At 40.0% G+C, this 198,536-nt stretch carries 172 protein-coding genes, 6 tRNA genes, 2 pseudogenes, 3 riboswitches and 1 other annotated feature; of the genes and pseudogenes, 114 read left to right on the top strand and 66 right to left on the bottom strand.

Annotated elements, in window-relative coordinates:
• Positions 1-167 precede the first annotated feature (167 nt).
• Positions 168-632 carry an IS200/IS605 family transposase gene (gene tnpA / locus H5R64_RS07005; protein ID WP_182580307.1) on the top strand — a complete coding sequence of 155 codons (465 nt, stop codon included), beginning with the start codon at positions 168-170 and terminating at the stop codon, positions 630-632.
• Between the two features lie 124 nt (positions 633-756).
• Here the strand turns inward: tnpA and H5R64_RS07000 are convergent, their stop codons facing one another.
• Positions 757-1,845, bottom strand: a complete 1,089-nt coding sequence (locus H5R64_RS07000; RefSeq protein ID WP_182583108.1) for an acyltransferase family protein — start codon at positions 1,843-1,845, stop codon at positions 757-759.
• Positions 1,846-2,108: 263 nt separating this feature from the next.
• Between H5R64_RS07000 and H5R64_RS06995 the strand changes: the two genes are divergently transcribed.
• From H5R64_RS06995 to H5R64_RS06990, 3 genes and pseudogenes are all read left to right on the top strand, one after another.
• Positions 2,109-4,520 carry a phosphoketolase family protein gene (locus tag H5R64_RS06995; RefSeq protein ID WP_182580713.1) on the top strand — a complete coding sequence of 804 codons (2,412 nt, stop codon included), beginning with the start codon at positions 2,109-2,111 and terminating at the stop codon, positions 4,518-4,520.
• Between the two features lie 216 nt (positions 4,521-4,736).
• Positions 4,737-4,886 (top strand): annotated as a pseudogene (locus H5R64_RS08720) (APC family permease); the annotation flags it as partial.
• A gap of 254 nt (positions 4,887-5,140) precedes the next feature.
• Positions 5,141-6,043: an ROK family protein gene (locus tag H5R64_RS06990; RefSeq protein ID WP_182580714.1), complete on the top strand. Its 903-nt coding sequence runs from the start codon at positions 5,141-5,143 to the stop codon at positions 6,041-6,043.
• A 62-nt stretch (positions 6,044-6,105) separates the two neighbouring features.
• Here H5R64_RS06990 and H5R64_RS06985 read toward each other — a convergent pair whose 3' ends face one another.
• On the bottom strand, positions 6,106-6,570 hold the full coding sequence (locus H5R64_RS06985; protein WP_182580715.1) for an Rrf2 family transcriptional regulator: 465 nt from the start codon (positions 6,568-6,570) through the stop codon (positions 6,106-6,108).
• A gap of 166 nt (positions 6,571-6,736) precedes the next feature.
• Between H5R64_RS06985 and H5R64_RS06980 the strand changes: the two genes are divergently transcribed.
• From H5R64_RS06980 to H5R64_RS06960, 5 genes and pseudogenes are all read left to right on the top strand, one after another.
• Positions 6,737-7,645: a glycine betaine ABC transporter substrate-binding protein gene (locus H5R64_RS06980; protein ID WP_182583106.1), complete on the top strand. Its 909-nt coding sequence runs from the start codon at positions 6,737-6,739 to the stop codon at positions 7,643-7,645.
• Positions 7,646-7,676: 31 nt separating this feature from the next.
• The gene (locus H5R64_RS06975) at positions 7,677-8,327 is read left to right on the top strand and encodes an ABC transporter permease (protein ID WP_182580717.1); all 651 of its coding nucleotides are present in this window, start codon (positions 7,677-7,679) and stop codon (positions 8,325-8,327) included.
• Positions 8,302-9,072, top strand: a complete 771-nt coding sequence (locus H5R64_RS06970) for an ABC transporter ATP-binding protein (RefSeq protein ID WP_182580718.1) — start codon at positions 8,302-8,304, stop codon at positions 9,070-9,072. The genes H5R64_RS06975 and H5R64_RS06970 overlap by 26 nt, the downstream gene beginning before the upstream one ends.
• Positions 9,065-9,721, top strand: coding sequence for an ABC transporter permease (locus H5R64_RS06965; RefSeq protein WP_182580719.1), 657 nt, complete (start codon positions 9,065-9,067; stop codon positions 9,719-9,721). The genes H5R64_RS06970 and H5R64_RS06965 overlap by 8 nt, the downstream gene beginning before the upstream one ends.
• Positions 9,718-10,673, top strand: a pseudogene (locus H5R64_RS06960) (zinc-binding dehydrogenase). The gene H5R64_RS06965 and the pseudogene H5R64_RS06960 overlap by 4 nt, the downstream one beginning before the upstream one ends.
• A 139-nt stretch (positions 10,674-10,812) precedes the next feature.
• On the opposite strand, the gene H5R64_RS06955 reads toward H5R64_RS06960, so the two are convergent.
• On the bottom strand, positions 10,813-12,738 hold the full coding sequence (locus H5R64_RS06955) for an elongation factor G (protein ID WP_182580720.1): 1,926 nt from the start codon (positions 12,736-12,738) through the stop codon (positions 10,813-10,815).
• Positions 12,735-13,214 carry a universal stress protein gene (locus H5R64_RS06950; RefSeq protein ID WP_182580721.1) on the bottom strand — a complete coding sequence of 160 codons (480 nt, stop codon included), beginning with the start codon at positions 13,212-13,214 and terminating at the stop codon, positions 12,735-12,737. Before H5R64_RS06950 ends, H5R64_RS06955 begins: the two co-directional genes overlap by 4 nt.
• A gap of 206 nt (positions 13,215-13,420) precedes the next feature.
• On the opposite strand from H5R64_RS06950, the gene H5R64_RS06945 reads away from it, so the two are divergent.
• Both H5R64_RS06945 and H5R64_RS06940 read left to right on the top strand, forming a co-directional pair.
• Entirely contained in the window at positions 13,421-14,434 is a 1,014-nt protein-coding gene (locus tag H5R64_RS06945; RefSeq protein ID WP_182583105.1) for a lipoate--protein ligase, read from the top strand.
• Positions 14,435-14,528: 94 nt separating this feature from the next.
• Complete coding sequence (locus tag H5R64_RS06940) at positions 14,529-14,987, top strand: hypothetical protein (RefSeq protein ID WP_182580723.1); 459 nt, start codon at positions 14,529-14,531, stop codon at positions 14,985-14,987.
• 622 nt (positions 14,988-15,609) lie between these two features.
• Here H5R64_RS06940 and H5R64_RS06935 read toward each other — a convergent pair.
• The 3 genes from H5R64_RS06935 to H5R64_RS06925 form a co-directional block, all read right to left on the bottom strand.
• Positions 15,610-16,776, bottom strand: coding sequence for an MFS transporter (locus H5R64_RS06935; protein ID WP_182580724.1), 1,167 nt, complete (start codon positions 16,774-16,776; stop codon positions 15,610-15,612).
• 125 nt (positions 16,777-16,901) lie between these two features.
• On the bottom strand, positions 16,902-17,759 hold the full coding sequence (locus tag H5R64_RS06930) for an SAM-dependent methyltransferase (protein ID WP_182580725.1): 858 nt from the start codon (positions 17,757-17,759) through the stop codon (positions 16,902-16,904).
• A gap of 9 nt (positions 17,760-17,768) precedes the next feature.
• Complete coding sequence (locus tag H5R64_RS06925) at positions 17,769-18,182, bottom strand: helix-turn-helix domain-containing protein (RefSeq protein WP_182580726.1); 414 nt, start codon at positions 18,180-18,182, stop codon at positions 17,769-17,771.
• Positions 18,183-18,298: 116 nt separating this feature from the next.
• Between H5R64_RS06925 and H5R64_RS06920 the strand changes: the two genes are divergently transcribed.
• Both H5R64_RS06920 and H5R64_RS06915 read left to right on the top strand, forming a co-directional pair.
• Complete coding sequence (locus tag H5R64_RS06920) at positions 18,299-19,279, top strand: alpha/beta hydrolase (protein WP_182580727.1); 981 nt, start codon at positions 18,299-18,301, stop codon at positions 19,277-19,279.
• Between the two features lie 15 nt (positions 19,280-19,294).
• Positions 19,295-19,654, top strand: coding sequence for a DUF1304 domain-containing protein (locus tag H5R64_RS06915; protein WP_220476763.1), 360 nt, complete (start codon positions 19,295-19,297; stop codon positions 19,652-19,654).
• A gap of 61 nt (positions 19,655-19,715) precedes the next feature.
• Here H5R64_RS06915 and H5R64_RS06910 read toward each other — a convergent pair whose 3' ends face one another.
• The 8 genes from H5R64_RS06910 to H5R64_RS06875 form a co-directional block, all read right to left on the bottom strand.
• Positions 19,716-20,255, bottom strand: coding sequence for a PadR family transcriptional regulator (locus tag H5R64_RS06910; RefSeq protein ID WP_182580728.1), 540 nt, complete (start codon positions 20,253-20,255; stop codon positions 19,716-19,718).
• Positions 20,256-20,297: 42 nt separating this feature from the next.
• Complete coding sequence (locus H5R64_RS06905; RefSeq protein WP_182580854.1) at positions 20,298-20,837, bottom strand: phenolic acid decarboxylase; 540 nt, start codon at positions 20,835-20,837, stop codon at positions 20,298-20,300.
• Positions 20,838-20,952: 115 nt separating this feature from the next.
• The gene (locus tag H5R64_RS06900; RefSeq protein WP_182580729.1) at positions 20,953-22,923 is read right to left on the bottom strand and encodes a cation:proton antiporter; all 1,971 of its coding nucleotides are present in this window, start codon (positions 22,921-22,923) and stop codon (positions 20,953-20,955) included.
• Positions 22,924-22,953: 30 nt separating this feature from the next.
• Positions 22,954-23,292, bottom strand: coding sequence for a DUF4870 domain-containing protein (locus H5R64_RS06895; protein ID WP_182580730.1), 339 nt, complete (start codon positions 23,290-23,292; stop codon positions 22,954-22,956).
• Positions 23,293-23,335: 43 nt separating this feature from the next.
• Positions 23,336-23,989, bottom strand: coding sequence for an energy-coupling factor transporter transmembrane component T family protein (locus H5R64_RS06890; protein WP_182580731.1), 654 nt, complete (start codon positions 23,987-23,989; stop codon positions 23,336-23,338).
• The gene (locus H5R64_RS06885; RefSeq protein ID WP_182580732.1) at positions 23,973-25,370 is read right to left on the bottom strand and encodes an ABC transporter ATP-binding protein; all 1,398 of its coding nucleotides are present in this window, start codon (positions 25,368-25,370) and stop codon (positions 23,973-23,975) included. The genes H5R64_RS06890 and H5R64_RS06885 overlap by 17 nt, the downstream gene beginning before the upstream one ends.
• Before the next feature lie 3 nt (positions 25,371-25,373).
• Positions 25,374-25,931, bottom strand: coding sequence for an ECF transporter S component (locus H5R64_RS06880; RefSeq protein ID WP_182580733.1), 558 nt, complete (start codon positions 25,929-25,931; stop codon positions 25,374-25,376).
• Between the two features lie 92 nt (positions 25,932-26,023).
• A riboswitch (TPP riboswitch) is annotated at positions 26,024-26,114 on the bottom strand.
• Between the two features lie 42 nt (positions 26,115-26,156).
• Complete coding sequence (locus H5R64_RS06875) at positions 26,157-27,113, bottom strand: nucleoside hydrolase (protein WP_182580734.1); 957 nt, start codon at positions 27,111-27,113, stop codon at positions 26,157-26,159.
• 124 nt (positions 27,114-27,237) lie between these two features.
• Between H5R64_RS06875 and H5R64_RS06870 the strand changes: the two genes are divergently transcribed.
• The 3 genes from H5R64_RS06870 to H5R64_RS06860 all read left to right on the top strand — a co-directional run bounded on the left by H5R64_RS06870 (position 27,238) and on the right by H5R64_RS06860 (position 30,625).
• Positions 27,238-28,245 carry an NAD(P)/FAD-dependent oxidoreductase gene (locus H5R64_RS06870; RefSeq protein WP_182580735.1) on the top strand — a complete coding sequence of 336 codons (1,008 nt, stop codon included), beginning with the start codon at positions 27,238-27,240 and terminating at the stop codon, positions 28,243-28,245.
• Positions 28,246-28,714: 469 nt separating this feature from the next.
• Entirely contained in the window at positions 28,715-29,365 is a 651-nt protein-coding gene (locus H5R64_RS06865) for a L,D-transpeptidase (protein ID WP_182580736.1), read from the top strand.
• Between the two features lie 24 nt (positions 29,366-29,389).
• A complete protein-coding gene (locus tag H5R64_RS06860) occupies positions 29,390-30,625 on the top strand; it encodes a D-alanyl-D-alanine carboxypeptidase family protein (protein WP_182580737.1) in 1,236 nt (411 codons plus the stop codon).
• A 162-nt stretch (positions 30,626-30,787) separates the two neighbouring features.
• Here H5R64_RS06860 and H5R64_RS06855 read toward each other — a convergent pair whose 3' ends face one another.
• Together H5R64_RS06855 and H5R64_RS06850 are read right to left on the bottom strand one after the other, a co-directional pair.
• The gene (locus tag H5R64_RS06855; RefSeq protein ID WP_182580738.1) at positions 30,788-32,920 is read right to left on the bottom strand and encodes an LTA synthase family protein; all 2,133 of its coding nucleotides are present in this window, start codon (positions 32,918-32,920) and stop codon (positions 30,788-30,790) included.
• Positions 32,921-33,043: 123 nt separating this feature from the next.
• The gene (locus H5R64_RS06850; protein WP_182580739.1) at positions 33,044-33,316 is read right to left on the bottom strand and encodes a hypothetical protein; all 273 of its coding nucleotides are present in this window, start codon (positions 33,314-33,316) and stop codon (positions 33,044-33,046) included.
• A 154-nt stretch (positions 33,317-33,470) separates the two neighbouring features.
• On the opposite strand from H5R64_RS06850, the gene H5R64_RS06845 reads away from it, so the two are divergent.
• From H5R64_RS06845 to H5R64_RS06835, 3 genes are all read left to right on the top strand, one after another.
• Positions 33,471-34,124, top strand: coding sequence for a histidine phosphatase family protein (locus tag H5R64_RS06845; protein WP_182580740.1), 654 nt, complete (start codon positions 33,471-33,473; stop codon positions 34,122-34,124).
• A 354-nt stretch (positions 34,125-34,478) separates the two neighbouring features.
• Positions 34,479-35,900, top strand: a complete 1,422-nt coding sequence (locus H5R64_RS06840) for a basic amino acid/polyamine antiporter (RefSeq protein ID WP_182580741.1) — start codon at positions 34,479-34,481, stop codon at positions 35,898-35,900.
• A 13-nt stretch (positions 35,901-35,913) separates the two neighbouring features.
• Entirely contained in the window at positions 35,914-37,035 is a 1,122-nt protein-coding gene (locus H5R64_RS06835; RefSeq protein WP_182583103.1) for an aminotransferase, read from the top strand.
• A 100-nt stretch (positions 37,036-37,135) separates the two neighbouring features.
• On the opposite strand, the gene nhaC is transcribed toward H5R64_RS06835, so the two are convergent.
• Positions 37,136-38,503, bottom strand: coding sequence for a Na+/H+ antiporter NhaC (gene nhaC, locus H5R64_RS06830; protein WP_182580743.1), 1,368 nt, complete (start codon positions 38,501-38,503; stop codon positions 37,136-37,138).
• Between the two features lie 403 nt (positions 38,504-38,906).
• Positions 38,907-40,232 carry a nucleobase:cation symporter-2 family protein gene (locus H5R64_RS06825; RefSeq protein ID WP_308184594.1) on the bottom strand — a complete coding sequence of 442 codons (1,326 nt, stop codon included), beginning with the start codon at positions 40,230-40,232 and terminating at the stop codon, positions 38,907-38,909.
• 64 nt (positions 40,233-40,296) lie between these two features.
• Positions 40,297-40,395: riboswitch (purine riboswitch) on the bottom strand.
• An 83-nt stretch (positions 40,396-40,478) separates the two neighbouring features.
• On the opposite strand from H5R64_RS06825, the gene H5R64_RS06820 reads away from it, so the two are divergent.
• A complete protein-coding gene (locus H5R64_RS06820; RefSeq protein WP_182580744.1) occupies positions 40,479-41,909 on the top strand; it encodes a C69 family dipeptidase in 1,431 nt (476 codons plus the stop codon).
• 339 nt (positions 41,910-42,248) lie between these two features.
• Here H5R64_RS06820 and H5R64_RS06815 read toward each other — a convergent pair whose 3' ends face one another.
• The gene (locus H5R64_RS06815) at positions 42,249-43,166 is read right to left on the bottom strand and encodes a magnesium transporter CorA family protein (protein ID WP_182580745.1); all 918 of its coding nucleotides are present in this window, start codon (positions 43,164-43,166) and stop codon (positions 42,249-42,251) included.
• 142 nt (positions 43,167-43,308) lie between these two features.
• Here H5R64_RS06815 and H5R64_RS06810 point away from each other — a divergent pair, with 142 nt between their 5' ends.
• The 4 genes from H5R64_RS06810 to trxA are packed head-to-tail and all read left to right on the top strand — an operon-like array spanning position 43,309 to position 46,288.
• Positions 43,309-44,286 (top strand): linear amide C-N hydrolase, encoded by a 978-nt coding sequence (locus H5R64_RS06810; protein WP_182583101.1) that lies wholly within the window; start codon positions 43,309-43,311, stop codon positions 44,284-44,286.
• Positions 44,287-45,189: an RluA family pseudouridine synthase gene (locus H5R64_RS06805; protein ID WP_182580747.1), complete on the top strand. Its 903-nt coding sequence runs from the start codon at positions 44,287-44,289 to the stop codon at positions 45,187-45,189.
• Positions 45,190-45,209: 20 nt separating this feature from the next.
• Positions 45,210-45,968 (top strand): TerC family protein, encoded by a 759-nt coding sequence (locus tag H5R64_RS06800; RefSeq protein ID WP_182580748.1) that lies wholly within the window; start codon positions 45,210-45,212, stop codon positions 45,966-45,968.
• The gene (trxA, locus tag H5R64_RS06795) at positions 45,968-46,288 is read left to right on the top strand and encodes a thioredoxin (protein WP_182580749.1); all 321 of its coding nucleotides are present in this window, start codon (positions 45,968-45,970) and stop codon (positions 46,286-46,288) included. The genes H5R64_RS06800 and trxA overlap by 1 nt, the downstream gene beginning before the upstream one ends.
• 261 nt (positions 46,289-46,549) lie before the next feature.
• On the opposite strand, the gene H5R64_RS06790 is transcribed toward trxA, so the two are convergent.
• The 6 genes from H5R64_RS06790 to trpX form a co-directional block, all read right to left on the bottom strand.
• The gene (locus H5R64_RS06790) at positions 46,550-47,884 is read right to left on the bottom strand and encodes an MATE family efflux transporter (RefSeq protein ID WP_182580750.1); all 1,335 of its coding nucleotides are present in this window, start codon (positions 47,882-47,884) and stop codon (positions 46,550-46,552) included.
• Positions 47,885-48,009: 125 nt separating this feature from the next.
• Positions 48,010-48,339, bottom strand: a complete 330-nt coding sequence (locus H5R64_RS06785; protein WP_182580751.1) for an ArsR/SmtB family transcription factor — start codon at positions 48,337-48,339, stop codon at positions 48,010-48,012.
• Between the two features lie 41 nt (positions 48,340-48,380).
• A complete protein-coding gene (locus H5R64_RS06780) occupies positions 48,381-48,941 on the bottom strand; it encodes a cadmium resistance transporter (RefSeq protein ID WP_182580752.1) in 561 nt (186 codons plus the stop codon).
• 77 nt (positions 48,942-49,018) lie between these two features.
• A complete protein-coding gene (locus H5R64_RS06775) occupies positions 49,019-49,783 on the bottom strand; it encodes an ABC transporter ATP-binding protein (protein ID WP_182580753.1) in 765 nt (254 codons plus the stop codon).
• Positions 49,776-50,675, bottom strand: a complete 900-nt coding sequence (locus H5R64_RS06770; RefSeq protein WP_182580754.1) for an ABC transporter permease — start codon at positions 50,673-50,675, stop codon at positions 49,776-49,778. The genes H5R64_RS06775 and H5R64_RS06770 overlap by 8 nt, the downstream gene beginning before the upstream one ends.
• Positions 50,672-51,661 (bottom strand): tryptophan ABC transporter substrate-binding protein, encoded by a 990-nt coding sequence (trpX, locus tag H5R64_RS06765; RefSeq protein WP_182580755.1) that lies wholly within the window; start codon positions 51,659-51,661, stop codon positions 50,672-50,674. Before trpX ends, H5R64_RS06770 begins: the two co-directional genes overlap by 4 nt.
• Positions 51,662-52,050: 389 nt before the next feature.
• Here trpX and H5R64_RS06760 point away from each other — a divergent pair, with 389 nt between their 5' ends.
• From H5R64_RS06760 to H5R64_RS06750, 3 genes are all read left to right on the top strand, one after another.
• Positions 52,051-53,592 (top strand): ABC-F family ATP-binding cassette domain-containing protein, encoded by a 1,542-nt coding sequence (locus tag H5R64_RS06760; protein ID WP_182580756.1) that lies wholly within the window; start codon positions 52,051-52,053, stop codon positions 53,590-53,592.
• A gap of 42 nt (positions 53,593-53,634) precedes the next feature.
• The gene (locus tag H5R64_RS06755; RefSeq protein ID WP_182580757.1) at positions 53,635-54,417 is read left to right on the top strand and encodes a putative ABC transporter permease; all 783 of its coding nucleotides are present in this window, start codon (positions 53,635-53,637) and stop codon (positions 54,415-54,417) included.
• 68 nt (positions 54,418-54,485) lie between these two features.
• Complete coding sequence (locus H5R64_RS06750) at positions 54,486-55,079, top strand: glycoside hydrolase family 73 protein (RefSeq protein ID WP_182580758.1); 594 nt, start codon at positions 54,486-54,488, stop codon at positions 55,077-55,079.
• 171 nt (positions 55,080-55,250) lie between these two features.
• Here the strand turns inward: H5R64_RS06750 and brnQ are convergent, their stop codons facing one another.
• Positions 55,251-56,630 carry a branched-chain amino acid transport system II carrier protein gene (brnQ, locus tag H5R64_RS06745; RefSeq protein ID WP_182580759.1) on the bottom strand — a complete coding sequence of 460 codons (1,380 nt, stop codon included), beginning with the start codon at positions 56,628-56,630 and terminating at the stop codon, positions 55,251-55,253.
• An 82-nt stretch (positions 56,631-56,712) separates the two neighbouring features.
• Positions 56,713-56,955, bottom strand: a binding site (T-box leader).
• Positions 56,956-57,021: 66 nt separating this feature from the next.
• Positions 57,022-58,263, bottom strand: a complete 1,242-nt coding sequence (locus H5R64_RS06740) for a DUF2325 domain-containing protein (protein ID WP_182580760.1) — start codon at positions 58,261-58,263, stop codon at positions 57,022-57,024.
• Positions 58,264-58,388: 125 nt separating this feature from the next.
• Here H5R64_RS06740 and H5R64_RS06735 point away from each other — a divergent pair, with 125 nt between their 5' ends.
• Entirely contained in the window at positions 58,389-59,468 is a 1,080-nt protein-coding gene (locus tag H5R64_RS06735) for a DHHA1 domain-containing protein (protein WP_182580761.1), read from the top strand.
• A 37-nt stretch (positions 59,469-59,505) separates the two neighbouring features.
• Here H5R64_RS06735 and H5R64_RS06730 read toward each other — a convergent pair whose 3' ends face one another.
• The 3 genes from H5R64_RS06730 to H5R64_RS06720 all read right to left on the bottom strand — a co-directional run bounded on the left by H5R64_RS06730 (position 59,506) and on the right by H5R64_RS06720 (position 63,693).
• The gene (locus H5R64_RS06730; protein WP_182583099.1) at positions 59,506-60,156 is read right to left on the bottom strand and encodes an HAD family hydrolase; all 651 of its coding nucleotides are present in this window, start codon (positions 60,154-60,156) and stop codon (positions 59,506-59,508) included.
• 132 nt (positions 60,157-60,288) lie between these two features.
• Positions 60,289-61,188 (bottom strand): proline-specific peptidase family protein, encoded by a 900-nt coding sequence (locus H5R64_RS06725; RefSeq protein WP_182580763.1) that lies wholly within the window; start codon positions 61,186-61,188, stop codon positions 60,289-60,291.
• Positions 61,189-61,287: 99 nt separating this feature from the next.
• A complete protein-coding gene (locus tag H5R64_RS06720) occupies positions 61,288-63,693 on the bottom strand; it encodes a Xaa-Pro dipeptidyl-peptidase (protein ID WP_182580764.1) in 2,406 nt (801 codons plus the stop codon).
• A gap of 341 nt (positions 63,694-64,034) precedes the next feature.
• On the opposite strand from H5R64_RS06720, the gene H5R64_RS06715 reads away from it, so the two are divergent.
• From H5R64_RS06715 to H5R64_RS06700, 4 genes are read left to right on the top strand one after another with little or no spacing between them, the layout of a single operon-like run.
• Positions 64,035-65,129, top strand: coding sequence for an ABC transporter ATP-binding protein (locus H5R64_RS06715; RefSeq protein ID WP_182580765.1), 1,095 nt, complete (start codon positions 64,035-64,037; stop codon positions 65,127-65,129).
• Positions 65,129-65,935, top strand: a complete 807-nt coding sequence (locus H5R64_RS06710) for an ABC transporter permease (protein WP_182580766.1) — start codon at positions 65,129-65,131, stop codon at positions 65,933-65,935. Before H5R64_RS06715 ends, H5R64_RS06710 begins: the two co-directional genes overlap by 1 nt.
• Positions 65,935-66,750: an ABC transporter permease gene (locus H5R64_RS06705; RefSeq protein WP_182580767.1), complete on the top strand. Its 816-nt coding sequence runs from the start codon at positions 65,935-65,937 to the stop codon at positions 66,748-66,750. The genes H5R64_RS06710 and H5R64_RS06705 overlap by 1 nt, the downstream gene beginning before the upstream one ends.
• The gene (locus H5R64_RS06700) at positions 66,747-67,820 is read left to right on the top strand and encodes an ABC transporter substrate-binding protein (protein ID WP_182580768.1); all 1,074 of its coding nucleotides are present in this window, start codon (positions 66,747-66,749) and stop codon (positions 67,818-67,820) included. Before H5R64_RS06705 ends, H5R64_RS06700 begins: the two co-directional genes overlap by 4 nt.
• Before the next feature lie 125 nt (positions 67,821-67,945).
• Here H5R64_RS06700 and H5R64_RS06695 read toward each other — a convergent pair whose 3' ends face one another.
• From H5R64_RS06695 to H5R64_RS06685, 3 genes are all read right to left on the bottom strand, one after another.
• Positions 67,946-69,277: an APC family permease gene (locus tag H5R64_RS06695; RefSeq protein WP_182583097.1), complete on the bottom strand. Its 1,332-nt coding sequence runs from the start codon at positions 69,275-69,277 to the stop codon at positions 67,946-67,948.
• Positions 69,278-69,605: 328 nt separating this feature from the next.
• The gene (locus H5R64_RS06690) at positions 69,606-72,272 is read right to left on the bottom strand and encodes an HAD-IC family P-type ATPase (protein WP_182580770.1); all 2,667 of its coding nucleotides are present in this window, start codon (positions 72,270-72,272) and stop codon (positions 69,606-69,608) included.
• Positions 72,273-72,609: 337 nt separating this feature from the next.
• The gene (locus tag H5R64_RS06685) at positions 72,610-74,010 is read right to left on the bottom strand and encodes an APC family permease (protein ID WP_182580771.1); all 1,401 of its coding nucleotides are present in this window, start codon (positions 74,008-74,010) and stop codon (positions 72,610-72,612) included.
• A 134-nt stretch (positions 74,011-74,144) separates the two neighbouring features.
• Here H5R64_RS06685 and H5R64_RS06680 point away from each other — a divergent pair, with 134 nt between their 5' ends.
• The 10 genes from H5R64_RS06680 to H5R64_RS06635 all read left to right on the top strand — a co-directional run bounded on the left by H5R64_RS06680 (position 74,145) and on the right by H5R64_RS06635 (position 82,163).
• Positions 74,145-74,558 carry a bis(5'-nucleosyl)-tetraphosphatase gene (locus H5R64_RS06680; protein ID WP_182580772.1) on the top strand — a complete coding sequence of 138 codons (414 nt, stop codon included), beginning with the start codon at positions 74,145-74,147 and terminating at the stop codon, positions 74,556-74,558.
• 1 nt (position 74,559) lies between these two features.
• Positions 74,560-75,129, top strand: coding sequence for a guanylate kinase (locus H5R64_RS06675; RefSeq protein ID WP_182580773.1), 570 nt, complete (start codon positions 74,560-74,562; stop codon positions 75,127-75,129).
• 39 nt (positions 75,130-75,168) lie between these two features.
• On the top strand, positions 75,169-75,612 hold the full coding sequence (locus H5R64_RS06670; RefSeq protein ID WP_182580774.1) for a Fur family transcriptional regulator: 444 nt from the start codon (positions 75,169-75,171) through the stop codon (positions 75,610-75,612).
• A gap of 71 nt (positions 75,613-75,683) precedes the next feature.
• Positions 75,684-76,112, top strand: a complete 429-nt coding sequence (locus H5R64_RS06665) for a hypothetical protein (RefSeq protein WP_182580775.1) — start codon at positions 75,684-75,686, stop codon at positions 76,110-76,112.
• An 18-nt stretch (positions 76,113-76,130) separates the two neighbouring features.
• The gene (locus tag H5R64_RS06660; protein ID WP_182580776.1) at positions 76,131-76,976 is read left to right on the top strand and encodes a DUF6681 family protein; all 846 of its coding nucleotides are present in this window, start codon (positions 76,131-76,133) and stop codon (positions 76,974-76,976) included.
• A gap of 157 nt (positions 76,977-77,133) precedes the next feature.
• Positions 77,134-77,673, top strand: coding sequence for a TetR/AcrR family transcriptional regulator (locus H5R64_RS06655; RefSeq protein WP_182580777.1), 540 nt, complete (start codon positions 77,134-77,136; stop codon positions 77,671-77,673).
• Between the two features lie 48 nt (positions 77,674-77,721).
• The gene (locus tag H5R64_RS06650) at positions 77,722-80,304 is read left to right on the top strand and encodes a YhgE/Pip domain-containing protein (protein ID WP_182580778.1); all 2,583 of its coding nucleotides are present in this window, start codon (positions 77,722-77,724) and stop codon (positions 80,302-80,304) included.
• A gap of 178 nt (positions 80,305-80,482) precedes the next feature.
• Complete coding sequence (locus H5R64_RS06645) at positions 80,483-81,487, top strand: D-2-hydroxyacid dehydrogenase (RefSeq protein ID WP_231797931.1); 1,005 nt, start codon at positions 80,483-80,485, stop codon at positions 81,485-81,487.
• A gap of 213 nt (positions 81,488-81,700) precedes the next feature.
• Positions 81,701-81,886, top strand: a complete 186-nt coding sequence (locus tag H5R64_RS06640; protein ID WP_182580779.1) for a CsbD family protein — start codon at positions 81,701-81,703, stop codon at positions 81,884-81,886.
• Between the two features lie 16 nt (positions 81,887-81,902).
• Positions 81,903-82,163 carry a GlsB/YeaQ/YmgE family stress response membrane protein gene (locus H5R64_RS06635; RefSeq protein WP_182580780.1) on the top strand — a complete coding sequence of 87 codons (261 nt, stop codon included), beginning with the start codon at positions 81,903-81,905 and terminating at the stop codon, positions 82,161-82,163.
• 52 nt (positions 82,164-82,215) lie between these two features.
• Here the strand turns inward: H5R64_RS06635 and hflX are convergent, their stop codons facing one another.
• The 3 genes from hflX to H5R64_RS06620 all read right to left on the bottom strand — a co-directional run bounded on the left by hflX (position 82,216) and on the right by H5R64_RS06620 (position 84,915).
• Positions 82,216-83,490: a GTPase HflX gene (gene hflX, locus H5R64_RS06630; protein WP_182580781.1), complete on the bottom strand. Its 1,275-nt coding sequence runs from the start codon at positions 83,488-83,490 to the stop codon at positions 82,216-82,218.
• Positions 83,491-83,521: 31 nt separating this feature from the next.
• Entirely contained in the window at positions 83,522-84,181 is a 660-nt protein-coding gene (locus tag H5R64_RS06625; RefSeq protein ID WP_182580782.1) for a histidine phosphatase family protein, read from the bottom strand.
• Positions 84,182-84,264: 83 nt separating this feature from the next.
• The gene (locus H5R64_RS06620; RefSeq protein ID WP_182583095.1) at positions 84,265-84,915 is read right to left on the bottom strand and encodes a DedA family protein; all 651 of its coding nucleotides are present in this window, start codon (positions 84,913-84,915) and stop codon (positions 84,265-84,267) included.
• Between the two features lie 169 nt (positions 84,916-85,084).
• Between H5R64_RS06620 and helD the strand changes: the two genes are divergently transcribed.
• Complete coding sequence (gene helD / locus H5R64_RS06615) at positions 85,085-87,400, top strand: RNA polymerase recycling motor HelD (RefSeq protein ID WP_182580784.1); 2,316 nt, start codon at positions 85,085-85,087, stop codon at positions 87,398-87,400.
• 104 nt (positions 87,401-87,504) lie between these two features.
• Here the strand turns inward: helD and H5R64_RS06610 are convergent, their stop codons facing one another.
• The gene (locus H5R64_RS06610; protein WP_182583093.1) at positions 87,505-88,401 is read right to left on the bottom strand and encodes a DMT family transporter; all 897 of its coding nucleotides are present in this window, start codon (positions 88,399-88,401) and stop codon (positions 87,505-87,507) included.
• A gap of 194 nt (positions 88,402-88,595) precedes the next feature.
• Positions 88,596-89,489, bottom strand: a complete 894-nt coding sequence (locus H5R64_RS06605) for a DMT family transporter (protein WP_182580786.1) — start codon at positions 89,487-89,489, stop codon at positions 88,596-88,598.
• Between the two features lie 421 nt (positions 89,490-89,910).
• Here H5R64_RS06605 and H5R64_RS06600 point away from each other — a divergent pair, with 421 nt between their 5' ends.
• From H5R64_RS06600 to H5R64_RS06585, 4 genes are all read left to right on the top strand, one after another.
• Positions 89,911-92,004, top strand: a complete 2,094-nt coding sequence (locus H5R64_RS06600; RefSeq protein ID WP_182580787.1) for an LTA synthase family protein — start codon at positions 89,911-89,913, stop codon at positions 92,002-92,004.
• Between the two features lie 181 nt (positions 92,005-92,185).
• A complete protein-coding gene (coaA, locus tag H5R64_RS06595; RefSeq protein WP_182580788.1) occupies positions 92,186-93,109 on the top strand; it encodes a type I pantothenate kinase in 924 nt (307 codons plus the stop codon).
• 147 nt (positions 93,110-93,256) lie between these two features.
• Positions 93,257-94,810 (top strand): glutamine-hydrolyzing GMP synthase, encoded by a 1,554-nt coding sequence (gene guaA / locus H5R64_RS06590; RefSeq protein ID WP_182580789.1) that lies wholly within the window; start codon positions 93,257-93,259, stop codon positions 94,808-94,810.
• Positions 94,811-95,045: 235 nt separating this feature from the next.
• Positions 95,046-95,900 carry a TrmH family RNA methyltransferase gene (locus H5R64_RS06585; RefSeq protein ID WP_182580795.1) on the top strand — a complete coding sequence of 285 codons (855 nt, stop codon included), beginning with the start codon at positions 95,046-95,048 and terminating at the stop codon, positions 95,898-95,900.
• Positions 95,901-95,946: 46 nt separating this feature from the next.
• Here the strand turns inward: H5R64_RS06585 and H5R64_RS06580 are convergent, their stop codons facing one another.
• Genes H5R64_RS06580 through H5R64_RS06565 form a run of 4 tightly spaced genes read right to left on the bottom strand, consistent with a single transcriptional unit; the run spans position 95,947 to position 97,292 of the window.
• Positions 95,947-96,132 carry a Fic family protein gene (locus H5R64_RS06580; protein ID WP_231797932.1) on the bottom strand — a complete coding sequence of 62 codons (186 nt, stop codon included), beginning with the start codon at positions 96,130-96,132 and terminating at the stop codon, positions 95,947-95,949.
• Entirely contained in the window at positions 96,129-96,503 is a 375-nt protein-coding gene (locus H5R64_RS06575; RefSeq protein WP_182583091.1) for a hypothetical protein, read from the bottom strand. Before H5R64_RS06575 ends, H5R64_RS06580 begins: the two co-directional genes overlap by 4 nt.
• A 1-nt stretch (position 96,504) precedes the next feature.
• Positions 96,505-96,741, bottom strand: coding sequence for a hypothetical protein (locus H5R64_RS06570; protein WP_182580797.1), 237 nt, complete (start codon positions 96,739-96,741; stop codon positions 96,505-96,507).
• Between the two features lie 26 nt (positions 96,742-96,767).
• The gene (locus tag H5R64_RS06565; RefSeq protein ID WP_231797930.1) at positions 96,768-97,292 is read right to left on the bottom strand and encodes a biotin transporter BioY; all 525 of its coding nucleotides are present in this window, start codon (positions 97,290-97,292) and stop codon (positions 96,768-96,770) included.
• 87 nt (positions 97,293-97,379) lie between these two features.
• Here H5R64_RS06565 and H5R64_RS06560 point away from each other — a divergent pair, with 87 nt between their 5' ends.
• On the top strand, positions 97,380-98,384 hold the full coding sequence (locus H5R64_RS06560; RefSeq protein WP_182580798.1) for an NADP-dependent oxidoreductase: 1,005 nt from the start codon (positions 97,380-97,382) through the stop codon (positions 98,382-98,384).
• Positions 98,385-98,418: 34 nt separating this feature from the next.
• Here H5R64_RS06560 and H5R64_RS06555 read toward each other — a convergent pair whose 3' ends face one another.
• Entirely contained in the window at positions 98,419-99,885 is a 1,467-nt protein-coding gene (locus H5R64_RS06555) for a nicotinate phosphoribosyltransferase (RefSeq protein WP_182580799.1), read from the bottom strand.
• A gap of 329 nt (positions 99,886-100,214) precedes the next feature.
• On the opposite strand from H5R64_RS06555, the gene H5R64_RS06550 reads away from it, so the two are divergent.
• Together H5R64_RS06550 and H5R64_RS08635 are read left to right on the top strand one after the other, a co-directional pair.
• Complete coding sequence (locus H5R64_RS06550; protein WP_182580800.1) at positions 100,215-101,075, top strand: SIR2 family NAD-dependent protein deacylase; 861 nt, start codon at positions 100,215-100,217, stop codon at positions 101,073-101,075.
• The gene (locus tag H5R64_RS08635) at positions 101,068-102,393 is read left to right on the top strand and encodes an SIR2 family NAD-dependent protein deacylase (protein ID WP_231797929.1); all 1,326 of its coding nucleotides are present in this window, start codon (positions 101,068-101,070) and stop codon (positions 102,391-102,393) included. Before H5R64_RS06550 ends, H5R64_RS08635 begins: the two co-directional genes overlap by 8 nt.
• Positions 102,394-102,657: 264 nt before the next feature.
• Here H5R64_RS08635 and H5R64_RS06540 read toward each other — a convergent pair whose 3' ends face one another.
• Positions 102,658-103,248, bottom strand: coding sequence for a TetR/AcrR family transcriptional regulator (locus tag H5R64_RS06540; protein WP_182580801.1), 591 nt, complete (start codon positions 103,246-103,248; stop codon positions 102,658-102,660).
• Positions 103,249-103,407: 159 nt separating this feature from the next.
• Between H5R64_RS06540 and H5R64_RS06535 the strand changes: the two genes are divergently transcribed.
• On the top strand, positions 103,408-104,376 hold the full coding sequence (locus tag H5R64_RS06535) for an SIR2 family NAD-dependent protein deacylase (protein WP_182580802.1): 969 nt from the start codon (positions 103,408-103,410) through the stop codon (positions 104,374-104,376).
• Between the two features lie 86 nt (positions 104,377-104,462).
• Complete coding sequence (locus tag H5R64_RS06530) at positions 104,463-105,191, top strand: SGNH/GDSL hydrolase family protein (RefSeq protein WP_182580803.1); 729 nt, start codon at positions 104,463-104,465, stop codon at positions 105,189-105,191.
• Positions 105,192-105,299: 108 nt separating this feature from the next.
• Here H5R64_RS06530 and H5R64_RS06525 read toward each other — a convergent pair whose 3' ends face one another.
• Both H5R64_RS06525 and H5R64_RS06520 read right to left on the bottom strand, forming a co-directional pair.
• Positions 105,300-105,455, bottom strand: coding sequence for a hypothetical protein (locus H5R64_RS06525; RefSeq protein ID WP_182580804.1), 156 nt, complete (start codon positions 105,453-105,455; stop codon positions 105,300-105,302).
• Between the two features lie 33 nt (positions 105,456-105,488).
• Positions 105,489-106,913 carry a Na+/H+ antiporter NhaC family protein gene (locus tag H5R64_RS06520; protein WP_182580805.1) on the bottom strand — a complete coding sequence of 475 codons (1,425 nt, stop codon included), beginning with the start codon at positions 106,911-106,913 and terminating at the stop codon, positions 105,489-105,491.
• Positions 106,914-107,978: 1,065 nt separating this feature from the next.
• Here H5R64_RS06520 and H5R64_RS06515 point away from each other — a divergent pair.
• The 16 genes from H5R64_RS06515 (at position 107,979) to H5R64_RS06440 (ending at position 123,152) form a co-directional block, all read left to right on the top strand.
• Complete coding sequence (locus tag H5R64_RS06515) at positions 107,979-108,263, top strand: hypothetical protein (RefSeq protein WP_182580806.1); 285 nt, start codon at positions 107,979-107,981, stop codon at positions 108,261-108,263.
• Between the two features lie 1,106 nt (positions 108,264-109,369).
• A complete protein-coding gene (locus H5R64_RS06510; protein ID WP_182580807.1) occupies positions 109,370-109,822 on the top strand; it encodes a MarR family winged helix-turn-helix transcriptional regulator in 453 nt (150 codons plus the stop codon).
• A 17-nt stretch (positions 109,823-109,839) separates the two neighbouring features.
• Positions 109,840-110,559: a B3/B4 domain-containing protein gene (locus tag H5R64_RS06505; RefSeq protein WP_182580808.1), complete on the top strand. Its 720-nt coding sequence runs from the start codon at positions 109,840-109,842 to the stop codon at positions 110,557-110,559.
• Positions 110,560-110,715: 156 nt separating this feature from the next.
• Positions 110,716-111,954 carry a serine hydroxymethyltransferase gene (gene glyA / locus H5R64_RS06500; RefSeq protein WP_182580809.1) on the top strand — a complete coding sequence of 413 codons (1,239 nt, stop codon included), beginning with the start codon at positions 110,716-110,718 and terminating at the stop codon, positions 111,952-111,954.
• 116 nt (positions 111,955-112,070) lie between these two features.
• Positions 112,071-113,111 (top strand): zinc-binding dehydrogenase, encoded by a 1,041-nt coding sequence (locus H5R64_RS06495; protein ID WP_182583089.1) that lies wholly within the window; start codon positions 112,071-112,073, stop codon positions 113,109-113,111.
• A 115-nt stretch (positions 113,112-113,226) separates the two neighbouring features.
• Positions 113,227-113,904, top strand: coding sequence for a M57 family metalloprotease (locus tag H5R64_RS06490; protein WP_182580811.1), 678 nt, complete (start codon positions 113,227-113,229; stop codon positions 113,902-113,904).
• Between the two features lie 83 nt (positions 113,905-113,987).
• Positions 113,988-114,359, top strand: coding sequence for a cupredoxin domain-containing protein (locus tag H5R64_RS06485; protein WP_182580812.1), 372 nt, complete (start codon positions 113,988-113,990; stop codon positions 114,357-114,359).
• Positions 114,359-116,287, top strand: a complete 1,929-nt coding sequence (locus tag H5R64_RS06480) for a copper-translocating P-type ATPase (protein WP_182580813.1) — start codon at positions 114,359-114,361, stop codon at positions 116,285-116,287. The genes H5R64_RS06485 and H5R64_RS06480 overlap by 1 nt, the downstream gene beginning before the upstream one ends.
• Before the next feature lie 165 nt (positions 116,288-116,452).
• Complete coding sequence (gene efp / locus H5R64_RS06475) at positions 116,453-117,010, top strand: elongation factor P (protein ID WP_182580814.1); 558 nt, start codon at positions 116,453-116,455, stop codon at positions 117,008-117,010.
• A gap of 380 nt (positions 117,011-117,390) precedes the next feature.
• On the top strand, positions 117,391-118,407 hold the full coding sequence (locus H5R64_RS06470; protein WP_182580815.1) for a hypothetical protein: 1,017 nt from the start codon (positions 117,391-117,393) through the stop codon (positions 118,405-118,407).
• Between the two features lie 41 nt (positions 118,408-118,448).
• Positions 118,449-118,802, top strand: a complete 354-nt coding sequence (locus tag H5R64_RS06465; protein ID WP_182580816.1) for a hypothetical protein — start codon at positions 118,449-118,451, stop codon at positions 118,800-118,802.
• A gap of 10 nt (positions 118,803-118,812) precedes the next feature.
• Positions 118,813-119,685 carry a DNA adenine methylase gene (locus tag H5R64_RS06460; RefSeq protein WP_182580817.1) on the top strand — a complete coding sequence of 291 codons (873 nt, stop codon included), beginning with the start codon at positions 118,813-118,815 and terminating at the stop codon, positions 119,683-119,685.
• Complete coding sequence (locus H5R64_RS06455; protein WP_182583087.1) at positions 119,682-120,320, top strand: hypothetical protein; 639 nt, start codon at positions 119,682-119,684, stop codon at positions 120,318-120,320. The genes H5R64_RS06460 and H5R64_RS06455 overlap by 4 nt, the downstream gene beginning before the upstream one ends.
• A 216-nt stretch (positions 120,321-120,536) precedes the next feature.
• Positions 120,537-121,880 (top strand): TrkH family potassium uptake protein, encoded by a 1,344-nt coding sequence (locus H5R64_RS06450; RefSeq protein WP_182580819.1) that lies wholly within the window; start codon positions 120,537-120,539, stop codon positions 121,878-121,880.
• Positions 121,873-122,541: a potassium channel family protein gene (locus tag H5R64_RS06445; protein WP_182580820.1), complete on the top strand. Its 669-nt coding sequence runs from the start codon at positions 121,873-121,875 to the stop codon at positions 122,539-122,541. The genes H5R64_RS06450 and H5R64_RS06445 overlap by 8 nt, the downstream gene beginning before the upstream one ends.
• Positions 122,542-122,558: 17 nt before the next feature.
• On the top strand, positions 122,559-123,152 hold the full coding sequence (locus H5R64_RS06440) for a class I SAM-dependent methyltransferase (RefSeq protein ID WP_182583085.1): 594 nt from the start codon (positions 122,559-122,561) through the stop codon (positions 123,150-123,152).
• A 71-nt stretch (positions 123,153-123,223) separates the two neighbouring features.
• Here the strand turns inward: H5R64_RS06440 and H5R64_RS06435 are convergent, their stop codons facing one another.
• Complete coding sequence (locus H5R64_RS06435; protein WP_182580822.1) at positions 123,224-124,252, bottom strand: YeiH family protein; 1,029 nt, start codon at positions 124,250-124,252, stop codon at positions 123,224-123,226.
• A 170-nt stretch (positions 124,253-124,422) separates the two neighbouring features.
• Between H5R64_RS06435 and H5R64_RS06430 the strand changes: the two genes are divergently transcribed.
• Positions 124,423-125,133: an alpha/beta hydrolase gene (locus tag H5R64_RS06430; protein ID WP_182580823.1), complete on the top strand. Its 711-nt coding sequence runs from the start codon at positions 124,423-124,425 to the stop codon at positions 125,131-125,133.
• Positions 125,134-125,223: 90 nt separating this feature from the next.
• On the opposite strand, the gene H5R64_RS06425 is transcribed toward H5R64_RS06430, so the two are convergent.
• Positions 125,224-126,168, bottom strand: a complete 945-nt coding sequence (locus H5R64_RS06425; protein WP_182580824.1) for a Dyp-type peroxidase — start codon at positions 126,166-126,168, stop codon at positions 125,224-125,226.
• A gap of 317 nt (positions 126,169-126,485) precedes the next feature.
• Between H5R64_RS06425 and H5R64_RS06420 the strand changes: the two genes are divergently transcribed.
• Positions 126,486-128,834 (top strand): hypothetical protein, encoded by a 2,349-nt coding sequence (locus H5R64_RS06420; protein WP_182580825.1) that lies wholly within the window; start codon positions 126,486-126,488, stop codon positions 128,832-128,834.
• A 404-nt stretch (positions 128,835-129,238) separates the two neighbouring features.
• On the opposite strand, the gene gtfA is transcribed toward H5R64_RS06420, so the two are convergent.
• From gtfA to H5R64_RS06400, 4 genes are all read right to left on the bottom strand, one after another.
• Positions 129,239-130,696, bottom strand: a complete 1,458-nt coding sequence (gene gtfA / locus H5R64_RS06415) for a sucrose phosphorylase (RefSeq protein WP_182580826.1) — start codon at positions 130,694-130,696, stop codon at positions 129,239-129,241.
• 27 nt (positions 130,697-130,723) lie between these two features.
• Positions 130,724-131,941 (bottom strand): MFS transporter, encoded by a 1,218-nt coding sequence (locus H5R64_RS06410; protein ID WP_182580827.1) that lies wholly within the window; start codon positions 131,939-131,941, stop codon positions 130,724-130,726.
• 283 nt (positions 131,942-132,224) lie between these two features.
• Positions 132,225-133,067 (bottom strand): aldo/keto reductase, encoded by an 843-nt coding sequence (locus H5R64_RS06405; RefSeq protein WP_182580828.1) that lies wholly within the window; start codon positions 133,065-133,067, stop codon positions 132,225-132,227.
• Positions 133,068-133,203: 136 nt separating this feature from the next.
• Positions 133,204-133,998 carry a serine hydrolase gene (locus H5R64_RS06400; protein ID WP_182580829.1) on the bottom strand — a complete coding sequence of 265 codons (795 nt, stop codon included), beginning with the start codon at positions 133,996-133,998 and terminating at the stop codon, positions 133,204-133,206.
• A gap of 202 nt (positions 133,999-134,200) precedes the next feature.
• Here H5R64_RS06400 and H5R64_RS06395 point away from each other — a divergent pair, with 202 nt between their 5' ends.
• The gene (locus H5R64_RS06395; protein ID WP_182580859.1) at positions 134,201-135,448 is read left to right on the top strand and encodes a D-alanyl-D-alanine carboxypeptidase family protein; all 1,248 of its coding nucleotides are present in this window, start codon (positions 134,201-134,203) and stop codon (positions 135,446-135,448) included.
• A gap of 95 nt (positions 135,449-135,543) precedes the next feature.
• Here H5R64_RS06395 and H5R64_RS06390 read toward each other — a convergent pair whose 3' ends face one another.
• Positions 135,544-136,581 (bottom strand): aldose epimerase family protein, encoded by a 1,038-nt coding sequence (locus tag H5R64_RS06390; RefSeq protein ID WP_182580830.1) that lies wholly within the window; start codon positions 136,579-136,581, stop codon positions 135,544-135,546.
• A gap of 123 nt (positions 136,582-136,704) precedes the next feature.
• Positions 136,705-138,096 (bottom strand): DUF2252 domain-containing protein, encoded by a 1,392-nt coding sequence (locus H5R64_RS06385; RefSeq protein ID WP_182580831.1) that lies wholly within the window; start codon positions 138,094-138,096, stop codon positions 136,705-136,707.
• A 178-nt stretch (positions 138,097-138,274) separates the two neighbouring features.
• On the opposite strand from H5R64_RS06385, the gene H5R64_RS06380 reads away from it, so the two are divergent.
• From H5R64_RS06380 to H5R64_RS06340, 9 genes are all read left to right on the top strand, one after another.
• A complete protein-coding gene (locus H5R64_RS06380; protein WP_182580832.1) occupies positions 138,275-139,813 on the top strand; it encodes a plasmid pRiA4b ORF-3 family protein in 1,539 nt (512 codons plus the stop codon).
• Positions 139,814-140,068: 255 nt separating this feature from the next.
• Positions 140,069-140,659, top strand: coding sequence for a peptidylprolyl isomerase (locus H5R64_RS06375; RefSeq protein ID WP_182580833.1), 591 nt, complete (start codon positions 140,069-140,071; stop codon positions 140,657-140,659).
• Positions 140,660-140,950: 291 nt separating this feature from the next.
• Positions 140,951-142,339 (top strand): class II fumarate hydratase, encoded by a 1,389-nt coding sequence (locus H5R64_RS06370; protein WP_182580834.1) that lies wholly within the window; start codon positions 140,951-140,953, stop codon positions 142,337-142,339.
• Positions 142,340-142,368: 29 nt separating this feature from the next.
• A complete protein-coding gene (locus tag H5R64_RS06365; RefSeq protein WP_182580835.1) occupies positions 142,369-143,757 on the top strand; it encodes a flavocytochrome c in 1,389 nt (462 codons plus the stop codon).
• 69 nt (positions 143,758-143,826) lie between these two features.
• Complete coding sequence (locus tag H5R64_RS06360) at positions 143,827-145,248, top strand: anion permease (protein WP_182580836.1); 1,422 nt, start codon at positions 143,827-143,829, stop codon at positions 145,246-145,248.
• Between the two features lie 651 nt (positions 145,249-145,899).
• Positions 145,900-146,787, top strand: coding sequence for a LysR family transcriptional regulator (locus H5R64_RS06355; protein WP_182580837.1), 888 nt, complete (start codon positions 145,900-145,902; stop codon positions 146,785-146,787).
• Positions 146,788-146,890: 103 nt separating this feature from the next.
• The gene (locus tag H5R64_RS06350; protein ID WP_182580860.1) at positions 146,891-148,231 is read left to right on the top strand and encodes a threonine/serine exporter family protein; all 1,341 of its coding nucleotides are present in this window, start codon (positions 146,891-146,893) and stop codon (positions 148,229-148,231) included.
• A gap of 16 nt (positions 148,232-148,247) precedes the next feature.
• A complete protein-coding gene (locus H5R64_RS06345; RefSeq protein ID WP_182580838.1) occupies positions 148,248-148,901 on the top strand; it encodes a uracil-DNA glycosylase in 654 nt (217 codons plus the stop codon).
• Positions 148,902-149,035: 134 nt separating this feature from the next.
• A complete protein-coding gene (locus tag H5R64_RS06340) occupies positions 149,036-150,514 on the top strand; it encodes an MFS transporter (RefSeq protein ID WP_182580839.1) in 1,479 nt (492 codons plus the stop codon).
• Between the two features lie 133 nt (positions 150,515-150,647).
• On the opposite strand, the gene H5R64_RS06335 is transcribed toward H5R64_RS06340, so the two are convergent.
• Positions 150,648-151,976, bottom strand: a complete 1,329-nt coding sequence (locus H5R64_RS06335; protein ID WP_182583083.1) for a replication-associated recombination protein A — start codon at positions 151,974-151,976, stop codon at positions 150,648-150,650.
• A 142-nt stretch (positions 151,977-152,118) separates the two neighbouring features.
• On the opposite strand from H5R64_RS06335, the gene H5R64_RS06330 reads away from it, so the two are divergent.
• The 3 genes from H5R64_RS06330 to H5R64_RS06320 all read left to right on the top strand — a co-directional run bounded on the left by H5R64_RS06330 (position 152,119) and on the right by H5R64_RS06320 (position 155,114).
• Positions 152,119-153,105: an alpha/beta hydrolase fold domain-containing protein gene (locus tag H5R64_RS06330; RefSeq protein ID WP_182583081.1), complete on the top strand. Its 987-nt coding sequence runs from the start codon at positions 152,119-152,121 to the stop codon at positions 153,103-153,105.
• Positions 153,106-153,126: 21 nt separating this feature from the next.
• Positions 153,127-153,699, top strand: coding sequence for a DJ-1 family glyoxalase III (locus H5R64_RS06325; protein ID WP_182580861.1), 573 nt, complete (start codon positions 153,127-153,129; stop codon positions 153,697-153,699).
• A 104-nt stretch (positions 153,700-153,803) separates the two neighbouring features.
• Complete coding sequence (locus H5R64_RS06320; RefSeq protein WP_220476762.1) at positions 153,804-155,114, top strand: NCS2 family permease; 1,311 nt, start codon at positions 153,804-153,806, stop codon at positions 155,112-155,114.
• Between the two features lie 357 nt (positions 155,115-155,471).
• Here the strand turns inward: H5R64_RS06320 and mprF are convergent, their stop codons facing one another.
• Positions 155,472-158,057 (bottom strand): bifunctional lysylphosphatidylglycerol flippase/synthetase MprF, encoded by a 2,586-nt coding sequence (mprF, locus tag H5R64_RS06315; RefSeq protein ID WP_182580840.1) that lies wholly within the window; start codon positions 158,055-158,057, stop codon positions 155,472-155,474.
• A gap of 129 nt (positions 158,058-158,186) precedes the next feature.
• Between mprF and H5R64_RS06310 the strand changes: the two genes are divergently transcribed.
• A tRNA-Asp gene (locus tag H5R64_RS06310) sits at positions 158,187-158,261 on the top strand.
• Positions 158,262-158,337: 76 nt separating this feature from the next.
• Positions 158,338-159,204 carry an RluA family pseudouridine synthase gene (locus H5R64_RS06305; protein ID WP_182583079.1) on the top strand — a complete coding sequence of 289 codons (867 nt, stop codon included), beginning with the start codon at positions 158,338-158,340 and terminating at the stop codon, positions 159,202-159,204.
• Between the two features lie 55 nt (positions 159,205-159,259).
• Here H5R64_RS06305 and H5R64_RS06300 read toward each other — a convergent pair whose 3' ends face one another.
• Both H5R64_RS06300 and H5R64_RS06295 read right to left on the bottom strand, forming a co-directional pair.
• On the bottom strand, positions 159,260-159,955 hold the full coding sequence (locus tag H5R64_RS06300; RefSeq protein WP_182580842.1) for a DUF4811 domain-containing protein: 696 nt from the start codon (positions 159,953-159,955) through the stop codon (positions 159,260-159,262).
• A complete protein-coding gene (locus H5R64_RS06295; protein WP_220476766.1) occupies positions 159,952-161,394 on the bottom strand; it encodes an MDR family MFS transporter in 1,443 nt (480 codons plus the stop codon). Before H5R64_RS06295 ends, H5R64_RS06300 begins: the two co-directional genes overlap by 4 nt.
• A 185-nt stretch (positions 161,395-161,579) precedes the next feature.
• Between H5R64_RS06295 and H5R64_RS06290 the strand changes: the two genes are divergently transcribed.
• The 4 genes from H5R64_RS06290 (at position 161,580) to H5R64_RS06275 (ending at position 165,947) form a co-directional block, all read left to right on the top strand.
• Positions 161,580-162,026, top strand: coding sequence for a MerR family transcriptional regulator (locus tag H5R64_RS06290; protein WP_231797928.1), 447 nt, complete (start codon positions 161,580-161,582; stop codon positions 162,024-162,026).
• A 71-nt stretch (positions 162,027-162,097) separates the two neighbouring features.
• Positions 162,098-162,448 (top strand): DUF3368 domain-containing protein, encoded by a 351-nt coding sequence (locus H5R64_RS06285; RefSeq protein WP_182583077.1) that lies wholly within the window; start codon positions 162,098-162,100, stop codon positions 162,446-162,448.
• A gap of 288 nt (positions 162,449-162,736) precedes the next feature.
• A complete protein-coding gene (gene rnjA / locus H5R64_RS06280) occupies positions 162,737-164,602 on the top strand; it encodes a ribonuclease J1 (RefSeq protein ID WP_182580845.1) in 1,866 nt (621 codons plus the stop codon).
• A 157-nt stretch (positions 164,603-164,759) separates the two neighbouring features.
• Complete coding sequence (locus tag H5R64_RS06275) at positions 164,760-165,947, top strand: CPBP family intramembrane glutamic endopeptidase (RefSeq protein ID WP_182583075.1); 1,188 nt, start codon at positions 164,760-164,762, stop codon at positions 165,945-165,947.
• A gap of 74 nt (positions 165,948-166,021) precedes the next feature.
• Here H5R64_RS06275 and H5R64_RS06270 read toward each other — a convergent pair whose 3' ends face one another.
• The 4 genes from H5R64_RS06270 to H5R64_RS06255 are packed head-to-tail and all read right to left on the bottom strand — an operon-like array spanning position 166,022 to position 168,910.
• The gene (locus H5R64_RS06270; RefSeq protein ID WP_182580847.1) at positions 166,022-166,675 is read right to left on the bottom strand and encodes an amino acid ABC transporter permease; all 654 of its coding nucleotides are present in this window, start codon (positions 166,673-166,675) and stop codon (positions 166,022-166,024) included.
• A gap of 13 nt (positions 166,676-166,688) precedes the next feature.
• Positions 166,689-167,327 carry an amino acid ABC transporter permease gene (locus tag H5R64_RS06265; protein WP_182583073.1) on the bottom strand — a complete coding sequence of 213 codons (639 nt, stop codon included), beginning with the start codon at positions 167,325-167,327 and terminating at the stop codon, positions 166,689-166,691.
• Positions 167,327-168,154: a transporter substrate-binding domain-containing protein gene (locus H5R64_RS06260; protein ID WP_182583071.1), complete on the bottom strand. Its 828-nt coding sequence runs from the start codon at positions 168,152-168,154 to the stop codon at positions 167,327-167,329. The genes H5R64_RS06265 and H5R64_RS06260 overlap by 1 nt, the downstream gene beginning before the upstream one ends.
• Positions 168,155-168,169: 15 nt before the next feature.
• Positions 168,170-168,910 (bottom strand): amino acid ABC transporter ATP-binding protein, encoded by a 741-nt coding sequence (locus tag H5R64_RS06255; protein ID WP_269448424.1) that lies wholly within the window; start codon positions 168,908-168,910, stop codon positions 168,170-168,172.
• 274 nt (positions 168,911-169,184) lie between these two features.
• Here H5R64_RS06255 and H5R64_RS06250 point away from each other — a divergent pair, with 274 nt between their 5' ends.
• The 3 genes from H5R64_RS06250 to H5R64_RS06240 all read left to right on the top strand — a co-directional run bounded on the left by H5R64_RS06250 (position 169,185) and on the right by H5R64_RS06240 (position 171,239).
• Positions 169,185-169,661: a universal stress protein gene (locus H5R64_RS06250; RefSeq protein ID WP_182580850.1), complete on the top strand. Its 477-nt coding sequence runs from the start codon at positions 169,185-169,187 to the stop codon at positions 169,659-169,661.
• A gap of 194 nt (positions 169,662-169,855) precedes the next feature.
• Positions 169,856-170,539, top strand: a complete 684-nt coding sequence (locus H5R64_RS06245; RefSeq protein WP_182580851.1) for a VIT1/CCC1 transporter family protein — start codon at positions 169,856-169,858, stop codon at positions 170,537-170,539.
• Positions 170,540-170,552: 13 nt separating this feature from the next.
• Positions 170,553-171,239: a VIT1/CCC1 transporter family protein gene (locus H5R64_RS06240; RefSeq protein WP_182580852.1), complete on the top strand. Its 687-nt coding sequence runs from the start codon at positions 170,553-170,555 to the stop codon at positions 171,237-171,239.
• Positions 171,240-171,296: 57 nt separating this feature from the next.
• Here the strand turns inward: H5R64_RS06240 and H5R64_RS06235 are convergent, their stop codons facing one another.
• The gene (locus tag H5R64_RS06235) at positions 171,297-172,199 is read right to left on the bottom strand and encodes a cation diffusion facilitator family transporter (protein ID WP_182583069.1); all 903 of its coding nucleotides are present in this window, start codon (positions 172,197-172,199) and stop codon (positions 171,297-171,299) included.
• Positions 172,200-172,380: 181 nt separating this feature from the next.
• Between H5R64_RS06235 and H5R64_RS06230 the strand changes: the two genes are divergently transcribed.
• The 19 genes from H5R64_RS06230 to H5R64_RS06140 all read left to right on the top strand — a co-directional run bounded on the left by H5R64_RS06230 (position 172,381) and on the right by H5R64_RS06140 (position 193,107).
• Entirely contained in the window at positions 172,381-173,034 is a 654-nt protein-coding gene (locus H5R64_RS06230; RefSeq protein ID WP_182580866.1) for a metal-dependent transcriptional regulator, read from the top strand.
• Between the two features lie 72 nt (positions 173,035-173,106).
• Positions 173,107-173,862: a threonine/serine exporter family protein gene (locus H5R64_RS06225; RefSeq protein WP_182583067.1), complete on the top strand. Its 756-nt coding sequence runs from the start codon at positions 173,107-173,109 to the stop codon at positions 173,860-173,862.
• Between the two features lie 9 nt (positions 173,863-173,871).
• Positions 173,872-174,342, top strand: a complete 471-nt coding sequence (locus H5R64_RS06220; protein WP_182583066.1) for a threonine/serine exporter family protein — start codon at positions 173,872-173,874, stop codon at positions 174,340-174,342.
• A gap of 51 nt (positions 174,343-174,393) precedes the next feature.
• The gene (locus H5R64_RS06215) at positions 174,394-175,068 is read left to right on the top strand and encodes a phosphatase PAP2 family protein (RefSeq protein WP_182583064.1); all 675 of its coding nucleotides are present in this window, start codon (positions 174,394-174,396) and stop codon (positions 175,066-175,068) included.
• Positions 175,069-175,139: 71 nt separating this feature from the next.
• Positions 175,140-175,613: a GNAT family N-acetyltransferase gene (locus H5R64_RS06210; protein ID WP_182580870.1), complete on the top strand. Its 474-nt coding sequence runs from the start codon at positions 175,140-175,142 to the stop codon at positions 175,611-175,613.
• 47 nt (positions 175,614-175,660) lie between these two features.
• Positions 175,661-175,834: riboswitch (Lysine riboswitch) on the top strand.
• A gap of 92 nt (positions 175,835-175,926) precedes the next feature.
• A complete protein-coding gene (locus H5R64_RS06205) occupies positions 175,927-177,399 on the top strand; it encodes an amino acid permease (protein WP_182583062.1) in 1,473 nt (490 codons plus the stop codon).
• A 186-nt stretch (positions 177,400-177,585) separates the two neighbouring features.
• The gene (locus H5R64_RS06200; protein WP_182583059.1) at positions 177,586-178,227 is read left to right on the top strand and encodes a deoxynucleoside kinase; all 642 of its coding nucleotides are present in this window, start codon (positions 177,586-177,588) and stop codon (positions 178,225-178,227) included.
• Positions 178,228-178,291: 64 nt separating this feature from the next.
• Positions 178,292-178,364 (top strand) — tRNA-Val (locus H5R64_RS06195).
• Positions 178,365-178,367: 3 nt separating this feature from the next.
• A tRNA-Leu gene (locus H5R64_RS06190) sits at positions 178,368-178,450 on the top strand.
• Positions 178,451-178,532: 82 nt separating this feature from the next.
• A tRNA-Gly gene (locus tag H5R64_RS06185) sits at positions 178,533-178,604 on the top strand.
• A gap of 5 nt (positions 178,605-178,609) precedes the next feature.
• A tRNA-Arg gene (locus H5R64_RS06180) sits at positions 178,610-178,683 on the top strand.
• Positions 178,684-178,731: 48 nt separating this feature from the next.
• A tRNA-Pro gene (locus H5R64_RS06175) sits at positions 178,732-178,805 on the top strand.
• Between the two features lie 431 nt (positions 178,806-179,236).
• Positions 179,237-180,259 (top strand): alcohol dehydrogenase AdhP, encoded by a 1,023-nt coding sequence (gene adhP / locus H5R64_RS06170; protein WP_182583057.1) that lies wholly within the window; start codon positions 179,237-179,239, stop codon positions 180,257-180,259.
• Positions 180,260-180,423: 164 nt separating this feature from the next.
• On the top strand, positions 180,424-180,891 hold the full coding sequence (locus H5R64_RS06165; protein WP_182580874.1) for a CtsR family transcriptional regulator: 468 nt from the start codon (positions 180,424-180,426) through the stop codon (positions 180,889-180,891).
• A 14-nt stretch (positions 180,892-180,905) separates the two neighbouring features.
• The gene (locus H5R64_RS06160) at positions 180,906-183,356 is read left to right on the top strand and encodes an ATP-dependent Clp protease ATP-binding subunit (protein ID WP_182583055.1); all 2,451 of its coding nucleotides are present in this window, start codon (positions 180,906-180,908) and stop codon (positions 183,354-183,356) included.
• 271 nt (positions 183,357-183,627) lie between these two features.
• Entirely contained in the window at positions 183,628-184,221 is a 594-nt protein-coding gene (locus H5R64_RS06155) for a TetR/AcrR family transcriptional regulator (RefSeq protein ID WP_182580876.1), read from the top strand.
• A 225-nt stretch (positions 184,222-184,446) separates the two neighbouring features.
• Positions 184,447-188,070, top strand: a complete 3,624-nt coding sequence (gene rpoB, locus H5R64_RS06150; protein ID WP_182583053.1) for a DNA-directed RNA polymerase subunit beta — start codon at positions 184,447-184,449, stop codon at positions 188,068-188,070.
• Between the two features lie 53 nt (positions 188,071-188,123).
• Entirely contained in the window at positions 188,124-191,759 is a 3,636-nt protein-coding gene (gene rpoC, locus H5R64_RS06145) for a DNA-directed RNA polymerase subunit beta' (RefSeq protein ID WP_182580878.1), read from the top strand.
• Between the two features lie 133 nt (positions 191,760-191,892).
• Complete coding sequence (locus H5R64_RS06140) at positions 191,893-193,107, top strand: DUF998 domain-containing protein (protein ID WP_182583051.1); 1,215 nt, start codon at positions 191,893-191,895, stop codon at positions 193,105-193,107.
• On the opposite strand, the gene H5R64_RS06135 is transcribed toward H5R64_RS06140, so the two are convergent.
• Positions 193,063-193,749 carry a prepilin peptidase gene (locus H5R64_RS06135; protein WP_182583049.1) on the bottom strand — a complete coding sequence of 229 codons (687 nt, stop codon included), beginning with the start codon at positions 193,747-193,749 and terminating at the stop codon, positions 193,063-193,065. The genes H5R64_RS06140 and H5R64_RS06135 overlap by 45 nt on opposite strands.
• Positions 193,750-194,014: 265 nt before the next feature.
• Here H5R64_RS06135 and rpsL point away from each other — a divergent pair, with 265 nt between their 5' ends.
• The 3 genes from rpsL (at position 194,015) to fusA (ending at position 197,148) form a co-directional block, all read left to right on the top strand.
• Positions 194,015-194,434, top strand: a complete 420-nt coding sequence (gene rpsL, locus H5R64_RS06130; RefSeq protein ID WP_182580881.1) for a 30S ribosomal protein S12 — start codon at positions 194,015-194,017, stop codon at positions 194,432-194,434.
• A 21-nt stretch (positions 194,435-194,455) separates the two neighbouring features.
• On the top strand, positions 194,456-194,926 hold the full coding sequence (gene rpsG, locus H5R64_RS06125) for a 30S ribosomal protein S7 (protein WP_003716646.1): 471 nt from the start codon (positions 194,456-194,458) through the stop codon (positions 194,924-194,926).
• A 137-nt stretch (positions 194,927-195,063) separates the two neighbouring features.
• Positions 195,064-197,148, top strand: coding sequence for an elongation factor G (gene fusA, locus H5R64_RS06120; RefSeq protein WP_182580882.1), 2,085 nt, complete (start codon positions 195,064-195,066; stop codon positions 197,146-197,148).
• Between the two features lie 105 nt (positions 197,149-197,253).
• Here fusA and H5R64_RS06115 read toward each other — a convergent pair whose 3' ends face one another.
• Positions 197,254-198,489 carry an ISL3 family transposase gene (locus H5R64_RS06115; protein ID WP_182582783.1) on the bottom strand — a complete coding sequence of 412 codons (1,236 nt, stop codon included), beginning with the start codon at positions 198,487-198,489 and terminating at the stop codon, positions 197,254-197,256.
• Between the last annotated feature and the right edge of the window lie 47 nt (positions 198,490-198,536).

The raw sequence follows: 198,536 nt of genomic DNA, 5'->3' as shown, positions 1-198,536 counted from the left end.
ATTAATGCCTTTAGGCCTAGTTGAGCATGCGAACGGAGTGAGTATGCGAAACAAAAAACCACCTGCTTTGCGGGTGGGGGATAAGATTATATAAATAAAGACCTCTTTTGCCTTAAGATGTAGGTGTTCAAGCCAAAATCAAATAAGGGAAAAGAGGTTTAATTAATATGGCTAATAAACTAAATAGTTTAGCCCATACGAAGTGGTTATGTAAGTATCACATCGTATTCATTCCAAAGTATAGACGGAAAATAATTTACAATCAATATCGGAAAGATTTACGAGATTATATTAGATTACTATGTCAGTATAAAGGAGTAAAGATTATTGAAGGACATTTGATGCCTGATCATGTTCACTTATTAGTAAGTATTCCACCGAAGTTAAGCGTTTCGCAATTTATGGGATATTTGAAAGGAAAAAGTGCATTGATGATGTTTGATCATCATGCCAATTTAAAGTATAAATTTGGCAATCGACATTTTTGGGCAGAAGGTTATTATGTCAGCACAGTAGGATTAAATGAGTCCACCATCAAGAAATATATTCGTGATCAAGAGAAACATGATATGGTAGTCGATAAATTAACAACGATAGAATACTCGGACCCTTTTAAGGGTAAGGTGAAGTAATACTAACACTGCTTAAAGCAGTAGCGAAGTAGTCAGAGCATTTTGGCTTGGACGAAGGAAAAGCCAGCGCCTTGAGACGCTGGCTTCTCTTATCGGCTTTTAGCCGAAGAACAAACCACCCGTTTCACGGGTGGTTATGATTTTTAAGCTTAAACCAGAGCTTATGGAATCCATAGGCTGAGGTGAAAGAACATGTTACGGTAAGCAGGTAAATAACAATCAATAACAGAAGCGGATTGAAGGCCAACCAGAGGTCCTTACCTAATTGCCAAATCCAGTAAAGCCAAAAGACATGTGAAAGATAAGCACGGTGAGCATAGTCTGCAATGTGGTGACAACGGCCTAGCCAACAACTGTGACTGTGAATATGGTGGAGGTGGAATGCAGCAACGGCCAGAATCGCTGTAAGGTTATAGAAAAGCATTGATGGAAGATAGTAGGGAGCGTTAGCGAACTTTACGGGGAGACCAAATGCAAAAAAATTACGAGTAACGAATCCATAAAGTAGTCCCCAACAAATTAAAATTAACCACCAAAATTTGGAAAGGAGAGGAAATAGTTGCTCGTGAAAGCACCAAAGAAGAGTACCGAAAATTGCAAAAATGAAGAAACTAGGAAAGACTCGGTCAAGAAGATACCAGTCATGATCGTGGGGACCATGAAATACTTGAAATTCATACATCAAGTGCCAGCAGATTTGAAAAATAAGTGCTAGGGCGAGTGTAAACCAACCGCGCTTGATATTATTGTTAATCCATCTAGCGATCCACCAAAATAGTGGGGTAATAATGATGAATTGGAGCATCATGACGTTATACCAAAGGTGCTGGGCAGCATTGCCGTTAATGAATTGCCAGCAAAAAGTTCCTAAATTATTATAAGGACGTCCCTGTTGTAATTGGGGAGTGAGGAGTAGGTAGGTGAAGGTCCACCAAATTGACGGAACAAAAAGTATATGCCAGCGATTCCGCATATATAAAGGATAGTTCATCATTGTTGCTCCGGGATTTGTCCGAATGGTGGAGTACATGATTCCGAAGATGAACATTGGCGCAGCATATTTAACTAATTCATATATTCCACCAAATAAGAATTCTTGTGAACTTTTCGTGGCTTCACGCATTACAACCGTCAATACGGATTGTAACATTACTGCTAATACTGCAAATGTTTTCGCGTAATCTCCAACGTCAGCCGGGTACAGATGCTTCATGCTCGTTCTCCTCTGTAAACTAAATTTAATATAAGTTTTCTGATGAATAGTATACAATAGTTGCTGTTACGTGTAATGGCGGAAGACTGAAGTCATACTAATTTAAGATGTTATAGTTCAAACTTAAAATTGGATCGGATCAATTTTAGAAAAGGTTGACTTTTTGTTTAAATCCGTTATTATTATTATTGTAAATTTGAATGATTTACGTATTGTTTAACGGCAAGAACGTATTTATTTATTCAGAAGGAGTGTTTATTAGAATGGCAGTAGATTACGATTCCAAGAAGTACTTGGAAAGTGTTGATGCTTACTGGCGTGCAGCCAACTATCTTTCAGTTGGTACTTTGTTCTTAATGGGCGACCCATTATTACGCCAACCTTTAAAGGCTGAAGACGTTAAGCCTAAGCCAATTGGTCACTGGGGTACTATTGTTCCTCAAAACTTTATTTACGCACACTTGAACCGTGTAATTAAGAAGTACGACCTTGACATGTTCTACATCGAAGGTTCAGGTCACGGTGGCCAAGTTATGGTTAATAACTCATACTTGGATGGTTCATACACTGAAATTTATCCTGAATACACACAAGATACTAAGGGAATGGCTAAGTTATTCAAGCACTTCTCATTCCCAGGCGGTACTGCATCACACGCCGCACCTGAAACACCAGGTTCAATCCACGAAGGTGGGGAACTTGGTTACTCACTTTCACACGGTGTTGGTGCGATCTTGGATAACCCAGACGTTATCGCCGCTGTTGAAATTGGTGATGGTGAAGCTGAAACTGGTCCATTAATGGCATCATGGTTCTCAGACAAGTTCATCAACCCAATTAAGGATGGTGCGGTATTACCAATCATCCAAGTTAACGGATTTAAGATTTCTAACCCAACTATCCTTTCACGGATGAGCGATGAAGAACTTACTAAGTACTTCGAAGGTATGGGGTGGAAGCCTTACTTTGTATCAGCTTACAAAGAAGCTGATCGTGATGGTGAATTCGATGGCTACAAGCCACACATGGAAGTTCACGAACAAATGGCTAAGACTCTTGATACTGTTATTGAAGAAATCAAGGCTATCCAAAAGAACGCTCGTGAAAATAATGACGAATCATTACCACAATGGCCAATGATTATCTTCCGTGCTCCTAAGGGTTGGACTGGTCCTACTAAGGATCTTGATGGTAACCCAATCGAAAACTCATTCCGTGCTCACCAAATTCCTATTCCGGTATCACAAGATGACATGGAACACAAGGACATGCTTGTTGAATGGATGAAGTCATACAAGCCAGAAGAATTGTTTGACGAAAGCGGTCACCCAGTTGCTCTTGTTGAAGAGAACACACCAGAAGGTAATCGTCGGATGGCTATGAACCCTATTACCAACGGTGGTATTGATCCTAAGCCACTTGTATTGCCAAACTACCGTGACTTTGCTGTTGACGTTCAGACTCCAGGTTCAGTAGTAAAGCAAGACATGCTTGAATGGGGTAAGTACCTCAGCAAGATGGCTGAATTGAACCCAACTAACTTCCGTGGATTCGGTCCTGATGAATCTAAGTCAAACCGTCTTTACGCATTCCTTGACAACGACAAACGTCAATGGATGGAAGGTATTCATGAACCAAACGATGAAAACCTTGCTCCAGAAGGTCGGATGATTGATTCACAACTTTCTGAACATCAAGCTGAAGGTTTCCTTGAAGGTTACACTTTGACTGGTCGTCACGGATTCTTTGCAACTTACGAAGCATTTGGTCGTGTTGTTGACTCAATGCTTACCCAACATATGAAGTGGTTACGTAAGGCTAAGGATCTTTACTGGCGTCACCAATACCCAGCTTTGAACTTTGTTGATACTTCAACTGTATTCCAACAAGATCACAACGGATACACTCACCAAGATCCAGGTCTGTTAACACACCTATTTGAAAAGGAACGTCCAGACCTTGTTAAGGAATACTTACCTGCAGATACTAACTCATTAATGGCTGTATCTAATAAGGCATTCCGCAACCAAGAATGTATCAATCTCTTTGTAACTTCAAAGCACCCACGTGCACAATGGTTCTCCATTGATGAAGCTACTGAATTAGTTGATAATGGTCTTGGCTACATCAACTGGGCTTCTACTGACCAAGGTAGTGAACCAGATGTTGTCTTTGCTTCAGCAGGTACTGAACCAACTGAAGAAGCTCTTGCCGCAATTGATATTCTTCATGACAACTTCCCTGAATTGAAGATTCGTTACATCAACATCATTGAAATCATGAAGTTGATGAAGCAAGACAAGAACCCAGAAGGTTTGTCTGACGCAGAATTTAACCAATACTTCACTACTGACAAGCCAGTTATCTTTGCATGGCATGGTTTCCGTGACATGATCCAAGCATTGTTCTTCGATCGTGCTAACCGGAATGTTCATATTCACTCATACGAAGAAAATGGTGACATCACCACTCCGTTTGACATGCGTGTATTGAACGAACTTGATCGTTTCCACCTTGCTAAGGATGCTATCCAAAACGTACCTGGTTACGAACAAAAGGCTGCTGCTTTTGTTGCCAAGATGGACAACATGATTAACAAGCACAACCACTACATTCGTTCAGAAGGTAAGGATTTACCAGAAGTTACTAACTGGACTTGGAAGGGTCTTAAGTAATCACTGTTGATTACTAATTAAACACTTAATAAAAAATGGCTAGAGAGACGTTATGTTTCCTAGTCATTTTTTTAATAAGAATTTGTAAAGCGCTTATAAAATTGCAATTTAAATGCGAAACTAATGCTTGTTGTAAAAGATTGAGGGTGATAATCATTAGTGAGAAAATATCAAGTCCCCCAATTTATCTTTTATTTCAATTTACTTTATAGTTATTTTATCGTTACATTTAATACTCCATCGTTAAATGAGCACGTAATGTTACCAAAATGGATCGGAAAGAAGAACTCACATGACGCTCCGTGGGTAGCGAATATCTTTACAGCTGTGATTTCACTTCTTTTGGTAACTAATAGACGATTATATTAGGTGTTGTTGTGGCAGTTTTAGCAGGCATTTCATCCTTCTTCATTGAATGCGAAGAAAAGCACGAAGCATATTATCAAACTAAACTGTAAGCGATTAAGCAAAGGTAACTAAAAGAAAAATGGCTCAGGGATTAACTCTAATGGTTTACTTTAATGAATCAAACGTTTATAAAGATGGAGAATTGATTCGGTACTTTCTTGGTAAGAGTTGTGTATAATATTAATGATAGCTGAAGTGAGGTGTTAGTTAGTATGCAACGACAGTATCTGAGTATTGATATTGGTGGAACAACGATAAAGAGTGCACGAATTGATCATTCGGGGAATATAATGACCAAGGGGAAACTAATGACACCGCGTTCTAAAGATGCTTTTATACAAGCTCTTCAAATGATTATTCGTGAGAATCCAATGATTACAGCTATTTGTGTAAGCGTTCCGGGAATAGTAGACCCACAAACTGGTAATGTTCAGTTTACGGGAGTCTTAAGTTACATGGGTGAATTTCACTTATCTGAATACCTTGAAAAAACTACTAAGTTACCAGTTTATGTTGGAAATGATGCCAACTGTGCAACATTAGCTGAGTTATGGTTAGGAAACTTAGTTGGGGTAGACTACGGGGCTGTTATCACACTAGGGACTTCAGTTGGTGGTGGAATTGTAATTAATGGGAAGCTTTTGCATGGTCCTCATAGCCGGGCGGGAGAATTAAGTGCCATGGTGACTAACCGTGATAATCCTGACGTTGAGCAACGAACAGTCGGCGCCACCACGTCAGCAGTTAAGATGGTTGAAATGATAACTCGAGCCTATAACCTTTCTGATCTTACTGATGGTCGACAAGCTTTTCAAAAAATTTCCGCTCATGATCCGCTTGCGTGGAAAATTTTTGAGGAATATTGTCGTCGTGTAGCCTATTTAATTATTAACCTTCAAGCAGTCTTAGACCTTGAAGTGGTGCTAATTGGTGGAGGAATTAGTGTTCAACCAATTTTAATTAAAGAAATTAAAACTCAATTTGTTAAAGTGCAAAAAAGTGATCGTCGACTAATGGCTGATATTACAATGCCAATTATTAAAGCGGCTAATTTTGGCAATGAGGCTAATCTTCTCGGGGCCCTTTACGGTTTACTTTTAAAAATTGAAAACTAAATTATAGAGAACCCCCTAAGTCGACTTTTACCGATTTAGGGGGGTTGCTTCAAAAGGGGTTACTATTTTAAATTGCTTCCGATTAATTTTTGTGGATCCTTTTCACTTTGCTTAACGAGAATCGAGTCAAGAATATCCTGAAGAGAAGTTGTTGCTAATTTCGCCTTTGCTGCTGTTTCTGCTTGTTGATAGAATTCACGTAAAGTTGATTGAATATTACCCCCAACAACGCATTCAGGATTTGTTTTAGGATCAATGGTAAAAATATGTTGTTCCTCTTCGACAGCAAGAAAAATGTCATAAAGAGAAATATCTTTTGGTTCATGCATTAATTTTGGATCGGCAGAACCATGAACTGTTTTAATTAAACCAGCACTCCTTAACTTTCCCATCAGCCGACGAACGACGACTGGAGACGTTTCAATACTTCTTGCAATGTTTTCACTACTTAATGGTAGTTTGCCCTTATAGGTTTCAATAAAAGCGAGAATATGGATGCTGTCGCTAAAACGGGTTGATATACGCACACTAACCATTCCTTTCTAAATACTAATTGTAACAATTTTAGTTACATTTATCTAGTAAGTAATTACCTTGCTTTCTTGACAAAGAAAACAAGGTAATATATATTTTAAATTGTTTTATGGTATAATGATGAAACTTTTTAAGTTACTAATATACGAGGGTGAAAATATGACAATCCGTTTAAGAAAAGTAGTACTTAGTTTTGCATTAGCTTTAGTTGCTTTGGTAATTGCTGCTGGTTTGCCAGTTAGTGTGAGGGCTAATAGTAAGCCACTTATTGTAGGTTCTAAGAGCTTTTCGGAGAGTAAAACAGTTAGTGAAATTTATGCCTTAGCCTTAGAACACGCTGGATATAAAGTAGTTCGCAAACCAAACATTTCTAATTCAGTTGTTTACCGAGCGGTCAAAACTGGGCAGATTGATGTTTATCCAGAATATACAGGAACAATCGTTGAAGCTTACCTGAAAAAAAGTGCTAGTGGAAAAAATGCTTCGCAAATGGCATCCTTGGCCCAAAAGGGTGTGAAAAAGGATGGCCTTATAACGTTTACCTATGCTCCCGGCGATAACCGACAGGGAATTGGGATACGTTCAAGCGTTGCTGAGAAGTACCATATTAAGACGCTAAGTGATTTGCAAAAGAATGCCGCAAAGATTCGCTTTGTTTCTCAGGGTGAATTTGACAAACGAGCAGATGCATTACCTGGGATGAATAGGAAGTATGGTAAGTATAATTTTAAATCCCATAAGGATTACGATGATAGTCTTAAGTACAAAATTATGTCCCAGAATAAGGGAGATGCGGCACCAGTTTCAACTACTGACGGTCAACTGGCTACTAGTAAATTTACCCTCTTAAAAGATGATAAGGGGTTATGGGCCCCATATAATTTGGTTCCATTAGTTAATGAGAAGGCAGCGAAGAGTCACCCGAAGATGGAAAGGGCCTTAAATCAGGTTGATGCAAAGTTAACGACTAAGCAGTTAACAGCTCTTAATAAAAAGGTTGATGTCGATGGCCAAAATTATAAGATAGTTGCTAAGAATTGGTATAGTGATCATATTTTAAATCATTAGTATTTTAAAAGGAAGACGAGGAAATAACGCATTGTTAACTCAGATACTTCATTATTTTCAAACTGATAGTAGTCAGTATTGGCTATATGTTTGGCAACATATTTACCTTAGCTTAATTACGTTGGTAATTGCGATGATTATTGCATTGCCCTTAGGCTATTTAGGTTCACGAATAAGGGGAGTCGCAGTTTTTTGCACTGCTTTTGCTCAGATATTACGGATTATCCCCAGCTTGGCATTGCTATTCTTACTTATCCCGTTTATTGGAACAGGGATGCTTCCCGCCTTGATAGCTCTTGTGATTTTAGCATTGCCCCCTCTTTTAATTAATACAATCCTTGGCTTTAACGAGGTGAGCCCATTATATGAAGAAGTCGGGACAGCACTAGGAATGAATCAACGTCAGTTAAGACGAGAGGTTGAGATCCCACTTGCCCTTCCTTATATTTTAAACGGAATTAAGCTAGCACTTGTTGAGATTATTGCGAGTGCTACTTTAGCCACATATATTGGAGCCGGTGGTTTAGGGACGTTAATTTTTACTGGGTTAGGATTATATGACATGACCTATGTTGTTATTGGTGGTGTTAGTGTAGCGATCCTTTCATTGCTTTCAATGATTGGATTCGATTTTTTGATTAGGAGGATCCAACGGCATGACAGAGCCAGTTATTCAATTTAAAAACGTTCAGAAGCGATTTGGAAAGAATACAATAATTCCTGATCTAAGTTTTACAATCAATCGTGGCGAATTTGTTACCATTCTTGGTTCATCCGGTTCGGGAAAAACGACAACCTTGAAAATGGTTAATGGCCTTTGGAAAGCTAATGCTGGTGAAATTTTAATTAGTGGTCACAAAATAAGTAGTCTTGATCTAGTAAAACTGCGTCGACACATTGGCTACGTTGTTCAACAGATCGGCCTTTTTCCGCACATGACCATTGCGGAAAATATTGCAGTTGTATCTAAGATGTTACATTGGGATCAGGAAAAAATTGAACAGCGAGTTACAGAGCTACTTAATTTAGTCCAACTTGATCCGCAGAAGTATGCTAAGCGTTATCCAAATCAACTTTCGGGAGGGCAGCAGCAACGAATTGGTGTGGCACGGGCATTAGCTGTTAATCCGTCGTTCGTTCTTTTTGATGAACCATTCGGGGCGCTAGATGCATTGACACGAATTGAATTACAAAAAGAGATTAAACGAATTCATGAGTCATTAGCCGATAAAACTTTTATGTTTGTAACTCATGATATCAATGAAGCGCTTTTTTTAGGTCAACGGGTAATGGTAATGCATGAAGGACGGCTCGAACAGTTCGCTACACCAGAAGAAATTGTCACCCGACCAGCGACGCCTTTTGTAAGAAAACTATTAGGAACAGTTCAGCAGAATCAAAATCTTTGGGGGCGTTCCCATGATTGAATACTGGCAAATTAACTGGCCAATTATGGTAGTCGATTTACAACAACATGCAACTATGGCTTTAGCTTCTTTAGGAAGTGCTTTGGCGATTGCAGGGGTAATCATTATCCTATTGATACATCGGGAAAAATGGCTGAATGGGTTAGTCTACTTTTTTTCCTTGCTTTACTCTGTTCCTAGTTTTGCCTTTTTCGCCCTTTTATTACCTGTTTCCGGTTTGGGAATGCGAACAGCAATCATTGTTCTAACATTGTACTGTGAGTACGTACTCTTAAGAACGTTTATTACGGGAATTCAGGAAGTTGCTCCAGCTCTGGTTGATGTTGCGAAGGGAATGGGAATGACAACACGACAGGTCTTCTTTAAGGTCCAACTTCCCCTTGCTATGCCGGCAATCTTTAGTGGCTTGCAGATCGCTCTTGCATCGACAATGGGCATTGCAACAATTGCTGCCACGATTAATGCAGGGGGGCTTGGCCAATTATTATTTGAGGGACTCCAATCGCAGCAAGTTGCTCCAATTCTATGGGGGACTATTTTAACTATCATTTTAACTCTAGTGTGCGCCGGATTTTTGAAATTAATTGAATGGTTATTAATTCATCGCTGGCAATCAGTCATTAATCGAAGAAAGGAGGAACGAGCTTGAAAGCAGTTGTAGTTAAGAAAGCTGGTGGACCAGAACGCCTAGTTTACCAAGATGTTCCAACACCTAAGGTAAAACCAGGATGGTCCCTAGTAAGGGTGAAAGGTTTTGGAATTAATCATTCAGAGATTTTTACCCGAAAGGGACTATCCCCAACGGTTAAATTTCCCCGTATCTTAGGGATTGAGTGTGTAGGAGAAGTTTTCAAAACAACCGATCCAGATAAATTGCCGGTTGGTCAAAAGGTGATTTCGATTATGGGTGAAATGGGACGAGCATTTGATGGATCATATGCTGAATATGTTCTTCTTCCTAATTCACAAATTTATCCAGTAACGACTAATTTACCTTGGAAAGTACTAGCCACAGTTCCAGAAACTTATTACACGGCGTATGGTTCATTGCTTAATCTTAAATTAACAAAGGACGATTTAGTGTTAGTACGTGGAGCAAGCAGTGGCGTTGGTGTTGCCTTCTTAAAGCTAGCTAAGACTTGCTATCCGGAAATCGAAGTTGATGGCACTACAAGGAATAAGGATAAAATTGCTAAAATGAAAGAGTTCGGCTTTGACGAAATTATCATTGACTAAGATGGAAAATTACAAACCGACAAGTGTTATTCCAAGGTCCTTGAGTTAATTGGTCCAGCAACAATTAAAGAAACTTTTAGCCACCTTGAAGAAGGGGGATTGTTTGCAGTACGGGACAATTAGGAAACCAATGGTACCTTGAGGAGTTTGATCCTATTTTTGACTTAGCGCCGAATAGCTATTTGACTAGTTTTTATTCAGGAAACGTTAGTGGTAAGAAGTTAAACCAATTATTACAAGTAATTGAAGAACATGGTATTAATGTGGAACCAACGAAGGTTTACCGACTTGATCAAGTTCCACAAGCACACCAATATTTAGAGAGTCACCATAGTTTAGGAAAAGTGATTGTTTTGAATGATTAGGTAAAGTAAGAAGACAAGTCATTTACGTCTCCATCGAGGTATAACTAGCCTTTGGGAAACACAAATAGGGGCTTCAGTGTTGAATGCTGAAGTCCCTATTTTTTGTACTACACTGTATGTATGGGGTACTTTTATTTTTTTAGTCTAGCACATGAGCCTTTGATGGGACTTGCTCCCAATTTACCGGATATCCAGCACCGTGAGAACAGAAAACAGAATCAGGAGTATTGGCTAGATCAGCAGTTGGGTTATAATGGGCATTTGCAATAATTTCTTTCGCATTGTGGCATTCCTGATAGCCCATCACAGTTAACTCGAGTTGTCCTTGACCATGAGTATAGGCACGAACTATTTGCGCGTATTTTCGCATTTCGGTTACTGGTGCGGTTCCAGTAATAACCGTTGTAGAAGAGTTGGAGTTATCACTATTGAGCTTAAAAGTTCCGGCCATTTGTTGAATATCATTGATTGCGCGACCAACATGTTTAGGATCGATAGTTAATCGAAAGTGATACCAGGGTTCTAATAATTTACACTGACCAGTTTGTTTAAGCATCATTAACCCCTGGCGAACGGCGCGATAGGTTGCTTCGCGGAAGTCACCGCCAACAGAGTGAACAATACTTCCTCGACCGTTGATTAGGGTAATCTTCGTATCGGTAAGTGGGGCCCCTATTAGTACTCCACGGTGTTCCTTATTATGTAAGCTGGTCATTATCTGCTCTTGCCAGTTATGGCTAAGAATGTCCACACTACAATCAGAGGCAAACTTGATCCCACCCCCTGACTTTCCTGGCTCAAGAAGAAGGTGAACTTCAGCATAGTGGCGAAGTGGTTCAAAGTGGCCAATTCCGATGACTTTTGAGGTGATTGTTTCCTTGTAAAGGATGTTGCCTTGGTTAAATTCAATGTTAATTCCGTATCGTTGGCGAAGGAGTTGTTGGATAATTTCAAGCTGAACCTCACCGATGATTTGAAGGTGGATCTCCTGAAGGGGATCTGACCATTGGACATTTAGGTGTGGTTCTTCATCTTCTAATTCCCGTAATGCCGATAAACATTTATGGGGATCAACACCATTTAGTTTAACTGCGTAACTAAGGACTGGTTGAATTTCATTTAATGGTTGATCCCTGGCCTTTCCCAATCCTTGACCCGGAAAAGTCGAAGTTAATCCAGTAATTGCGCCAACGTCACCAGCTGGAATTGTTTGCTGGACGGTAAACTTGGCCCCATTATAAACGCGCAATTGATTGGCCTTTTCGCCAGGTAAAATTTCAGCTTTAGCTTTTAATGTCCCTCCAAGGACCCGGATCCAAGTAAGTCGTTCTCCTTTGTTATCATGGGAAATTTTAAATACTCGTGCTTGGAAGTTAGGAGAGAAAGGGGCTTCAATGGTCCATTTAGATAAGCCGGCAATGAAGTCATCAATACCAGTTAGTTTCAAGGCTGTTCCAGAATAGATGGGGAAGATCTTGCGCTCAGCAATAAGTTGACGGATAGTTTTATCTTTGAGATTACCGGAATCGAGGTAGCTATTTAGGACATTGTCATCCGCCATCGCAATATTTTCAAGCGTATCGGTAGTCAACGGTTCAGTAAATGGAAGGCAAGCTGAAGAAAATTCTGATTGGAGTGCTTGGATTACCTTAAGTGGGTTAGCCCCCACCACATCTGTTTTATTAATAAAAATAAAAGTGGGTACTTGGTATTTTTTAAGAAGTCGCCAGAGAGTCCTGGTAGATCCCTGAATTCCATCAGTTGCTGAAATGACAAGAATGGCATAGTCAAGAACAGGAAGAACCTGCTCAGTCTGTCCGGCAAAGTCGACGTGCCCAGGAGTGTCGAGTAAGGTTAGGGCCAAATCATTATAAGTGACACTGGCTTGGTGGGAGGAAATAGTAATTCCCCGTTGCTTTTCCAGGGTATCTGGATCAAGAAAGGAGTCGCCATTGTCAACACGACCGAACTGGCGTTGTGTCCCTCCACGGTAAAGAAGTGCCTCTGATAGGGTTGTTTTTCCGGCATCAACGTGGGCAATAATACCCGCAACGATTCTTTTCACCGTTCTTCCTCCTGCTGGTTATTCTCAGTCCGCACAACAAGAACATCACATGGTGCATTCCGATTAACATAATTAGTAACCGAACCGAGAATAAATCGTTCAACACTTGATAGTCCTGTCGTTCCAATAACAATCAAGTCGTTATGGTGATCTTTAGGGAAGTCTTGAGCAATAACTCGTTTAGGATTGCCAAAACGAATGTGGATACTGACATCGGAGAGCCCCATTTTCCAGGCACGCATTTTAAGATCTTCTAACCGCTCTTCGGTTGTTTTAACTAGGTTGTACGTTTGATCGTTACTAACTGCTGTACTGGTAATATAGCCGTCAGTAATTTGCCCTACCTGTTCGATCGTCAAGAGATCAAGGTGGGCATCATTATGGAGTGCGGATTTAACAGCCGTGGTGAGGACAGGGATCGTGGCAGTTGATCCATCAATTGCGGCAACGATGTTTTTATATTGCATGTTCTGCATTAGACTTACTTCCTTTCGAATACTTTACCTTAATTATAAGGGTTTAGGAGGGGTAGTAGTTAATAAAATTAGGATTTCTAGTAAAACCAGCACCAATATTTGAAAACGGTTGCAAAGAGGGCTAGACTTTACGTATAGATTAAAGAACATTTGATGGAAGCTAGTCTAATTTTAGTTAGAATCTTCGCAAAGGAGCTGCAGTTAATATGCGATATGTTTCAATGACTTCCCGTAATATTGGGATGAATCTGGCAACTGAACAGTATTTGATGAACGATAAGGATTTTGGTCGGGAACCATTAGTACTTTTCTACTATGAAGAACCATGTATTATTGTTGGTCGTAATCAAAATACACTTGAAGAAATCAATCAAGACTACGTTAGAGAACATAATATTAGGGTAACACGGCGGCTTTCCGGTGGTGGTGCTGTCTACCAGGACTTAGGTAACCTTTGTTTTAGCTTCGTTGTTCCTAGTGATAGTGAAGAATTCGGCGATTTTAAGTCCTTTACTAAACCAATCGTTGATGTTTTACATAAAATGGGTGCAACTACCGCTGAAGTTAGTGGGCGCAACGATATATTAGTTGATGGTAAAAAATTTTCTGGAAATGCAATGTATTCTCGGAATGGTAAGACATTCTCTCACGGGACATTAATGTTAAATGTTGATTTAAATGTTGTTGCGGATGCTTTGCATGTCGCCAAGGATAAGATTGCATCGAAAGGGATTAAGTCTGTTCGCTCGCGGGTCACTAATCTCCGGCCGTTCCTTGATAAAAAGTACCAAAATATCGATGTCCCAACCTTCAGGGATGCCCTCATTAAGGGACTATTCCATGTTGACAGCCTAGATGAAATTAAGGAGAAGCAATACGAGATTACTCCTGAAGATCAAAAGAAAATTAATGAGATTTACGAACAATACTACAACAACTGGGATTGGGTTTACGGTAAATCTCCTGAATTTACTCTTAAACGGCGGAAGCACTTTGACATGGGAACGATCGATGCCCGCTTGGATGTTAAAGATGGGGTAATCAAAAATATTAAGTTTTATGGTGATTTCTTCGGTCCAGAAGATGTAAGTGCCTTAGCGGATAAGCTTCAAGGTGTTAAGTATGACCATGATGTAATTGCTAAAGTACTCAATGAAAACGGTACTCAGCAATACATTACCGGAATTCCAACTGATCAGATTACCGATTTGTTGGCTTAATTGTGCTTTACCGAGATATTTAGTAAAATGTGGTTGATTGATCATTTCCGGATGGATTAGCCACATTTTTGATCCGGTGAGGAGAGAAGGAATAATGAAATTAACAGTTGCAGATTATTTAGACCAGCTTAGCGGTGAAAAGACGATTGTAACAGAAACTGAAACAACCGCATCAAAGGTTCAACAAAAATCAGTATTAAAAAAAGCGATTGAAGCAGTAATCGATGCCCTAGACACGGGTCATTTAGGTAAGTATCAGATTACGATTAGGGTTAAAAAAGGTGATCCTGTTATTTTCCACCTTGATACTAACTTGATTAACATTCCAATGGCAGAGGCTGAACGATTAGACGGAAAGTTGTTGGATAAGGAAATTAGTTACCCTGTAAACCTTTATATGGTAATGGAGAGTGAAGATGTTAATAAGTCGGGATTGAGGATTGACGAGTTAGCAAATGAAACGGACTTGTCAGGTGATCCTGAGATTCTTATTAAGCGTCTTCAAGAATGGCTTGCTGAACATCTTGCAGATATCATGGAGGCACGGGCATAAAACTTGCGAAAAAAGTTGATTCGTGTTAGATTATTATCTGCGATGAGTCGAGAGGTCTGGTAGCAACCCTAATGGCTACCATAAGACATTTCGAATGTGGGACATGTAACTCACCGGATTGTGAGGTGTCCGGAGATAGTCGAAGTGGACATCGACTATTTTCCTGAGATAGTATCAATACACGTAAAGAAGCTAGAAATTAACTTTTTTGAGAACCTGATTTGCTAGTCTAGAACAATGATAATGGTGAAAGCATCAGAGTCATTCGTAGCCAAATAGGCTTGCTTCACTGCGCTAGCATCTAAGGCTCTGGTTAATTTCTGCGATTAGACTATGCAGGTTTTGAGACCAGTAGTCATAGTTTAAGGATTAGAAAAAGCTGGAGATTTTCTCCAGCTTTTTTTATTAGTTCGTTTAATTTTACTAGTTTAATGAAATCGGTTACAATAGAAGCAGTAAATATCGAGGTGATCAATATGAGAGATTGGTACTTCTTCGGTTACTTTATTTTATTTATTTTTTTGGTTTTTGGTTACTGTACACTTTTTCACTAGGAAAGTATTCTAACGTTATAAAAAAATGGGACTGGTATCAAGTTTAGATACTAGTTCCATTTTTATTTTTAAAATCGTTTTGCCGTGTACTTCTTACTTAGAGTAAATACAAGAATTGTTGCAGCAATGCCATATACGGCACCAACATAACCAAGATTCCGCATTGGTGTTAAAGCAACTGCCTGAGATGCGGTAAAGGAACCTAATGAAATCCCAATGTTGGCAAAAATTGAATTGAGTGATGATGCAAGATCCAGTGACTGTGGATATTCCTTTTCGGCAATATCAAGGAACATTAATTGGGTTGAAGAACCATAGGAAGAAAAAGCAACACAGAGAAGTGCCACAATGGTAATTGCAACCCATCTGAATGAAAGTAGAGGACCTAACAAAAGATAGAAGATTGTCATGGTAATGTAAATAATGCCAAGGCGGTTAACACCACCATTATCTGCGATCCAACCACCAAATTTATTCCCAATAATGAAGAAAATTCCCATCCCGAAGAGAAGCCAGTTTAACCAAGTATCACTAAACCCCATTTCGTTGGTTATTAATGGACGAATATATGTGTAGATGGTATAGTCAGCTGCGCAGACAGTAACGATAAAGATAACTCCGAGGAGGATTCGTGAATCTTTTAAAAGGATGAATTGTTTACTAAGGGTACTTTTATATTGGGGGGTATTACGGGGTACTAACCAAACGAGGGCAGCAAAGACAAAGAGAGTTAGGCCAGAAATCATCCAAAAACTATCGTGCCAGGAGAAAGTCGTGCTGATTATTGTTCCAATTGGGATTCCGATAACTGAAGCAATGCTAAAACCGGCGAAAACCCACGAGACCAAGCTAGCTCGTTTCTCTCGTGGTGCTACAAAACTAGCCATAACCAAGACGATCGAAATAATTGCACCGGCAACCGTAGCGGTTAATACTCGTGAAAAGAGCATTGAAATAAAATTGCTAGCAAGGGCGGTCCAAGTGTTACCAACGAAAAAGATAACCATTAAAACCAGTAAAACATGGTGTCGTCGCCAGCGGTTTGCTAGTGAAGTAATAATTGGGGTAAAGATGGCATAAACAAGTGCAAAAACTGTTACGAGGAGCCCAAGCTGTGATAGCGAATCATGATATTGAGCAGCAATATCGGGAAGAACCCCGACAATCATGTATTCATTACAGCCAAGCATGAATGCAACAAACACGAATAAAATTGATTGAAGACGGTATTTCATTGTATTCAACCCTTACTGACTGACATTGTGTCGTTCAGTTTTCCTTTCTTAAAAAATTTCAAACTGGCAATATTGTATCGAATAACGAGTCATAAAAAAAGACCCACATTAAAGTGGTTCTTAATTTACTTTACGAGGTAGACTTGTTCGTCGATTAAGTCAAATGAGTGGAGGTAACGATTAACTTGTTGAAGTTTTTCGTCCTGGTTTAACTTTGCATGTGTCCAGAAGACTTTTGAGTTGGTTGCTCCATCCTTTTCACCGATCACGAGGAGGTTAATTTCAGGATAATTCTTTCTAAGCAGTTGAAGGACTTCCCAATCTGTTTCTTGTTTATCAGGTGCCCAAGACATGATTACGTACTTAACGTGGTCACCATACTTTTTAATTGCTTCGATCGCATCAAGTCTTTCGATTTTAGTAACGGGGTGTTTCCCAGTTTCGTTTTCTTTGATCCAAGCTTGACTATCTGTTGTGTAAATCTTTTGGGTAGAATTATTATTCCGGAGTCCCTTAGAAATGTAGCCATTACCAGCCATAATCTCGAGAACTGGTTCACCATTCAAGTAATCCGACAATGCTTTAGCAAAGGGAGCGTTAATATACGACCACATTCCATAAGTGTCTTCTAGATAGTCACGGAAGTTTCGTAATGCCTTATCTAACTTAGGAAGAACTGTTGAATACTGGTTCCACAGTGTGTCCCCTTGTGCGTCCCCTTTAGCATAATGTTGGTTTACATACTTAAAAATTTGATCCTGAATATCATCCGGAAGAAGAAGTTGTGGTAATGGTTGGGGTAAGAGATCGTTCTTTAATAATCGATCACTTTCGAGGACGTTATTAATTAAGAACTTAACTTCAGGGAATGGATCAAACAAGTCTCGATATTGAGTTAATTCTTTGATGTATTTAGGTTGTTGAATAACCTTTTTAGCCTTTTTAACCCTTTTTTTAAGCTTTTTTAATTGCTTTGGATTCATAATTGCTCCTTACTTTAGTCTTAAATTAAGTTGCTCTTGCTTACCATAAAATTTATCAGTATCGAGGCGATTATTTCGTCCCTTTAAGTAACCATCAATTAATTGGAAGATTTCGTAACGGTCATCACTACTAATATTAGTTTGGTTAAAGGTAAGATTGCGAGCAGAAATTAATAATTTAGCGAGATCGAAGTCATCTCGATCGGATTTCCCGGTAAGATAGTCAAGACTGACGTCGAAAAATTCAGCTAATTTCCGTGCTTCAACGTAAGATGGGGTTCGAATGCCTCGTTCCCAGTTGCCGATTTGTGATGCAGTATTAGGCTTTTCATTTGGACCAAGATTTTCGTTAAGGTGTTTGGCTAATTCTTTTAATGTGATTTTCTGTCCTTTGCGTAGGGCGCGTAATCTTTCTGGAAACATCAAGTCACTCCTTTTAGTACTAACTTTTATTTTACCATTGGAAACCACGATTCGTGGAAAAATGTGCAATTAAAAATATTCTATGATAAAATCAGGACCGTTAATATAAATACAACATGGGGTTAATCAATTTGAAAGAACAAAAAAAGAAGCAACAACATTGGCTACGACGAACGATTATTGCGGTAATATTAGTAATTGCTGTAGCGCTCTTTGGTGCGGGCACGTATTTCTATCATGTTGCAATGGTACCGGGCCATAAGTCATTTATTAATAATAACCAAACGATCAAAAAAAGCGATCCGCTCTATGTTCAGAAAATATGGTTTAAAAATGCTAAAAAGCAACAGTGGGTAATAACTTCCGCAACGAAGAATTACCGGTTAGATGCGGATTATATTCCGGCAGCACATAAAACAACTAAAAATGTTGTGATCCTCCATGGTTTCATGGGAAACAAGGAGAAAATGGGTGAATACGCAACGCTCTTTCATCAGATGGGCTACAATGTCTTGATGCCTGATGCACGGGCGCATGGTCAAAGTCAAGGAAAGTATATCGGTTATGGTTGGCCAGAACGGTATGATGTTCGTAAATGGACGAAAAAATTAATTGCCCGTAACGGCCAGAACAGTCAGGTAGTTATTTTTGGTGTCAGCATGGGTGGTGCTACTACAATGATGACTAGTGGGATCCAAATGCCAAAGCAAGTAAAAGCATATGTAGAAGATTGCGGTTATACCAGTTTGAACGATGAATTAAACTATGAAGCAGGGAACTTATATAGTATCCCAACCCTAATTCGGTGGCCTCTAATTAAGACGTTGAGCATGATGAACCGGGTTCGGAATGGCTTTTACATTGGCGAGGCTAGTGCGGTGAATAGTTTGCACCATAATCATCGACCCATGCTCTTTATTCACGGGAGTAAAGACCACTTTGTACCAACAGAAATGGTATACTCAAATTATCAGGCAAGCCGGGGACCAAAAGAACTTTGGGTTGTAAATGGTGCTGCTCATGCTTCATCTTTTGCTAATAACCCAATAGCTTATCAACATCATATTGAGAAGTTCTTGGCAAAATACGTAAAATAAACGGGAGATGTAAAATTGGGAATTGCATTTGAAATTGTAACGATCTTAATTGGAATTGAACATCTTGGAATTATGTTTTTGGAGATGTTTGCCAGTCCAGCAAAACAGGCAAAGGCATTTGATATGGATGAAGCCTTTCTTCAGCAAAAATCTGCAAGAATATCAATGGCTAACCAGGGAGTCTATAACGGAATGCTTGGCTTATTATTGATTGTCAGTCAATTCATCTTTGCGGGCATGACAGCGATTCTCGTTGGTCGTTTATTATTACTTTTCGTTGCAGTGGTAGGACTGTATGGCGCCCTAACAGCAACAAAGAAGATTTGGCTATTCCAATTTATTCCGGCGATCATTGCCTTACTTCTATCTTTGTAATTGAAGGTAGACGAGAGGGAGCATGACAGAAGTTACTTTTTACTTCCACCATGCTCCTTTTTTAATTTAATGTTTCCAGCGTTTGGTTAAGCCATGCTAGCTGACCTTCTGTTCGTGAGATTGCCCGTTTTAAGATTAGGTAATGTCCGTAATGTTTTTGGATTGTTTTTTTATCAGGGAAGACGGTTTGTTGACGCTGCTTTAAATGGGCGAGTTGCTGTTTTAATAAGGCAATTTGGTTAGTAATTAGCTCATGGATTCGTGGGTCTTTGGGATCATTAATAAAGAAAAGCTTTAACGAAAAGAGATCCTGGTGAATTGGCAGTTCTTTAACCGCTTGACTTAGCCATTCATCTAAAATTTGTTGACCAGTAGTGGTAATCGAGTAATACTTTTCCTTAGCATTCTTCGAACTAGTAGCTGCTGCGACCCATTGATCGTCGACCATTCTGCGTAGTTCCGGATAAATTTGACTATGAGAAGCTTTCCAAAAGTCGCCAATCTCAGTATTGAATTCGTCTGTAATTTCTCGACCGGTGATCTGAGGGTGGCTTTTAATGATTCCCAAAATAATAAAGGGTAGTATTCGACGCTTCGGCATTATTAATCCTCCAAATCATTTACTACCCTTTATTATAATTGATTATTTCTTGATTCGGTGATAGTTTTCGTCAAAGTATTTTCCAGCACGAATATCATCTGTAATTCCTTCATAAGGAGCCTCAGAAATAACGTCTTCGTTATCTTGACCTGCATCACCAATGTAAGTAATGTGGGCGAATTCGGGAACTACTAATTTTGGATATGTGTCGTACTTTTCCCGTGCTTCATGCATCCGGTCGATATGTTCATTTTGGAAAGTAACAGTAATTTCTGGATGTTGCTTTACCCAAGCTGGGAAGAAAATTGTCCCGTTAAGCTTCTTTTCGTTCGGAACAAAATCCAATGCAACATCTGTCCCGGTTGGTTCAGTCCAGGCAACCTTGTAAATTCCTTCAGTTAGCATCACAATATTAGCTTCTTGGTCTTTGACCCAGCGGCCGGCAACCATCCCACCATGAATTCGGTAATCAACAGTGTGATCGTTTTTAGCGTACCATTCATATTCCCAACCATTATCATAGGTATAAATAAAGTGGGTACCAAGGAAATCATCAAGTGTTTTAAATTGCTTTTCAGTCATCATTAATCAGTCCTTTCTTTCTTAACACTTTCATTTTATGTCGATAACGACATAAAAGTCAATAAAAATATTGGAATTAGTTTCAATATTTCTAATTCCAATATTTTTGCAGTGGCTATTCAATTGATTGGACCATTACAAGCTCATCAGTAGAAATATGTTCATTGAGGGCATTTGCAAGAGATTGGGAAAACTTGCCGTCAGCAAGACTTTGCTGAACATAGGAGTGTTCAAGCTGAAATGCTTCAACGAAGAGGGCATTTATGCGGTCATCATCAACCTTAGAGTCACGGTTAAAGAAACGAGAACGCTGGAGATAGGCTCGGCGAATCATCGTGATTTCATTGATATTCTTTGGTGTTTGAACTTTGTCGAGGTATTTATTGATTCGTTGGTTAAGAAGATTAAAGACACTCTTAAATGACATAAACTGATCCGGGTGGAGTTGGTGTTGTTCAAGATGTCGACGATGTTGAGCCTGAATTTTGGAATTCCTATGACGGATAATTCGCCACTTGATTCGGTGAATAACGGTTGAAATAAAGGACATGAAAGTATGATTACCTGTATTATAAATTGAACGAGCAACAATTCGTGAGTACCATTCTGCCTGACGCTCAGAGATCTTTTCTTCGTCGGCAAGCTGTTCGATAACTTCCAATTCTAGTTGGTGGGTTTTACGGGCAATCTTCTCAAAGATATCGGCATTGATTCGGTGGTATTGGGTCATTTGACTACTTAACTGATCCATAATAATAGCCTTTTCAGTCCGATCCTCAGTATTCGCTTTTAATTCATCGATGGCGTATTGAACTGTTTTGACTAAAGCGTTGTGAAATTCGGTTGCACTGTAATCATTTGCTTTGCACGGTAAAATGATTGGAAAAGCAATCGCAGCGACAATAATACTGATTAAAATTACTAGTGCTGAAATAAGGATAATTGAATTCCGAAAAGTAAAAGGATATCCATGTACTAGAATTGGAAGAGAGAACGCTAATGAGAGGGTAATTGTCCCGTGAACACCACCAAGCGCGAGTAACAAACTATCACGATTCCGGTTTTCTTTCTTTGATTTAAGATTAACTAGCCGCCAACGAGCCCAGGCATAACGAAGGCTTAGCATTATAAGAAAAAGAACCGCAGCGAGGCCAACGAGTTTCGATAGATTGGTTGGTGTGGTCCGACCGATAACTTGAGGGATTAAAAGACCAAGAAGAACAAAAACAATTCCGTTTAAGGCTTCACTGATAATAGACCAGATAGTTTTAGTAGCCATTTGAATCTTTGCGGAAGTTAAACGTAACCGATCATAAAGAATACTATGAATAATTCCGGCAGAAACTACAGCGAGGATACCAGAAAAGTGAAGTTCCTCGGCTAACCAGTAGATGACCACTGGTGTCATTACGTTAATGGGAATTACGATTGAGCCAATATCAACGTGGCGACTCATTAACTTCATTCGGAGGGTAATCAGGAGGTTTCCCATAATTGCCCCAAAAATGATTCCGCCAAAGAAGACGTAGGAGAAATACCAAATTCCGTGAGTAACGGAAAATTTTCCAGAAGTAAAGGCAGCTAAAGCAAGATCTAAGAGAACAATGCCTGAAGCGTCGTTGAATAAGGATTCAACTTCTAATGTGGTGTTAACGTTTTCTGGCATTGTTACGTTAGTGGTGAGTGATTTTACAGCAACCGCATCTGTTGGCGTAATAATTGCGGCCAGCATGAAAGCAAGCGGAAGCGAAAAGACTTGGGGAAAGGTGAAGTGTAAGGCTATCCCAATAATAATTACCGCAACAAGAGCAAAGGCAACAGTTAGAGATAGAATGTTTTTAACATTTTTCGAGAGAATTCTAAAAGACTGATTCTGACCATCATTAAACATTAATGGAGCGATAACCGCCATCATGAATAACTCCGGGTGCATTGTGAAATCAGTAGCAGGAGTCGGTAAGGATGCCATCAGAATTCCGGCAACAATCTGGTAAATTGATAAGGGGATTTTGGGGTAAACCAGGTGGATAATATTTGCGACGACCACGGCGGTCAGCAATAGAAAAATAGTGAAAATAGTGTCCATTTTTCTGCTCAGCTCCTTCTAAAAGACACTTTATTCACGACCAAGGAGAACCTTTACTGCCATTGCAATGTTGTAGATGTAGAGAATTAATGTGATGAGAAGGGCAAAGGTTAAAAGAATGCCACTGAAGGCCCCAAGATTAATCACTATTGAATGCCAAGCAGCAACACTAATGAATAGTAGGGAGAAGATAATGTAAATCAACGGAAAAATTTGCGTCCAAAAGGCTGCTTTAGCTTGCTTTTTAACCCAAGGATTTTCTGGACCAGCAACTATCCACACGATTAGCGGAAAGATTACAGGAAGAAAGAGAATACTAAGGTAGGAAAGAGCACCAATAATTCGTTTAGATAAACTAATATTATTCATAGTAAAATCTCCAATTCATTTTTTCTTAATTATGCCCGATCTCTTAATGAAGTGCAATTAGCAGGAATTGTAGTAATACCATGCTAATAATCAGGATTACCCAATCTGTCCAATAGAGAGGAACTTTAACGGCAGTTGTTCGCGGTTGCCCCTCACGAAAGCCGTGAGTTTCCATTGCTTGTGCTAGTTGGTCGGACCAACGGATTGCTGAAAGAATTGCTTTGAAATAGAGCCTTGGTGACCACCAATGAAGATTAATCCCGCGCATCTTACCGGCAATTCTAATCGAGATAACGGTTTGTTTGATTTTCGGTAAAATATTTAAGGCAGCCAAGGTCCCGTAAGCAAACTTACTTGGCAAGTGAAAATTCTGTTCTAGTGATCGAGCTAGAAGAAGGGGAGAAGTGGTAAAAGTCATTACACCACCGGCAAAGACATAAACGTAAAAACGACTTACTATGCCCCATCCCGTAAGCCAATTATGTGCTGCCCCGTAACCACCAATAGTAATTAGAACGGCAATTCCTGGAATTAGCGGAATTATCATCAACCACCAGAATTGTCGCCAAGTAAGGTGGTGGAAAAGGAGGACGATAAAGAGGCAAGCAATGAGGATTAAGTTGACAGGAAGATTGTTTGTAAAGCTGATCTCAAAGGAGAGCAACAGGAGGAGCAATAATTTAACGCTGGGATTCATTTTGTGCTCCTCCTCGATATGTAAGTTGCTGGTTTGTGAGTGAAAGGTGGTAGTCAACAAAACCATCCAGAAAATCTAATTGATGACTAACAATTAGGAGGGTTTGCGGAAAGTGTTGACAACTTTTTTTAATGAGTGTGAGCAATTTTCCTAATGATAGTTGATCAAGGCCGGTAAAAGGCTCGTCCATTAATAAGAGCTTTTGACCCATCATTAACATGATCAAATTCTGGATCAGTTTCCGTTGCCCACCGCTTAAGGAGTAGATAACTCGCTCAGTAAGGTCAGGGAGACCGACCATTGCTAAAAGCTCTCGGGATGATTTCCCTTTGAAAAAGGTGTTCTTCCCATTCTTGATGCTCAGGCTTAATTCCTCGCCAACCGTAACGTTTAAAAATTGCTGGTTGGTTTCTTGGAAGATTAAGCCAACTTGAGAATAGTATTTCCCAGGGAATATTTTTTGAATGTTATTTCCAGCATAGGTTATTTGTCCTGAGTAAGGAGTTAACTTTGCGATAGATTTAAGAAGGGTTGACTTTCCGGAACCACTGGAACCGGTTAACAGGGTAACTTTGTTTTGAATTAGTTTTAGGTTTGTTGTCTCTATCAGTGAAAGCTGGTTACGGGTAATGGAAAAATCGTGTAATTTTATAATTGACGGATCGCCCTGTAAAGGAAAGGTAGTGGATAAATTGGTGGAATGTTGATTAGCATTCATTAAAAGCTGATGACTAGCATTACTTGAAAGTAGTTTAGCCTGGTGTTCATGAAATTGGACAATGAATTGAATGAAATCTTGATAGTCCCGGAGGTTATGATCGCTGATAATAATGGTTATCCCTTGTTTAGCCTGCAATTGGGCTAACTTTTGTAGTAAAAATTGACGATTTGGTTCGTCGATACTAGTAAAGGGTTCATCTAACATGATAATCTCAGCTTTCATAGCGATAATTACAGCCAAGGCCACCCTTTGTAGTTGACCACCTGAAAGAGTAGTCAACTTTTGGTGTGCCACGGTTTGAAGATTAACAAATGCCAAAGCGGCTTTTACCTGATTACTAATCTCTTTATGTGGTACTTGAAGGTTTTCAAGGGTGAATTCTAGTTCGTGTTGTGGCGTGTCCATCGTAAACTGCATCGCCGGATCCTGAAAGAGCATTCCAATTCGTTGATCATGTGGAAGCTTAATCTTTCCGGAATAGGTTCCACCGTATTTGGGGAGCAGGCCAGCAATCAGCTTTAGAAGAGTTGTTTTTCCACAGCCAATTGAACCGCTCAAGAGAATTGAGGAGTGGAGTGGCAACTCAAGGTTAACGTCATTGAGAATTGGCTGCCCTTCTTTATATGCAAATGTTAGGTTTTGAATAAGTATTTTTTCCATTTTTTATCTCGCCAAAACGTGACTACGGTTTAGTAGGTTGATGATTAACTTAACTAGGATGCCGGTGAAGAAAAGCATTGATAGCCAACGAACGATTAACATTACAACTAACATGGAGAACGGGAAGTGGCTATAACCATTACGGAACCAGTCCCAGGCAAATGTAAGAATTGTCGTAGTAGTTGCAGAAAGTAGAAGTGTCACCCAATTGTATATTTTGTAAAGGGTGAAGGTAAATCCAAGCTCGGTACCAATTCCTTGTACCAGTCCCGAAAGTAGGGTGGTCACGCCCCATTGATCTCCAAGGAGCATTTCGACAACAGCACTAAGAAACTCGCCAAGAAATGACGCGCCAGGAAGACGGAGCATAAATCCGGCTAATGGTCCGGCCATACACCAAATTCCTAACGTGATGTCATTAGCCATTGGGCCGTAACCAAATGGAGTTAATGCAATTGTAAGGCCATTGTAAATAATCCCCGTTACTAGATAGATTACCCCGAAAATAATCCCAATAATTGCGAGGAGGATAATATCCTTTAAATGAAATTGACGAAACATAATAATTTCCTTTCTTGGGGAAAATAAAAAAGTGGAAAAAGCGTAGTGACTTTTCCCACTTTTGATCTATTATTAATAGACTCCAAACTTACTAAGCATTCAAAATGCGCTTCCTTCGCTAGTATTACCTAGACAGGTTCGATGGGTCTAATCTCAGCCAAGTGGGCACCCCAGACAAATATTTATTCTAATCATACAACAAAAATAACCAATTCGACAGCTAATTTAGTGATTAGCTAAAAGGCTGGTAAGGTGTTCCATGAAGCTAGGGACAAACCGCTCTTTATCGACGTTGATTGCAACATTGACATTTGGATGAGAAGTATTGAGCTTCATTTTATCCCCAATTGTTCGAGCGTAATTATGTTCTTCAGTGATTACCTTCATCGGTAAAGCAAGGGTTGTGACGAATGTTGGGTCGATTGCAACGCCAACGGCAAGGGGATCGTGAATTGCACAGCCGTGTTTGTCAATCCCGAGATTATAGTAAGCGTCAATGTAAAAATTAGTTAGGTCAGCGTAGGCAGTCCCCGATTTAGTTCCTAGTTGGCGCCATTTTGCTGTTTCTTTTTTTGTAAGCAGCGTCCGGAGAGTAACGTCAAGCCCCACCATTGTAATCGGAAGTGAACTGGTGAAGACTTCATTAGCAGCTTTAGCGTCTTGATTAATATTTGCTTCAGCAACGTCGCTAACGTTTCCTTCAACCGTAAGTGCCCCACCCATTAAGGTAACATTACCAATTAAATGGCTAATTTGGGGATCTTTACGTAATGCCGCGGCAAGGTTAGTTAAGGGACCTGTTGGAACAATGATTAAATCTTTACCATATTGGTGTGCGGCCTCAATGATAAAGTCAACACCAGCTTGTGCTTGAATTTTATGGGTTGGTTCTGGAAGAGAAATATCACCGATCCCGTTATTACCGTGGATTTCTTTACTAACCTGCATTACGTTAAAGTGATCGCTAGTACTTGAGTGTTCTAGGCCCTTAAATACTGGAACATTTTGTCCAAGTAATTCGAGAAGTTGTAACGAGTTTTTAGCAGTTTGTTCTAGTAGGTTATTACCGTAGGAAGCAACAACTCCGATTAAATCAATTGCTGGATCAGCGATGCCATATGCGAGGGCGAGTGCATCATCAACACCGGTATCAAGATCCAAAATCATCTTTTTGGTAGCCATGGTAGTTTTCCTCCATTTATCTGGTTATTATGTTAATGATAGCTAAATGATAAGTGCACCGCAATTTTAATTTTACCCAAAATCAATTACAATAATGAAAAAGGAAAAGAGAGGAGCCGTCGTAATGGCAAAGATGTACGATATTACAATTATTGGTGGCGGTCCTGCAGGGATGTTTGCGGCCTTTTACTGTGGCTTACATGAATTGAATGCCCAGTTAATTGAGAGTTTACCGCAGCTTGGTGGTCAGGTTAATGCTCTTTACCCAGAGAAGCAGATTTGGGATGTTGCCGGGCTCCCTGGAGTCACAGGTCGTGAGTTGGTGGAGCAATTGCAAAAACAAATTGCTGTGGCACCAATTGATCAATTTACAGGTGAAACGGTTGAAGACGTTGTAAAAGAAGCGGATGGCACATTTACTATTAAGAGTGCTAACCGTGTTTCACGCTCCCGGGCAATCGTAATTGCGTTGGGGAATGGGGCATTTAAACCACGGAAGTTAGCGCTTGAAGGGGCAGAAGAACTTGAAGGGCAACAGCTTCATTATTTTGTCACTCATCGGGATAATTTTGTTAATAAACGGGTAGCGGTTTTAGGTGGCGGTAATTCGGCCATTGATATTGCCTTGATGCTTGAACCAGTAGCAAAACAGGTTTCGTTGATTCACCGCAGAGATCAGTTCCGAGGGATGGAACACTCAGTTTCCCTTTTAAGGAAGTCAAACGTTGATTTGGTTACACCGTTTCTACCAAAAAAACTACAAGTAGAAAGTGATCACTCCGTTACTTTGAAACTAAAACGGATGCGGAGTGATGAGATGACGGCATTGAACGTTGATCGGTTAGTTGTGAATTATGGGTTTACGTCCAATAATGCCGCACTTGAACAATGGTCACTAGATTTAGCAGCAGAACATCATTTGATCAAGGTTGACTCAACAATGCAAACCAATATTGATGGGGTATATGCAATCGGGGATGGGATAACTTATCCTGGTAAGACGGCTTTGATTGCAACGGCATTTGGAGAAGCACCAATAGCCATTACGGCGCTGGCAAAGAAACTCTATCCAGAAAAACGCCTCGCAACTCATAGTTCATCAATGAAGATCCAAACACCTAAAAAAGATTAATAAAAAAGGAAAAACATAAAGGAAAATCGTGAATGATTTTCCTTGAGTTTTCCCTTATTTTTTTAGAAATAATTTAAAAAGATAACAGATGTTAAGGAGAAACCAAAATTTAAAGAGGATTCCCCATGAAATTGTGGCTAACTGGAAGTGAAATAGGTTATAGATAATCACAAGAAGAATATAGAGGATATTCCCGCGTAGAATATCTTTGGACCACTTATGGGAAAGAATGTAGACCCAGACTTTATTAAAGGGATTTTTAGTACTCTGCATGAAAATGCCTCTCCTGTTAAATTAAGTTAGCGCAAATTACCGTAACAATAAAAAAGAAAATCGCGGTTAAATAAGATATTTTTAAATCTAGACGCATTAGGTTACCTCTTAAAATACAATTGATTATCTTACAGTCTATAATATAATAGAACTAATTTTATTGATAGTTGGAATTAAAAGGGGAAAGTAAAAATCAATGAAAAAAAGTAGATACGTTATTTATGCGTTGTTCTGCCTAATTATTGCATTTATCGGTATTCACTCAAGCTTAAAAACAAGGGCGAGCGATCAGGAAAATTTACTGGCAACTACTGTGACAAAAAAAGTTGCCTCAAAGCAGACTACCCCCCAATCTTCTAAGAGTGAGATGCGAACACCGATCAATTGGCAAAAGTCTTCCGAAACTAAGGAATACCCTGATTTAAGTAAAGTTAAGCATTTTTGGATTAAGGTCGATTTAAAAGCAAATCGGACTTATCTTTATGATGGTAACCATGTGATCTACACGATGTATTCTACAGGAGGTATTTATAAAAAGGATTCGAAAACTGGAAAGATGAAGAGTATGACGCCAACTGGTACTTTTTATGTTCAACAGGAACGGGGAGATAGTTTTTATAATGCCAAGTTAAAGGAAGGTGCTAATTATTATACTTCATGGTTAAACCATGGCGAGTACCTGTTCCATAGTGTACCGACCAATGCTGATGGCTCATATAATAAAAAGGAAGCTGCTAAACTAGGAAAGTCAACTGGTTCACATGGCTGTATTCGTTTATCTGTCGCGGATGCTCGGTGGATGGAAGAAAATTTACCGGTAGGGACTAAGGTTGAAATTATTGGCTAGAAGTAGCTGATTGGAGAAGAAAAAATGAAAAAGGTTAGAACTTTTCTTTTGACATTATTTATTGTGCTTTGCTGTATGGTAAGTAAAGTACAATCGGTATCTGCTGACCAAACGATCGATGCACGATCTGCAATCATGATTGATGCTGATACAGGGCAAATTATTTACCAACAGAATAGTGAAGAAAAGTTACCGATTGCGTCAATTAGTAAGTTACTTGCAGTCATTGTGATTGAGGACGAAATCAACCATCATCAATTATCATGGAATACAAAGGTAAAGATTAATAAAAAAATCGCTGATGTTTCTAATGATACTAACTATTCAGCAATTGGGTTACAAGTAGGACAATCATATACAGTTCAGGAGCTTTTTAACGCAGCGTTAATTAAGTCGGCTGATGGGGCTGCGTTAGCTTTAGCAGTAGCAGACGGAAGTACACTTCAGCAATTTAACGTAAAAATGCGAAAAAAAGCCCGACAAATTGGAATTACTGATGCCACAATTGTAAATCCTGTCGGGCTGAAGAACGGTGATTTGAAAGGACTAAAGCAAAAGAAAATCAGTAGTAATGCCGAGAATGCTATGACAGCTCGCGATGTTGCCTTAATGTCACAGTATCTTGTTAATCATTATCCGGGCATTCTTAAGATTACAAGTCAGCCTAAGGCACGATTTGTGATCGCAAAGGGAAAGGTTAAAGAGATAGAAAACCTCAATAAGATGCTTCCTGGTGGTAAGTACAATGTTAACGGAGTTCAAATTGATGGCCTTAAGACAGGAACATCTGATGCTGCTGGTGCCTGCTTCGTAAGCACGGGAATATACCAGGGACACCGATTAATTACTGTTGTTCTTCATGCGAATGGGAAAAATAAAGATGCTCGCTTTACCCAAACACAGCGTTTGTATCAGTACTTTATTCAAAATGCTCATCAGCAGGTCCTAACACTTAACAAGAAACAATCACAAAAACGAGTTACTAATGGAACTAAGCGGATGCTAGCAGTTAGTCCTCGTTCATTTACTGTTTGGCAGATGCAAAAGACAGCTCGCTTTACGATCCAGCCTCGTTATGATAAGCAGCTGACTGATCATAAGGGAAGATTAAATGCACCAGTAAAAAAGGGGGAACGACTTGGAAATATTATTGTTACTGGCTCTGATATCAGAAACGTCAATAATAGACCAATTACCGTTCCCCTCCGAAGTGCCGAAACCATCAATCGGGGTAACTTTTGGCAAAGAATATGGAACTGATTAAAGAATGCGAGTTAGTAAGAAGGCTATGATCTACTTCCCTTCTTAATTTACACAAAAGGGCTCTAGTATTCGGATTTTCCGAACTCTAGAACCCTTTTTGTGATTTATAAAGGCTAGCTTTGCTTGAAAAATGATAGTTCATTTTTTATTCGCTTTAGTTTACTTATTATTAGCGTCTGGATTAGTAATTTTAATTCGGTTGGAATCAGTTGAAGAGTGGTTTTGCTCTGGGGCATCAGTTGAGTAATCATCAACTGTAGAACGGTTACCATTCTTTGAGAAAATGCTAGTTGATTTATTGCCAAGCTTCTTCTCAATCTGCTTTTCTCGTTTCAAACCGTTTGAGTAATTATAATTGGCTGGATTGACTTTCTTGAAGCCTTTTGGATGATAGAAGCGAAGCAGGTTCTTTTCGTTTAGAGAATCAGAAAGCGAAAGCTCTGTATTTACAAGCTTCTGATCCTTCTCTAAACGTTTCTTCTGCTTTGCTGTTAATTTAGCAACTTTTCCAGTCTTGTTATTATAAATTATCCCGCTAATGCTAGAAAAGTGAGGAGTTACAAAATCACGATTCCGGAAAGCAACTACTTGGCTGTGGTGGTTAGAAAAGAGATCCGTACCAAATTGAATGTATCGTTTAGTACTAATTCCGAGAAGGTGAAGAAGTGTTGGTAAGACATCGACTTCTCCACCGTATTGATGGTAAATTCCACCACGACCACCAGAACCGGGGATAACAAACATTAATGGAACCCGTTGAAGCTGTGCATTATCAAAGTCAGTCCAATCATCAGGATTTCGATCAAGAGCAGTTGCCAAAGCCTTGTTCTCTGAATTTGAAATTCCGTAATGATCTCCGTAAATCATTATGACTGAGTTTTTATCTAAACCTGTTTTTTGTAAGTAGGCAAAGAATTCAGCAAGTGATTGGTCTAAGTAGTGAGCTGTTACAAAGTAGTTATCAACAGTGGTATTTCCCGTGTTAGTTGTTTGGAAGTTTGGATCTTTATCTTCATCATCTAGGCTGTACGGGAAGTGGTTAGTAACGGTAATAAACTTAGTGTAGAAGGGTTGTTGTAAATTCTGGAGATAATTAATAGAATTCTTGAAGAGCAACTTATCTTTAAGACCATATCCCGTAGCTTTATCGCCAGAAGTATCGAAGTAACTAGCGTCGAAGAAGTATTGGTATCCTAAATTCTTATAAACGTTATTTCGGTTCCAGAAACTAGCAACATTTCCATGGAAAACGGCACTAGTATATCCAGCACGTTGATTAAGGATTGCTGGAGCACCTTGGAAGGTATTATCACTCCCAAGGGTTGCAAAAAGTGAGCCTTGAGGAAGACCAAATGTACTGGTTTCTAGCATGTTTTCGGCATCACTCGTTTTCCCTTGACCAACCTGGTGGAAGAAGTTATCAAATGCATAGGTATCTTTCCCGTGATATAAGGAGTTTAAGAATGGCGTAACTTCTTGACCGTTTACCTTTTTATCAATCAAGAACTGTTGGAAACTTTCCAGGTGGATAACAATAACGTTCCGCCCCTTAGCAATTCCGTACATCTTGGGATTAGGTGCGGCATAATGCTTATCAGTAAACTTTTTAACCTTCAATAGTTCTGATTTAGTAGCACTTTGTCGCATATTATTAATATGCTGTGATTTAACCGCATCGTATCCAGTAAAAGCATCAATTCCAAGGTATTTTACGATGTAAGTTCGATCAAATGTTCGGGTAAGTAATTGTGGCCGACTCATTTCCCCAAATGCTAGATTTATACCAAAGAGGGTTAACGACATTGAAGTGAACGCGAACGCTAATTTACTACTAACGGCACGTGGATCGAAATGGATCTTCCGCATCAACATCAGGATGAGGATGATAACAATATCAAGCCAATAAAAAAGATCGTGAACATTTGTTAAGGCTAACGAACTGCCGCTTAAACCTTGATTAACTTTTGAGTAACCAGTCATTGTGGCAATTGTCATAAAATCAGTAAATTCACGATAATAGATGATATTTAGGTACAGCAATAACGTGTTGGCAATATCTAATCCCATTAAAACTGGGTAGAAAAAGCGGGCACGCTTAAAATAAAATGCGATGCTGTAAATTAATGCGGTAATTGGTACCGGGTTAATTAACAGAATAAGGTATTGAAAAATCCCTTCTGCCCCTAATTTAAAGTCCGTAAAGTAAGCAAATAATGTCTTCAACCAAAAAAGGACTACTAGAAGGATGAAGAACCCAATCCTAGTGTCCACAAATTTGCTTAGTTTTTTCATTAGGAATGTTCCTCGCAATCGAGATTTAATAGTTATTTAGTGCTAGTAGAACTAACAAATCAACAGCCATTCTACCATAGATTAGTGAGGAAACATCGGTATAAGGAAGATTGTTGTCAAAATTTAATTATTTACTTTAGCCGGAACGGGCACTGGTCCAGTTAGCCAGTCATAGCTAAAGAGCTTCCGTAATTTTTTGTTTACAGGAATCCAGATACCGGCACGAAGGATATCCTTCAATGATTCGAGTATTGTCTTGTCTTGACGGTACTCTTTAGTTAAGGGAATCATTAATAGATAACCTTCTTCGGTAACTACTGTAACTTTTTTGTTGCTGATGGCAATAATCTTAGCCGCAACAATATTTGGTTGAGAAGCAGTTTCTTTTAATGTCATTAGTCAATTCCTTCTTTCTTGTATTAAGAATAGGGGGAAAGTATGAAGAAGTTATGAAGAGGAAGATAAGCAAGTTCAAAGATCTATCTTGCTTCTAAATTAATAATGGGAGCGCTATAATGAAGAGGAATTACAGGAGAACGGAGGATGAGTCATGACAAAATTGAATATTTACTTAGTACGGCATGGTCAAACATATTACAACATTTACAACAAGCTCCAGGGATGGAGTAATTCTCCACTAACAGAAAAGGGGAAGCGAGACGCTAAGAATGCGAGTGAACGGCTTAAGAATATTCACTTTGATGCTGCCTTCTGTAGTGATACAACGAGGGCAATGGAAACCATTCAAGAAATCCTTGATTTGAACCAGGCAGATTCCGTTCGTGAACCAGTTACTGCTCCTTATTTCCGCGAAGAATTCTATGGTTCTTATGAAGGAACAAACATGGATCTTGCTTGGTACAATGCTGGGGCACCTCACGGCTATAATACATTTAAGCAAATCGTCCTCGCCAGTTCGATTGGTCAAGCTAAGGATTGGTTGAAGGAAGCCGATCCATTCCATGATGCAGAAAATAACCACGAATACTGGGAACGGATGAATAAGGGGATCGAAATGATTCGGCATGCTGATCTTCCTGAAGATGCTAATGTTCTTTGGGTAAGTCATGGAAATACTTTGCTAAGTCTCGTAGAACGTTTCGGTGAAGGTAAATATGACGTAACCGTTCGTCCAAAGAATGGCAGTCTTACTACTGCCATCCTAACCGATCATGAGTTTAAGATAGAGGAATATGATAAGTAGAGTGCGAGCCCGTTAAAACTTTCCGGTGGCTAACGATTTCTCCACCGAACGACGTCTTGCCGTCGGAGGTGGAGGTCGTTAGCTCGAGGAAAGTTAGGGCGAGCAGATCTAGACTTAGTTGTAGTAGAAATTATCCGCTCTAGCAAGTTCCTGGCGTGCCAAACTTAATACTCGAAAAACTTAAGAGCGTCTCCAAACAGTTGGAGGGCGCTCTTTTGTAATGCATTTAATAAAAAATTAAGATTTTATTTGAATCTCCTCATTTACCCTGTTATAATTACCGTTAATTAATAAATATTCACTTTTTTGAATAAAGGATCAAATTAGTTAAGGGTAAGATAGGAGTTGAGGCTAATGAGTGAGAAAAAGGGAATTAATACCACCGAATTAACGCTATTGATTGTTGGTTCGACGATTGGTTCAGGAGTTTTTGGAATTACAAGTGACTTAGCAACAGCAGCTGCACCAGGTCCAGCAATTTTGGCATGGATTATCGTAGGGATAGGTGTTTTAACCCTGGTGCTATCGCTAAATAATCTTTCTCAAAAACGTCCTGACCTTAATTCGGGAATTTTTAGTTATGCTGGTGCCGCATTCGGCCCGTTAGGTGAATTTGTTTCTGGTTGGGCCTATTGGCTATCTGCATGGTTGGGAAACATTGCTTTTGCGACGATTACGATGAGCGCATTGGGAACCTTTTTCCCGAAAGCCTTTGAAAATGGGCAGAACTTAGTATCAATCATTGTAGCAATTATTCTAACGTGGGTTCTGACATTTTTAGTTAATCGGGGGATTGAATCGGCAGCTTTTATAAATTCAATTGGAACAATATGCAAAATCATTCCGTTAATTGTCTTTGTCATTTGTGTAATCATTGCCTTTAAGGCCAAAATGTTTACGGCAGATTTCTGGGGAAACGTTGCCCAAAATGTTCATGGCTTAAAGCAAACATCATTGTTTGATCAAGTTCGTTCTTCAATCATTGTAATGATGTGGCTCTTTGTTGGAGTTGAAGGAGCATCCGTCCTTTCAAGTCGGGCTCAAACACGGAAAGACGCTGAACATGCTTCGATCCTTGGCCTTGCTAGTTTATTAACGATTTACGTGATTGTTTCAATCCTTCCTTATGGGGTAATGACAAGATCTCAGTTAGCAGCTGGTGGGCAACCAGCATTAGGGGCCATCATGCAACACTTAGTTGGAAGTTGGGGTGCCGCCTTAATTAGTATTGGTTTAATTATCTCGGTACTAGTTTCTTGGTTATCATGGACGATGTTGCCGGCAGAATCATTAATGTTAATGGCCGATGACCAAACGTTACCAACTTCGTGGGGAAAACTGAATAAAAAGAAGGCTCCTACTCAGGCATTAATTATTACTGGAGTTCTTCAATCGATCTTCCTATTCACATTATTATTCACAAATTATGCGTATAATTTTGCATACACATTATGTACGGCTGCAATTTTGATTTGTTACCTCTTAGTTGGAATTTACCAAATGGAATACAGTGGTCAGAATCATGAATGGGGTCAGTTTGTTATTGGGTTAATCACTGCCCTATTTGAATTGATGGCAATGATCCTTTCGGGTTGGAAGCAAGTAATGGTTGTCTCCATTGGCTTTATTCCCGGTTTCATTTTCTACCTACAGGCATGTAAAGAATTCAAACATGTTGTTACCGTAAAGGAAAAGATTGCGATGATTTTAATCGTTATCTTTGCCATTGTTTCATTAGTGTTAATTGGAAACGGAACAATTGCAATTAATAATTAGGAGGTTATAAGTTATGGTTGAAATCGCCCCATTTGGTGTAGAAGCGTGGTTAAATAAGTGGGAAAAGAGTGCCACTTATGATATTTCACAGAGTACAATCGCTTCATTGACGATGCATGAAGTACTAAATCTTGACGGTAATAATGGTCAGGAATTTTATGAAATGTTAGATCAACAAAAGATGAACTATGGGTGGATTGAAGGATCGCCTGAATTTAAGCAGAAAGTTGCTAAGTTGTATCAACATGTCGAACCAGATAATATTTTGCAAACGAATGGTGCTACTGGGGCAAACATTTTGGCTCTTTATAGTTTAATTCAATCTGGGGATCACGTGATTGCAGAATATCCATCATACCAACAACTCTACGACATTCCAAAGTCGTTAGGGGCTGACGTGGACTTCTGGCATATTCACGAAGAAGATAATTGGTATCCAGATATTGAAGAACTGAAAAAGTTAATTCGTCCTGATACTAAGATGATCTGTTTAAATAATGCAAATAACCCGACCGGGACAGTCTTAGATGAGGCATTTTTGAAACAAGTTGTCGAAATTGCTAAGTCAGTGGGTGCTTATGTATTAGTAGATGAAGTTTACTTGCCGTTAGATGATCCAATAAAGTTCACTTCAAGTATTGATTTATATGATAAGGGGATTGCTACTAACTCCCTTTCAAAGACATATTCAGTTCCTGGTGTTCGGATCGGCTGGACTGCAACGAATGGTGAATTAGCAGATCTTTTTCGGAAGTTCCGCGATTATACGATGATCTGTGGGGGTGTTTTTAATGACATGATTGCAACCTATGTCCTTCGTCACCGTGATCAGGTGTTGGCACGGAACAGGAAACTGGTTCTCGGTAACTTAAAGATTTACCAAGATTGGATTGAACATGAAGATCGGGCGTCAGTTGTGATGCCCCAGGCGGTTTCAACGTCATTCCCTAAACTAGATGTTCCAGTTGATATTCATACCTTCTGCGAAAACTTGTTGAAAGATGAAGGGGTTTTGTTAGTGCCAGGGGATGCATTTGATACTCCCAAACATGTTCGTCTTGGTTACTGTGCCCCAGAAGCAACCCTTAAAGAAGGGTTGAAACGTCTTTCAAAATATATGCACCAATATGACTAATTAAAAAAGCTAGGAATTAACTTTCTTAGTAGACTTAAAGCATTTGAAAAAGCTGCTAAAGTTCACGGCGAACATTGGCAGCTTTTTTAAATTCTTATATTTAATTTTTATAACGCTTTAGCCCGATTCCAGTAAACCCACTAATAACGGAGAATACTGGAGAGAAGAGGCTGAAGAAGGCAAATGGTAGGAAGTGAAGAACGGGAACACCAAGAGTTGATGCCGCAAACATTCCGGCAACACCCCACGGAATTAAGTAGTTAATTACACTTCCACCATCTTCAAGGACCCGACTGAGGGCTAATGGGGAAAGTCCCATGTCCTTAAAGGCAGTCTTGAAAGCCCGACCAGGAAGAATTACTGAAAGGTATTGTTCACCAACGAAGAGGTTAACCCCAATTCCGGAAAGAATAGTAGCGAGGATAAGGCTACCAGGAGTCTTCAAATGCTTAACAAGGGGTTCCATTGCGGATTGGATCACGTTAAATTGCATGAGAATCCCACCGAGTGAAAGGGTGACGATGATTAGTGATACTGTCCCCATCATGCTGGTAATCCCACCACGAGAAAGCAAGGCGTTAACTGAAGCATCGTTTGTGTGGGCAACAAAACCTTCACTGATTAAGTTTGTTAGTGACTTAAGAGAAGTATGTGGACTTTGAATAAAGATCATAATTACAGTGACGATGATGTTGATAAATAATGTTGGAATTGCTGGAATATGGCGCCAAGCACAAATGAAGAGTAGGACAATTGGCAGAAGGGCCCACCAGCTAATTACAAAATTACTAGTTAATGCTTGAGTGGTGTGTGTAATCTTACTAGCATCCATCCCATTACCACTTTGACCGATAATCCAGAAAAGGATAAATGAAACAACAAAAGATGGGATTGTTGACCACATCATGTTTTTAATATGAGCGAAGAGGTCGCTACCGGCAATAGCTGAAGCGAGGTTTGTGGAGTCTGACAATGGGGACATTTTATCGCCAAAGACAGCTCCTGAAACGATTGAACCAGCAACTAGAGCAGGGTTAATTCCCATCGCGTGGCCCACAGCAAAGAGAGCTAAACCAATTGTTGAGATGGTTGTAAAACCACTCCCAATTGATGTCCCAACTAAGGCGCAAACGACGAAGGTTGAAGGGACAAACCATTTTGCGCTGATGAACTTAAATCCAACCACCATAATGGAAGGGATGATCCCAGCTTTAATCCAGACAGCAATGAGCGCCCCAATCAGGATAAAGATAAAGATTGGAATAATTGCTGTTCCAATTCCATCCTGGATCCCTTTGTGGAGGTCATCCCAAGAAGCACCACGCACTTTTGCCCATAGCATAATTAATGCAATTACAAACAATACTGGTATCTGTGGGGAAAGGCCAAACTTAATAACCGCCGTTCCTAAAATAATTAACATGATTAATAAGATACTAATCGCTTCACCAAACTTGATTGACTTCATAATTCAAATCTCCCTTACATAATTTATTAGTTAGTTGTTATTTGAATTGAAGTTGATAACGAATAATTCCGCCACAATTTTTCATTTTTAGTTCCTCCTTGAAACAATAACCATAAAAAAGTCCCGCTGATGAAAATGATCATCAACGGGACGATTTATTAACCGCGGTACCACCCACATACGTATCCTTTATAGTAATACGCTCTCGTATCAGGTGGTAACGGCACTGACTATGGCCGAGCAATCTTATACTCGCGATAATTCATTAACTCCGCCTGACCGGTTCGCACATCCCCACCGGCTCTCTGACACCTAACGAAGCAATTACTGAAACGATAATTGTTGAAGTTATTCTAGCGTGACAAAATTAAATTGTCAATATGATTATTAAAATTTAATGAGATCAATTTTTAGCAGCCTTTTCTTTTCCATAACCGTTGAATAAGAGGTTGAGAACTACAGCGGCGACACTACCAACAACCACCCCATTTCCCATCATAATTTGAAATTCAGTAGGTAAGTACTGGAAAATATGTGGATACATCGTTACTCCTAGTCCCAAGCCGACGGAAACAGAAGCAACTAGGATATTTCCGTTATCTGTAAAATCAACTTTATGGAGGATCTGGATTCCTTGAACCCCAACAATCCCAAACATAACGATCATCGCACCACCAAGTACGGGATCAGGAATAACAGTAGCTAATGCTCCTGCTTTTGGAAGTAGGCCAAGGAGTAAGAGCATAACTGCTGCATAATAAACGGGACGCCGGGTTTTAACTCCAGACATTCGAATGACTCCAACGTTTTCGGAGAAAGTAGAGTACGGGAAGGTGTTGAAGAGACCGCCGAGGATTGCTGCGATTCCTTCAGCACGGTAACCACGTTTAATATCCTCACTTGTAAGTTTTTGTCCGGTGACTTCACCGAGAGCGAAGAAAACCCCGGTTGACTCGATCATTGTTGTTAGTGATACCAGGATCATGGTAACCATTGCACTCACATTAAAATGAGGAACACCAAAGAAAAACAACTGTGGCGTATGGAGCCATGCTGCTTGGGAAACTGGTTTTAAAGAAACCATTCCCATTGCACTAGCAGTAAAGGAGCCGATTAAAATCCCTGAGAGGATTGCAATTGACTTTAAAAATCCTTTTGCCCAAGCGTTAAAAAGCAGAATAGCTATAATAGTAATGAAACCAACAAGAAGGTTTTTCGGATCACCAAATGAATGGGCAGATGGTGTTCCGCCACCAAGATCTTGGAAACCAACAGGAACAAGGGTGAAACCAATGATTGTAATTAAAGAACCAGTAACAACTGGTGGAAAAAGTTTCCTTAATTTCGAAAAGAATCCAGCGATCAAGAAGACAAAGAATCCTGATGCAATAATTGCACCGTACATGTATGTAATTCCTAATTTACTCCCGATTGATTCGAGGGGAGTAACAGCTTGAACGGCACAACCTAGAACGACTGGCAGCCCAATTCCCGTTAAAGCGGTCCGCTTTAATTGAAGAAGGGTCGCAATTCCACACATGAAAATATCAATAGAGACTAAGTATGTCATTTGCATGGCTGAGAAGTGGAGATAGCTCCCAATAAGTAGGGGAACCAAAACATCTCCGGAATACATTGCAAGTAAGTGTTGGAATCCGAGTACAAAATCTTTCGGTGAAAAGAAAACCTTACTATACTTAGAAGTAGTTGTTGAACTGAGTTCTTCCACAATTTAATCCTCCCTTGAATAAAAAAGGGACTACTGACAAAAGCCGCAGTCCCTCTACAAACTAGTATTACTCTTAATTGCTTATAGTCCAAAGTTTAAGGCTTTGGGTAGAGACTCACCGACCATATTACGGTATTATATAGGCAGATAATGTTGCTATCCTATCACGACTTGAAAAAGCTGGCAAGAGGATCGGACTAAAAGTGTTATTATAAATAATAAACATAACTGAAAGGACGGGGCAAAATGAGTGTCAAAAAAATGAGTAGCTGTACTGCAATGTTGGTTGGGAAGAATGCATCAATTGACGGTTCAACGATGATTGCACGAAATGAAGATGATTACGATGGTGTTAATCCAAAGACTTTCCAGGTTTATCCAGCTAAGGACTATACAGGAGAACGTTTCATATCTACCTATAACGGGTTAGAAGTTGAGCTTGAAGGGCAAGGCTGCCGTTTTACTGCCACTACTAATGGTGATATTAGTAATGGTCGCTGGGATGAACAGGGGATCAATGAATATAATGTTGCGATGAGTGCCTCCGAAACCGAAATGACTAACCCACGAGTTCTTGGTCATGATCCGTTAGTTGAAAAGGGGATTGACGAAGATTCGATGGTTTACCTTGTGTTACCGTTTATTAAGAGTGCACGAGAAGGAGTTCAACGTCTCGGTCACTTGATTGAAAAATATGGTACTGGTGAAAGTAATGGGATTGCTTTTAGTGATAACAATGAAGTTTGGTACTTTGAAACAGCTGGAGGTCATCAGTGGGTAGCGCAACGTATCCCAGATGATGCTTACGCAATTTGTCCAAACATTATGTGCATTGAAGAAATCGATTTTGAAGATTCAGATAACTTTATGTTTGCACCAACGATCCAACAGTTTGTTCAGGATAATAATTTGAATCCATATCCGGGTAGTTTCAACTTCCGGAAGATTTTTGGGACAAATGATGAAGCTGACCAATATTACAACACCCCACGTTCATGGTATGGACAGAAGCTATTTACCCCATCTCTCGAACAAGAACCAACAAGCTTAGATATCCCGTTTATTCAACGGGCGGAAAAAAAGATCACTGTTGAAGACGTTGAATATTTCTTGTCATCACACTACAATGGGACACCTTATGATCCGACTGGTTCATACGCTTCCGGAGATGAAAAGGATCAAAAGAAGTTCCGTTCAATTGCTCTTGACCGGAACCAAAGCTCATGTATTTTGCAAATTCGGAATAATGTTCCGGCTGAATGTGCGGCAATTCAATGGATTAACTTTGGCTTTTTTGCTTATAGCCCATACGTTCCATTCTTTACGAATATTAATGCCACGCCTGCTGCTTATAATCATGCAGGAAATGAAGTTGACGATAGTGCATACTGGCTGCAAAAACAATTAGAAGTAATTGTTGAACCCCATTATCATGAATTTATCAATGAGGTTAATGCTTTCCGTGATGCTTTACAAAGCTATGCGATTAAGCGAGTTGATATGATTACGGCGATTGCTAAGACCAAGCAAGGGGATGCTGTTACCGCTTTCCTTACTAAGCGAAATGAAAAGACTGCTGTTCATGCAATGGATGCCACGAAGAGTCTTCTCAACAGCCTTATCCACCAAGCTCTCCTCAATTCCAAATTTCAATTCGAAAGAGGAGATAATTATTAGAGTGTCTTCGCTCCAAAGAGTTTCCGGAAGGCTAGCAATTTCTCCTGACGAAGGCGACTTGCGCCTAGGAAGGAGGTTGCTAGCTCTAGGAAACTCGAGCGAAGCACGTTTAGACTATGTTGAAGTAGAATTACTATCTCCATTAAACAAAACTTAACTGGTAAAGCCTAAGTATGTAGCCATGAATGACTATGTACTTAGGCTTTTCTAAAGTAATCAAGTCGAAATGCGCTCGCTGAGAAGCTCCTATAGACAAAAACTCCCTCCCGGATACCATCAGCATCCGGTCAGGAGAATTTATTGTCTTACGGGCATTCTTTTTTGCTCACTCGCACTCTATTATTTCCACCAATCTTTTCTAATTAAGAAGACGGCACAAAGGAACATGAGAATTAGTGAAATTACAATGGTAATAATCCAGGAGTAGCTTTTGTTTGCAAGTGGAAGAGCGACGTTTTCTCCATAAAAGCCACCAACAATTGTCGGGATAGAGAGGAGGATCGAATAGATCGTTAAGAACTTCATTGTGTGGTTTAGGTCGCTATCCAAGACCTTGCTGTATGCGTTAGAAACTCGTGCAGAAACATCCGAGGTCATCTGAGCCATTTCCAAACCTTGTTGTGCTTCAACGATAACATCATCAAGATCATTTTTCTGTCGAGCCGACATAATGGGGTTCATTCGGCGCTTAAATTCTTCTAGTAAGGAAACATTGCCCTTTAACGAAGTGAGCATATAAACAAGTCCGGTTTCAATTTCCATGAATTCTGTAATGGCTTTGCGACCTGTTCGAGCTTGAAGTGAACGCTGGATTTGCTGGCGCTTTTGGTCAACTCGTCGTAAGGGACCAAAGTAATCAGTGGATAACCGGTAAAGAACAGCGAGGACTAAGTTTAATTTTTCAACAACAGTATCGTGATTTTGTATTCGCTTAAGCTGGTTGGCAATAATTCCATTAACAAAGTTCGTTTTTGCATTTGTAAAGGTGATTAAATTATTATTTGTGATCATGAGACCGATAGGTGCAGTCTGGGGAGCAGTTACTTCGTGAGTAGGTACATAGACGTCGAAGATCAATAAAGTAACCCCAGCGTCTGGATCAACTTCAACCCGGGCTTTTTCGTAGGGGTCAATGGCATAGTCAAGCAGTTCCTTGGTAACTTCATATTTTTGGATAAGATCTTGTCGCTCATGGGGAAGGGGTTCGAAAACGCTGATCCACCAGCTATGTGCGTTAATTCTTTCTGTACTAAGCATGTTCTCCATCCCCTACTTAAAATCACTTATAACCCTATTCAACTATTTTAACAGAAAAAAGTAAAGCAGTCTGAAAACAAAATATAACTATTTCCCGGGAAATCAGATAAACTTGAAAGTAAAAATTAGGAGGAAAGGGATCATGTGCACGAGTATTTACCAAGTAACATTGGATAAGACACATTTGCTAGCAAGAACAATGGATTGGCCAAAGTTAGCTGTTTCTCCGTTATTTGTTCCCCGACAATTTAAGTGGGTGACAGCATTTGATCACCGAGTTTATACCAATAAGTACGCGATGGTTGGTGGTGGGAGCCTTTCTGCAACCAGAATTGATGTTTCAGATGGTGTTAATGAGCATGGCTTAATGGCGCAAAAGTTAACTTTCGCTAATGGTGCTCACTATGTTGACGAGCACGATCGGAATAAGGTTCAGTTAGCAGCATATGAATTCATTTTTTGGCTCTTGGGAAATTTTTGTACCGTAGCTGAAATAGAAGAGCATCTTGATGAAGTAGAATTGATGAGTGAAAAGAATAGCGATACTAAATACGGTAAGCCGGAACTTCATTTTGCAGTTGCTGATCAGACGGGGAGGATCGTTGTAATCGAACCGACCCATAATCCGCTAAGGGTGGTTGAGAACCCATTGGGTATTGTAACTAACAGTCCTGATTTTAAAAAGCAGCTTCATCAAATGGAGAAGTATGTTGAATTTACACCTGAGTTTATTGCACACCGTGTTCCTTTGAATACACCACGGGTTACTACTGGTCGTCTTTCAGGTAAAACGAATCCACCAGGCTACTATTCACCAAGTGCACGCTTTGTTCGGGCGGCCTACTTGAAAGAACGTTCGGATGTACCACAAGACGAGAGGTATAGAGTGATTAGTGAGTGGCACTTATTGGATAGTGTAACTGTTCCGCAAAATACTCGTCATCAAAAAAATTATTCCGTATACCGCGCAGTGACGGTGGCAGAAAGTTGTAGTTATTATTTTCAACCATACCATCGGGGAGATATTACCAAATTACAATTAACACCAGAAATGCTGAGTTGGGACAAGCCAAAAGTTTATAATGTTCCTGATCAGTTAACTGTTAGGGAGGTTAAATAAATGACTACATTTCGATGGGAACTTCAAGAACGATTGAGTAATAAACAATCCTTAATTACATTGCGTGAGTTGCTCCAACACCAGTGGCTTCTTCCAAAACGCTTTGTTCATTACTTGCGAAGTCGACGCCAGGTATTAATAAATCAGGAATATCATTCGGTAAACAAGGTTGTTCATCCTGGCGACCAAATCACCCTGTTGTTTAAAGGAGATGAGTTTCGTCACCCAGGAAATAACCGGTATCTTCCAACGATTAACCCTCATTTGAATGTTTTGTATGAAAATCGCGATTTGCTTGTCGTTAATAAGCCACGAGGACAAAAGAGCCATCCTAATAAAAAAGGTGAAACAAGAACATTAATGAATGATGTAGCTGGCTATTTGCACCATCAGGCTTATATGGTTCACCGGATTGATTTGCAAACGAGCGGAGCAGTAATTGTTGCTAAGAACCCAATAGTTGTTCCTATCTTGAACAGATTCATTAGTCAGGGGCAAATCCATCGGGAATACTTAGCACTAGTCAGGGGACACTTGATCGGAAAAGGGGAATGGAATTGGCCGATTGGAGATGATCCAAGTGATTCGTGGCGACGAATGGTGAATGGAGAGAACGCACAACCTGCGCAAACGTTTTTCCATGTTTTAACTACTACTGAAAATTATTCACTTGTCCGTTTGGCGTTAGGGACAGGAAGAACCCATCAACTCCGGGTTCACCTTGCTTACAGTGGACACCCAATTATTGGTGATCCAATTTATAACCCTAATCCTAGCGGTGGAATGCTTCTTCATGGAAGAAAACAACGATTAGTATTGCCATTTTCTAATAGGCGACTGGAGATTACGGCTCCCCTCCCTCCCTATTTCAAGCAAAATCTGCTAAAATATCATTTAGAATAAATAAAAAAGGGGGACACTTGTTGTCACTTTTAGGAAAACTGTATGGTCCATTCTTTAATGGTCACAATTGGGCGGCTGTTATTACTTCAGGCCAGGATTGGTTAATTATTTTTTCCTTGGTTTTAATTGAATGTTTACTGTCAGTTGATAATGCGATTGTTTTAGCTGCGCAAACTCGAGTATTACCATCACTAAAGGAGCAGGAAGAATCACTCTTTTATGGGATTTGGGGTTCGTATATTTTCCGGTTCTTGGTAATTGGATTAGGAACCTACCTGATTCATTTCTGGGAAATTAAAGTTTTAGGATCAGTATATTTGATCTACTTAGTATACCGATTCTTTAGTTCAAAGTTCTTTGGTAAGCCGAAGAAGAAAAAAAGAATATTAAAAATTAATTCAAAGTTGACCGGACGAAAATTGTTCTGGTCGGTTGTGGTTCAAATCGAAATGATGGATATCATCTTTTCAATCGATTCTGTTTTAGCTTCGTTGGCGGTTTCTAACAACCCAGTGATTGTGTTAATTGGTGGGATGATTGGGATCGCATGTATGCGGGGAGTGGCTGAAGTAATTATGAAGCTAATGCGGAAGATCCCTGAACTAGAACCAATGGCTTACGTGTTAATCTTTATTATTGCGATCAAACTATTTCTTACGATTCCAGCAATTGATATTGAGCTCCCATCCAGTGTCTTTGGAATCTTTGTTCTAATTGTCTTTGTGGCAACGTTAGTGATTCACTACCTTCGTCAACCACGAAAAAGAGGGGAAGAATAATGGCAGAAGAAATTACAGATCAGTCTTTTGCAGCGGCAACTACAGATGTTCCACTGGCAATCGTTGATTTTTGGGCACCATGGTGCGGCCCATGTAAAATGATGGCACCATCCTTAGAAAATCTCGAAAAGAAGTATAGCCAACGAGTTAAATTCTTTAAAATCAATGTTGATGATAATAAAGAATTAGCATCTAAGTACAAGATTATGAGTATCCCAACCCTTCTCTTGCTCCGAAACGGGGTTGCCAAAGAAAAAGTTACCGGTTTCTATCCCCAAGCTAAACTCGATCATTATTTGGAGAGAAAGGTAAAGGAATAGAGTGTGAACCGTGACGAACTAGCAATCGAGCACTAAGGAATCCCGGACGATGATTGGCTTGCAATCAAGTCCGGGATATTTAGGCGGAGATTGCGGTCACGGCGAGCACATTTCGACTTAGTTGCCCGGGATCGTTAGCTCGAGGAAGCTTAGGGCGAGCATGTTTTGACTATACAGCCAAGAACTAATAAATAACAAAATCACCCACCAACATCCTAGTCACTTAAGGTGTTGGTGGGTGATTACTTATTTTTTAGCTAACTAATTCTTTTCCTTATCGAAATGTGGTTGATAAAGTTTAAAGAAGATTAATGCAAGGATAAAGGTTAGAACATCAGAGCAAGCTTGAGCTGCTAGGATCCCGTTGTATCCGAAGAAGTGGTTAAGAATTCCAATCGCAATGGCAAAGATTAATCCTTGCCGGCTAAAGGAGAGCCAGAAAGCCGGAACTGCCTTTCCCATTGATTGGAAGGATGTCGTAAAGACTAAGATCATCCCAGCAAGGGTGGTGGAAATAGTAAGCCACCGGATCATTCCTGTCCCTTCTCGGACAATCACCGGATCGGTCATAAAGAAGCGGATAACCGTTGGCGCAAAAGCAAATAAGATGATGGTTAAGATAAGCGCTAATGAAGCGACCACCATTAGATCAAACCGGATTACCTTATTAAAGCGTTCTTCATTTTTAGCACCGTATGAATAACCAATTAACGGTTGGGCACCAAAGGCAAATCCGGCCATCACCATCCCAATGATCATACTAACTTTAAGGGCAATTCCCATTGCGGCAACACTTGAAGCACCGTATGCAATTAAATAACGGTTAGTTAAAGCAGTCGCAATTGTTGCCATCACGTTGGTAACGGAGGCCGGGATCCCGATTGCGTAGATTTCCGCTTGGAGGTGAAAACTAATTTCTGTTTCGTGGATCGAAGTGGTTAATTTCTTACTTTTATAATGAGTATAGTAAATCATGATAATGTCACTAATTACGGTACTGGTGACAGTAGCGAGTGCGGAACCCGCTGCCCCTAAACCACAGGTAAAAATGAAAATTGGATTAAGGACGATGTTAATTCCTGTACCCACCATGCTGGCAATCATTGATTGAACTGCAAGACCTTCTGTACGAAGAATATTAGTTGGGGTTAGTCCAAAGATGACAAAGGTTGCACCCCATGCCATAATAAGGTAGTACTCACGAGCATACTTCCAAGTACTTGGTGAAGCACCTAAGAGATGAAGAATCGGTGTTTGAAATACCACCATAATAATCGTGACAATAATTCCGCAGACGATTGATGCATAAAAGCAATAGCCACTAACAAAACGACCAAGTTTGTCCTGACGCTCGCCAAAAAGCCGGGAAATTACCGAACTACCACCAAGACCAAAGATATCCCCAATGGCAATCATCAAGGTAAAGATCGGTGCTCCTTGAGAAACACCAGCAACTAGGTCCGGGTTTCCAGTTTTTGAAACGAAAAAGGTGTCGACCATGTTATAAATTAAAGTCACGGTCATACTAATAACGACGGGCATTGCTAAGGTGAAGTAAGCCCGCTTGATTGTAGTGTGTTCAAATAGTTCGTTCATCTTGTTCCTCCATTTAAAATCCAAATGATTATTTTACATGGAGCGGGCAAGAAAAAGCAAATTATGATGAGAAGAATAGTATGAAATAAAGAAAAGTTCGAAGTTTAGGCGAGTTCTTAGCTTTTTTAATGCATATTCTTTGGGTGTGGTTCACCCTTAATTTCATGTTTAACGTGATTTAACATATCGTCAATCATGTCAACAACGTGAGGGTCATCCAAGAGGTAAAAGACTTGGGTGCCTTCTTTTCTTTTACAGACTAATTGGTAGCGGTAAAGAATATGTAATTGCTTTGAAATGATCGGTTGTGCAAGACCAAGATCGCTGACTATTGTTTTGACATTTACTTCCTGATGTTGGTAACGAAGGTAATAAAGAATTTTAATTCTTGTACTATTACTTAAGACCTTATAGATTTTCGTGGCTTCATCAATTAGTTTTGAGGTGGGGGTCAATATTAACGCTCCTTTCAATGAGGTGATTTGTTAATATTATATCAAAGCTTGAAAAGGTGACGAATAAGGTCACTATCCCAGAAGACGTACAAACCAACACCAATATAAATTACTTTCATTAAGATTTCACTGTAACGTTCCATTAACCGGTTAACTAACAGTAAGTTACCGACTAACTTAATGATAATTACCGCAATGATTGCTAAGATGATAACGAATGGGATAGTTAATAAAAACTGGCTATATGAAAGACCGGTAAGGATGGGAAGGAAGACGGAAAGGTTACAACCAGAACAAACGGCTAAATATGTGATCAGTGTGGTAAGTATCGGACGGGTATTGGTTTTACCGTTGAACTCCTCATCATTATCATGAAGAGCCATGTAAATTGGTAAAATACCAAGAAAACCAAGTACCCACTCGGGAAGAAAGAGTCCCAACAATTTACCGATAAGGAAACTGATCGTGATTAAAATTATCAGACCAATGATATAGCCAATAATTACATCCCTTATTTTATAGCGGTTAAGAAGAAGGAGAAGGATCACAAAGAAATCTAGGTTAACAGCGAGGAAGGTGATCAGAATAATCCACCAGTTCATAGTAAAAGCTCCTTTAAAATTAAACATTCCAAAATTGATATGTTTAAAATATATCAATTTTGGAATGTTATCAAGAGCTAATCTTCAAAATATGAATAAAGCTTATCAGTATTGAGTTGACGCTTTTCATCGCCTGTAATATCAGCCTTTATTTGACCATCCTTTAAGACGATTAGCCGGTTCCCGTAGGTGATGGCATCCTCTAAATGGTGGGTGATCATAAGTGCGGTAAGGTGATCCTGGTTGATCCGTTCATTAGTTGCGTGGAGTAAGTTTAAGCTGGTATGCGGGTCAAGGGCTGCGGTGTGTTCATCTAGTAGCAGGATGTCAGGACGCTTTAGGGTTGCCATGAGGAAGCTAAGGGCTTGACGCTGACCACCTGAAAGAGCACCAGTTGCCGTAGTCATTCGGTTTTCGAGACCATTGTTCATGGTTGCCGCAAGTTTAGTGAAACGTTCCATGTTTTGCTTTAGTTTTCGTAGGAAGAGGTGTCGTTTTTCACCACGTTTTGTTGCTAAAAGCATATTTTCCGCAACTGTCATCCGGGGAGCGGTTCCTAATTTAGGATCCTGAAAAACGCGGGCGAGAAAGGTTGTTCGTTGTTCTTCGGTTGAACTGGTAATATCTTTACCGTTATGGAGAATTTGACCACTATCAGCATGCAAGTTGCCACCAATAACGTTGAACAGGGTGGATTTACCAGCCCCATTAGTTCCAACAATGGTAATGAAGTCACCTTCGTTAATTTTAAGGTTAATTCCTTTAAGGATCGTAGTCTCGTTTGCGGTTCCCTTATTAACGATGGTTTTAACATCTTTTAGTTCCAAGATTGATTTACTCATGAGGTTGCACCCCCTTAACGACTGTTTTTCTTAAGTTAACGAATTTTTCAACTTGTGGTAGCATCATACAGATTGCAAGAACAATCGATGAAATCAGGTTGAGGTCGTTGGCGGAGAATCCTAGTTGTAAGACCGCCAACAGGATTAGGCGATAAATAATGGAACCAAGGGTAACCGCAACCAACCGCTGGTTAAGAGTTAGATCACCGAAGGCCACTTCACCAATGATGATTGAAGCCAAGGCAATAACGATTGTGCCGATCCCCATATTCACATCAGCGTAACCATTACTTTGGGCCACTAAAGCACCGCAGAGAGCTACCATTCCGTTTGAAACCATTAAACCAATGTTAATCATTGAATCTGTATGAATCCCCAGTGACTTTGCCATTATCGGGTTATCACCGGTCGCAATAAACCCTTGACCATAGTCTGTTGCTAAGAAGAGCATCATCAAAACGGTAATAACGAAAATGACAATTAAACCAACAGTTACACTATCAAAGAATTGTGGAAGACTGCGAAGAAAACTGCCATTAAAGAGAGTGGGCTTTCCTATTAATGAGATATTAGACTTTCCCATGATTCGTAAATCAACGGAGTAAATCGCGGTCATAGTTAAAATTCCAGCTAAAAGGCTGGGGATTTTTCCTTTGGTATAAAGGAGACCAGTAATTAACCCGGCAATCATTCCGGCCCCGATTGCTAATAAGGTTGCGAGAAAAGGGTTGATGCCGTTGGCGATGGCGGTAACTGCGGTAGCGGCTCCCAGAGGAAAGGTTCCTTCAACAGTCATGTCAGCAAAATCTAAGATCCTAAATGTTAGGTAAAGGCCGAGACCAAGGAGGGCCCAAAGAAGACCTTGACCAATAGCTGAAACGATTAAATTCATTTGTATACTTCCCCCTTTGTCTGTGCTTCATGTTCGAAATGGGTAGGAATTTGCAGGTGGAGTTTCTGTGCCTGTTTAATATTAAGAACTGGTTCACCGTGTTGAACGTATTCGATTGGCATGTTACCAACCTTCTTCCCTTTGAGGACTTTGACGGTCATTTTGGCACTCATTACACCAAGCTTATATTGGTTAACACTATAGGTGGCCACACCACCCTGCTTAACCATTGTATCGGTAGCTGGGAAGATTGGCTTATTTACCACATTCGCATTTTTAACTAGCGTTTGCATTGCCCCGGCGACTGTATTGTCCGTTGGAACAATTACAGCATCGACTTTACTTAACATCTGTTGGGAAACCTGGTTCAAATCATTACTATTTGAGATTGAATAGGCTTTAAGCGGGATGTGCATTTTCTTGCATTCACGGGCAATTTGGTGATAGCCAGTTACTCCAGAACTATCATTTGAGGTATAGATGACACCGAGCGTTTTAATTTTAGGGACAAACTGTTTAATTAGAGTTAGTTGCTGGTGAACTGGTGCTAGGTCAGAAACACCGCTAATGTTACCACCTGGATGACGGTTATTCTTAACTAATCCAGCGCCTTGAGGATTTGAAACTGCACCAAGAATAATCGGTATTTTATTAGTTGAATTTGCTAATGCTTGTGAGGCAGGGGTAGTGATTCCGAAGAGGACCGTTGGATTGTTATTAGTTAAAGTGTTGGCCATGGTTTTAAGATTACTTTGGTCACCATTAGCGTTCTCATACTCAATTTTAATATTTTTACCGTTATGGTAACCTTCTTTAGCTAGCTCATCAATAAAGCCCTTATAAATTTGGTCCAAAGCTGGGTGGTGCATTAACGTTAGTACGCCAACTTTGGGAATCTGCTGCTTGGTAGTACCGTGATTTTCAGTAAAAAAGGCAATCCCTAGAAAACCAAGGAGGAGGACAATCACCGTGTACATCCTTTTCATAAGTAAAACTTCCTTTCTAAAGAAAAACGGGAAACCACATGCAAATGGCCTCCCGCTTTTTAAGCAAAAGAAAAGTCTGCATGTAGGATCCATGCAGACTGAATAAATGATTACTTCTCAGCCGGCACGGATGCAATCTGTCATCTCAGGTTGCATCCATGACGAACTCAACCCAAACTACCGGCTTTGCCAAGTATTTAACTTAATAGTGTGAGACTTAATCATTTAACTTTCTCCCGTTCATATAAGATTTGTCTATAGTTTAGCGAAGGAGAATCTGGATGTCAAGGTGAAAAAGAGACTTCTTTGATTAATTAGTTTGGAGGGAAATTTGATTTGTGTTACCATATTAACCAGTTTAAACGGCAAAAAATGAGGAGAGAAAAGACATGGCAGTATTAGATGTCAAGGGATTGACAATGAGTTATGCAGATAAGCAACTCTATGACGATGCAAGTTTTCAACTTGAGAAACACGAACACATGGGGATTGTTGGTCAAAACGGTGCCGGAAAGAGTACCTTAATCAAAATTTTAATTGGGAAGGTTCTCCCGGTTTCTGGGACGGTAACTTGGGCAAAAAACGTTAAGATCGGTTACCTAGATCAGTATGTTGATATTCCTAAAGGGATGACGTTGATTAAGTTTCTCCATACTGCCTTTTCGGACCTATATGAGATCAATGACCGGATGAACAAGCTGTATGAAGAATATGCACAAAAGATGGACAATGAGCTATTAACCAAAGCAGGTCGGCTTCAAGAACAATTGGACGCTCATAACTTCTACGATATTGAAACAGAAGTTGAGCGAGTAATGAATGGATTAGGTTTAACCGAAATCGGTAAGGACCACGTTGTTTCCGAAATGAGTGGTGGTCAACGCTCCAAGATCATTTTGGCAAAGATGTTACTTGAAAAACCTGATGTAATCCTACTGGATGAACCGACAAACTACCTGGATACTGCCCACATTGAATGGTTGATTAACTATTTAAATGACTTTGAGGGCGCAGCGATGATTATTTCTCACGACTATGATTTCTTGGAACAAGTGACGAATACAATTTGTGACGTGGCCTTTGGGAAAATTACCAAGTATCGGGGAAGCTTTGAACAAGCGATGCGGCAAAAGGAAGAGCGAAAGGAAACTCAAGAACGTGAATACGAGAAACAACAGGTCGTAATTGAAAAGGCTGAACGGTTCATTCGGAAAAACAAGGCGGGTTCTAAGTCCACAATGGCTAAGTCACGAGAAAAGATGCTGGCACGAATGAAGCGGATTGACCCACCTGCAGATAACTTAAAAGCTACCTTTAATTTTCCGTATGAAAATACTGGATCTGCCAATGCACTTCGGGTAGAAAAACTCTCTGTTGGGTATGGTCACCCACTGCTTGCACCAGTTACGTTTTCAATGACGATGGGAGAAAAACTTCTCTTTACGGGATTTAATGGGGTTGGTAAATCGACTTTAATTAAGTCGATTTTAAAGAAAATTCCCGCATTAGGAGGAATGGCAACCTTTTCCCCATCTGCTCGGGTTAATTACTTTGATCAGGATCTAGAATGGAATGATCCTTCATTAACACCATTGCAAACAATTCAAAATATGTTTCCAACAATGCAGCCGAAAACTATCCGGCAGAGGTTAGCACGGGCTGGAATTAATGCGGCAAATACTATGAAACCTCTTCGTTTACTTTCTGGTGGGGAACAAACCAAGGTTAAACTAGCAATTTTAGAGTTAACACCGTCGAATTTTCTGATCATGGATGAACCAACGAACCACCTTGATGATGAAACTAAAGAGGGGTTAAAGACAGCTCTTCAAAATTTCCCGGGAAATTTAATTTTGGTTAGTCACGAACAAAGTTTTTATGAAGGCTGGCTTGATAAGATCCTGAACGTGGAAAAGCTTAGTTTAAAATAAAAAAGTATAAACCGCTGATTAACGAAAGGAGAATTTTGGAACATGCATTACTCGTTATCAGAAATTATTGTCTTGTTTTTTACTTATTCAGTGGTTGGCTGGTTGTGGGAAACTTTTTACTGTTCAATTAAGGCTCACCACTATGCATATCGTGGCTTTCTTTTTGGGCCGTATTGTCCAGTCTATGGTTTTGCCATTACCACGATCCTAATTACTGCGGAACCTGTTAAGAATAATATTATTCTTCTATTTATTGTTGGCTTTATCGTAGCCAGTATCTTTGAATATTTTGCTAGTTTATTTTTGGAAAAGTTTTTTCACATGAAACTTTGGGATTATTCCAAATTAAAGGGAAATATTCAGGGGAGAGTTGCTCCTGAGATCTCATTGTTTTGGGGGATTGGTGTTGTTTTTTTGGTTAGGGTTGTTCAACCATTTGTCCAACGAGTAATTAACTGGGAAGAAGCCAAAACGCATGGTTGGTTAGCAGTTATAATTGTCTTGGTTATGGGGACAGATATGATCTTGACCATGTTCAGTATTCATAAACTTCATATTTCTACCAAACAATGGGATGATCGAGTTAATCAGCAATTGGAAAATTTGCACCAGCGGATTCATGAAGCGGGCCCAGAAGAAGAAAAAAGATTACGGCAACGGTTGGTCAACTGGCGTGCTGAAATCATGGACAGTGATGGATTACGATGGTTTAAGCATCAACTTTCTTGGAACCAACGGCGCTTAATTAAGAATTTCCCAAAGATGAAAATTACCGATACCAAGTACTTTAATGAGATAAAAAAGAACTTAATAAAGAAGTTTTAAAGATTTATCCTTAAATACAAGAAGATTTTATAATAAGCGACAAATATAATTTTAAAGGGGGGATAAGGATGAAAAAAGAAACCAAAGTAATTTCAGCAATTACAGTTATCTTTTTAATTATTGTTTTTACGATTTGTGGATTAACAATAAAAAGCAGTCCGTTGTCAGGCTATCCGCGGCAGATTCATGATCAGAATATGACTGTGCAAGAATTTATTTCCCAAGTAGCTCCAGCTGCCCAGCGTGAACAAAAGAAGTATGGGATTCCTGCAAGTATTACAATTGCTCAAGCGGGGCTAGAATCTCAGTGGGGTAATAGTCGTCTTGGTAATAAGTACAATAACTTGTTTGGGATGAAGGCGAATAAAGGTGAGGATAAGGTCCGGATGTATACCATTGAAAATATTAATGGTAAGCAACGTTATATTCCTCAATACTTTGCCGTGTACCAAACTTGGGATGATTCAATCAAAGCACATACCAATATAATTGTGAATGGTACTAAAGATAATCATCACCGTTTTGATGGGGTACGGAACAATACCGATTACCAAAAAGCTGCCCAAGAACTACAAAAAAATGGCTATGCAACCGATCCTAACTACGCTAATAAACTCATTTACGCTATTCATAAGTTTAAATTGGATAGGTATGACAAATAGTGGAATGTGATCCGTGACGGACTAGCGATCGAGCACTAAAGAATCTTGGATGATGATTGAATTGCAATCCGATTCGGGATGGCTAGGTGGAGATTGCGGTCACGAAGAATATAAAATTAAATAAAACCAGCACCGATTTCCAGTGCTGGTTTTATTTAATTTTTAACTATTTTAATTAACTTCCGTTTGGTTAACATTAACTCGATTACGGCGGAAGAAGTGGACAAGGAGGCCAACAACCAACCCAACGAGAGCGGGAACAACCCATGAAAGTCCCATTGAAGCAAGTGGTAACATGCTTCTTACATTGGCTACCCAGAGGCCAAATGAACTTTGACTAACAACTGCTGGGAAAGCAACCACCATATCACCAAGAGCTGGTACCACAGTTAAGAGGACAACGAAGAAGTAAACAACGCCATCGCGGTGAAAGAGTGGTGAAGCAACGGATAAGACGATCAAGACCATTGATAGTGGGTAAAGGAACATAAGCATTGGGGTTGACCAAGCAATGATTTGATCCAACCCAAAGTTAGCCGTGAGAAATGAAGCTAGACAGCTAAGAGCTAACCAAGTGTGGTAGCTAACCTTGGGAAAGTGCTTATGAAAGTCCTGGGCAAACGCAGCGACTAACCCAACAGCAGTAGTTAAACAAGTGACGGTTAATAAGAAAGCTAAAACGACTTGACCAAATGCACCGGCATAAGCGTTAACTAATTGATTAAAGGCGACTCCACCATCAGGAGAGACCTTAAACCGACCAAGAGACATTGCACCAAGAACGATCAAGAGAAGATAGATAAAGCCGATAGCACCAACGGCTAAGACACCAGACTTAGTAACAACTTTTGATACAGCCCCGGGACGACGAACCCCCATCCCTTTAATTGCAGTTACAACGGTAACACCAAAGGCAAGACCTGCAAGAGCATCCATTGTGTTGTACCCTTCTAAGAAACCGTTAGTAATTGCTGCATGAGTGTAAGCGCTGGTTACAGGAGCAGTTGCTGGATTACCAAGAGGGTTAGTGAACGCAACGACGAAGACCAAGAATAAGAGTGCGAGGAATACGGGGTTTAAAACCTTACCGACATTAGAAAGAATACTATTTTCTTTGTAAGAGAATGCAAAAGCTAAGGCAAAGAAAACAGCGGAGAAGAGGAAGAGAGTCCAGCTTTGGTCAGCCTTAGGAACAAAAGGTGCAACCCCAACAGTGAAGGAAACAGTTGCTGTCCGTGGTGTTCCGAATAAAGGACCGATAGTCGCATGAATCAAAACCATGAAGACAAGGGCAAATACCGCACCGAGTGGACGGCCAACATCATAAACTCCTTCTGCTCGGGTGACGGCGATAGCAAGAACAGAAAGTAGTGGAAGTAAAACTCCAGTGACTAAAAATCCCAGAGCAGCTTGGCCCCAATTGGCTCCAGCTAATTGTCCGAGGTGAAGGGGAAAAATTAAGTTCCCAGCACCAAAGAATAAACCGAATAATAGCGAAGCAACAACTAAGTATTGCTTAAATGTTAGCTTTTTTGTTGTCAAATCCTGCATAATCAATTCCTCCTAGGATATAAAAGCATTTAATAATTGCTTTGATCCCAATAAAAAAGTCCCTTAACCAAAATTATTTTGGTTAAGGGACGCTTGAGCGTGGTACCACCCTATTTTCGTATCATCATTACTGATAATACCTTATACGTACGGCCCAAAAATGGGCGATACGTCGGCACGTTAATGGGTGCTACCATTAAATCTTACTGTGGTTAAGATTTAAGCTCGAAAGTGATTTTCAATTAACGTTGAACCTATCTCCTTACACCTACCGAGACTCGCTAAAGGTTATCGTCAATCTACTCTTCTTTCTCATTGCGATCGAATAATTAAATTGTTATTTATTATTCTAATGATTTTCTAATTGAAGTCAATGATTTTTTAGAATTTTTTATTTTTTCTCGTAGTTTGCCAAATCTTCGCTTGTTTGTGCGTAGGCTGGATCACCATTTAATGCCCGGGCAATTGCACGTTCTACCGCTGTATTTGTGGTTGTGTTGGCAATTGCTAATGCTTTTTCGTAACGTTTAGCATGATGGTTAGCGAGTTGACTAATTCGGTGATGGATCTTATCAATGCAGACTACAATAAAGTCAGCGTCACGAATTTCTCGTTTCATTTTACTGCTAGAAACCTTATTTTCCATGGAAGCATCCAGAGTGTGGTAAAGGCCGTGGTGCTTATCGACAACTGCCTTTAATTCTTGAGACCGTTCCCGATCACCAGTAATTACGAGAACGATTCGTTGCTTCAAATCGTAATCTAATTTTTTCTCATAATCATGGCGTGGGTGGGCAACCTTTTTAACTTGCTTTGGCTTTGCAGGTTGCTTAGTCGTATCAAAGTCTTGCTTTTCGTGGATCCAACGAATTGAACCATTCTTAGCATCCTCAAGTCCGTTACCGTGATCAAAGTAGGCGTAGTCAATCACCATGCCAGCTTTGAGGCTTCGACCAGGGAATTTGAATGGATCAACGACAATGGTATTTGCAGAAGCTTCATCGAGGATGGAGTTTCCTTTTAATGTCGAATTAATCTGAAGAACATCAGATCCAGGAACGCTGGTTAATTCAGCATATTCGATGACCTTAATTTTCTCTGGTACATAGTTGTTAAGGTGATCAGCAGTTACCCGACGAATTAATGGAAGACCACGAACCATTTGTTGCGGATCGAGTTGGACAATATCGCCATCTTTGAGCGGAAAGTGAAGAGAGTGGATCAATGCTTCATTATAGTAATGGCGGTTAATCTCAGCACCACTTAGCTTCCGGTGGACCAAGTAGAGATCATCAGCGGCAAGTCGTTCTTCCTGTGAAACTGTGTCAACGGTAACTGCTTCAGGAGTAACTGGCTGGCTCAACGAACTAGTTGTAACTTCGTGTGCTGGTCCTGTAAGGAGTGATGAGCGACTTGCTTGACGAATTCGTGGAGTTGGTCGCTTGGCCTTGTTCTCAGAATGGGGGAGGCGTTTTGATTCCTTCGTTGCGGAACTATGTGTTTCGTCTTCATAGTGGTTTAAAATATTAATAACAGTGGTTAAACTTTGTAACGTTTGTTTGAGGCTTTCTTGATCATTACTGGTATTTTTCAGTAAATCAATTAACTCATGACGGTAATCGTATAGTTGCATAGTACTTTATCCTTTCTAAATGCTTACTAATAATAATCATACCAAGAACTTGATGAAGTGTCAGGACATAAGTACAAGTATCCTGTATAATTGACTAGGATAAAGTAAAGGGAATGGTATTAATCATGGCAAATCAGGTAATTAAAATTTTTTCACATAACGATTTAGATGGGTTCGGTGCTTCCCTCTTATTAGAAACTGTTAAAGCTGTAATGTTCCCTAATTGTGAGTTTGATCTCACAAATTGTGGAGCCGGGCGGATCGATGAGGAGTTTACTAAGTGGCTCCAGACCGCAGAAGCAAGTCGCACAACGGATGTTTATATCATGGATATGACCCCGGACAGTGATTACACCTTTAAACAGTTAAATATTAACTTTGCCAATCACTGGCTAGTATTCGATCACCACGAGACGGAAGCAGAGTTACGGAAACAGTATTCTGCCAATAGTATTCGTCCTGCTAACCCGAAAATTAATCCAAGTGCAACGAGTCTTGTTTGGGATTGGCTAAAAAAACAGCCTCACTTTACGGACCTAAGTGAGGAACGGCGCCAACAACTTGATTACCTGGTTGAACTTATTCGGGCATATGATACGTGGGACTGGCAAAATGATCCTGATATCAGTGAAGAAGAACGAGTTGCCGCGGATAACTTTGACCAACTATTTTGGTTCTACCCACTTCAGGACTCTGCATCATTTGTTGCAAACGTATTTAATGTAGGTTGGGAAGAGTACGCAAAGCAGAACCAACTTTTGATTAAGACCCTTAATGAGCGGCGGACAAAGTACCTAAAGAGCCACTTAAAAGATACCTTGATTACTAAAATTGATGGTCACCAATTAGGGCTGGTCTATGCTGATGACTATAAGTCCGAAATTGCCCACGAATTATTAATTCAGCATCCTGATGTTGAGGCTGCTTTGGTGGTTAGTCCAGTGAGTGTTTCGTTAAGAAGTAACGGAAAGTTGGATGTGGCAAAGTTTGCTGAGAAATACTTTAACGGTGGTGGTCATGCGGATGCAGCTGGTGGACGGCTCACTATTAACCCAATTGAGATTGGTGAGCAGGCCGTTGCCGATAACTTAGCTGAGGTAATTAAGAATAGCCAGCAAACAAAAGCAGAGAATAATACCGGAACCCTTGCGGATAACCTTGATCCTGAGGTTGCGGCTAAAATGGCACAATTATTTAAAAAATGACGAAACAGGCCCCAAATTTTAACTTTGGGGCCTGTTCTTAATTAATTTTCAGTAAGTCTTGTGGTTTGTGAAGTGGATAGTCCGCATTCTGGATACTTTGAGGCTGTGATGAACCATATAAAGCACCAGCAAATTTGATTCCAGCATTATGGGCAGCTTTCAGATCGTTAATGGTATCACCAACATAGACTGAATTTTCGGGACGGGCACCCATCTTTTTCATTGCCAACAGGATTGGGTCAGGATCGGGCTTGTGCTTACTAGTTAATTCTTCAGTTACAGCAACATCAAAGTATTTTGTCCAATCATAATCTTTTACAAAATGATCTTGGTAGTCTTCCCGAACTTTGGACGTTGCAATTGCTAATTTGGCGTCAGGTCGAGCGGCAAGATCCGTAATCATTTCTTTGATTCCAGGAAAAACTGTTACCAAGTCCTCACGTTGAAATGATAGTTTCCGCCATTCGTCAACCATTTCTGGAATATCATCTTCCTTAACCCCAGCTTGACGCAAAGAGTCAGTACCGGTAATTCCGAAGAGTTTCCGCTTTAATGAATCAACTTGGTCTTCGGGAACATGGTAGCCATGCTTTTCCATTACATCGATCATTGGTGGCATGTATTTCTCGTAAGTGTTGATGAGGGTCCCATCAATATCAAAAATGAAATTAGTAATTTGGTGTGCCATAAAGTAAACCTCGCAATCTTAAGTTTTCCAATCCCATTGTATAACAAATATGATCATGGATTAACCAATTGAATATGGATAAATAAAAAGACTAGTTAATCACCTAAAAAGGGATAAGCTAGTCTTTCATTGTTATGCTTGTTCGCACTCACGAATAAAGTCGGCTAGGTGCTTGTAGTAAACATCTGGATTATCAACCATATGGTGGTGACCACCATTTGGCGTAGTAACGAACTTAGCGTTTGGAATTAATTCTGCCATCTTCTTACCAGTAGCAAGTGGCATTGATTCATGTTCACCAAAGGTAACAAGAGTAGGAACCTTGATGTTCTTTAGTTGATCGCGGAAATGCCAATCCTTTAACTTCCCAGTGATGACAAATTCATTGTCTCCTTGGAAAGCATTGTAAACGGCATCCCCACCAATATCTTTAAGGTGGTAAAGCTTCGAAGGTTGTTTCCGGTCAATATAATTTTCATTCATTACTTGAACGTATTCTTGGTACTTTGGATTGCTGTAGTCGTTCTTAGCTTCGCATTCCTTCATAAAGTCAACCGCTTCCTTAGGAAGGGTCTTTTCCCGGAGAGCATTAACGTTCTTGACGTAATCATCGATCTCATCAACCATTGATGAGATAATAGCACCCTTTAAGTGTTGACCGTACTTAACAGCATATTCTTGAACGAGTAGACCCCCCCAACTTTGACCAATGAGGTAGAAATTATCGAGGCCAAGTTTTTCTCGGACTTCGTCAACTTCATCCAAGAAGTATTCATAAGTTAAGTACTTCTTAGCAATTTCAGGATCTGAATAATCTGGTTGGTCAGAATAAAGAGAACCAAGCTGATCATACATTGTAACTTGAACGTTCAATCCTTGTTTCTTTAACTGAGCGGCAGTATCCTCCCAGTATTCGTGGTTACCACCAGGGCCACCGTGAAGAGCTAAAAGGTGAATATCGCCTTCACCTTGAGTGTTTGTCCAAAGATGGTATCCATTATCTAGGGTAATGATCTTTGTTCCAGTTTTCATTTCTCCATCTCTCCTTTATTCGTATAATTTATACGATATACAAACTATTTTAGCACAGGATAAAGGGGCTTGTGAAAAATAATAGATTAGGGATAAGGATTATAGTGAGGTTACTCCCGGAATCATAAGAAAACTATCCTTAGTTTTAATGGTGTAAGTAATTTTTTCATTGCCACGAAGAGTAGCACCAAAATCGGTACTATAAATGATTAAACCAAGTTGGTGTCCTTTAAGTAGGTGGTGGAAGATTGGTTGAAGTTTAAAGTGTACTTTTACAAATTGATTTGCAGATAAATCATCAACTTCGGCGGCACTGTGGCGGTTTTGCAGGTTAATATGACCGTCCGCAATTACTTTAAAGTTGCTTAAGTTTGATTGCAACTTAAATTCACGAAGATCATCGCTTGCCCAATGGAAACCGAGTTGGAGACCGTTGTGGTTCATTAAGACTGGTGAAATCGTTAACCGTTTAGCATTTCCAAAGTCAACTAATTGTACACTGATCATTCCGTGATCTGTAGAAGCAGCAACCGTAACGTTAACTTCTGGAGTTCCGCGTAATAAAAGATCTTGATCAACTGGAGCAGTCTTTAAGTGGTAAGAAAACTTACCGTTGTCTTTAACTAAGGCGTTCTGCCAATCATTAATATTTTTGCACCATTTTTCAAATGTTTCTGGTGTTTGCTGGTCGTTAAAACGATATTCTGTAGAAAGTTGGGGATCATTTTCAGTTAATTCCGTCTTATTAAAGTAGAGGGTCTTTTTACTTCCAGCGGTCCATTGGTCGTATGTCCACCATGTTTCTGGTTGTGTATTATCTTGGACCAGAACCTTTGGCAATGTTTCATCAGCATGGTTATCTTGATCCCAAAGTTTGTTTGCTAGCCAGAGGTTCACCATTTCGGAAAAGTCGAGTGACTGGAATGCATTGATGTAAATATGCTGTCCTTGATGGAGAACTAGCTTACTGGTTACGGGAAGTTCTTGAAGGCCATCGTAGAGTGCTTTAACATTACTTGGTTTAACGTTTGTATCATTTAGGCCATGAACCATCATTACTGCAGCCTTAATGTTTTTGATGGCAGGACGGTAGTTTCGGCTAGCCCAGAAGTCGTTGTAGTTACCGGTCTTGCGATCCATTGCTTTAGCAAGACCAGCAATGTACTTGTTGTTCGTCTTCTCGATCCGGTGGTAGTCAGCAGGGCGTTTTGTTCGGCTAAACGTTTCGTCAGCTAGGACATCCGCATCTTCACCTTGGAAGCCGCCTGGTGCACGGACAAGACCATTTTCACGGTAGTAATCGTACCATGATGAAATTGCCGCTTCACTGATAATGGCCTTTAATCCTGGGACGGCAGTTGTAGCAACGGCTGTAGCGAGAGTTCCAAGATAAGAACGTCCGGTCATTGCAACGTTACCGTTACACCACCAGGCCTTGATTTGGATTCCACTATGGCGATCGGTAAATGCTACTCGATCACCATGAAGCCATTCAACGACAGCTTTCATGGAGTCAGTTTGTTCAGGAGAACCACAAGTCTGAAGGCCATCGGAGTCTTTAGTCCCAATTCCCGCAGAATAAACAATTGCGTAGCCGCGAGCAGCTAAGTAGTTATTGAGAGTATATGCTGGTGTTTCTGCAAAACTTTCCGTTGCGTGTTTACTTTCACCTTTAATTTCCTGATGAGTAAAATGCTGAGGGAATTTTGGCTCAGCAGGGGCAACCTCTCCTGCATTTTTATGGGTTAATGGATGATTAACGTGGTGAGTTACCTTCTCACCCCATTCATCGTTTGTTCCTTGGTTGTATGGACTGGCGGTGAAGACAGCGGGCACTTTTAAGCTGTTATTACTATCACTAGGGCGGAGGATTTCCACTTTAATAAGGTCTGCCTTGCCATCGTAATCGGTGTCCATATCAGTTTCAACGTAAACAACCTCACGGATAAACTTTGCCGGATCAAAAGAAGCGAGTGGTTTACCGTTAAAGTATATTGGCTTCTTGTAGGGTGGAAGACGGTATGACCAAGCCATGAAACCCTCGCTGGTTAGTTGATCGATAAATGACTGACCGTCCTTAGTACGGGTGTTAAGGAGAAGATAAAAAGCTTCTAAAACATCAGCAGTTGACCAGCTAGTATGCTGATTAAATGGTAACCCAATATGGGCCCAATCTTTGAGGGGATGGTCAATGTTGAAATCAACTCCTGGTTCGAAGTGGAGGAGCTGGAAAGCGACAAAGTAGAAAACTTCTGTGGTTAGTGGTAGGTCGTGTTCAAGCCATTCGTCAATTGCAAGGTCTGGAGTAGCCAGAAAATCATGGAGCCATTGGCGGATCGCGATCGGTTGTTCACTTGCCATATGGGTACGGGCAAGAAGGGTTAACCACATCTGTGACGGATCTAGTTCTGCTGCTTCATTCCCCCTTAGTAAATGCAACTTTTTTAGTTCACGAAATTTTTGTTCTAAACTTGTTTTAGCAATACTATATTGATTAATTCGCATGATGATCACCTTTTTTAAAAGAGAGTGTGAGTCCGTTAAAACTTTCCGGTGGCTAACGATTTCTCCACCGAACGACGAGCTTGTCGTCGGAGGGGGAGGTCGTTAGCTTGAGGAAAGTTAGGGCGAACACGTTTCGACAATGTATCCTAGAACTTCTAGCTCTAGTAAGTCCCTAGCGAACACGTTTTGACTGTGTAGCCTATCTCGGCAGTACCCAGTCGAATACACATATTTTTATTATATATCTAAATTGTCATTGCATTGTAACTACTGTCTCAATAAATAGAGAGTATAATTAATTGGCTACGATAGACGAATCAAATAAACCGTGAGGAAAGATTATGGGAAAAAATATCTTGGAATTTAAACATGTTGGTAAGCGTTACGATGATAATGTTGTTCTTCGTGATATTAATTTTGAGGTTGAAGTCGGAAAGTTTTATACACTTCTTGGCCCTTCAGGTTCTGGAAAAACAACAATTCTACGAATAATAGCTGGCTTTGATCAGGCTAGCAGTGGGGAAGTTCTTTTTGATGGACAACAGATTAATACTGTGCCAGCTAATCAGCGACAGGTAAATACTGTGTTTCAAGATTACGCGTTATTTCCCCACATGAACGTTGCTGAAAACGTTGCGTTTGGTCTTCAAATTAAGGGAGTAAAGAAGGCAGTAATCCAGCAACGGGTAAAGGAGGCTTTACACCTTGTTCGTTTAGACGGCTATGGTAATCGGGAAATTACGGCAATGTCCGGAGGCCAACGACAGCGAGTTGCGATTGCTCGAGCAATTGTAAATCGACCGAAAGTCCTCCTCCTTGATGAGGCTTTGTCTGCCTTAGATCATAAACTCCGAGTAGATATGCAGCGAGAATTACGGCAATTACAGCGGCAACTAGGGATTACCTTTATTTTTGTTACCCATGATCAGGAAGAAGCACTAGCGATGAGTGATCAGATCATGATTATTAACGATGGAAAGATTCAGCAGACCGGAACTCCTGTAGATATTTATGATGAACCGTTGAATCATTTTGTGGCTGAGTTTATTGGCGAAAGCAACATTATTCCTGGAGTAATGAAGAAAGATTATGTTGTCGATATTAACGGTCAAGACTTCGAATGTGTTGATGCTGGGATGAAGCCGAATGAAAAGGTAGAAGTTGTCATTCGGCCGGAAGATCTGGATATTACTTCAGTGGAGAAAGGGAAACTAAGGGTAATGGTTGATACACAGTTGTTCCGGGGTGTTGATTACCAGATTACTGCCCATGATCAACAGAACCACGAATGGACGATTAACTCGATCCATAAAACAACTGTGGGTGCAGAGGTAGGTCTCACATTTGATCCCGAAGATATCCATGTAATGCGGTATAACGAGTCTGAGAAAGATTTTGACGCCCGGCTTGATAGTTATGAGGAGGATGAGGATTAGTGCGACAAAAAACGATGTTCATCGTTCCATATGTGTTATGGATCATTCTTTTTGTAATTGCTCCGTTAGTACTGATTTTTTACCAATCTTTTTTTGATATTAATAACCACTTTACCTTATCCAATTATCATGACTACTTAACTTCGGCAACCTATCTCAAAATGACGCTTAATTCTGTTTGGTATGCCGCTTTAATTACCCTGGTAACTCTAGTAATTAGTTATCCGACTGCCTATGTTCTTACCCAGTTGCAGAACCGGCAATTCTGGTTACTGATCGTGATCTTACCAACATGGATTAACTTATTATTGAAAACGTATGCTTTTATCGGTCTTTTTTCACGGACGGGTTCAATTAATCACTTCTTGCAATTTGTTGGTTTGGGTAGTCATCAGCTTCTTTTTACAGATGCCAGTTTTATGTTTGTTGCGGCATATATTGAGATCCCGTTTATGGTCTTACCGATTTTTAATGCCTTGCTCGAAATAAAGCCATCTCTAGTAAATGCTAGTAGGGATCTGGGGGCAACCTCTTGGCAAATATTCCAGCGGATTATCTTACCTCTTTCAATGCCGGGAGTTAAGGCGGGGATTCAAGCGGTTTTTATTCCTTCGCTATCTCTCTTCATGATTACTCGCTTAATTGGTGGTAATCGGGTAATTACGTTAGGAACGGCGATTGAGGAACACTTCTTAACCACACAGAACTGGGGGATGGGGTCAACTATTGGGGTTGTCTTGATCTTGGCAATGTTTATTGTGATGTTTATTACTGGCGATACACGTGAGAAAGGGGGACGACACTAATGAAACAGAAACTTGCATGGAGCAAAATTTACTTAGGGTTAGTATTGATTATCTTGTATGTACCGATCTTGTATTTAATGATTTTTTCCTTTAGTTCTGGAAAGACAATGGAACGGTATCATGGATTTTCTTTTCAACACTATCTCGACCTGTTTGCCGATTCACGGATGATTACAATTGTAATTAATACGGTTCTTGTTGCTGTTTTGGCATCTTTGGTGGCAACGATTATTGGAACCCTTGGTGCGCTTGCAATCAAAGAAACTCATAGTCCCTGGAAAAACAGCTTATTATCATTAAATAATGTTTTAATGGTTTCACCAGATGTCATTATTGGAGCCAGCTTTTTGATCTTCTTTACCGTCCTCGGGATTCGCCTCGGCTTTGTCTCGGTTCTCCTTAGTCACATTGCCTTTTCAATTCCAATTGTCGTTTTGATGGTATTGCCGAAGATTAATGAACTTTCACCAACATTGGTTGATGCGGCTTATGATCTTGGTGCAACACGGTGGCAAGCATTATCCCGGGTAGTCTTACCAGCAATTTTGCCCGGAATTGTGGCAGGCTATTTTATGGCATTAACCTACTCTCTTGATGACTTTGCAGTTACTTTTTTTGTGACAGGAAACGGTTTTTCAACTTTATCAGTGGAAATTTACTCTCGGGCACGACAAGGAGTTAGCTTAGAAATCAATGCTTTATCAACGTTAATGTTCCTTGTTTCATTGATATTAGTGATCGGGTATTACTTCGTTAGTAAACATGCTGGGCGGCGTCAACGGATTGTGGCGATTAAGGAGGGAGATGCTCAATGAAAAAACTTTGTGGCGCTCTTCTAGGAATTATTGCACTGTGCTGTCTATTAGCATTAGGTGATTACATAATGAATCGCCAGAGTAATAGAAGTGGCGGAAAAACACTGACCGTTTATAATTGGGGAGATTATATCGATCCGGCTTTAATTAAGAAGTTTGAACGACAGACTGGTTATCACGTGGACTATGAGACGTTTGATAGTAATGAGTCAATGTTAACGAAGATTCGCCAAGGGGGAACGAATTATGATGTCGTAGTGCCGAGTGACTATACCGTCCAGCGAATGAAAAAGGAACATTTATTATTACTGTTAAATCATCGGAAACTAAGCAATTTACATTACATTGATCCCCAATTTTTGAATAAGCACTTTGATCCGGATAACAAATATTCGGTCCCGTATTTCTGGGGAACGCTAGGAATTATCTATAATGACCAAAAAGTAAGTGGTCAGGGTGTTCAACATTGGGAACAGTTATGGAATTCGCGACTAAAGAATAACCTATTACTGATTGATAGTGCGCGTGATGTTTTCGCAATGGCATTAATTACGCAGGGGAACTCAGTTAATACGACTAATTATCCAAAGTTAAAGCAGGCCCAACGCCATCTTCAGGCTTTAACGCCAAATGTTAAGGCAATCATTGCGGATGAGATGAAAATGTACATGGAACAGGATGAGGCAGCAGTTGGAGTAACCTATTCTGGGGATGCACGAGAAATGATGAGTGTTAACCACCATTTACACTATGTTGTTCCTAGTGAAGGAAGTAATATTTGGTTTGATAATATGGTAATCCCAAAATCAGCAAAGAATAAGCAGGGTGCTTACCAGTTTATTAACTTTATGCTCCAGCCAAAAAACGCGGCGAAAAATGCGGAATACGTAGGTTATGCAACTCCTAATCGCTCAGCCAAAAAATTACTTCCTCGTTCGGTAACTTCAGATCAACAATTTTATCCACCAGAATCGACAATGAAGCATTTACAGACTTATAAGGATCTTCCTCGACGAGTTCTTGGTGAATACAATGATTTGTTCTTGGAATTTAAGATGTTTAAAAAGTGAATATCAAAAAATGAGAAGCTGGGAATTAGGCTTTATAAGTTCGGAGAAGCTTAGTAACAGGATGAGGCCGGGAAAAACAAACTTTTTTCCGGCCTCTTATTTTTGAACAGTGTTATTAAATTGTATTATTTGATTCTTTGTTGGTTCATCTGTTTAACGAGGTATAAGATTGGTAATCCAACAATTACAATTCCGATGAAGAGCAGGACACCTGCGGGATCATTGAAAAGTTCACTAACGAGAACAAAGATTCCACCGCCAATTGCGATAATTGGTACAATTGGATAAAGCGGGGTACTGAAGGGACGCGGTCCCTTGTTTTTCTTTCTGAGAATAAAGATTCCGAAAAATGCCAAGAGATAAAAGCAGTAAACAGTGAAGACACAGAGATCCGAAAGGTGATCAGGATCAAAGAAGAACATCATCACCGTGGCCAAGACAACAATAAATAACGTAGCAACAACTGGTGACTTTCCCTTTGGCGTAACGAAAGAAAGAAAACGTGAGAATGGTAAATCACCACGGCGTGCCATTGCATAAACGATCCGGGGGAAGGTAATCATTTTTCCATTTAGTGTTCCCATCATTGAAATAATGATTCCGGCCGAGAGAAGCTTTCCCCCGATTGCACCAAAAGCTTTTGTCGCAAGATAAGCAGTTGCATTTTCACCAAGATGGTGGATTAAGTTAGCCGGCAAGAATTTGAGAATGCCAATCGTGATTAAGGTGTAAATTACCAAGACGGTAGTAATCCCCAAGACGATCGCTTTCGGGAGTAATTTTTGTGGGTTTTTCATTTCCCCACCAAGGTTAGCGATTAAGATCCAACCGTCATAACCAAAGAGAGTAGCGAGAACAGCAACACCAAAACCGCCAGTGGTGCGTTGAACTTCAGTAACAGTTTGTTCAAAGGCATGTTGATCTCCAAAGAGTAATCCAAAAATGATAATTGCTGCGATGGGGATCATTTTTCCAGCAGTCGTAATAATAGAAAAGATAGCTCCAACCTTATTTTCAAATAGGTTCATTATACCAATCGCGAGAACAGTAACTACTGCTAGGGGGATTCGCCATTCAGTCCCAAGGCCAAAGAAATTTGCCATTAAGATGCTCATAAAACCGGCAACCGATGCGATAATTGCTGGACCATATACGATTACTTGCATCCAACCGGCCAAGAAACCGAGAATTCTTCCATAAAGGTTCTCAATATAAACATAGAGCCCCCCGGTGTACGGCATCTGGGCCCCAATTTCAGCAATGGTTAGACCAGCGGTTAAGGTAATAATTCCACCAAATACCCAAGCAACAATGGCGAGGGTTGATGTGCCAGCACTATCAAGGACTGACCCCTGCTTAAAGAAGATTCCGGAACCAATAATTGTTCCCACGACAATCGAAATTGCCGACCAAAAACCTAATGACCGTTTTAATTCTTCTGTTGGTTGATTATTCATCGCCATTCCTCCAATTCAAAATCGGCACAATAAAAGCCGGGTCCATCTTAATCATCTGGAAGCTGCCAAATGATTAAGTGAACCCGGCATTATATTAAACCGTCCATAAGTACACTAAAATCACTCAGCCCCGAATAGAGCTAGAGGCTGAGGAGGAAGATTGTTGTAGTTGGTTGATGAACACTAACATGAACTTCCTCCTTCCGTGTACCTGATGTTTCTTAGAATACCATTAGAAAATTAATTTGGCAAGTCCTTGATTAAGATTGGATGCAAAAAGTCGTAAAATGAAGCCCTTCATTTTACGACTTTTAAACTTGTTAGTTGTTTAAGCTTTCTTCATTCTAAAGCGAATCCACTTATCCCCTTCAGTGAAAATCATGATCAAGCAGGAGAAGAGAATTACAGCACTCCATTCGATAAGATTGATGCCGGTAACGTGGAAAGCAGCTTGCATGAAGGGTACGTAAGTTAAGATTAATTGGAAGATCACCATTAATCCAATTATACTCCAGGCATTTTTATTAATGTCATTAATTTTCGTTAGACCATATTGTTCAGTTCGGATGCTGAAGAAGTAGAAGATTTTACTGATAACGATTGTGTTAATCATCATTGTAGTGGCACTAATTTCGCTGGCACCAGTACAGATGAACCATTCGTAACCGATTAAAGCAAAGATGGCCATTAATGAAGAAACGTATCCCATCTGGAAGAAGTCATGGGGGTTCATTAGGCGTTGAGTAATTGGTCGTGGAGACCGTTCCATAATCCCGTCCTCTGCCCTTTCAAAGACAAAAGCAAATTGGATTGTGATGGCAGCAATTAAGTTAATCCACAATAATTGTGCAGGTTGAAGAGGTACCTGTTGACCAGTCAAAATTGAAAAAGCAACAACTAACCCTTCAGCAAAGGATGTCGGCAATAGGAAGAGGATACTCTTCTTAATGTTGTCATAGATCCGTCGCCCTTCCTTGATCACGGCAGCCATTGTAGCAAAATTATCGTCACCAAGAATCATGTCCGCTGCGTCCTTAGCAACGTCGGTTCCCTTAATTCCCATTGCTACCCCAATGTCGGCTTTCTTTAAAGCTGGAGCATCATTTACTCCGTCACCAACCATGGCGGTAACCTGTTGCTGGTTTTGCAGAGCTTCCACGATTTCAAGTTTGTTTTGTGGGGTTGTTCGAGCGAAGACTTGGGTGTTAAGTGCAACTTTTTCTCGTTCCTTGATTGATAGTTTATCCCATTCAGCACCAGTAATGGCATTGATTGGACCATTAGTTAATCCTAGTTCTTTACCAATTGCCCGTGCAGTTTGTGGATCATCACCAGTAATCATCTTAACGTGGACACCAGCTGTATTCATCTTCTTGAGTGCTTCAATCACTTCTTCACGTGGTGCATCAAGAAGGGCAGCTAACCCAAGAAGCTTAATTCCACGGTACAAGTGGTCGTGTTCAATTTCAGTTATGTTTTTACCTTTTGGTACGGGTTGGTAACCAACAGCGATCACCCGTTTACCAGCGCTTGACCAGTCGTTAACCCGTTTTTGCCACTTAGCAAGGTCAAAGTTAGGATCTTCCTTTTGAGCCATTTCAAATAACTTATCTGGAGAACCCTTAATAAAAATTACCTTTTTGTGACTTTCTTGGTTTTCAGTTAATTCAGCGATGTACCGGTAGTCGGAGTCAAATGGTAGCAAGTCAATTTCTGAATACTGGGACTGGTGCTGTGGCCCATATGCCTTATGATAAAGCGTTAAAAAGGCGCCATCAGTCGGTTCACCGTTAATATGCCATGCACCATTGTTTTCACTCAAGACAGTGTCGTTTGCTTGATAACCAGCTTCCACGAAGAGCTTTAATTGGTCAGTAAGTGGTGCTTTCTTACCGTTAAGATTGATTTCTCCATTTGGTGCGTAGCCAGTTCCTGAAACCTGGTAGAATTGATTGCCAACCCATAATTCAGTCGCTGTCATTTCATTTTTAGTCAATGTCCCCGTCTTATCAGTCGCAATGATATCTACAGAACCAAGAGTTTCAACGGCTGGCATCGATTTAATGATTGTCTTGTACAGCTTGGCCATCTTACTAATCCCAAATGCCAGAATTACGGAGGTAATGGCCGGAAGCCCTTCAGGAATTGCACCAACAAGCATTGCAACAACCGCAAGGGCTAAAGCGGGTAATGAGTAAAGCTTCAGTATGAAACCAATGATGAAGACAATGATCGACGTGGTGATGGTAATGTAGGAAACCACGGTTCCAACGTGATCAATTTCCTTTGTCAATGGGGTCTTCTTCGTCTTAATGTGAGCGACTTCTTGGGAGATTTTCCCAATTTCAGTTTGTTCAGCCGTTGCTACTACAACACCGAGACCACTCCCGCTGGTTACGGAAGTTGAGGCATAAGCCATGTTAACCCGATCCGCTAATGGAACGTCATTATCAGTAAGTACTTCATCGGTCTTAATTACTGAATTAGTTTCCCCAGTTAATGCGGATTCTTCAATTCTTAGGTTATCTGCAGAAACAATTCGTAAATCGGCTGGGACATTATCTCCAGCTTCAAGGAAAACAACATCCCCAATTACCAAATCCGCAGCGTCAATATCTTGTCGCTTCCCATCGCGGTAAACTGTTGCTTGGTTTGCCATCATTTCCTTAATTTTTGCTAAGGCGTTAGCTGCACTGGTTTCTTGGAAGTAGCCGATGAGGGAATTCAAGATCACCACGGCACCGATAACGATGGCATCCGTGTAGTGACCAATGATTACGGTCAATAAGGTTGCCACTAACAAGATATAAATTACGATGTTATTAAATTGGCGAAGAAAGATCTTCCACTTTGGCGTTGACTTTACTTTCAGGACGTTCTGACCATCTTCAGCGAGTTTTTGCTTCACCGTTACGTCACTTAAACCTTGAGTAAAGTCCGTTAAGTTAAACTCTTTTTTCAACGCAGTAATAGTTAGTTGATATTTCTCTTTCATTTTGTTCCCCTTAATAACTTCTCTAAAGCAATGGCACGGGGTTCCCATCCCCGTGATGAATATAAAAATACTTTGAGCTAGATTACTTTAATCAATCCCTTTCTTATTTTTCGTAAGAATATTATACCATTATGATTGAGAGTGAAAGCTACTGTTAACGGATTCTTAGCGAATAGTTTGCTGAAAATTCACATTAAAAAGTGGAATGTGAGGTAACTATTAATCCCTATTCAGGTAATATACAAAATGGCCATCAGTGTTGGATTTGCCAGCACTGATGGCCATTTTGTACTTGTAGGGCGTGAGGATGCAGTTATAATTAACTTCTTTCCCTATCCTAATGTTCTAAATTTTTTTGGTTTAACTTACTATGATGGTAGCCATAAGCGAAGTAGACAATGATCCCGATGGTAAACCAGATTCCTGCACCAATGTAGGTTTCTAGTTGTAGTTGGGTCATCATTCCAAGGCAAAGGAAACCAGAGAGAATCGGGATGAAAGGGTAAAAAGGAACCTTGAAGCCTCCCCGGTTACCAATATCTTTCCGCCGCCGAAGAGGGATGATCCCAAACGAGACAAGCGTGAAGGCAAATAAGGTTCCAATGTTAACTAAACTAGTTAATTGCTCGAATGAAACCAAGCCCCCCATTGCAGCAATGATAATCCCGACAATCCATAAGGCGACTTGTGGAGAGCGACTCTTAGGATCTAACTTTCCTAAGAAAGCAGGTAAGAGACCGTCCCGACCGACTGCGTAGATTAATCGTGAGCTGGAGTAAATCATTGCCACCATCATGGTGAACATTCCAATTAAGGCTCCGATTGATAGGAGCTCCGCTAGCCAGTTCTGGTGAACTAGTTGGAGGGCATAGGATACTGGATTGGCAACATTTAACCGAGTGTAATGAACCATCCCAGTTAAGATAATTGCTACTCCCATATAGAGGACGGTAACAACTGCTAATGTTCCAATAATCCCTAGAGGCATGTTTCGTTTAGGGTTTTTAACTTCCGCCGCCGAACTAGAAACGCAATCAAATCCTAGGTAAGCGAAGAAACTAATCGTTGCCCCATGCACAACCCCACTCATATGGTAAGGGAGGAAGGGGTGGTAATTCTTCGGTTTAATGAAGAATAAGCCCGCAACAATGAAGATAATGATGATTGCTACTTTAATTGCCACCGCAATATTATTGATTCGTACAGATGACTGCAGTCCACGAGATAGCATGAACGTAATAAGGAGGACGATTACAACCGCGACGATGTTAATATAGGTACCGTGTGCGGGGGCAAAAGGTCCTGATAAAGCATAGGGAACTTTTAACCCAAAGCTTGCGATAAAAGAGTTAAAGTAGGCTGCCCACCCCGTTGAAACTGACGCTACGGAAAGCATGTATTCAAGAACTAATGCCCAGCCAAGAAGCCAGCCAAAAAATTCACCGAACACCACGTTACCATAGGAGTATGCACTACCGGCAACAGGAAGTGCTGATGCGAACTCGGCATAACACATTGCGGCCAATGCACAAACAATTGCAGAAAGTAAGAAGGAGAGGGATACCCCTGGTCCAGCTTGCTCTGCTGCAATAGTCCCGGGAAGAATGAAAATCCCGGTACCAATAATGGTTCCAATTCCGATTGCCATTAAATCGCGAGCGGTCATTGATTTAACGAATAACTTATCCGCACCAAGATAACGATCAAGACTTTCTTTTCGGAAAATGTTTAAGCCCATCTTTAACCCACCTTTGCTATAATAAATTTAGCGACAGGAGTAATACCTGTCGCACATACTAAATATAATACATTTGGTTAATATTAAAAGTCAATGAGAAAAATTAGATTAATTTTAAGAGGAGTTAATCGACTATGGCAATTGAAATTACTAGTGGTGCTGTTGTTTATCGGAAAAATAATGGCGAAATTGAATACTTATTACTAGAAAGCCAAAATAAGGGACACTTTTGGGGATTTCCTAAAGGGCATGTTGAAGGAAACGAAACACTAGAAGAGACGGCTAAACGAGAAATTAAAGAAGAAACACAACTAGTATTACCAATTGATACTAGCTTTCATGTTTATACAGAATATAATTTACCCAACGGTAACCGGAAGCAAATGACCTTGTATACCGCTGATCTAACACAGAGCGAAGATATTCATTTGCAAGCCGAAGAAATTAAAAATTGTGGTTGGTTTAACTATGCGGAGGCTCGTGAGCGTTTGACGTATGATAATTTGAAACAGTTACTTGATCAAGTTAACGAGCACTTAACAAAGTAAAATGAGAACCGGAAAAGTATTTGTGATCGCGGGGGCAGCTGGTTCGGGTAAGACAACGGTAGCAAAGTTTCTCCATGATCGTTACCATATGGAACGGGTAATTACCCATACAACACGCGCTGCACGTCCCAATGAACATAATGGATTTGATTATTATTTTGAAACGTCAACTTCAATGAAAAAACTGCATCTATTAGAGTCGGTTGAATATGATCATCGCCTTTATGGTTCATCGTTGGAGGGATTAGCGGCTGGATGGCAAAAGGGACATGATGACGTCATTGTCCTGGATACTAAAGGAGCATTTACTTATCATCAAAAGTTGGGTGATCAAGCAGTAATTATCTTTTTAACGGTGAGTCAGATTACCTCCTTAACACAACGAATGATAAAACGTGGTGATGACTTATCCGCTATTCATTCACGATTGAATAGCGCAGAGTATCACCGTGATCTTCATTTACCAGACAATTTAAAAGGAATTGCCAATGTAGTTATAAATGATTCGTGGCCGCAAACAGTTGCTCAATTGGAACAAATTATTAAACAAACTAGTTTAGAAAATAGGTAGACTATGATAGAATGATTTTCTTATTAGGAGGTGGCATTATTGATGACCCTCGTAGAACAAGCTCACAAAATCTTGAAAAATAACGGTTCGCGTTGGACCAAGCAACGACAGCAAATGATTGAGATTTTGGCAGAGTACCCTGATCACTACATTGACTTTACTGACGTTGACCAACGCTTGCGAAAGGATAATCCGGGACTTAGTTATGGGACTGTCTACCGCAATCTTAAAGAGTTTGAAAGTTTAGGAATTGTTGAGACCCGTCAAGCTGATGAACAAATGCAGGTTAAAGTTTGTTGTGATTCAAACCATCACCATCACTTTATTTGTGATGTTTGTGGTCGGGTACAGGAGATTCAGATTCCACCGATTGACTATGCCTTTTTTGCTAAGCAGTTGCCAGGAGCTCAAATTAATGACCATACGTTTGAACTACATGGTATTTGTGCTAATTGTCAAGCAACAAGGAAAACGAAAAAATAATTTCAATCTTCCTTAATGTTTATGGAAGAAAAAAGCGAGTATGATAGGTTGTAGAAAAGGAGTATTTATTTATGTCAAATAAGATCCCACCTTTCGTTACCCCCTTTGCTTTGTTTTCAATTGTTTTAGCATTAGGGGCAACAAACGTTGTAGTTAACCACGCGACGCATACCTCTGAAGGTGCACGAGTAAGTTCAACTTCATCAGTTAACCGGCGAATGGATTCTGATGATAGTAGTGCGCTTAGTAGTTCATCTTCACAACAGGATAATGACAGTCAGCAATCTTCCAGTACTCGGAGTCAGAATAATAATTCAACTGCTCAAGAGAATCAGGATAATACGGGAAATGTTACTGAAGGTTCATCATCAACCACTACTACGCATACGCAAAGTAAAGAAAACAGTGGTGGAAATACGTCAACTGGTAACGAAAACCAGACTACTCAATCAAATGGTGGTCAGAGTGCTAATACTCAGACTACAACAAATAATCAATAAGCGGGGTGAACCTAACAGATGTTCAGTTTTCTCGATATGATTAACTCGTCGTTAAGTTACTTCAATCTGGATGTTAAATTAAAGAACCGAATATATACTGCTCTAGCAGCCCTAGGAGATATTTACTTGGTATATGTAACTTTCCGTTTATTTATAAATCACGCATGGATGCGGGGATTCTTGTACTGTCTAGCAATGATGGCAATTACATACTTTATTTATGTTAACTTTGTCTTCTACTTCTTAGGCAAGACATCACAATTTGACTTTTTATCTCCCCGAATTGCTAAGGTGACAGGACAAAAGTTTGCGGAAAATAGCCAACTACAATCAGGTCGACCAGGAGCTCGCTACTCAACAGGGCTAGCTAACCAGTCAAACGGGCTTTTTACTGGTGCGGATACGATTCCAGCGGTAGTTGAAATTGACTCTAAGGAGCAGGAAAACTTGCAGAAAGTGGTTGATCAGCTCCTAACAGAAAAAGTCTTTATTAATGATTTTGATGGAATGGGGGAGCGGGAAATTATCCGCCAGTATCAAGAAACGAATAAGCCAGTTCAGGCATTGAATACTGAGTCAATCCCGCCGTTCTTTGAGTTAGTTCATGATCCTCTTCGTCACCGTCTTGAGATCTATATGGGAATGAACCAAATGGAACGGCGACCTGTTGGGCATATTACGAAGATTGGTTTGACGGATGTTCATGAGGCCCACCAAAAATACCGGATTTACTTGGCAAACTTAGTCGTTGTTGGTGGGCCGAATAAGATTCCTGGCCGGAGTGGCACAACAATTATGACAACTGCTGACTATGGATTGAAGGCTCAAGTCGCTTACCGTGAACGAACTCCTAAACATAATTAAATAAAGAGCTGTATGGTAAAACTATTGTCTTAATTTTGTGAGACAATAGTTTATTTTTGTCTTATTCTGATATAAATGTGCCAAATTAACTCTGTTGTCTATTTTTGATACGATTTACAATGCTTATTGTAAAATTAGAGAAAAGGGGGAAAGACTGGTGCGAGTCACAAGAACGGTGCGCGATTTTCAAAATGCATTACTAACTTTACTTGAAGAACATTCCTTTGAGTATTTAACCGTTGACCAGATTTGCCAAGAGGCATTATTACACCGAAGTAGCTTCTATCGCTACTTTCGGGATAAATATGATCTATTAGAGCAGACCCTCCGGACACAGGTTAATCGGTTAGTTGATAGTAGTGATTCTGAAGATGATTTAATCAAGCAATTGATTTATTACGTCAATGACCATAAGAATGTTTTTCGGCATTTGTCTTCTGAAAATGCCCATAATTCGCTGTATGCTGAAATGATGCATATTTTAAGCCAAATTATGTTGGAACGTCGGCAAGAAAAAAGCAATGATCCAATTATTAAACTACTACAGCAAACCGATGATCCAGAAATGTTGGCGTACGTATTAAGTGGTGCATTAATCGGCACATTTTACTGGTGGCAAGGCAATAATTATGATGTCTCAATTGATCACGTGATTGATTTTGCTAAACGTTCAATGCAATCACTTTCGGCTAACTGATGTTTGAGACAATACAGTAAATATTTAGGGGATAAGAGGAGAATATAAATGTGGAATGCGGTTAAAGCGGAATTTAAGAATATTCTGCACAATCGACTTTTGTTAATCTCCACTACCGTTATTTGTATTATCCCGTTCCTTTACAGTATCTTCTTCTTGAAGTCTGTTTGGGATCCATACGGGAGTACTGAAAACTTACCGGTAGCGGTTGTTAATAAGGATGTCCCAGTTGAATATCGTGGACAAACGATGGATGTTGGGAATCGAATGGTAAAACAATTAAGGAAGAATAAGCAATTAAAGTGGGAAATCGTTTCATCTGAAAAAGCGCATTACGGTTTAACCCACCGCAAGTATTACACTGTTGTTACGATCCCCAAGGACTTCTCGAAGGACGCAACAACGGTTCTTGATAAGCATCCTCAACAAATGCAATTGAAGTACGAAACTAATGGTTCATTAAACTACATTGGTCAAGTAATTAGTGAAGTGGGGATGACCAAGCTAAACGAAAAGATCAGGGCACAGGTTACTCAAGCTTATGCAACAGCAATGTTTAAGGCCCTGCATACCGTTGGTAAGGGGATGAGCACTGCGGCTAATGGTGCTCAACAACTAAGCACCGGTCTGGTTACCCTGCAAAGTGGGACTAATCAATACGTTGCCGGGGTTTCTCAAGTTAATAATGGTGTTCAAACGCTTCGGGTAAGTGTTGCTCCATTAACTGCTGGGGCGCAACAATTAGCATCTGGTAGTCAAACGCTTGCCAACGGAATTCGCCAATATACTGGTGGTGTTGGTCAACTTGCTGCTGGTTTAAGTCAATTAAACGCCAATTCTGGTGCTTTGAATTCAGGTGCAAGTCAATTGCAAAGTGGTTTGGGACAATTAAGTAGTAATTCCGGCTCTTTGAAGAGTGGTGCAGCCCAAGTTGCCGCTGGTAATGCTAAACTAAATAGTACTATCACAACTATGCTTCCACAGATTCAAAATCAGATGGGAGCAATGTCTGGAGATATTAGTGCAAAAGGACAAGCGCTTAACAATGCTTTAACACCAATTGCTCAAACTGGACCTCAACTTAAACAACTTTCTTCGCAGTTAGGTAATTTAAGTAGTGAAATTGACCAAATAAAATTACAGGTATCTACTGGTGGAAATAGTAATCATAATCAGAGTGCTGAGTTAAGTGCAGCAGCTAACGCACTTAATGGCGTTGAAGCAACAGATAAATCTAAACAACAAGCAATTAAAAATGCACAAGATGTGTTGAATGCGGCAGCTAGTGCAAGTTCGGGAAATAGTCAACAACCCGAATTGGTTACTTCTCTTGAAAAACTACAAAGTAATGTGAACAAATTACAACAAGCTGTTGATCAATCAGCCACAGGTGCAGATCAAAGTGCCTTAGATGTAAAAAAGGCTGCGAATGATTTGCAAGCTAGTTTAAACAGTATGCAAACCCAAACCGGTTCTTCATTAAATGAAATTTCTGGTAAATTACCTGAAATTCAAAAATTGACTGATGGAGCGGCCAAACTGAATGCCGGTGTTAACGAATACACTAATGGTGTTGATACTGCTGCTGCCGGTGCTGGCACGCTTACTTCTGGAATTAACCAATACACTGCCGGTGTTGCTCAAGCGGGTGCCGGTGTTGGTCAATTAACTGCTAACTCTGGTCAATTGAACTCCGGTGCTGGTCAACTTGCTGGCGCACTTGGTCAATTAAACGGGCAGGTACCAGCATTGACTGCTGGTGTTAACCAATTAGCTGCTGGTACTCAACAATTAGTTGATAATTCACCTGCATTAGTTCAGGGGATTATTAAGCTGAATGCTGGTGCTTCCAAGTTATCTTCTGCCCTTGGTAAGGGTGCGAAGACGATTAACGGTATTAAGACTTCACCACGAACAGCTAAGATGATTGCTGAACCATCAGTTGAAAAGCACACTAATTACAGTTACGTACCAAACTATGGTCACGCATTGGCACCTTATGTATTATCAGTTGCCTTGTATGTTGGTATGCTGGTCTTCAACTTTGTTTACCCAATTCGGCGGGTTGCGGATCGAAATGCTTCTGCAACCGCATGGTGGTTTAGTAAGGTTGTTGTCGGTGGTCTAGCAGCAATTGCCATGGCTGTTGTAGAATGTGGAATCATGATGATGTGCGGTTTGACCGTTGAACATGTTCCTTCATTCTTTACTACAACGATCCTCTTCGGGCTTGCTTCGGTAGCCATTGTTATGTTCTTATCAATGACATTTGATAACCCTGGTCGATTTGTGGCCATGGTTCTCTTGATGTTACAACTAGGTGGTTCCGGTGGGACATTCCCAATGGAAGTTACCATGAAGTTCTACAATGTCATCCACTGGTACTTACCAATGACTTACTCAATTCTTGGTCTTCGTGATTCGATTAGTGGTGGTCTAGGAGCACATTATACTTTATTCTGTAATCTTGTTCTTTTGGCAATTGCGGTTGTCTTTAACCTCCTTCTCTTGTTAACAATGAAAGGAATTGCATCCCATGAGTTTCGCGCACCAACTGTTGAAAGCATGAAAGCTAACCAACATGGTCCAATGGGTAAGGGCGATGGCTTTACCTCAGATGGTAAAAATTAATAAGCTTTAAATAAACGAGTTCAGACAATCGATAATTATCGATATCTGGACCCGTTTATTTGATTAAAAAGAGAATTAGGGATAAGTTCTTTTCTTATTCAACTTTTTTATCAATGATAAAATATGTAATGTAAACACTTACGTATATAAATGGATAGATAAAGGATGGGATTATAAAGTGAAGTTAATTATGTTTGGCGTCGATGATAAGGAAGTTCCTTATGCTAAAGAGTGGGCAGAAAAAACCGGAAATGAAGTTAAGATGGTTGAGGAACAACTCAATTCAGCAAACGTTGATTTAGTTGATGGTTACGACGGAATTTCTGTTTTACAAACTAGTAAGATTGATGATCCAGCGATTTATGCTAAATTAAAGCAATTTGGGATTAAGCAATTATCAACTCGGACAGCAGGATACGATGTGTTTGATCTTGAATTGGCAAAGAAAAACGGCTTGAAGATTACCAATGTTTCTATTTACTCACCACGGGCAATTGCTGAGATGGGGTTAACTCATGCAATGTATCTTTTGCGGAAAATTGGTGAATTTAAGCAACGGATGGTAAATGATGCAGACTTTCGCTGGAGTGAGGATTTAGTTAGTGGTGAAATTTATAATCAAACAGTTGCTATTGTTGGTCTAGGACACATTGGTGGGGCAACTGCCCAAATCTATAAGGCCCTGGGTGCACGTGTAATTGCGGTTACTCGGGAAAACAGCGTCGTTTATGCACCATACGTGGATGAGTTTGTTGACTTAGAAACTGCACTAAAAGAAGCTGATATTATCACTATTCATGTTCCGTTGACTACAAGTACAGAGAATATGTTTGCGGCTCCACAGTTTAAGAAGATGAAGAAAAAAGCTATTCTTATCAATATGGCTCGAGGCAAGGTAGTTAACACTGCTGATTTGATTGATGCATTGAGGAACAACGAAATTGGTGGAGCAGGTCTTGATACATTGGGTGATGAAACGACCTATTTTAGTAAGAAGGTTGCTCCAGAAGAGGTTCCAGCCGACTTTAAAGAACTAGTTAAGATGCCAAATGTAGTTGTTACACCTCATGTGGCTTTCATGACTGATACGGCAGTTCGTAATATGGTTCTGGTTAGCCTAAATGATACTGCGGCAATCGTGGAAGGAAAAAGCGTTAAAAATGAAGTTCGTTTAAATTCATAATTAATAAAGATAGTGGTGGATGGAAGGCGTAGAAATGCTATTTTAACAGTGATTCTCCGCCTTTTATGTTCTTTAATAAAAAGTTAATAAGTATTAATGATTTCATAAGTAAAGTAACAAGGTGTCGCTAATGAAACCGCTTCTTGCTATAATTAAACCATCAAATAAAGTTACTAGCCACAGTCACTCAAATAGACGAAAGGAGAGTCGGTTATGACTAGCAAGAAGAGTATTAAAAATAGAATTTTCGGAAAACTAAAACAGGTTGAGGGCAAGTTGAGTCAGGACAAGCTTCGTGAGACAGAAGGAAAAGTCCAAGTCACACATGGTAAGGCACAAGCAGAGGCAGAAAAATTAAAGAAAAAGGTTGCCAAGGAAAAAGCTAAACTAGCTGAATAAAAAAGGAGGAATAATAATGTTACACTGGATTTGGGTATTAATTGTTGGTGGAATTATCGGCTTGATTGCTGGGGCGATTACTCATCGTGGAGGCTCAATGGGAGTCGTTAGTAATATAATTGCCGGATTAGTTGGTTCATCACTTGGGGAAGCAATTTTAGGTTCCTGGGGACCACAAGTTGCCGGAATGGCGATTATCCCTTCAATTATTGGAGCTGTAATCTTAGTATTAATTGTCTCCTGGATTATTGGGATGATTAACCGCAGGACGGCTTAGATGTTAGATGAAAACGGGGCTTGGAAATTTATTTTCCAAGCCCCGTTTTTATCTAGTGAATAACGTATTTTTGATATTTATCGTAATCTTTTTGTGAAAGTTCAACTGTAAGAAGTGTCCCGCTATTTTGGTATTCAGTATTTAGAATATTGGTATTTTCGTTAAGGTAGGAAACGACATTACCATCCGCAAATGGAATTAGCATTTTAGTTTCAACGTAGTCTTTGAAAAGGTGTTTCCTAATGGTTGACACGAGAAGCTTAAGTGACTCATCATCCTTAGCAGAAATTACAACCTGATCGTCACCTTCCAGAACGGGATATTCCATTTCAGTTTTATCTGCCTTATTGAAAACATAGATCATTGGGATGTTTTCAATTCCAATTTGCTTTAATGTCTTCTCGGTAGTTTTCATCATGTCCTCATAGTGGGGATCAGAAACATCGATTACTTGAATTAAAAGATCGGCATTTGCAGCTTCAGCCAATGTTGACTTGAATGATTCGACAAGGTGAGTTGGCAACTTGCTTACGAACCCAACAGTGTCACTAAGGAGAAAACGTTTTTGGTCGGAGAGTGTTAACTGACGAACACTAGTATCCAGAGTAGCAAAGAGCATATCCTTTTCAAAAACAGTCTTATCTTCACCAATACCGTACCGATCAATCAAACCATTCATAATAGTTGATTTACCGGCGTTAGTGTAACCAACAAGAGCGGCAGTCGGAATAGCGCTTTTATCTCGTTGCTTCCGTTTAACTTCCTCAGAACGATCAATCGCCTTTAATTCTTTTCGCAAGTGACTAATTGAATTCTGAATTGTTCGCCGGTTCATTTCCAGCTTGGTTTCACCAGCACCACGGTTGGTAAAGCCGCTCCCCCCACCAGTTTGCTGATCAAGTCGTTGGTTAGCACTGGTTTGAAGGCGAGGTAACCGATACTGGAGTTCGGCAATTTGAACTTGTAACTTAGCTTCTTTAGATTGGGCGCGTTCAGCAAAGATTTCAAGAATTAATGCAGTTCGGTCAAGAACCCGGCAACCAAGTTCATCTTCCAGGTTACGTAATTGACTTGGAGTTAGTTCATCATTGGTAATAACAGTTGAAATATTTTCACCTAAAACTGCTTCCTTGATTTCTTCTACCTTACCACTCCCAAAATAAGTGGCTGGGTTAGGACGATCGATTGCTTGGTCGATCCGGTCAACGACTTCCATATGATTAGCCTGAGCCAATTCAGCCAGCTCTGTCATTGAATAATCGAAGTCTTCTTGTTCAGTATTTAATCCAGTAATTAATACTGGTTCTTCAGTTTGCATGTTATCCATTGAAAAGTAGTGTTCCCCCTTTTTAATTCAGTTATTTATCAGGAATGTGAAGCTGATTATAAAAGTCTACATGTGTATCAGTATCGGTTAAGGTCATTTTCATAATGCTACCGTTGCGTGGCGAAACATTTTGATCAACACCTTCAAGGTAATGATCAGCAATTGAACGAATTGCAGCTCCATGTGAAACAACAACGGCAACAGAACCGTCTGGCAAGTTACGAAGCCGGTCAAAGCCCTTGTTCATTCGTTGCCAGAAATCCTGTGAATCTTCAGCATCGCCATATTGATCAGCTTTGGCAATCCGGTTTTTTAGCTCATCTGTTCCCCAACCAGCAGCCATTTGTGAAAAGGTATGATAGCCATACTTTCCACCGACAGTATCTGCCACTGCGCCACCATTTGCTCCTTCAAAGAAGCCAAAGAAGATTTCACGAAATGCTGGTTCTTGAATTGGTTCTTTAATTTCAGTATTTGGATCGGAAGCAAGGAGCAAGCGCGCAGTATTAACTGCTCGTGAAAGATCACTACTAAAAATGTAGTCGAATTTGATCTTTGCTAATTCCTTTCCAACCCGCTTAGCATCTTCAATCCCTTTTTCAGTTAGGGGAGCATCAGACCATCCTTGCATTCGGTTGTAGCGATTGAGGTAGGTTTGACCATGACGAACAAAGTAGACAGTTATTGCCAACTTAACCAGCTCCTTTACGAAATTACAATTATTTATTATTTTACCATGCTTTCATGGAGACTGTGAACCATGAGAACGGATAGTTAGAGCATATTATTTCGCTTAAGGATCTTTCGCCGGAAGTGGCGAATAAGCGTTAATATGGCAATAACTGACAAGACAGCAATGACAAAAATAAGGATAATGAGTGAGAAGTGTTCTTTAACGAATGGAATACTCCCGAAGTAATAGCCAATTAAACTAGCGGCTAAGACCCAAACAGTTACGCCGAGAAGGTTACCGATCATAAATCGCCGAAAGTCAAAGTGCATCGTCCCGGCAATGAGCGGGATAAAAGTGCGAATTAAAGGGACAAAACGCCCAAAGGCAACGGTTTTTACCCCGTGCTTTTCTAACAATCGGTGGGCTTTAACCATTCCTGGACCATTCACACGCTTTGAGAGCCATTGCCACCTTGAGAGTGATCGGCCAATGAAGTAGTTTACGGTATCACCAATAAAGGCCGCAAAGAAGAAAACAGGGATCACAATCTCTAATTTGAGAACTGGGTGGAAGGCGATGAATGAAGCGGTGAGGAAAATCAGTGATTCCCCCGGGAGCCAAGGAAAGACAACGAGCCCGGTCTCCATAAAAATGATTGTAAAGAGCAAAACGTAGCTCCATGGACCGAGCCATTCAAACATTGGAATGATAACTTCAGCAATATGAGTCAAAATATAAAATAGATCTGCCAATCGACGAGGCTCCTTTCTAAAATGAGTTATTACACTATTCTACTTTATTTTTTTTAAGGAGGGATGATTGCCTGTAATATTTAAAGATAATTTAGCATTCGCAAGCGAGAAAGCGATATTTCTTCGGTCAGATCATTATCAATGATATAATAGTAAAACGATTCTATGAATGGAGGTAGGAAGTGTGACCGAACAGTCAGTACAAGAATTTGAACAACAGCATCTCGATCATGTTATTGATGAGATTGAACAGGCTAAGGATAAGGCCGAAAAGAAGATCCAAACTGCCCGGACAGATATCAAGGGAATCAATAAGCAAATCGATGATATTCACCTAAATACTACGACTTATTCTGGGATGATGGATACGGCAATGTCGTTCCGTGCTCAGCAACAGATGTTAGATGAACGGCAAAATAGCTGGCAACATGCTGCTGATCACCTTTCAACCCTAAAGAGATTAGAGAAAAAACCCTATTTTGCTCGGATCGACTTCCAGGAGAAAGGAGCAGAAAAGCCTGAAACTGTTTATATTGGGTTGGCTTCCTTTAGTGATCGGCCAGATCATTTCTTGGTTTATGACTGGCGGGCACCAATTTCATCAATTTACTATGAAGGTAAACTGGGGAAGGTCAGCTACGAAACTCCTGTTGGGACCCAGGAAGTTAATCTGACTCTAAAACGTCAGTTTCAGATTGAGAATGGGACAATCGTAACTATTTTTGATACTGATGAGCAGGTTGGAGACCAAATGCTTTTAGCAGCTTTAGGGAGCCATTCTAGTACGAAGATGAAGAGTATCGTAACCACGATCCAGCGAACACAGAACGAAATTATCCGGGACACTAAAGACGAGCTTCTTTTTGTCCAGGGGGCTGCTGGTTCTGGGAAAACTGCAGCGGTCTTGCAACGGGTTGCCTGGCTCTTGTACCGATACCGAGGGAATTTAAGTTCATCTCAAGTCGTCCTCTTTTCCCCAAACCAACTTTTTAATGACTATATTGATCAGGTGTTACCAGAACTTGGGGAACATAATATGGTCCAAATGACCTACTACCAGTTTGCTAATCGGCGGGTGCCACGACTTCATGTCCAAACTTTGGCACAACGATTTGAAATGAGTCAGGATCCCACAACTAAAAAGGCAGTTACATTAACAACGAGCTTAGCATACTTCAAGGCGACTGGGCGTTACGCTAAGCACCTTGGTAAGGCAAATATGCGTTTCCGTAACCTGATGTTCCGGGGAAAGGTCCTCATTAGTAAGGAAAAGATCAAAGAGATTTATTACTCATTTAATAATAATTACAATCTAGGAAACCGCCTTGATGGTACTAAAGAAGCGCTAATTAAGTACTTGAACCACCGGATTAACGTTGAAATGCGTAGTAAGTGGGTTGAAGAAGCTGTTCAAAACCTAAGTAAAGAGCAGATTGATGACATGATGGGTAATCAACCACGAGAGTTTGCTGACGAGGAACAACAATTCAAGTTCTTAGCTCGACAAATCGTAATGCGGGCCCTTACACCTGTCAAACGGGCAATCGATCATAATTTATGGTTAAACATTAATGCCCAATTCATCCATCTTCTTCGGGCAACCCCAAAACTTCTAGACTTAGATAAGTTTGGAATTACAGTTGATGAGTGGCAAGCATATGTAGAAAAGGCTAAGGAAGAACTTAAACAAGGAAAAATTAGTGCTAATGGAATCACTATTTATCTTTACCTCTATGATCTAATAACCGGGAGAAAGGGGCAGCGTGATATTCGCTACGTCTTTATTGATGAAGTTCAGGATTATGATGCATATCAGCTTGCATATCTGAAGTTTCGCTTCCCTCATGCAAAGTTTACCCTTCTTGGTGACTTGAACCAGGCAATTTTTACTCATGAAAATAGTCGTTCATTATTGCGACAATTAAGTACAATGTTTGATCCTGAAAAAACAAGGGTTGTTCAACTGACTAAGTCCTATCGTTCTACAAAACAGATTACTGATTTTACGAAACATCTGTTAACTAATGGTGAAGCAATTGAAGCGTTTGATCGCAAGGGTGAACTGCCAACGGTAATTGAAACTAGGGATTACGCTGCTGGAGTGGCAACGGTCGTAAAAACACTAAAAAAGTACCAAAAAGAGCATGATGCAGTTGCAGTAATTGGTAAGACTCTTGAGGATTGTGAAAAACTCTATGATGAGTTAAAGCGACAAAACATTAAGACAACCCTCATTCGGACTGAAAATCAACGGTTAGTTGATGGGATACTCATTGTCCCATCCTACTTGGCAAAGGGATTGGAATTTGATGCCGTAATTGCGTGGGATACCAATGCTAAAGAGTATCCAGATGATGCGGAACGACAGCTTCTCTACACCATTGCTTCGCGGGCAATGCATTCCTTAACGATGGTTTCTATTGGTAAAGTAACACCACTGTTAAAGGATATTCCAGAAGAATTATATTCATTTGTAAAAGAATAATATGAAAGAGGCCGGGAAAACATTCTGTTTTCCCGGCCTTAATCTGTTAACTTATAGAGTATAATTACAGGAATCCCAATAGGTTAGCTACGCGGCGTAAGCGGTTAATTTTCTGTTTTAAGTCTAGTATTCTGAAAATCAAGTTGCATGATCACATTGGCCATGATAATTAGAATTCCGCCAAGAACTAACCGTGGCGAAAGCTGATCATAGCCTAGAAGAACGGAAATAACAGTCGCAAAAAATGATTCACTCATCAAAATAAGACTTGCAGAAGTGGCATCCGTGTATTTTTGTGCCCGAATTTGAATTCCCCGTGCGGCAAAGGTAATTACGACAGCAACAATCAACAAGGGCAGAAGGGCTTGAAGCCAATTAACATGAGCGAGTGATGAGCGTTCCATCGTTAACGCCAAGGGAGTCCCGCAAATTACTTGGACCGCACCAATAAGAGTAATGATGATCCAGGGACTTGAGGCACGACTGGCATACTTGCCAAAGATAATGATTTGGAAAGCCCAAAAAAAGGCGGAAAGGAAAGTGATTAGGTCACCTGGTTGGAGATGCCAATTGCTTGTCGTTATCCCAGTTAAGATTGCCATCCCGGTGAGTGATAGTGGGATAGCAAAGATGATTTTGAATTTTGGTCGTTCATGCCAAAAAAGCCACAGAACGAGTGGGGTAAGAATAACATAAGTTACGGTGATAAAGGAACTCTTGGCTGGCGTTGTGTAGCGCAAACCAAGTGTCCGTAAATAGTAGCCACAGAAATTGACTACTCCAACAATGAGGCCGATTTTAATATCAAAACGGTTGGCTTGTCGTAGCTGACGATGGAATAAGATAATTCCACCGATGACACACATGGCACCGCGGACGGCATTGATGGTTCCAGACTGCATTCCTGCATTAACCACCATTTTATTGAAAATATAAGTGCTTCCCCAGAGGACTGTTACAAAAACAAGGAGGAGGTTAGCAGTTGATTTGGAAAACTTCATGAGTTTCTTCCTTTCTCGACTGCGAATGCGGACTAGTTTGTCTAGTTCGCATTCGCAGGTCCATCAACGCAGCTAGTCATTTTTCTAGTAGATTAGCTACTACGTGGTTTTATTTTAAAATTACAAAGCGGTTGAGTTAATTCCCAGCTTCAAGAAGATAGCTGCAGACTACCAATTATATCAATAAAAAGCAACTAATTAGCCCGTTTAAGGAAGGGAAGACGGTGAAGATCAGTCTGCATAATGGCGTTAGCAAAGAGTAAGATTATCCCACCAAGAATCAATGAATGAGTTAACGTATCATAACCAAGAATGACAGAAAGAACACTGGCAAAGAATGACTCGAGCATCAGGAGAAGACCAGCGGAAGTAGCGTCCGTATATTTTTGAGCAGTGATTTGGAGACCCTGTGCAATAAAGGTAACCAGGATTGCTAGTAAGGCAACCGGGATTAAAGCTTGAAGCCAGTGGATATGTACGAATGTTTGGGTTTCGGTCGCAAAGGCAACTCCCCAGCCAGCAAGCCCTTGAATTAATCCGATCATAAAGATGATTACCCAAGGACTGGAAGCTTTAGAGGCAATTTTACCGAAGAAGATTAATTGAAGGGCCCAGAAAATCGACGAGATTAAGGTAAGAATATCACCGTAGTTAAGAGCTAAGCCGCTGGCCGTAACATTGGTTAAGATCCCCATTCCGATTAAGGCAAGTGGAATCACGAAATAAGTCTTTCGTTGTGGTCGTTCATGCCAGAAGACCCATAAAAGGATTGGTGAAATTGCGACATACATTGTAGTAATAAAGGCATTTTTCGCGGGTGTAGTAAAACGAAGACCATCGGTTTGTAAGTAGTAGGCGACAAAGTTAGTAATTCCCATTAGTAGACCGACTTTGAAATCAAACCTGGTCATTTTACGAATACTCTTGCTGAAGACTACAAGACAGCCAACGACACACATTGTTCCCCGGACAGCATTAATCATTCCCGAATGCATTCCGGCGTTGATTGCCATCCGCACAAAGATATAACTAGCTCCCCAAAGAATTGCAACTGTTAATAGGAGCAAGTTTGCTTTCCGTTTTGACATTAAGATTACTCCTCTCAATATTTTACCTATCCTAGTATAAATTGATTTGTTGCAAATACAACCAAAAATTAGTGGCGTGGGGGATTTATTTAGAGCAAAACGGAAATTAATTCATCAATTTTGTCTGGGAGTCTATGCAGGGATGAGTAGTTTTCTGACTATTAACTTGTTGGTGACAGAAGCAAAGTTACTGAAACTGAGTCGAAATGAGCTCACCAGGGACTTGCTAGAGCTAGCAATTTCTACTGCAACATAGTCAAAATGAGTTCGCCCCGACCGCACGCTCGAGCCTAACTACGTGCTAATTCGTCAGGGCTCGCACTCTATTTATAAAGTTTTTTTGAAATAAGTTTTTAAAGGTTGCTCATGCGAAAGTGTTGTAATATTGTAAGTATTGATAATTTTTAATGGAGGAACGATTATGAAAACAGCGTTGCAGAAGTTGTGGCATGGCTTGAACACCAAGCTAGGCTTTTTTCTGCTAGTAGTACTCCTATTTGGAATCAAGAGTTATTGGGCATATAGTACTGAGTTCAACTTAGGAGTTAAGGGAAGCATTCAGCACTTTCTTTTAGCGTTTAATACTATTCCCAGTGCCTTAGTATTTCTAGGGATCGCGTTATATTTTAGAGGACGACTCTCGTATTGGTTAATGTTAATCATTAACGCCCTGCTTTCGACGTGGTTGTTTGCTAATATTTTGTACTACCGTGAATTTTCCGATTTTATCACTTTCAATGTTATTAAAGGATCAGGAGCAGCCTCCAATAATTTAGGGACTAGTATTTTAGGAATTATTCGTCCTGAAGACTTCTTGGTTTATGCGGACGTGGTGATTTTGGCCCTGATATTATTATTCCATGTTATCCGGGTAGATATGCGGTACTTCAAGCTCCGTTACGCGATGACGATTACTGCTTTAGGGTTCGTCTTATTTGGCGTTAACTTGGGAATGGCGGAATCAAACCGTTCACAATTGTTAACCCGAACATTTGATAATAACTACATTGTTAAGTACCTTGGCTTACAAGCTTATACGATCTATGATGGGGTTAAGACAACTCATAATAGTGTGGTTAAGGCTAAAGCAAATAGGGAACAGTTAGAACCAGTTCAAAAATTCTTAAAGCAAAACTATGCCAAACCAAACATTGAGTATGAAGGCACGATGCGGGGGAAGAACATCTTTGTTATTCACCTGGAAAGTTTGCAGCAATTCATGATTGACTACAAGCAAAATGGTCAAGAAGTAATGCCAAACTTGAATAAGCTGTATCATTCATCAAACACTCTTGCGTTTGATAACTTCTTCCACCAAGTTGGTCAGGGGAAGACAGCGGATGCTGAAATGATGCTTGAAAACTCACTCTATGGGTTACCAGAAGGTTCAGCAATGGTTACTGATGGGACCACTAACACTTTCCAATCAGCACCAGCATTGTTACACCAAAAGTTAGGTTATACTACTGCTTCGTTCCACGGTGATGTTCCTAGTTTCTGGAACCGGGATAATGCCTACAAGTCCTTTGGTTACCAGTACTTCTTTAGTAAGGGGTATTATCCAAAGGTTAAGGACCAAGAATTGGGTTACGGATTGAAGGATAAGATCTTCATGAAGGAATCAATGCACTATATCGAACAGTTGCCTCAACCGTTCTATGCCAAACTGATTACGGTGACGAACCACTATCCATACATTATTGATAAGAAGAATACGTCAATTGAAGCTTGGAAGACTGGGGATGACACGGTTGATCACTATATTCAAACCGCCCATTACCTTGACCAATCTATCGGTGAATTTCTAGACTACCTTGACAAGTCTGGGTTACGGCAAAATAGTGTCCTTATTCTTTATGGTGACCACTATGGGATTTCAAATAACCATCGTCCTGCAATTGCTCAAATCTTGGGTAAGAAGAAGATTACTAATTATGACTTAGCGATGTTCCAAAAGGTACCATTTATGATTAATGCCCCAGGACTTAAGGGTGGAATTGATCATACTTATGGTGGTGAAATCGACGTTCTACCAACGCTGGAAGATCTATTAGGAATCAGCTCTGATAAGTACATTCAATTTGGTCAGGACCTTCTTTCTAAAGATCGTAATCAAATTGTACCGTTCCGAAATGGTGACTGGGTAACACCTAAGTATACGAAGTACAATGGTGATTACTACCACACCGCAACCGGAAAACAAATCAAGAACCCGACAGCAAAAGAACAGAAACAGATTGATAAGATTCAAAAGTATGTCACTACTGAACTAGGATTGGCTGATAAGGTAATGAATGGGGATCTTCTTCGCTTCTACAAGCTTCCAGGATTCAAAAAGGTTAATAAGAAAGACTATACTTACAACATGAAGAAGAGTCTGAAGAACCTCAAGAAGGATCAAAAGAAGCACAAGACAAGTGTGAAGGCCCAGAATGATAATCAAAGTACCTATGATGATTACTCAACTGACGCCCCTGAATTACAAGATTCTCAACCATCATTCCCTAGTAATTAAACGAAAGTCTTGTAGCTTAGGACAGGCATAAAAACTAAAGAATGGATTATTTAAATTAGGGATTCAAAGTTTGGCAACCCCACACTTTGAATCCCTAATCGTTAAAAAAAGTAAAAATAATCCAAATATGGTATGATTAATGTCAATCGCTTACATTAAATAAATGAAGGAATCAGTAACTATGGATGAATGGATGAACTATGAGCGTTTTGAGCGTCAGCAGTGGCATAACTTTTTTCCCACTGACACTGTTCGCTTGAGTCAAGAAAACCTAGATGATATTAAGTCACTTAATGACCGTATCTCAATTGAAGATGTGCAGGATATTTACCTTCCCCTGATTAAATTATTGCAGTTGCGTTACCAGACATACCTAGAATGGCAGATGCAGAAGGCAAACTTTCTTCACCAAAAGGTCGAGCGGGTACCTTATATTATCGGTATTGCTGGTTCGGTAGCTGTCGGCAAGAGCACAATTGCCCGTTTATTGAGTATTTTGCTAAATAAGTTATTACCAGACAAGCGGGTAGAGTTGATGACAACTGATGGTTTTCTTTTTCCTAATGCTGAGTTGAAACGACAAGGAATTTTAGATCGCAAGGGTTTTCCGGAATCATACGATATGGAAAAGCTACTTCAATTTATGAATGATGTTAAAGCTGGAAAATCTGTAGTAAAGGCTCCTACTTACTCCCACCAAGTTTATGATGTGATGCCTGATCGCCCCTTAGTAATTGATCATCCTGATATTCTTATTGTTGAAGGAATTAATACGCTTCAGCTACCATCAAATCAACAAATTTACGTCAGTGATTATTTTGATACTTCAATTTACGTTGATGCTGATCCGCAATTGATTGAGGAATGGTACTTACAACGGTTTGGAATGCTATTAAATTCTGCTTTCACGGATCCGGATAATTATTACTACTCATACAGTAAGGGGCCACGAGAAAGGGCCTTTGAAATGGCTAAAAAGGTTTGGCAAACGATTGACCTTCCTAATTTGACAGAATACATTTTACCAACTCGGAATCGGGCGAACATTATCCTTCATAAAACGAATAATCATGTTGTTGATCGAATTTACTTAAAACGGGGGTAAATAAAGGACTCTTGTCACACTATCTATTGAATAGTATGACAGGAGTTATTTATTTTAAAAACGAACTAATAATGACCATTGACCATTAATCGTTTAGCTTGTAAACTATGATGTTAAGAATAAAAATCAGAAAAAGGAAGTGGCAACGTGGCAAAATTAAACTTGGATGCTTTCGATAAGATCATCGTGCTTGATTTCGGTAGTCAATATAACCAATTGATTACTCGGCGGTTACGTGACTTTGGAGTTTATTCCGAACTTCTATCGCATAAGATTACTGCTGATGAGATTAAGCAGATTAACCCTAAGGGGATTATTTTCTCTGGTGGTCCCAACAGTGTCTATGATCCAGATGCCTTTAAGGTTGATCCGGAGATCTTTAAGTTAGGTATTCCAATTTTAGGAATTTGTTATGGGATGCAATTAATGTCATACGACCTTGGCGGTAAGGTTGAAAAGGCTGATAATTCCGAATACGGTCGGGCTGACATTGAAGTCTTAGATGACAACGCAGTCTTGTTCAAGGGACTACCAAAGAAGCAATACGTTTGGATGAGCCACGGTGATTTGGTAACTCAAGCACCAGAAGGCTTTGAAGTTGTTGCAACTAGCAAGAACTGCCCAATTTCTGCGATTGCTGATAATCAGCGGAAGTTTTACGGGATCCAATTCCACGCTGAAGTGCGGAACTCTGAATACGGCTTAGACATTTTACGACGGTTTGCCTTTGATGTTTGTGGCGCCAAGGATAACTGGACGATGGATGACTTTATCGATCTTCAGGTTGAACATATTCGTCAAGAAGTTGGCGATAAAAAAGTCATTCTTGGCCTTTCAGGTGGGGTTGATTCTAGTGTTACTGCCGTTTTGATCCACAAGGCAATTGGTGACCAATTAACTTGTATTTTTGTTGATCACGGATTACTGCGGAAGAACGAGGCAGATCAAGTCATGAAGGCGTTAAACAAGGATCTTGGTGTTAACATCATCAAGGTAGATGCTTCTGACCGCTTTCTTGGTAAGTTAAAGGGAGTTACCGATCCGGAAACCAAGCGGAAGATTATTGGTAAGGAATTCATTGAAGTCTTCAATGAGGAGGCGAAGAAAATTCCTGATGCGGACTTCCTTGCTCAAGGAACCTTGTACACCGATGTGATCGAATCCGGAACTGACACTGCCCAAACAATCAAGTCCCACCACAATGTCGGGGGATTACCAAAGAAGCTGGGCTTTAAGTTAATCGAACCATTGCGAAAGCTCTTTAAGGATGAAACCCGTGAGTTGGGTGAAAAGTTGGGAATTCCACATGAATTAGTCTGGAGACAACCATTCCCAGGTCCTGGTTTAGGGATCCGGGTAATTGGTGAAATTACTCCTGAAAAGCTTGAAATTGTTCGTGAAAGTGACGCAATTCTTCGTGAAGAAATTAAGAAGGCCGGCTTAGACGAAAAGATTTGGCAGTACTTCACTGTCTTGCCAGGAATTCGTTCAGTTGGTGTTATGGGTGACGGTCGGACTTACGACTACGCTGTTGCTATTCGTGCCGTTACCTCAATTGATGGGATGACTGCTGACTTTGCTGAGATTCCGTGGGATGTTTTACAAAAGATCTCCGTCCGGATCGTAAACGAAGTCGATCACGTTAACCGGATCCTTTATGATGTCACGAGTAAGCCACCTTCGACGATCGAGTATGAATAGCAGGCAGAGTTCTTGCGCCTTGATAGAGAGTGGAATGAAAACTTTACCGGTGTCTGCCAATAATATCCTAGATAAAAAAATCGGATGATGAATAAGATTTGAATTCATCATCCGACTTTTTACGTATCAAGAAGATATTAAGGATTAGTCCTTAAACTTTATTTTAAAGTTAATGAATTTTGAGACTACAGGTTTTAATATGGATATATAGTAATACGAATAAGGTTGATTTATTATGCATAACTTAATTTTTCTCACGGACTTAGTAGGAAACGACTTAGATCCTTATGTGCGACTCAATGAAGCCCAGCTTTTTCACGCTCGGAACCTATTTATTGCGGAAAGCCCGAAGGTAATTGAACGGGCTTTACGGGCTGGCTACCAGCCGGCTTCACTCTTAGTGGAAGAAAAGTTCCTCGATCGCGACCTGGCTGATCTGGATCATGAAATGGCAATTAACCAAACGACAGGATTAGGGCAAACACCAATTTATGTAGCTAACAGCGAGTTACTTCGTCAGTTGCCCGGTTACAACCTTTTACGCGGAGCCCTTTCCACAATGTATCGTGTCGAACGACCGGATCTAACTAGCTTTTTAGCGAAGATGCCAGCTGATCATCCCCGGATTGCAGTCCTTGAAAGTGTGGTTAATCCTGCGAACATTGGTGCAATCTTCCGTTCAGCGGCTGCACTAGGAATTGATGGGGTGATTGTAACGAGTGATTCAGCCGATCCGCTGTATCGTCGTGCGTCCCGGGTAGCGATGGGAACCGTCTTTCAGGTGCCGTGGACCTATGTTGATGCCCAAGCTTGGCAGGCAAAAGGAATTAGCCTTCTTCACCAGTACGGCTATCAGGCAGCAGCCATGGCTTTGCGTCATAATACTGTTAGTATTGATGATTCTCAGCTGGATAAGGTCGATAAACTAGCGATCATTCTTGGATCAGAAGGCCCTGGACTACGGGAAAAGACGATTACAGAAAGTGATTTTACGATTAAGATCCCGATGACGACAGGTGTTGATTCTTTGAATGTCGCTGCGGCTTCAGCACTTGCTTTTTGGGAATTGGGTAAGCGACAAACTAAATAGTAATATAAAAGGATTGAGAACCGTTATCTTTGTTCTCAATCCTTTTTTAGTTCAAATTTTTTACATGAATGAACCGTTGAATCACTGTCAGGTCGGAATTATTCAATGCCTGAATAACATTAGCATCTTGGTGGCCAAACTCGAGGTATTGACCATGATTGGTAGCGAGTAGTTGCAAAAATAAGCGAGTTGTGCGGCCATTGCCTTCGCGGAACGGGTGGAGGTAGTTCAGTGAGTCGAGCAGTTTAGCATATTGGAAGGCAGTTGGCTGATCTGCTTTACCAGCTCATCAATTTGAGCGTTGATATTAGTGATTGCCATATCAAAGGCAGTTGGTGGCATAAAGGTTGTGCCACCCTTTGAAATATAATAAGTGCGCGGTTGACCAGCCCAACTATAAAGTTCACCAAAAAGAAATTGGTGGATTTTCGGGAAGTCGTCCATATTCCTAACTTGATACCCGTGATCAAGGATCCACAAAGCGTGGTGGGCAACCATGTGAAATTCGACGCTACTTAATTCATCAGGATCTTGGATGTCTAACTTATTTCTCAAGGTGCCGTTTGGGTAGAGAAAGGCTTTTCTTAATTTATCATCGTTCATATCAATCACCAATGATTGTCTTAAATTGCTGCTCTAATTCGGGATGCCCATTTTCCATAAAGGCTTTTAGCTCTTCAATGTCGGCTGAAGTCGGTTGCCATCCCTCCATGACGTTGCTTTTAACGACAAATTTAATGTTCTGGTAAATTGCTCGATCAGGAAATTTGACTCCCTGGATACTCTGGGACTGGTCATCAATTATTAAAGAGAATTGTCCGTCTTCGTTCTCAACTGCCATAGTGTTCCTCCAATATTAGTCGGTTCTTACCTTGCTAACAATCGTGCTTTCAAAAGTCGCTGGGCAACGATGACAACCAGGAAAAGCTTCAGGATGCCCGGAATAATAAACGGAATTACCCCAATTGTCATTGCTTGTGAAAGGGTGAGATGGTTAGCGGGGATTAACCACAGACCACCGATGATGAGTTGACTAGCTGCTCCCAAAAAATTAGCTAAGCAGATCGTCAGCGAGCTACGTGACGTTAATCCTAGGATACCACTTGTAATGAGACCGTAAATCAGGAAGCCGATTAAGTAGCCGCCCAAAGGACTGAGGAGGATTGGTAGGCCACCAGCAAAGTTGGCAAAGACGGGGAGACCAACGCTCCCGATTAAGAGGTACGTAAAGATTATTAAAAGGCAATCCCTTAATGGAAGCATTGTTGCGATCATTCCAATGGCAAATGTTTGAAGGGTCAGCGGAACACCTGGGAGGGGGATTGTAATCTGTGAACAGATGATGAGGATTGCAAGCATCATCGCGTCTAGTGTTAGTTGTTTAGTTTTCAATTGGTTACTCCTTAGCAATATTATTTGATTAATTTTAACGTTAGGTTACTATAATTAAAAGCACATTTTAGCAGAGGAGTGTTTCACGTGAAAGCAGCTATTCTTGAAAAGTACCAAAAGCAATCGCCAAAGTTAGTTATCCAGGACGTTAATCTTCCTAATGTAGGACCCCACCAGGTATTAATTAAAACATTAGCGGCTGGTGTTAACCCATTGGATCTCCTGATCGCGCGGGGACAATTTAAGCTAGTGATTCCTTACCCACTTCCCTTAATTATGGGAAATGAAGTAGTCGGTGAAGTTATCCAGGTAGGAAAACAAGTTACCAAGTTTAAAGTTGGTGAACGAGTGTACGCCCGGTTGCCATTGGATAGGATCGGCGCGTTTGCGGAAAAGGTAATGATTGAGGAAAGCGCCCTTGCAAAAGTTCCTGAGTATTTAACGAATGAGGAAGCGGCAACCGTCCCATTGACTGCCCTGACAGCAATGCAGGCTTTCCAGTTAATGGACGTGAAGAAGGGTGGTCGCCTATTTATTTCTGGTGGTACCGGAAGTTTTGGTGCCATGGCGATCCCGTTGGCAAAGGAAAAGGGACTATCCGTGATTACCAATGGTAGTGGAAGAAATAAGGATCGGGTCATGAAACTTGGGGTAGACCAGTTTATCAACTACCAGACTACTGACTATTCTCAGGTGTTATCAAATGTTGATTATGTTATCGACACGCTTGGTGGCCCAGAAACCCAGAAACAATTCGGAATTCTGAAGAAGGGTGGTCGCTTAGTGTCACTTCGGGGGATGCCTAACCATGATTTTGCTGTTCGTACGGGGATGCCTGCCTGGAAGCGACTCTTATTTGGCGCCGCGGGTTGGCGTTTAGATCGCTTAGCAGCAAAGAATAACCAACGTTACTATTTCATGAACGTTCATGAAGATGGGGATCAATTAACTCAGGTAAGTCAGATGTTGGAGAAGACACAACTCCATCCTAAGGTTGATCGTTGCTACCCATTTACAAAGGTGAACGATGCACTTGCTCATATTGCCGGTGGTCACCTGCAAGGAAAAACAGTTCTAACATTTGAGGAGTAAAAAATAAGAAGGTCGGGAAAATTTCCCGGCCTTCTTATTTTTTAAACGAGTCCACATATTGGTGAACTTCAGTTAGAATTTTTTGTTTATTATCGTAGCATTGTGGCGAAAGATCAACTGGGTAGATTTCTGGATTGAGGTTTCGTGTGTATTCATTCCAGAAGTCATCCAGTGACTTTTGGCGCCGTTGCCGAATTTCCGCCAGACTAGGTTCGTCGTAAACGAATTTGCCATCTTGCCAGATGGTTTTGAGCATTGGGCGAGCGATGAAGTCTCGGACGTTTTTCCGTTGAAGTGGGTAGTTAGGATTAAACATCTTCAGAACCGATTCCTTTTGCGGCTTCTCGTGATCAAGGGCAACGTAATCACCCTCATTCTTGCAGTCGATTCGGTCATTGATCCGCCAGACCTGCTTCTTGCCGGGGGTTGAAATTTTCCCAATATTGTTAGAAACCTTAATCGTATCGACGAGCTTTCCTTGCTTACCCGCGAAGGCGACTAACTTGTAGACTGCCCCGAGGGTTGGTTGGTCGTAGGCGGTAATTAACTTAGTGCCAACGCCCCAAACATCAATCTGGGCACCTTGCATCTTAAGGTTTTGGATTGTTTGTTCGTCAAGACCGTTAGATGCAATGATTTTCGTTTTGGTAAAGCCAGCATCATCCAACATTTTCCGGACCTTCTTAGAAAGGTAGGACATGTCACCACTATCGATCCGGACAGCTTGGAAGTTAATCTGATCGCCCATTTCCTTGGCAACCTTAATGGCATTCGGTACCCCACTTTTAAGGGTATCAAAGGTGTCGACCAGGAAGGTGCAATCATGGTGTGTCTGGGCATAGGCTTTAAAGGCATCATAGTCACTTCGGTAGGCTTGCACCAGGGCGTGGGCGTGAGTACCAGAAATCGGGATCCCAAAGAGCTTCCCGGCGCGGACGTTGCTGGTCGAATCAAAGCCACCGATGTAAGCGGCCCGGGTTCCCCAGAGTGCGGCATCAAATTCTTGGGCACGACGGGAACCAAATTCCATTACGGGTTGGTTGCCGACAACGGTCTTAATCCGTGATGCCTTAGTGGCGACCATGATTTGGTAGTTTAAAATGTTAAGGATGGCGGTTTCGATCAGTTGCCCCTCGATCAATGGTGCATCAATTTGGAGGAGGGGTTCATTGTTAAAGACGAGTTCACCCTCCTCAAAGCTCCGGACCGTTCCCGTAAACTTGAAATTACGCAGGTATTCCAAGAAATCATCATCAAACTGACCGGTAGTTTTGAGGTAATCAATATCACTTGCGGAAAAGTGGAGGTTTTTTAGGTATTGAATAATGTGGCCGAGTCCGGCGTAGATAGCGTAACCGTTGTTAAAAGGCATTTTCCGGAAAAAGGCTTCAAAGATCGCCCGTTTCTGACTGATCCCCTGTTTCCAATAAGTTTGCATCATGCTTAGTTCATACGCATCGGTATGGAGGGCCAAACTATCATCTGGGTAATTGTACTTCATTGTGATCCACGTCCTTTCGGTGGGTATTTCTTAAAATAATTAAAAAGTTAGGGCAAACAAGAAAGATAGGGTTATTTATGAATATGCTTGTCCTTTTTGTGCATGGTAAAATCAGCTACTAATGAACTCAACAACTGTTTAAATAAAAATAACAGTAACGACCTCAAATTAATAGTTAATTCAAACGACAGATCATGAATTCTGACTAATTATGGACACATTTGCGAAGTTGTACTCCAAATTTATGTTCTTTTCATTTATGCTATTTCCATAATTTAACTACACAGTGTAATGAATTAACTAAGCTGTAACGAAACGAGGTAAAAAAGATGACAAAAGTTGAAGAACTTGTTCAACACGTTAAAGATGCAGATGCGATTGTTGTTGGTGCTGGATCAGGAATGTCTAACGCTGCCGGGATGAACTTCTGGTATGAAGCGAGCCCCCTCTTTATGAAGCACATGAAATATTTTTATGATAAGTACCACTTCCAAGGTTTGTTTAATGGCTTCTATAACCACTTTGATTCCGAAGAGGAGCACTGGGCTTTTACCTTAGAATCAATGAACATGATTTTTAACATTCCACCGCAAAAGCCAACTTATGAATATTTGACAACTCTTCTTAAGAAGAAACCTTTCCACATTGTGACGACTAATCAGGATATGATTTTCAAAAAGTTCTTTGGTAAGGATCAAGTAAGTGAGATTCAGGGATCCTGGTCTTACTTCCAGAGTAGTAATCCAAATACTGATAAGCACCTCTATAGTTCTCAAAGAATTTTAGATGAGTTACTGCCCAAAGTGAAGGATCACCGTTTAGCAGCAGATTTAATTCCAAAGAGCAGAGTGGATGGAGCACCATTAACTTTATGGGCTCGAGGCCCCGAATTTTTGGAAGATAAGCTTTACAACGAAGAGTACCAAAAGATTAACCACTTCTTGGGACAACACCGGGGAGAAAAGATCCTTTTCCTTGAAATGGGTGTTGGCCGGATGACACCAATGTTCATACAGGAACCGTTCTGGGAAATGACACATTACATGCCGAATTCTTTCTATACCAACATTAACCCTAAGGATGCTTTAACCAGTCCTGTAATTAAGGACCGTTCACTACTGGTTGATGAAGACATTAATGAAGTTTTAAAGGATGTTGCTGCATTGATTAAAGGAGGACAAAATGACTAATTTAGGAATTAAAACCGCACAAAAATGGTTAAAAGATGCGGATGCAATTTTGGTAACCGCCAGTAATGGTTTTTCCATTTCAGAGGGCTTGAACTTATTTGCTAATGATGAAAAACTGCGGACAGTGCTTGGTGACCTGGTTGACAAGTATCATTTCCAAAATCTTTTAAATGCGTTGAGCTATCACTATACCAATAAACTAGATCAGTGGCGGGCATATGCGCGGGTAAGCGAATATTACGTTTACAATTACCATCCTGGTGAGTTGATGGCCGATTTGAAGAAAATCCTTGGCAATAAGCCATCATTTATTTGGACCTCCAATGTCGATCATCACTTTAAGATTGGTGGGTTTGATAATTTGCTTGAAATTGAAGGAAGTTGGACAAGTGGCGTTTGCTCTGCCCATCCTCAAGAACACCCCGTTGTGTCCTTAAACGAAACTCTTCATCAAATTTATGAAAAGGATCAGGCGGGAACCCTTACTGAAGATGACTTACCAACCTGCGAGGAATGCGGTGCCCCAATCGCAATGAATGTTCCGGGACCAACTTTCCGGATGAACCAGGAACAAGTTCAGGGCTTTAAACAATTTATCGAACAGTACCAGGATAAGAACATCCTTGTCCTTGAACTGGGAATCGGTCCTCATAACCAACTGATTAAGGCACCAAGTATGCAGCTGGTCGCAAGCAATTCTCATGCCCACTACATCACAATTAATAAGGGACAATTATTAATTCCGGATGTAATTGGTGAACGCTCCATTGGTTTTTCTTCGTCAATTCAGGAGGCGTTTGATGCATTACTGACGGGTAAGGGCGAACTTGAGATCCAAGGCCCAGCGAAGCCAGCACCAAAACTCACTCCGGAACAACAAGCTGAGCAGGAAAAGATGCTAAAGCAGTTCTACCCTTCATACATGGTTGACCGGGGAATTCGTCCGGGAGAGTTAACGATGTACATGACGGTTGACAAGGATCATCCGTCATACCTGCACATGATTCAAGATGGCCAGTCTCTGATGTATTCACTGGGGGATGCCGCAATCGTTCATTGCTTCACCCAGGATGGCCAATACTATTCAGTCCGGTTAGGGCTAGACAAGACCAAGAAGGAAGTCCACGGCTTCTATGTCAATGCGGGAACCTTTATTGCCATTGAAGATGCTAATGATAGCGGTGCTGGCTTCTCACAGGTTAGTGCCGGAATTTCTGCTAACGCTAGCAGTGAATTACTCGTCCCAAGGGTTGATCAATTGACCAAGCTTTTCCCGAACCAGAAAGAATTGATTGAGCGGTTGTCGGTAAAACAATAAAACGAAAAAAATGAAGCTGGGAATTAACCTCCTCGAGAGCCTGGTTGGCTAACCTAGAACGATGAATGATGATGAAATCATCATTCATCGTTCGTAGCTAATAGGCTTGCTCCGCTGCGTTAGACTCGAAGGCTTTGGTTACGACGCGAAGCTAGCCTATTAGGATTCCCGCGATTACACTCTATAAGTTCGGAGACTATTAGTGACAAAAAGAGGATGAGAAAAATGTTTTGTTTTTTCCCATCCTCTTTTTTTGTACTAAACCTAATTTTTCTTCTTAAAGTACTCGTATCCAGCATTAATGAACTGGTTGAGCATCTTTACCTCGTGGTACCATTCGTCATCCTTGACAAAGTGGTGGCGTTTATTGATCGCAAAGGAACCATGAATGGTGTAGGAGAATAACGTTTCGGCGTCCTTCTGGTTTAGACCAGTACGTTTCTGAATTTGGGGAATCGACTTAGCCCGTTCGTGTTTGGCGATCCGGCCAATGATGTATTCGCTTAGATCGGGATCCATCAGGAGGGCACGGTACTTTTGCGAATTAGCGATTCGCTGGCAGGTTGGCAATAATGATTCGTTTTGCTTGAGGTAGTCAGTCGTGATTTCACCAGTGAGTGGGGTGCTGTCAGCTGAATTCTGTGAAATCATCATTGCATCATCAAGGACGCTATTGAGGACGTCCGTTAGGTTATCGAAGTGTAGGTAAAAAGTTGACCGGGTGATTTCTGCTTCTCGGCAAACCTGAGCCACGGTAATTTTAGAATAGGACTTTTGATTGATCAGGGTCAGGAATGCTTCTTTGATGACGTTGATGGTATAGAGGGTTCGGCGATCGATTTTGCGTGACTTCATAATAAAACTCCTTTACAGATTTATTGAAGTGTCTTTAAGCAGACAGGAATTTCAAAGTTGTTCTTAATCTTTTGTTGCGTTTCAATTATCCTTAATTCTATGAAATTAATGACACGTTGTCCATAAATAGACAACAAGAATGATAAAAGGAGTAGGAAGATGAACAAACGCTCAATGTATGAACAATTAGTTATCCAGACCCAGATGAACTATTCGCAATACTACGGGATTTATATGCAGGGTGGGACAGCAGTTAAACTGACTGAAAAGCCTCAACCGTCATATCAGGAACAACTGGCTACGTTTGCTCAGAAGGTTAAGGAAGCAGACTACATTATTATTGGTGGTGCTTCCGGATTATCCGCAGCGGGTGGCGGTGATTTTTACTACACCGATTCACCGTCATATAAGAAGCATTTTGCGAAGTTCTATAAAAAATACGGCTTCAAGGGTGCCTTTGCGGGGATGCGTCACCGCTGGGAAAGTCGCGAAGAATTCTGGGGATACCTCGCAACATTTTTGAATACCACCCTTCATGCGGAAGTTCGTTCCCCATACCGTGATCTCCAGGAAATTTTAAAGGATCGGGACTACTTCATTGTTACTACTAATCAGGATACCCAGGCAATTAAGGTATTTCCTGAGGAGAAGGTAGCTCAAATCCAAGGGGATCACCGTTTCTTCCAGTGTTCCCAGCAATGCACTGATGAGGTTTGGGACGCGGTTAAGCCGGTTGAAGAAATGGTTAAGGCAATGGGTGATAGTACTAAGGTGCCAACTGAGTTAATTCCGCGCTGCCCTCACTGTGGTGCAGAAGCATTTCCGTGGGTGCGGGGTTACGGAAACTTCCTTGAAGGGACTCGTTACCAAAATGAATACCAAAAGATTTCAGATGAGATTGAAAAGCACCGTCACGACCGGATCTTGTTTGTTGAATTGGGCGTTGGTCGGATGACGCCAATGTTTATTCAGGAACCATTCTGGGCATTGACAAGCCAATTGCCTGGGGCGTTTGATGTCATGGTTAACAAGGAATACCAATTCTTACCAGAACAGATTGAGGATCGGGGTGTCGCAATTAAGGGTGATATTGCTAAGGTGCTCGCTGACGTCAAAGCTGCTTTGTAAGAAGTTGGTTGCAATGTTCTTCCTTGAATATTTTGGTGGAAACTGGTTCACTTGTAATAAACAATGATTTAAGGAAGTGTTGCAGGATGGCAAGTAATGGTGGTACTTTCCAAGCATTTATGGCCAAAATGGCAAATTCAACTGCTTACCAACGGGGAAATACGAACGAGTTTAGTCCGGATCGGGTTGAGTATGATCCAACGTCCCCACTATCTGGAAAAAAGATTGCTTTTTTGGGCTCTTCAGTGACGTACGGCTTTGCCGCCCATGGGGTTTCATTTGTTGATTACCTCCGAGCACGTGATGGTGTAGTCGCAACCAAGTCGGCGGTTTCCGGAACCACATTAGCGGGAAGCGCAACGGACGGTTACCTCGCCCGCCTGCAACGAGATTTTGATCCGACCGCTGATTACGATCTCTTTGTTTGTCAACTATCGACCAATGATAATCGTTACGGTAAGGAGCTTGGTCAAGCAACGGCGAGTGATCAACGAGATCAGTTCGATCAAGAAACAACCCTTGGTGCCGTTGAAACGATCTGTTCAATTGTTCAAGATCGGTTCCATTGTCCGTTGGTTTTCTATACCTGTTTGCAAGACGATCCTAATCATGATTATCAAACCTTAATTAATGAATTAAAAAAATTAAGTTCAAAGTGGGGGTTTAGGATTATCGATCTTTTTAACAACCACGGGTTAAAGACAAGCATAGCTGCGCATCCCAATGCTATGTTTGATGACGTCCACCCGACTCAAGAAGGCTACTTGAAGGTGTGGTTACCATTTTTTGAACGACAGTTACCACGTTTTATTTAAAATTGTGTTAATCCCTAGATAAAATACAAACGGCGTAATATAAAAATGGCCTTCAGCGCTCGGTAAAACCGATGCTGAAGGCCTCTCTTTGTGTTTTCCTAAGGCTAGCTATGCATCAAAGGGATACTGAATTCCTAACCCGTCAACGTCCCTAGTCATTTCTACTTCATTGCCAATTAACTTTAAGGTGATAATCATTATAATATGGTGTCCCGTTGCAAAATCGTTAATTACTTCCTGTTTATCATCACAAATAATGGTCATTGAAATTTAGTCATGGTATTTCTTTCTCGAAGATTAGTCTGTCACAATCTCATTTACTGGGGATGATGAGTTGGATGGTAGTTTAACTAGGGCTCCAGCGATAATGGCGATGATTGTAACTAAGAACGGGAAGAAGGCCCATGGGATAAAGGTAAGTGGATTAATTTGAAGAGTAGTAGCGATAAAGACCCCAGAAACACTCCAGGGCACAATTGCGTTAACGGCGGCTCCAGCATCATTTAAGATCCGGGTAAAATCTTCACGCTTTAAGCCTAATTTGTCGGCGACGGGAAGAAATGATTGTCCCGGTAAGATAATTGCAAGGTAATGTTCACCAACCATTAAGTTAACGCCAATGCAAGTTAGAGCAGTGGCAAAGGTTAACCGACCAGGAGTTTTAACTATTCCTGCAAGGTGATTGATGATTGTGCTGATGATATTGAATTTAATTAACAAACCACCAAGAGCAAGGGCAAAAAGAATTAAGGCCAATGAGGTAAGCATACTGGAGATTCCCCCTTTAGAGAGGAGAGTATCAATTGTCTTGTCACCGGTATGGGAAACAAACCCAGTCATAATCGTGTGCGTAATTGTTGAAATGTTAGTGCTAGGACTGTGAATCCAGCCGAGAAGAACGGCAAATAGTGAACCGAGACCGAGTGAAGGAATAGCGGGAACTTGGAAAATAGCAAGAATAATTAGGAGGAGGACCGGAAGCAATGCCCAACCAGAAATCCAGAAGCCGTTAGCAAGACCATTCATCATTTGGTGAACGGCGCCTAGGCTAACATCCTTGGAGTTTATGCCGAGGAAGGTGTAGAGGACGACGCAGATTGCCCAGGCAGGAATATCGGTTACCAAGAGGGCTTTGATGTGCTTGTAGATGCTAATGTCACCGACACTGGCTGCAAGGTTGGTTGTTCCTGATAGTGGTGAAATGTTGGAACCACAGAAGGCACCGGAAACAATTACCCCAGCGGTTAAACCAGGATTGATGTGAAGAGTAGCACCGATACCGACGAAGGCAATTCCCATTGTGGAAACGGTCGTGAACGAACTCCCACAAGCAATCCCGACCAGAGTACAAACAATAAAGACGGTTGGTAAGAAGAATTTAACCGAAATAATTTCAAAGCCGAGGTACATGATTGTCGGAATTGTTCCGGAGAAAATCCAAGTGGCGATTAGAACCCCAATTGAGAGGAAAATAATCAATGGATCGACACCTGCGCGAAGGCCGCTACGCATTCCGTCCATTACCGTTTGCCACTTGAAACCACGGAGGTGACCGTAAATTGCTAATAGGACAAAGGAAATGAAGAGTGGTGCTTGTGGTTCTTGGCGCTTAACGATAATCAAGTAACCAAGAATGCAGAGGATAACGGCAAGAATAATTAGGCTTTCACCGAAGCTTAAGACGGGTTCTGGTTTATTGGTTGATTTTTTAAATAATTTCATAATCGTTCTCCTTGATTTATATTGGGAAAGGTGAAGGGGCTGATGTGCTTTGTTTGAGTTACCTCGAGCTAACGTTCTATGCTACTGGGTCAAAACGTGCTCGCCGTGACCGCAATCTTCGCCTAACTATCCCGTCCTTGATTGCAAGTCAATCATCGTCCGGGATTCCTTAGTGCTCGATTGCTAGTCCGTCACGGATCGCACTCTACAACAAAAGCCCTAACTAAATGACGTTCGTGGGTCAATCTAGTTGGGGCTCCCTGTAAAGAAATATAAAGTAAGGAAAAACACACCTTTGCTAGATTTGGGTACCTAGCAAAGGCCTCATTAAAACAACCCTGCTTAGGCACGAACGTCAATGTCCGCGCCTAAGCACAGACATTATGCGAGATAAGCATAGTTGTGATAATACTTGGTTGTTGTTAATGATAAATGAGTCATTTTAAATATTCCTTTCATTTGATGATAACTCAATTAAAACATTCTAATTTTAATTAATCAAGTTTTAATTTTAAAAATGTGATTTGTAGCGTAATATTTCTACGAATTATTCCTATTTGAATAATCTAGTTAGTTATAAGCCTTCTTCGTATTGGCCAGTAAATATAGTTAATAAATAATAGAACTTACGAAAACCATTGTAGGTAATTTGTTTAATTTTATTGTTAGTAGTTGTTTGTATTTGCGATGGGTAAGATGATTAATTACTTCAATATCGATACTAAGCTTATCAACACTTAAAATATAGAACTTTCTCAGTATTCGTTAAATTGGATACTGGGATTGTTTTGTCTTAAAGATTAGCTTTTTCTAAAGAAGGTGGGAATTGCTCATAAGTTCATATATTCTTCACAGCCGTCATGCTATAATTCTCCTACTAAAAATGCTAGTAACTTATTGGAAAATCCAAATGTTAGAAAGAAGGGATGAATAATGGCAGTTTACATTCGACAAGCACACGAAGATGATCTCACAGAAATTATCAAATTAATTGAAGCAGGCAAGAAAGTACTAAGCGCTCGGGAAAATCCATAATGGCAAGATGACCACCCAACAGTAGCGACGATGAAAGATGATATTAAACGAGGCTATAGCTGGGCATTGATTGATGGTAAACAAATTGTTGGCACCGCAGTACTCCAGCTCCGTCCTGAGAAAAACTACGCTAAAATTATGGATGGACAATGGATAAAGCCAGATGAACCATATGCGATTATTCACCGCCTGACGATTGATCAAATGGCAGAGCCCCATCATTTGGGGAAGCTCTTTTTATCGAATTTAGTTACGGTCGGTAGCAGTTCTTGTGGTACAGGTCGTAGCCACGAAGGTGGTTTACTGCTTATTTAAAACTAAATCTTGAAGAACGAGAACATAATAATTTTATTAACTGAAAAAGATAATGTTATTTTCAGCTAAAATAAGTGAAATTATTAATCTTTTTCCTAAATATTGAGTTGGTTATTACCGAGTGGTTTACTAGAAATAGCCATTGTAAGTGGTTATGCTTTATTGGGAGGATATTTGATATAAATTTATAGAAAACGTTAGGCATTTCATGTGCAATTTTATTAGCTTTATTGGCACTTAGTGTTGGAAAAAGATCAACAACTCATGCGATATCGTATAACAAAGCGTGAGCAGCACATAACCAACTAATGGGGTTGATAATTTACGTAACTAAGCAAGTCAAGAAAACGCCAAGACCTACTTGGTGCTAGTGGCTAGCTTTTGAACTTACGGGCTGCTGCTAATGCTAATAATTAGCCAACACACGATGCTACTAAGACTAACAGTGAAACGAGGGGATTGCCACAAAACGGAAATGCTAACGGCGTTGTTGCTTCGGTCGCCAGAACCTTACTAGCAGCTGTTGCTTCAATGTTTAGTGTAACCACGGTAAACAAGCGGTTTTACTAATTACGCTTAGAATGGTAATTTTAGTTTAAGCAAAAGGACCAGCGAAATTTTTGCTGGTCCTTTTATATTAGCGGTAGCTCTTTTGTTTAAGTTAAATACTAATGAAGATTGCGATAAAAGTTGAAAAGCCAAGGATAAAAATTAACAGAGCTGTCCTTTCAGGGAAGAATGTTAACGTTTATTCCCAGACATTTAGAAATTAGTACTCCAATAGCAATAATTAAGTCTGCTGAGTAAAAAAATTTCATGAGGTTGTTTAAACTCGAATTTATCATTTCTGTAATAAACCACTAGTCGAATCAAGAAGATCACGAAAAGTATGGTATCCGGTAAGCTCTGACTAATAATTTTCTGGTAACGTGAAACTTATTCAGGGTGAAATGGGCTTAACTTTAACAGCTCCTTAGCCGTTTAGAGAATCCTTTAGCTTTTCTTCAACTTTCTTCTTTGTTATAGAGGAATGATTAATAATTAATCATTTTTGTTGCATTCACAACAAAAATGCCTATAATAGAATCAGTAAGGAGACATTTATCATGATTGACATTTTGCGCGAAGTTGGAATGATTGAGCGAGCCCTTGATTCAATCGCCAACAGGGAGTTTAAACAGTTTAACCTATCTAACCTTCAGTTCCTCTACGTGGTGCGGATTTATGAGCATCCGGGAATCATCGCTGAGCAGCTTGCCAACTTGATAAAGGTCGATCGGACAACTCTTGCCCGTGCCGTCCGACGATTAGAGAAGCAAGGTTATGTTTGCCGGGAAAATGATCCTGAGAACAAAAAGATCAAGCACCTCTACGTTACCAAAAAGGGTAAGGAGATTTATCCTTTTATTATGCGGGAAAATACTCATTCCAATGAGGTTGCTTTGAAAGGATTCAACGCTGAGGAAGCGCAGCAGGTCCATGATTATTTAGTCCGGATTCGTCAGAATGTTGATGCTGACTGGAATTTTGTAAAGCATGGTGGCAAAAGAGAATATTAATTAAGGGAGCGATTAAGATGGATCAAGTTATTGTTGATCAAGGCTTTTGGGATCTCTTCCCAGATGCTCAAGTAAATATTTTGTACGTTGATGGGATCGATAATCATGATAATGACGAGAATTTAGCAGAACGGCGCAAGTTACTTCACAATGCTACTGAAGAAGCACAAAAATTTTTAACTAATGAAACCTTTCGCTTAAATCCCGTTGTTGATCAATGGCGTAAAGCTTACCAACAATTCAAGAAAAAGAAGGGTGCTCGTGCATCTATTGAAGCATTGTTAAAACGGGTTGCTCAGGGAAGAACATTCGACCCAATTGACCCAATGGTTGACGTTTATAATAGTGTATCCATGACTTATGGTGTTCCGGTTGGAATTGAGGATCGGGATAAGATTGCCGGTGATATGCACCTCGGAATTGCTAAGGGTGGCGAATCATTCCAACCAGTTGGTGCTGATAAGGATGAACCAGCCCTTGAAGGCGAAGTAATGTACTATGATAATGAGGGTGCGGTTTGTCGTTGCTTGAACTGGCGTGACGCTCAACGGACGATGTTGACCCAAGAATCTAAAAATATTGTGGCGGTTATTGAAGCTATTAATCCGGAACAAATTCAAAGAGCTAACGAAGCAATGGACGAATTATCTAAGCTCATTCAACACTACTTCGCGGTTGAACCTAGCCAAATTTTTCACCTTACTAAGGACGACCCAACGGCAGTAGTTCCAAAGTAATTATGAATAATACAGTATGCAATTAGGTCGAGGGGTTAACTTCGGCCTTTTTATTGTTTTAAGCCTAGCTGATGATGGAGGAGTGCTCTCAGTCGACACTCTTTCTGGTATAATCAATTAGTAATATTGCACTAGATTTATTAAGGAGTGGTATGGATGGAGTACGCAGGAAAATCACCAGAATTATGGGCTGCGATCAAAAATGAAGAACAGCGTCAACAAGAGACAATTGAGTTAATTGCTTCTGAAAATATTGTTTCCAAGGAAGTGCGGGAAGCTCAAGGCTCTGTTTTAACTAATAAGTATGCTGAAGGGTACCCAGGTAAGCGTTACTATGGTGGGTGCCAATACATCGATCAAGTCGAACAGTTGGCAATTGACTACGCTAAAAAGCTGTTTAGTGCTGAATATGCAAACGTACAACCACATTCTGGTTCCCAAGCTAATATGGCGGTTTATCAAGCCCTTCTTAAGCCAGGGGATAAGATCCTTGGAATGGGGATGGATGCTGGTGGGCACCTAACTCATGGTGCTAAGGTTAATTTTTCTGGCAAGGTTTACGAATCCTATAGTTATGGCTTGAGTCCAGAAACGGAAGAATTGGACTTTGCCCAGATCGAACAACTAGCTCTTGAGATTAACCCGAGTTTGATCGTCGCTGGTGCTTCAGCTTATAGCCGGATTATTGATTGGCAAAAATTCCGTGAGATTGCGGATGAGGTGGGGGCATACCTAATGGTTGATATGGCTCATATTGCTGGCCTTGTCGCTACAGGTGCTCATCCGAATCCAGTCCCAGTTGCGGATGTTGTCACAACTACCACTCATAAGACATTGCGTGGCCCGCGTGGGGGAATGATCCTTTCTAAGTCATTAGAAATTGGTAAAAAGATTAATTCAGCTCTCTTCCCTGGTACCCAAGGTGGGCCGCTAGAACACGTAATTGCCGGAAAAGCTCAAGCGTTTTATGAGGATCTTCAGCCACAATTTACCGATTATATTAACCAGGTAGTTAAGAATGCTGCTGCTATGTCCGATGAATTTAATAAGTCAGAGAATATTCGAGTTGTTTCTGGGGGAACGGAAAACCACCTCTTAGTAATTGATATTACTAAGACTGGACTTACTGGTAAGAATGCCCAAGACTTATTAGATGATGTCCACATTACAACTAATAAGGAATCAATCCCTAATGACCAACGGAGTCCGTTTGTTACAAGTGGATTGCGGATTGGGACCCCAGCAGTTACTAGCCGGGGATTTAAAGAGGAAGATGTTCGGCAAGTGGCCGATTTAATCATTAGGTTATTGAGTAATGCCAATGATGAAGTGGTTAAGGCAGAAGTAGCTAAGCAGGTCCATGAGTTAACTAGTAAACACCCGATCACTGAATAATTTGTCAAGAGTTATTCATTAATTGCATAGATAACAATAAAAAGAAAGCATTTTCATTTGTAGCTCTTTTTTCATACAATAAAGAAAAAATGTTAAAAACGAAGGGAGTCTACATAATGAAAAAGGCGTTTTTTGCTAAAGCAGGGCAGATGGAACTAAAGGACGTCGAAAAGCCGAAGATTCAGGCTGACGATGATGTAATTTTGAAGATTATCCGAACCTGCGTTTGTGGTTCCGACCTTTGGAACTTCCGAGGAATTAACCCACTTAAGGGTGGTGAAGAAAACTCTGGTCACGAAGCCTTGGCAATTGTTGAAGAAGTTGGGGATGACATCACAACTGTTAAGCCCGGTGACTTCGTTATTGCTCCATTTACCCATGGGTGTGGACAGTGTGCCGCATGTCGCGCGGGATTTGATGGTTCTTGCCAAAATCATACTGACAACTTTAGTGATGGGGTTCAAGGAGAATACTACCGATTTACTCATGCTCAATGGTCATTAGTCAAGGTTCCTGGCCAACCAAGTGATTACAGTGAGGGAATGCTGAAGTCATTGCTAGCCCTTGCTGATGTAATGGCGACTGGGTACCATGCTGCTCGAGTAGCAAACGTTAAAGCAGGTGATACCGTTGTCGTAATGGGCGATGGTGCTGTTGGCCTTTGTGCGATTATTGCTGCTAAGATGCGGGGAGCCAAGAAGATTATTTCTACTAGTCGTCATGCGGATCGTGAAGCGTTAGCCAAGACATTTGGTGCCACCGATAATGTTGCTGAACGTGGTGATGAAGCCATAAAGGAGATTATGGGATTAACCCACGGTGATGGGGCGGACGCCGTTCTTGAATGTGTTGGGACTGAGCAATCAACTGATACTGCAATGAAGGTTGGCCGTCCAGGTGCAATTATAGGTCGAGTTGGGTTGCCTCATACCCCAAAGCAGGACATGACTACACCATTCTACAAGAACACCATTGTGGCAGGTGGGCCTGCTTCCGTTACTACTTATGACAAGGCGGTTCTTCTTAAAGCCGTTCTTGATGGTGAAATTAACCCTGGAAAAGTCTTTACTAAGACTTTTACCCTTGATCAAATTCAAGAAGCTTACCAAGCAATGGCTGATCGTCAAGTTATTAAATCGTATATTGTAATAGACTAAGCTGAAAATTAACATTATCTAAATCGCCCTTTATTTCGTCGAAGCGTTATTCTTGACGAATTGAAGGACGATTTTTATATTTGTAGACGAAGAGAGGAAGGAGGGTGGTTGGTTGATGCGTCGTTACTTTTTAGTTCTACTGTCCGTCTTTATGGTAGGCATAGTTAGTCAATCGGTAATAGCAGATGATGGTTCATCATTACCAACAAACTATTTTAACCAAGATGCTGGGGATAAAAGTACGGGTGATTTTAGTATTGATGATCCTAATGAGACGCCAAGTAATAAAAAAATAGCGATCCCTCGTGATACACCGACACCTCTTGAAGGAGTTCGTTGGCAAAAGAAAACAATTTGGATTTATATGCGGACGAGTGATCCCCGTTTGAAGAGCGCATTTCAGAATGCGGTCAAGAATTGGAACAAGGTTAAAGAAATTAAAATTAAGTGGACAAAAGATGAGGATAAGGCAAATATTATTGCAGCAGATGGTGACCTTTCAGCCAATAATACAAATAATGGAGTCGGATACCAAACTGCACAGTTAGGTGAAACGAAGACTGAGTATAATCCGGACACCCATGAACTTCATAAGGCAACTTCAATTTTGGATCCTTACCAATTAGACTATACAAACCCTAATTTCCGAAGTGAAGTTGCGCAACATGAATTGGGACATGCTTTAGGGTTAGCTCATGCGCCAGAGTATGAACACAGTGTTATGGTGCCACGAAATATCCGAACGGGGATTACTAAAAATGACCGGAAGAGTATTCATTTACTTTACCAATAGTTTTTTGTGTTGACAAATGTAAACAACCATTTATAATAGAATTATAAATTACAAATGTAAACAGTAAAGTGGGGGGACTTATTATGACACAAATCATTGTTTTAATTATCGCTGTTGCTTTAATTCTTGGTATTATTTGGTGGTTCTTTGGTAAACATACCGAGAGCAGTGAAACTGCAACGGTTAATGATCAACATCAAACCGCAACGGTGGTTGTCCATGGTGGCTATTCACCAGAGAAGGTTGTTCTAAAAAAGGGAATACCGGCAACCGTTAACTTTGTGATGAAGGATGGGACAGCCTGCTTATCTCATGTTGTCTTTGATAAGCTAGGAATTGATAAAGATTTGACTAAGCAGCCGGTAACGTCAATCAATATCCCAACTGATAAGGCGGGTGAATACGACTTTGCTTGTGGGATGGACATGTTCCACGGAAAGGTGGTTGTTAAGTAATGAAACTATCTAGTATCCAACGCTTTTGGATTTCATTTATCTTAACCATCCCGATGATTATCCAAATGCTGGCAATGCCATTTCATTGGATGATGCCGGGGTACAATTGGATTGCGTTTGTTACCACTACTCTAGTAATGCTAATTGCGGCATTGCCTTATTGGACAAGTGGCTGGGTGGCATTTAAGAATCATCATGCCAATATGAATACTTTGGTTGCGATTGGAACGGGAATTGCCTACTTTTACAGTATCTTTGCAATGGCAACTGGACGCGAAGTCTACTTTGAGAGTGCTGATTTTATTGCGGTCTTTGTATTGCTCGGTGACACAATGGAAGAACGGATGCATAATAACGCTTCGAATGCCTTGAAAAAGCTATTAGACTTACAAGTAAAAGAAGCGGACGTTCTCCGGGATGGTAAATTTGTCCAGGTCCCACTAAGCCAGGTGAAGAAAGGTGACATCATCCGGGTTAAGCCGGGGCAAAAGATTCCGGTTGATGGTGTTGTTACTAAGGGATCAACAACGGTTAATGAGTCAATGGTGACTGGTGAAAGTATGCCAGTAAGGAAGAAAGTTGGCGACACCGTTATTGGTTCGACAATTAATGGTGATGGGGCAATTGAGTTTAAAGCTACCAAGGTTGGAAATGAAACTGTCCTTGCCCAAATTGTTGAAATGGTTAAGAAGGCCCAAACTAGCCATGCACCAATTCAAAACCTGACCGACCGAATTTCAGGTATTTTTGTTCCAGCTGTTTTGATTATTGCAATTGTCACTTTTGTTGTTTGGTTCGTCTTTCTTGGTGCTACTGCAGTTAATGCGATGCTGTTCGCGGTGGCAGTGATCGTGATTGCCTGTCCATGTGCACTTGGTTTAGCAACTCCAACTGCTTTGATGGTTGGAACAAGTCGTGCAGCCAAGATGGGTGTTTTGATTAAGGACGGTCAAGCGCTTGAGGAGATCAATGCAGTTAAGACAATTGCTTTTGATAAGACTGGGACAATTACTGTCGGCAAGCCAGTTGTTACTGATGTTGTTGGTGATCAAACACAGACGCTACAAGTTGCGGGAAGTTTGGAATCGTCATCTGAACACCCGCTTGCTAAGGCAGTTGTTGAGAAGAGTGAAGGGGAGCAGGTCAAGCTCCTTCCGGTTACTGACTTTAAGGCAGTAGAAGGCCAGGGAGTAACTGGAAAGGTCGATGGTCAAAAGACGTTTGTCGGCAGCTTGAAGTTAGCGGAAGATACCCAAGTACCGCAAGAATTTAAGGAGCAAGCAAGTAAACTCCAGAATGAAGCTAAGACAGTAGTCTATGTTGGCCTTGGAAATAAGCTTATTGGTTTGATTGCAATTCAGGATACACCAAAGAAGAGCTCAGCAACCGCAATTGCCCAATTAAAGGCTCGAGGATTGCGAACGGTAATGATTACTGGTGATAATGAGCAAGTTGCAAAGGTGATCGCTAAGCAAGTCGGTATTGATGATGTGATCGCTGGGGTAATGCCAAACCAAAAGTCAGCGGTCATTGAATCATTGCAAAAGGATGGTCAAAAAGTAGCCTTTGTCGGTGATGGGATCAATGATGCGCCCGCTTTAACAACCGCGGATGTTGGGATTGCAATGGGTTCAGGAACTGATATTGCGATTGAGTCAGGAAGTATTGTGTTGGTTCATAATGATTTACGCGGGGTTGTTCGGGCATTATCAATCAGTCAGAAGACCTTTAATCGGATTAAACTCAATCTTTTCTGGGCATTAATCTATAACGTTATCGGGATCCCAATTGCCGCTGGTGTCTTTGTTGGTTTTGGCTTAACGTTAAGTCCAGAATTTTCGGCATTTGCAATGGCATTTAGTTCTGTTTCCGTTGTAACCTCTTCATTGCTATTAAATTGGACGAAAATAGAAGACGCTGGCGACTAATTTTTAATTTTGGCTAACTTGGTGTGGTAGGTGTGATACAATAGGAAATGAATGCTTTATGAGCAAAATTACGAACGAAGCCGTGAAAACGGGATCAATATGATCCTGGATCATACTCTCACTGTGAGAGCGTAGTTCAAAAATATCATGAAGGAGTTTTTAGTTATGATTCAAACAATCGATCTGAAAAAAGGGATGGTTTTTGAACGCGGTGGCAAGTTGCTCCGGGTTCTCCAAATCAACCACCACAAGCCAGGTAAGGGTAACACTTTAATGCAAATGGACATCCAAGACGTACGGACTGGTTCCATTGTGCACACTACTATGCGTCCATCCGAAAAGGTTGAACAAGTTAACGTTGACAAGCGTCAAGCTCAATACCTTTACGACCAAGGTGACTCTTCCGTATTCATGGATATGGAAAACTATGACCAATACGAAGTCTCTGCTGATCAACTAGGTGACGACAAGAAGTACTTGGTTGAAAACATGAAGGTTACTGTTAACTTCGTTGATGGTGAAATTGTTGGTATCGAATTGCCAACCACTGTTGAACTTGAAGTTGCTGATACCCAACCAATGATCAAGGGTGCTACGATTGATGGTGGTGGTAAGCCAGCTACTATGACTACTGGTTTAGTTGTTAACGTTCCTGCATTTATCAAGAATGGTGATAAGTTAATCATTAATACTACCGATGGCTCTTACAAGTCACGGGCATAATTAGAGTGTGAAGCCGTTAGCCACCGGAAAGTTAGACTGAACACATTTCGGCTATGTTGCCGATAACAATAACTCCCTTCCAGATACTTAGTTTATCTGGGAGGGAGTTTATTATTTCTAAGACTTTTCTTGAGAATATAAGATGAATCAACGATAGGAGCAAGGGACTGTAACCTAAATACTATTTCCTAGATAAAATGCGAGTAACGTTGGTGTTCGACAAAGACAAAAATTGAAGGCCTATTTGTGCTTGCGGGAGGATGATGACGAAGGTATTATGATTCTGTCTTCATACTCCCTTTTAGTATTTAAAAAATAACCTTGTTTCTGAACGGATGTTTGGGGTAATCTAATATGAGAGTAAAAGGGAGATGAATGAAATGGAAAAACTTGTTACGCTAACGGTTAAGCATCGTCGTGAGATAATTCAAAAACTAACTCCACGACAAGTCGAAGCACTTAGTGAATTCACCCGGTTTACAATCCTTTCTAAATTTCATACTCGCCACTACTTGAAAAATACGGACTGGCAATTTATAGGGATGATGATTGATCCATATTACCATCAAGCACATAGTCATCACGGAGAAAATCTATATTGTGATTGTGGGCGACGGCTAAAGAACCAGTTTATTCTTCGTTCTCGTTCATCTGGTAGGCAATTAAGATTAGGTATTACCCATTTCCAACAGCACGCCAGTATTCCGGAAAAGGTCGCTAAGGAGATTCAAGCTGGAGTTAACGAAATTCACTTATACATGGATAGCATTTTACAGCGCTATGCTGCTGGACACTCATTTCCCCATGCTGCCTTTGATTATGCAGTTAAACATGGTGGCTTTATTAATCGTGAAAGTACGATCTTATATCAGCGCTGTCAGTTATTTGCAAATGTTAATTTGCCGCTTTATCAAACCGATGAATTAGCTTTACGACAACTAGTCCGTGAATTAAAAAGTGGGACTCGTCCCCGATTAACCAAAAAGCAAATTTTGCAGTTAAAAGAAACAATCGCAACAGATTGGCGACAACTTGAGCAACAGTTGACGTTAATTCAATTTCAATTAAGTGAAGCTGGTGTGACAGGTCAAGATCTTCACCGGATTAAAAGTAACGGGATTAACTATGCTCTCCAGCGGCGGAAGAGTCGCTTTTTAGTTCACCAGTGGAAAGAGATCACTGACCTAACCTTAAATAAGGCCCGTGCTCAACTCGTAATTAAGTTACGTGAGTTAGCCTTCTACGCTTTAATATTAGGGGATGAAGAAAAATTCAGCTTGCAACAAGCACAAATTTGTCAATCTTTAGCAGCTCATCATATTAGCGTTAAGGGATCCCGGTCATTCGGTGTCCGTGAAGCACAAAAGATTATTGAAGAACTTTCCGATGTTAGTTAGGGCGTGTAAAATAAACATATAATTTAGGGAGAAGAGTCAGCATGGAAACACTTATTGCTTTATTTATTGGCGGAATTGTTATTGGAACGATTGTGGTAATGTTTGGTGGTGGAGCAGCCGTGATCGCAGGGCTTTTCCTATTAGGCTTACCAAGTGTTAGTGCTGCGGCAAACTCTTCATACGTTCTGGCTTGCATGTCCTTGTTGGGAACCCAGTTTACTAATCTCTTATTACATCACATTACAAGTCTGGAAGAACTATCCGGTTTAGCTGTTACGGATGAAGTCGATTTAGGCGAAGTTAGCAAGCTTTCTACTGGTGAGGCTTTTCTACTACTAGCTAATGGATCACAGCAGAAGATTAAAGTTAACCTACCAAAATGGTGGGATAAATAAGTAGGATGACATGATAGGAATGAAAAAAATGAAAATGCAAAAACAAGGGCCGACACCTTTTATAAAGTGGGTCGGTGGGAAACGACAATTATTAACAGAATTAGAAAAATACTATCCACAAGACTTTCACCGTTATTTTGAACCCTTTATTGGTGGAGGTGCTAATTTGCTGAATTTTTTACCAAAGAGGGCCGTGATTAACGATTTTAATGAAGAATTAGTAAATGCTTGGCAAGTAGTTAAGGAGCAACCGGAGGAACTGATTAACTTAATTGAGAACCATGCTAGCAATGATAGTAAGGAATATTATTTGGATGTTCGCTTAGCAGATCGTGATGGACGATTAGCTCGAATGTCTTTAGTTGAACGAGCGGCACGGTTTATCTACCTGAATAAAGCAGGATTTAATGGCTTGTGGCGGGTTAACTCTAAGGGACAGAATAATGTTCCCTATGGTGCCCATAAAACTGTTAATGTGCCAGTTGATGCAATTCGAAGTGATCATCACTATTTAGCTAGTAACGATGTCAAGATCCTTCAAGGAGATTATCAGGCTGCTGTAGCAGGGGCGAAGGAAAACGACTTTGTTTATTTTGATCCGCCTTATATTCCTGTGAACCAAACTGCGGCATTTACTAGCTATACGAAGAATGGCTTTGGTTTAGCACAACAGGAGGAGTTGCGAGATCTGGCCTTGAAGTTAGCTAATCGTGGAGTTAAAGTGATGCTTTCCAATTCCGATGTACCATTGATTGAACAACTTTACTCTGAACGGCAATTCCACATTCACCACGTTCAGGCGCGCCGTAGTGTTAATTCAAAGGGAAATAAGCGTGGTAAAGTCGGTGAGGTAATTATCACGACCTATGGAGAAGAATCATGATAGAGAATGATGTAGGTGGTGCTAATACTAACCGAAATGGTCTTTCATTTGAAGAACGGACTGATTTAGCACAGCATTTAAAAAAAGATTTTAATGGAAGGTATCAGTTAGCAGAATATCCCATTGAAAGTAAGAACATGGTTAAGAGGGGAGCAAAGGATCACCGCTTTCTAGTACATGACCGGATTACCGATGAAAATATTGGTGTCGTAACGAAGCAGTTTCAGTTCTATAATGTGTTAAAGCAGGTTTACGGGATTGAAAATATTCATCATAAATTTTGGAAACCAGACGAGGCCTTCTTTAATTTTAAGCACCGAACGGTTTTTATTGTGGAGAAAAAATACCAAAATGGTTCTGGATCTGTTGATGAGAAATTGTTTGGTTTTAATGCGAAGCGTGTTCTTTATCAGGAAATATTTAATCGTCAAATGAAGGAACCAGTTATTCCGGTAGAGTTCGTTGCAATGTTCAACCGTTCATGGTGGTTAGATGGTCAAACATTGGATGAAGCTGGTAAGATCAAAAAACAGCAATCAGTTGATTATCATGATTACTTTGATAGTTTACGGAATAATGGTGTTCGGATCATGTTTGATCACTATGAAGACTGGTTTTTAGGATTAAATGGTTGAAGGTGCAAGCAAAGTAAATTGTAAAGAAAGCAGGACAAAACTATCATTTTATGGTATAACTAACTGTAGATTGTTTTATCCAATCAATTACTTTGAATCACAAAAAGGGCGACGATTAAAAACATCGTCGCCCTTTTTGTTTTAAATTTATGGTCAGTCATTTAAAGTTAATGATAGTATAGAAAGCAGGTTAAATTATTTAGAGGGTGATAGTTAGTGATTGAAATTTTTAACCATAAATATCCATTTCCGAAGATTTTAACTTGGGGATTTTTGACCATTATCTTCATTGGAACAATCTTATTATCATTGCCGATTGCAACTCGTTCTGGTCATAGCTGTGATTTCATGACGGCTATTTTTACATCTACTAGCGCAACTTGTGTAACAGGTTTAACTCTGGTCACGACAGCAACCTATTGGTCCTTTTTTGGGCAAATTGTGATTATGATCTTAATGGAAGTTGGTGGACTGGGGTTCATGACGTTTGCGGTTATGATGTCTCTACTAATTCACCAACGAATGCGCATGTCTACCCGTCTATTGACCCAGGAGGCTCTAAACCTTGAGCATCTTTCTCAACTAAATGTGGTAAATTTGATTATCCGCTTATCAATTATTATTCAGATTGCTGGAATGGGATTATTATTTATTGACTTTTATCCACGTTATGGCTTAAAGAAGGGATTATGGTTTAGTATTTTTCATTCGATTTCGGCCTTTTGTAATGCGGGCTTTGACTTGACTGGTAATAGTTTAGAAGACTACGCAAATGATCCATATATGTTAACGATAATGGCAAGTCTAATTATTGCTGGTTCATTTGGATTTTTGGTTTGGCAGGATCTCTTACGTTATCCTAAACGTCATCGTCTATCACTCCATACCCACCTTGTTTTACGAACTGGTGTAGTACTCTTTCTGATCTCACTAGTTGTTTATTTTCTTACTGAACATAATTTAAGCCAATTTAGTGGCGAACTATCTTACCCTAAGCGATTAATTAATACTGTTTTTATGGCGATCACACCGCGGACAGCCGGATTGATCACTGTTCCGTATACGAAACTTAGTGCTGCGGGAATTAGTACAACGATTATTTTAATGTTCATTGGTGGTGCTCCGGGTTCAACAGCCGGGGGGATCAAGACGACCACGATTGGCTTATTGACATTACAAAGTATTGCAACGCTACGGGGACAACGTGAAACCACGTTTGCCCACCGACGATTTACTGACAAGAATGTTTTTCGGGCGTTAACCTTATTATTTGTTGCATTTGCCATCTTAATGGTTGCAATATTGATATTAGTTGAAACTCAAGCACTTCCACCGCATGATTCATTAACTTATGTTACGTTTGAAGCAACGGCGGCCTTTGGAACAACGGGAATTTCTCTTGGAATTACGCCAAGTTTAAACTTTGTAGGAAAGATAGTAATTATGTTCTTAATGTTTATTGGTCGAGTAGGAATCTATACTGTAATGTACTCAATCTTGAATGCTCAGCCTAAGCAACGAGAATACAAGTATCCAAAGGAGGGTGTCTTAATTGGTTAAACGTGAGAGCTATGCTGTGATCGGTTTGGGACAGTTTGGCTCATCTATTTGTGAAGCACTTGTTCAAGCAGGCCAAGAAGTCCTGGCAATTGATAGTAATGAAGAAGTAATCAATGAATATTCTGATTCAGTAATGAGGGCAGTAATTGCGGATGCCCAAGATGAAGATGTCCTTCGTGATCTTGATATTGGTAGCTTCGATCATATTTATGTATCAATCGGGAAAAACGTTGAAGCAAGTATTATGGTAACGTTGATCGCCAAGGAGCTCGGTGCTAAAGACGTAATTTGTCGAGCTGAAAATGCAAATCACGCTAGGGTACTGGAGAAGATTGGGGCAGATCAAGTTGTCCGACCTGAACACGATCTAGCAAAGCGACTGGTTTTTCAGCAGTTAAATCCTGGGGTTGTTGACTATGTTCAGCTTAGTAAGGAAGTGACGTTAGCTGAGGTGAACATTAATAATCCGAAATTTTTCGGTAAGACTCTTGATGAGCTTGATTTCCGGAATCGATATAATGTTAATGTGATTATAATTGTGAACGAAAACGATCAGGTTAACCAAATGCCCCAAGCAAATGACGTTATTAAACCACACGATAAGGTAACGGTCGTTGGTGACCTAAAGGATATTAAAAAGCTCAATAGTATTGTGGCTTAATAAAAAGAAGGTAAATTATGAAGATATTGTTAATCATTATTATTATTTTAATCTTGTTAGTTGTCGGTACTTACTGCAATACCTTATTCCGTGGGCGTCGGCTAATTTGGCGAAGGGTCCTTGGCCAATTAAATGTTCCTGAAGATTCACAAGTGGCAATCCTCGGTTTGAATTACGCTGGATTATTTATTGAAATTGCTAAGATGCTTAAGGCTCCGGGTAAGGTTACCGGAATAAATATTGGTAATGAAAGTGTGAAAAAGCAAGAAGAAGAACGGATTAAGGAAAATCGAGTAGCTGATCGGACAAAAATAGTTGATGGTAGTTTAGCAAATTTACCATTGGAAAGCCGTCGTTATGACTATGTTTTGTCGGCATTTACCTTCCATAGTGTTACTCCCGCAATTAATCGTGGGCGGGCTATTCAGGAGGCAGTTCGGGTAATGAAGCCTGAAGGAATACTCGTAATCGTTGATTTTGGTGATCTTCAACAGTATCGACAGCTTCTTAATAATCTTGGCTTTCAAAATGTGCGAATAATTCCTACGGGCATGGATGGCTGGTGGGGTGGTCCCTGGTTAAAGACAAGTGTTTTGGTAGCGAAAAGGTAGATAACTAATAAGAAGTCCTTAGCAGTTCGGTTAATTTCGAACACTAAGGACTTCTTTGTTTTGAAATAATTTTAGAAGAATAGTTTACTCATAAGAATCATGTAGATTAGTAGGCAAGTTGAGCTAATTACAGCAGCGCCAAAGACGGCCCCTCCTCGTTTAAAGATTACTTTAAAGTTAACGGAGATTCCAAGAGCTGCCATTGCCATTCCCAAGAAAATGTAGGCTGCCTGAACAAGCCCATCAAGGAAAACTGCAGAAAATGGCAAAAATGTTCCTAGAATACTAGTAAGGATGAACCCACCCAGGAACCATGGAATGGGGAGCTTTTTTTGCGCTTGTTCGTGGTCCTCAATCTTTTCCCGAACTAGTCGTCGTTGATACCAGTAGCCAACGATTAAGGCCACTGGGGCAAGAAGAAGAACTCGAGAAAGCTTCATGATTAAGGCGTTATCTAAACTTGTTTCACCAAAAGCCCCTCCAGCAGCAACTGCATGGGCAATTTCGTGGAGTGATCCGCCGGCAACGATCCCAAATTGAGGATTAGAAAGACCAAGGAGTGGTTTGAGCCCGATTTCAACCAGTGTAAAGACAGTTCCCATTACACAAACAACTGCAACTGCGAGAACCTCATTTTCACGTTTTCGTTCTTCGTTTGTGGTTTCAATTTGTGGTGAAACTCCCATTACGGCAGCAGCACCACATATTCCACAACCACAGGCCGAAAGAATTGCTAGTTCATCTTCTGCACCAAACTTTCGGCTTAACCAGTAAGTTAAGCAGATCGTCCCAGTAACACCGATCATGGCTACCAGGATGGTTTTAACCCCGGCTTGAGCAAGGGCTTCAAGATTTAATCGAAAACCTAGCAGGATAATTCCTAGTCGTAAAAATTTATTTGAAATAAAACCCATTCCTGACTTTGCTTCTGTTTGGAGCTTACTTGGTGTTAATTGCATTGCAATCCCCAGTAACAATGCGATTACTAAAGCGCCGATTAGGTTAACATACGGTAATTTAGCTAAAAGAACTCCGGCAACCGCACAGATTAAGGTTATAATTGCAGCTAACCCAAAGCTCTTAGTTTTTATAATTGACATTATCTAATTATCCCCTCTCTTTAATCCTGTATAACTTTAGCAGATTCATGAGTATAAACAAGAGGATTGAGAAATAAAAACCAATGTAAACGATTACTTGAATGATTTTCCTTGCAGAGACTTTTAAAAAGCAAGAAAATGATGGTGTTATATAAAAAGGAGCGATATAAATGGATATTCAAAATGTTTCACTATTTCAATCTTATTCTTCTCTTGATATTTATCACAGTAATAGTGATGAACCCCTTCCTGGAGTTGTCATTATTCCCGGGGGCAGCTATAACAAAATTATGGAGCGGGATTCTGAACGGGTAGCAATTACACTGGCTAGTCACGCTTTTCAGGCATTTGTTGTTCGTTACCCAGTCATTGAGCATAGGGATTACCAGGCGGCTAAGTCCGCTGTTGCCCAGGCGTTTGATCATATTGTTGCCCATGACAAAGAATTGGATGTTGATGTTAACCACTTGGGTGTACTTGGTTTTTCAGCTGGGGGTCAATTAGCTGCTGCATACTCTAATACGGCTCACACTAAAGCTAAATTTGTTGGTTTAGGTTATCCGGTAATTAAGCCAACGCTTGATCAACGGATGGGTGTAACCACTGAAGATATTACCCGGCTAATTAACAAAAAAACACCAGCAACCTTTATTTGGGGTTCATTTAATGATGAATTAACGCCATTTGATGAACATATTCTTCCTTATGTTCAAAAATTAAGAGAACATAATGTTCCTGTGGAACTTCATGAATTTAGTACTGGAAACCACGGATTGGCATTAGCAAACGAGTATACAGGAATTGTAAATAATAACCGGACGGATGAACATATGGCGCTCTGGTTCCCACTATTTTTGGATTGGTTAAAGAGACTTAACTAAAATAGTTCTAAATAAAAGAGGGCGAGAAAAACAAAATGTTTTTCTCGCCCTCCACCTGTTACTAATAGTCTTCAAATTTATAGGGTGTTTTTAGTTTAGTTCACCATCGGCAATCTTTTCAAGTAATGGTCGAGATGGGATGAAGAATAATTGGCCGGAAAGAATATCAGAGAATGAGAGAAGGTAATCGTTTTTCTTCAGCATATTTTCTAACATTGTCTTAGTAACTTTCCAATAACGGGAGTAACCAATAAAGTAAGTACCGGTATTGCCAGCTACTGGATCGGAGTACGGAACGTTCATCCGGATAATCTTTTGTTCTACCCCGTTAATTTTTGCTTGTGAAGCAACATTGTGTGCATTGGCAAACTTTTCGCCATCTTCAAGTTCAAGGTCGCTAAATTTCTTTCGCCCAACAGCTCGTTCCTGATCTTCGGTTGTTAGTTGGTTCCAAATGTCCATGTGGTGACGCCACTTTTGTGCAAAGGCGTAGGAACCATTTTCAAAGAACGGGTCTTCATCTCCAATGATTGCATAGTGGGCAGCATCTTCAACTTGTGGAGCTTCTGTCCCGTCAATGAAGCCGATAATTGCCCGACCTTCAAAGTACCGAAAGCCCTTTGTTTCATCAATTACGGTGGTAAAATCCTTGAGGAATAAGCGGCACTGACGAAGCAATTCATAAACAACGGCTTCATCATTTGCTCGAATATGAAGGAAAATATCGCCCTTGGTTGCCGGCATAGTGTACTTTTCTCCGGAAAGGGTTTGATAAGGTTCGAGTTCCTTTGGTTTAGGAGCATTAGGGAACAGGTAATCCCATGCATCACTGCTAAAGCCAAGCGCAGTTTTCAAATTACCTTGGTTATCCCGGATCCTTAATGATCTGATAATTGCTTGGTAGCGATCGACAAACTCCTGAATCGCTTCCTGTTCTTTTGCCTGATCTTTACGGTTTAGTTCAAGAATAGTAAATTGGACGTGCTCACCAGCGTCTTTCCAGACGTCTTGAGCCTTACTAGGATTCATTACCATTTAATTACTCCCTTTCTAACGGCGTTATCATTCATATCTATCATATTATACCATTCTAAGTCTTTAAATTAATCTTCCAAATAGCACTTGTGGGTTATAATAAAGTGCAAAGGAAAATAAAAAAATATTATAAAATTAATAGGTATAGTTCGTGATAATAATTGCATTCAACCTAGGATAGATATAGGATCTACCTTAAGAACATAAAATAAATTTGAATTAACTTATTAGTGATAATTATTACGAGGGTATTTGTAAATATAAAAGCAATTTTTGCTATCAGAGTAAGTTAAAAACGATAAAGTGACGGTGGGATAATGAATATCAATGAGCAAAATCAATCAATGGATACAAGTCAACTATCTGTTGCTAATAATGAATATCTTGATGGTGGTCAAGGACACTATGGCGCAATTGTTTTACACAGTCTGGATCAAGCAGTAAGACAGGATAAATTGCATGAGATTCCTTATACACGAAATGAAGATGGCTCGTTTAAAAAGATCAGGATTCCTGTGGAAGGTGGTTATGCCTCAGTAACTAGTGACGGGAATGTTATTAGCACATTTGACCCTGCCACTTTAGAGGATCCAACCAAGGATACTGATATTTACTATATCGTATATTACAGTTTGGTTGGTCAGGTTACCGCAAATGTCTCAAATGAAGTGCAAAAGATTGAACTAGATCACTTTTATAGTGTCAGTACTTCAGGGGATGAGATGTGGCCAGCTACCTTTGGTCCAATGACACTTACCAATAATCTTAATCAAACTTTTGGGAAGAATGCTTCAATTTGGGTTAAGGGAAATTATATTGATACCGGAAGAAATTCAGTAAAGATGCCTGCCCAAAAGATAGATGAAAATGGTAATCCGGTTCCAGATACCAATGTTGGAATTTATACTTTAACTTCAAAGGGTGCCCATCGTGGAGCAACAGTTAGTTTTGAATTAACGGATACTACTTACGATGGGGCGATTGCACCAGCTTATGTTGTCCTGTCAGATAATAATTTTGATTATATCGGATTCGTTCGTTTTCAACCTAAGATTATTCGGGGTGAAGTATCTAACCCAACAACAATCGGTTGGCAGGGTAAAGAGCAACACGGCAAAATTTCAATTAAAAATAATCTTCCAATTATTACTCAGAATGATAATCCATCAACGGATCTTTTTTATCAACAAACTGATCCAGAAAATAAGATTAAGCAAAAGAAACCATCAAATATTGGTATTAAGGATATTAAATTTTGGGTTAATGAAAGTGCTATGGGTGCACAAACGATGGATGCGATTTTAGATAACGAAAAGATCGGTGTTTACCGTCTTGATCGACGGAATAATGAAATTATCTTTCAGCCAAGTGGAAATTTTATTGGTCGTCCCCAGCCAATTCAATTTATTGCTTACGGTACGGATGGTCATAGTTATCTTGGTAGTTTTAGTCAAGCAGTCTTAGGAATACAATTACAAAACACGCATGCTCTCCAAGGAGTTGCTCAGACTTCTCAAATTACGGTTGTTTCTAAACCAAATGAACCAGGAAGGCCACTAGACCCTAATTCACCAATTGATATTATCAGTAATGGTCAAGCAAGTAAGCAGGCCAATGCAACTAAAAATGGACAAAATATAGGAAAATTCCAAGTTGATGAAAGTAGGGGAACGGTATCGTTTATCCCTGATAAGAACTTTATTGGGCAGCCAGATAAGGTTACTATTCGGGTAATGTCCGCAAGTGGAGAACCAACAATTCTTCAGTACCAACCAACCGTTGAAGCTGTTCGACCAAGTGCTCGAATTGCACCGACAATTGGTGAACAAGGACAAAGCCAAACGTCTAAGGTTCGGATTACTAGTGGAAGTGATCAAGTACTGGCCAGGATTGATGCAAATCACCCAGCACGCTTTATTATTAATGGGCAGGTAAGTAATGCTGAAAAACTAACTATTACTGGAATTGGGAGTTATATTTTAGAACCGACTACCGGATTAGTAACCTTTTCGCCTGACTTTGAGTATTTTGGAAAGCCGAAGGGAGTTAACATCCAAGTAACCGATGATAATGATACGCCTGCGATCGCAACCTATAATGTTACCGTCTTGCGTCATCAAGTTGCTCCACAGCCTTCACCAACAGTAAATAGTAGTGATCAGGGAGTAATTGAAGAGTCACCTGTTGGCACAACAGTTATTCAGCAATCGGCTAATCAACAATCACAGTCAACGCGAGCTCAATCCGTTACTCCTCACTCACAGGAGGTCTTAATTCAACCAATACCACAGGGGCAACAGGTAGAAATTCACTCGCAACAGCAGCCGGTAGATGAACAACTACAATCCCAACATGAACCGCAGCAACTTAATAATCACCAAGAAGAGGTTGTTGTACAGGAGACCGTTCAGCAACAACCATCCCTAGTTCAGTCAGAGGTACAATTAACGACTAGCATGTCACAATCACAAGAGGTTGTTGTACAGGAGAACGCTCAACCAACACCTGCTCAGCAACAATCAGCAGTTCAGCAGTCGGTGGTTCAGCCCACTAAAGGACCAGAGCGATCAGCCGGTGATACTGAATTGCAAATGATTGATGATACTAATGCTTGGTACCTAATGGCAGTTGGTCTTTTGGGTGCATTATCTGGTAATGGAGAATAATAGAAGAAAAGAGAGGTCCGTTTATGACTTCTCTTTTTATTCGGTAAATTAATTAGGTTACTTCTTCAAAAACTCAAGATCTTCAAATTTTGTTTTTTGATAACGGCAGAACTCTTAATCAGGTTCTGATTCTTGTCGACGTCATGGGAAACTCAATACCTTTAATCTATGCTAATTAGATGGATTACTGTCATAGGGAGTGTTTATGAGTACGGTTCGCCAAGCAATTTGGCTTCCCAACACTAACCGTTATGTTAAAACTAACAATATAACTTCATGTTTATCGTGCCATAAAAGTACTCTTAGTAACGTTAATTTGTGGTAATAAAAAATGGTGAAAGTAATTACTTTCACCATTTTTTATTTTTATTGAACGTGTTAATCGAAAAGAAGTGATTATAAAATTACTTTTGACTCATTACTTCTTCACCGTTAGCAGTGATAGTAAAGGTCTTGTTAGCAGCGTCTGCATCTAGAACAGCAACGTTCTTGCCGTCCTTATCCTTTCGAGTAATCTTGATAGTGTTTTCGGTTGGGGTTTCAACATCGATTGAGCCGTCAAGATCGAAAGCAGCAAACTTGTTTCGCCATGAGAGAAGCTTCAAGAGGTTAGCAACGACTGGACGTTGAACTTCCTTTGCAACTTCTTCCTTAGTGTAGTAGTGACGGTTAATGTTCCGACCTTCCTTGGTCTTTTCAAGTAAGTCAAGGTCATTTGAACCAGCCAATAGACCAACATAGTAAATCATTGGAATACCAGGGGCAAATACTTGGATAGCACGGGAAAGAAGGTAAGCATTATCATTGTCACCCAATGCTGAGTAGTAAGTGGAGTTGATTTGGTAAATATCAAGGTTGTGGTATTCAGCACTTGAGTACTTCCGCTTAACGTTAGCACCAACCTTGTACAATTCGTTAGAAGCGTAGTCAATTTCATCATCGGTTAAGATATCCTTAGCATCAACCACACCGATACCATCATGAGTATCAAGAGTAGTAAATTGCTTCATTGGAGACATCTTTAACCACTTAGCAAGACGGTTAGTCTTACCAGAGTAGAGAGTGTAAAGAGTGGTCATTGGTAGCGCAAAGTCGTAAACAAAGTAACCGTGATCAGAAATCTTTTCTGGAATAGTGTAGTGTTCGTGGATTTCTGGCAAAATATCAGCCTTGTATGGGGCAAGAATATCACGAACTTCATTTAAGAGGTCCCAAATTTCTGGTTCAACGAAGAAATCATTAGTATCGACCTTCTTTACAGCGTAGGCAAAGGCATCCAAGCGGATTAAGTCTGCACCGTGCTTAACCATATCAGTTAAGGTTTGCTTGAAGAATTCTTGAGCAACTTTACTCTTGACGTTGATATCAATTTGTTCTTCACCGAATGTGTTCCATAGATGTTCCTTAGTACCATCATCAAAGTCGATTTCTTGTTCAGGAGCTTTGTCTTTCCGCTTGTAAATCATATCGATGTCCTTTTGAGTAGGACGACCTTTACCAGCAGCTTCCCAGAACTTTTCCCAGCGAATGAAGAAATCATTGTACTTAGAATCATCATGGTTCTTCTTGAAGTCTTGGTACATTACTGACTTTTTGGAAATGTGGTTGATCATGAAGTCAAACATTAAGTAGTAGTCTTCACCTAAGGCTTCAACGTCATCCCAGTTACCAAATGCTGAGTCAACAACATCGTAACGGTATGGTGCGAAACCACGGTCACCAGTTGATGGGAAGAATGGAAGTAAGTGAACACCACCGATAGCATCACCGATGTAGTTCTTAAGGACTTCATGAGTTTCCTTAATGTTCTTAGCCATTGAGTCAGAATAAGTAATTAACATTGCTTTGTTTTGAATAGGCATAGTGAAAATCCTCCTAATTAATTTTAATTAAGCCTTTTGTGCGTGACGACTTGCAAAGAAAATGATGATTCCGATTAGAATCAGGACAACACCATAAACTGGGAATGGAGCTGCGAGACCAAGGCCACTTAATGGTTGACCAAGCAGATTGTTTGTCCATTGACCAATAGTTGGTGAGAAGAATGAACCGAAGTTAAATCCAATCAAACACAATGATGTAACTAATGGTTGACGGTTGGCAGGTGCTAAGTCAGGAAGTAAGTTAAAGATTAATGGTGAAACTAATTGAAGTGGGAATCCAATTAAGAGTAATCCAATAACCATCAATACGAAGTTATGACCGGCAAAACCAAAGAGGAAGTTTGAAAGAGCCATTAAGCCGAGACCAAGGTAAACAGTTCCAAAGCCAAGCAGTTTATTAATTGGTCCGTAGCAAATTCCACCAAGAGTTGCCCCAATCAACATTAATGAAAGGAACATTGATGAACCGGTATATTGTTCACCATTAATAGCAACAGACAAACCAGGGAAACGGTTTTCCATTCCAACATAGTCAACAACTAAAAGGAAAGCAAATAAAACAAGGAGGTAAACAACTGGACTAATCTTTGTGATTTCTTGTGACTCTTCGTTGGTTAACTCTTCGGCCAGGTTATCTTCGGCAACACTATTATCTTGAGCTTTGCTGTCATCAGGAACCCGCATTGCAAAGAAGAAGAGAACAACGAATGCAAAGGCGTAAACAAGGAATGATGCATGCCAGCCAGCATAGTTAAGAAGCAAACCTGCAACAGCCAGGGTACATGCTTGACCAATTTGTTCAGCAGCAGCTCGCCAACCGAGCATTTGAGCCCGCGTTTCACCTTGATACCAGACTGAAATTAAGGAAATAGCTTGGGAGTTATATAACCCGTAACCGGCACCTAAAATTAGACGAGAAATCAAGATGATGGTGTAGTTACTAATAAACATTGGAACCAACCCAGCAATCCCAACGATAGTAACACCAGTCATAATGATCTTTTTGTCAGAGATGTTAAACCATTGTTGAAGTAATGGTGAAAGAACAACAAAGATCATTACTGCAAATGAAGGAGTAGTAACTAAGTACTCCGATTGTGGTTGACTGATTCCTAATGCAGCCTTTAATTGAGGTAGTGAACCTTGAATGGCGTATGCACTAGTAACCATGAAGGAAACTGATAAGAAAGCGAGTTTGGTAACCATTGAATTCTTATTATTCATAGTTCGAATTACTCTCCATATATTTAGTTTTGATAAACGCTTATCATTTAGCTTGTGTGAATAATATACAATGGCTATTTTTAAATGTCAAACGCTTGTCAAAAGAAATGTAATCATTTTCATTATTATTAAATTGGTATGTTATGAAAATGAAAATGAAAGCTTATGAGAATGCGAAAGCAGAAGATTTTGTCGTAAAAGTGAATAAGTGAATAAGTGAAAAATATTTAAAAGCTTCTAGAAATGATATTGAGATCCATTCCAAGAAGCCGTTAAAGAATAGTTAGTATTGGTGGTTATTTTCGTAAGTTAATTCTGGTTCACGACCGGTCCGAAAGAATTGATTGAGATCGTCAATTTGTTTCATTTCGTCTGCCGATAGTTTGAAATCATAGATATCGGCATTTTGCTTAATTCGTTTGGGATGAATTGATTTGGGAATAAATGAAACACCATTTTGGAGGTGCCAACGCAAAATAACTTGAGCAGTTGATTTATTATGCTGCTTAGCAATTGATTCTAGTTCAGGAATATTTAGCATGGCACCCCGACCGAGAGGACTCCAAGCTTGCGTAACGATTTGGTGTTCCTGGTCATATTTAAGCATTGGTTTTTGAGTTAGCCGCGGATGCAGCTCAATTTGGTTAACAACCGGCATTTCGTTAGCCTGAGTTGCCAAATATTGGAGGTGAATAATCTGAAAGTTACTAACACCAATTGACTTAGTTAAGCCTTCCTTTTTTAGTTCTTCAAAAGCTTGCCAAGTATCAAAAAAGGCTCGTTGAATTGGCCAATGAACCAGTAATAGATCAATATAATCCATTTGCAGCTCCTTTAATGATTCCTTAACAGAATTGATTGTCCTTTGGTAGCCTTGGTTGGCTTCAGAAACTTTCGTAGTCACAAAAATATTTTCCCGGGAAATATCTAAGTCCTTAAAAGCTTGGCCAACCTCCTTTTCATTTCCGTATAGTTGGGCAGTATCAAAAAGGCGATAACCATTTTGGTAGGCCGCTTGGATTGAATTACGCATGGTTACCCGATCGGTAACTTTATAAAGGCCAAATCCTTCTTGAGGAATTTGATTACCGTCAGCAAGCTTTAGCATATTTGATTGAATATCCATTTTAATATCTCCTTATTTAGCATCACGCCAATTATAATACATCCATTATAGTTCACCCTAACTTTCCTCAATAAAATAACCACCGAACTTCAGTCAATTGAAGAACATTGGCTACTTATAATGTAATAATAAAATCCTAATTTAAAATTGGCTCTGTAACGCGTGCAAGTTGGTTAAGGACTTCTTCACCTGTTTGCATGGATTGGTTTTTATCACTATACATTGCAATAGTGTATGAATTACCGCTTTCAGTTTTGACATAACCGATACTATTAATGATCCACTTTTCTTTACCATATTCGAGCCACCCATTTTTTAGGGAAAAATGATTACTTGAGGCGGAAATACCCCAAAGCTGGTCGCTCTCGACATTACTCATTAAGTTATTAATGTACTGCCGGGAATTTGAGGAAAGAATATTTGATTTATAGAAAATATTATTAAGAAGCTTGATCTGATCTTTGGGAGTGGTTGTACTAAGCCCCCAGGAAGTATTTGCAGTGGAGTCAGTCATTCCAAATTCATTAAATGTAGATTGAAGCCCCTCTTGACCACCTAAATCAGCAAATAACTTATTTGTTGAATCATTGTCACTTGCTTCGATCATTTGCTTGGCTAAAGAACTTTGGTGTGAAGAAAGAAATCCGTTTTGTTTAACTAAAAGACCGGCAAGAATACTTACTTTGACTGTACTTGCCATGTGAAATTTATGTTCTGGAACATTAGAAGAAGTATATGTTCGGTGAGTTTTCGGTGAATAAACGGCAATAGCAACATTATTATTCGAAGTATAAACAATCTTATTCCAAGCAGCTTTGAGTCGGGAACTTGTTGCAGTGAAATGGTGAATTCCCCAGAAGGCAGCAAGGATAATTAAAATAAATAGTACTACTTTACGGCGATTTAATCGTTGGTGGCGCGATGAACGCATGGTGAAAACTCTCCTTTAATTTGATAACACTAAACAATCATACCAGTAATTTGGTGAAAAGGGGCTGTCTTTAACCTAATTATTAGGAGAATTTAAATAAATATGTTGAATGTTTTATAAAAGTTATTAGAATTTATATTCTGAATGTCTAAATGCGATATTATAAGGGGTGATATTTTTGAGAAAAGGAAACAATAGCGTGATGAAAAAAATAAAACAAGCGTTAATGATGATACTTATTACCATCTTAACCATAAATGTAGTTACTGTGGGGACAGTCAATAAAGTTATGGCAGATGCAACAAAGTTAAATTTAAATGCTCGAGCGGCCTATGCGATTGATGCCGAAACTGGGCAAGTTTTATACCAGAAAAACGCGAATAAGACCTACCCGATTGCGTCATTAACTAAGGTACTTACATTAGCGGTAATCGAACAAGACGTAAAAAGCCATCATTTAAGTTGGAATCAAAAGGTTAAGATCACACCAGCAGTTGCGAAGGTTGCTAATGATTGGCATTTTTCTAATGTTCCATTAAATGCTGGGGAGAGTTATACGGTTCGTCAGCTTGCTGAATCAATGATGATCGTTTCCGCTGATGGTAGTGCAGAAGCGTTAGCATTAGCGGATGCCGGAAGTACAGCGGCATTTAATAAAAAAATGCAGGTAGTAGCGAAAAAAGCTGGGGTCACGGATGCAAAAATCTACAATATGATTGGCCTTGCTAATGGTGATTTGGGGAAGAACCGATTAAAGGGCGTAAAGAAGACGGCCGAAAACAAATTTTCAGCCCAAGATATGGCCTTAATTTCAAAATACTTGATTGATACTTATCCGGATTCACTAAAGATTACGAAAACAAAATTTGCTAACTTTAGAGTTAGTGCTAATCAGCAATACCAGATGATAAATATTAATTCATTGTTGCCTGGAAATGCATTTGCACCAAAGAACGGAACCATTGATGGCTTGAAGACAGGGAATACGGATACCGCTGGAAAGTGTATTATTTCCACGGGGATGTTTGCTGGGCGGCGGGTAATTGTCGTTGCTCTTCATACTAAAGGAGACTGGAATGCTCAGTCGAAGGATGCTCAGGAATTTTACGAGAAGTTAACTGATCTTTACCAACCAGTGCAAATTACATCTCTGAAGCAGTTACCAAAAAATGTTCAAAGCGTTCATGTTGTTCATGCTAAGGATAAGCATCAGACTGGATTAAAATTAGCAAGGCCAGTGTTTATTTGGCTTCCTAAAGGGACCGTACTAAATAAAGTAGATGCCAGTCTAAAAGTTAACCATAGCGGTCAATCTCTAACTCATCAATTAAAAGCTCCCGTTAAGAAGGGAAAAGTTGTCGGTAGTATCGTTCTGAAACCAGCCGGCCTTGGTTCCGTTAAACTTCCAGTTAAAGCCACCAATAATATCGAAAAAAACGGGTGGTTCTAAAATGAGAGTGCGAGCCCGTTAACTTGAGCGTAATTAAAAACAGCAGGTGTGTGTAATGAATACACCTGCTGTTTTTGATTATCCTAACTGTATTTTTAGTATTCTACATGCCATTTAATTGTGTAGGTTTTTTCTTCATTTGGATGAAGAGTGATGTCACCGAATTCTGGATGGTGAATAGCATCTGAGAGCGTTTGAGCTTCCATGGCAATCCCAAGGTGAGGATGAACTTCACCATGGTTATATACTGCGGGGTCGTCAGAATTCATGGTGTACATAATTAATGCATTCCGATCAGAGTAAAGGGACATCTTTCGACCGCTTTCAGGATCTTCAAGGGTAGCAACTGGTTCGTTAAGATTTGGTTCAACTTCCCAAATGTCGTCAAAACCATTTTCCTTAGTTGAAGTCATCTCTTTAAGGGCATCCCCTAATTGAGTTGGTGTACTAAAATCAAATGGTGTACCTTCATTAGTGATTTTTTCACCAGTCGGGATCTTGCCATCATCAACGGCCAAGTGGTTTTTGGAGTTAACGTAGAGCTTTAATTGATCAACCGTTTTAACGTTTGAATTTGCCATGTTCCAGTAGGTATGGTTGGTTGGGTTAAATAGTGTATCAGCATCTGAAGTTGCACTAAACTTCAAGGTTAAGTTGTTCTTATTGTCTAGCGTGTAAGTTGCGGTGACATGAATCTGGCCTGGGAAGGTATCCATTTCTTCGGTCAGTGTCAAACTTAGGGTAATGGATACTTCGTTTGCAGTTTCATTAGTAGAATCAACGTTCCAGATATAACTGTAAAAACCATTCGTACCACCATGGAGGGTGTTTTTCCCTTCATTTTGTTCAACTTGGTATTTTTTACCGTTAATTTCAAATTGACCTTCAGCGATTCGTCCCGCAACCCGACCGATTAGCCGGTTAGTGCAGAATCCGTTATTAGTGAATTCATCAAGATTTTCAGAAGTCAAGATCATATCAGCCTTGCCACCATCTTTTGTTGGTACTTTAAATGATTGTAAAAGACCAGCAAAGTCCAAGATCCCCGCTTGAACGCCATGATCATTAGTCAAAACATACTTAGTAACTGGCCTTCCTTGATAAGTTCCAAATGGCACTTCAGTAATATTCATAATTGTATTTGCCTCCTCAAAAGTAAGCGCTTTAATATATATCAAAGTTATTTTACCACAATTAAGAAAAAGGTGGCGCAATCGTTTGCGTCACCTTTCAGAATCTAATTCTATTTTTAGGATTTATTCATTGGTTCGTAAGCTGTTACGAAAAGCGTCATAATCTCTAGAAACCTGTTTAGCATAGGCATTTGTCCACTCAATAAAACGGTCATCTAGTATTTTTTGCCCCTTTAGGTATCCACGAATCATTGGAGCGGTTGGACTTTGAAAGTGAGCCATTGCTAATAGTGAACTGCAGACTTGACAGTAAAGGTTAAAACTTTCGTAGTCAAGCTTATCCATCTTAATTGATTCTTTCATGTCACGGAACTGACGAATATAGTAGCTTCGTCCACCAAAGCGGGTGCTTCCAAGAAAAGGATCGGAGGAAGATTGGAGTGTTCGTTGAGCGGTAACAATCCGACGCCCTGCCATAGCACCATTTTTAATCGCTTCTTTAGTTGGTAAGCGAAGCAAGTTATAACGTAATGGCATTGCTTCTTTAATTTGGAGGACAAGGTGACTTTTCTCGTTACCAGTTAAAAGGATGAGGTAGCAACGAGTTCCAAAACTACCAACACCAACGCTATAGCGAATGACGTCGGTAATGCTAAAGTTGCCAAGAAAAATTCGTATATCTTGGCGAACATTATCCCGATACTGTTCAAAGCCTTGAAGAATTTCATCGTACTTTCTTGCATCCACATGTTTTGCACGGGGAGCATTTTCGATGAACCGTAGTTGCCCATCTTCTCCAATTTTGGTCATTTTTTTAACAATATGTTCTGAATTGCTTTGAGTGCTTTTTTTGATGATTTTATGGAGGATCTTATTCATTTGATGAGCACTATCATTCATAGTATCAATAGCTGCTATCATATCGTGGATTTCATATGATGAGTATAGTCGTTTAAAGAGACTAAGCTTATTATTTCGCTTAACGCGATGCCGATAGGTCTTGGTGATTAAATGAAGAACACTATTAAGTTGTTCATCACTAAAGCCGTTTTCTTCTCCAGCCAGTCGAGCACTAACTAAGAGACGTTTGAGATCGCTCTCCCAGTTGCCAATTCGTGATTCATCGAAATCGTTCAAACCAAAAAGTAATTGACGCTCAGGAGAAGCGTAAAAACCGTAGTTATTAACATGCGCATCCCCACAGATGATTAGCGGAATATGACTTTGGTATTGATCTTTGAGATCCTGTTCCATTAATTCTGCTGTTCCGCGAAAAAAGGCAAATTTGCTTGCCAACATTCGTTCGTGACGAAGAGGTAAGAGTTCTTGGATCATTTTAGATTCTGTTTTTTGAATTGCTGCAACGGGATCTCGGTGAACGGGGATAAATTTAGCTAATTGTTCACTACTTACTTTGGCCTGCTTTTCTTTGCCTGCCTCTTCTAATTCCTTAGCAGTTCGATTAATTTTGATTTTTTTGAGATCAAAAATATCTAATTTACTCGAATCAAACATTTTTGTAACTCCTTTGTTATTTTGCATTTTCTTAATTATTTTAGTAGTTTTGTTCTTATTGTCTAGAATATTTGTTTTCATTTAACCATTCTGTCACAATAAAGGTAAATGAGAAAGTATAAGAGATAAGCGTGAGTTTTGAAAGATTAAGTACGTTTTGAAAAAGGGAGTGATATTGATGTTAATTGCGGTTGAAAATAATGTTGCTCAACATTTACATGTCAACACCAGATTAAGTGATGAGCAGCGATTAATGAGGACAGATGCATGGTCTGTTAGGGTGACAGGTGACTTTATGATTGTGATGAATAATCTTTTATCTTTACCGGTAATTGTCCGTCATCCCCAACAATTTAGTGATCCACGTTCGTTCACTGCAGCTTTTAAACGTGAATTGATCCGACTACTAGAGTCTTTGCCAGTACCACGAGTTAAGATTCGGCTAATTCGTGAATGGCAACTAAAACAAGTGGAGTTTGTTCAACCAATTGCCCCTGCACTCCAGCAACGGTTACAGCTCTTTCAGAATTTGCTAACTCATCCGGGGATTGTCCAGTGGGATGATGATCCAAGTAATCCTGCCATTTCATTGTCATTAATAAAAAAACTTAAGTTACAGGATGTTGAAACAAATGAAGTTCAAACGGTGACGGGACTTTTTGAAAAACACATGATGAAGGACTTTGCTCTTGCTGCTCATCCAAAATTTAATGAACATAATCGACGTTACTTATATCAATCTAAATCACTAAATGATGTCATGAATGAATCAGAAGTTAGCGAAAAAATTATTCGTGATTATCAATCTTCCCTGGAAAGGTTAGGAAAAAGTGATCAGATTGTTGATCGAGATACCGATTACGCGATGGACTACCTATCATATCTTGCCGAAAGTGGCAACACGATCCTTGATGACGTTTCGGCAATTTACTATTACGTTTATAACTATGGAGTACGGAATAACGAACGTATAACTACTTCCAAGTACCGGGGGATGGGGGCTGCATTTCGTGAATTGGGCCGGTTCTTTAAACGCCAAGCTTTGTTTAGCAATGCAGATTTTGATCAGTTTAGTCAGGCATTAAACCAGGCAATCGATAATGCTACTCCAGCCAATGAGGGGTACCGCTTAGAAAGAATGTTCCATAGTGCGGAGGCAGAACTTGCCCGACGTCATTCTCTGTTAAAATATGCGCACCACTACCGCAAACTTCAGTACCAAGTAAAGGTCGAATTAGCTGATTACCAGCCTAGTATGTGGCGTCGCTTTCAATTCAATGGTGAGACTAGGTTGGATGAGCTTTGCTATTATATTATGGCGAGTTTTCAGGCAACAGGTTCTCACCTCTATAATTTGCAATTAAATAAGGTTAATTACCAGTTACCGTACCTTGATGGTGGTGAAAATATTACCCTACATTGGCTTGGAGAGGCACAACAGGGTGAACGATTGACACTTGAATATGATTTTGGTGATTCCTGGAAATTTAACATAGTAGTTGAAAAGGTTATCCCAACTCGACGTTATCGTTTAACTTCGGTTGAACCAAAAGTACTTGATGGTAGTGGTAAAGGAATTATAGATGATATTGGGGGTACGGCTGGATTAGAATTGGCGGCACAAGATGATCTAACAATTAACGATGATTTTAATCTTAAAAAGCTACAGAGTGAGTTAGGAGCTTTAGCAACGGATATTGCCAAACAATATCAATGAGATGTTTAGTAATTCACAATAAATATGAACTTGAAAACGCCCTTGATGCATTAAAGTACGTCAAACGTGGTGACGTCAAAGGCGCCTGCGTATTGATGGTAAGTAAATAGTGGGCTAGTCCGTTTCGACTATGTTCCAGTAGATACGATGGCGCTAGCAAGGCGTTGCTAAACATATTTTAGCTGTGTAGAAAATTTCCATTAATTTCAGGTATAATTAAAATATTAATATCAAAATATAAGGAGGAAAATAAAAATGCAATATCCACAACTAGATCTTGCGGCCGTAAAGGGACCACAAGCAACGATTAAAACTAATCTTGGTGAGATTAAAATTCAATTATTTAAGGAACAAGCGCCTAAGACGGTAAAAAACTTTGTTCAATTAGCTGAAAAAGGCTATTACGATGGGGTTATCTTCCACCGGGTTATTCCTGACTTTATGATTCAGGGTGGTGACCCTAGCGGAACAGGTCGTGGTGGTAAGAGTATTTATGGAAAGGCATTTGAAGATGAATTTTCCGAGCAGTTATTTAATTTTACTGGGGCAGTTTCAATGGCTAACGCAGGTCCTAACACTAATGGTAGCCAGTTCTTTATTGTTTCTAACGAACACGTTCCTGCTAATATGATTGAGCAGATGAAGGCGGTTGGTTACCCACAAGAAATTATTGACCATTACGCAAAAGTTGGTGGAACTCCTTGGCTAGATAACCGTCACACAGTATTTGGCCAAGTTCTTGCCGGAATGGATGTCGTAAAAAAGATTAGTCAGGTTGAACGGGACAACATGGATAAGCCAAAGGAAGATGTTGTTATGGAAAAGGTAACGATTGATAATAACTGATAAATTAGCTTATTTATGTATAATAAGCTTGTGATTTTAATCTTAAAAGCAAGAAAAATCTAGTTAATTTTAAATAAATTAGCTAGATTTTTTGTTTAGTTAGTTTGTGAAAATAATTCAGCTTATGATAGCGAAGTCAACATCTATAGGTAATTCAGCGAATGCTATAAGTGAAATTTATAGGACATTAAAGGTTTGACTATGAATAACAATCCGCGTTAGGATAAATATGTAAACGATGTGTAATGTTTCACAAATAGATAGTCTATTTTAATTATGGAGGCTTTTACAATGACAAAATACCGAACTGAAGAAGACACTTTAGGGCCAGTTCAAATCCCTGCAGACGCATTATGGGGACCACAAACAGAACGGAGTCGTAATAACTTTCCAACTGGTCAGTATATGCCATTAGCCATTATTCGTGCTTTATTGAACATTAAGAAGGCTGCTGCTCAAGCTAACATGGAAACTAAGGCAATTTCTGCAGAAAAAGGTAACTTAATTGTTCAAGCAATTGATGAACTTTTAGCCTTAAACGATGAAGACTTACGTAAAGACTTCCCATTAAAGGTTTACCAAACTGGTTCTGGCACACAAACCAACATGAATACTAATGAAGTAGTTGCCCACAAGGCACATCAAATTAATCCGGATATTGAAATCTTACCTAATGATGATGTTAATAAGGGTCAAAGTTCAAATGATACTTTTCCAACAGCAATGAACGTTGTTGCTTTAGAAGCTCTTGATAAATTGAAGCCTGCTGTTCAACACTTAATCGATGAATTAAAAGTAAAACAGGACAAGTACATGAAGACTGTTAAAGTTGGTCGGACCCACTTACAAGATGCTGTCCCATTAACTTTCGGTCAAGAATTATCAGGATATGTTGCTGCCCTTGAACATGATCTTAATTACATTAAGACTCTTGAACCCACTTTGAATGAATTAGCAATTGGTGGCACTGCTGTTGGTACTGGCCTAAACGCTGCAGAAGGAATGCCGGAGAAGATTGCTGAAAAGCTTAGTGAAGTTTATGGCTTGAACTTAACTGCTGATTCTAATAAGTTCTACGGCTTAGCTAATCATTCAGGATTAGATGTTGTTCACGGTGCATTGAAGAGCTTAGCTGCTGATATGTTCAAGATTGCTCAAGATATTCGTTTCTTGGGTTCTGGTCCACGGGCTGGTTACGGTGAGTTAAACATTCCTGCTAACGAACCTGGTTCATCAATCATGCCTGGTAAGGTTAACCCAACTCAAGCAGAAGCCGTAACAATGGCTGCTTTACGTGTCTTTGGTAATGATACTGTTGTAACAATGGCGTCATCACAAGGTAACTTTGAAATGAATGTTTACAAGCCTGTATTAATTGATGCATTCCTCGAATCAGCGGACTTGATGACTGGTACAATCATGGGCTTTGCAGACAAGATGATCCATGGAATGACTGTTAATGAAGAACGAATGGAAGAATTAGTTGATAATTCATTAATGACTGTTACTGCATTGTCACCACACATTGGTTACCATGACAGTGCTAAAATTGCTCAATCAGCAGATAAGGCAGGAAGTACCTTGAAGGAAGCTGCATTGAAGTCGGGTAAGGTAACAGAAGAACAATACAATGAATGGATGGACATGTTAAAGATGACCAACGTTGACCGTAAAGATTAGAAATTAATATTGAAAAGGAGAACTGCGTAATGGCTAAATTTCAACCGACATCTGTTGGTAAGTTAGAAAATAACTATGACGTTGTAGTTATTGGTTCCGGTGGAACTGGTCTCTCAGCCGCTATTCAAGCAAACGAATTGGGGATGAAGGTGGCTGTATTAGAAAAGGAAGAAGAACTTGGCGGTAACACTAACCGGGCATCTTCCGGAATGAATGCTGCTGAAACCAATGTTCAACTTCACCATGGTGTGATTGATAATGTTGCTGATTTCTATCACGAAACCTATAAAGATGGTGGTCGGCTAAATGATAAGGATATGTTGGGATACTTTGTTTATCATACTGCTCCAGCAATTGATTGGTTAAGTGATCACGGCATTAAGTTAGATGACATCACTGTTACGGGGGGGATGTCTAAGAAGCGGACACACCGCCCAGCAAGCATGGCGCCAATCGGTGGTTTCTTGGTTAAGAGCTTGTTAGATGTAGTTGCTAAGGAAGAAATTCCCGTTTTCAACAAGACTAAGGTTATTAAGTTACGTCAAGCTGAAGATGGTCGTGTTAACGGAGTTGAAGTTAACGCTGAGGGGATCACAAAGATTATCAATGCTAAGGCTGTCATCTTAGCTACTGGTGGTTTTGGTGCATCAAAGGAATACATTAAACGTTTCCGCCCAGACTTGGAAAGCTATAAGACAACTAACCAACCAGGCGCAACTGGTGACGGTTTGAAGTTAGCAGAAAACGTTGGTGCTGAATTAATGCAAATGAACCTGGTTCAAGTTCACCCAACTGTTCAACAAGATAACCCACATGTTTACTTGATTGGAGAAGCTGTTCGTGGTGAAGGAGCAATCTTGGTTAACAGTGAAGGTAAGCGATTCGTTAACGAATTGAATACACGAAAGATCGTTTCCAATAAGATTACTGCATTGCCTGAACACAGTGCTTACTTAGTATTTGATCAAGGAATTCGTGACCGTGCTAAGGCAATTGAATTCTATGACAAGGTGGGCTTAGTTGTTCACGGTGACACTATTGAGGATTTAGCAAAGAAAATCAATGTGGATCCAAGTAACTTACAACAAACTGTTAATACTTGGAACAAAGCAGTTGAAGAACACAACGATACTGAATTTAAGCGAACAACAGGGATGGATCGCGGAATCACTAAGCCAGGATTCTTTGCTATACACATTGCTCCAGCTATCCACTACACAATGGGTGGAATTCACATTACGCCAAAAACTCAAGTACTTGACGGAAATGGTGACATCATTAAGGGACTCTTTGCTGCCGGTGAAGTTGCAGGTGGGCTCCATGGTAACAATCGTGTGGGCGGTAACTCAATTGCCGAAACGATTGTTTTTGGTCGTCAAGCTGGCCAACAAGTTACCCTTTACGCACGGAAATTGTAAAAGCAAAGTGATCGTTGGTGGTTAAGCAATCACCACAAGTAATTATTACTATCTATAAGGGACGGAAAAATGAAAAAATTAGAAAGCGTAAATTATAAGGGGTTTATTTGGCCCATTATTATTGGCTTAATTTTATGGTTCATGACGCCAATTAAGCCAGCCCAAGTTCCTGTTGCTGGTTGGCACATGTTTGCTTTATTCGTGGCAACAATCATTGCGTGTATTACTCGCCCACTACCAATTGGTGGGGTATCAATTGTTGCATTTGCCTTAACGGTATTAACAAAGACGGTACCAATGGAAAAGGCAATTGTTGGATTTGGGAATGCCTCAATCTGGATGATTGCAATGGCATTCTTCATTGCTCGGGGATTTATTAAGACTGGTCTTGGTCGTCGGATTGCCTTGAATTTCGTTAAGGCCTTTGGTAAGCGGACATTGGGATTGGCTTACTCATTGATTGGTGTTGACTTAATCTTGGCACCTGCAACTCCAAGTAACACCGCTCGTGCTGGTGGTGTTTTATACCCAATTATTGAAGCACTATCGCAATCATTTGGTTCAGATCCTAAGAAGGGAACTTCTCGAAAGATTGGTTCATTTTTGATCTTTGCTGAATACCACGGTGATATGATTACTGCCGCAATGTTCATGACCGCAATGGCTGCTAATCCGCTAGTTCAAACCCTCGCTAAAGGTAACGGTGTTAACATTACCTGGGTTGGTTGGTTCTTAGCCGCTTTAGTTCCTGGTATTATTTCCTTAATTGTTGTACCTTGGTTAATTTACAAGATGTACCCGCCTGAAATCAAGGAAACACCAAATGCTAAGCAATGGGCAGAAGATCAACTTTCAGAAATGGGTCCAATGACTCTTCCAGAAAAGTTAATGGCTATTATCTTTGTAATTGCCTTGGTTCTCTGGATTGTCGGAAGCTTTATCGGAATTGATGCTACTTTAGCTGCATTTATCGCTCTTGGTCTTTTACTTCTTTGTGGTGTTTTGAGTTGGCAAGATGTCCTTCACGAAACTGGGGCATGGAACACATTAACTTGGTTCTCTGTTCTTGTTATGATGGCTGGTCAATTAACCGCATTAGGATTTATTCCTTGGTTAAGTAAGACTGTTGGTAGTTCCCTTCATGGTTTGAACTGGGTAATTGTATTAATCGTTTTGATTGTTGCTTACTTCTACTCACACTACCTCTTTGCAAGTTCAACTGCCCACGTTACAGCAATGTACAGTGCATTCTTAGCAGTTGCAATTTCTGCAAATGTACCACCAATGTTAGCTGCATTGATGCTTGGGTTCTTTGGTAACCTAATGGCATCAACTACCCACTATGCTTCTGGTCCTGCACCAGTCCTCTTCGGTTCAGGTTATGTTCCTCAATCTAAGTGGTGGTCCCTCAACTTTGTCCTTGGGATCTTCTACCTTGTTGTTTGGATTGGTATTGGAAGCCTTTGGATGAAATTGATAGGAATGTGGTGAAAATAGGATATGAGCCGTGATGGATTAGTAATCGAGTCCGTTTCGGCTATGCTGTATAAAATATGCTTATACCAAGCATATTTTAACTAATTATGAATAAAGTTGAAATATCATAAATACAAATATCCCCCAAGGATTGGTTTTGCTTCAAATCTTTGGGGGATATTTTATGTAAGCGATATTAATAATTACTACATATAAAAGTCAATTCTGCTATATTTATAATCCTTTTTGCGATTAAAGTATCAATCAGTTTGATTTCTTGACTATTTAACATGATAATCTCCTTCATGATGTTTAAAACATAAATCATTTAGTGGAGTTTGTTCACTAAATTTGGGGATAAGAATCTGACTGGAGTTGCGAGATCAGACTATTGATAATTTAGTAGTCATTTTAAGAGATAAAATGTTGTTTAATTAGTACTTTAATATAAAATTATTTAGCAATAGTAGTTGTTCTAATAAAACCTACAATATAAAAAATTTCCTATTTTTATGATGGTACTTTTCTTAGAAGTAAAACTATATTTATTCTCGTAGTTCCTAAGAATCGTAAAGAATAGGTAGTTAAATCTAAATGCTGTGCTTGCCGTCTTCTTCTATTATGGCGTAAGATAGGATTATGGATTGAGAAAAGGAAGGAACAAAGATGAATACCCGCGATTTACAATATTTTGTTGCTCTAGTTAAATATAAAAATTATACACGGGTTGCTAAGAAATTTAAGGTGTCCCAACCGAGCATTACTCAAGCAATTCAACGGTTGGAAAGGGAGTTTAATACCCAATTAATCCGGAAAAATCATTTCCATCGAGATAAAATGATTACGCGTAGCGGACTGCTTCTCTATGAAAATGCCGTTTTGATTAATGACAAAATTGATTTAACCCGGAAAGAGATCGACCGAGCAAACCAAAAACAGATCCGCTTTGGTTTGCCACCAATTATTGGGAAATTGTATATTTCGAAAATTGTTGAAGAATTTTCTGGTGATCTACTTTCACGCCTTCAAATAACTTCTGTTGGCTCCCATGATCTTCTTAACCAGTTACGGAGAGGAGAAATTGATATTGCTATTCTTGGTTCAACGACTCCAATTAATGAGGATGATGTTTTTGCAGAACTGATGACAACGCGCCCGTTTGGGGTGATTGTCAGTGATCAGAATCCCCTTGCTAAAAAGAATGCTGTTTATTTTGGTGAACTAGCTGACCAACAGTTCATTAATTATGATCAACAATATGTTCACCAGTCGGCATTTCAAGCATATTGCACCTATGCCCAGATTAAACCTCAAATCGTTGTTTACCGTTTGCCAAACGTTTCATGGATTAAGGAACTTGTTCGGCAAGGTAAGGGAATCAGTTTAATGGTTAAGGATGCCGTAACCAATGAGCCGGGAATCAAAGCGTTAGATATCTTAGATCCAATTCCAGAAAGATTTTACATTTCAATTGTAATCCGTGATGGCTATGTCCTAAGTGATGCCGAAGAAGACTTTATTAAACGGATGAAACAAATACATCTTGCTAACTAGAGTTGACAAGGTCGGTATAATGATTTATGTGAACTTAATCAAATGGAATTGATGGAGGAAAGCAGTCGTGAAAAAAAGTGACTCAGAAGATACTGAAGGGATAATGGGGTTTGAACCCGCGGAACATATTTCAACGCACCACCATATGGCCATTCCCTGGCAGGATTTCTTTACTAACGATAACTTTACGTCAGCTGGTGAAGCTAACCTGGTAGAGCGAGCGGCAATTGTTGGCCGGATTGGGTTAATGATGTTATCATACGGAACGGGTGCCTGGCGAGTACGGGATTCAATGAATACCGTTGCGCGAGAACTAAAAATGACTTGTTCAGCTGATATCGGTCTAGTTTCTCTTGAATATACCTGTATGGATGCGCACCATAGTTATACTCAAGCTTTGTCCTTACCAAGTACGGGGATTAATACCAGTAAACTATCACAAATGGAACGATTTATTGATGAATTCCGGGAACATGGTAGTGAGTTGACAATTGGTGAAATTCATAATCGTCTCGAGACAATTGCTCATAGTCGAGGAAACTATTCACCGATTCAAGTTGGTTTAGCGGCTGCACTAGCATGTAGTTGCTTCGTTTTCTTGCTCGGTGGTGGCCCTGTTGAAATGGCATGTTGCTTTTTTGGTGCAGGACTGGGAAATTATGTTCGACGGAAGTTAATCGATCGGCATATTACTTTATTGGCTTGTGTATCTGTTGGGGTAGCAGTTGCCTGTCTTTTTTACCTTTTTGCCTTTATTGGGATGCAGTGGTTATTTAATGTTAGTCCTCGCCATGAAACCGGATATATTGGAGCGATGCTTTTTATTATTCCCGGTTTCCCGTTCATTACAAGTGGATTAGATATTTCAAAGTTAGATATGAGGTCGGGCCTTGAACGTTTAGCGTACGCAATTACAATTATTGTAGTTGCGACATTAGTGGGCTGGATTGTTGCTATGGCAGTGAAATTACGTCCAGGCACATTAAACGCTCTTCCGTTGTCATCATTGATGCTCATGCTATTACGCGTTGTAACAAGCTTTGGTGGTGTCTTCGGCTTCTCGATTATGTTTAATAGTACACCGAGGATGGCAACAATTGCGGGCTTAATTGGGGCAGTGGCAAATACAACTCGACTTGAATTGGTTGATTACAGTCATATTCCTGCTGGAGTGTGTGCATTTATTGGAGCCTTGATTGCTGGATTGCTTGCCTCTGTTGTTAAACGGAAAATCCACTATCCACAAATTTCTATTACCGTCCCATCGATTGTGATTATGGTTCCTGGTTTATATATGTATCAAGCAATGTATAATATGGGGTTAACATCCATTAGTATTGGAGCATTGTGGATTACGAAAGCGTTGCTAATTGTGGTATTCTTGCCGATGGGCTTAATTGCTGCACGAATTTTGACTGATTCGAAGTGGCGCCATAATGGTTAAATACGGGAGTGATTAGATGATCATTCAATATCCACAAGAACTTTTAGACGAAGTTCAGGAACGAGTCGTTGGCCATAATTTGGCTGGCTTTACCCCGGGTCAAGGGAAACTAAGGCCAGATTTAATGTTAGTTGGGGAAGCTCCTGGTCGTCATGAAGAAGTTCATAATATTCCTTTTTCAGGGGCATCTGGAAAAGAACTGATGAAAATGTTATCAACGATTGGCTATGATAGAGAAAGTGTTTATATCACTAGTGTTGTCCGTCAGCGCCCCTATTCAATTAAGAAGGTCACTGATAAAAAGACTGGTGCTCAAGTAGTGAAGAAGCCTAATCGGACTCCAACTAAGAAGGAGGTTCTAGCATTTGCCAACCTTTTTGATTGGGAGCTTGAGCAGGTTCAGCCTAAAATAATCGTGCCCCTTGGTAACACTGCATTGCAGCGATTGCTTGGCTCACAAGTAGGTATTGGGCAACTTCATGGTCATCTTTTAAAACAACCAATTCAGCACGCGAAAAATGATGGGAGTGGTTATGAATTAGCAGCAACTAATTCGCTCCTTGTTCCGATGTATCATCCCGCAGCTATCTTGTATAGTCGGAAATTAGAATCAACAGTTTATGAAGACTGGCAACGATTAGGTAAGATTATCAAAAAAATAAATAGTTGATGGTTGGATTTTACAAATAAATACTCTCTGTATAATTTATGGTTAGCTATTGTGTAAAAATTAAATGAGTAAATGAAAAGCGGGTGAAGCGTAAACTTCTGACCCGCTATCTTTATTTAAGGGGAGATGGGAATTTGAAATTAGAACAACGGCGAATAATTGTTACTGGGGCATTACTTCTCTCAAATATCATGGCAGGGATGGATGGAACGATTGTTAATACAGCCTTACCAGCAATTACCAGTGACCTTCATGCTCTCCAATATATGGGCTGGATAGTTGCAATCTTCCTATTTGGGATGGCGGTTGCCACTCCACTATGGAGTAAGTTTGGTGAACACAAGGGAAATAAGGTTGCCTATATTAGTGCAACTTCACTCTTTGCGGTTGGTGCGATTTTTCAAGGTCTTGCGCCTAATGTTATCTGGTTCATTATTGCCCGAGCAATAATGGGGATTGGTGCTGGAGGAATGAATACCATTCCCTTTATTGTTTTTGCGGAGCTCTATACTAATTTGAAAAAACGTGCAACCGTGCTTGGATTATCAAGTGCCTGCTTTGGGACTGCTTCAATTATTGGCCCGCTTCTTGGTGGGTGGATTGTTGATGCCCTTAGTTGGCACTGGGTATTTTATGTTAATGTTCCGATTGCGCTAGTGGCAATTACAATCATTACAATTTTTTATCAGAACGTTAGTAAGCAAGCAGCTGGTAAGCCAATTGATTACTTGGGAGCGACACTCTTAGTTAGCAGTTTAATGTTGATTCTGATTGCTGTTCAACTAATTGGAGTGGCATCGCTTCCGATTATCCTTGGGCTGGTTATTATCGGATTAGCATTATTGTTGTGGATGGTTAAGGTCGACCAACGAGCAGTGGATCCCATCGTACCTAATCGGCTTTTTACGAACCATGAATTAGTGATTGATTTTATACTATTCATTATTATCTGGGGTTCATTTATTGCTTTTGTTATTTATATTCCAATGTGGGCTCAGGGGCTTTTAGGTCTGTCTGCTTTGCTTGGTGGGATGACTCAAATTCCGGGTGCTATTACTGATTTTCTTGGCTCAGAACTTGTTCCATTTGTTCAGGATCGGTGGTCGAAATATGAGATTGTTGGGTTAGGAGCCTTTACAATTTTCATTTCCTTTTTAGGACTATTACTTGGTGGTCAATCTACACCGTTCTGGCTAATCATGGTCCTTGGTGCTTTTGAAGGATTTGGTGTTGGGCTGGTCTTTAATATTTTACAGCTCAATGTTCAAACTGATGCCGAACTTCGTGATGTTCCAATTGCAACTTCAATGGGTTACCTGATGCGGATCCTTAGTCAAACGTTCATGTCTGCGATCTATGGGGTAATTCTTAATCATGCCCTGTTACAGGGAATCCATAACTATCAGGGAATTACGATGGGAATGCTGAATAAACTGTCAAACGCTAAGACAGCTAGTAGTTTACCAGCATCACTTTTACCGGAGATGCGCCAAATTCTCTATAGTGGTTACCAAAATATCGTTATCACTGCCCTGGTCCTCATTATTATTTCACTCATTATGGTGGTTGTAATGTGGATTAGGAGCAAGAAACACGTAGTAAAAACAGTTTAAGAATAATAAAAAGAACGGTAAAAATGAGGTGTCCTAGAATTTTTAGACATTGAAGTGCCCCCCAAGTTGGACGAAGTATCCAACTTAGGGGGTCACTTCAGGCACTTCAAAATTGCCGATCTTTTTATTATTCTTAATCGTGATCATGTTGCCGATGCCACTCTTTAATTTGTTCCATTCGTGCTTTAAACCGTCCCTCACGCCCCTGAGTGGTTGGCTTGTAAAAATGGTGCCCAACTAACTCTGGTGGCATGGTTTTCATTGAAGTTAATTTATCTTTGGTATTATGAGCATATTGGTAGTGATCCCCGTAATGCAACTCCTTCATTAGTTTAGTTGGGGCGTTTCGGATTTGAAGAGGAACCGGTAAATTACCAGTTTCCTTAATTATCTTTTTAGCAGTCATTCGAGCTTCATATGTTGAATTTGACTTTGGAGCTAGTGAGAGATAGATTACACACTCTGTTAGGTGAACGTCGCATTCGGGAAGACCAAGAAATTGACAAGCCTGAAATGTGTTAATGGCAATATTTAAGGCGTTCGTGTCTGCTAGACCAATATCTTCACTTGCAAACCTGATGAGCCGTCTTGCAATATAGAGGGGATCTTCACCACCGTTAATCATTCGTGAATACCAGTAAATGGCAGCATCAACATCGCTATTTCGCATTGCTTTATGGAGGGCAGAGATGACATTATAGTGTTCTTCACAGTGTTGATCATAGCGCAAGGACTTAGTATTAATGAACTGCTTAAGACTGTCGATAGTGAGCTGTACTTGCTGAGCATGATGGTTAGCATTAAGAATTGCCATTTCAAGGGTATTTAGTGCAACTCGGGCGTCTCCGTTTGCGAATTCTGCAATCATTTTTAGTGTTTCGTTATCATAGCTAATATTGAGGGTGGGGAAACCATTAGGATGCTTAATGGCTCGCTTGAGAATATTAACGATGTCGTTGACAGCTAGTGATTTTAGCACAAATACTTTACAGCGACTCAATAAAGCAGAGTTAATTTCAAAAGAAGGATTTTCGGTTGTTGCACCGATTAAAATAATACTTCCTCGTTCGACGAAGGGAAGAAAGGCATCCTGCTGTGCCTTATTGAAGCGGTGAATTTCATCAATAAAACAAATCGTTCGTTCACCAAACTCACGATTCTTCTCTGCTTCTTCCATGATTTTGCGAATATCACGAATACTACTAGTTACAGCACTAAACGTGATAAAATGCGAATTAGTTTGGTGGGCAATAATTTCTGCAAGGGTTGTCTTGCCTACACCAGGTGGTCCCCAAAATATTAGTGAAGAGACCTGATCCGTTTCAATAAGATCATGTAAGACTTTACCGTTACCAATTAATTGTTGTTGTCCCATGAATTCTTTAAGGGTTGTAGGACGAACCCGGTTTGCTAAAGGCGTATTGTTATTATTGGGGTGCGAAAAGAGTGATTCTTGGTGCATGTTATTACTTCCTTTTAATTAATTTTAGAACAAAACTTTCTAAATTTGAATGGAGTAGGTAACTGAAATCGTGTTACGATAAGAATAATTGTTTGTATCAAAGCTGGATAAATTCGACTAGAAAAAAGGAGCCTAACAGCTCATGAAAAAATTACCCAAATTTGAACCACAGGTTGCTTCGGAGCTTGCTAATAATTTTAGCCAAGGTGTTCGGGATTTAGTGAGTTGTGGACATCACCGTTCACAACGAGCAACGTTTGTTGAATTACAGATCCAAGTAAGCGGCTATAAGCGACGAATGGCCGATGAGAAAAAATTTCAACAAATACTAGCTGAGGCACATCAGCAAAGGGAAGAGAATTTTGTAATCCCCGCAGTACCATTTACTGTTAGTTTACGAAAATTACCGAAAGCACCAGTAAGAACTTATGTCTTAAACGAACAAGCGGAACCGCAGAAAGCGATCATTTATTTGCCAGGAGGAGCGTATGTTGAGTCACCTGTAAAAGAACAGTGGGCCTTTGCTAACTGTTTGGCACTGAAAACAGGGGCTCGGGTCTATATTGTTCTTTATTCGCAGCTACCAGATCATACATTTGAGACGGCATACCAAGAACTTACACGGTTATACCAACAAATTTATGATCAAATTCCAGTAAGCGATATTACAATTTTAGGTGATTCTGCAGGTGGTGGATTAGCCACGGGTTTTTGCGAATATTGTGCAGAAAATGATTTACCACAACCAGGACATTTAGTATTACTATCGCCTTGGCTAGATTTGGATTTGACTAACCCGACGATTGCCAAGTATGAACCACATGATGTCACGTTATCCGTTAAGGGGTTACGTCGAGTAGCTGATTTGTGGGCTGGCAAAACGAGACATGATGATTACCGGTTAAGCCCTCTTAATGGGGATATCAGTCAGCTTCGAGATGTCTTTGTTTGTGTTGGCACACGGGAAATTATGTATCCAGATAGTGCTTGCTTTGTGCAAAAACTTCGTGAGGCACAAATTCCCGTAAAGTTCGTTGCTGGCCGTGATTTGCCCCATATCTTTCCGGTATATAAGATGCCAGAATCAGACCAAGTAATAACAGAGATTAATAGGGTAGTTAATAATTAGGTGGTAAAGGAGAGGTCAATAATGACAAAAGTTGCTGTTGTATTTGCACCAGGGTGTGAAGAAATTGAAGGATTAACGGTAATTGACGTTTTACGGCGTTTAGGAATTGAAACTAAAATGGTCGGCTTAGAAAATAAAGAAGTTATGGGTGCTCATAACATTAAATTAACTTGTGATGAAGTTTTAGGTGATCAACTTTTAGATTATGATTTGGTTGCTTTCCCGGGTGGAATGGGTGGTTCACAACATCTTCGGGACAACGAAAAATTGCAGCAATTAATGGTTCAGCGAAATAAGAATGGTAAATGGAATGCAGCAATGTGTGCTGCACCAATTGCTCTTGCTCATTATGGTTTGCTAGATAATCATGATTACACTTGTTTCCCAGGTATCAATGAACAGATTCAAGAAGAAGTTCCAACGGCACGCTTCCATAAAGATATTACTGTAGTTGATAAGGAGGCTAAGCTCTTAACAAGCCGTGGACCGGCCACTGCACTTGCGTATGCTTTTAAGATTGCAGAAGTTTTGGGCATTGATACAAAACAACTTAAGAAAGATATGCTTTATGATTACCTTGCTCAGAACATTTAAAGATAGGTCCATATTTAAACCAAAATCCTCTTTACAGATGAATACGAATATTATAAGATACTATTTGTTGTTTTATTCGTAACTACTGTTTGGAGAATTTTTTTTTGAACGCAATTAACAAGTATTTTCATCTAGATGAATTAAATACGAACATTCGCACGGAAATCTTAGCTGGATTTACTACTTTTATTTCAATGTCGTATATCCTTTTTGTTAACCCCAACGTTCTTGGGGCGGCGGGGATGAATCAGGGAGCCATTTTTACGGCGACTGCGCTTTCAGCAGCATTTGGAACGTTGATGATGGGACTCTATGCCAAGTACCCAATCGCAACTGCTCCAGCTTTAGGAATTAATGCATTTTTCTCCTATTCAGTTGTTATTGGAATGGGAGTTAATTGGCAGACTGCCTTAGCAGCGGTTTTTGTTGCTTCGCTGATTTTTATCCTTATCACGATTTTTAAATTACGAGAATTGATAATTGATGCCATCCCGAGTGATTTAAAGTTTGCCATTTCCAGCGGGATTGGATTATTTATTGCCTTTTTAGGACTTCATCAAGGTGGATTAGTTGTTGCCAATAAATCTACAGTTGTAGGTCTTGGTTCATTTACTACGCCCACCACTTGGCTAACTGTGATTGGTTTGATTGTTACCTCGCTCTTACTAGTTAAACGGATCCCAGGGGCAATTTTTATTGGGATGGCAGTCACTGCAATTGCAGGGTTAGTTACTGGCCTTATTCCAATGCCACACCATGTCCTTTCTGGCGCGCCCAGCTTGAAGCCAACATTTGGCGTAGGTGTTGAATACTTCTCACACATTAATACTGTTCAGCTATGGGTTGTGGTCCTGACATTCTTGCTGGTAACTTTCTTTGATACCGCCGGAACGTTAGTTGGTCTAGCACAACAGGCTGGCTTTATGAGGGATAATAAGATGCCACGGGTTGGAAAAGCCTTAATGTCTGATTCTAGCGCAATGTTAGTTGGTTCGATCCTAGGAACTTCACCCGTTGGGGCTTATGTTGAATCATCAGCAGGAATTGCAGTTGGTGGTCGTTCGGGATTAACTTCTGTGGTAACAGCAATTTGCTTCATTTCAGGAATGTTCTTCTCCCCATTACTTCCGGTAGTTACTAACCAAGTAACTGCACCAGCTTTGATTATTGTTGGTGTTTTAATGGCGCAATCAATGAAACGAGTACACTGGGAAAAGCTTGAAATAGCAATCCCATCATTTTTAATCGTCATTGGAATGCCTTTAACTTATAGTATTTCTGATGGGATGGCACTTGGCTTAATTATGTATCCGTTAACCATGATTGCTGCCAAGCGCGGTAAAGAAGTCCACCCTATCATGTACGCTCTTTTCTTTATCTTTATTGTCTTTATTGCAATATTGAATGTAAAGTAGAAGAGAGCGAGCTAGCAGGGACTTGCGAAAGATTAGCGATTTCTTCTAACGAAGGCTTTTTTGCCTAGGAAGAAGTTCATGACGAGTATATTTAAATCTATTGACGGAGATTACTAACTCCCAAAGATAGTTAGATAAATATCATAAAAATAAAAAACGTGGATTCAATCATAGCAAATTATGGTTGGATTCACGTTTTTAAATTATTTTAAACCAAGTTATCTATTAATAACGTATTTTATTGGTTTATTATTTAAAACATTAATAGTATTAGTAGCAACAATCTCAGCCATGGCATTCCGGGCTTCAAATGATGCGTTACCGATGTGTGGGATACCATTGTCTAGTTTCTTAAAACTATCGAGCAATCCAGGAGAAGAAAGCATGTTTTGCTGGTTTATCAGCTCGTTGATTAATTACCCCTACAAGGGCCATCATCGAGTTAATAATTGAGCTTCTTCTGCGGAATGCGGTATAACGAGATTCCCAAATATCAGCGTACTTATTCTTGTATCGTCGTAATCCTTGGAAACCGTAGAGGTGGTAACCATATTCGTAAATAAAGTGCGCAACTTTTTCATCAAGAAAACTAAATTGTGACTCACCAACATTTGCTAAAGGTGCCATTCCTAAGTCAAAGTATTCATAATCATGTTCTTGACCGTATAGGAACATACTAATAAAAATCTTATCCATAATTCCTGACGGTGCATCATGAGAGTGACGCATTAAGTCAATGGTGAGGTACGTCTTTCCTCCAGTAGGCATAAAGGTCGCAAAGGCAACTATTTTACCGTCCTTATCGGTGACAGTTGCAACTGGCGCTAGTTGAATATAATCTGGTAAGAAGAATCCTAAAGAGAAACCTTTCTCTATTTGTTTTCCTAACCAATCATTAGAAACCGCCTTGAGCTTTTTCATGAATTCGTCATCAAAAGGTGGTTTAACAACCTTAAATTGGTACCCTTCACGATCGAATTTATGCATTAATGCTCGTTGTGAGCGTTGCCGTTTTCCAGCTAGGGTGAAATCTGCTAGTCGTACTAAACCAGTTTCACCAGTTTTAATGAAGTCAAAACCAAATTCATGGAGCAACATGGTAAATTGACCAGAAATCTCGTAAAACACTAATTGGTAATTATAAAGATCGGTTTCCTTCAAGAATTGGCGAAGGGCAGGACGAAATTCAGCAGAATTACCAACCGGATCGCCCATAATAATTAATCGATCATAGTTTCGTCGATACATAAAGTACAGTTGATCCTGACCATCTTTTTGGTAAAAGTAGAGGTTTTTATCCTTTAAGAAGGCAAGATGACTGGTACGACTACCACCAAATTGTTCAATGACCTTCCGTACACGTTCAGCATTAAATTTTTGTTCCTTAGCAAACGGATCAGCTCCAGAGCAGAAGTAATGGAGGATTAGGACAAGGAGAATTAATCCTAAGAGAAGACCGATTAATCCAGAAAGCCATACCTTTTCTCCCGGGAAGAGGAAGAAGTTAGGAATCTTATGATTTCTGGTATACTGGGGCGCATTGAGAACTCCGACAATAACATAAAGAATACAACTACCGGCAAAAATTAGGAGGTCAATTGTGAACTTACTAATTGAATATTGGAGTTTAGCACGATAGAGTTCTCGTTTTGAAAGTAAAATAAGAATTAAAACAATTGCTAAGTAAATGGTTAAACTCATCGTTCGGAGATTCCACCAAGTATTGACAATTCCAATTAGGAGGAGCGCCAAAGTCGGCCAATAAGCTTTTTGAACCTTAGATGCTAATCCGCGAGCACATGCTAACATGGCAATCGCAAAGAGAACTGTGGAAAGTTGGTGGATAAAGAAGAAAGTAAATGGATAAAGTCGGGCAAAAATTTTATTATCTTCCGTGATGTCAGGGACGGCAGCTGCAAGCAGCATTAAGATGCCGGAGATGTACATAAATGCTGTGATCAGAGAATGGGCAGTGTTTTGAATAATAATCAATGGTAGGCCATCAAAGAAGTCATTTACCTGACGAGCAACATCGTGGAGAAAAAAGATTCCTGCAAGAAATAACGGCACAATGTAGTAGAAGATCCGGAAAAGAAGTAACCAGATGATAATTGTTGGCTTAGAAATTCCCATTAAAGAGAGTTCGAACATCATCATGACATCGAACGATCCAAGTGCCCCAGGAATCATGGAAATGACACCAAGTAGTTGAGCAACAACATATAAAGGCAAAACCGAAACAATGTTGTGACGAATGCCTAAACACCAGCCAACGAGTAAGAAAAACAAGGCAACAAATAGCCATTCGCAAGTCGAACTTCCGACTAATAAACCTTCAATTTTTGGCGTAACATCCTTAAACAGGCGGTTATTATTAATTAATGTGAAGTAGAAGACTACGGGAAAATAAAGTCCTCCAGCAACTAACCAAATTGCATACTGGTTAAAGTGACCGCCTTGATGGAAAATAAACATCAAGGCAAGAGCCACCCAACAGAGAACTGAGAGCCCTGATAAAAGGAAGACGGCAATTTTAGAGATGGCTAGTAGAATATCTTTTTTACTAGCATGCTTGCGGTAGAAGTATGCCCGCATTGTTGCCCCAAGGACTCCCCCAAAGCCAGCAATATTTGTAAGGGTATTGGTAATCCAACCACATCGAATAATATAGGACGTCTTAAACTTTCCGGGAAGGAATTTAACAATTGCAAAATCATAGCCCAACATCGGAATAACGGCAATACAACCAAAGATTAATAGGATAATAATATTAGACCAGGTTAAGTTGCTTAAACCGATCCCAACATGGTGCCAGTCAACGGTTTTAAAAAAACTTGTTAGTGCATGGACAACAAAAATAACGACTGAGATTACAAAGACGATTTTTACTGGTCGCGAATATTTTTCCCACCATGATGATAAGCGTTTATATAAGGACTCCATAATTTCCTCCTTAAATAGATACTAATAATCATTATAAAGGATTTCTTCTTTTTGAAGAAGTTAAAAGGAAATTTAAAAAATTGTTGACACTGGTGAATAAGTTTCGTATACTTTTATTTGTTGTTAAATGGTCCGTTGGTCTAGTTGGTTTAGGACGCATCCCTGTCACGGATGAGATCACGAGTTCGAGTCTCGTACGGACCGTCATAGTTAATAAAAAGGCTGGGAATTTTATTCCCAGCCTTTTTACATAAATAATTAAATATTGTAGGAGGAAAAAATGGAAAATACATGGCAATATCGAGGCACTGAGCCAATCAAAATTAAAAAGTACCTTCAATCATTGGGGATGGGACACCGACTTTTTAATGATTTAAAAAATGGCCAAGGCGAATTTCTGGTGGATCATCGTAAAGTTCGGCCAACAACAAAGATATTGCCGAACCAACCGTTAACTATAATTGCCCAGCCAGAAATGCGCGATTTGTCAGTAAAAATAAGTGATGAACCGCTTAATATTATTTATGAGGATGCCAATTGGCTAGTAATTGATAAGCCAGCAGGAGTAACTTCAATTCCTGGTCCGTCAGTAGATAATGGGACGGTTCTTAATCGAGCAGTTAAGTATTTAATTGATCAGAATTCAAGTGATCAACGGCCTCATTTGATTACACGCCTTGATCGTTATACCGGTGGTTTACTATTAATTGCTAAGCATCATGTTGCTTCTAGTATGATTAGTCAACAGGTGCAACAACACCAGATGTTAAAGGAATATACCGCATTTGTTTCTGGAAAATTCAATGAAAAACATGGCATGATTAATAAGCCAATTGCCCGGCGTGAAGGACAGCCCCAGCGGGTAATTGCGGAGAATGGTCAACAAGCGATCACTGAATACTGGGTAGAAGAGGAGCAAGCTGATTGGACTAGACTCCGGGTTCAATTACATACGGGACGAACTCATCAAATTCGAGTACACCTTGCTTCTGTGGGTCATCCATTGATTGGTGATCATCTTTATGATGGTGATACCTCTGAACGTCAACATCAAGCATTATGGGCAACAAAACTATCGTTTAAGGATCCATTTACGTTAAAACAATTAACGTTTTCCCGGGAAATAAATAGTCTTCCAGAAAATTAATTTTATAGCCCCCTAACGATTGAAATAATAATCGTTAGGGGGCTATAATTATGATTTATTTTTGCTTAATCATTTGGGCCATAAATTCTTGTTCCGCTTGTTGGGATACTTGTTGAATTTGTTGGGCACTCATATGTGGTTGCTTTGCCATTGCAGCTTGAACCTTGGCAGTAACGAAACTCTTAGCTTGAGCTTGAAGCCGCGGACCTGCAGCAACAAAACGCTTTTGTAGTTGTTGGGCTTGCATAGGAGTGAGTTTAATAAAAATACGTGGATATTTAATCACATTAATTCTTTTAACTAATGTGCCATTCATTCCTGACCACATAAAAAGGCACTTGTAAAAATTATTTTTAAACCGCCATCGTGTTTCTGTTGTTTTTAATTGTGGTTTAGCTCGATTAGTGAATTCCATTTTACTGGTCGTATATTCATTTGCCTGTGTGTGAACAGGCTTTTTTTGGCCTTGACTGGTTTTATAAATTAAAACATTATCTTGACCGTTAGTGCCTACAGGTTGATAGAGGGCAATTGGTAATTTTTCTGTTGCGGAGTAGACAGTTTGGGTGGTGGTTGTTGTTACTTTTTCCATTCCCAAATGATGACTGTAGTTTAATGTCATCAGGGTAGTTGAAACAATGAAGAGAATGCCGAAAATAATGGTTCCAATTATTCTAGTTACTCGCTGGTTGATAAACATTACGCTAGCGAATAGTGCAATTGCGGAACCAAACATTAAAATAATGATCATTTAGTATCCTCCTTTTCTCGAATGTTATCTGGATCAAGCTTTAAATGGATACCGTTACCGCTTGTAACAAAGAAAGTTAAACAGAGACCAATTAAGGCAAAGACAATTGCAAACCAAAATGCTGCATGATATCCCATTAAAGTTGCGTCAAACATTTGTGACTTATATTGAAGGGGAGCAGCCTTTAGTAATGAGTGAGTTGGTTTATTATTATTTGTGACATTGGTTAGAACGGAAATCATAATTGCTGTACCAACAGAGGTAGCAACTTGACGAAGAGTATTGTTAACTGCTGTTCCGTGAGAAATGAGATGGTATGGTAACGAATTCATTCCTGCGGTAGTTACTGGCATCATTACCATAGAAATTCCAAACATTCGTACTGCATATAGGAAAATAATATAGATAGTTGGAGTATCACGGGTAATAAAGGCAAATGGAATAGTTCCTACTGAAAGGATAAACATCCCAGTAATCGCAAGCCGTCTTGCTCCGTGACGATCGAATAGGTTCCCGGTGATTGGACTCATAACCCCCATGAAAAGGGCACCAAATAAGAGAGTTAGCCCTGAATGGAAAGCTGACATTCCATGAATAATTTGGAGGTACAAGGGAATTACTAACTCAACCCCAACCATTGCCATCATTACAATTGAACTTAAGATTGTTGCCAAGGTAAATTCATTGCTCTTAAATACCTTAAATTCCAAGAATGGTTCCTCTAGTTTGTTCTGACGGAAAATGAGGAATGCAACAAGGATAACACCAATGATGATGGTTGATAAGACAACTGGGTCGGACCATCCATCGTTACCCACGCTAGAGAAACCATAAAGCATACTTCCAAATCCAGCCGTTGAGATAATTACTGACAACCAGTCAAGATGTGGTTTCCGGTTAGGAATAACGTTTTTGACAAAGAATAGACTTGCAATGATTACAACAGCAGCAACTGGGACAATCATTCCAAATAACCACCGCCAGCTATAGTTATCAATGACCCATCCAGAAAGGGTTGGACCAATTGCCGGTGCTAAACCAATAACTAGTCCGTTAATTCCCATGGCGGCTCCACGTTTTTCAGGTGGATAGATTGTTAACATGATATTTTGCATTAATGGCATGTTAATACCCACACCAACTGCTTGGATTAAACGCCCACTGAGAAGGACGGCAAATGATGGTGCTAACCATGACATAATTGTTCCAATTTCAAAGATTGACATTGCGATGACGAATAGGAGCTTGGTATTAAAACGACTGCTTAAGTAGGCACTAATTGGGATCATGATCCCGTTAACCATTAAGAATCCGGTAGTCAGCCATTGAACAGTTGACGTACTAATGTTAAAAGCATCCATTAAAGCCGGAAAGGCGGTTGAGAGGATAGTTTGATTTAGGATAGTACAAAATGCACCAATTAATAGGATCAAGACCATTAATCTTCTATTGTATGGTTTGTTATTAATATCTACAGGAATAGACTGTGGATCCACACTGAAAACCTCTTTTCTTTTTTTGATCAATGTTACTTAATATAAAACTATTTAATATCTTTGTCAAATTATTTGACAAAGATATCTGATTTTAAGATAATACCAAATAGATTAAAATATGGAGGAGGATGATGATGAGTATTTTACTTGCCGATCGATTTCATAAGATGATTGGTCAGAACAATTTGCGGGTTACGATGTCACAATTAGTAGAAATGACGGGAGTATCATCAAGCCAAATTCGTTATTGGGAAAAGAAAGGGTACATAGAATCTGAACAGGAAGAGAAAAATCAAAACCATCTGTTTCCGGTTACTATGCTTTTTCGAGTTTGTACGATTAAGTTTTTTCTTGATCAAGGATATACGCTAGCGGTGGCCGTCAAAAAGGAACAGGAGCGTCGTGAGTCCGTTAAACTATTACGTAAATTTATTCTTAATCAAAAATTGAATGTTAAGCAGCTAGGCCCTGGTAAGGGAGAAATTGAAATAGGTGAAATAGCTGAAGACCCTCATATTGAAGTTTATGCGACTGTTAAGAATGGAAAAACTGAATTACATCTTCGGCAGAAGTGATTAGATTGTGTTATGGTATTAATGAAAGAAAATTTATTTTTATGGTAAATTGAGAAAGGGAAGCGATCAGAATGGCACAAGTAGGATTACGCTATGATGAACTAGATAATCATGCTGCTAAGGAAGCAGCTTTAAAGGCGTTTATTGCCTTTTACATTCATCAATACCAATTGAAGAGCCTTGAGATTATGGGGGCGAAGGCTTCAAACAAAGTTATGGGGACAATCAACCATGTTTTGAAAGAGAACGCTTATCACGGTGAAGAAGAATTAGCTGAAATTAGCGAACGACTTTGCAAAAGTGCTTATGAAGAGGTTCTTAGTGAATTGACTGATGTAAAATTCGATCAAGAAGGAGGACCAATTGTTCCCTTGGAAAAGATGTGGCAAAACGAAGAAGAAAACTTGCCAACAGAAGATTAGAAAATAAATCTTTTGTAAAATGTAATAGAACGTTCTAATTACACTATTAATACCTTTATTTTTTAAGAGACTAGGAAATCAATCCGGTCTCTTTTTATTTTGGAATCCTGAATGATAGCAGAAAAAGATAATATATGGTAAAATATAAATAGTTTTTAGTACGGATATAAAAAAGTAAAACTGAATCGCCAAGGAACCCTTTTCTAACCCGAAAAGTGGGTCTTTTGGCCTACAATTTTCCGTTATTGATTTAATGAAATACAGATAGAAAGGTACAAAAAAGGTATTATGTCAAAATTAAATATTAAGAACAATGAAGTCGCCTTTTATGCCATGGGGGGCTTAGGCGAAATCGGTAAGAACATGTACTGTGTTCAGTTCCAAGATGAAATCATCATTATTGATTGTGGTGTGCTTTTCCCTGAAGATGAACTCCTAGGTGTTGATTATGTAATTCAAAATTACGATTATCTGATTGAGAATAAGGATAAGATTAAGGGAATCTTTATTACTCACGGACATGAAGATCACATCGGTGGATTGCCTTTCTTCTTACAAAAGGTAAATGCCCCAATTTATGCGGGACCATTTGCGATGTCCCTAATTAAGGGAAAGTTAGAAGAAAAACACCTTTTGCGTGATGCGGAACTTCACGAAATTAATGAATTTGATGAAGTTCACTTTAAGAAACTTTGGGTTAGCTTTTTCCGAACAACCCACTCAATTCCTGATACTTTGGGTGTTGCGGTTCATACGCCCCAAGGGACAATTATTCAAACTGGAGACTTTAAGTTTGACTTAACACCAGTTGGCCATTTACCAGGGCCAAACCTTCAGCAAATGGCTAAACTTGGGGATGAGGGAGTCCTTCTTTTAACTTCTGACAGTACAAACGCTGAACGACCACAGTTTACTAAGTCGGAACGGTGGGTTGATATTCATATTCGGCGTATTTTCGAACGGATTAAGGGTCGAATCATTTTTGCTTCATTTGCTTCAAATGTTTACCGGTTGCGTGAAGCATCCGATGCGGCAATTGCCCAAGGGCGGAAGATTGCTGTATTTGGTCGAAGTATGGAAAATGCTATTGCTGCCGGACAGGAACTTGGTTACCTTAATATTCCTAAGGATTCGTTAATTGACCAAAGTGAAATTAATAACTATCCACCGGAAAAAGTATTGATTATGTGTACTGGTTCTCAGGGTGAACCAATGGCAGCATTGAGTCGAATTGCTAACGGGACACACCGCCAAATTACCATTCAGCCTGGTGACACTGTAGTCTTCTCAAGTAACCCAATTCCTGGGAATACCACTAGTGTTAACGCATTGATCAATAAGTTGGAAGAAGATGGTGCAAATGTTATTCACGGTTACGTTAACAACATTCACACTTCCGGCCACGGTGGTCAAATCGATGAAGAATTCATGTTGCGGTTAATGAAGCCCAAGTTCTTTGCACCAGTTCACGGTGAATACCGGATGCAAAAGATTCACACTAAGCTAGCTGAAATGACTGGTGTTCCACAAGAGAATAGTTTTATTTTAGCTAACGGAGATGTATTAGCGCTAACCAAGGATTCTGCAAGAGTTGCTGATCATATCGATAGTGCTGCAGATGTTTATATTGATGGTCGTGATGCCGGTGATACTGTTGGTAATCCAGAAATCCATGAACGTCGTCTTCTTTCTGAAGAAGGGGTTGTAACAGCGGTGGCAGTTGTTGACTTGAAGGATTACCAGATTGTTGCGGGACCTGATATTGTTTCACGAGGATTTGTTTACATGCACGAGTCTCAAGAGTTAATTAAGGCAGCTAATCACGAAGTCTTCTGGGCAATCTTAAATACCTTTAAGAATCATAAGCATGTGGATCGTCGTGCTCTTAATCGGACAATTATTAGTCGTTTGCAAAAGCTCCTCTATGCTCGAACAGGTCGTCGTCCCGTAATTATTCCGATGGTAACGATTTTAAATGGTGATCGCCACTACGAAAATCATCACTATCGGCAACCAAATAATAAGAAAAAAGCGGGGCATGAAAATAACAATCGGAGCAATCACCCAAAACATCATAATCAACAGCGAAAACATGGCAATCTAAAAAAGCAAAATGCTAAAAAAGAACCAGTTGCTACTGGTAACAATAAATAGAGATAATAATAGGTCCCAAAATCCGGATGTCCGGACTTTGGGACTTATTTATTATCCTTAACTAACTAACTAATTTCTAGGATAAAATGTTTAAACTCATTAGTATAATTTGGTATGATCAAACAATATAAGCAATTATTTATTTGGAGGAATCTCGATGACTGGAAGAGATTATTTAAAGATCTGGTATCGAGTTCAAATCGGTGCGACTTTAATTATTTTAATGATGATGATGATTCGTAACTTTGAACTTGGCCGTAATATTTGGCTGCAATTGTTATGGATGGTAATTATTCTTGGCTTAGGATTAGCTGAAGAATTATGGGAGAATGTCCTACCAATTATCAGTAAAGTGAATTGCTGGATTCAGGGGTTAGCACAACCAGTAATTCTTACCTTTGCTTGGGGGGTAATTACCCGGGAAATAATTACGATGCTCCATATGCCATCGCGCGGTGTAGTGCTGCTAATGATCTTATACTATTTTGTAATGTATGCGCCGTTCGCTAGTGTCATTGGTGGACAGATGAATCTGAGTATTGAGCGGTTTGTTTTTGTAATTTGGATGTTTCAGATTGTAATTGTCCCCTTTACTTATCTGCCATTTGACCTAATTGCTAACCCTAAGTTAACTATTTTGTTATCAACGGGTGCAGTTGGTGCCGTTGCATATTTTCTTTTTGCAGTTACTGTAATGCGTGCATGGCACTTATCATGGCCAGGCTTAAAGCCAAATTGGAGTAGCGACTTCAATTGGTGGATTCTATTTTTAATACTTGCTATTTTTGTAATTCCGCTAGGAAGTAGTATGATGGCAATTATCCATTTACCCAAGCATGGTCTTTTTAAACTAACATGTCAGGCGTTTGAAGCTGGTCTTGCGGAAGAAAGTTTATTTAGGTTTGCGTTACTTGGTGTCCTTTTTTACGCATGGCGTAATGTTAAGCAACGGTTACCGTTAGCGATCATTACTAGTTCGTTACTATTTGGCTTTGCCCACTTGATTAACTTGGGAGGACAAAGAATAGATTTAACCCTTTATCAAGTTGCACTGGCTTTCTTACTTGGATTATTCTTATCAGTTGTTTATGTATATACTGGTCAATTATGGTTGACAATGTTAATGCACTTTAGTCTTGACTGGTTTGGCTTTTTAGCAACGGGAACTACGAAGTTAACTGGTGACTTAGTTCCAGCGGACTGGTGGGGATTATTATTTCTCTTAGTAATGTTTGGTGGGTTTAGCCTTTGGATGATGTTTGACACCCGAAGAGAAGTAATGGAACGTCATGTTAGACGATTAACTGGAAAGCACCAACGTTTTGGATTTTCGATTCAGTATTAAAGTTAATAGATAAAAAAGAGGAAATGGTGAAGAACATTTCCTCTTTTACTTTTTTAGATGTATTAATTTTCTACCTATGCTAAATGTTTATCTAAGTAGCGGGCAAGGAGAGAAAGAGAGTAGCAAACAATAAAATATAACACGGCTAAAGCAACAAACATTGGAATGATATAGTTGGTGTTTTGCCCATAAATAATTTGAGCGTGGTACATTAATTCTGGTAGGACAATGATTGTTGCTAAAGAAGTATCCTTAACTAACGAAATAAATTGACTAACTAGTGCCGGTAACATATTTTTAATTGCTTGGGGTAAGACAATTAGTCGGAGTGCTTGCCACTTCGTTAGTCCATTGGCAAGAGCCCCTTCAGTTTGCCCATAATCAACAGAATTAATACCGGAACGAACAATTTCAGCTACCATCGATGATTCAAAAACGGTCAATGCTAGGATGGCCGCCGGAATAATTTCTGGTTTAATACCGATGTTTGGAAGACCAAAGTAGGTAAAGAAAATTATTAGCAGCAATGGTAAGTTACGAATTAAATCAATAATGAAACCAACGATTGCTGACACGTACTTAATCTTTGCATAACGAATGATTCCTAATAAGGTTCCAATGATGAAGCTACAGATGATTGAGGCAACTGAAATTTCAATAGTAACTCCTAGTCCTTGAAGAAGAAAGCGGATATTAATCCATGAATAAGCATCAATAAAGTTTTGCATTTTTCATTCCTCCCTAAGCTAACTTCTTTTCTAGGTGACGCATGTAGTAGCTGAGGGGTAAAGTAATGATCAGGTAGAGAACACCAACGATAAAGTATGTTGGCATTGTCTTTAAGGTGTCATTAGCAATTAAGTTTCCTTCATACATTAAGTCAAAACCAGCAACAAAGGCCAGCACAGAGGAGTTCTTAACTAAGTTAATGAATTGGTTACCTAGTGGTGGAATCACAACCTTAAAAGCTTGGGGTAAGATAATATACCGCATCGCTTGAGCATGAGTTAGACCATTAGCAAGAGCCCCTTCGAGTTGGCCGTCTTCCACAGAATTAATCCCAGCGCGGACAGTTTCAGCAATAAAAGCTGAGGTATAAAGTGTCAGGCCGATTGTCCCAGCCGCAAAACCACTAATTTTAACGATATACATAGGAACAATAAGGAAGAATCCCATTGCAATTACCAACAAGGGAATATTCCGAAAGACTTCGACATAGATACTACCGATTAGGCGTACAATTCGGTATTTAGAAATTTCTAATAGTGCAAAGAAAGTCCCAATAACTAAACTACCAACGAGTGCAATCAGACTGCAGAGAATTGTATTCCAAAGACCGTTGAGTAGGGGATGCCATTGAGTCGTAATAATATCTAACATTAACGTTTCATCTCCTGATAGTTAAAACCTTTAACATTACCAAACCATTTAAGAAGGAGTCGGTTGTAAGTCCCATTTTTTTCAAGCCGGTTAAGTGCCCAGTTTAATTTATTTCTAAATGGTGCCTGATTTTTATTAACAGCAATTCCATAAGGCTCTTTGGTAAAGTTACCACCAACAACTTCATAACCAGGATTTTCACTTGCCATCCCATAAAGGATACCATTATCTGTAGTGAGGGCATCTCCTTGTTTTGACTTTAGTGCTGTCATTGCTTGAGCATAGTCGGAAAGCTGGAGTACCCGTGCCCTTGGTGCAAACTTAGCAACATTTTTAACCGAGTTAGAACCAGATACACCAAGAATTACTTCACCCGGTTTATTGAGATCCTGGATATTTTTGATAGGACTGCCCTTTTTAACTAAAAGAGATTGACCAGCATCAAAGTATGATTTGGTAAAATCAACTTGTTTTTCTCGTTCAGGAGTAATGGTCATGGTGGCCATGATTGCATCAATATTGCCGTTCTTTAGTAATGGAACTCGCGTACTACTAGTAACTGGAACAAAAACGGCCTTTCCTTGAGGCCCAAGAATTTCTTTTGTGATTGCCTTGGCAAGGTCAATTTCAAATCCTTCGAGTTTCCCTGTTCGAATATCTTCCAAACCGAACAGCCTGGTATCAGCCTTAACTCCCCAAGTAATTTGCTTGCTCTTTTGATCAACTTTTAAAATATCCTGGTTGGCAACCGAACTACAACCAGAAAGGGTTGTAAGACTAACGAAAGCAATTGCGACAATTGTTAGTAAGTGCCAAATTTTTTTCATTATTTTGGCCTCCTTCTAATGTCCGCTAATTTTACTCATAAAGTCACGAGCACGTTGCGTGGATGGCTGATCACCAAAGAACTTCTCAGTAGAATCGTCTTCGATAATTCGTCCATCCGCCATAAAAATAACCCGATCAGCAACATCACGTGCAAAGCCCATTTCGTGGGTAACAACTAGCATGGTCATTTTTGAATTTTTTGCAATATCCTTCATTACGTTAAGGACATCATCGATCATTTCTGGGTCAAGGGCACTTGTTGGTTCATCGAATAAGAGACATTTAGGCTTCATTGCGAGGCTCCGTGCAATTGCAATTCGCTGCTTTTGACCACCGGATAATTGTGCTGGCATGTTATCAGCTTTATCTGCAAGACCGACTTTTTCAAGGAGTTGCATTGCGAATTCACGGTTTTCTTTTTCAGGACGTTTGAGAACGATCCGTGGAGCTAACATAATATTTTCCAAAACGTTTTTATTGTGGTAGAGGTTAAAATGTTGAAAGACCATTCCGACATCTTTCCGAATTAAGTTAACGTTAGTCTTTTTATCAGCTAAATCAAAACCATTGACAATCAATTTTCCGTCGCGAATTGGATCCAAACCATTAATTGTCCGTATTAGACTACTTTTTCCAGAACCAGAAGGTCCAATTAGAACAACGGTCTCCCCAGCATCAATTGTTAAGTTAATATCCTTTAATGCATGGAACTTACCATAGTATTTTTGGACATTATGGAATTCTATCATTGACATTACGCTTTACTCTCCCCTTAAATATACAGTATCGTTTATGGTCACGAAGACCAAAACAATATAAATTATAGAACTTGTTGGAACGACAGGCAAGAAAGCCCTGTCAAATGTAAAATTATAAAAAATAATCAATATTTAATTCTATAGAACATTGTTTTAGGTCTACCAAAATAAATATTTACAAATGTTTGATAAGTAGTAACATAGTAGGTGAAACTTACTGCGATCGAGATAATCTATTGATCGTCAGGACCACAGAGAGGGGAATAGTTTAATGTTTGAAATTAAGCCAAAAAGGTTCAAGAAGATCCTTGTCGGTGTCGATGATGCACCGGATGCCCGGGCCGCTTTTTCATATGCAGTAGATAAGGCCAAGCGAGATGGCTCTGAATTAGGGATTGTTTCTATTTTGGAAACTGATGATGTTAACGTTTATCAAATTCTCGATAAAGACTATGTTCATAGTTCTGCTGATGAATTGCGGAAGCGGATTAACGAATATGTAAGGGCTGCTGTTGACTACGGTGTCGCTCCAGAAAAAATTACAGGAATAGTTGATCAAGGGGATCGTCCAGCTGAACGGATTTGCAATCACGTCATTCCAGCATTCCAACCAGACTTATTAGTTGTTGGTTCAATTGGTAAGCGGGGTAACCGCAAGGCTGTTGGTTCCCAAGCATCTTACATGACTAAACATGCCGGGACTTCCGTATTTGTTATTCGGACCACTGCAGTCCAAAGATATGAATAATTATTTCTAATTAATAAATAGTACTTATTTAAGAATAAAGAGGTCGGTGAAAAAATGAAATCTTTTCCCGGCCTCTTATCCTTTGATAGTCAATTAATAATTTTTCTAAACTAGGACAAGCACTACTAACATAATTGTTGATCTACTTTTAAGGAATGTTATAATGATTCTAAATTAAAAAAGGAGTTTTTGAAATGACCAAAAAGAAAATGTCACTGGCTCAAAGGGTTAATGTTTTACGTGCCAGTGTGATGGGGGCCAATGATGGTATCATTTCAATTGCCGGAATCGTTATTGGTGTCGCGGCGGCAACCAATAATTCTTATTCGATTTTGATTTCTGGACTATCAGGAACACTTGCCGGCATGATTTCAATGTGTATGGGGGAGTATGTATCCGTATCTACCCAAAAAGATTCACAAAAAATGGCGTTGATTAGTGAACGTCAGCGTTTAAGCGATCAGTACCAAAGGGAATTTAACTATGTCCAAAAAAAGTATGAGGCTCAAGATATTGATCCGGAGTTAGCTAAGCAAGCAACGAAGGAATTAATGGATAAAGATGCCTTATCAACCGTTGTTCAGGAAAGGTATGGATTTAATCCAAGAGACTTTACTAGTCCTTATGCTGCAGCAATTGCATCGTTTATTTCTTTCCCAACTGGTTCAATTTTACCAATGCTTGCCGTTACACTTTCTCCAGCAAATATGCGAATTTTTGCAACAGCCATTGCAGTTTTGATTGCGTTACTTATTACAGGTTACTGTGCAGCCATTCTGAGTAAATCAGATCGGCTTAAAGGGAGTATTCGAAATGCTATTGCCGGATTATTGACGATGGGTGTTACCTATATTATTGGGCAGCTACTAGCACATTAGGGGGTGTTGAGAAATGGCAAAGAAAAAACGTCAAAAGCAAACAATGGAAGAAAAACTCAACACGCTTCGTGCTGGTGTTTTAGGTTCTAATGATGGAATTTTAACCGTTGTTGGTGTCTTAGTTTCAGTTGCAGCGGCAACATCTGATCGGTTTACAATCTTTATTGCTGGTCTTTCAGATTTACTAGCATGTGCCTTTTCAATGGCTTCTGGTGAATATGCTTCTGTTTCGACCCAAAAGGATACTGAACAATCAGCGGTTAAAAATGAACAGCGTTTATTAAAAACAGATTTTGAAGGTGAAGTGGCGGCAGTTAAGGATTATTATGTTAGCAAGGGGGTTACTCCTGAAACTTCGCTAGCAATTGCCAAAGATTTACTTAATAAAAAGCCTTTAGAAACCGTTGTGAGGGTTAAGTATGATATTGAATTAGGTCACTATTTGAATCCGTGGGATGCTGCTTTCTCCTCCCTATTTTCTGCAGCTGCTGGGGGAATTTTTCCTCTTTGTGCGATGACTTTTGCGCCATCTGCTTATAAGTGGTATGCGGTTATTTTAGCGGTGGTATTGACAAGTGCGTTAACTGGGTATATTAGTTCTAAACTTGGAAATGGTTTAGTAAAAATTGCTGTTATTCGGAATATTATTATTGCGCTAATCACGGTTACCATCCACTATGGTGTTGGTAGGCTATTCTAAATTTAATATAATATTAGGGCCTAGGGAAACGTTTTAGTTTCCACTAGACCCTTTTAATTATTTAATTAAATTTTCTTCATCAACGTTCGTATCAAAGAATTCTTCATCTTTTCCTCGATGGTACTCGGCTTGAATAGTAACGTGACAGATTCCGTATTTTTCATTTAGTAGTTTGTCAACTTGTTGATAAATTTTTTCGACATCGCTGAGTTTCATATCATGGCAATTTAAGTGGGCAGAAAAGATAATCCGCTTTTCATCAATCATCCAAGCATGAACATGGTGAACTGCAGTAACCCCGTCAATTTGGATTAGGTCCTGTTCAATTCCCTTATAATCAAGTTTTGGTGCTGATTCCATTAGGATGGTAACGGTTTGTTTAATTACTGGCCATGCTTCATAGGCAATGTACGCTGCTACAGCAATTGTTAAGACAGGGTCAAGCCAGGTGATGTTAACAAAGCTTAAGATTACCCCGCCGATAATAACTGCAAATGAAGACAAAGCATCACTTAAAACATGAAGATAAGTTGCCTTAACGTTTAAATTACTATGGCTGCCGGCATAAAGGAGGATTGCTGAAAGAAGGTTAGCAACTAAACCAATAACGGCAACGAGTAACATTATTTCACCATTGATATGTGTTGGTTGCTGAAGCCTTTTAACAGCTTCAATAATCAAAAAAACTGAAACAATTACTAGAAAAGTGGCATTTACCATTGCGGCTAGTATTTCAGCTCGACGGTATCCATAGGTTCGTTTGCTTGTTTCTGGTTTGTTTGCGATTGTCTGGGCAAAATAACCAAGGACGATTGAAAAAGAGTCACCTAGATTATGAAAGGCATCGGATAATAATGCTAAACTTCCTGAAACTAGACCTCCAATAATTTCCACAACAGTAATAAGAACATTTAGTACGGTTACTGCTAAAAAACGCTTTCCCGTGATTTGTTCATCCATTGTAAAACCCCTCATTAATATATGTTATTTTAAGTTTATCATATTAAAACAGTAGCTAACAAAAAAATTAGGCTATCCGAAGAAGTTATTTATTGGTTATGCTATAATCAAATATGTTATTATTAATTAACTTAGTAGACCGTTCGTAGGCCGAGAAACAATGTAGAGGAGGATGTAGCCCTTGACACCGATGAAAGAAGATTATCTTAAGATTATCTTTGAGCTTGGTGGTAGTCACAAAAAGGTTTCAAATAAGGATATTTCTTTGGGCCTGGGTATCGCAGCAGGTTCTGTAACGGAAATGGTTTCGAAATTATCAGATGAGGGACTAGTAGTTCATGAACCATATGCTGGAATTTCGTTAACTGAAAAGGGAAAAAAATATGCGGCAGAATTAGTTCGTAAGCATCGTCTATGGGAAACATTCCTGGTTAATAAGTTGCATTATAATTTTGCAGATGTTCACTCAGAAGCAGAAGTCTTGGAACATCAAACCAGTGATCGGCTAGCAACAGCGCTGGACAATTTTTTACAGCATCCACAAGCATGTCCACATGGTGGGGTAATTCCATCAGCTAGTGGACAATTTCCGGATGTTTCCCATCGCTTATTAGCGGATGCCAATGATGGAGAAACTGTTCAACTTGAACGTTTCTTGGATAATCATGAATTGTTAACGTACCTTGAAGAATTAAAATTACGGCCAGATGATACTGTTAAAGTGCTCCGTCATGAACCATTTGAAGGACCATTAGTAATTGAAAAAGATGGTGAAGATACACCACTGAATGTTTCATATAAGGCATCACATAACATCTTTATCACAGGCAAATAATTGATGTAAAGAGGCTGAGGTGATTCCCAGCCTTTTTTAATACACCTTATTATTGAGGGGGGAGAGAAATTAATGCTAACGGAACAACGACGGATTCTTGCCTTACGAACCTGCGTCCTTGCAGGGAGACTTCTAATTGAGAATGGTTCAAATATGGAACGAGTAAACGATACGCTGGATCGGATGGCTAAGAACGTTGGTTTAAGAAAATTTCAAGCTTTTACAACTTTAACCGGGATTGTTGCTAGTAGTGATGATCTTCCTAATTCACAAGTGGCAGATATTCGGCGGCGAAGGAATGATCTTAGTAAGATAGCGGCGGTAAATGAAGTTTCGCGAGAACTAGCCAGTGGTGTCATTGAGTTACCTGAAGCATATGCTCAGTTGAAATCAGTTGAGCGGCAGGTAAACGGATGGTGGCAAAATCCGTTAGAAACTCTTGCGGCAGCTGTTTTAAGTGCTGCATTAATGGTTGTTTTTACAGGTGACGTAGTAGACTGGTGGGCAGCCTTTATCATTGGTGGCTTGAGCTATGCGGTTTTTTCTTTTGTTATCCGTAAGTTTAAAATTCAATATCTTGGTGAATTCTGTGCTTCGTTAGTGATTGGTATTTTAGCAATTTTAACCGTAAAACTAGGTTGGACCCATAATGCAAATTCAATCATTATTGGTAGTGTCATGCCATTGGCTCCTGGAATTCCGTTAACAAATGCGGCGCGCGATTTGGTTTCTGGAAACCTTATCAGTGCCCCAACCCGAGGAATTGAAGCAATTTTAACTGCAGTTGCGATCGGAAGTGCGATTGTAATTGTTATGCGTTTTAGCTAGGAGGAGCTAATGAACTGGGAAAATTTATTTTTACAATTTATTCTTTCGTATGCCTCAACCGTGTGTTTCGGAATTTTACTCCATATTCCAGCGCGAGCTTACAATATGGCTGGAATAATTGGTGGTGGGGTTTGGGAGATATATTGGCTCATCTATTATCATCATCACGTAGGATTAGCAATTAGTAACTTACTTGCCGCTATTTTAATTTCACTGTTTAGTATGGCTGCAGCTCGTCATTTAAAAATGCCGATGATTGTTTTTAATGTTCCTGCGTTAGTTACGTTTGTTCCAGGAGGACAAGCTTATAAAATGGTTCGTAATTTTGCGCTAGGTAATTATCCTTTAGCGATGTTTTACCTTTATCAGGTAATTGTAATTGTCGGTGCGATTACCCTTGGCTTTGGGCTTGGTGAATTAATAATTCGGGCCGTTAAATATATTCATACTTTATCAAAATCTTCGAAATCAAAAGTTTGATGGTATGGTATACTCTAAACTAATGCTTATATTGATGATAGGAGAAAGATAATGTTAATTGTTCCAGATGATCAACGATGGAAACGATTCACTATTAGTGGGATTGTTTTTATCGTTTTGATGTTAATGATTAAGTTCAATTCGACAATTGGCACCACGATGGATGCTATTTTTCAATCGTTGTTCACGAGTCAACGTTTGGAGAATATTGGCTGGTTCCATGCTTTAATGACCTTAATCTCTTTTTTGGCTAGTCCCAAGCTTGACCTACTATGGGTTCTGATAATTGCAATTGTTTTATGGTTGAAAAATTATCGAATCCCTGCAGTATGGGCAATTTGCACGATTCTTGGTGGGGATGTCTTAGGAACTGTTGTTAAGCATTTTGTAAAACGGGCTCGTCCAGCACAACATCTAGTTACTGATGATGGTTATAGTTTTCCAAGTGGTCATACCCTTGGCCTGTTTTTAGTTGCTGGAATTCTTTTCTTGGTAGTAATTCCAATTATCCAACGGGCAGCAGTTCGAACAATCTGTCAATTATTACTAATTTTTGCGATCTTCTTCTTAGCGGTTTCCCGAGTATATCTTTACGCTCACTGGCCAGTAGATACAATTGCAGCAATGTTATTGGCATACACTTGGCTTCAGGTGGCTGAATGGTTGTATGTTGCTTGGGCACCAAAGCTTCGCGAGATGAAGATATTTAGTAAGTCAATTTATTAGGTTAAAGCGCAAGAGATCCTCCCTGATCTTGGTTGCGCTTTTTGATTTCCCGGGAAATAGGAGGAGGGTAAATGGTAATAAAGACCAATCGACTAATTATAAAACGTATTCACCCACAAGAAGTTGCCTCAATCGCTCCTTTACTGAAGTATCAATCATTGTTTAGACAGGCTGGCCTAATTTCAATTGGCGAAGTTGATTTGACTTCTTTGCAACTACTTTGCCATTCAGAATGTGTATTACAAATTAAAACGAGAAATGAACAACAGTTACTTGGACTAATTACTCTTCTTCATACTTATGGAGAAAGTGGGAAAGTATTTTTCAAAAGGTATGAGCTTGGCTATCTCCTTATTCCTCTGGCTCAACATTGTGGTTATATGACAGAAGCAATAAATGCTGTTTGTCAGGAATTAGATAAATACAGCATTAAATTAGTCGCTGAAACCAAGAAAAACAATAAATCTTCAAAGCAGGTACTCAAGCGATGCGGTTTTATCCCAATGGCGATGAAAACTGGAATCAGTGAGTATTGGGAACGCTAGGGGAGAAAGTAAAACTTGCGTTATTAAATGATGAGAGTATAATATTGTCAAAATGAAGAGGTTGCGTTCTTTATCAGTATGGACTATTAGGAAAATAAGTTCCGGAGTAGTTTTGAAAGGAAAGAGTGCCGAAATCTTTCTTAGCTTATTCTAAGAAGGGTTGGGTCATGGTTGAAAAAATCATGGACTGTCGCGATAAATCGCGGGGCGCTTCGCTGAACGATTCAATGAGAGGTTGGGTCTTCTAATGGGGTTGCCCTATTAGAAGACCTTTTTTATTGTTAGTTATTTAGATGTGTGGGGAGGAAATAAAATGACAGCAGATAGTGGTCAGGGACAGATAAAAAGGACCCTTAAAACTCGTCACTTGGCAATGATTGCTTTAGGCGGGACGATTGGTACTGGGTTGTTTATTACCAGTGGTTCAGCAATTTCAACCGCTGGGCCAGGTGGTGCACTAGTTGCGTACGCTATCATGGGAATAATGGTTTACTTCTTAATGACCAGTTTAGGTGAAATGTCCACCTATATGCCACTCACTGGTTCATTCTCTGCCTTTTCTTCAAAGTTTGTTGATCCCGCTTTAGGGTTCGCAATGGGATGGAATTACTGGTTCAATTGGGCAATTACGATTCCAGTGGATGTAACCAGTGCGGGGATTGTGATGAATTTCTGGTTACCGCATGTTCCAAGTTGGATATTTAGTACTATTGTTTTAGTTCTTGTTTTCTTAATTAACTATTTGTCAGTTCGTTCGTATGGGGAAACGGAATACTGGTTAGCCTTAATTAAAGTGATAACCGTTATCGTCTTCTTGATCGTAGGTGTTGCAATTATTCTTGGGATTATGGGTGGTCAACCAGTTGGTTTTAGTAATTTTCATTATAAGAAAGCACCATTTGTCGGTGGAATCCCAGCAATTATTAGCGTGTTCTTGGTTGCCGGCTTCTCTTTCCAAGGAACGGAATTAGTCGGAATTACTGCTGGTGAAGCTGCTACTCCGGAAAAATCTATCTCAAAAGCTATTCACTCAACTTTCTGGCGAATTTTGTTGTTCTACATTTTTGCAATTTTTGTTATTGCTTGTGTTCTACCTTACACGGATAAAAACTTACTGAATTCTGATGTTACTAACATTACGATGAGTCCGTTTACTATTATTTTTAAGCGGGCTGGCTTGGCCGTGGCAGCAAGTATTATGAATGCAGTTATTCTAACTGCTGTTGTTTCTGCTGCCAATTCTGGATTATATGCCTCTACTCGGATGCTTTATTCACAGGCTCGAGAAGGTTATGCATGGCGGTTCTTTGGTTACGTTAACCGGCGGGGAATTCCAATCTATGCACTGATCGGAACGATGATTGTTTCAACTTTAGCCTTTGCAACCCAATTTATTGTTCCTCAAGCTTACCTCTACTTAACTGACGCTTCTGGACTTTGTGGTTTCATCGCATGGTTAGGAATTGCTATTTCTCATTATCGCTTCCGAAGAGCCTATGTTGCTCAAGACCATGTGGTAAGTGAACTTAAGTATCATGCTACCCTTTATCCATTTGGACCAATTTTTGCGTTCGTTCTTTGTACAATCGTTATCTGCGGTCAAAATATTGAAGCATTTGCCAAACTTGATTGGTCAAATATCTTAATTACCTATATGAGTGTTCCACTATTCCTTGTCTTGTTTTTCTACTACAAGATTCGTTACAAGACTCATATTATTCCCCTTAAAAAGGTGGACCTATCTCGCCGAACTAAGGGTGAAAAGTACGATCCGGAAGATAATTAGTAAAATATTATTCTATGTATAGGAGATCCTTGCTATTGTTAAACGCAATACGTCGGGATCTCTTTTGTATTCTGAAAAGAATAATCAAAGAAGGTTAAACACCAATTCAGTCTCTTCTTTTTTCCTTTATTCAATGGTAAAATAGTTAAGTTGTTTTTTTACAAATTAAAGGGGGATAAAAGTTCAATGATTGCACTTGCAGGGACAATAGGTGCCGGAAAGACAAGCTTAACAGGGTTACTTGCAGATCATTTAGATAGCCAAGCATTTTATGAATCAGTTGATGATAATAAAATTTTGCCACTTTTCTATAAGGATCCTAAAAAGTATGGCTTTTTATTACAAATTTACTTCTTGAATCGGCGGTTAGATGAGATTAAAGAATCATTTGGAAACGATTTAAATGTCCTTGATCGTTCAATCTTTGAAGACGCATTATTGTTTAAGTTAAACGCTGATATGGGACGGGCTACAGCAACTGAATCTGACATTTACTCATCATTGCTACATAACATGATGGAAGAGTTGCCTGAACAACCACATCAAAAAGCGCCTAACCTTTTAATTACAATTCAGGTTTCATTTGACACAATGCTAGAACGGATAAAAAAACGTGGTCGGTCATATGAACAAATTTCGAATGATCCATCTCTTTATAATTACTACAAGAATCTTAATGAACGTTACCGTGACTGGTATAATCAGTATGATGCCAGTCCCAAAATGTTAATTGATGGGGATAAGTATGACTTTGTTGAAGATCCGGAAGCAGCAAAGCAAGTATTAAAGATGGTTGATGAAAAATTAATTGAACTTGGTTTGAAATAATTATTGACATTAATTTTAGAGGATGATATATTAATAAAGTTCCATTATGAATATATCATTTTTCGGAGGATTAGCTCAGTTGGGAGAGCATCTGCCTTACAAGCAGGAGGTCACAGGTTCGAGCCCTGTATCCTCCATATGCGGATGTGGCGGAATTGGCAGACGCGCAAGATTTAGGATCTTGTATCTTTTAGATGTAAGGGTTCAAGTCCCTTCATCCGCATTTGGAATATTTTTTTATTTCAAAAAGTATTGACATCGGTCTGTGACACGTGATATATTAATTATCGTTGCAGAATAGTTATGCGGAAGTAGTTCAGTGGTAGAACATCACCTTGCCATGGTGGGGGTCGCGGGTTCGAATCCCGTCTTCCGCTCTTATGCACCCATAGCGCAATTGGATAGAGTGTCTGACTACGAATCAGAAGGTTGAAGGTTCGACTCCTTCTGGGTGCACTACTAAAAGCGTGGCACACTGAATAGTGTTGCTGCGCTTTTTCTTTTCGGAATTTAGCTCAGTTTGGTAGAGCGCTGCGTTCGGGACGCAGAGGTCGCAAGTTCAAATCTTGTAATTCCGATAATAAAGAAGGTCTGGTGTGTTTAACAAGCAAATGTATCAGATTTTTATTTTATTCGCTGCTTTATTATTTTAGTAAAAACTTTTTGGCATCAATAGGCGATATAATCTTTAAGAGTGTCCCACCTTCATAAATTAGGTAGGGCACTTTTCATAATTCCCTTATTATTAATTTGAGCAATTATTAGTTGAAGTCTTGAGGTACTACCTAAATTATTAATAACGTAAGACTATATATTTAGAATTTATTTGCTAACTTAATCACATTGGTATTATCTGATTACGATTTCATTAAGTGAAATAGTAAATGAAAAAGAAATATTGGTCTGAAAAATCCCTGTTTATTTATTCACAAAAGTGTTTTAAAAATCAAAACTAATTTGGTATTATAGTTTGTGTAATAAATAACAAGTCCAAAGGAGATTTTAGATTATGAAAGCTGCTGTTATTAATGATCCAGTAGATGGTTATGTTACTGTTAAGGATGTTAAACTTCGTGATCTTAAGCCTGGTGAAGCTTTAGTTGACATGGAATACTGTGGCCTTTGTCATACCGACTTACACGTTGCCGCTGGTGACTTTGGTAAGAAGCCAGGTCGGATTATCGGTCATGAAGGTGTTGGTCGTGTATCTAAAGTCGCTCCTGGAGTTACTTCTTTAAAGGTTGGGGATCGGGTATCTATCGCTTGGTTCTTTAAAGGTTGCGGACACTGTGAATACTGCTTGACCGGTCGTGAAACACTTTGCCGGAATGTTCTGAATGCTGGTTACACTGCTGATGGTGCAATGGCAGAACAATGTATTGTTCCTGCTGATTACGCCGTTAAGGTCCCAGAAGGGCTTGATCCTGTCGAAGCTACTTCATTAACCTGTGCTGGCGTTACTATGTATAAGGCGTTGAAGGTTGCTGATATTAAGCCAGGTCAATGGGTATCAATTGTTGGTGCTGGTGGCCTTGGTAACTTAGGAATTCAATTTGCTCACAATGTCTTTGGCGCTCATGTTATTGCCGTTGACGGTAACCCTGAAAAGCTGGAAGCTGCTAAGAAAAACGGTGCAGAAATTCTTATTAACCGTCATGATGGTGACGTTGATAAGCAAATCCAAGAAAAAGTTGGTGGCGTTCATGCCGCTGTTGTCACTGCTGTTTCTGCTTCAGCATTTGACCAAGCAGTTGATTCACTTCGCCCAGATGGTAAGTTAGTTGCCGTTGCTCTTCCACAAGGTGACATGAAGCTTAATATTGCTAAGACTGTTCTTGATGGAATTATTGTTGCTGGTTCATTAGTGGGTACTCGTCAAGACTTAGCTGAGTGTTTCCAATTTGGTGCCGAAGGTAAGGTTCACCCAATTGTTAAGACCCGGAAACTTAGCGAAATCAATGACATGATCCAAGAATTAAAGGATAACAAGGTTGTTGGTCGGAACGTTGTTGATTTTAGCTTAGAAGATTAATCTAAATTTTCCCCTTTTTGAAAGAAAAGAGACTGGAGAGCCACCAGTCTCTTTTCTAGTTTAAATTGCATTTCATATTATTGGGACAGTTTTCTGGTTCCCAATTTAATATTGTGGTAAAATTTGGTCAAAATTAGTCAAATGAAATTTTTGGGGGTGATGTAATGGAAGAAAAGAGTATTTCAGATATTATTGAAGAATATTTGAAGCAAATTCTTGGAGAGTCATCTCAGATTGAAATTCGCCGTTCAGAAATCGCTAATCATTTTGACGTTGTTCCATCACAGATTAATTACGTGATTAAGACACGTTTTACCATTCAACACGGTTACCTAGTCCAAAGCAAACGTGGCGGTGGTGGTTATATTCGGATTGAACGGGTTAATTTACTTGATAATGTTGATGTGTTAAACTCGCTGATCCAAGCAATTGGCGATTCGCTTAGTGAACGTGATGCTTATGATATTATTCGGACACTTTATGATGAGAAAGTATTGACGAGGCGAGAAGGGGACTTGATGTTAGTTGCCCTATCAAAGCAAACACTAAATGTGAATGATTCTAATGCTGAATCTCGTTTGAGAGCGAGAATTTTAATTTCAATGCTGAATCGTTTACGATATGAGAGCTAGGGGGAAAGTGATTAATGGATAATATGTTTACACCGAGTGCTAAGCATGTCTTAGCGCTTGCCCATGAACAAGCAAAATACTTTAAGCACCAAGCTGTGGGTACTGAACATTTGTTGCTTGCATTGGCAATTGAGAAAGAGGGAATTGCTAGCAAGATCTTTGGGCAATTCTCCATTACCAGTGATGATATTCAAGAGGAAATTGAACGAATGATCGGTTACGGAACGATGGATGATATGGGACCGGCAGACTATCTTCCGTATTCACCAAAGGCACGTCAAGTTTTAGCATTAGCTGGTCAGGAAGCGCAACAGTTGAATGCGTTAAAGATCGGTACTGAACATATCTTACTTGCGTTAATTTCAGATGAAGGGATCCTTTCTTCAAGAATCTTAATGAGTTTGGATGTTTTACCTCGACAAATTCGTAAAGTAACCCTGCGTCGACTTGGTGTTTCGGATATCCAAGCACGACATCAATTAGGAAGACAACAAAGGCGGCAGACAAGAAGGTCTAGTACGCCAACACTTGATAAACTTGCCCGAGACATGACTCAAATGGCCAGGGATGGTAAACTTGATCCCGTAATTGGTCGTGATAAAGAGCTACGTCGGGTGGAACAAATCCTTAGTCGGCGGACAAAGAATAATCCGGTTCTGATTGGTGAACCAGGAGTTGGGAAGACCGCGGTGGCGGAAGAGCTAGCTCAGCGGATGGCCAATAATGAGGCCCCTGAAGAGTTGACACAAAAACGTTTAATGATGCTTGATATGGGCTCGTTAGTTGCCGGAACTAAATATCGGGGAGAATTTGAAGATCGTCTAAAGAAGGTTATTGACGAGATTCAAAAAGATGGTCATGTAATTCTGTTTATTGATGAACTGCATACCTTAATTGGAGCTGGAGGAGCTGAAGGGGCAATTGATGCTTCTAATATTTTAAAGCCAGCTCTTGCTCGTGGTGACCTACAGACTATTGGAGCAACTACTCTTGATGAGTATCAAAAGTATATTGAATCGGATGCTGCATTGGAGCGTCGTTTCGCCACTGTTCAAGTTGAAGAACCATCTGAAAATATTGCCTTGCAAATTCTTAATGGTTTACGGCCAAAATATGAAGAACACCACCATGTTAAGATTGATGATGATGCCTTAGAACAGGCCGTTAAGCTTTCTAGTCGGTATATTACTAATCGTTACCTACCAGATAAGGCGATCGATTTAGTTGATGAAGCTTCATCAATGGTACGAATTGATGCTGAGGAAAATAAAAAGCATCAGCCATCATTGAATTCTAAATTAGCTGAACTTCGCCAGAAGAAAGAAGTGGCGATTGAAAATCAGGACTTTGATCAAGCTGCAAACTTTCGCCAAGAAGAATTAACATTAAAGGCCAAAGTTGACGAGCAAGAAAAAAAGGCGGAGAGACAATCTGCAAAGCACCGGCTACATACTACTGGAGAAGATGTTGCTAAGATTGTAGCTGAATGGACGGGAGTTCCACTAACTCAGCTGAAGAAGAGTGAGAGTGAACGACTGGTTAATCTTGAAAAAGTTCTCCATAACCGGGTCATTGGTCAGGATGAAGCTGTTTCTGTGGTTGCGAAGGCAATTCGTCGTGCTCGAAGTGGGTTGAAGGATCCCAAACGACCGATTGGTTCATTTATGTTTCTTGGGCCAACTGGTGTTGGGAAGACTGAATTGGCAAAGTCACTTGCAGCAGCAGTGTTTGGTTCAGAGGAGAATATGATCCGAATCGACATGTCCGAGTATATGGAAAAGTACAGTACTAGTCGGTTAATTGGTGCCGCACCTGGGTATGTTGGTTACGATGAGGGTGGACAGTTAACCGAAAAGGTTCGTCAACATCCGTACTCAGTTGTGCTGTTAGATGAAGCTGAAAAGGCCCATCCAGATGTCTTTAACTTGTTACTTCAAGTCCTTGACGATGGTTATTTAACTGATGCTAAGGGAAGAAAAGTTGATTTCCGCAATACCATTATTATTATGACATCTAATCTTGGTGCTACTCAACTTCAAGATGAAAAGGAAGTTGGTTTTGGTGCACGAGATGTTAGGCAAGATTATCAAGCCATGTCAGCTGCGATTCATCAACAATTGAAGTTATATTTCCGTCCCGAGTTCTTGAACCGGATTGATGAAACAGTAATTTTTCACTCCTTACAAAAGGATGAGCTTCATCAAATTATTAAACTAATGGTTGCCCAACTAAGGGAACGAGTAGCGGAACAAGGAATTAACCTGAAGGTTACTCCTGCAGCAGTTGATGTTGTAGCAACGAAGGGTTATGATTCAGCTTATGGTGCTCGTCCACTTCGGCGTGCTTTACAGAGCTTGGTTGAGGATCCATTAAGCACCGCATTATTAAGTGATGAGATTAAAACTGGTGATAATGTGGTGATTGGTGCCCATCAAGGGAAGATCACTCTTAAAGTAAAAAAATAATGGTTATGAAAGATTGATTAAAAATTGATGTAAATTTGACAAAAAGGATTATAATGTTCATTTCTTATTGAACATTATAATCCTTTTATTTAACAGCGTTTATTAAGTATTAATATTATCATTTATTTAATATTAATTAATATAAATAAAAATATTAATTTATCTATATTGATCTAAAAAGCAGGTTATTTTGATGAGAAGCTTGTCAAATCATGCTTTTAGTGACATTATATATTTATAACGTGATTAATATGTTAGGAGAGAATGAGACATGAAGAGGGCTGAACAACTTGAGAAAACACGACAGTCAATTATGAGAACTGCAACTAAGCTTTTTTTACAAAAGGGCTTTGGTGAAACCTCTACTCGTGACATTGCTAAGCAAGTGGGCATTACCCAACCAGCTCTTTACCATCACTTTAGCGATAAGGAGGTTCTTTATCTTGATGTGATGACCAACCTAAGTAGTAAGGTTCGTAAAGATATTAATAAGGTGATGCGAAAACATAAGTTGACTCCGAACGAGCAACTATGGCAAATTGCTGTTGCGCTAAAGAAGCACCATCCGACAAGTATTTATGATCAGTATCATCAAGCAATTAACTTGCTTTCAAAGAGTTCTCAGCAAAAGTTGAATATGATTTTGGCAATGAACTATCTTCAGCCAATTGCTGAGTACTTTAAACAACCAGAAGTTGAATTGCGCCCTGATATTTTGCCACAAGAAGCGGCAGAGCTATTCTTAGCTGAGATTTCACCGATTTTTGGTACCTACCAACCAATTGGTGGTCATAACATCAGTGATGATCAGCGAGATCAGTTGATTTTAGATTGCATTACTAGTGGGCTTTCAAAAGTAAAATAATTATTTGAGTAACTCTATTGACATTTGATTAATAATCTTATATCATATAACAGTATGTAATTGTGAGTTCTCATATGAGCTTAGTGATCTATTGTCCACTAGGCTCAGTAAATAAAACCAAAGGCAGTTTTTAACTGTTTTTGGATTTTTTTTGCTCAAAATTACGATTTTGACCTATTTGTAATCAAATTGTAATATTTAAAACTCACTGAATAAATTAGAGAGGTGAACAGTTTGGCCGGACATTTAGTTAAATACGGTAAGCACCGTACCCGTCGTAGCTACTCCCGAATTAAAGAAGTTCTCGAGTTGCCAAACCTAATTGAAATCCAAACCAACTCATATAAATGGTTCATGGATAAAGGTTTACGGGAAATGTTTAATGATATTATGCCAATCGATGATTTCCAAGGGAAGTTGTCATTGGAATTCGTTGACTATCAACTTTTGGAACCTAAGTATACTGTTGATGAAGCGCGTGAACATGATGCAAACTACTCTGCACCACTTCACGTTACTTTGCGTCTTACTAACCATGAGACTGGGGAAATTAAGTCTCAAGATGTTTTCTTTGGTGAATTCCCATTAATGACAGATCAAGGGACCTTCATTATTAATGGTGCTGAACGGGTTATTGTTTCTCAATTAGTTCGGTCACCAGGTGTTTACTATAGTGAAGAAGTCGGCAAGAATGGTCGGCCAAGTTATGGTGCTACATTTATTCCAAACCGTGGTGCCTGGCTTGAATACGAAACTGATGCCAAAAACATTTCTTACGTTCGGATTGACCGGACTCGTAAGCTACCAATGACAGAATTAATCCGGGCTCTTGGTTTTGGCTCAGATGATGAAATCATTGATATGTTTGGTGGTAACAGTGAAACCTTATCATTGACTTTGGATAAGGATGTTCACAAGAATGCTGAAGATTCTCGGGTTGAAGAAGCACTTAAGGACATTTACGAACGTCTTCGTCCAGGTGAACCAAAGACCGCTGACTCAGCTCGGAATCTGTTAACTGCACGTTTCTTTGATCCAAAGCGTTATGACATGGCTCCAGTTGGTCGTTACAAGACTAATAAGAAGTTAATGTTGAAGTACCGTCTTCTTGGTGAAACCTTGGCTGAAACCCTTGCTGATCCAGATACTGGTGAAGTACTTGCACAAAAGGGTGACAAGGTAACTAAGGAAGTATTGAAGAAGTTAGAACCATACTTAGATCGTGATGACTTCAAGATGATTACTTATACTCCTTCTGATGAAGCCGTAGTCACTGAACCAGTAAAGCTTCAAAAGATCTTAGTTTACTCCCATGAAGATCCAGATCGAGTTGTACCAATTATTGGTAACGGTCATATTCCATTAGAATACAAGCACATTGAACCAGCTGATATTCTTGCTTCATTGAACTACTTCTTTAACTTACAAGAAGGCATTGGTTCAACTGATGATATTGACCACTTGGGTAATCGGCGGATCCGTTCTGTTGGTGAATTATTACAAAACCAATTCCGGATTGGTTTAGCACGGATGGAACGTGTTGTTCGTGAACGGATGTCAATTCAAGATCCTGATACCGTTACTCCACAACAATTAATCAATATTCGTCCAGTTGTTGCTTCAATTCGTGAATTCTTCGGTTCTTCACAATTGTCACAATTCATGGATCAAACTAACCCACTTGGTGAATTGACCCATAAGCGGCGCCTTTCTGCCCTTGGTCCTGGTGGTTTAACTCGTGATCGTGCCGGATATGAAGTTCGGGATGTTCACTATACTCACTATGGCCGGATGTGCCCAATTGAAACTCCCGAAGGTCCTAACATTGGTTTGATTAACAGTCTTTCATCCTATGCTCGTGTTAATAAGTACGGATTTATTGAAACTCCATACCGGCGTGTTTCATGGAAGACCCATAAAGTAACCGATAAGATTGACTACTTAACTGCTGACGAAGAAGATAATTATGTTATCGCTCAGGCTAACACACCATTGAATGATGATGGTTCATTTGCTGAAGACCAAGTTATGTGTCGTGATAAGGATGATTACATTGAAACGAGTGTTGAGAACGTCGACTACATGGACGTTTCTCCAAAACAAGTTGTTTCCGTTGCTTCCGCATGTATTCCATTCCTTGAAAATGATGACTCTAATCGTGCCTTGATGGGTGCTAACATGCAGCGTCAAGCTGTTCCATTGTTGAACCCTCATGCACCATTAGTAAGTACTGGAATTGACTACAAAGCAGCTCATGACTCTGGGGTGGCCATGATTGCTAAGAAGCCAGGGACAGTTGAATATGTTGATGCTCGTGAAGTTCGTGTTCGCGAAGAAGACGGTACTCTTGATACTTACAAGTTAATGAAGTTCCGTCGTTCCAACGGTGGTAAGAACTATAACCAACGGCCAATTGTTAAAGTTGGCGAACATGTTGATGCTGATGATGTCCTTGCCGATGGGCCATCAATGGAACAAGGTGAATTAGCCTTGGGTCAAAACCCATTGATTGCCTTCATGACTTGGGAAGGTTACAATTTCGAAGATGCCATCGCAATTAACGAACGGTTGGTTAAAGATGATGTTTATACCTCTATCCATATTGAATCTTACGAATCCGAAGCTCGGGAAACCAAATTAGGACCTGAAGAAATGACTCGTGAAATTCCTAACGTTGGTGATGATGCGCTTAAGGATCTGGATGAAAATGGGATCGTTCGGATTGGTGCTGAAGTCCATGACGGCGATATCTTAGTTGGTAAGGTTACTCCTAAGGGAATGACTGAATTATCCGCTGAAGAACGTTTGCTTCATGCTATCTTTGGTGAAAAATCACGTGAAGTTCGTGATACTTCTCTCCGTGTTCCTCACGGTGGTGGCGGTATTATCCAAGACGTTAAGGTCTTTACTCGTGAAAATGGTGATGAACTTTCACCAGGTGTTAACACCATGGTTCGGGTCTACATTGCTCAAAAACGAAAGATTCAAGTCGGTGATAAAATGTCAGGTCGTCATGGTAACAAGGGTACTGTTTCGATCGTTGTTCCTGAAGAAGATATGCCATATATGCCAGATGGAACTCCAATTGATATTATGTTAAGTCCAATGGGTGTGCCAAGTCGTATGAACATTGGTCAGTTACTTGAATTGCACTTAGGAATGGCAGCAAAGCGTCTTGGTATTCACATGGCAACACCAGTGTTTGATGGTGCTACAGATAAGGATGTTTGGGATGCTGTTAAGGAATCCGGCTTCCCAGAAGATGGGAAGACAATCCTTTATGATGGGCGGACAGGTGAACCATTTGAAAATCGGATTGCCGTTGGTTCAATGCATTACCTTAAGTTGGCCCACATGGTTGATGATAAGATCCACGCTCGTTCTACTGGTCCATACTCACTTGTTACCCAACAACCATTGGGTGGTAAAGCCCAATTTGGTGGTCAGCGGTTCGGTGAAATGGAAGTTTGGGCTCTTGAAGCATACGGTGCTGCCTACACCCTTCAAGAAATCCTTACTTACAAGTCGGATGATACTGTTGGTCGTGTTCGAACTTATGATGCCATTATCAATGGGGAACCGATTCCTAAGCCCGGTGTTCCTGAATCATTCCGGGTTCTTGTTAAGGAATTACAGGCATTAGGTCTCGATATGAAGGTCCTTGATGGTAATCACAATGAAGTTCAATTAAAGAACATGGACGAAGACGATGATCAAGTTGTTAATGTTGATGCTTTAGCTAAGTATGCTGCAAAGCACAATGCTGAAGAAAAAGAAAAGAAGGAAGAAACTTCTTCTGAAAATTCAGCCGCAACAACTGATGAACAAGACAAGACTAAGCAAGACTAGTTTGTTTTACTTAGCACTGAACGTAAACTACTAAAATAAGGAGGAAAAATCCTTTGATTGATGTCAATAAATTTGAAAGTATGCAGATCGGCCTGGCATCACCAGATAAAATCCGTAGTTGGTCTTATGGGGAAGTTAAGAAGCCCGAAACAATCAACTACCGGACTTTAAAGCCAGAAAAGCAAGGTCTGTTTGACGAACGAATCTTTGGCCCAACTAAGGACTATGAATGTGCTTGTGGTAAGTACAAGCGGATTCGCTACAAGGGTCGTGTCTGTGACCGCTGTGGTGTTGAAGTTACTAGTTCAAAGGTTCGTCGTGAACGGATGGGTCACATCGAATTGGCTGCTCCAGTTTCACATATTTGGTACTTCAAGGGGATTCCAAGTCGGATGGGTCTTGTCTTAGACATGAGTCCACGCTCACTTGAAGAAGTTATTTACTTTGCTTCATACGTTGTTTTAGATCCAGGTGATACCCCACTTGAAAAGAAACAACTTCTTTCTGAAGCTGAATATCGTGATAAGAAAGCTGAATTTGGTGACCGCTTTACTGCTGAAATGGGTGCCGCCGCTATTAAAAAGTTATTAGCTGATGTTGACCTTGAAAAGGAAGCAGCAGAACTGAAAGAAGAGTTGAAAGAAGCAACTGGTCAAAAGCGAACCCGCGCTATTCGGCGATTGGATATTTTAGAGGCCTTCATTAAGTCTGGTAACAAACCTGAATGGATGGTTCTTGATGTTATTCCAGTTATGCCACCTGACTTACGTCCAATGGTTCAACTTGAGGGTGGTCGTTTCGCTACTTCCGATTTGAACGATTTGTACCGGCGTGTTATTAACCGGAATAACCGTTTAAAGCGGCTTCTGAAATTACAAGCTCCTGGAATCATTGTTCAAAATGAAAAACGGATGCTTCAAGAAGCAGTTGATGCTTTGATTGATAATGGTCGTCGAGGTCGTCCAGTTTCTGGGCCTGGTAACCGTCCATTGAAGTCACTTTCTCACCTTCTTAAGGGTAAGCAAGGACGTTTCCGTCAAAACTTACTTGGTAAGCGGGTTGACTACTCTGGTCGTTCAGTTATTGATGTTGGTCCATCATTACGAATGAACCAAATGGGACTTCCGGTTCCAATGGCTCTTGAATTATTTAAGCCATTCATTATGCATGAATTGGTTAAGCGTGGTTTATCTGCTAACGTTAAGGCAGCTAAGCGGAAGATTGATCGCCGGGATGATGATGTCTTTGATGTTCTTGAAGATGTTATTAAGGAACACCCTGTTCTTCTTAACCGAGCCCCTACTCTGCACCGGTTAGGTATTCAGGCTTTTGAACCAATTCTAGTTTCTGGTAAGTCAATGCGTCTTCACCCATTGGTATGTACAGCTTATAATGCCGATTTTGATGGGGATCAGATGGCGATCCACGTACCACTTTCGGATGAAGCACAAGCTGAAGCACGGTTACTTATGCTTGCCGCTTCTCACATTTTGAGTCCTCGTGATGGAGAACCAATTGTTTCCCCATCTCAGGATATGGTTATCGGTAACTACTACATGACCACTGAAGATAAGGGTCGTGAAGGTGAAGGAATGATCTTTAAAGATACCGATGAAGCTGAAATGGCATACCGGAACAACTATGTTTCATTGCAAACACGTGTTGGTGTACAAGTTTCCGCATTTCCTGATAAGCCATTCACTGAAGAACAACGTGGTAAGATCATGGTAACCAGTGTTGGTAAGTTATTGTTTAACCGGATCCTTCCTAAGGATTTTAACTACATTAACGAACCAACTGCAGATAATATTACTAATGGTGTTGATGATCGTTTCTTCCTCGATCCTGGTGAGAATATCAATGACTACCTTGAAAATGCGCCACTTGTTCCGCCATTTAAGAAGGGCTTCTTGTCTGACTTAATTGCTGAAGTTTACAAGAAGTACAAGGTTACTAAGACTTCATTGTTCCTTGACCGGATTAAGGATCTTGGTTACTATGAATCAACTATTTCCGGTTTGACAACTGCGATGTCGGATATTCATGACTTGCCTGAAAAGCCAGAAATCATTAAGAAAGCTCGTAAGCAAGTTAACTTAGTTACTAAGCAGTTCCGTCGTGGACTAATTACTGATGATGAACGTTATGATCGGGTTATTGGTATTTGGAATGATGCCAAGGATGAAGTTCAGAACAAGTTGATTGAACACATGGACATCCACAACCCAATCAACATGATGTCTGATTCAGGTGCTCGTGGTAATATTTCTAACTTTACACAGCTTGCCGGGATGCGTGGGTTAATGGCTTCACCAAACGGTAAAATTATGGAATTGCCAGTTCTTTCTAACTTCTATGAAGGTTTGTCAGTTCTGGAAATGTTCATTTCCTCTCACGGTGCTCGTAAGGGGATGACTGATACCGCTTTGAAGACTGCCAACTCAGGTTACTTAACTCGGCGGTTGGTTGATGTTGCTCAAGACGTTGTTGTTCGTGAAAAAGACTGTGGAACTGATCGTGGTCTTGAAGTTACTGCAATTACAAATGGTAACGAAATGATCGAACCACTTTACGATCGGATTATGGGTCGTTACACGATGAAGTCAGTATTTGATCCAAAGACTGGTGAAAAGATCGTTGGTAAGAACGTTCTGATTGATGAAGAAATGGCACAAAAGATTGTGGATGCTGGTGTTAAGAAGGTTACGATTCGTTCTGCATTTACTTGTAACACTGAACATGGAGTTTGTGAACGCTGCTACGGCCGGAACGCTGCTACTGGTGATCGTGTTGAAGCTGGTGAAGCTGTTGGTACTGTTGCAGCTCAATCAATCGGTGAACCAGGTACTCAATTAACCTTACGTAACTTCCACACTGGTGGGGTTGCCGGTAACGATGATATCACCCAAGGTCTTCCACGTATCCAAGAAATTGTTGAAGCACGTAATCCTAAGGGGCGTGCAACAATCACTGAAGTTACTGGTGAAGTTGAGTCTATCGAAGAAAATCCTGCAGAACGGACTAAAGATGTTACTGTTAAGGGTGAAACTGATACTCGGACATACACCTTACCAATTACTGCTCGGATGCGGGTGGCTGAAGGTGACTTTATCCACCGTGGTAGTGCCCTTAACGAAGGTTCAATTGATCCTAAGGAACTAATTCGTGTGCGTGATGTCCTTTCTACAGAAACATATCTTCTTGCTGAAGTTCAAAAGGTTTACCGTATGCAGGGGATTGATTTGTTAGACAAGCACGTTGAAATCATGATTCGTCAAATGATGCGGAAAGTTCGTGTCATGGATCCAGGTGACACTGATATGTTGCCAGGACAATTGATGGATATTGGTCAATTCCGTGATGCTAACTACAAGACATTGATAGCTGGTAACATTCCAGCTACAGCTCGTCCTGTTATCTTAGGGATTACTAAGGCTGCCCTTGAAACTAATAGTTTCTTATCAGCCGCTTCATTCCAGGAAACTACTCGTGTTCTGACTGATGCTGCTATTCGGGGTAAGAATGATCCGTTAGTTGGTTTGAAGGAAAATGTTATTATCGGTAAAATTATTCCTGCCGGTACTGGTATGAGTACATACCGGAACATTAAGCCAAAGGAAGTTAATGTTGCTGCTTACTCCATTAAGGACTTAGAAGCCAAGATGAAGGAAGAAGACAAGCAAAACTAATTAACTAATATTTGAAAAAGGACCGTGACTTGATTGTCATGGTCCTTTTTGCTATTTTAGATATTGGATAATTAACGTCAGGGGAACTGTAGTTTAAGTTACTATGGTTCTCCATTACTTTTTGGGAGAAAAAATGTCAAAAAAATACACTATTGAAATTCCAGCGTCAGCAATGAAAAAGACGGGTTTTAAGTCAAATGAACAACTAGAATTAAATGTTAATCATAATGAAATTACTATTAGACCTTCAAAAGTAACTGATCAATTACCAAAAATTAAGTTATATTGGTACATTTTACCAGCTATTCTATTAACAATTGCATTTTTTATTTTTTGTCGTAATCACCATATGAGAACTGTACCAATTACCGGGGATTATTCGATTGCCAATGGTTCGATGTTACTAAGTTTGATAAGTGGGTTGTTTGTCTTTGTAGTTAGTTTTATTATTACTAAATTACGGAATAATGGGCCGACGAAGAATGTTTATTGGCGAAGCTTACCGACAATTACAATTGCTTGTGGGTTGATTATTGCTTTCTCATTTACAGCTTTCTTTTGGTTGTTAGGAAAGATTTTTACGGATGCGCGTTTTGATATTTATACTTCAACTACTTTTGTTTTTGTAATTATTGCGTTAATTAATTATTTAATGATTAACCTTGCCTTGACTCTTACCTCAGGAATCATTACTAACTTATTAACGATTATGATTATTGGTGGGATGCTATTTTCTATGCTTACGAATTCTACTCGGGATTGGTGGAAACATAATTTTAGCTTTTTAGGGACATCACAGAATTCAGCGAATTTACAATTTAATGTGACCCTAATCTTTTCAGGATTATTAATGATTGCACTAGTTGACTATCTTTTTGTTAATTTGCAACGAAAGTATCCAGGAGTAAAGACGCAATTATTGCGCTGGTTATTATATGGTGAGGCTGCTTGTATTGCAGCGATCGGATTATTCCCCAATGATCCCAAGTTTCATATTCTTCATGACCGGATTTCAATGTGGTTAGTTTATATTATGCTAATTTTAATTGTTGCAATTAAGTGGATCTTGCCGGAAGTAACTAAGCAATTTTTGACGATTTCTTATGTAATTGGTGCGGTGATGGGAGCAGAATATATTGTTTTTAAACTAGCAAATTACTTATCATTAACGGCGTTTGAGTTGATTGAATTTGCTCTTTCATTTTCATGGTTACTATTGTTACTACAAAATATTGAAAACCTTGCTCAATATGGCGAACAATTATTTCTTGTTAAAATAAGGGACGATTTGATCGATGAAACCTTAGTAGGGACAGAAAAGCAGCCTCAGGATAAAACCAAGAGCTAATCCGGGGACGAGAGGCAGTTTCCTGTCCTTTTTTATTACTGCTGGAATAAGAGTGAGTAAGCAGCCAATTAAAACGATTTGAGCAGTTGCTTCCCAGTGCCAAATTAAGTCGGTTGCGAGGATAAATTCAATATCCCCTGTACCAAGTCCTTTAGTAATCGTTTGGAGTGAAAAAATGAAAGCGGAAATAATTATGAGTTCAATAGTAATATTTATAATTGAAAAATGTTGCTGGGGAAGAATAAGGGTGAGCGGAAACAAACCAATTAAGGCAGCTGGATAGATCACTTGAGCAATAAAATCGGTTGTTGAAAGGTATAATAGTGAGAGTAAAACACAGGTAATAATAAGATTGGAGTACCAGAAGTGGGTGTAAGACTTGATAGTGACTAAAACGATTATTAGTTCAGATAGCGGGAAAAAAAGAGAAATTCGTTCGTTACACCAGTGACAACGTCCTAATTGAAGGACGAAGCCGAGGAGCGGGATAAGTTGCCACCAACATAATGTGTGATGACAATGATCACAAAAAGAACGTTTAGGGGACCATGGCAACTGATTGTTGAGTTGCCGTTGAGCACAAAGACTAGTAAAGGACGCTAAAGTAGCAAGAATACAACTATTAATAAGTATAAAAAGCAATGTGATCACCTCTAAAAGTTTTGCTATAGATATATAACGTAAAAATCACGAAATGTTACTTAGAAAATTTATTGAGACTTCGTTGACATTACTAGTAGTCCGTGCTACCCTATTAAAGGTGCTTTTATAGCAACGTCGGTGTCTGTCGTTGGGCAGACTTTGCGTCAACGAAGGCACATAATTTAATATCATCCAAGAACTTTTTTTATTCGCAAAAAAGAACCACCTGGATGTGTGGACTTAAAAATTAGGAAGGGGAAAAATTATGCCAACCATTAACCAATTGGTACGTAAGGGCCGTAAGAGCCACAAGGGCAAGTCAAAGTCACCAGCTCTTGGTTACGTTTACAACACTTTTAAGAAGGAAGAAGTTAAGACTCCATCACCACAAAAGCGTGGGGTTGCTACTCGTGTCGGAACTATGACACCTAAGAAGCCTAACTCAGCTTTGCGGAAGTATGCCCGTGTACGTCTTTCAAACTTGATTGAAGTTACTGCTTACATCCCTGGTATTGGTCACAACCTCCAAGAACACTCAGTTGTTTTGATTCGTGGTGGTCGTGTTAAGGATTTACCTGGGGTTCGTTACCACATTATTCGTGGTACTCTTGATACTGCTGGTGTTGAAGGACGGATGCAATCACGTTCTAAGTACGGTACCAAGAAGCCTAAGGATAAGAAGTAAAATATTAGGAGGGATTAAGTAATGCCACGTAAAGGACATGTACAAAAGCGTGAAATTTTACCAGATCCAATGTACAACTCAAAGTTGGTTACCAGCTTGATTGACCACTTGATGATCGATGGTAAGCGCGGAACTGCTACTAAGATTTTGTATGCAGCTTTTGATGAAATTAAGAATGAAACAGGTAATAACCCTGTAGAAGTTTTTGAACAAGCTATGGAAAACGTTATGCCTGTTCTTGAAGTTAAGGCGCGTCGTGTTGGTGGTTCAAACTACCAAGTTCCAATCGAAGTTCGTCCAGAACGTCGGACCACTTTAGGTCTTCGTTGGATTGTTCAATACGCACGGTTGCGTGGTGAACACACAATGGTTGAACGTCTTGCACGCGAAATTATTGATGCTTCAAACAATACTGGTGCTTCAGTTAAGAAGCGTGAAGATACTCACCGTATGGCTGAAGCCAACCGTGCTTTCGCACACTACCGTTGGTAATCACTGCGAATTGAAACCGGTTGTCTAACCAGTTACAATACAGGGGTGGCGTAGATTATTTGAATAATCGTCATCCCTTTTTCTAAATAAAGTTCGATTTTAAATAACCATATTCTGGAAGGAGATACACTTTTAAGATGGCTAACAAACGTGAATACCCTCTTGACAAGACTCGTAACATCGGTATCATGGCCCACATCGATGCCGGTAAGACGACTGCCACTGAACGGATTCTTTACTACACTGGTAAGATTCACAAGATTGGTGAAACCCACGATGGTGCTTCACAAATGGACTGGATGGATGAAGAAAAGGAACGTGGTATCACTATCACTTCCGCAGCCACTACTGCCGTTTGGAAGGATTACCGGATTAACATTATCGATACCCCAGGACACGTTGACTTCACTGTCGAAGTTGAACGTGCACTTCGGGTTCTTGATGGTGCCGTAACTGTTCTTGATGCTCAAGCTGGGGTTGAACCACAAACTGAAACTGTTTGGCGTCAAGCAGATGACTTCAATGTTCCACGGATCGTATTTGCTAACAAGATGGACAAAGTTGGTGCTAACTTTGATTATTCAGTTCAAACTATCAAGGATCGTTTGAACGTTACTCCATTACCAATTCAAATGCCAATTGGTGCCGAAGATACTTTCTCAGGTGTTGTTGATTTGGTTAAGATGGTTGCTTATGTTTACGATGAAGATAAGCTTGGTACTGATTGGGACACTGTAGACATTCCTGATGACCTGAAGGAAGAAGCACAAAAGCGTCATGATGCTTTGATCGAAACCTTGGCTGATATTGATGATAACATCATGGAAAAGTACCTTGAAGGTGACGAAATTTCAGTTGATGAAATTAAGGCTGCTATTCGTAAGGGTACTTTGGAACAAACACTTTTCCCTGTATTGGCTGGTTCAGCTTACAAGGATAAGGGGATCCAAATGATGCTTGATGCTGTTATCGACTACTTACCATCACCACTAGATGTTAAGCCATTCGTTGCTCACGATGCTGATGGTAATGAAGTTGAATTGACTGCCGGTGATGACAAGCCATTTGCTGCTTTGGCATTTAAGATTGCTACTGACCCATTCGTTGGTCGTTTGACTTTCTTACGTGTTTACACTGGTTCACTTCAATCAGGTTCATACGTTCTTAACGCAACTAAGGATAAGCGTGAACGTATTGGTCGTTTGCTTCAAATGCACTCTAACCAACAACACGAAATTCCAGAAGTGTTCTCTGGTGATATCGCTGCTGCTATTGGATTAAAGAATACTGGTACTGGTGATTCCTTGACTGATCCAGATCACCCACTTCAACTTGAATCAATGGACTTCCCTGATCCAGTTATCCAAGTTTCAGTTGAACCTAAGTCAAAGGCTGACCAAGATAAGATGGACAAGGGTCTCCAAAAGTTGGCTGAAGAAGATCCAACTTTCAAGGCAGAAACTAACCCTGAAACTGGTGAAACTTTGATTGCGGGTATGGGTGAACTTCACTTGGATATCATTGTTGAACGTCTTCGTCGTGAATTCCACGCTGAAGTTACTGTTGGTAAGCCACAAGTTTCTTACCGTGAAGCATTTACTAAGAAGGTATCTGCACAAGGTAAGTTCGTTCGTCAATCTGGTGGTAAAGGTCAATACGGTGATGTTTGGATTGAATTTACACCACTTGAAGAAGGTAAAGGATTTGAATTCGAAGATGCCATCGTTGGTGGTGTTGTTCCTCGTGAATTCATTCCTGCTGTTGAACAAGGTTTGAAGGAAGCTATGCAAAATGGTGTATTAGCAGGTTACCCACTTGTTGATATGCACGCTAAGCTTTATGATGGTAGTTACCACGAAGTCGACTCTAGTGAAGCCGCCTTCAAGGTTGCTGCATCACTCGCCTTGAAGAATGCTGCTAAGAAGGCAGATCCAGTTATCCTTGAACCAATCATGAAGGTCGATATTGTTGTTCCTGAAGACAACATGGGTGATGTTATGGGTCAAGTTACTGCTCGTCGTGGTACCATTGATGGTATGGAAGAACGTGGTAACGCTCAACAAATTCACTCATTTGTTCCACTTTCAGAAATGTTCGGTTACGCTACTGCCCTTCGTTCTGCTACCCAGGGTCGTGGTACCTTTACTATGACTTTTGATCACTATTCAGCTGTTCCTAAGTCTGTTCAAGAAAAGATTATTAAGGAAAGCGGTAATAACTAAGAATAGTTCCTAGTTAAACCTTAATTGAGCTTAAAGACAAATGGGTATCCGTCAACTGGTATTGATGGATATCGATGCCACTCACAGAAATGTGGGTGGTATTTTTTATGCAAATAGACAATCAATTCTTAAAAAGAAAAAGTTTTGATTGGCAAACCCATAACAGGTTCGTTTAAGAGTTTTAATTTTCCGATTAATTCCTTCTAATGGACCGTTCGAAAATTCATACTTGGTGCTGTTAATTACTGCTTGTTGGTTCTTCCTAAAGGTTCTGATCGTAGTATCCATTTCAGTATTAGTAGTCTGGTAATTTTGTAAAACCGCTTGAAGAAGTTTGGGATCACGCTCCTGAAGGGCTTGAGTAATTGCTTGATATGTTTGGTAAACGACCTTAAAGTCAGTGAATTTACTGGTGATTAAGTCAACAGCGTTTTGTTTCGTCATATATTCATTTATCCCCCGGAGATAAACAGGCTTTTCGGGGTGAAGTTCGGTCTGCTTAAGATGAAATAAGCGCCATTGGTTTTTCATAATCTTATATTCACGACTGTGTTTATCTAAGAACTTAAGAATATTAAGTCGACAGTTATCTAAAGCTCGACCGGCCAATTGGACAATATGAAAACGATCAATAATGATTTGGGCATTCGGAAATAGACGGTAAATAAAGCTCTGGTATTGTGCATTGAGGTCGATAACGACCGATTCTACCCGAGCTCGTTCGGCTTGACTATAACGATTTTCAAAGTAATCAATAATCGATGGTGAAAGCCGATTGTGAAGTTTAACCACTAGTTGGTGACTTTCACTGTCACAACAAATAAATGACATGATGGACTTAGTTGAACGAAACTCATCAAAGCAGAGGTGTTTAGGAAGAACGGCCATCCGATAATGCGGTTTAACGCGTTCGATAGTCGTCCGCCGAACACTGCTGGGCGAGCAATGACAAAGGCGAGCGATTAGCTCGCCATTCATACCTTCATGAACAAATAGCATAATTTGACTTTTGAGTTTTCGAGTAAGGGTCTGATTGGGCTTAGTTAAATCTGTTGTCGCACCGAAGGTTGTTTGGCAATTGGAACAGTAATAACGTTGCTTAGCCAGGATCATTTCATACCGCATGCCATTAAGACTCGCTAAGCGAAGATGAGTTTTGCGAAAGCCATTTTTGACCACAGTTTCAAATCCACAATTTTTACAGCGCGCCACCGGATAAGATAAGGAAGCATGGATTACTTTAAGCTGCTCATTGTTTTTCGAGGTTGTTTCAACATTAAGAACTTTAATGTTTCGGTCTTCAATTCCGAGGAGATTTAGGATAGAATTATTTAGGGACATCTGTATAACCTTCTTTACATGATTTTTGTGGTGAATTGATTGTACAA

Origin of the sequence: Limosilactobacillus fastidiosus (genome assembly GCF_014145505.1) — a bacterium.
GTDB classification, from domain to species: Bacteria; Bacillota; Bacilli; order Lactobacillales; family Lactobacillaceae; genus Limosilactobacillus; species Limosilactobacillus fastidiosus.
The sequence above is the reverse complement of the archived record's forward strand: the minus strand, read 5'-3'. Positions and strand labels throughout refer to the sequence as shown.

What these genes read in the sequence shown, in the direction of transcription:
- H5R64_RS06515 (WP_182580806.1), top strand. Translation starts at nt 107,979, where the DNA reads ATGAAAGATGATATTAAACGAGGCTATAGCTGGGCATTGATTGATGGT.
- H5R64_RS06535 (WP_182580802.1), top strand. Translation starts at nt 103,408, where the DNA reads ATGAACAAACGCTCAATGTATGAACAATTAGTTATCCAGACCCAGATG.
- trpX (WP_182580755.1), bottom strand. Translation starts at nt 51,661, where the DNA reads ATGAAAAGGATGTACACGGTGATTGTCCTCCTCCTTGGTTTTCTAGGG.
- H5R64_RS06875 (WP_182580734.1), bottom strand. Translation starts at nt 27,113, where the DNA reads ATGGCTACCAAAAAGATGATTTTGGATCTTGATACCGGTGTTGATGAT.
- H5R64_RS06220 (WP_182583066.1), top strand. Translation starts at nt 173,872, where the DNA reads ATGAACTGGGAAAATTTATTTTTACAATTTATTCTTTCGTATGCCTCA.
- H5R64_RS06945 (WP_182583105.1), top strand. Translation starts at nt 13,421, where the DNA reads ATGCGATATGTTTCAATGACTTCCCGTAATATTGGGATGAATCTGGCA.
- H5R64_RS06295 (WP_220476766.1), bottom strand. Translation starts at nt 161,394, where the DNA reads ATGGTCTTGATCCTATTAATTGGTGCATTTTGTACTATCCTAAATCAA.
- trxA (WP_182580749.1), top strand. Translation starts at nt 45,968, where the DNA reads ATGGCAGAAGAAATTACAGATCAGTCTTTTGCAGCGGCAACTACAGAT.
- H5R64_RS08635 (WP_231797929.1), top strand. Translation starts at nt 101,068, where the DNA reads ATGACTAATTTAGGAATTAAAACCGCACAAAAATGGTTAAAAGATGCG.
- H5R64_RS06690 (WP_182580770.1), bottom strand. Translation starts at nt 72,272, where the DNA reads ATGAAAGAGAAATATCAACTAACTATTACTGCGTTGAAAAAAGAGTTT.
- hflX (WP_182580781.1), bottom strand. Translation starts at nt 83,490, where the DNA reads ATGGATAACATGCAAACTGAAGAACCAGTATTAATTACTGGATTAAAT.
- H5R64_RS06730 (WP_182583099.1), bottom strand. Translation starts at nt 60,156, where the DNA reads ATGGCACACCAAATTACTAATTTCATTTTTGATATTGATGGGACCCTC.
- brnQ (WP_182580759.1), bottom strand. Translation starts at nt 56,630, where the DNA reads ATGCAGGATTTGACAACAAAAAAGCTAACATTTAAGCAATACTTAGTT.
- H5R64_RS06990 (WP_182580714.1), top strand. Translation starts at nt 5,141, where the DNA reads ATGCAACGACAGTATCTGAGTATTGATATTGGTGGAACAACGATAAAG.
- H5R64_RS06285 (WP_182583077.1), top strand. Translation starts at nt 162,098, where the DNA reads ATGGCACAAGTAGGATTACGCTATGATGAACTAGATAATCATGCTGCT.
- H5R64_RS06980 (WP_182583106.1), top strand. Translation starts at nt 6,737, where the DNA reads ATGACAATCCGTTTAAGAAAAGTAGTACTTAGTTTTGCATTAGCTTTA.
- H5R64_RS06480 (WP_182580813.1), top strand. Translation starts at nt 114,359, where the DNA reads ATGAAACTATCTAGTATCCAACGCTTTTGGATTTCATTTATCTTAACC.
- helD (WP_182580784.1), top strand. Translation starts at nt 85,085, where the DNA reads ATGGAGGTAGGAAGTGTGACCGAACAGTCAGTACAAGAATTTGAACAA.
- H5R64_RS06380 (WP_182580832.1), top strand. Translation starts at nt 138,275, where the DNA reads ATGTTAATTGCGGTTGAAAATAATGTTGCTCAACATTTACATGTCAAC.
- H5R64_RS06275 (WP_182583075.1), top strand. Translation starts at nt 164,760, where the DNA reads ATGACTGGAAGAGATTATTTAAAGATCTGGTATCGAGTTCAAATCGGT.
- mprF (WP_182580840.1), bottom strand. Translation starts at nt 158,057, where the DNA reads ATGGAGTCCTTATATAAACGCTTATCATCATGGTGGGAAAAATATTCG.
- H5R64_RS06880 (WP_182580733.1), bottom strand. Translation starts at nt 25,931, where the DNA reads ATGTTTCGTCAATTTCATTTAAAGGATATTATCCTCCTCGCAATTATT.
- H5R64_RS06640 (WP_182580779.1), top strand. Translation starts at nt 81,701, where the DNA reads ATGACTAGCAAGAAGAGTATTAAAAATAGAATTTTCGGAAAACTAAAA.
- fusA (WP_182580882.1), top strand. Translation starts at nt 195,064, where the DNA reads ATGGCTAACAAACGTGAATACCCTCTTGACAAGACTCGTAACATCGGT.
- H5R64_RS06345 (WP_182580838.1), top strand. Translation starts at nt 148,248, where the DNA reads ATGATCATTCAATATCCACAAGAACTTTTAGACGAAGTTCAGGAACGA.
- H5R64_RS06835 (WP_182583103.1), top strand. Translation starts at nt 35,914, where the DNA reads ATGGTTGAAATCGCCCCATTTGGTGTAGAAGCGTGGTTAAATAAGTGG.
- H5R64_RS06405 (WP_182580828.1), bottom strand. Translation starts at nt 133,067, where the DNA reads ATGGATATTCAATCAAATATGCTAAAGCTTGCTGACGGTAATCAAATT.
- H5R64_RS06250 (WP_182580850.1), top strand. Translation starts at nt 169,185, where the DNA reads ATGTTTGAAATTAAGCCAAAAAGGTTCAAGAAGATCCTTGTCGGTGTC.
- H5R64_RS06490 (WP_182580811.1), top strand. Translation starts at nt 113,227, where the DNA reads ATGCGTCGTTACTTTTTAGTTCTACTGTCCGTCTTTATGGTAGGCATA.
- H5R64_RS06840 (WP_182580741.1), top strand. Translation starts at nt 34,479, where the DNA reads ATGAGTGAGAAAAAGGGAATTAATACCACCGAATTAACGCTATTGATT.
- H5R64_RS06820 (WP_182580744.1), top strand. Translation starts at nt 40,479, where the DNA reads ATGAGTGTCAAAAAAATGAGTAGCTGTACTGCAATGTTGGTTGGGAAG.
- H5R64_RS06455 (WP_182583087.1), top strand. Translation starts at nt 119,682, where the DNA reads ATGATAGAGAATGATGTAGGTGGTGCTAATACTAACCGAAATGGTCTT.
- H5R64_RS06265 (WP_182583073.1), bottom strand. Translation starts at nt 167,327, where the DNA reads ATGTTAGATATTATTACGACTCAATGGCATCCCCTACTCAACGGTCTT.
- H5R64_RS06605 (WP_182580786.1), bottom strand. Translation starts at nt 89,489, where the DNA reads ATGTCAAAACGGAAAGCAAACTTGCTCCTATTAACAGTTGCAATTCTT.
- H5R64_RS06375 (WP_182580833.1), top strand. Translation starts at nt 140,069, where the DNA reads ATGCAATATCCACAACTAGATCTTGCGGCCGTAAAGGGACCACAAGCA.
- H5R64_RS06780 (WP_182580752.1), bottom strand. Translation starts at nt 48,941, where the DNA reads ATGAACTGGTGGATTATTCTGATCACCTTCCTCGCTGTTAACCTAGAT.
- H5R64_RS06900 (WP_182580729.1), bottom strand. Translation starts at nt 22,923, where the DNA reads ATGGACACTATTTTCACTATTTTTCTATTGCTGACCGCCGTGGTCGTC.
- H5R64_RS06470 (WP_182580815.1), top strand. Translation starts at nt 117,391, where the DNA reads ATGGAAAAACTTGTTACGCTAACGGTTAAGCATCGTCGTGAGATAATT.
- H5R64_RS06430 (WP_182580823.1), top strand. Translation starts at nt 124,423, where the DNA reads ATGGATATTCAAAATGTTTCACTATTTCAATCTTATTCTTCTCTTGAT.
- H5R64_RS06420 (WP_182580825.1), top strand. Translation starts at nt 126,486, where the DNA reads ATGAATATCAATGAGCAAAATCAATCAATGGATACAAGTCAACTATCT.
- H5R64_RS06385 (WP_182580831.1), bottom strand. Translation starts at nt 138,096, where the DNA reads ATGTTTGATTCGAGTAAATTAGATATTTTTGATCTCAAAAAAATCAAA.
- H5R64_RS06400 (WP_182580829.1), bottom strand. Translation starts at nt 133,998, where the DNA reads ATGCGTTCATCGCGCCACCAACGATTAAATCGCCGTAAAGTAGTACTA.
- H5R64_RS06665 (WP_182580775.1), top strand. Translation starts at nt 75,684, where the DNA reads ATGTCAAATAAGATCCCACCTTTCGTTACCCCCTTTGCTTTGTTTTCA.
- H5R64_RS06760 (WP_182580756.1), top strand. Translation starts at nt 52,051, where the DNA reads ATGGCAGTATTAGATGTCAAGGGATTGACAATGAGTTATGCAGATAAG.
- H5R64_RS06525 (WP_182580804.1), bottom strand. Translation starts at nt 105,455, where the DNA reads ATGACCATTATTTGTGATGATAAACAGGAAGTAATTAACGATTTTGCA.
- coaA (WP_182580788.1), top strand. Translation starts at nt 92,186, where the DNA reads ATGGATGAATGGATGAACTATGAGCGTTTTGAGCGTCAGCAGTGGCAT.
- efp (WP_182580814.1), top strand. Translation starts at nt 116,453, where the DNA reads ATGATTCAAACAATCGATCTGAAAAAAGGGATGGTTTTTGAACGCGGT.
- H5R64_RS06465 (WP_182580816.1), top strand. Translation starts at nt 118,449, where the DNA reads ATGGAAACACTTATTGCTTTATTTATTGGCGGAATTGTTATTGGAACG.
- H5R64_RS06360 (WP_182580836.1), top strand. Translation starts at nt 143,827, where the DNA reads ATGAAAAAATTAGAAAGCGTAAATTATAAGGGGTTTATTTGGCCCATT.
- H5R64_RS06425 (WP_182580824.1), bottom strand. Translation starts at nt 126,168, where the DNA reads ATGGTAATGAATCCTAGTAAGGCTCAAGACGTCTGGAAAGACGCTGGT.
- H5R64_RS06860 (WP_182580737.1), top strand. Translation starts at nt 29,390, where the DNA reads ATGAAAAAGGTTAGAACTTTTCTTTTGACATTATTTATTGTGCTTTGC.
- H5R64_RS06495 (WP_182583089.1), top strand. Translation starts at nt 112,071, where the DNA reads ATGAAAAAGGCGTTTTTTGCTAAAGCAGGGCAGATGGAACTAAAGGAC.
- H5R64_RS06725 (WP_182580763.1), bottom strand. Translation starts at nt 61,188, where the DNA reads ATGAAAACTGGAACAAAGATCATTACCCTAGATAATGGATACCATCTT.
- H5R64_RS06935 (WP_182580724.1), bottom strand. Translation starts at nt 16,776, where the DNA reads ATGAAATACCGTCTTCAATCAATTTTATTCGTGTTTGTTGCATTCATG.
- H5R64_RS06925 (WP_182580726.1), bottom strand. Translation starts at nt 18,182, where the DNA reads ATGTTTCCAGAAAGATTACGCGCCCTACGCAAAGGACAGAAAATCACA.
- H5R64_RS06575 (WP_182583091.1), bottom strand. Translation starts at nt 96,503, where the DNA reads ATGAACGATGATAAATTAAGAAAAGCCTTTCTCTACCCAAACGGCACC.
- H5R64_RS06610 (WP_182583093.1), bottom strand. Translation starts at nt 88,401, where the DNA reads ATGAAGTTTTCCAAATCAACTGCTAACCTCCTCCTTGTTTTTGTAACA.
- H5R64_RS06810 (WP_182583101.1), top strand. Translation starts at nt 43,309, where the DNA reads ATGTGCACGAGTATTTACCAAGTAACATTGGATAAGACACATTTGCTA.
- H5R64_RS06555 (WP_182580799.1), bottom strand. Translation starts at nt 99,885, where the DNA reads ATGAAGTACAATTACCCAGATGATAGTTTGGCCCTCCATACCGATGCG.
- H5R64_RS06350 (WP_182580860.1), top strand. Translation starts at nt 146,891, where the DNA reads ATGGGGTTTGAACCCGCGGAACATATTTCAACGCACCACCATATGGCC.
- H5R64_RS06370 (WP_182580834.1), top strand. Translation starts at nt 140,951, where the DNA reads ATGACAAAATACCGAACTGAAGAAGACACTTTAGGGCCAGTTCAAATC.
- H5R64_RS06715 (WP_182580765.1), top strand. Translation starts at nt 64,035, where the DNA reads ATGGGAAAAAATATCTTGGAATTTAAACATGTTGGTAAGCGTTACGAT.
- H5R64_RS06650 (WP_182580778.1), top strand. Translation starts at nt 77,722, where the DNA reads ATGTGGAATGCGGTTAAAGCGGAATTTAAGAATATTCTGCACAATCGA.
- H5R64_RS06140 (WP_182583051.1), top strand. Translation starts at nt 191,893, where the DNA reads ATGTCAAAAAAATACACTATTGAAATTCCAGCGTCAGCAATGAAAAAG.
- H5R64_RS06680 (WP_182580772.1), top strand. Translation starts at nt 74,145, where the DNA reads ATGGCAATTGAAATTACTAGTGGTGCTGTTGTTTATCGGAAAAATAAT.
- H5R64_RS06895 (WP_182580730.1), bottom strand. Translation starts at nt 23,292, where the DNA reads ATGAATAATATTAGTTTATCTAAACGAATTATTGGTGCTCTTTCCTAC.
- H5R64_RS06160 (WP_182583055.1), top strand. Translation starts at nt 180,906, where the DNA reads ATGGATAATATGTTTACACCGAGTGCTAAGCATGTCTTAGCGCTTGCC.
- H5R64_RS06805 (WP_182580747.1), top strand. Translation starts at nt 44,287, where the DNA reads ATGACTACATTTCGATGGGAACTTCAAGAACGATTGAGTAATAAACAA.
- H5R64_RS06635 (WP_182580780.1), top strand. Translation starts at nt 81,903, where the DNA reads ATGTTACACTGGATTTGGGTATTAATTGTTGGTGGAATTATCGGCTTG.
- rpsL (WP_182580881.1), top strand. Translation starts at nt 194,015, where the DNA reads ATGCCAACCATTAACCAATTGGTACGTAAGGGCCGTAAGAGCCACAAG.
- H5R64_RS06355 (WP_182580837.1), top strand. Translation starts at nt 145,900, where the DNA reads ATGAATACCCGCGATTTACAATATTTTGTTGCTCTAGTTAAATATAAA.
- H5R64_RS06750 (WP_182580758.1), top strand. Translation starts at nt 54,486, where the DNA reads ATGAAAAAAGAAACCAAAGTAATTTCAGCAATTACAGTTATCTTTTTA.
- H5R64_RS06695 (WP_182583097.1), bottom strand. Translation starts at nt 69,277, where the DNA reads ATGAATAATCAACCAACAGAAGAATTAAAACGGTCATTAGGTTTTTGG.
- H5R64_RS06890 (WP_182580731.1), bottom strand. Translation starts at nt 23,989, where the DNA reads ATGAATCCCAGCGTTAAATTATTGCTCCTCCTGTTGCTCTCCTTTGAG.
- adhP (WP_182583057.1), top strand. Translation starts at nt 179,237, where the DNA reads ATGAAAGCTGCTGTTATTAATGATCCAGTAGATGGTTATGTTACTGTT.
- H5R64_RS06365 (WP_182580835.1), top strand. Translation starts at nt 142,369, where the DNA reads ATGGCTAAATTTCAACCGACATCTGTTGGTAAGTTAGAAAATAACTAT.
- H5R64_RS06300 (WP_182580842.1), bottom strand. Translation starts at nt 159,955, where the DNA reads ATGATCATTATTTTAATGTTTGGTTCCGCAATTGCACTATTCGCTAGC.
- H5R64_RS06215 (WP_182583064.1), top strand. Translation starts at nt 174,394, where the DNA reads ATGTTAATTGTTCCAGATGATCAACGATGGAAACGATTCACTATTAGT.
- H5R64_RS06435 (WP_182580822.1), bottom strand. Translation starts at nt 124,252, where the DNA reads ATGTCAATTATAAAAACTAAGAGCTTTGGGTTAGCTGCAATTATAACC.
- H5R64_RS06155 (WP_182580876.1), top strand. Translation starts at nt 183,628, where the DNA reads ATGAAGAGGGCTGAACAACTTGAGAAAACACGACAGTCAATTATGAGA.
- H5R64_RS07000 (WP_182583108.1), bottom strand. Translation starts at nt 1,845, where the DNA reads ATGAAGCATCTGTACCCGGCTGACGTTGGAGATTACGCGAAAACATTT.
- H5R64_RS06485 (WP_182580812.1), top strand. Translation starts at nt 113,988, where the DNA reads ATGACACAAATCATTGTTTTAATTATCGCTGTTGCTTTAATTCTTGGT.
- H5R64_RS06865 (WP_182580736.1), top strand. Translation starts at nt 28,715, where the DNA reads ATGAAAAAAAGTAGATACGTTATTTATGCGTTGTTCTGCCTAATTATT.
- H5R64_RS06260 (WP_182583071.1), bottom strand. Translation starts at nt 168,154, where the DNA reads ATGAAAAAAATTTGGCACTTACTAACAATTGTCGCAATTGCTTTCGTT.
- H5R64_RS06460 (WP_182580817.1), top strand. Translation starts at nt 118,813, where the DNA reads ATGATAGGAATGAAAAAAATGAAAATGCAAAAACAAGGGCCGACACCT.
- H5R64_RS06510 (WP_182580807.1), top strand. Translation starts at nt 109,370, where the DNA reads ATGATTGACATTTTGCGCGAAGTTGGAATGATTGAGCGAGCCCTTGAT.
- H5R64_RS06755 (WP_182580757.1), top strand. Translation starts at nt 53,635, where the DNA reads ATGCATTACTCGTTATCAGAAATTATTGTCTTGTTTTTTACTTATTCA.
- H5R64_RS06540 (WP_182580801.1), bottom strand. Translation starts at nt 103,248, where the DNA reads ATGAAGTCACGCAAAATCGATCGCCGAACCCTCTATACCATCAACGTC.
- H5R64_RS06700 (WP_182580768.1), top strand. Translation starts at nt 66,747, where the DNA reads ATGAAAAAACTTTGTGGCGCTCTTCTAGGAATTATTGCACTGTGCTGT.
- H5R64_RS06995 (WP_182580713.1), top strand. Translation starts at nt 2,109, where the DNA reads ATGGCAGTAGATTACGATTCCAAGAAGTACTTGGAAAGTGTTGATGCT.
- H5R64_RS06770 (WP_182580754.1), bottom strand. Translation starts at nt 50,675, where the DNA reads ATGAATTTAATCGTTTCAGCTATTGGTCAAGGTCTTCTTTGGGCCCTC.
- nhaC (WP_182580743.1), bottom strand. Translation starts at nt 38,503, where the DNA reads ATGAAGTCAATCAAGTTTGGTGAAGCGATTAGTATCTTATTAATCATG.
- H5R64_RS06245 (WP_182580851.1), top strand. Translation starts at nt 169,856, where the DNA reads ATGACCAAAAAGAAAATGTCACTGGCTCAAAGGGTTAATGTTTTACGT.
- H5R64_RS06910 (WP_182580728.1), bottom strand. Translation starts at nt 20,255, where the DNA reads ATGCCGAAGCGTCGAATACTACCCTTTATTATTTTGGGAATCATTAAA.
- H5R64_RS06970 (WP_182580718.1), top strand. Translation starts at nt 8,302, where the DNA reads ATGACAGAGCCAGTTATTCAATTTAAAAACGTTCAGAAGCGATTTGGA.
- gtfA (WP_182580826.1), bottom strand. Translation starts at nt 130,696, where the DNA reads ATGCCTATTCAAAACAAAGCAATGTTAATTACTTATTCTGACTCAATG.
- H5R64_RS06305 (WP_182583079.1), top strand. Translation starts at nt 158,338, where the DNA reads ATGGAAAATACATGGCAATATCGAGGCACTGAGCCAATCAAAATTAAA.
- H5R64_RS06855 (WP_182580738.1), bottom strand. Translation starts at nt 32,920, where the DNA reads ATGAAAAAACTAAGCAAATTTGTGGACACTAGGATTGGGTTCTTCATC.
- H5R64_RS06520 (WP_182580805.1), bottom strand. Translation starts at nt 106,913, where the DNA reads ATGAAATTATTTAAAAAATCAACCAATAAACCAGAACCCGTCTTAAGC.
- H5R64_RS06775 (WP_182580753.1), bottom strand. Translation starts at nt 49,783, where the DNA reads ATGAGTAAATCAATCTTGGAACTAAAAGATGTTAAAACCATCGTTAAT.
- H5R64_RS06210 (WP_182580870.1), top strand. Translation starts at nt 175,140, where the DNA reads ATGGTAATAAAGACCAATCGACTAATTATAAAACGTATTCACCCACAA.
- H5R64_RS06850 (WP_182580739.1), bottom strand. Translation starts at nt 33,316, where the DNA reads ATGACATTAAAAGAAACTGCTTCTCAACCAAATATTGTTGCGGCTAAG.
- H5R64_RS06200 (WP_182583059.1), top strand. Translation starts at nt 177,586, where the DNA reads ATGATTGCACTTGCAGGGACAATAGGTGCCGGAAAGACAAGCTTAACA.
- H5R64_RS06870 (WP_182580735.1), top strand. Translation starts at nt 27,238, where the DNA reads ATGGCAAAGATGTACGATATTACAATTATTGGTGGCGGTCCTGCAGGG.
- H5R64_RS06115 (WP_182582783.1), bottom strand. Translation starts at nt 198,489, where the DNA reads ATGTCCCTAAATAATTCTATCCTAAATCTCCTCGGAATTGAAGACCGA.
- H5R64_RS06240 (WP_182580852.1), top strand. Translation starts at nt 170,553, where the DNA reads ATGGCAAAGAAAAAACGTCAAAAGCAAACAATGGAAGAAAAACTCAAC.
- H5R64_RS06740 (WP_182580760.1), bottom strand. Translation starts at nt 58,263, where the DNA reads ATGCAACTATACGATTACCGTCATGAGTTAATTGATTTACTGAAAAAT.
- H5R64_RS06395 (WP_182580859.1), top strand. Translation starts at nt 134,201, where the DNA reads ATGAAAAAAATAAAACAAGCGTTAATGATGATACTTATTACCATCTTA.
- H5R64_RS06440 (WP_182583085.1), top strand. Translation starts at nt 122,559, where the DNA reads ATGAAGATATTGTTAATCATTATTATTATTTTAATCTTGTTAGTTGTC.
- H5R64_RS06675 (WP_182580773.1), top strand. Translation starts at nt 74,560, where the DNA reads ATGAGAACCGGAAAAGTATTTGTGATCGCGGGGGCAGCTGGTTCGGGT.
- H5R64_RS06330 (WP_182583081.1), top strand. Translation starts at nt 152,119, where the DNA reads ATGAAAAAATTACCCAAATTTGAACCACAGGTTGCTTCGGAGCTTGCT.
- H5R64_RS06505 (WP_182580808.1), top strand. Translation starts at nt 109,840, where the DNA reads ATGGATCAAGTTATTGTTGATCAAGGCTTTTGGGATCTCTTCCCAGAT.
- H5R64_RS06905 (WP_182580854.1), bottom strand. Translation starts at nt 20,837, where the DNA reads ATGACTGAAAAGCAATTTAAAACACTTGATGATTTCCTTGGTACCCAC.
- H5R64_RS06705 (WP_182580767.1), top strand. Translation starts at nt 65,935, where the DNA reads ATGAAACAGAAACTTGCATGGAGCAAAATTTACTTAGGGTTAGTATTG.
- H5R64_RS06165 (WP_182580874.1), top strand. Translation starts at nt 180,424, where the DNA reads ATGGAAGAAAAGAGTATTTCAGATATTATTGAAGAATATTTGAAGCAA.
- H5R64_RS06920 (WP_182580727.1), top strand. Translation starts at nt 18,299, where the DNA reads ATGGGGTTAATCAATTTGAAAGAACAAAAAAAGAAGCAACAACATTGG.
- H5R64_RS06685 (WP_182580771.1), bottom strand. Translation starts at nt 74,010, where the DNA reads ATGGGCTTAAACATTTTCCGAAAAGAAAGTCTTGATCGTTATCTTGGT.
- H5R64_RS06965 (WP_182580719.1), top strand. Translation starts at nt 9,065, where the DNA reads ATGATTGAATACTGGCAAATTAACTGGCCAATTATGGTAGTCGATTTA.
- H5R64_RS06950 (WP_182580721.1), bottom strand. Translation starts at nt 13,214, where the DNA reads ATGCAGAACATGCAATATAAAAACATCGTTGCCGCAATTGATGGATCA.
- H5R64_RS06845 (WP_182580740.1), top strand. Translation starts at nt 33,471, where the DNA reads ATGACAAAATTGAATATTTACTTAGTACGGCATGGTCAAACATATTAC.
- H5R64_RS06390 (WP_182580830.1), bottom strand. Translation starts at nt 136,581, where the DNA reads ATGAATATTACTGAAGTGCCATTTGGAACTTATCAAGGAAGGCCAGTT.
- H5R64_RS06600 (WP_182580787.1), top strand. Translation starts at nt 89,911, where the DNA reads ATGAAAACAGCGTTGCAGAAGTTGTGGCATGGCTTGAACACCAAGCTA.
- H5R64_RS06290 (WP_231797928.1), top strand. Translation starts at nt 161,580, where the DNA reads ATGATGATGAGTATTTTACTTGCCGATCGATTTCATAAGATGATTGGT.
- H5R64_RS06325 (WP_182580861.1), top strand. Translation starts at nt 153,127, where the DNA reads ATGACAAAAGTTGCTGTTGTATTTGCACCAGGGTGTGAAGAAATTGAA.
- H5R64_RS06735 (WP_182580761.1), top strand. Translation starts at nt 58,389, where the DNA reads ATGGCAAATCAGGTAATTAAAATTTTTTCACATAACGATTTAGATGGG.
- rpsG (WP_003716646.1), top strand. Translation starts at nt 194,456, where the DNA reads ATGCCACGTAAAGGACATGTACAAAAGCGTGAAATTTTACCAGATCCA.
- H5R64_RS06550 (WP_182580800.1), top strand. Translation starts at nt 100,215, where the DNA reads ATGACAAAAGTTGAAGAACTTGTTCAACACGTTAAAGATGCAGATGCG.
- H5R64_RS06720 (WP_182580764.1), bottom strand. Translation starts at nt 63,693, where the DNA reads ATGCGAATTAATCAATATAGTATTGCTAAAACAAGTTTAGAACAAAAA.
- glyA (WP_182580809.1), top strand. Translation starts at nt 110,716, where the DNA reads ATGGAGTACGCAGGAAAATCACCAGAATTATGGGCTGCGATCAAAAAT.
- H5R64_RS06225 (WP_182583067.1), top strand. Translation starts at nt 173,107, where the DNA reads ATGCTAACGGAACAACGACGGATTCTTGCCTTACGAACCTGCGTCCTT.
- H5R64_RS06570 (WP_182580797.1), bottom strand. Translation starts at nt 96,741, where the DNA reads ATGGCAGTTGAGAACGAAGACGGACAATTCTCTTTAATAATTGATGAC.
- H5R64_RS06530 (WP_182580803.1), top strand. Translation starts at nt 104,463, where the DNA reads ATGGCAAGTAATGGTGGTACTTTCCAAGCATTTATGGCCAAAATGGCA.
- H5R64_RS06270 (WP_182580847.1), bottom strand. Translation starts at nt 166,675, where the DNA reads ATGCAAAACTTTATTGATGCTTATTCATGGATTAATATCCGCTTTCTT.
- H5R64_RS06940 (WP_182580723.1), top strand. Translation starts at nt 14,529, where the DNA reads ATGAAATTAACAGTTGCAGATTATTTAGACCAGCTTAGCGGTGAAAAG.
- rnjA (WP_182580845.1), top strand. Translation starts at nt 162,737, where the DNA reads ATGTCAAAATTAAATATTAAGAACAATGAAGTCGCCTTTTATGCCATG.
- H5R64_RS06885 (WP_182580732.1), bottom strand. Translation starts at nt 25,370, where the DNA reads ATGGAAAAAATACTTATTCAAAACCTAACATTTGCATATAAAGAAGGG.
- H5R64_RS06235 (WP_182583069.1), bottom strand. Translation starts at nt 172,199, where the DNA reads ATGGATGAACAAATCACGGGAAAGCGTTTTTTAGCAGTAACCGTACTA.
- H5R64_RS06255 (WP_269448424.1), bottom strand. Translation starts at nt 168,910, where the DNA reads ATGTCAATGATAGAATTCCATAATGTCCAAAAATACTATGGTAAGTTC.
- H5R64_RS06660 (WP_182580776.1), top strand. Translation starts at nt 76,131, where the DNA reads ATGTTCAGTTTTCTCGATATGATTAACTCGTCGTTAAGTTACTTCAAT.
- H5R64_RS06585 (WP_182580795.1), top strand. Translation starts at nt 95,046, where the DNA reads ATGCATAACTTAATTTTTCTCACGGACTTAGTAGGAAACGACTTAGAT.
- H5R64_RS06815 (WP_182580745.1), bottom strand. Translation starts at nt 43,166, where the DNA reads ATGCTTAGTACAGAAAGAATTAACGCACATAGCTGGTGGATCAGCGTT.
- H5R64_RS06930 (WP_182580725.1), bottom strand. Translation starts at nt 17,759, where the DNA reads ATGAATCCAAAGCAATTAAAAAAGCTTAAAAAAAGGGTTAAAAAGGCT.
- H5R64_RS06335 (WP_182583083.1), bottom strand. Translation starts at nt 151,976, where the DNA reads ATGCACCAAGAATCACTCTTTTCGCACCCCAATAATAACAATACGCCT.
- tnpA (WP_182580307.1), top strand. Translation starts at nt 168, where the DNA reads ATGGCTAATAAACTAAATAGTTTAGCCCATACGAAGTGGTTATGTAAG.
- H5R64_RS06205 (WP_182583062.1), top strand. Translation starts at nt 175,927, where the DNA reads ATGACAGCAGATAGTGGTCAGGGACAGATAAAAAGGACCCTTAAAACT.
- H5R64_RS06410 (WP_182580827.1), bottom strand. Translation starts at nt 131,941, where the DNA reads ATGAATAATAAGAATTCAATGGTTACCAAACTCGCTTTCTTATCAGTT.
- H5R64_RS06790 (WP_182580750.1), bottom strand. Translation starts at nt 47,884, where the DNA reads ATGAACGAACTATTTGAACACACTACAATCAAGCGGGCTTACTTCACC.